Origin of the sequence: Kaistia defluvii (assembly GCF_040548815.1) — a bacterium.
GTDB classification, from domain to species: domain Bacteria; phylum Pseudomonadota; class Alphaproteobacteria; order Rhizobiales; family Kaistiaceae; genus Kaistia; species Kaistia defluvii_A.
Genome location: NZ_JBEPSM010000001.1, coordinates 1415719 through 1640600, shown reverse-complemented (window position 1 = coordinate 1640600; position 224882 = coordinate 1415719). Strand labels below are relative to the sequence as shown.

217 protein-coding genes, 2 tRNA genes and 1 riboswitch (2 of these 220 only partly in view) are annotated in these 224882 nt (G+C 65.0%); of the genes, 137 read left to right on the top strand and 82 right to left on the bottom strand.

What is annotated here, in order from left to right:
• From ABIE08_RS07715 to ABIE08_RS07705, 3 genes are all read left to right on the top strand, one after another.
• Positions 1 to 424 carry the end of a DegQ family serine endoprotease gene (locus tag ABIE08_RS07715; RefSeq protein ID WP_354550010.1) on the top strand. 983 nt of this gene lie to the left of the window's left edge, so 424 of the gene's 1407 nt are visible here — the last part of the coding sequence; its start codon lies beyond the left edge, outside the window; it ends in the stop codon at positions 422 to 424.
• A gap of 19 nt (positions 425 to 443) precedes the next feature.
• Positions 444 to 1754: a replication-associated recombination protein A gene (locus ABIE08_RS07710; protein ID WP_354550008.1), complete on the top strand. Its 1311-nt coding sequence runs from the start codon at positions 444 to 446 to the stop codon at positions 1752 to 1754.
• 86 nt (positions 1755 to 1840) lie between these two features.
• Positions 1841 to 2470 carry a glutathione S-transferase family protein gene (locus ABIE08_RS07705; RefSeq protein ID WP_354550006.1) on the top strand — a complete coding sequence of 210 codons (630 nt, stop codon included), beginning with the start codon at positions 1841 to 1843 and terminating at the stop codon, positions 2468 to 2470.
• Between the two features lie 23 nt (positions 2471 to 2493).
• Here ABIE08_RS07705 and ABIE08_RS07700 read toward each other — a convergent pair whose 3' ends face one another.
• The gene (locus ABIE08_RS07700) at positions 2494 to 3063 is read right to left on the bottom strand and encodes a nucleoside 2-deoxyribosyltransferase (RefSeq protein WP_354550004.1); all 570 of its coding nucleotides are present in this window, start codon (positions 3061 to 3063) and stop codon (positions 2494 to 2496) included.
• 76 nt (positions 3064 to 3139) lie between these two features.
• Positions 3140 to 4663 carry a DHA2 family efflux MFS transporter permease subunit gene (locus ABIE08_RS07695; protein WP_354550003.1) on the bottom strand — a complete coding sequence of 508 codons (1524 nt, stop codon included), beginning with the start codon at positions 4661 to 4663 and terminating at the stop codon, positions 3140 to 3142.
• Positions 4664 to 4835: 172 nt separating this feature from the next.
• Between ABIE08_RS07695 and ABIE08_RS07690 the strand changes: the two genes are divergently transcribed.
• The 9 genes from ABIE08_RS07690 to ABIE08_RS07650 all read left to right on the top strand — a co-directional run bounded on the left by ABIE08_RS07690 (position 4836) and on the right by ABIE08_RS07650 (position 13673).
• Complete coding sequence (locus tag ABIE08_RS07690) at positions 4836 to 5948, top strand: S-(hydroxymethyl)glutathione dehydrogenase/class III alcohol dehydrogenase (RefSeq protein ID WP_354550001.1); 1113 nt, start codon at positions 4836 to 4838, stop codon at positions 5946 to 5948.
• A 67-nt stretch (positions 5949 to 6015) separates the two neighbouring features.
• Positions 6016 to 7134, top strand: a complete 1119-nt coding sequence (locus tag ABIE08_RS07685) for an AAA family ATPase (RefSeq protein WP_354549999.1) — start codon at positions 6016 to 6018, stop codon at positions 7132 to 7134.
• Positions 7135 to 7137: 3 nt separating this feature from the next.
• Positions 7138 to 8163 carry a 2-hydroxyacid dehydrogenase gene (locus ABIE08_RS07680; RefSeq protein ID WP_354549998.1) on the top strand — a complete coding sequence of 342 codons (1026 nt, stop codon included), beginning with the start codon at positions 7138 to 7140 and terminating at the stop codon, positions 8161 to 8163.
• A gap of 58 nt (positions 8164 to 8221) precedes the next feature.
• On the top strand, positions 8222 to 9289 hold the full coding sequence (locus ABIE08_RS07675) for a fatty acid desaturase (protein WP_354549996.1): 1068 nt from the start codon (positions 8222 to 8224) through the stop codon (positions 9287 to 9289).
• A gap of 74 nt (positions 9290 to 9363) precedes the next feature.
• The gene (locus tag ABIE08_RS07670; protein ID WP_354549994.1) at positions 9364 to 9504 is read left to right on the top strand and encodes a hypothetical protein; all 141 of its coding nucleotides are present in this window, start codon (positions 9364 to 9366) and stop codon (positions 9502 to 9504) included.
• Positions 9505 to 9730: 226 nt separating this feature from the next.
• A riboswitch (Fluoride riboswitch) is annotated at positions 9731 to 9805 on the top strand.
• Positions 9806 to 9901: 96 nt separating this feature from the next.
• On the top strand, positions 9902 to 10288 hold the full coding sequence (gene crcB, locus ABIE08_RS07665; protein WP_354549992.1) for a fluoride efflux transporter CrcB: 387 nt from the start codon (positions 9902 to 9904) through the stop codon (positions 10286 to 10288).
• Positions 10289 to 10320: 32 nt separating this feature from the next.
• Entirely contained in the window at positions 10321 to 11325 is a 1005-nt protein-coding gene (locus ABIE08_RS07660; RefSeq protein ID WP_354549990.1) for an RluA family pseudouridine synthase, read from the top strand.
• Positions 11326 to 11399: 74 nt separating this feature from the next.
• The gene (locus tag ABIE08_RS07655) at positions 11400 to 12131 is read left to right on the top strand and encodes an ATP12 family chaperone protein (RefSeq protein ID WP_354549988.1); all 732 of its coding nucleotides are present in this window, start codon (positions 11400 to 11402) and stop codon (positions 12129 to 12131) included.
• A 9-nt stretch (positions 12132 to 12140) separates the two neighbouring features.
• On the top strand, positions 12141 to 13673 hold the full coding sequence (locus tag ABIE08_RS07650) for an acyl-CoA carboxylase subunit beta (protein WP_354549986.1): 1533 nt from the start codon (positions 12141 to 12143) through the stop codon (positions 13671 to 13673).
• A gap of 27 nt (positions 13674 to 13700) precedes the next feature.
• On the opposite strand, the gene folK is transcribed toward ABIE08_RS07650, so the two are convergent.
• From folK to folP, 3 genes are read right to left on the bottom strand one after another with little or no spacing between them, the layout of a single operon-like run.
• Positions 13701 to 14183 carry a 2-amino-4-hydroxy-6-hydroxymethyldihydropteridine diphosphokinase gene (gene folK, locus ABIE08_RS07645; protein ID WP_354549984.1) on the bottom strand — a complete coding sequence of 161 codons (483 nt, stop codon included), beginning with the start codon at positions 14181 to 14183 and terminating at the stop codon, positions 13701 to 13703.
• Complete coding sequence (folB, locus tag ABIE08_RS07640; protein WP_354549982.1) at positions 14176 to 14547, bottom strand: dihydroneopterin aldolase; 372 nt, start codon at positions 14545 to 14547, stop codon at positions 14176 to 14178. The genes folK and folB overlap by 8 nt, the downstream gene beginning before the upstream one ends.
• The gene (folP, locus tag ABIE08_RS07635) at positions 14544 to 15383 is read right to left on the bottom strand and encodes a dihydropteroate synthase (protein WP_354549981.1); all 840 of its coding nucleotides are present in this window, start codon (positions 15381 to 15383) and stop codon (positions 14544 to 14546) included. The genes folB and folP overlap by 4 nt, the downstream gene beginning before the upstream one ends.
• Before the next feature lie 259 nt (positions 15384 to 15642).
• Between folP and ABIE08_RS07630 the strand changes: the two genes are divergently transcribed.
• Entirely contained in the window at positions 15643 to 17658 is a 2016-nt protein-coding gene (locus tag ABIE08_RS07630) for an acetyl/propionyl/methylcrotonyl-CoA carboxylase subunit alpha (RefSeq protein WP_354549979.1), read from the top strand.
• Positions 17659 to 17671: 13 nt separating this feature from the next.
• On the opposite strand, the gene ABIE08_RS07625 is transcribed toward ABIE08_RS07630, so the two are convergent.
• Positions 17672 to 18814 carry a ceramide glucosyltransferase gene (locus ABIE08_RS07625; RefSeq protein WP_354549977.1) on the bottom strand — a complete coding sequence of 381 codons (1143 nt, stop codon included), beginning with the start codon at positions 18812 to 18814 and terminating at the stop codon, positions 17672 to 17674.
• A gap of 258 nt (positions 18815 to 19072) precedes the next feature.
• Between ABIE08_RS07625 and ABIE08_RS07620 the strand changes: the two genes are divergently transcribed.
• Positions 19073 to 19735 (top strand): HAD hydrolase-like protein, encoded by a 663-nt coding sequence (locus ABIE08_RS07620; protein WP_354549975.1) that lies wholly within the window; start codon positions 19073 to 19075, stop codon positions 19733 to 19735.
• Between the two features lie 11 nt (positions 19736 to 19746).
• On the top strand, positions 19747 to 20028 hold the full coding sequence (locus ABIE08_RS07615; protein ID WP_354549973.1) for an acylphosphatase: 282 nt from the start codon (positions 19747 to 19749) through the stop codon (positions 20026 to 20028).
• A gap of 31 nt (positions 20029 to 20059) precedes the next feature.
• Here the strand turns inward: ABIE08_RS07615 and lipB are convergent, their stop codons facing one another.
• Positions 20060 to 20758: a lipoyl(octanoyl) transferase LipB gene (gene lipB / locus ABIE08_RS07610; protein WP_354549972.1), complete on the bottom strand. Its 699-nt coding sequence runs from the start codon at positions 20756 to 20758 to the stop codon at positions 20060 to 20062.
• Positions 20759 to 20983: 225 nt separating this feature from the next.
• On the opposite strand from lipB, the gene ABIE08_RS07605 reads away from it, so the two are divergent.
• Positions 20984 to 21068: transfer RNA gene (locus ABIE08_RS07605), tRNA-Leu, on the top strand.
• Between the two features lie 286 nt (positions 21069 to 21354).
• Positions 21355 to 22773 carry a magnesium transporter gene (gene mgtE, locus ABIE08_RS07600; RefSeq protein ID WP_354549970.1) on the top strand — a complete coding sequence of 473 codons (1419 nt, stop codon included), beginning with the start codon at positions 21355 to 21357 and terminating at the stop codon, positions 22771 to 22773.
• On the opposite strand, the gene ABIE08_RS07595 is transcribed toward mgtE, so the two are convergent.
• Complete coding sequence (locus tag ABIE08_RS07595) at positions 22732 to 23697, bottom strand: alpha/beta hydrolase (RefSeq protein ID WP_354549968.1); 966 nt, start codon at positions 23695 to 23697, stop codon at positions 22732 to 22734. The genes mgtE and ABIE08_RS07595 overlap by 42 nt on opposite strands.
• Positions 23698 to 23952: 255 nt before the next feature.
• Here ABIE08_RS07595 and ABIE08_RS07590 point away from each other — a divergent pair, with 255 nt between their 5' ends.
• The 5 genes from ABIE08_RS07590 to ABIE08_RS07570 all read left to right on the top strand — a co-directional run bounded on the left by ABIE08_RS07590 (position 23953) and on the right by ABIE08_RS07570 (position 29018).
• Entirely contained in the window at positions 23953 to 24915 is a 963-nt protein-coding gene (locus tag ABIE08_RS07590; protein ID WP_354549966.1) for a Gfo/Idh/MocA family oxidoreductase, read from the top strand.
• A complete protein-coding gene (locus tag ABIE08_RS07585) occupies positions 24915 to 26069 on the top strand; it encodes a DegT/DnrJ/EryC1/StrS family aminotransferase (protein WP_354549964.1) in 1155 nt (384 codons plus the stop codon). Before ABIE08_RS07590 ends, ABIE08_RS07585 begins: the two co-directional genes overlap by 1 nt.
• A gap of 103 nt (positions 26070 to 26172) precedes the next feature.
• Positions 26173 to 27324, top strand: coding sequence for a GGDEF domain-containing protein (locus tag ABIE08_RS07580; protein WP_354549962.1), 1152 nt, complete (start codon positions 26173 to 26175; stop codon positions 27322 to 27324).
• A gap of 61 nt (positions 27325 to 27385) precedes the next feature.
• Entirely contained in the window at positions 27386 to 28204 is an 819-nt protein-coding gene (locus ABIE08_RS07575; protein WP_354549960.1) for an aldo/keto reductase, read from the top strand.
• A gap of 22 nt (positions 28205 to 28226) precedes the next feature.
• On the top strand, positions 28227 to 29018 hold the full coding sequence (locus ABIE08_RS07570; protein WP_354549958.1) for a YdcF family protein: 792 nt from the start codon (positions 28227 to 28229) through the stop codon (positions 29016 to 29018).
• Here ABIE08_RS07570 and ABIE08_RS07565 read toward each other — a convergent pair.
• The 3 genes from ABIE08_RS07565 to ABIE08_RS07555 form a co-directional block, all read right to left on the bottom strand.
• Positions 29015 to 29311, bottom strand: a complete 297-nt coding sequence (locus ABIE08_RS07565; RefSeq protein WP_354549956.1) for a DUF3253 domain-containing protein — start codon at positions 29309 to 29311, stop codon at positions 29015 to 29017. The two genes, ABIE08_RS07570 and ABIE08_RS07565, sit on opposite strands and share 4 nt — an antisense overlap.
• Positions 29308 to 30009, bottom strand: a complete 702-nt coding sequence (locus ABIE08_RS07560) for a DUF599 domain-containing protein (RefSeq protein WP_354549954.1) — start codon at positions 30007 to 30009, stop codon at positions 29308 to 29310. Before ABIE08_RS07560 ends, ABIE08_RS07565 begins: the two co-directional genes overlap by 4 nt.
• A gap of 76 nt (positions 30010 to 30085) precedes the next feature.
• Complete coding sequence (locus ABIE08_RS07555; protein WP_354549952.1) at positions 30086 to 30277, bottom strand: hypothetical protein; 192 nt, start codon at positions 30275 to 30277, stop codon at positions 30086 to 30088.
• A 231-nt stretch (positions 30278 to 30508) separates the two neighbouring features.
• Between ABIE08_RS07555 and ABIE08_RS07550 the strand changes: the two genes are divergently transcribed.
• Complete coding sequence (locus ABIE08_RS07550) at positions 30509 to 30946, top strand: DUF1489 family protein (protein WP_354549950.1); 438 nt, start codon at positions 30509 to 30511, stop codon at positions 30944 to 30946.
• 3 nt (positions 30947 to 30949) lie between these two features.
• Here the strand turns inward: ABIE08_RS07550 and panC are convergent, their stop codons facing one another.
• Complete coding sequence (gene panC, locus ABIE08_RS07545) at positions 30950 to 31798, bottom strand: pantoate--beta-alanine ligase (protein ID WP_354549948.1); 849 nt, start codon at positions 31796 to 31798, stop codon at positions 30950 to 30952.
• Between the two features lie 191 nt (positions 31799 to 31989).
• On the opposite strand from panC, the gene ABIE08_RS07540 reads away from it, so the two are divergent.
• Positions 31990 to 32622 carry a DnaJ domain-containing protein gene (locus ABIE08_RS07540; RefSeq protein WP_354549946.1) on the top strand — a complete coding sequence of 211 codons (633 nt, stop codon included), beginning with the start codon at positions 31990 to 31992 and terminating at the stop codon, positions 32620 to 32622.
• 54 nt (positions 32623 to 32676) lie between these two features.
• On the opposite strand, the gene ABIE08_RS07535 is transcribed toward ABIE08_RS07540, so the two are convergent.
• Complete coding sequence (locus ABIE08_RS07535) at positions 32677 to 34257, bottom strand: D-alanyl-D-alanine carboxypeptidase (RefSeq protein WP_354549944.1); 1581 nt, start codon at positions 34255 to 34257, stop codon at positions 32677 to 32679.
• A 459-nt stretch (positions 34258 to 34716) separates the two neighbouring features.
• Here ABIE08_RS07535 and ABIE08_RS07530 point away from each other — a divergent pair, with 459 nt between their 5' ends.
• Positions 34717 to 35028 (top strand): phasin family protein, encoded by a 312-nt coding sequence (locus ABIE08_RS07530; RefSeq protein WP_436409510.1) that lies wholly within the window; start codon positions 34717 to 34719, stop codon positions 35026 to 35028.
• Between the two features lie 91 nt (positions 35029 to 35119).
• Here ABIE08_RS07530 and ABIE08_RS07525 read toward each other — a convergent pair whose 3' ends face one another.
• Positions 35120 to 35359, bottom strand: coding sequence for a hypothetical protein (locus tag ABIE08_RS07525; protein WP_354549942.1), 240 nt, complete (start codon positions 35357 to 35359; stop codon positions 35120 to 35122).
• A gap of 239 nt (positions 35360 to 35598) precedes the next feature.
• Between ABIE08_RS07525 and clpS the strand changes: the two genes are divergently transcribed.
• Both clpS and clpA read left to right on the top strand, forming a co-directional pair.
• Positions 35599 to 35928 (top strand): ATP-dependent Clp protease adapter ClpS, encoded by a 330-nt coding sequence (gene clpS / locus ABIE08_RS07520; RefSeq protein ID WP_266332829.1) that lies wholly within the window; start codon positions 35599 to 35601, stop codon positions 35926 to 35928.
• Between the two features lie 9 nt (positions 35929 to 35937).
• On the top strand, positions 35938 to 38376 hold the full coding sequence (gene clpA, locus ABIE08_RS07515; RefSeq protein WP_354549940.1) for an ATP-dependent Clp protease ATP-binding subunit ClpA: 2439 nt from the start codon (positions 35938 to 35940) through the stop codon (positions 38374 to 38376).
• A gap of 56 nt (positions 38377 to 38432) precedes the next feature.
• Here clpA and ABIE08_RS07510 read toward each other — a convergent pair whose 3' ends face one another.
• The 7 genes from ABIE08_RS07510 to ABIE08_RS07480 all read right to left on the bottom strand — a co-directional run bounded on the left by ABIE08_RS07510 (position 38433) and on the right by ABIE08_RS07480 (position 44779).
• Positions 38433 to 39335 carry a sigma-70 family RNA polymerase sigma factor gene (locus tag ABIE08_RS07510; protein WP_354549938.1) on the bottom strand — a complete coding sequence of 301 codons (903 nt, stop codon included), beginning with the start codon at positions 39333 to 39335 and terminating at the stop codon, positions 38433 to 38435.
• A gap of 64 nt (positions 39336 to 39399) precedes the next feature.
• Positions 39400 to 39873: a carboxymuconolactone decarboxylase family protein gene (locus ABIE08_RS07505; protein ID WP_354549936.1), complete on the bottom strand. Its 474-nt coding sequence runs from the start codon at positions 39871 to 39873 to the stop codon at positions 39400 to 39402.
• Between the two features lie 68 nt (positions 39874 to 39941).
• Complete coding sequence (locus tag ABIE08_RS07500; RefSeq protein ID WP_354549935.1) at positions 39942 to 40370, bottom strand: HIT family protein; 429 nt, start codon at positions 40368 to 40370, stop codon at positions 39942 to 39944.
• A gap of 31 nt (positions 40371 to 40401) precedes the next feature.
• A complete protein-coding gene (locus ABIE08_RS07495; RefSeq protein WP_354549933.1) occupies positions 40402 to 42084 on the bottom strand; it encodes a sulfatase-like hydrolase/transferase in 1683 nt (560 codons plus the stop codon).
• Between the two features lie 5 nt (positions 42085 to 42089).
• On the bottom strand, positions 42090 to 43364 hold the full coding sequence (locus tag ABIE08_RS07490; RefSeq protein ID WP_354549931.1) for a GNAT family N-acetyltransferase: 1275 nt from the start codon (positions 43362 to 43364) through the stop codon (positions 42090 to 42092).
• 176 nt (positions 43365 to 43540) lie between these two features.
• Positions 43541 to 44308, bottom strand: coding sequence for a glycerophosphodiester phosphodiesterase family protein (locus ABIE08_RS07485; protein ID WP_354549929.1), 768 nt, complete (start codon positions 44306 to 44308; stop codon positions 43541 to 43543).
• A gap of 6 nt (positions 44309 to 44314) precedes the next feature.
• Positions 44315 to 44779 carry a RidA family protein gene (locus ABIE08_RS07480; RefSeq protein WP_354549927.1) on the bottom strand — a complete coding sequence of 155 codons (465 nt, stop codon included), beginning with the start codon at positions 44777 to 44779 and terminating at the stop codon, positions 44315 to 44317.
• A 185-nt stretch (positions 44780 to 44964) separates the two neighbouring features.
• On the opposite strand from ABIE08_RS07480, the gene ABIE08_RS07475 reads away from it, so the two are divergent.
• Positions 44965 to 45843 (top strand): cell envelope integrity EipB family protein, encoded by an 879-nt coding sequence (locus ABIE08_RS07475; protein WP_354549925.1) that lies wholly within the window; start codon positions 44965 to 44967, stop codon positions 45841 to 45843.
• Between the two features lie 22 nt (positions 45844 to 45865).
• Here the strand turns inward: ABIE08_RS07475 and gph are convergent, their stop codons facing one another.
• Positions 45866 to 46537, bottom strand: a complete 672-nt coding sequence (gene gph, locus ABIE08_RS07470; protein ID WP_354549923.1) for a phosphoglycolate phosphatase — start codon at positions 46535 to 46537, stop codon at positions 45866 to 45868.
• 158 nt (positions 46538 to 46695) lie between these two features.
• Between gph and rpiA the strand changes: the two genes are divergently transcribed.
• The 4 genes from rpiA (at position 46696) to ABIE08_RS07450 (ending at position 50425) form a co-directional block, all read left to right on the top strand.
• Positions 46696 to 47391, top strand: coding sequence for a ribose-5-phosphate isomerase RpiA (gene rpiA / locus ABIE08_RS07465; protein ID WP_354551620.1), 696 nt, complete (start codon positions 46696 to 46698; stop codon positions 47389 to 47391).
• Positions 47392 to 47419: 28 nt separating this feature from the next.
• A complete protein-coding gene (locus tag ABIE08_RS07460) occupies positions 47420 to 47926 on the top strand; it encodes a DUF2059 domain-containing protein (RefSeq protein ID WP_354549921.1) in 507 nt (168 codons plus the stop codon).
• 116 nt (positions 47927 to 48042) lie between these two features.
• Positions 48043 to 49422: a glutathione-disulfide reductase gene (gene gor, locus ABIE08_RS07455; protein ID WP_354549919.1), complete on the top strand. Its 1380-nt coding sequence runs from the start codon at positions 48043 to 48045 to the stop codon at positions 49420 to 49422.
• Between the two features lie 115 nt (positions 49423 to 49537).
• On the top strand, positions 49538 to 50425 hold the full coding sequence (locus ABIE08_RS07450) for a DNA-3-methyladenine glycosylase 2 (RefSeq protein ID WP_354549917.1): 888 nt from the start codon (positions 49538 to 49540) through the stop codon (positions 50423 to 50425).
• Here the strand turns inward: ABIE08_RS07450 and ABIE08_RS07445 are convergent.
• Both ABIE08_RS07445 and ABIE08_RS07440 read right to left on the bottom strand, forming a co-directional pair.
• Positions 50422 to 50784, bottom strand: a complete 363-nt coding sequence (locus ABIE08_RS07445; protein WP_354549915.1) for a nuclear transport factor 2 family protein — start codon at positions 50782 to 50784, stop codon at positions 50422 to 50424. The genes ABIE08_RS07450 and ABIE08_RS07445 overlap by 4 nt on opposite strands.
• 71 nt (positions 50785 to 50855) lie before the next feature.
• Positions 50856 to 51257, bottom strand: coding sequence for a hypothetical protein (locus ABIE08_RS07440; RefSeq protein WP_354549913.1), 402 nt, complete (start codon positions 51255 to 51257; stop codon positions 50856 to 50858).
• A 117-nt stretch (positions 51258 to 51374) separates the two neighbouring features.
• Here ABIE08_RS07440 and ABIE08_RS07435 point away from each other — a divergent pair, with 117 nt between their 5' ends.
• From ABIE08_RS07435 to ABIE08_RS07425, 3 genes are all read left to right on the top strand, one after another.
• The gene (locus ABIE08_RS07435; RefSeq protein WP_354551619.1) at positions 51375 to 52172 is read left to right on the top strand and encodes a helix-turn-helix domain-containing protein; all 798 of its coding nucleotides are present in this window, start codon (positions 51375 to 51377) and stop codon (positions 52170 to 52172) included.
• A 24-nt stretch (positions 52173 to 52196) separates the two neighbouring features.
• Complete coding sequence (locus tag ABIE08_RS07430; protein WP_436409509.1) at positions 52197 to 53012, top strand: LssY C-terminal domain-containing protein; 816 nt, start codon at positions 52197 to 52199, stop codon at positions 53010 to 53012.
• Positions 53013 to 53152: 140 nt separating this feature from the next.
• Positions 53153 to 54538 carry a class II 3-deoxy-7-phosphoheptulonate synthase gene (locus tag ABIE08_RS07425; RefSeq protein WP_354549911.1) on the top strand — a complete coding sequence of 462 codons (1386 nt, stop codon included), beginning with the start codon at positions 53153 to 53155 and terminating at the stop codon, positions 54536 to 54538.
• Between the two features lie 58 nt (positions 54539 to 54596).
• Here ABIE08_RS07425 and ABIE08_RS07420 read toward each other — a convergent pair whose 3' ends face one another.
• Together ABIE08_RS07420 and ABIE08_RS07415 are read right to left on the bottom strand one after the other, a co-directional pair.
• Complete coding sequence (locus tag ABIE08_RS07420) at positions 54597 to 55082, bottom strand: DUF992 domain-containing protein (protein WP_354549909.1); 486 nt, start codon at positions 55080 to 55082, stop codon at positions 54597 to 54599.
• A 124-nt stretch (positions 55083 to 55206) separates the two neighbouring features.
• On the bottom strand, positions 55207 to 56481 hold the full coding sequence (locus tag ABIE08_RS07415; RefSeq protein WP_354549907.1) for an MFS transporter: 1275 nt from the start codon (positions 56479 to 56481) through the stop codon (positions 55207 to 55209).
• A gap of 103 nt (positions 56482 to 56584) precedes the next feature.
• Between ABIE08_RS07415 and ABIE08_RS07410 the strand changes: the two genes are divergently transcribed.
• The 3 genes from ABIE08_RS07410 to ABIE08_RS07400 all read left to right on the top strand — a co-directional run bounded on the left by ABIE08_RS07410 (position 56585) and on the right by ABIE08_RS07400 (position 59851).
• Positions 56585 to 57178 (top strand): TetR/AcrR family transcriptional regulator, encoded by a 594-nt coding sequence (locus ABIE08_RS07410; RefSeq protein ID WP_354549905.1) that lies wholly within the window; start codon positions 56585 to 56587, stop codon positions 57176 to 57178.
• 111 nt (positions 57179 to 57289) lie between these two features.
• Positions 57290 to 58084, top strand: coding sequence for a DODA-type extradiol aromatic ring-opening family dioxygenase (locus tag ABIE08_RS07405; RefSeq protein ID WP_354549903.1), 795 nt, complete (start codon positions 57290 to 57292; stop codon positions 58082 to 58084).
• Positions 58085 to 58183: 99 nt separating this feature from the next.
• Positions 58184 to 59851 (top strand): NAD+ synthase, encoded by a 1668-nt coding sequence (locus ABIE08_RS07400; protein WP_354549901.1) that lies wholly within the window; start codon positions 58184 to 58186, stop codon positions 59849 to 59851.
• Between the two features lie 118 nt (positions 59852 to 59969).
• Here the strand turns inward: ABIE08_RS07400 and ABIE08_RS07395 are convergent, their stop codons facing one another.
• Positions 59970 to 60782, bottom strand: coding sequence for a L,D-transpeptidase (locus ABIE08_RS07395; RefSeq protein WP_354549899.1), 813 nt, complete (start codon positions 60780 to 60782; stop codon positions 59970 to 59972).
• Between the two features lie 410 nt (positions 60783 to 61192).
• On the opposite strand from ABIE08_RS07395, the gene ABIE08_RS07390 reads away from it, so the two are divergent.
• Positions 61193 to 62287: an ATP-dependent DNA helicase gene (locus tag ABIE08_RS07390; RefSeq protein WP_354549897.1), complete on the top strand. Its 1095-nt coding sequence runs from the start codon at positions 61193 to 61195 to the stop codon at positions 62285 to 62287.
• Positions 62288 to 62332: 45 nt separating this feature from the next.
• The gene (gltX, locus tag ABIE08_RS07385) at positions 62333 to 63700 is read left to right on the top strand and encodes a glutamate--tRNA ligase (RefSeq protein WP_354549895.1); all 1368 of its coding nucleotides are present in this window, start codon (positions 62333 to 62335) and stop codon (positions 63698 to 63700) included.
• Positions 63701 to 63756: 56 nt separating this feature from the next.
• Here gltX and ABIE08_RS07380 read toward each other — a convergent pair whose 3' ends face one another.
• Positions 63757 to 64995 (bottom strand): AGE family epimerase/isomerase, encoded by a 1239-nt coding sequence (locus tag ABIE08_RS07380; protein WP_354549893.1) that lies wholly within the window; start codon positions 64993 to 64995, stop codon positions 63757 to 63759.
• Positions 64996 to 65191: 196 nt separating this feature from the next.
• On the bottom strand, positions 65192 to 66316 hold the full coding sequence (locus ABIE08_RS07375; RefSeq protein ID WP_354549892.1) for a DUF2865 domain-containing protein: 1125 nt from the start codon (positions 66314 to 66316) through the stop codon (positions 65192 to 65194).
• 259 nt (positions 66317 to 66575) lie between these two features.
• Here ABIE08_RS07375 and ABIE08_RS07370 point away from each other — a divergent pair, with 259 nt between their 5' ends.
• The 11 genes from ABIE08_RS07370 to ABIE08_RS07320 all read left to right on the top strand — a co-directional run bounded on the left by ABIE08_RS07370 (position 66576) and on the right by ABIE08_RS07320 (position 76527).
• On the top strand, positions 66576 to 68012 hold the full coding sequence (locus ABIE08_RS07370; protein ID WP_354549891.1) for an MATE family efflux transporter: 1437 nt from the start codon (positions 66576 to 66578) through the stop codon (positions 68010 to 68012).
• 80 nt (positions 68013 to 68092) lie between these two features.
• Positions 68093 to 68608: a CreA family protein gene (locus ABIE08_RS07365; RefSeq protein WP_354549890.1), complete on the top strand. Its 516-nt coding sequence runs from the start codon at positions 68093 to 68095 to the stop codon at positions 68606 to 68608.
• 109 nt (positions 68609 to 68717) lie between these two features.
• Positions 68718 to 70199 carry an Asp-tRNA(Asn)/Glu-tRNA(Gln) amidotransferase subunit GatB gene (gene gatB, locus ABIE08_RS07360; RefSeq protein WP_354549889.1) on the top strand — a complete coding sequence of 494 codons (1482 nt, stop codon included), beginning with the start codon at positions 68718 to 68720 and terminating at the stop codon, positions 70197 to 70199.
• A 79-nt stretch (positions 70200 to 70278) separates the two neighbouring features.
• Positions 70279 to 70485 carry a hypothetical protein gene (locus tag ABIE08_RS07355; RefSeq protein WP_354549888.1) on the top strand — a complete coding sequence of 69 codons (207 nt, stop codon included), beginning with the start codon at positions 70279 to 70281 and terminating at the stop codon, positions 70483 to 70485.
• A gap of 227 nt (positions 70486 to 70712) precedes the next feature.
• Positions 70713 to 71423: a glutathione S-transferase N-terminal domain-containing protein gene (locus ABIE08_RS07350; protein WP_354549887.1), complete on the top strand. Its 711-nt coding sequence runs from the start codon at positions 70713 to 70715 to the stop codon at positions 71421 to 71423.
• Positions 71424 to 71710: 287 nt separating this feature from the next.
• Complete coding sequence (locus ABIE08_RS07345; RefSeq protein ID WP_266332778.1) at positions 71711 to 72490, top strand: FadR/GntR family transcriptional regulator; 780 nt, start codon at positions 71711 to 71713, stop codon at positions 72488 to 72490.
• Positions 72491 to 72565: 75 nt separating this feature from the next.
• A complete protein-coding gene (gene araD1 / locus ABIE08_RS07340; RefSeq protein WP_354549886.1) occupies positions 72566 to 73570 on the top strand; it encodes an AraD1 family protein in 1005 nt (334 codons plus the stop codon).
• Between the two features lie 118 nt (positions 73571 to 73688).
• Positions 73689 to 75125 (top strand): aldehyde dehydrogenase family protein, encoded by a 1437-nt coding sequence (locus ABIE08_RS07335; protein ID WP_354549885.1) that lies wholly within the window; start codon positions 73689 to 73691, stop codon positions 75123 to 75125.
• A 180-nt stretch (positions 75126 to 75305) separates the two neighbouring features.
• Positions 75306 to 75620 carry an ArsR/SmtB family transcription factor gene (locus ABIE08_RS07330; protein ID WP_354549884.1) on the top strand — a complete coding sequence of 105 codons (315 nt, stop codon included), beginning with the start codon at positions 75306 to 75308 and terminating at the stop codon, positions 75618 to 75620.
• Between the two features lie 2 nt (positions 75621 to 75622).
• On the top strand, positions 75623 to 76087 hold the full coding sequence (locus ABIE08_RS07325) for an SRPBCC family protein (protein ID WP_354549883.1): 465 nt from the start codon (positions 75623 to 75625) through the stop codon (positions 76085 to 76087).
• Between the two features lie 23 nt (positions 76088 to 76110).
• Positions 76111 to 76527, top strand: a complete 417-nt coding sequence (locus ABIE08_RS07320; protein ID WP_354551615.1) for a GFA family protein — start codon at positions 76111 to 76113, stop codon at positions 76525 to 76527.
• A 281-nt stretch (positions 76528 to 76808) separates the two neighbouring features.
• Here the strand turns inward: ABIE08_RS07320 and ABIE08_RS07315 are convergent, their stop codons facing one another.
• The 5 genes from ABIE08_RS07315 to ABIE08_RS07295 form a co-directional block, all read right to left on the bottom strand.
• Complete coding sequence (locus tag ABIE08_RS07315; RefSeq protein ID WP_354549882.1) at positions 76809 to 77879, bottom strand: ABC transporter ATP-binding protein; 1071 nt, start codon at positions 77877 to 77879, stop codon at positions 76809 to 76811.
• A 22-nt stretch (positions 77880 to 77901) separates the two neighbouring features.
• On the bottom strand, positions 77902 to 78687 hold the full coding sequence (locus tag ABIE08_RS07310; protein WP_354549881.1) for an ABC transporter permease: 786 nt from the start codon (positions 78685 to 78687) through the stop codon (positions 77902 to 77904).
• Positions 78684 to 79568, bottom strand: coding sequence for an ABC transporter permease (locus tag ABIE08_RS07305; RefSeq protein ID WP_354549880.1), 885 nt, complete (start codon positions 79566 to 79568; stop codon positions 78684 to 78686). The genes ABIE08_RS07310 and ABIE08_RS07305 overlap by 4 nt, the downstream gene beginning before the upstream one ends.
• Positions 79569 to 79941: 373 nt before the next feature.
• Complete coding sequence (locus tag ABIE08_RS07300) at positions 79942 to 80967, bottom strand: ABC transporter substrate-binding protein (RefSeq protein ID WP_436409539.1); 1026 nt, start codon at positions 80965 to 80967, stop codon at positions 79942 to 79944.
• Between the two features lie 402 nt (positions 80968 to 81369).
• Complete coding sequence (locus ABIE08_RS07295; RefSeq protein ID WP_354549878.1) at positions 81370 to 81975, bottom strand: methyltransferase family protein; 606 nt, start codon at positions 81973 to 81975, stop codon at positions 81370 to 81372.
• A gap of 425 nt (positions 81976 to 82400) precedes the next feature.
• Here ABIE08_RS07295 and ABIE08_RS07290 point away from each other — a divergent pair.
• Positions 82401 to 82474, top strand: a tRNA-Gln gene (locus tag ABIE08_RS07290).
• Between the two features lie 524 nt (positions 82475 to 82998).
• On the opposite strand, the gene ABIE08_RS07285 is transcribed toward ABIE08_RS07290, so the two are convergent.
• Positions 82999 to 83214, bottom strand: a complete 216-nt coding sequence (locus tag ABIE08_RS07285) for a hypothetical protein (protein ID WP_354549877.1) — start codon at positions 83212 to 83214, stop codon at positions 82999 to 83001.
• Positions 83215 to 83617: 403 nt separating this feature from the next.
• On the opposite strand from ABIE08_RS07285, the gene ABIE08_RS07280 reads away from it, so the two are divergent.
• The 6 genes from ABIE08_RS07280 (at position 83618) to ABIE08_RS07255 (ending at position 88275) form a co-directional block, all read left to right on the top strand.
• Positions 83618 to 84232 carry a helix-turn-helix domain-containing protein gene (locus ABIE08_RS07280; RefSeq protein ID WP_354549876.1) on the top strand — a complete coding sequence of 205 codons (615 nt, stop codon included), beginning with the start codon at positions 83618 to 83620 and terminating at the stop codon, positions 84230 to 84232.
• 32 nt (positions 84233 to 84264) lie between these two features.
• Complete coding sequence (locus ABIE08_RS07275) at positions 84265 to 85038, top strand: ABC transporter ATP-binding protein (RefSeq protein ID WP_266331222.1); 774 nt, start codon at positions 84265 to 84267, stop codon at positions 85036 to 85038.
• A gap of 96 nt (positions 85039 to 85134) precedes the next feature.
• Entirely contained in the window at positions 85135 to 85899 is a 765-nt protein-coding gene (locus ABIE08_RS07270; RefSeq protein ID WP_354549875.1) for a transporter substrate-binding domain-containing protein, read from the top strand.
• Positions 85900 to 85908: 9 nt separating this feature from the next.
• Positions 85909 to 86598 (top strand): ABC transporter permease, encoded by a 690-nt coding sequence (locus tag ABIE08_RS07265; protein ID WP_354549874.1) that lies wholly within the window; start codon positions 85909 to 85911, stop codon positions 86596 to 86598.
• A complete protein-coding gene (locus ABIE08_RS07260) occupies positions 86595 to 87284 on the top strand; it encodes an ABC transporter permease (RefSeq protein WP_354549873.1) in 690 nt (229 codons plus the stop codon). Before ABIE08_RS07265 ends, ABIE08_RS07260 begins: the two co-directional genes overlap by 4 nt.
• A 31-nt stretch (positions 87285 to 87315) precedes the next feature.
• On the top strand, positions 87316 to 88275 hold the full coding sequence (locus ABIE08_RS07255) for an arginase family protein (protein WP_354549872.1): 960 nt from the start codon (positions 87316 to 87318) through the stop codon (positions 88273 to 88275).
• A 65-nt stretch (positions 88276 to 88340) separates the two neighbouring features.
• On the opposite strand, the gene ABIE08_RS07250 is transcribed toward ABIE08_RS07255, so the two are convergent.
• On the bottom strand, positions 88341 to 88766 hold the full coding sequence (locus ABIE08_RS07250; protein WP_201402995.1) for an Lrp/AsnC family transcriptional regulator: 426 nt from the start codon (positions 88764 to 88766) through the stop codon (positions 88341 to 88343).
• 135 nt (positions 88767 to 88901) lie between these two features.
• On the opposite strand from ABIE08_RS07250, the gene ctlX reads away from it, so the two are divergent.
• The 3 genes from ctlX (at position 88902) to ABIE08_RS07235 (ending at position 91477) form a co-directional block, all read left to right on the top strand.
• The gene (ctlX, locus tag ABIE08_RS07245) at positions 88902 to 89852 is read left to right on the top strand and encodes a citrulline utilization hydrolase CtlX (protein ID WP_354549871.1); all 951 of its coding nucleotides are present in this window, start codon (positions 88902 to 88904) and stop codon (positions 89850 to 89852) included.
• A gap of 25 nt (positions 89853 to 89877) precedes the next feature.
• Positions 89878 to 90918, top strand: a complete 1041-nt coding sequence (locus ABIE08_RS07240; protein WP_354549870.1) for an ornithine cyclodeaminase — start codon at positions 89878 to 89880, stop codon at positions 90916 to 90918.
• Positions 90919 to 91075: 157 nt separating this feature from the next.
• Positions 91076 to 91477, top strand: a complete 402-nt coding sequence (locus ABIE08_RS07235) for a hypothetical protein (RefSeq protein ID WP_354549869.1) — start codon at positions 91076 to 91078, stop codon at positions 91475 to 91477.
• Between the two features lie 125 nt (positions 91478 to 91602).
• Here ABIE08_RS07235 and ABIE08_RS07230 read toward each other — a convergent pair whose 3' ends face one another.
• From ABIE08_RS07230 to ABIE08_RS07195, 8 genes are all read right to left on the bottom strand, one after another.
• A complete protein-coding gene (locus tag ABIE08_RS07230; protein ID WP_354549868.1) occupies positions 91603 to 93711 on the bottom strand; it encodes an ADP-ribosylglycohydrolase family protein in 2109 nt (702 codons plus the stop codon).
• A gap of 25 nt (positions 93712 to 93736) precedes the next feature.
• Positions 93737 to 94582 (bottom strand): carbohydrate ABC transporter permease, encoded by an 846-nt coding sequence (locus ABIE08_RS07225; RefSeq protein WP_354549867.1) that lies wholly within the window; start codon positions 94580 to 94582, stop codon positions 93737 to 93739.
• On the bottom strand, positions 94579 to 95424 hold the full coding sequence (locus ABIE08_RS07220) for a carbohydrate ABC transporter permease (protein WP_354549866.1): 846 nt from the start codon (positions 95422 to 95424) through the stop codon (positions 94579 to 94581). The genes ABIE08_RS07225 and ABIE08_RS07220 overlap by 4 nt, the downstream gene beginning before the upstream one ends.
• Positions 95425 to 95487: 63 nt before the next feature.
• A complete protein-coding gene (locus tag ABIE08_RS07215) occupies positions 95488 to 96804 on the bottom strand; it encodes an ABC transporter substrate-binding protein (RefSeq protein ID WP_354549865.1) in 1317 nt (438 codons plus the stop codon).
• A gap of 27 nt (positions 96805 to 96831) precedes the next feature.
• Positions 96832 to 97836, bottom strand: a complete 1005-nt coding sequence (locus tag ABIE08_RS07210) for a LacI family DNA-binding transcriptional regulator (protein ID WP_354549864.1) — start codon at positions 97834 to 97836, stop codon at positions 96832 to 96834.
• Positions 97837 to 98051: 215 nt separating this feature from the next.
• A complete protein-coding gene (locus tag ABIE08_RS07205; RefSeq protein WP_354549863.1) occupies positions 98052 to 99422 on the bottom strand; it encodes an aspartate aminotransferase family protein in 1371 nt (456 codons plus the stop codon).
• 44 nt (positions 99423 to 99466) lie between these two features.
• The gene (locus ABIE08_RS07200; protein ID WP_354551613.1) at positions 99467 to 100963 is read right to left on the bottom strand and encodes an NAD-dependent succinate-semialdehyde dehydrogenase; all 1497 of its coding nucleotides are present in this window, start codon (positions 100961 to 100963) and stop codon (positions 99467 to 99469) included.
• Between the two features lie 132 nt (positions 100964 to 101095).
• Positions 101096 to 101581: an Lrp/AsnC family transcriptional regulator gene (locus ABIE08_RS07195; RefSeq protein ID WP_354549862.1), complete on the bottom strand. Its 486-nt coding sequence runs from the start codon at positions 101579 to 101581 to the stop codon at positions 101096 to 101098.
• A gap of 86 nt (positions 101582 to 101667) precedes the next feature.
• Here ABIE08_RS07195 and ABIE08_RS07190 point away from each other — a divergent pair, with 86 nt between their 5' ends.
• The 11 genes from ABIE08_RS07190 (at position 101668) to ABIE08_RS07140 (ending at position 112355) form a co-directional block, all read left to right on the top strand.
• Entirely contained in the window at positions 101668 to 103053 is a 1386-nt protein-coding gene (locus ABIE08_RS07190; protein ID WP_354549861.1) for a PLP-dependent aminotransferase family protein, read from the top strand.
• A 120-nt stretch (positions 103054 to 103173) separates the two neighbouring features.
• A complete protein-coding gene (ehuA, locus tag ABIE08_RS07185; RefSeq protein ID WP_354549860.1) occupies positions 103174 to 103959 on the top strand; it encodes an ectoine/hydroxyectoine ABC transporter ATP-binding protein EhuA in 786 nt (261 codons plus the stop codon).
• 68 nt (positions 103960 to 104027) lie between these two features.
• A complete protein-coding gene (gene ehuB / locus ABIE08_RS07180) occupies positions 104028 to 104885 on the top strand; it encodes an ectoine/hydroxyectoine ABC transporter substrate-binding protein EhuB (RefSeq protein WP_354549858.1) in 858 nt (285 codons plus the stop codon).
• A gap of 118 nt (positions 104886 to 105003) precedes the next feature.
• Complete coding sequence (gene ehuC / locus ABIE08_RS07175; RefSeq protein ID WP_354549856.1) at positions 105004 to 105663, top strand: ectoine/hydroxyectoine ABC transporter permease subunit EhuC; 660 nt, start codon at positions 105004 to 105006, stop codon at positions 105661 to 105663.
• Positions 105664 to 105697: 34 nt separating this feature from the next.
• The gene (ehuD, locus tag ABIE08_RS07170) at positions 105698 to 106357 is read left to right on the top strand and encodes an ectoine/hydroxyectoine ABC transporter permease subunit EhuD (RefSeq protein ID WP_354549854.1); all 660 of its coding nucleotides are present in this window, start codon (positions 105698 to 105700) and stop codon (positions 106355 to 106357) included.
• A complete protein-coding gene (eutA, locus tag ABIE08_RS07165; RefSeq protein WP_354549852.1) occupies positions 106354 to 107145 on the top strand; it encodes an ectoine utilization protein EutA in 792 nt (263 codons plus the stop codon). Before ehuD ends, eutA begins: the two co-directional genes overlap by 4 nt.
• Positions 107142 to 108152 (top strand): hydroxyectoine utilization dehydratase EutB, encoded by a 1011-nt coding sequence (eutB, locus tag ABIE08_RS07160; RefSeq protein WP_354549850.1) that lies wholly within the window; start codon positions 107142 to 107144, stop codon positions 108150 to 108152. The genes eutA and eutB overlap by 4 nt, the downstream gene beginning before the upstream one ends.
• Complete coding sequence (gene eutC / locus ABIE08_RS07155; RefSeq protein ID WP_354549848.1) at positions 108149 to 109141, top strand: ectoine utilization protein EutC; 993 nt, start codon at positions 108149 to 108151, stop codon at positions 109139 to 109141. The genes eutB and eutC overlap by 4 nt, the downstream gene beginning before the upstream one ends.
• A 46-nt stretch (positions 109142 to 109187) precedes the next feature.
• On the top strand, positions 109188 to 110366 hold the full coding sequence (doeA, locus tag ABIE08_RS07150; RefSeq protein WP_354549847.1) for an ectoine hydrolase DoeA: 1179 nt from the start codon (positions 109188 to 109190) through the stop codon (positions 110364 to 110366).
• Between the two features lie 2 nt (positions 110367 to 110368).
• A complete protein-coding gene (doeB, locus tag ABIE08_RS07145; RefSeq protein WP_354549845.1) occupies positions 110369 to 111370 on the top strand; it encodes a N(2)-acetyl-L-2,4-diaminobutanoate deacetylase DoeB in 1002 nt (333 codons plus the stop codon).
• A gap of 100 nt (positions 111371 to 111470) precedes the next feature.
• Complete coding sequence (locus ABIE08_RS07140) at positions 111471 to 112355, top strand: DMT family transporter (protein ID WP_354551611.1); 885 nt, start codon at positions 111471 to 111473, stop codon at positions 112353 to 112355.
• Between the two features lie 26 nt (positions 112356 to 112381).
• On the opposite strand, the gene ABIE08_RS07135 is transcribed toward ABIE08_RS07140, so the two are convergent.
• From ABIE08_RS07135 to ABIE08_RS07125, 3 genes are all read right to left on the bottom strand, one after another.
• On the bottom strand, positions 112382 to 113395 hold the full coding sequence (locus ABIE08_RS07135) for an HAD family hydrolase (RefSeq protein ID WP_354549843.1): 1014 nt from the start codon (positions 113393 to 113395) through the stop codon (positions 112382 to 112384).
• A complete protein-coding gene (locus ABIE08_RS07130) occupies positions 113392 to 114402 on the bottom strand; it encodes a formylglycine-generating enzyme family protein (RefSeq protein ID WP_354549841.1) in 1011 nt (336 codons plus the stop codon). The genes ABIE08_RS07135 and ABIE08_RS07130 overlap by 4 nt, the downstream gene beginning before the upstream one ends.
• A gap of 397 nt (positions 114403 to 114799) precedes the next feature.
• Complete coding sequence (locus ABIE08_RS07125) at positions 114800 to 115516, bottom strand: helix-turn-helix transcriptional regulator (RefSeq protein ID WP_354549839.1); 717 nt, start codon at positions 115514 to 115516, stop codon at positions 114800 to 114802.
• Between the two features lie 591 nt (positions 115517 to 116107).
• On the opposite strand from ABIE08_RS07125, the gene ABIE08_RS07120 reads away from it, so the two are divergent.
• Together ABIE08_RS07120 and ABIE08_RS07115 are read left to right on the top strand one after the other, a co-directional pair.
• Positions 116108 to 117226, top strand: a complete 1119-nt coding sequence (locus ABIE08_RS07120) for a linear amide C-N hydrolase (RefSeq protein WP_354549837.1) — start codon at positions 116108 to 116110, stop codon at positions 117224 to 117226.
• Between the two features lie 227 nt (positions 117227 to 117453).
• Positions 117454 to 117975 carry an L-2-amino-thiazoline-4-carboxylic acid hydrolase gene (locus ABIE08_RS07115; protein ID WP_354549835.1) on the top strand — a complete coding sequence of 174 codons (522 nt, stop codon included), beginning with the start codon at positions 117454 to 117456 and terminating at the stop codon, positions 117973 to 117975.
• Positions 117976 to 117993: 18 nt separating this feature from the next.
• Here the strand turns inward: ABIE08_RS07115 and acuI are convergent, their stop codons facing one another.
• The 3 genes from acuI to ABIE08_RS07100 all read right to left on the bottom strand — a co-directional run bounded on the left by acuI (position 117994) and on the right by ABIE08_RS07100 (position 120866).
• Positions 117994 to 118980, bottom strand: a complete 987-nt coding sequence (gene acuI, locus ABIE08_RS07110; protein WP_354549834.1) for an acrylyl-CoA reductase (NADPH) — start codon at positions 118978 to 118980, stop codon at positions 117994 to 117996.
• A gap of 97 nt (positions 118981 to 119077) precedes the next feature.
• Positions 119078 to 119557: a VOC family protein gene (locus ABIE08_RS07105; protein ID WP_354549832.1), complete on the bottom strand. Its 480-nt coding sequence runs from the start codon at positions 119555 to 119557 to the stop codon at positions 119078 to 119080.
• A gap of 130 nt (positions 119558 to 119687) precedes the next feature.
• Positions 119688 to 120866 (bottom strand): transglycosylase SLT domain-containing protein, encoded by a 1179-nt coding sequence (locus ABIE08_RS07100; protein WP_354549830.1) that lies wholly within the window; start codon positions 120864 to 120866, stop codon positions 119688 to 119690.
• A 347-nt stretch (positions 120867 to 121213) separates the two neighbouring features.
• Between ABIE08_RS07100 and ABIE08_RS07095 the strand changes: the two genes are divergently transcribed.
• Together ABIE08_RS07095 and ABIE08_RS07090 are read left to right on the top strand one after the other, a co-directional pair.
• Positions 121214 to 122647, top strand: a complete 1434-nt coding sequence (locus ABIE08_RS07095) for a Ppx/GppA phosphatase family protein (RefSeq protein WP_354549828.1) — start codon at positions 121214 to 121216, stop codon at positions 122645 to 122647.
• The gene (locus ABIE08_RS07090; RefSeq protein WP_354549826.1) at positions 122644 to 123408 is read left to right on the top strand and encodes an RlmE family RNA methyltransferase; all 765 of its coding nucleotides are present in this window, start codon (positions 122644 to 122646) and stop codon (positions 123406 to 123408) included. The genes ABIE08_RS07095 and ABIE08_RS07090 overlap by 4 nt, the downstream gene beginning before the upstream one ends.
• A gap of 71 nt (positions 123409 to 123479) precedes the next feature.
• Here the strand turns inward: ABIE08_RS07090 and ABIE08_RS07085 are convergent, their stop codons facing one another.
• The 3 genes from ABIE08_RS07085 to ABIE08_RS07075 form a co-directional block, all read right to left on the bottom strand.
• On the bottom strand, positions 123480 to 124931 hold the full coding sequence (locus ABIE08_RS07085) for an MFS transporter (RefSeq protein ID WP_354549824.1): 1452 nt from the start codon (positions 124929 to 124931) through the stop codon (positions 123480 to 123482).
• A gap of 31 nt (positions 124932 to 124962) precedes the next feature.
• Positions 124963 to 125907, bottom strand: coding sequence for an ATP-grasp fold amidoligase family protein (locus ABIE08_RS07080; protein WP_354551609.1), 945 nt, complete (start codon positions 125905 to 125907; stop codon positions 124963 to 124965).
• A gap of 375 nt (positions 125908 to 126282) precedes the next feature.
• Positions 126283 to 127272 carry an ATP-grasp fold amidoligase family protein gene (locus ABIE08_RS07075; RefSeq protein WP_354549822.1) on the bottom strand — a complete coding sequence of 330 codons (990 nt, stop codon included), beginning with the start codon at positions 127270 to 127272 and terminating at the stop codon, positions 126283 to 126285.
• 315 nt (positions 127273 to 127587) lie between these two features.
• Between ABIE08_RS07075 and guaB the strand changes: the two genes are divergently transcribed.
• The 5 genes from guaB (at position 127588) to guaA (ending at position 133149) form a co-directional block, all read left to right on the top strand.
• A complete protein-coding gene (guaB, locus tag ABIE08_RS07070; protein WP_354549820.1) occupies positions 127588 to 129078 on the top strand; it encodes an IMP dehydrogenase in 1491 nt (496 codons plus the stop codon).
• Between the two features lie 121 nt (positions 129079 to 129199).
• The gene (locus tag ABIE08_RS07065) at positions 129200 to 129607 is read left to right on the top strand and encodes an MAPEG family protein (protein WP_354549818.1); all 408 of its coding nucleotides are present in this window, start codon (positions 129200 to 129202) and stop codon (positions 129605 to 129607) included.
• A 12-nt stretch (positions 129608 to 129619) separates the two neighbouring features.
• A complete protein-coding gene (locus tag ABIE08_RS07060; RefSeq protein ID WP_354549816.1) occupies positions 129620 to 130933 on the top strand; it encodes an RsmB/NOP family class I SAM-dependent RNA methyltransferase in 1314 nt (437 codons plus the stop codon).
• 111 nt (positions 130934 to 131044) lie between these two features.
• A complete protein-coding gene (locus tag ABIE08_RS07055) occupies positions 131045 to 131449 on the top strand; it encodes a hypothetical protein (RefSeq protein WP_354549814.1) in 405 nt (134 codons plus the stop codon).
• 137 nt (positions 131450 to 131586) lie between these two features.
• Positions 131587 to 133149, top strand: a complete 1563-nt coding sequence (gene guaA, locus ABIE08_RS07050) for a glutamine-hydrolyzing GMP synthase (protein WP_354549812.1) — start codon at positions 131587 to 131589, stop codon at positions 133147 to 133149.
• A gap of 94 nt (positions 133150 to 133243) precedes the next feature.
• On the opposite strand, the gene ABIE08_RS07045 is transcribed toward guaA, so the two are convergent.
• Positions 133244 to 134173 (bottom strand): sigma-70 family RNA polymerase sigma factor, encoded by a 930-nt coding sequence (locus ABIE08_RS07045; RefSeq protein WP_354549811.1) that lies wholly within the window; start codon positions 134171 to 134173, stop codon positions 133244 to 133246.
• A 171-nt stretch (positions 134174 to 134344) separates the two neighbouring features.
• Between ABIE08_RS07045 and ABIE08_RS07040 the strand changes: the two genes are divergently transcribed.
• The 6 genes from ABIE08_RS07040 to xylB all read left to right on the top strand — a co-directional run bounded on the left by ABIE08_RS07040 (position 134345) and on the right by xylB (position 141259).
• The gene (locus tag ABIE08_RS07040) at positions 134345 to 134800 is read left to right on the top strand and encodes a carboxymuconolactone decarboxylase family protein (protein ID WP_354549809.1); all 456 of its coding nucleotides are present in this window, start codon (positions 134345 to 134347) and stop codon (positions 134798 to 134800) included.
• A gap of 384 nt (positions 134801 to 135184) precedes the next feature.
• Entirely contained in the window at positions 135185 to 137644 is a 2460-nt protein-coding gene (locus tag ABIE08_RS07035) for an alpha-ketoacid dehydrogenase subunit alpha/beta (protein WP_354549807.1), read from the top strand.
• Positions 137645 to 137671: 27 nt separating this feature from the next.
• A complete protein-coding gene (locus tag ABIE08_RS07030) occupies positions 137672 to 137911 on the top strand; it encodes a lipoyl domain-containing protein (RefSeq protein WP_354549805.1) in 240 nt (79 codons plus the stop codon).
• A 20-nt stretch (positions 137912 to 137931) separates the two neighbouring features.
• A complete protein-coding gene (locus tag ABIE08_RS07025) occupies positions 137932 to 138711 on the top strand; it encodes an alpha/beta fold hydrolase (RefSeq protein ID WP_354549803.1) in 780 nt (259 codons plus the stop codon).
• Between the two features lie 82 nt (positions 138712 to 138793).
• Positions 138794 to 139765: a sugar-binding transcriptional regulator gene (locus ABIE08_RS07020; RefSeq protein WP_354549801.1), complete on the top strand. Its 972-nt coding sequence runs from the start codon at positions 138794 to 138796 to the stop codon at positions 139763 to 139765.
• 24 nt (positions 139766 to 139789) lie between these two features.
• A complete protein-coding gene (gene xylB, locus ABIE08_RS07015; RefSeq protein WP_354549799.1) occupies positions 139790 to 141259 on the top strand; it encodes a xylulokinase in 1470 nt (489 codons plus the stop codon).
• Between the two features lie 12 nt (positions 141260 to 141271).
• Here xylB and ABIE08_RS07010 read toward each other — a convergent pair whose 3' ends face one another.
• From ABIE08_RS07010 to ABIE08_RS06965, 10 genes are all read right to left on the bottom strand, one after another.
• The gene (locus ABIE08_RS07010) at positions 141272 to 142216 is read right to left on the bottom strand and encodes a sugar-binding transcriptional regulator (RefSeq protein ID WP_354549797.1); all 945 of its coding nucleotides are present in this window, start codon (positions 142214 to 142216) and stop codon (positions 141272 to 141274) included.
• Between the two features lie 142 nt (positions 142217 to 142358).
• Positions 142359 to 143177: a carbohydrate ABC transporter permease gene (locus ABIE08_RS07005; RefSeq protein ID WP_354549795.1), complete on the bottom strand. Its 819-nt coding sequence runs from the start codon at positions 143175 to 143177 to the stop codon at positions 142359 to 142361.
• Positions 143170 to 143910 (bottom strand): carbohydrate ABC transporter permease, encoded by a 741-nt coding sequence (locus ABIE08_RS07000; protein WP_354549793.1) that lies wholly within the window; start codon positions 143908 to 143910, stop codon positions 143170 to 143172. Before ABIE08_RS07000 ends, ABIE08_RS07005 begins: the two co-directional genes overlap by 8 nt.
• A gap of 197 nt (positions 143911 to 144107) precedes the next feature.
• Entirely contained in the window at positions 144108 to 145331 is a 1224-nt protein-coding gene (locus ABIE08_RS06995; protein ID WP_354549791.1) for an ABC transporter substrate-binding protein, read from the bottom strand.
• 264 nt (positions 145332 to 145595) lie between these two features.
• Entirely contained in the window at positions 145596 to 147044 is a 1449-nt protein-coding gene (locus ABIE08_RS06990) for a xylulokinase (protein ID WP_354549789.1), read from the bottom strand.
• A gap of 28 nt (positions 147045 to 147072) precedes the next feature.
• The gene (gene tkt, locus ABIE08_RS06985; RefSeq protein ID WP_354549788.1) at positions 147073 to 149076 is read right to left on the bottom strand and encodes a transketolase; all 2004 of its coding nucleotides are present in this window, start codon (positions 149074 to 149076) and stop codon (positions 147073 to 147075) included.
• A 236-nt stretch (positions 149077 to 149312) separates the two neighbouring features.
• A complete protein-coding gene (locus tag ABIE08_RS06980; RefSeq protein ID WP_354549786.1) occupies positions 149313 to 150347 on the bottom strand; it encodes an ABC transporter permease in 1035 nt (344 codons plus the stop codon).
• Between the two features lie 23 nt (positions 150348 to 150370).
• Positions 150371 to 151882, bottom strand: coding sequence for a sugar ABC transporter ATP-binding protein (locus ABIE08_RS06975; protein WP_354549784.1), 1512 nt, complete (start codon positions 151880 to 151882; stop codon positions 150371 to 150373).
• 78 nt (positions 151883 to 151960) lie between these two features.
• Positions 151961 to 153121, bottom strand: coding sequence for a sugar ABC transporter substrate-binding protein (locus ABIE08_RS06970; RefSeq protein WP_354549782.1), 1161 nt, complete (start codon positions 153119 to 153121; stop codon positions 151961 to 151963).
• A gap of 353 nt (positions 153122 to 153474) precedes the next feature.
• Entirely contained in the window at positions 153475 to 154176 is a 702-nt protein-coding gene (locus ABIE08_RS06965) for a GntR family transcriptional regulator (protein ID WP_354549780.1), read from the bottom strand.
• 421 nt (positions 154177 to 154597) lie between these two features.
• On the opposite strand from ABIE08_RS06965, the gene ABIE08_RS06960 reads away from it, so the two are divergent.
• The 7 genes from ABIE08_RS06960 to ABIE08_RS06930 all read left to right on the top strand — a co-directional run bounded on the left by ABIE08_RS06960 (position 154598) and on the right by ABIE08_RS06930 (position 161749).
• Positions 154598 to 155368, top strand: a complete 771-nt coding sequence (locus tag ABIE08_RS06960) for an SDR family NAD(P)-dependent oxidoreductase (protein WP_354549778.1) — start codon at positions 154598 to 154600, stop codon at positions 155366 to 155368.
• 85 nt (positions 155369 to 155453) lie between these two features.
• A complete protein-coding gene (locus tag ABIE08_RS06955) occupies positions 155454 to 156422 on the top strand; it encodes a substrate-binding domain-containing protein (protein ID WP_436409508.1) in 969 nt (322 codons plus the stop codon).
• A gap of 67 nt (positions 156423 to 156489) precedes the next feature.
• The gene (locus ABIE08_RS06950) at positions 156490 to 157995 is read left to right on the top strand and encodes a sugar ABC transporter ATP-binding protein (protein WP_354549777.1); all 1506 of its coding nucleotides are present in this window, start codon (positions 156490 to 156492) and stop codon (positions 157993 to 157995) included.
• Entirely contained in the window at positions 157992 to 158981 is a 990-nt protein-coding gene (locus ABIE08_RS06945; protein ID WP_354549775.1) for an ABC transporter permease, read from the top strand. The genes ABIE08_RS06950 and ABIE08_RS06945 overlap by 4 nt, the downstream gene beginning before the upstream one ends.
• Positions 158982 to 159009: 28 nt before the next feature.
• Positions 159010 to 159780, top strand: a complete 771-nt coding sequence (locus ABIE08_RS06940) for an SDR family NAD(P)-dependent oxidoreductase (RefSeq protein WP_354549773.1) — start codon at positions 159010 to 159012, stop codon at positions 159778 to 159780.
• A gap of 33 nt (positions 159781 to 159813) precedes the next feature.
• Positions 159814 to 160905 carry a glycerol dehydrogenase gene (locus tag ABIE08_RS06935; RefSeq protein WP_354549771.1) on the top strand — a complete coding sequence of 364 codons (1092 nt, stop codon included), beginning with the start codon at positions 159814 to 159816 and terminating at the stop codon, positions 160903 to 160905.
• Positions 160906 to 160978: 73 nt separating this feature from the next.
• Positions 160979 to 161749 (top strand): L-iditol 2-dehydrogenase, encoded by a 771-nt coding sequence (locus tag ABIE08_RS06930; RefSeq protein ID WP_354549770.1) that lies wholly within the window; start codon positions 160979 to 160981, stop codon positions 161747 to 161749.
• A 71-nt stretch (positions 161750 to 161820) separates the two neighbouring features.
• Here the strand turns inward: ABIE08_RS06930 and ABIE08_RS06925 are convergent, their stop codons facing one another.
• The 4 genes from ABIE08_RS06925 to ABIE08_RS06910 all read right to left on the bottom strand — a co-directional run bounded on the left by ABIE08_RS06925 (position 161821) and on the right by ABIE08_RS06910 (position 165386).
• Complete coding sequence (locus tag ABIE08_RS06925) at positions 161821 to 161997, bottom strand: hypothetical protein (RefSeq protein ID WP_354549769.1); 177 nt, start codon at positions 161995 to 161997, stop codon at positions 161821 to 161823.
• A 91-nt stretch (positions 161998 to 162088) separates the two neighbouring features.
• The gene (locus ABIE08_RS06920; protein WP_354549767.1) at positions 162089 to 162883 is read right to left on the bottom strand and encodes an SDR family NAD(P)-dependent oxidoreductase; all 795 of its coding nucleotides are present in this window, start codon (positions 162881 to 162883) and stop codon (positions 162089 to 162091) included.
• 38 nt (positions 162884 to 162921) lie between these two features.
• The gene (locus ABIE08_RS06915; RefSeq protein ID WP_354549766.1) at positions 162922 to 164490 is read right to left on the bottom strand and encodes a GMC family oxidoreductase; all 1569 of its coding nucleotides are present in this window, start codon (positions 164488 to 164490) and stop codon (positions 162922 to 162924) included.
• Between the two features lie 203 nt (positions 164491 to 164693).
• Positions 164694 to 165386, bottom strand: coding sequence for a GntR family transcriptional regulator (locus ABIE08_RS06910; RefSeq protein WP_354549764.1), 693 nt, complete (start codon positions 165384 to 165386; stop codon positions 164694 to 164696).
• A gap of 365 nt (positions 165387 to 165751) precedes the next feature.
• Between ABIE08_RS06910 and ABIE08_RS06905 the strand changes: the two genes are divergently transcribed.
• From ABIE08_RS06905 to ABIE08_RS06885, 5 genes are all read left to right on the top strand, one after another.
• Positions 165752 to 166864 (top strand): iron-containing alcohol dehydrogenase, encoded by a 1113-nt coding sequence (locus tag ABIE08_RS06905; protein WP_354549762.1) that lies wholly within the window; start codon positions 165752 to 165754, stop codon positions 166862 to 166864.
• 72 nt (positions 166865 to 166936) lie between these two features.
• Entirely contained in the window at positions 166937 to 167965 is a 1029-nt protein-coding gene (locus ABIE08_RS06900; protein WP_354549760.1) for a sugar ABC transporter substrate-binding protein, read from the top strand.
• 74 nt (positions 167966 to 168039) lie between these two features.
• On the top strand, positions 168040 to 169533 hold the full coding sequence (locus tag ABIE08_RS06895) for a sugar ABC transporter ATP-binding protein (RefSeq protein ID WP_354549758.1): 1494 nt from the start codon (positions 168040 to 168042) through the stop codon (positions 169531 to 169533).
• Entirely contained in the window at positions 169530 to 170543 is a 1014-nt protein-coding gene (locus ABIE08_RS06890) for an ABC transporter permease (protein WP_354549756.1), read from the top strand. The genes ABIE08_RS06895 and ABIE08_RS06890 overlap by 4 nt, the downstream gene beginning before the upstream one ends.
• Positions 170540 to 171535, top strand: coding sequence for an ABC transporter permease (locus tag ABIE08_RS06885; RefSeq protein WP_354549754.1), 996 nt, complete (start codon positions 170540 to 170542; stop codon positions 171533 to 171535). Before ABIE08_RS06890 ends, ABIE08_RS06885 begins: the two co-directional genes overlap by 4 nt.
• A 250-nt stretch (positions 171536 to 171785) precedes the next feature.
• On the opposite strand, the gene ABIE08_RS06880 is transcribed toward ABIE08_RS06885, so the two are convergent.
• Positions 171786 to 172634, bottom strand: a complete 849-nt coding sequence (locus tag ABIE08_RS06880) for an AraC family transcriptional regulator (protein ID WP_354551607.1) — start codon at positions 172632 to 172634, stop codon at positions 171786 to 171788.
• 208 nt (positions 172635 to 172842) lie between these two features.
• On the opposite strand from ABIE08_RS06880, the gene ABIE08_RS06875 reads away from it, so the two are divergent.
• From ABIE08_RS06875 to ABIE08_RS06860, 4 genes are all read left to right on the top strand, one after another.
• Positions 172843 to 174069, top strand: a complete 1227-nt coding sequence (locus ABIE08_RS06875; protein WP_354549753.1) for an FAD-dependent oxidoreductase — start codon at positions 172843 to 172845, stop codon at positions 174067 to 174069.
• Positions 174066 to 174530 (top strand): flavodoxin family protein, encoded by a 465-nt coding sequence (locus ABIE08_RS06870; protein WP_354549751.1) that lies wholly within the window; start codon positions 174066 to 174068, stop codon positions 174528 to 174530. The genes ABIE08_RS06875 and ABIE08_RS06870 overlap by 4 nt, the downstream gene beginning before the upstream one ends.
• 138 nt (positions 174531 to 174668) lie before the next feature.
• Positions 174669 to 175664, top strand: coding sequence for a pyridoxamine 5'-phosphate oxidase family protein (locus ABIE08_RS06865; RefSeq protein WP_354549749.1), 996 nt, complete (start codon positions 174669 to 174671; stop codon positions 175662 to 175664).
• A 13-nt stretch (positions 175665 to 175677) separates the two neighbouring features.
• Positions 175678 to 175896, top strand: a complete 219-nt coding sequence (locus ABIE08_RS06860; RefSeq protein WP_354549747.1) for an EAL domain-containing protein — start codon at positions 175678 to 175680, stop codon at positions 175894 to 175896.
• Here ABIE08_RS06860 and ABIE08_RS06855 read toward each other — a convergent pair.
• The gene (locus ABIE08_RS06855; RefSeq protein ID WP_354549745.1) at positions 175893 to 176486 is read right to left on the bottom strand and encodes a TetR/AcrR family transcriptional regulator; all 594 of its coding nucleotides are present in this window, start codon (positions 176484 to 176486) and stop codon (positions 175893 to 175895) included. The two genes, ABIE08_RS06860 and ABIE08_RS06855, sit on opposite strands and share 4 nt — an antisense overlap.
• A gap of 298 nt (positions 176487 to 176784) precedes the next feature.
• Between ABIE08_RS06855 and ABIE08_RS06850 the strand changes: the two genes are divergently transcribed.
• The 8 genes from ABIE08_RS06850 to ABIE08_RS06815 all read left to right on the top strand — a co-directional run bounded on the left by ABIE08_RS06850 (position 176785) and on the right by ABIE08_RS06815 (position 185823).
• Positions 176785 to 177636, top strand: a complete 852-nt coding sequence (locus tag ABIE08_RS06850) for a uracil-DNA glycosylase (RefSeq protein WP_354549743.1) — start codon at positions 176785 to 176787, stop codon at positions 177634 to 177636.
• A gap of 1 nt (position 177637) precedes the next feature.
• The gene (locus ABIE08_RS06845) at positions 177638 to 179269 is read left to right on the top strand and encodes a GMC family oxidoreductase (protein WP_354551605.1); all 1632 of its coding nucleotides are present in this window, start codon (positions 177638 to 177640) and stop codon (positions 179267 to 179269) included.
• Positions 179266 to 179586 (top strand): NIPSNAP family protein, encoded by a 321-nt coding sequence (locus ABIE08_RS06840; protein WP_266332747.1) that lies wholly within the window; start codon positions 179266 to 179268, stop codon positions 179584 to 179586. The genes ABIE08_RS06845 and ABIE08_RS06840 overlap by 4 nt, the downstream gene beginning before the upstream one ends.
• 102 nt (positions 179587 to 179688) lie before the next feature.
• Complete coding sequence (locus ABIE08_RS06835; RefSeq protein ID WP_354549741.1) at positions 179689 to 180759, top strand: BMP family ABC transporter substrate-binding protein; 1071 nt, start codon at positions 179689 to 179691, stop codon at positions 180757 to 180759.
• Positions 180760 to 180780: 21 nt separating this feature from the next.
• On the top strand, positions 180781 to 182343 hold the full coding sequence (locus ABIE08_RS06830; RefSeq protein WP_354549739.1) for an ABC transporter ATP-binding protein: 1563 nt from the start codon (positions 180781 to 180783) through the stop codon (positions 182341 to 182343).
• Positions 182344 to 182444: 101 nt separating this feature from the next.
• Complete coding sequence (locus ABIE08_RS06825; protein ID WP_354549737.1) at positions 182445 to 183386, top strand: ABC transporter permease; 942 nt, start codon at positions 182445 to 182447, stop codon at positions 183384 to 183386.
• Complete coding sequence (locus tag ABIE08_RS06820) at positions 183371 to 184264, top strand: ABC transporter permease (protein WP_354549735.1); 894 nt, start codon at positions 183371 to 183373, stop codon at positions 184262 to 184264. Before ABIE08_RS06825 ends, ABIE08_RS06820 begins: the two co-directional genes overlap by 16 nt.
• A gap of 38 nt (positions 184265 to 184302) precedes the next feature.
• Entirely contained in the window at positions 184303 to 185823 is a 1521-nt protein-coding gene (locus tag ABIE08_RS06815; protein ID WP_354549733.1) for an amidohydrolase family protein, read from the top strand.
• A gap of 52 nt (positions 185824 to 185875) precedes the next feature.
• Here ABIE08_RS06815 and ABIE08_RS06810 read toward each other — a convergent pair whose 3' ends face one another.
• A complete protein-coding gene (locus ABIE08_RS06810; protein WP_354549732.1) occupies positions 185876 to 186709 on the bottom strand; it encodes an aldo/keto reductase in 834 nt (277 codons plus the stop codon).
• A 196-nt stretch (positions 186710 to 186905) separates the two neighbouring features.
• On the bottom strand, positions 186906 to 187856 hold the full coding sequence (locus ABIE08_RS06805; RefSeq protein ID WP_354549730.1) for a LysR family transcriptional regulator: 951 nt from the start codon (positions 187854 to 187856) through the stop codon (positions 186906 to 186908).
• A 93-nt stretch (positions 187857 to 187949) separates the two neighbouring features.
• Here ABIE08_RS06805 and ABIE08_RS06800 point away from each other — a divergent pair, with 93 nt between their 5' ends.
• From ABIE08_RS06800 to pcaF, 24 genes are all read left to right on the top strand, one after another.
• Positions 187950 to 188858, top strand: coding sequence for a dioxygenase (locus tag ABIE08_RS06800; RefSeq protein ID WP_354549728.1), 909 nt, complete (start codon positions 187950 to 187952; stop codon positions 188856 to 188858).
• Between the two features lie 4 nt (positions 188859 to 188862).
• Positions 188863 to 189822, top strand: a complete 960-nt coding sequence (locus ABIE08_RS06795) for a VOC family protein (RefSeq protein ID WP_354549726.1) — start codon at positions 188863 to 188865, stop codon at positions 189820 to 189822.
• Positions 189819 to 190478, top strand: a complete 660-nt coding sequence (locus ABIE08_RS06790) for an alpha/beta hydrolase (RefSeq protein WP_354549724.1) — start codon at positions 189819 to 189821, stop codon at positions 190476 to 190478. Before ABIE08_RS06795 ends, ABIE08_RS06790 begins: the two co-directional genes overlap by 4 nt.
• A complete protein-coding gene (locus tag ABIE08_RS06785; RefSeq protein WP_354549723.1) occupies positions 190475 to 191539 on the top strand; it encodes a maleylacetate reductase in 1065 nt (354 codons plus the stop codon). The genes ABIE08_RS06790 and ABIE08_RS06785 overlap by 4 nt, the downstream gene beginning before the upstream one ends.
• A 26-nt stretch (positions 191540 to 191565) precedes the next feature.
• Positions 191566 to 192840 (top strand): ABC transporter substrate-binding protein, encoded by a 1275-nt coding sequence (locus tag ABIE08_RS06780; protein WP_354549721.1) that lies wholly within the window; start codon positions 191566 to 191568, stop codon positions 192838 to 192840.
• Positions 192841 to 192913: 73 nt separating this feature from the next.
• Positions 192914 to 193630, top strand: a complete 717-nt coding sequence (locus ABIE08_RS06775) for an ABC transporter ATP-binding protein (RefSeq protein ID WP_354549719.1) — start codon at positions 192914 to 192916, stop codon at positions 193628 to 193630.
• Entirely contained in the window at positions 193630 to 194334 is a 705-nt protein-coding gene (locus tag ABIE08_RS06770) for an ABC transporter ATP-binding protein (protein ID WP_354549717.1), read from the top strand. Before ABIE08_RS06775 ends, ABIE08_RS06770 begins: the two co-directional genes overlap by 1 nt.
• Positions 194331 to 195194, top strand: a complete 864-nt coding sequence (locus ABIE08_RS06765; protein ID WP_354549715.1) for a branched-chain amino acid ABC transporter permease — start codon at positions 194331 to 194333, stop codon at positions 195192 to 195194. The genes ABIE08_RS06770 and ABIE08_RS06765 overlap by 4 nt, the downstream gene beginning before the upstream one ends.
• Before the next feature lie 8 nt (positions 195195 to 195202).
• On the top strand, positions 195203 to 196252 hold the full coding sequence (locus ABIE08_RS06760; protein ID WP_354549713.1) for a branched-chain amino acid ABC transporter permease: 1050 nt from the start codon (positions 195203 to 195205) through the stop codon (positions 196250 to 196252).
• Positions 196252 to 198006, top strand: a complete 1755-nt coding sequence (locus tag ABIE08_RS06755; protein WP_354549712.1) for an FAD-dependent oxidoreductase — start codon at positions 196252 to 196254, stop codon at positions 198004 to 198006. The genes ABIE08_RS06760 and ABIE08_RS06755 overlap by 1 nt, the downstream gene beginning before the upstream one ends.
• Before the next feature lie 8 nt (positions 198007 to 198014).
• The gene (locus ABIE08_RS06750; protein ID WP_354549710.1) at positions 198015 to 198902 is read left to right on the top strand and encodes an intradiol ring-cleavage dioxygenase; all 888 of its coding nucleotides are present in this window, start codon (positions 198015 to 198017) and stop codon (positions 198900 to 198902) included.
• A gap of 62 nt (positions 198903 to 198964) precedes the next feature.
• Positions 198965 to 199783 (top strand): SDR family NAD(P)-dependent oxidoreductase, encoded by an 819-nt coding sequence (locus tag ABIE08_RS06745; RefSeq protein WP_354549708.1) that lies wholly within the window; start codon positions 198965 to 198967, stop codon positions 199781 to 199783.
• Between the two features lie 72 nt (positions 199784 to 199855).
• Positions 199856 to 201163, top strand: a complete 1308-nt coding sequence (locus ABIE08_RS06740; protein ID WP_354549706.1) for an ABC transporter substrate-binding protein — start codon at positions 199856 to 199858, stop codon at positions 201161 to 201163.
• A 25-nt stretch (positions 201164 to 201188) separates the two neighbouring features.
• The gene (locus ABIE08_RS06735; protein WP_354551603.1) at positions 201189 to 201917 is read left to right on the top strand and encodes an ABC transporter ATP-binding protein; all 729 of its coding nucleotides are present in this window, start codon (positions 201189 to 201191) and stop codon (positions 201915 to 201917) included.
• Positions 201914 to 202642 carry an ABC transporter ATP-binding protein gene (locus tag ABIE08_RS06730; RefSeq protein WP_354549704.1) on the top strand — a complete coding sequence of 243 codons (729 nt, stop codon included), beginning with the start codon at positions 201914 to 201916 and terminating at the stop codon, positions 202640 to 202642. Before ABIE08_RS06735 ends, ABIE08_RS06730 begins: the two co-directional genes overlap by 4 nt.
• On the top strand, positions 202629 to 203492 hold the full coding sequence (locus ABIE08_RS06725) for a branched-chain amino acid ABC transporter permease (protein WP_354549702.1): 864 nt from the start codon (positions 202629 to 202631) through the stop codon (positions 203490 to 203492). The genes ABIE08_RS06730 and ABIE08_RS06725 overlap by 14 nt, the downstream gene beginning before the upstream one ends.
• On the top strand, positions 203489 to 204517 hold the full coding sequence (locus ABIE08_RS06720; protein WP_354549700.1) for a branched-chain amino acid ABC transporter permease: 1029 nt from the start codon (positions 203489 to 203491) through the stop codon (positions 204515 to 204517). The genes ABIE08_RS06725 and ABIE08_RS06720 overlap by 4 nt, the downstream gene beginning before the upstream one ends.
• Positions 204518 to 204526: 9 nt before the next feature.
• Positions 204527 to 205543 carry a zinc-dependent alcohol dehydrogenase gene (locus tag ABIE08_RS06715; RefSeq protein ID WP_354549698.1) on the top strand — a complete coding sequence of 339 codons (1017 nt, stop codon included), beginning with the start codon at positions 204527 to 204529 and terminating at the stop codon, positions 205541 to 205543.
• Positions 205544 to 205556: 13 nt separating this feature from the next.
• Positions 205557 to 206345, top strand: a complete 789-nt coding sequence (locus ABIE08_RS06710) for an alpha/beta fold hydrolase (RefSeq protein ID WP_354549696.1) — start codon at positions 205557 to 205559, stop codon at positions 206343 to 206345.
• 27 nt (positions 206346 to 206372) lie between these two features.
• Positions 206373 to 207593 carry an acyl-CoA dehydrogenase gene (locus tag ABIE08_RS06705; protein ID WP_354549694.1) on the top strand — a complete coding sequence of 407 codons (1221 nt, stop codon included), beginning with the start codon at positions 206373 to 206375 and terminating at the stop codon, positions 207591 to 207593.
• Positions 207594 to 207656: 63 nt separating this feature from the next.
• The gene (locus tag ABIE08_RS06700) at positions 207657 to 208205 is read left to right on the top strand and encodes a flavin reductase family protein (RefSeq protein WP_354549692.1); all 549 of its coding nucleotides are present in this window, start codon (positions 207657 to 207659) and stop codon (positions 208203 to 208205) included.
• 65 nt (positions 208206 to 208270) lie between these two features.
• Positions 208271 to 209002 carry a 3-oxoacid CoA-transferase subunit A gene (locus ABIE08_RS06695; RefSeq protein WP_354549690.1) on the top strand — a complete coding sequence of 244 codons (732 nt, stop codon included), beginning with the start codon at positions 208271 to 208273 and terminating at the stop codon, positions 209000 to 209002.
• Between the two features lies 1 nt (position 209003).
• Positions 209004 to 209675, top strand: coding sequence for a 3-oxoacid CoA-transferase subunit B (locus tag ABIE08_RS06690; protein WP_354549688.1), 672 nt, complete (start codon positions 209004 to 209006; stop codon positions 209673 to 209675).
• A 1-nt stretch (position 209676) separates the two neighbouring features.
• Positions 209677 to 210879: a 3-oxoadipyl-CoA thiolase gene (gene pcaF, locus ABIE08_RS06685; protein ID WP_354549686.1), complete on the top strand. Its 1203-nt coding sequence runs from the start codon at positions 209677 to 209679 to the stop codon at positions 210877 to 210879.
• A gap of 45 nt (positions 210880 to 210924) precedes the next feature.
• On the opposite strand, the gene ABIE08_RS06680 is transcribed toward pcaF, so the two are convergent.
• From ABIE08_RS06680 to ABIE08_RS06635, 10 genes are all read right to left on the bottom strand, one after another.
• On the bottom strand, positions 210925 to 212544 hold the full coding sequence (locus ABIE08_RS06680) for a GMC family oxidoreductase (protein WP_354549684.1): 1620 nt from the start codon (positions 212542 to 212544) through the stop codon (positions 210925 to 210927).
• Complete coding sequence (locus ABIE08_RS06675; protein WP_354549682.1) at positions 212541 to 214055, bottom strand: FGGY-family carbohydrate kinase; 1515 nt, start codon at positions 214053 to 214055, stop codon at positions 212541 to 212543. Before ABIE08_RS06675 ends, ABIE08_RS06680 begins: the two co-directional genes overlap by 4 nt.
• A 26-nt stretch (positions 214056 to 214081) precedes the next feature.
• Entirely contained in the window at positions 214082 to 214924 is an 843-nt protein-coding gene (locus tag ABIE08_RS06670) for a class I fructose-bisphosphate aldolase (protein WP_436409507.1), read from the bottom strand.
• Complete coding sequence (locus ABIE08_RS06665; RefSeq protein WP_354549678.1) at positions 214915 to 216633, bottom strand: glycerol-3-phosphate dehydrogenase/oxidase; 1719 nt, start codon at positions 216631 to 216633, stop codon at positions 214915 to 214917. Before ABIE08_RS06665 ends, ABIE08_RS06670 begins: the two co-directional genes overlap by 10 nt.
• Positions 216634 to 216652: 19 nt before the next feature.
• Positions 216653 to 217648, bottom strand: coding sequence for an aldo/keto reductase (locus ABIE08_RS06660; protein WP_354549676.1), 996 nt, complete (start codon positions 217646 to 217648; stop codon positions 216653 to 216655).
• Complete coding sequence (locus ABIE08_RS06655) at positions 217645 to 218625, bottom strand: sugar-binding transcriptional regulator (protein ID WP_354549674.1); 981 nt, start codon at positions 218623 to 218625, stop codon at positions 217645 to 217647. Before ABIE08_RS06655 ends, ABIE08_RS06660 begins: the two co-directional genes overlap by 4 nt.
• A gap of 25 nt (positions 218626 to 218650) precedes the next feature.
• On the bottom strand, positions 218651 to 219634 hold the full coding sequence (locus ABIE08_RS06650) for an ABC transporter permease (protein ID WP_354549672.1): 984 nt from the start codon (positions 219632 to 219634) through the stop codon (positions 218651 to 218653).
• A gap of 13 nt (positions 219635 to 219647) precedes the next feature.
• Positions 219648 to 221174, bottom strand: a complete 1527-nt coding sequence (locus tag ABIE08_RS06645; RefSeq protein ID WP_354549670.1) for a sugar ABC transporter ATP-binding protein — start codon at positions 221172 to 221174, stop codon at positions 219648 to 219650.
• 95 nt (positions 221175 to 221269) lie between these two features.
• On the bottom strand, positions 221270 to 222301 hold the full coding sequence (locus ABIE08_RS06640) for a substrate-binding domain-containing protein (RefSeq protein ID WP_354549668.1): 1032 nt from the start codon (positions 222299 to 222301) through the stop codon (positions 221270 to 221272).
• Between the two features lie 399 nt (positions 222302 to 222700).
• Positions 222701 to 223735, bottom strand: a complete 1035-nt coding sequence (locus tag ABIE08_RS06635) for a helix-turn-helix transcriptional regulator (RefSeq protein WP_354549666.1) — start codon at positions 223733 to 223735, stop codon at positions 222701 to 222703.
• A 158-nt stretch (positions 223736 to 223893) separates the two neighbouring features.
• Here ABIE08_RS06635 and ABIE08_RS06630 point away from each other — a divergent pair, with 158 nt between their 5' ends.
• Positions 223894 to 224772 (top strand): sugar phosphate isomerase/epimerase family protein, encoded by an 879-nt coding sequence (locus tag ABIE08_RS06630; RefSeq protein ID WP_354549664.1) that lies wholly within the window; start codon positions 223894 to 223896, stop codon positions 224770 to 224772.
• A protein-coding gene (locus tag ABIE08_RS06625) for a sugar ABC transporter ATP-binding protein (protein WP_354549662.1) crosses the window boundary here: on the top strand, positions 224769 to 224882 show its 5' portion. 1398 nt of this gene lie beyond the right edge of the window; only the first 114 of its 1512 coding nucleotides appear in the window; it begins with the start codon at positions 224769 to 224771; its stop codon lies beyond the right edge, outside the window. The genes ABIE08_RS06630 and ABIE08_RS06625 overlap by 4 nt, the downstream gene beginning before the upstream one ends.

The window sequence follows — 224882 nt, the reverse complement described above, 5'->3', positions numbered from 1 at the left end:
CAACTACCGCCTCGCCACCAAGGGCGTCGATGCCACGGTGAAGCTCGCCTATATCCGGGGCGGCAAGACCGTTGCCGCGGAACTGGCGCTCATCGCCGCGCCGGAAACGACGCCGCGCGACCGCCGCACGATCGATGGCGTATCGCCCTTCTCCGGCGCGACGGTCGTCAATCTCTCGCCGGCCGTGATCGAGGAACTCGGTTATGCCGGCAAGCGCGACAATGGCGTTCTGATACAATCGGTCGAGAGCGGATCGCCTGCCGAAGGCGTCGGCTTCCGCGCAGGCGACATCATCGTCGAATCGAACGGCGTAAAGATCGCATCGACCAAGGATCTCGCCGATGTCGCGGCGCAGAGGGCTTCGCGCTATAGGCTGGTCATCGAGCGCGGCGGTCGTCTGATCCGCACGCAGGTCGGTCGGTGATCGGGTTTGGACATTTGAGATGAGCAATCTGTTCGAGGCAGCCGGGATGGAGAGGGCCGCGCCGCGGCCGCTGGCCGATCGGCTTCGCCCCGAACGGCTGGCCGACGTGGTCGGCCAGGATCATCTCGTCGGCGTCGATGGCGCACTGTCGCGCATGCTGAATTCGGGTTCGCTCGGCTCGATGATTTTCTGGGGCCCGCCCGGCACCGGAAAGACCACGGTGGCGCGACTGCTCGCCAACGAGACGGAGCTGCATTTCGAGCAGGTCTCGGCCGTCTTCTCCGGCGTGGCGGACCTGAAGAAGGTGTTCGAACAGGCCCGTGCGCGGCGGCAGATCGGCAAGGGCACGCTGCTCTTCGTCGACGAGATCCACCGCTTCAACCGCGCCCAGCAGGACAGCTTCCTGCCGGTGATGGAGGACGGGACTGTCACGCTGGTCGGCGCGACGACCGAGAACCCGTCCTTCGAGCTCAACGCCGCGCTTCTGTCGCGGGCCCGCGTGCTGGTTTTCCATTCGCACGGGCCGGAATCGATCGCCAAACTGCTGGCCCGCGCTGAAGCGGTCGAAGGCAAGCCGCTGCCGCTCGACGAGGAAGCGCGCGAAGTGCTGATCCGGATGGCGGATGGCGATGGCCGTGCCTCGTTGACCCTGTCGGAGGAAGTCTGGCGCGCCGCAAAACCCGGCGAGATCTTCGACGCCAAGGGCTTGCAGGAGATCGTCCAGCGCCGGGCGCCGATCTACGACAAGGGCCAGGACGGCCACTACAATCTGATCTCCGCCCTGCATAAGTCGGTGCGCGGCTCCGATCCCGACGCCGCGCTCTATTACCTTGCCCGCATGTTCGATGCCGGCGAGGATCCGCTCTATCTCGGACGACGGCTGGTGCGGATGGCGGTCGAGGATATCGGCCTTGCCGATCCCCAGGCGCTCGTCGTCGCCAATGCGGCCAAGGACGCCTATGATTATCTGGGCAGCCCGGAAGGCGAACTCGCCTTCGCGCAGGCCGCCGTCTATCTCGCCACGGCGCCCAAATCGAATGCGGTGTACATGGCCTTCAAGGCGGCCACGCAGGCGGCCAAGCAGGGCGGTTCGCTGCTGCCGCCCAAGCACATCCTGAACGCTCCGACCAAGCTGATGAAGGACGAGGGCTACAACGCCGGCTATCGCTACGACCACGACGAGCCGGACGCCTTTTCAGGCCAGGACTATTTCCCGACGGCGCTCGGCCGGCAGAATTTCTACGAACCCGTCGAGCGCGGCTTCGAGCGCGATATCCGCAAGCGCATGGATTATTGGGCAAAGCTCCGCAAGGAGCGCGGCGGCGGTTAGGCGGGGACCGCTTGCGACTGGCGCGGATCCTCTTCCCAATCCCTCCCGGCTCGTTGCATGCTGGGGCAAACCTCAGGAGCCCCGCCTTGATCCTCATCGGCCAGTATGATTCGCCCTTCGTCCGTCGCGTCGCGATCGCCATGCATCTCTACGGCATCGCCTTCGAGCACCGGCCCTGGTCGGTGTTCGGCGATGCCACAAAGATCGCCCCCTATAACCCGCTGACGCGCGTTCCGACCCTGGTGCTCGACGATGGCGAGGTGGTGATCGAGAGCGCCGCCATTCTCGATTATCTCGATGAACTGGCCGGCGAGGAGAAGGCGATGATCGCGCCGTTCGGACCGGAGCGGCGGCGCGCCCTGAAGATCTGCGCGCTGGCGACCGGCCTTGCCGACAAGGCGGTCAGCCTCGTCTACGAGGCTGTGCTGCGCAAGGATCGGTCGGAAGTCTGGGTCGAGCGCTGCAAGACGCAGATCGCCGGCGTGCTCGACGCGCTGGAGGCGGATCGCGCTAGCCGGCCGTCGGCCTGGTGGTTCGGCGACCGCATCGGCCATGCCGACATCGCCGTCGCCTGCGCGCTGCGCTTCACCAACGAGGCGCATCCGGGCCTGCTGGGCAACAAGCACTGGCCGCGCCTCGAGGCGCTTTCGGCCGAGTGCGAGGCCCTGCCGGTCTTCCAGGAGAATGCCCAGGCGGTTTCCCCGCCCAAGGCCTGATCGGCCGTGAGGGGCGGATCGCCTTAGCGCAGCTTTTCGACCGCAATGGCGAGACAGGCCTCGAAGGCGGCGAGATCGGTATAGAGCGCGGCCGGGTCGGCATTGCCGACCACGACCGCGCCGCCCCGCCGTTCGATGCCGCCGTGCAGCATCAGATTGTCGATCATCTCGAAATCCTCGACCGAGAGCCCATCCGGCCCGCGCTTGTGGCCGTCAGCGCCCTTGACGACCGCGCCTTGGTAATAGTCGAGCACGCGGGCAAAATGGTTGGCGGCGACGTTGGTATAGGCCAAGACCGGCTTGCCGAGCCCGCACATGAAGCCGAGTTCGAACGTCGTGCCGGTATCGGCCGCTATGCCGCGAAACGGCGTCAGGTTCGCGATGATGGCGTCCGCTTCCAGCATCATCTGTTCGTCGATCTCGCTGATCGCCAGGCCGAATCCCTTCTTGGTATCCGTCGGCGGGATATCCAAGTCACCGGGCGAGATCGGCGTAAACCCGGCGGCCCGGGTGAGGGCGGCCTTCCGATCGAGGATATCGCGGGCATTGACGAGAAAGACTTCGGGCCCGGCGAGATAGATCTTTTTCGACACGGATGAAAACCCTTCTGGAGGAAGCTCTGCATCCGTGGATAGCGGGTCCGGCGACGCCCGCGCAACCCGGCGGGCGTCAGGCTTTGTCGCCGGAACGGAGCGGCGCGCTGTCCTCGCTGGATAGCCGCCTGCGTTTCAGCGTGCAGAGGGTCGCGATCAAGGCAAAGGCGAAGAGCAGGACAAAACTCGCTTCGACCGCGCCGAGGATCGGGTGGCCGTAGAAGATGACGTCGTCGGTCCGGGCGTCCTGGATGACGCTCATCCGCCAGGCCAGCATGGAGGCGGCGCTGGCGACGCCGAGGCTGACGCCCAGCATCCTTGCCAGGTTGAGCATGGCGCCGGCCTCGCCGGACAGTGCCCGTGGCGCGGCGCCCATGGTGGCGCTGTTGTTCGGCGCCATGAACATGCCGAGGCCGGCGCCAAACGCCGCGAGGGCCAGGATACCGAACAGGCGGGAGGGCGAGGGCTCGAGCGCCACCAGCGACAGCGCCAGCAAGGCAACGCCGCAGATCGCCATGCCGGCGAGGCTGAGCGTGGTTGCGCCGAGCCGGTTGACGAAGGAGCCGGCGATCGGGGCTGCGATGCCAATCGCGATCGGGATCGCCGCGAGGCGCAGTCCGGCCACTTCCGGGGCGTCGTGGAAGCCGCGAACCAGCGCGAAGGAGATCAGGTAGAACATGCCGTAGAGCATGGCGTAGCTGAGGAGCACGGCGAGAATGCCGAGCGAGAAGGCTTCCGACTGGAACAGCTTCAGGTCGACCAGGGGCGAATCGGTCCGCCGCTCGTACAGGATGAACAGCGCGAGCAGCACGATGCCCGCCACGCCCATGCCGATGAACGCCGTCGAGGCGATGCCCCAGTCGGCGGCCTGGCTGAGCGCCAGGACGATGCAGAGGAGGGCGGGAGGCAGTAGCAGGGCGCCGCGCCAGTCGAAGCGCCCGCCGCCGCCCTTGCCTTCGTCGCGCGGCAGGATCAGCCAGCCGAGCAGCACGCCGATGACCCCGATTGGCGCCGTCACCCAGAAGATCGAGCGCCAGCCGAACGAGCCGATCAGCAGGCCGCCGACGATCGGTCCGAGGCTGACGCCGACCGCCTGCGCCGCCGAGAAGATGCCCATGGCACGGCCGCGTCTTTCCTTGCCGGAGGCGCGGACCAGGATCGAAATCGAATTGGCGCCGAGCAGCGCGCCGCCAAGGCCCTGCAGGACGCGGAAGCCGATCAGTTGCGGCAGGCTGGTCGCAAGGCTGCACAGCACCGAGGCGACCAGAAACGCCGCCATGCCCAACAGATAGAGCGGCTTGCGGCCATACTGTTCGCAGAGCCATCCGAAAATCGGCAGCGAGGCCGAGAAGCTGAGCAGATAGGCGAGGGCGACCCAACTCGTCACCGTCTCGCGAACGTGGAAGATTTCGGCGAGATGCGGCAGCGCCAGTTGCACGACGCTGGCGTCGAACTGGCCCATAAAGCTGCCGATGCAGGTGACGCCGACGATATACCAGGGGTAGCCCGGCCGCTGCGCCAGCCGGTTTTGGAACGAAGCCACGATGGCCCGCGGCGCCTCCGCGGCAACACTCTGTCTGCGCTCCACCGGGTCGTCCATGGTCGCCTCCCATACCTTCCGTAACGCTAGCATGGATCCGCCACGGCGCCTCTTCACCGGGCTCATCGCGGGATGCATGACCAACAGGGTTTTTTATCGCGGCGCGGCTGGCGTATAAGCGGCCGAGCCCATGTGGAAAGGCCGCTTGCGGCCCGAAGAGAGGAACGCCCCAATGCAGACCCGTGCCGCCGTCGCCTGGGAAGCCAACAAGCCGCTGACGATCGAGACAATCAACCTCGACGGCCCCCGCGCCGGCGAAGTGCTGGTCGAGATCATGGCGACCGGCGTTTGCCACACCGACGCCTACACCCTGTCCGGCCTCGATTCGGAGGGCAAGTTCCCGGCGATCCTCGGCCATGAGGGCGCGGGCATCGTCCGCGAGGTCGGCGCCGGCGTCAGGTCGGTGCGCCCCGGCGATCACGTCATTCCGCTCTACACGCCGGAATGCCGCCAGTGCAAAACCTGTCTGTCGCAGCGCTCCAACCTCTGCACGGCGATCCGTTCGACGCAGGGCCAGGGCCTCATGCCCGATTCGACCTCGCGCTTCTCCTGCTCGAACGAGACCGTGTTCCACTACATGGGCACGTCGACCTTCTCGAACTTCACCGTGCTGCCGGAGATCGCGGTCGCCAAGGTTCGCGAAGACGCGCCCTTTGACAAGATCTGCTATATCGGCTGCGGCGTGACCACGGGCGTCGGCGCCGTCATCCACACCGCCAAGGTCTGGCCGGGCGCCAATGTCGTCGTGTTCGGGCTCGGCGGCATCGGCCTCAACGTGATCCAGGCGGCCCGCATGGTCGGTGCCGACAAGATCATCGGCGTCGATCTGAATCCCTCCAAGGTCGCGATGGCCAAGAAGTTCGGCATGACGCACTTCGTCAATCCGGACGAGGTCGGCCGCGACAAGGTCGTGCAGGCGATCGTGGACCTGACCGGCGGCGGCGCCGATTTCTCCTTCGAGTGCATCGGCAACGTCCACACCATGCGCCAGGCGCTGGAATGCTGCCATCGCGGCTGGGGCGAGAGCATCGTCATCGGCGTTGCCCCCTCGGGCGCCGAGATCTCGACCCGTCCGTTCCAGCTCGTCACCGGCCGCGTCTGGAAGGGCTCGGCCTTCGGCGGCGCGCGCGGCCGCACCGACGTGCCGAAAATTGTCGACTGGTACATGGAGGGCAAGATCAACATCGACGACCTGATCACCCACACCATGCCGCTCGAAGAGATCAACACCGCCTTCGACCTGATGCATGAAGGCAAGTCGATCCGCAGCGTCGTCGTATTCTGATCGCGTGAATTGACGGGCAGTCGTTCCGGCTGCCCGTGATCCCGAACTGCCAATCACGGGGCTGGTCTTGCCGCTACGCCTGACATCCGTCTCGGCCGAGCTCTATCGCTCGATCCGGCGCATCCAGGTTCCGGTCGAGCCGCTGACCGTGCTTGTCGGCCGCAATGGCGTCGGCAAGACCAATCTCTACCGCTCGCTGGAATTGCTGGCCGCCGCGGCGCGGGGCACGATCACGCGCGAGATCGCGGAGGAGGGCGGGTTTGAATCCGTCCTCTGGGCCGGGCCCCGCGCCAAGGGACCGGTGCGGCTGAAGCTCGGCGCCGAGTTCGGCGAATACGCCTATTCGATCGAGATCGGGCTGCCGGCGCCGATCGACCAGGCGGCGCTGACGGGTACGGAGCCGATGGTCAAGGCCGAGGAACTGGTGCACCGCGTCCGCGGCAAGGCCGTGACGATGATGAAGCGGCAGGGACCGAGCGCCTGGCTGCGCGATGAAGACGGCCGGCGACAGACCTATGAGGAGGCCCTCGTGCCGTCCGAGACGGCACTATCCGGCTTTCGCGACCAGGGCCGCTTCACCGAGCTGGATCTCGTGCGGCGAGCGCTTCTCGACTGGCGCTTCTATCACGACTTTCGCACCGACAAGACCTCGCCGATCCGCCAGCCTGCGCTCGCCATCACCACCCCGACGCTCTCCTCGGACGGCTATGATCTGGCTGCGGCTTTGGCGAGCGTGATCGTGATCCGCGACGAAGCGCCGGAGATCGAGGCGGCAATCGAGGATGCCTTTCCGGGCGCTTCGCTGGTCACCGAGTTCGGCAAGGGCACCGTTTCGATCGGGCTGAAGTTTCCGGACCTGCCGCGCCCGCTCGGTGCGCATGAGCTTTCCGACGGCACGCTCCACTTCCTCTGCCTTGTCGCAGCCCTTTCGGGCTATCGTCTGCCGGGCTTCATCGCGCTCAACGAGCCGGAGACGAGCCTGCATCCTGACCTGACCCTGCCGCTGGCGCGGCTGATCGCCCGCGCTGCCGAGCGGACGCAGGTGTGGGTGGTCACGCATTCGCAGGCGCTGGCCGATGCGCTGGAGCTAGAAGCGGGCGTTGCGCCGCGCGTCGTCGTCAAGGAGGACGGCGCGACATGGATCGAAGGGCTCAAGCTCTTCGGCGAATTTGCCGAGCAGGAGTGAACCATGCGGGTCGCCGTCTTCAGCACTAAGCCGTACGACCGGCAGTATCTCTCCGGGGCGAACGCCGCCTTCGGGCATGATCTCGTTTTCCTGGAGCCCAAGCTCGATCTTTCTACCGCGCCGCTGGCGGACGGATTCCCGGCGGTCTGCGTCTTCGTCAACGACACGCTCGACCGGCCGCTGCTGACGCAGCTTGCCGCCACCGGCACGCGGCTTGTGGCGCTGCGCTGCGCGGGCTTCAACAATGTCGACCTGCATGCGGCGGCCGAGCTCGGCATCGATGTCGTACGCGTCCCCGCCTATTCGCCACACGCGGTGGCGGAGTTCACCGTGGCGTTGCTGCTGGCGCTCGATCGCCGCATCCCGCGCGCCTGGGCCCGCGTCCGAGACAACAATTTTGCCCTCGATGGTCTGATCGGCAATGACCTGTTCGGCAAGACGGTCGGCATCGTCGGCACGGGGCGCATTGGGGCGCTGGTCGCGCGATGCCTGAAGCTCGGCTTCGGCTGCCGGGTGTTGGCGCATGACCAGTGGCAGGATCCGGAGCTGGTCGGCATCGGCATCGAATATGGACCGCTCGACGATTTGATGGCGGCGGCCGACATCGTCAGCCTGCATTGTCCCCTGACGCCGCAGACACATCACCTCGTCAACGCCGCCACGATCGAGCGGGCCAAGGCTGGGTTTCTCCTGATCAACACCAGCCGCGGCGCCCTGATCGACGCCGAGGCGCTGGTGGAGGGGTTGAAGGGCGGAAAGGTCGGCGGCGTCGCGCTCGACGTCTACGAGCAGGAGGCAGACCTGTTCTTCGAGGACCTGTCCAACGAGATCATCCACGACGACGTCTTCCAGCGCCTGCTAACATTCCCCAATGTTCTGGTGACCGGCCATCAGGCCTTCCTCACGGCCGAAGCGCTGGCGGCGATCAGCGAAACCACGCTGCGGAATATTGCCGCAGCGGAAGCCGGCCATGTGCTTGATAACGCTGTCGTGGCGGAAGCCGTCAGCGCCCCGCACGCTCGAACATGACCGCTGCACGCCATTTAGCATGAACGTCGGCGGCGGCTTTCGTGTAAGGTGACCGCCCATGACCCACAAAAACGATGTGCATTTATCCGCCCGCGCTTCGGAAGCGCGTGTCTGGCCGAAGATTCTTGGCCGGTTCCGCGAGCCGAATGAAACGCGCAGCGTCGCTGAAATCCTGATCACTGCCTTGCCGCTGGTCGCCCTCTGGGGCGCGATGTGGTTTCTGGTGCAGCAGGGCTTCTGGTGGCTGTCACTGCTGCTGGCGGTCCCCGCCGCCGGCTTCCTGGTGCGCCTGTTCCTGATCCAGCATGACTGCAGCCATGGCGCGTTTTTCCGCCGCCGTGGCGTCAATGACTGGGTTGGCCGCGTCCTCGGCGTGTTCACGCTCACCCCGCATGACTACTGGCGTCGGTCTCACGCGATCCATCACGCCACCCATGGCAATCTGGATCAGCGCGGCATGGGCGACATCACGACGCTGACGGTCGAGGAATATCGCGCCCGCGGTTTCTGGGGGCGTCTCGGCTACCGGGTCTATCGCAGTCCGGTCGTGCTGTTCCTGATCGGCCCGGCCTACTTGTTCCTGCTCCAGCATCGTCTGCCGGTCGGCATGATGCGCGGCGGCTCGCAGCCTTGGCTCAGCACCATGGGCACGAATCTCGGCATCGCCCTGATCGCGGGTGGCCTGATGTGGCTGGTCGGCGTCGGGCCGTTCCTGATGGTCCACATGCCCATCGCCATCATCGCAGCCTCGATCGGCGTCTGGCTGTTCTATGTGCAGCACCAGTTCGAAGAGACGTTCTGGGCACGGCCGCCCGAGTGGACGCACCAGGAAGCGGCGCTGCATGGCAGCTCCTATTATGACCTGCCGGGCGTGCTGCGCTGGATGTCGGCCAATATCGGCGTCCATCACGTCCACCACCTTTGCAGCCGCATCCCGTTCTATCGCCTGCCTGAAGTGCTGAAGCAGCATCCGGAACTCATGCAGGTCGGCCGCATCACGATTGGGGCGAGCCTTCGTACGGTTCCGCTGGTATTGTGGGACGAAGGCCGCCAGCAACTCGTGCCCTTCAAGGCGATGAAGCGCTGGCAGGCGGTATCCTTGCCGCTCGCGGCCGAGCCTGCCTGATCGGCGGGTTCTCCGACGAAGACGGCCACTGCCGGGCGCCGAGGATCTGGCGTGACCTTTTGAGGAGAATGTCGATGGCCAAGGGTCAGATGCGCAGCAATCGCGAAGCCAAGAAGCCGAAAAAGGTGAAGGAAGCTCCGGCGGCTGCCACCACCTTCACGACCCAGGTCACGAAGGCGACCCTGGGCGCGCCCGGCAAGGGCAAGAAGGGCTAGAACCAAGCGCCGGCCCGGCTCTGGTCGGGCCGCACGGTCCATGAATTCGGGGTGGCATGGGCGACGCCCCGCTGTCCCGGATGGACGTTATGGCGCCAGCGTTCGGTTCGCCCCGGCACGCTGGCGTTCCCGCCGCCCGCATCGACCGGCACGCGTAGAGCCCGCACGCGGCAACCGCTTTGCCGCTGGCTGCCTCGGTTTGCATTTCGGCGAATCCGAGCCTAATTCTTCCATCGGGAATGGAGTCTCCCGAGATCCTCCGGATCTGAACCGCCTTATGGCTGATGACCCCTGCCAGATGCTTTCGAGCGCATGGCAGGAGTCTGTCCGGCTTCCTGTCGCAGCGATGTTCGTGCCGGACCACGATCGGCGGGCGGCAGGCCCCCAAGGAGCTTTCATGTATCCGGTTGTTCTCGTGTTCCTCGGCGCGGGTCTGGGCGGCGTATTCCGGCATGGCGTCAATATCGGCATGGCGCGCTGGTTCGGCACCGGATTTCCCTGGGGGACGCTGACCGTCAACGTGGTCGGCTCCTGCGTCATGGGGCTGCTTGCCGGCTATTTCGCGTTTCGCGCCGGCGTCAACTGGACCCCGCAGGCGCGGCTGTTCCTCGCCACGGGCGTGCTCGGCGGCTTCACCACCTTCTCCACATTCTCGCTCGATGTCGTGCTGCTGCTGGAGCGCGGCGAGACCGGCAGCGCCGCCCTTTATGCCCTCGCTTCTCTGATTGTTTCCGTTCTGGCGCTCTTTGCCGGGCTTTTGCTCGTCAGGACGCTCGCTGGATGATATGAGGCGCCTTCAATAGAAGGACTTTTCTCATGGCGACCGTCGTCTCCAAGACTGTAGGGCCCGACGAGGCCGGCATGCGCCTCGATCGCTGGTTCAAAGAACACTTTCCGGGCCTGTCGTTCGGGCATCTCCAGAAGCTGCTGCGTTCGGGCCAGGTGCGCGTCGATGGCGGCCGCGCCAAGACCAACGACCGCGTCAATGCCGGGCAGGTCGTTCGCATTCCGCCGCTCGGCGTGGATGCGGCCGGCGGCAGCCCGCATGTCGCCCGTCCGCTGGGCGCGCGCGGCAGCGCCGCCGACGCGCTGATGGCGATCTGCATCTACGAGGACGATCACGTCTACGTCTTCAACAAGCCGCAGGGCCTGGCGGTGCAGGGCGGCTCCGGCCTGACCACCCATGTCGACGGCATGCTGGAAGCGCTGCGCGACACCAAGGACCAGAAGCCGCGCCTCGTCCATCGCCTCGATCGCGAGACGACGGGTGTGCTGGTGGTTGCAAAGACGCGTCTCGCCGCCTCCAAGCTCGCCGCCAGCTTCCGTGCCCGCGCGACCAAGAAGGTCTATTGGGCGCTGGTGAAGGGCGTGCCCCGCCCGATGCAGGGCCGCATCTCGACCTGGCTCGCGCGCGATGGCGGCCCCTCGGGCGACAAGATGAAGATCGCCCGCCATGGCGAGAACGATGCCAGCCACGCCGTGACCCTGTTCTCGGTCGTCGACAATGCCGGGCAGAACCTCTCCTGGCTGACCATGCGTCCGGTCACCGGCCGTACGCACCAGCTGCGCGCCCATGCCGCCCATATCGGCCATCCCATCATCGGCGACCCGAAATATTTCGAAGCCGACATCAACTGGGACTTCCCCGGCGGCGTCCAGAACAAGCTGCACCTGCATGCGCGCCGGATCATCATCCCGCATCCGTCCGGCAGCGGCACGCTCGACGTCACCGCGCCTCTGCCGCCGCACATGGTGCAGAGCTGGAACCTGCTCGGCTTCGACAAGGACCTTGGCGATTCCGGCACCGAAGACGACGAGTAGTCGCCGAGGCGCCGCGGCGCCTGGACGGGATTAGGGGAAGGCCCGGCTCTCGCCGGCACGATCAGATGACGGAAATGACGACAGCTCCCGAGAAACTCGACGCCCACAAGTTGCCGAAGCGCTTTTATGAAAAGGTCGCGACCGCGGCCGTCGACGGCGGCTATGCCGTCCATCTCGACGGCCGCGCGCTGCGCACCCCCGCCAAGGCGCCGCTCATCGTTCCCGACGAGTCGATCGCCGCCGCGATCGCCGCGGAGTGGGCCGGGCAGAGAGAGTTCATCAACCCGGCGACGATGCCGCTGACGCGGCTGGTCAACTCGGCGCTGGACGGTGTTTCCCGCGAGCCGGACGAGACCCGCGCCGAGATCCTGCGCTACGCCGGAGCCGACATGCTCTGCTATCGCTCGGAGGGACCGGACCGGCTGGTGGCCTTGCAGGAAGCGTCCTGGACGCCGCTGCTCGGCTGGATGCAGGAGCGCTTCCATGCCCGCTTCGTGCTGGCCCAGGGGATCGTGCATGTCGAGCAGTTTCCCGAAACGATCGAAGCGGTCGATGCCGCGCTGGGCGATCTCGACATCCTCCGCCTCGCCGCGCTCAATACCATCACGACCCTGACCGGCTCGGCTGTCCTCGCGGTCGCCGTCCTGCACCGCCACCTGTCGGCCGAGGAAGCCTGGGCGGCGGCGCATGTCGACGAGGACTACCAGATCAGCCTCTGGGGCGAGGACGAGGAAGCCAGCATCCGCCGCGCCGGGCGCTGGAGCGAAATTCAGGCAGCGGCGCTGGTTGTGGCCGCACGGGGATAGGAGACGCTCTTGAAGCACGTCCTGGCTGAACTGGAAAAGCGCCGCGCCGAAGCCCGGCTCGGCGGGGGCGAGAAGCGCATTGCGGCGCAACACGCCAAGGCCAAGCTGACGGCGCGCGAGCGCCTCGACGTGCTGCTGGACGAGGGTTCCTTCGAGGAATTCGACATGTATGTCGAACATCGGGGCACCGATTTCGGCATGGAGAAGACCAAGATCCCCGGCGACGGCGTCGTCACCGGCTGGGGCACGATCAACGGCCGCACCGTCTTCGTCTTCGCCAAGGATTTCACCGTCTTCGGCGGCTCGCTCTCGGAAGCGCATGCCGGCAAGATCATGAAGATCCAGGACATGGCGCTGAAGAACCGCGCGCCGATCATCGGCCTGTTCGATGCCGGCGGCGCCCGTATCCAAGAAGGCGTCGCGGCGCTGGGCGGATATGGCGAGGTGTTCCAGCGCAACGTGCTGGCCTCGGGCGTCATCCCGCAGATCTCCGTGATCATGGGGCCCTGCGCCGGCGGCGACGTCTATTCGCCGGCCATGACCGACTTCATCTTCATGGTCCGTGATTCCAGCTACATGTTCGTCACCGGCCCGGAAGTGGTGAAAACCGTCACCAACGAGACCGTGACATCAGAGGAACTCGGCGGCGCGAGCATTCACACCACGCGCTCGTCGATTGCCGACGGCGCCTATGACAATGATGTCGAGACGCTGCTGGAGATGCGGCGCCTCATCGATCTGCTGCCGCTCAACAACCGGGCGGAGATTCCGGAGATCGAAAGCTTCGATACCGCCGACCGGATCGAGATGTCGCTGGACACGCTCGTCCCCGACAATGCCAACAAGCCCTATGACATCAAGGAACTGATCCTCAAGACGGTCGATGAGGGCGATTTCTTCGAGATCCAGGCGGCGTTCGCGAAAAATATCGTCACCGGATTCGGCCGCATCGAGGGCCGCACGGTCGGCTTCGTCGCCAACCAGCCGATGGTGCTGGCCGGCGTGCTCGACAGCGATGCCTCGCGCAAGGCGGCGCGGTTCGTGCGCTTCTGCGATGCTTTCTCGATTCCGATCGTCACCTTCGTCGACGTGCCAGGCTTCCTGCCGGGGACGGCGCAGGAATATGGCGGCCTGATCAAGCACGGCGCCAAGCTTCTGTTCGCCTATGGCGAGGCGACGGTGCCGAAGATCACGGTGATCACGCGCAAGGCCTATGGCGGCGCCTATGACGTCATGGCGTCCAAGCACCTGCGCGGCGATCTGAACTATGCGTGGCCCTCGGCGCAGATTGCCGTCATGGGCGCCAAGGGCGCCGTCGAGATCATCTTCCGCGCCCAGAACGGCGACGCCGAAGGACTGGCGGCGCGGACGAAGGAATATGAGGACCGCTTCCTCTCGCCCTTCGTCGCGGCCGAGCGCGGCTATATCGACGAAGTGATCATGCCGCACTCCACCCGCCGCCGCATCGCCCGCGGTCTCCGGCTCCTGCGCAACAAGTCGCTGGAGAACCCCTGGAAGAAGCACGACAACATCCCGCTCTAGGGAGCCGTGCTTCCGGGAACAGCGGTTCTAGAGCGGGCCGATCTTCCGGATGTCGTCCGTCTCGACCCCGCCGAGTATTGCGCGGATCGCGCGGCCGCCGATCCGGAGATCCGGCGCGATTTCGGCCAGCGGCACCAGGACGAAGGCGCGCTCGGTCATGCGCGGGTGAGGGACGATCAGGCCCTCCTCGTCGATGCTCTCATCGCCATAGAGCAGGACGTCCATGTCGAGCGTGCGCGGTCCCCAGCGGATGGCGCGCTCGCGGCCGTGGTCGCGTTCGATCGCAAGGCAGAGCGTCAGCAGTTCGCGCGGTGACAGCGTCGTGTCGAGTGCCACGCAGGCGTTGAGGTAGGGCCCCTGCGGCACCGGCCCCCAGGGCGGGGTTTCATAGAGCGAGGAAATAGACGTCACGCGAACACCGGGCGTGGCGTCCAGCGCGGCGATTGCCGCGCGCAGCAGGGCCTCGCGGTCGCCCAGATTGCTGCCGAGGCCGAGATAGGCATCAGTCACGGGGGCGGCTCCGCTCGATCTCGATCGCGATGATGCCGGTCGAAAGCGGCACGGGCGCCTCCGGCTTGGTGATGCGCACGGTCAGGCGCTCGATCGACGGATAGGTTTCGAAGATCGCGTTGGCCATCGCCTCCGCCAAAGCCTCGATCAGCTGGTAGCGCTGCGTCCTGCCGATCTCATCAACCAGCATCGCCATCTCACCGTAATGGACGGTCTTGGCCAGGTCGTCGTCGCGTCCCGCCGCCGAAAGATCCAGTTCGGCGGTGATGTCGACGCGGAGGCGCTGGCCCAGCACGGCCTCTTCCGGCAGCACGCCGTGATAGCCGAAAAAGCGCAGGTCGTTGATGAAGATGCGGTCGGTCATGGGGCTTCGCGGCTGGAGAGGATGGCGTCCGTGACGGCGAGGGCGTCGCGATGGGCGGCGACGTCGTGCACGCGGAAGGACGAGACACCCTTCGCGGCAGCCAGGACGTTGGTGGCGATGGTGCCGGCGAGCCGTTCCTTGGGCTCCCTGCCGGTAATCTCGCCGATGAAGCGCTTGCGCGAGACGCCGAGCAGCACGGGGAAGCCGAGCGCGACGATCTCGTCGATGCGATCGAGAATCCGCAGGTTGTCGGCCATGGTCTTGCCGAAGCCGATGCCGGGATCGAGCACGATGCGGTGGTCGGGAATGCCGGCCTGACGCGCCAGGGTGACCGAGCGCTCGAAGAAGCGCTTCATCGCGTCCAGAATGGTCGCCGGCGAATAGGTCTGGCGCTCCCAGTGGCTGGCGATCACCGCCGCGCCATGCGCGCCAGCGACGCGGGCGATGTCCGGCTCGCGCTGCAGGCCCCAGACGTCGTTGACGATCTGCGCGCCGGCCTTCAGCGCCTGCTCGGCCACGGAAGCCTTGTAGGTATCGACGGAAATCAGCGCTTGCGTGCGTTGGGCCAGCGCCTGAATGACCGGGACGACGCGCGCCGCTTCCGTCTCGGCGTCGACCTCGGCCGCGCCGGGTCGGGTCGATTCGCCGCCAATGTCGATGATGTCCGCGCCTTCCGAGAGCAGCAGCCTCGCATGGGCGACAGCCGCCTCCACCTCATTGTGGTCGCCGCCGTCGGAAAACGAGTCCGGCGTCACGTTGAGGATGCCCATGATCAGGCTGCGACCCGCGGTCCCGCGGTCCAGGTGATCGATGTCGATGCGGGCGGCAGGCGCCATCGGAAGCTCTCGGCGAAAAGGGGTTTGGCGAGTCGTGCGGCGGCCCCGCGGCCGCGATGCTGTTACAGCACCCAAACCGCTTGGCCTGTCAACGGATTGTCGGCCTTGCCGGCGATGACCGGCTGGAATGCTTGGGATGGTCGGCTTTGTGCCGGCTGCGTCCTGCGGCTTCGGTTTCGGTGGCGCCATGATTGCCGCTTCTTGCCAGACAGCCTAGAAACCTAATGTCCAGGAAGGCCATTTCCGCCGAGGAGCCCGCATGTTCGACAAGATCCTGATCGCCAATCGCGGCGAGATTGCCTGCCGCATCATCAAGACGGCGCGGCGGATGGGGATCGGGACGGTGGCGGTGTTCTCGGACGCCGACCGCGACGCTCTTCATGTCGAGATGGCGGACGAGGCGATCCATATCGGCCCGGCGCCGGCGGCGCAGTCCTATCTGCTGATCGACAGGATCATCGCGGCGGCCAAGCAATCCGGCGCCGACGCGATCCATCCGGGCTATGGCTTCCTGTCCGAGCGCGCCGCCTTTGCCGAGGCGCTGGTCGCCAACAACCTCGTCTTCATCGGCCCGAACGCCGCGGCGATCGAGGCGATGGGAGACAAGATCCAGTCGAAGAAGGTGGCGGCCGCCGCCCATGTCTCGACGGTTCCCGGCCATCTCGGCGAGATCGAGAGCGAGGACGAGGCTGTCGAGATCGCGCGCCAGATCGGCTATCCGGTCATGATCAAGGCTTCGGCCGGCGGCGGCGGCAAGGGCATGCGCATCGCCCATTCCGACGCCGAGACGCGCGAGGGTTTCCGCCTGTCGCGCTCCGAGGCCAAGTCATCCTTCGGCGATGATCGCGTCTTCATCGAGAAGTTCATCGTCAATCCGCGCCATATCGAGATCCAGCTGCTGGGCGACAAGCACGGCAACGTGATCTATCTCGGCGAGCGCGAATGCTCGATCCAGCGCCGCAACCAGAAGGTCATCGAGGAAGCGCCGTCGCCGCTGCTCGACCCGAAGACGCGCAAGGCCATGGGCGAGCAGGCCGTGGCCCTTGCCAAGGCGGTTGGCTACGATTCGGCCGGCACGGTCGAGTTCGTCGCGGGGCAAGACAAGAGCTTCTTCTTCCTCGAGATGAACACCCGCCTGCAGGTCGAGCATCCGGTGACGGAGCTCGTGACCGGCATCGACCTCGTCGAGCAGATGATCCGTGTCGCCGCGGGCGAGCCGCTCGCCATCGCGCAGAAGGACGTCAAGCTGACGGGCTGGGCGATCGAGAGCCGTATCTATGCCGAGGATCCCTATCGCAACTTCCTGCCCTCGATCGGCCGTCTGACCCGCTATCGCCCGCCCATCGAGGCGCATCGCGAGGGCATTACGGTCCGCAACGATACCGGCGTCGTCGAGGGATCCGAGATCTCGATGTTCTATGACCCGATGATCGCCAAGCTCTGCACCCATGCGGCCACGCGCGGCGAGGCGATCGAGGCCATGAGCGTGGCGCTGGACGATTTCGTCGTCGAGGGCATCCAGCACAATGTGCCGTTCCTTTCGGCGCTGATGGCGCATCCGCGCTGGCGCGAGGGGCGGCTTTCGACCGGCTTTATAGCCGAGGAGTTCCCTGAAGGGTTTCAGGGCGTTACGGCTTCGAGCTCGACCTTGCATCAGCTGGCCGTGGTCGCGCTGACGATGGAGATCCTGCGCAAGGATCGGCTCGATCGGCTGGCCGGCCGCCTGGCGCCGCATGCCGGAAACTGGCGCGAGAAATGGGTGGTCTCGATCGGCGGCAACACCGTTGAACTGGAAAGCCCGACCGGAATCGCCCTGTTGCCGATGGAGGTGGAGATCGTGCTTCCGGGAGCGGAGGCACCGGTCACCGTGCTGTCGAACTGGATGCCGGGCGATCTCGTCTGGGAGGGCGCCATCGACGACGAGCCGCTCTCGGTGCAGGTGCGCCCCGCGCTCTCCGGATATCGGCTGCTCTATCGCGGCATCGACGTGGTGGCGCGGGTGATGACGCCGCGCATCGCCGCGCTCTACAGCCTGATGCCGGAGAAGAAGCCGGCCGACACGTCGAAATTCTTGCTCTGCCCGATGCCCGGCCTTGTCGTGTCGCTGGCGGTCGAGGAGGGGCAGGAGGTGAAGGCGGGCGAGACGCTGGCGATCGTCGAGGCCATGAAGATGGAAAACGTGCTGCGCGCGGATCGCGATCTGACGGTAGAGCGGATCGCCGTGAAGCAGGGCGAGAGCCTTGCCGTCGACGCGGTGATCATGGAGTTCGCCTAGCGGCTGTGGCGGCTTAGTCCGCCTCGGTGGCGAGCAGGCTGTCCTTCTTGACGTCCATCTGGTTGCCGCGCCATTCGAAGCCGTTGCCGCAGACGGCGGCAATCCAGAGGACCGGCAGCGACAGATCGCGCAGCACCCAGGCGAGCGGTGAACGGCGCGAATAGTGCCAGTCGAGGTTCTTGGCCAGGAAGGCTTCGGCCCCGTACCAGGCGACGGCCAAAAGCGGCGCGATCCAGCCCGGAATGGCGTCGTTGAAGGCGAGCCAGGTCGCGATCGCGATCGGGAAAAGGCCTCCGGTCAGGAACTCCATGCAGAAGAAGGCTGGGAAGGTGACCCTTCTGAGCCGGGCCCAGCGCAACTGGCGGCTCCAGACGGCGCGCAGCGCGCGGGCGCCGAGCGGCTGGGCGAAGGGCTGGCGCACGAGGCGGACACGCTGACCGTTGGCGCGGATCGCCTTGGTGGCGGCGGCGTCTTCGGCCGGATCGGCCGCAAGCGCCGCGATGCCGCCATGCCGATCCAGGTTCTCGCGGCGCAGGAACATCGACTTGCCCTGCGCGAAGCCCTGGCCCAGCGCATCGGCCGCGAGCTGCCAGCGGGCCTGGTAGGTGTTGAGATAGGCGCATTCGAACTCGGCGCCGTAGCCCTCCGGTTCGCTGCCGAGCGGCGGCGAGCAGACCAGCCCGGTGGTCGCGTCCCAGCGATCGAGCATGCGATCGATATAGTTCGGCGGCATCAGCACATTGCTGTCCGTCATGACGATCCACTCATGCTTCGCCGCGTCCCAGCCCTTCACCAGATTATTGAGCTTCGGGTTGATGCTGATGCGGTCGTCGCCAATCAGCAGGCGGGCGGGAACCGCCGGGTTCGCCGCCATCAGCCGGCGGATGCCGGGGATTGCCGGATCGCTGGCGCTGGCGACGCAGAAGATCAGTTCGTAATCGGGATAATCGAGCCCGAAGCCGGAGCCGAGCGTCCTGTCGATCGCGTGCTCGATGCCGCAGACCGGTCGCAGGATGCTGACGGGCGGCTGTCCGTGGGGATTCGCCGTGTCGAGACGACCGGCGCGGCCGCGCAAGGTCACCAGCGCGATGCTGCCGAAATGGATGAGGGCGGCGAGCAGGCAGAAGATCTGGGCCAGGAGGATGGCGATGCTCATGGCGTCGCCTGCACGGGAAGAGGGGCTGAGGGTCGCGACAAGGCGGTATCGGCTCCTTTGACCCAGAGAGGTCGGACCAGGGCAGGGTAACAGAACGTCGCGGGCTTGGCGACGCGGACGATTGGCGAGAGAGCCTCGGTTGCTCTCGTCGCGCAACTGGGTGACGATTTGATGAAGGGGCGAGGGGCAGGCTTGACGACCGGGCGGGAAGCGCGCAATCCGGCGGCATTTCCCGCGCCTTCACGGAACGCATCGCCCATGACCGCTGCCAAGCTTACCGCGCTCGTCGATCTCGACGGGACGCTGACGGATCCCTATCCCGGCATCAGCGCCTCCATCCTCTACGCGCTGGAGAAGCTCGATCGCCCGGCCGCCGACGAGTTGGCGTTGCGCGCCGCGATCGGCCCGCCGCTGGAAGGCAGCTTCGCCGCCATGCTGGACGGCGATGCGATTCTGGCGAAGGTGGCGCTCGGCCACTATCGCGAGCGGTTCGGCACGATCGGGCTCTACGAGAACACCGTGTTCGACGGCATTCCGGAGGCGCTTGCTGACCTGCGGGACTCGGGCGTGCAGATGTTCCTCGCCAGTTCCAAGCCGCGCGTGTTCTGCGAGCGGATCCTGGACCATTTCGACCTGACCCGATTCTTTGCCGTCGTGCATGGTTCCGAATTCGATGGCCGCCACAGCGACAAGAGCGAGTTGATTGGCCACATCCTTTCGGTTGAGGCGATCGATCCGGAGCGCTGTGTCATGATCGGGGATCGGCGCTACGATATCGAGGGGGCGCGGTCGAACGGGATCAAGGTTGCGGCAGTCGGCTGGGGCTACGGCACGGGGGAAGAGTTCGACCTTTTCCCGCCGGACGTGATCGTGCCTGAGGTTGCCGATCTCGCGCCGGCCGTGCTGCGGCTGCTCGGCTAAGGGGGACGGGAATGACGGTACGCACGGTCCATGTGATGATATCCGGGCTCGTACAGGGCGTCGGCTATCGAGCCTGGACCGAACGGGAGGCAAATGCCCGGCGGCTGTCCGGATGGGTCCGCAATCGGCGCGGAGGGGAGGTGGAGGCGGTCTTCACCGGCGACGAGGCCGATGTCGCCGCAATGCTCTTCGCCTGCCATGCCGGCCCGCGCATGGCCCGCGTCAGCGCGGTCGATGTCGACGAAAGAGATTCGGCCGAGCCTGTCCCCTTCCGGGTGCGCCCAGACGCCTGAGCGCGTGCACGGCCGATCGAGCGAGATCGCGCTAGCGAACCGTCTCGCCAAACAGCGCCTCAAACTCCCGGCGCAGGATGGCGTCGACTTCCGGCATGGTCACGATCCGCCCGAGATCCGCCAGGCTGGTAACGCCATGGCCCTTCACGCCGCAGGGCACGATCCCGTCGAAATGGTCGAGCTCCGGCTCGACATTGATCGAGATGCCGTGGAACGTCACCCATCGCCGCACCCGGATGCCGATCGCCGCGATCTTGTCTTCGGCCTCGAAACCCTTTTCGGGGCGGCGCACCCAGACGCCGACGCGGTCGTCGCGGCGCTCGCCGCGCACGTTGAAGCCGTCCAGCGTGCGGATGATCCATTGCTCGAGCGTCGCCACGAACAGGCGCAGGTCTGGCCGCCTGCGGTTAAGGTCGAGCATCACATAGGCCACCCGCTGGCCGGGGCCGTGATAGGTGTATTGCCCGCCGCGCCCCGTCTGGAACACCGGAAAGCGGTCCGGCGCGATCAGGTCTTCGTCATGCGCGCTGGTGCCGGCCGTATAGAGTGGGGGATGCTCGACCAGCCAGATGCGTTCGCGCGCCGTGCCGGCCGCGATCGCAGCGACCCGCGCCTCCATTTCGGCGACGGCGTCGCGATAATCGACGGGCGCTTCCTCGATCACCCATTCGACGGGCGGGCTGCCGTCGCGGGGCAGGAGGGAAGCGGTGAGATCGTCGCGCAGGGTCATGGAGTCGCTCTCGATTGGCGGCTTGGCCAATCTTTCATTGTGCCAGGTCTCATGGTCGGTCGATCCGGTCATAGCGCAAGGGCGGGCATTGATCACCTGTCCCGCAAAAATCGATCGGTGCCGGACTGCCTGTGGATGAAGTGAAACAGTTTTCGAAGTCGCTTGTTTCGTCGGAGGTCATTTGCTACATCCCACCTCGCGCCGGTCAACACCGGCTTGGGTTTCGCGGTCGTGGCGGAATTGGTAGACGCGCAGCGTTGAGGTCGCTGTGCCGAAAGGCGTGGAAGTTCGAGTCTTCTCGACCGCACCAAACCCAAATGCAAAAATCCTCGCAAAGCGGCGGCCCTCGGGCCGCTGTTTTTGTTTCTGGACCCCGGTATCGGCTCAGGCGCTGGACGCGGAGGGCAACCTTTGGCGGGTGCCGGACGTTCGCCATGCACAAGGTTTGGCGCGACCACCTTGGCCGATGGGTCCTGGTGAAGCGCCGCGATGCCGAGAATGCTCGCAGCGCAGCATTTTCGCTTTGCCCCCGCGCGGTTGACGGCTAAAGCTCGCCGGACCTCCCCTGAAATCTCGTGAACGCGTTCTGAGGGTCCATGTCGGAAGAGCTGACGATCGACAGGCGCGAAGATCGCCAGACGCAGGGCTTGCCGCCGCTTCGCGACGAGAACGACAACGTCTCCACGCCGTTCCTGGAAGCACTCGGTGAGGCGATCGAGACGGGGAACCAGGAACGCGCCCGCGCGCTGACCGAAGATCTCCATGAATCGGATGTGGGCGCGATCCTCGAGGCGCTCGAGCCCGACCAGCGCCCCGCGTTGATCCAGCTGCTGGGCGAATTCTTCGATTTCACCGCGCTCACCGAACTTGACGAGACGGTGCGCGTCGAGATCCTGGAGGAGTTGCCGTCCGAGACCGTCGCCGAAGGCATGCGCGATCTCGATTCCGACGACGCGGTCTATATTCTCGAAGATCTCGACAAAGCCGACCAGGACGAGATTCTTGCCCAGATTCCGTCCGTCGAGCGCCTGGCGCTGAAGCGCGGCCTCGACTATCCGGAAGAGAGCGCCGGCCGGCGCATGCAGACCGAGTTCATCGCCGTGCCGCCCTTCTGGACGGTGGGGCAGACGATCGACTACATGCGCGAAGCCGAGGACCTGCCGGAAGAGTTCCACGAAGTCTTCGTCATCGATCCCGGCTATCACCTGCTCGGCACGGTATCGCTCAACCGCCTGCTGCGGACCAAGCGGCCGGTCAAGATCGCCGAACTGGTCAGCGAGGCGCATCACCTGATCCGCGCCACCGAGGACCAGGAAGAAGCAGCGCGGATGTTCCAGCGCTACAACCTGATCTCGGCCGCCGTCGTCGACGAATCGGACCGGTTGGTCGGTCTCTTGACCATCGACGACATCGTCGACGTCATCCAGGAAGAAGCCGACGAGGACATCAAGCGCCTCGGCGGCGTCGGCGACGAAGAAGTCTCCGACAAGGTCTGGTCGATCGCCAAGAGCCGCTTCCCGTGGCTTTTCTTCAATCTCATCACGGCCGTGATGGCGTCCTTCGTCATCGGATTGTTCGAGCATCAGCTGCAGAAGATGGTGGCGCTGGCTGTTCTGATGCCGATCGTCGCCAGCCAGGGCGGCAATGCCGGCACGCAGACCATGACGGTGGCGGTTCGCGCCATCGCGATGCGCGAACTCGGTCCGCACAACGTCCTGCGCGTCATCGGCCGCGAGCTGCTGGTCGGCATCTTCAACGGTTTCCTGTTCGCCGCCATCGTCGGCACGATGGCGGTCTATCGCTTCGGCATATTGGACCTGGGATTCGTCATCGCGGCGGCGATGGTGATCAACCTGATCGCCGCCGCGCTTGGCGGCATCCTGATCCCCCTGACGCTGAACCGCTTCAAGATCGACCCGGCGATCGCGTCGAGTTCGTTCGTAACCACCATCACCGATATTGTCGGCTTCTTCTCATTCCTGGGCTTCGCCGCGCTCTGGTTCGGGCTCAGCTAGGCCGAGGCCGGCCGTCGACTGCAGGGGCGGGCAGGTATCGCGAAGCTGCGGCGCCAGCCAGTCCAAGGCCGGGACGATTGATTGCGACCAGTTGATCCAGTCATGCTGACCGGCCCCGATGCGCAGCGTCGTCTTGTAGCCCGCGCGGCGCAGGGCGACGTGCAGGTCCGCGGATCCGGTGATGATGCCGAGCCCGTCGCGGTCGCCGGCCGTGATCCAGAAGCTGGGCTTTTCGGCCAGGCCCGCGTCCTTGGTGATGCGCGGAAACACATTGTCCGCGTTGTAGCGGTGGACATCGAACGGCTTGCCGAAGGCGCCGTCATAATATTCGTCGCCCTTCTTGATGCGGACGGCGTCGTTCGGATCGATTGGCTGCGCGATGGCGCCGGACAGGCTGATCGCGGCGACGAAGCGGTCGGGATGGTCGAGCGCGAACAGGGCTGCGCCATATCCGCCCATGGAAAGCCCGCCCACGGCGCGTCCAGCCCGGCAGGCGGCCGTCGGCAGCGTCGTGTCGATCGCCTCGACGAGATCCGTCGTCAGCGCCGTTTCGACCCTTCCGGCCCCGTCGGGGTCGGTGTTGTCGACGAACCAGCTCTCGCCGCCGCCATCGGGCATGACCACGACGAGCGGCGGCAGTTTGCCCGCGGCGATCTCGTCGTCCAGCGTGTGCGCGATCTTGCCGTAGTCGAGCCAGTCCAGGTCGCCGCCGCCGCCGCCATGCAACAGGTAGAGCACCGGCCAGCGCGTGCCGGCCTTTGGCTCGGTCGCCGGCTTGTAGAGGGAATATGGAATGGGGCGGCCCAGCGAAGGGCTGGGCGCCATCAGGTGGCGCTCGACGATTCCCTGCGCCTGGGCAGCGCCGATCATCCCCGCGCCGCACAGAAAGGCGCGGCAGAGGACGGCGGTCATTCGATGGGGCATGGTAAGGTTCCCGTATAGCCGGAGAGGGCCGGCACGGTGGAATGATATAGAGGCGGCGCGCTGGACGGCATCCTCGGAGCCGTGCTGTCACGCGGACGTGATCGTCCGGCCTGCCGTGTCGCGCCATGTTTCCCGGATGGACAAAATGTGACCGCCTTTGTGCGGCCATTGATCGACTTTGAACGAGAATTCGTTAGACCGGTGCGGGCGAAGCGGACTGCTTCGCTCTATTTCGGATTGCAGAAAGTTGCGGGATTGACGACGAGCGAAATCAGGACCGGAGTCATCGGGCTCGGATATTTCGGTTCCTTCCACGCGCGGCAGCATGCCGCCAATCCAAAGGGCCGGCTTGTGGCCGTGGTGGACGCGGATCGCGCCCGCGCCGAAGCCGTCGCCGCCCAATATGGCACGACGCCGCTGTTCGACCCGCGCGACCTGATCGGCAAGGTCGATGCCGTGTCGATCACCGTTCCGACCTCGCTCCATCATGCGGTAGCTGCCGATTTCATCGACGCCGGCGTGCATGTCCTGATCGAGAAGCCGATCTGCGATACGCCCGAGGCGGCGCGCGACCTGATCGCCCGCGCCGAGGCCAAGGGCGTTGTCCTGCAGATCGGCCACATCGAACGCTTTTCGCCCGTCTTCGGCCTGTTGCGCGACAAGGTGAAGGCGCCGATCACCGTCGAATGCACGCGCATCGGACCCTGGAAGGGCAGGGCCATCGATGTCGACGTCGTGCTCGACCTGATGATCCACGACATCGACCTAGTCCTGGCGCTGGTCGGCTCGAAGGTCGTCGCCGTCGAGGCGATGGGATCTCCCGTGCTGGCGCCGACCAATGATTTCGCGCTCGCGCAGCTTCGTTTCGCCAATGGCGCGGTGGCGCATATCACGGCCAGCCGGATCGCCGATCGGTCAGAGCGCACCATCAAGGTCGTCGAGACCGATCGTTATTGGGTGGCCGATCTCGCCGCCCGCACCGTCACCTCTTTCGAGCGCGGCCATGCCGTTCTTTCGCAGGACGAGATCGCCGTGCCGCCGAGCGACAATCTGGCGCTCGAAATCGATTCGTTCCTCGACGCGGCCGCCGGGCTCGGCCGGCCGCTCGTCGATGGCAAGGCAGGGCTCGAGGCCCTGATCGTTGCCGACATGATCATTCAGCGTATCGGACAGACGTCGCGATCTGGCGCGACCGTCCCTATTGGAGACCAGCACTGATGGCCGCTTCCTCCCAACCGACCGTCACGGTCGCTTCCGACCGCATCGGCTTCTTCGATCTGCAGCGCCAGCAGCGCCGGATCCATGACGATGTCCGCAAGCGCATGGACGCGGTGCTGACGCATGGCCAGTTCATCCTCGGGCCGGAAGTCTCCGAACTCGAAGCCAAGCTTGCCACCTTCGCCGGCGTTCCGCATGCGATCGCCGTTTCGAGCGGTCGCGATGCGCTGATGATCGGCCTGATGGCGCTTGGCATCGGACCCGGCGACGCCGTGTTCGTCCCGGCCTTCACCTTTGCCGCCACCGCCGGCGCGGTCTGCTCGGTCAATGCGACGCCGATCTTCGTCGATGTCGATTCGTCGACCTGCAACATGGACCCGGCCGATCTCGAGCGCGCGATCGACGAAGTCGTGGCCGAGGGCAAGCTGAAGCCGCGCGTCGTCATGCCGGTCGATCTCTACGGTTTGCCGGCGGATTATGAGGCGATCGGCAAGATTGCTGCCAAGCACGACATGACGGTGTTCTCCGACGCGGCGCAGAGCTTCGGCGGCCGCTCCGGCAACAGCCGCGTTGGCGGCATGGCGCCGATCTCGGCGACCAGTTTCTATCCGACCAAGCCGCTCGGCTGCTATGGCGATGGCGGCGCGATCCTGACCGACAATGACGAGATCGCCGATGCCGTGCGCACGCTGCGCTCGCATGGCCGCCAGGGCACCGGCGACGTCGCCGTGCGCAACGGCATCACCGGCCGCCTCGACACGCTCCAGGCGGCTGTCCTGCTCTCCAAGCTCACCATCTTCGAGGATGAGCTGGAGCGCCGCGACCAGGTCGCGAAGCGCTATGACGCCGCGCTGACCGGCAAGGTCGGAGTGCAGAAGCGACCGTCCGGCTATTTCAGCGCCAACGCGATCTACACGATCACCGTGGACGACCGCGACGCGCTGAAGGCGGCGCTGGACGCGCAGAGCATCGGCAATGCCTTCTTCTACCGTCTTGCGCTGCACCAGCACCCGGCCTTCGCCGAGGCGCCGAAGCGGCCGCTGCCGGTGTCCGAGAAGCTTGCTTCGACCGTCATCAGCCTGCCGATGCATCCGGACCTGACCGACGCCGAAGTCGATCGCGTCATCGCCGCCGTGTTGGCAACGGTAGGCTAACAAGCAGGTCCGCGGCCCCCGGGAATTGTTCCTTAAGGGGTTTGGTATATGAGCAGTCCCGCAGCCGGGGAACGAGGGGGCTGCGGGGAAACTTGCATCAGCCATGACCCTGGATGTTTCAACGCTGCTGGTCGTGCTGGCGGTCATGAGCCAGATGGCTGCGCTGTCGCTGGTCACCAACTGGTTCCAGCGCTGGCCTGACCGTCATGTGGTGATGTGGGCGCTCGCGCTGCAGGTCGGCGCTGCCAGTTGCGTCCTTTTGCTGCTGCGTGGGCAGATCCCGGACTTCCTGTCCATCGGCATCGCCAACGCCGGTACACTGGCCGCCCTCGGCATCACCTGGAATGGCGCGCGCGCCTTCAATGGGCGGTCGACGCGCTGGTGGCCGGTTGTGGCCTTCCCGGCGATCTGGATGATCGCCATGGAAGTGCCGGCAATCGGCGACTCTCTCGCGCATCGCATTGCGCTCGGCTCGCTACTGAGCTTGATCTTGTCGCTGATGCTCGCTTGGGAAATCTGGGCTAAGGGCAAGGATCATCTGGTCTGGCGGATGCCGTTTGCCTGCGTCCCCGCCCTGCACGCCGTCTTCCTTGTATTTCGCTTCATCGCGGCGCTCACCCTCGACCTGCCGCCGGATCTCCTGGATGGGGGGCCGTTCATCGGCCTCGGCATATTGGAGCCGATCCTCGTCATGTTCGCGGCGACGATCATCGGCCTCCGCCTATCCGACGAGCGGCTCAAGAACATCCTCAAGCGGGCGGCGCTGACCGACGGTCTGACCGGGCTGCTGAACCACGGCGCGTTCATGGATCTGGCCCGCGAGCGCGTCGAGCGCGCCCGTGACCAGAACGAGCTGATCACCCTGCTGCTGTTCGACCTCGACCGGTTCAAGCAGCTGAACGACCGCTACGGCCATGCGGCCGGCGACGAAGCGCTAAAGTTCTTCTCGACGATCGTCCAGCGCTGCGTCAGCGAGGCGGATTTCGTCGGGCGAGTGGGCGGCGAGGAATTCGCGGCCCTGCTGATCGGCTGTGGTGCCGAGCGTGGCCGGCAGGTGGCGGAGCGCATTCGCGCCGAGTTCGCCGGCGATCCGATCCGTCATGCCGGGCACAGGATCACCGTCACGGTCAGCGTCGGCGTCATGACGGTCTGCGGCCAGAGGGCCGATTTCGAAAGCCTGATGGTCGCCGCCGACGAAGCGCTCTACGCCGCCAAGCGCGGTGGCCGGGACCTGGTGTTCCAGGCGGCAAGCTGAACTTGACGCTGTCGCGGCAGCACCCGATGGTAGCCGCCTTATCCCCCCGCGGAGAAATCTCATGCAAACGGTTGAGGCGCATGGCGCCATCTTGCCGGTGATCGGCCTTGGAACCTGGAAGCTCTCGGGAGAAACCGCGAGCATGGCCGTCGCTTCGGCGTTGGAGGCGGGATATCGCCATATCGATACCGCCATCGGCTATGGCAACGAAGCCGAGGTGGGTGAGGGGCTGCGCCGCTCCGGCGTCGCTCGCGACGAGGTCTTCATCACCTCGAAGATCCCGCCGGAGCAACTGGGCGCCGACGACATGATGCGGGCGGCCGAGGCTTCGCTGCGCCGGCTGCGCATCGACCAGCTCGACCTCGTGCTGATCCATTGGCCGAGCCGGGCGCTCTCGGCGGCGGAGACGATCCGTTCCCTGAACCGCGTCAAGCAGCGCGGCCTGGCGCGCCATATCGGCGTTTCCAACTACACCATCCGCCTGCTCGACGAGACCTGGGCCGCGACCGAGGAGCCGATCGTCGTCAACCAGTGCGAACATCACCCCTATCTCGACCAGTCGAAGCTGCGCGCCGCGACGCTGGCGCACGGCACCGCCTTCGTCGCCTATTGCCCGCTCGGCCAGGCCGATGCGCTGGACGAGCCGGTGATCAAGGATATCGCCGGCCGCTTCGGCCGCACCCCGGCGCAGATCGTGCTGCGCTGGCAGATCCAGAAGGGCTGCGTCGCCATCCCGAAAAGCGCGCACCCCGCGCGCATCAAGCAGAACCTCGACGTGGAAGGCTTCGAATTGCCGGAGGCCGACATGGCGGCCATAGACGCGCTCGCGACCGAGGATTCCCGTATCTGCAATTCGGCGTTCTCGCCCGATTGGGATTGATCCGCATCAAGAGCGATTGCCGATGTTTTTCTACGCTGCCAAGCTGGTCTGGTTCTTCCTCCAGCCTTCCGCCGCCCTGATCCTTGCCCAGGCTGCCGGCGTGCTCGCCATCGGCTTCGGCGCGGTGCGGGTCGGTGCCGGTCTCGTTCTGCTCGCCGCGATTGGGCTCCTGATCGCCGGGTTTTCGCCGCTCGGCGCGGCACTGATGCTGCCGCTGGAGGATCGATTCACGCGGGTCGAGCCGGATGGGCCTGTGACAGGCATCCTGGTGCTGGGCGGCGGCATCGACCAGCGGATCGGGGAGGAACGTCAGGCGGTGACGCTGACCGAGGCGGGGGACCGCTTGACCGAAGGTGTGGCCTTGGCACTGCGCTATCCGGAAGCTCGGCTGGTCTTCACCGGTGGCTCGGACCAGTTCGTGCCGGACGGTCCGTCCGAAGGCGAGGCGGCGCAGCGCTTCTTCCGCGCCATGGGCATTCCCGACAGCCGCATCACGATCGAGGACCAAAGCCGCGACACGGCCGAGAATGCGCGCCTCAGCAAGGCGCTGCTGGACCCGAAGCCCGGCGAGCGCTGGCTGCTCGTCACGTCAGCCTTCCATATGCCGCGCTCGATGGGATGCTTCCGGGCGGTCGGCTGGGACGTGCTGCCCTGGCCGACGGATTTCCGCACCAGCGGATCCGGCGATCTCACGCGCTTCGTGTCGCAGCCCTCGGTCGGGTTGCAGCGCGTCGATGTCGCTACCAAGGAGTGGATCGGCCTCGTTGCCTACTGGCTCTCGGGCCGGACCAACGCCCTGTTCCCCAAGCCCTAGCTGGCGGCGGCCGGTTCGCCGGCGTCAGCGGCGGGGACAGCCGCGCCGATGCGGTAGACGCCCTTGAAATCATGTGGATCGACCGGCTTGCCCTTGCGCAGGATCGAGGCGCGGCCATCATCGGCGAGACGAATCGCGACGGCGCGGATCGGCACCATCATCAGGCGCCAGACCTTCTCGTCATTGCCGGCCAGCGCACGCGCGACCTCGGTCGGATCGAGGCTCTTGCCGGCGGGCAGGGAGGAGAGCAGGCCGACCAGGACGGTCTCGATCTGCTCGTGGCTAACTTTCATGTGGGTTCCTGACGCGCTGCGGCGATGACGATCTTGGCCGAATCCGAGAAGAACTGCCGGTGCAGCTGGACAAGCGCCACCACCAGTGTGGTGACGATCAGCGTCCAGCCGTTTACGAACCAGCCCAGATAGCCGATGGAAAAGAAGAAGGCCCGGAGGCCGTGGTTGAAGTGGCGCCCGGCGGTGATGGTGAACACCGCCGCGCGCTCGGCCGCCGCGACCGTTTCGGGCTCCGCCGCGTGGGCAGCCGTCGGCGTCGCGCCGATCAAGATCGAGGCATAGTTGAACAGCCGGTACGACCAGCCGAACTTGAAGAACGCATAGCCGAAGATCAGCATCAGGCCCACGACCTTGGCCTCGAACAGGCCCTTGGGGATCGCTTCGACGAGGGCCAGGTCGCGCATGACACCATAGACGTGATCGGCCGAGTTCAGCATCGCAAAGCAGCCGCCGATCGCCAGGAGGGAGGTCGAGGCGAAAAAGGCGGTGCCGTTCTGCAGCCCGCTCATGATGCCGGTGTCGATCATGCGGAGATCGCGATGCATCATGGTGCGCATCCACTGCCGGCGCTGGATATCCATGGCCGAGGAGAGGGTGCGGCCGCTGCCGGCCAGGCGCGTCAGGATCACGGAATAGAGGATCCACGATGTCGCAAAGACTATGACGGCGACGATATCGATCGTGGAAATCTCGATCACGATGCGGTGCTCCCTGCCCACGCCATATCGGCGGCTGCGATCGTGCCAAACCGGCGAGGCCGAGGCAACTCGCGGTTCAGCGCGGCGAAAGCAATCGCGCGATCGGCCGGCGCAGCACCACGGCGACGAACAGGATGATGAGGCCCAGCGCGCCGAGGATCGGTTCGCGGGCGAACATGCCGGCCGCCGTCAGCGCCATGCCGGCGATGATGCCGACCATCGCCACGCGGCTTGCCTTGTCGTCGAGAGAGGGCTTCGGATCGGTCATGTTCGCCTCGTGGTCCGGGGGCGGCACAGCGAGGGCCGGCCGTCGAATGTCCAGTCAGCGCCATGTTCGAGCGCCCTTCACGCTTTCGCGGGACAGGCGGAACGCCTATGCTTAGTTTGCGCCGTTTCCAGACAGGCTCATAGGCCAGTCCGAAGCCGAGCGCCAATTCATCCTTGTGGAAAAATTGCCGCGGCTCCCGCCGCGCTCCCGTTTGAGGACACGTGTTCCGGAATGGCCCTGCATCTCATCAAGCTTTGCGTCGGCGTCGAATCGATTGAGCAGCTGACCGACTGGATCGCGCAGGACATCGCCCGCCAGCGCGGCATGGGGCTCGATCCCGAAGACACGCACACTACTCGCATGATGCCAAAGCGCATTCCCGAGCTGCTGGACGGCGGGTCTCTCTACTGGGTGATCAAGGGTCAGGTTCAGGCGCGCCAGCGCCTGCTCGACCTGCAGGCGGTTACCGGCGACGACGGCATCCAGCGCTGCCGCATCGTGTTCGACCCTGAAGTGGTGCCGACCGAATGGCAGCCCAAGCGGCCTTTCCAAGGCTGGCGCTATCTGCTGGAGAAGGACGCGCCGCGCGATCTGGCATCGATCGGCGGCGGAGGCGACGAACTGCCCTCCGCGCTGAAGGCCGAACTCGCCGAGCTCGGCCTTCTCTGATCCTCAGACCGCGATGTTGTCGATCAGGCGGGTCTTGCCCAGCCAAGCGGCTGCCAGCATCCGGCGCGGCTCGCTAGCCAAGTCAACAATTTCCGCCAGCGTCTCGGCATTTCGCAACACCAGATAATCGACCCGGAAGCCCGCCGCCTTCAGCGTCTCGCGGCCTTCGGCAAGCGCCGCCTCGACGTCCCCGCCGGCCCGGATCGAGCCCGCTGCCTGGCGCATGGCGCGCGAGATCGTCGTCGCGGTCTGCCGCTCCTCGGCCGAGAGATAGGCATTGCGAGAGGAGAGGGCGAGGCCGTCGGGCTCGCGGATGGTCGGCAGGCCGACGATCTCCGACGGCAGGCGCAGGTCGCGCACCATCTGCCGCACCACCATCAGCTGTTGGTAATCCTTCTCCCCGAACAGGGCGACATCCGGAAAACCGGCGATCAGCAGCTTGGAGACGACGGTCGCGACGCCGGCGAAGAAATGCGGACGGAAGTCCGTCTCCAGCCCGATCGCCGGGCCTGCGAGCGATACGGTCGTCGCATAGCCGGCCGGATACATCTCGTTGGCGTTGGGAGCGAACACGCCTTCGACGCCCAGTTCCGCCAGCTTGGCGACGTCGCTCGCCTCGGTGCGCGGGTAGGAACCGAAATCCTCGGTTGGCGCAAACTGGGTCGGATTGACGAAGATCGTCACGATGATGCGGTCCGCCCGTTCGCGCGCGGCGCGCACGAGTTCCAGATGCCCGCTATGCAGCGCGCCCATGGTGGGCACCATGCCAACGCGAAGGCCGTCGCGTCGCCATGCGGCAACGGCAGAGCGCAGGTCGTCGACGGTACGGTAGATGATCGGGCTGGCAGGCATGGCATGTCCTTGTTGCGCAGCGCGGTGGCCTTAATGCCTCGTGATCGGAGAGGCTGCGGTGGCGACCGTGCCGCGACTGTCTAGCAAATCACGCAGGCATCATCCATTGCGGCGCGGGCCCTTGCCGCGCGGGAGACTTGCCCGCAATAGAGAGGAGAGGGCCGGAAGGAATCGGCCGGTTTGGAGTGCCGATGGGCCTGATTATCCCGTTTCTGGGCGTGCTCGCCGTATCGATCGGAATCGCGTTTCTGTTCGGAGGCGAGAAGGGCGCGCATGCCTTGGGCCGTGCCGTGCGTCGCGGCGCGGCGGGGGCGCTGATCTCGACCGGCATCTTTACCGCCGCGACCGGGCGGCTGGGCGCGGGCATCCCGCTGCTGGCGATCGGCCTCTGGCTGCTCAAGCCGAAGATTCTCGAAACGATGAAGCCGTGGATCGAGGCGGGCCAAGTCAGGCAAGGCCGCTTTGCCGGTCGGGCGCTCCAGAGCTTGAGCCCCGATGAACTGGTGGTTCTCTATTCCGAAGTCGCGGGCAGGGCCCGCGACCGCGCCTTACTCGAAGCTTATCTCGACCGCCGCATTCCCGGTTGGCGTGAACACGTCGAGAGTGACCCGGCAGGCAGGTCGCGCCGCACGGCGCGCGCGGGCGCCATGACAGATGAGCAGGCCTACCAGATCCTTGGCCTTTCGGCCGGCGCTTCCGAGGCCGAAATCAGAACGGCCTACCGACGGCTGATGAAACGCGTCCATCCCGACCAGGGAGGATCGACGTTCTTGGCCGCCCAAATCAACGAGGCGAAGGAAAGACTCCTCGGCGGACATCGCTAGCTCCCAAACGCAGGTACAAAAAAGGAGGGCGAAATTCTGGTACGCGGCCGCCCGTTACTGACGGACGGCAAGGCAGGACACATCGCGCTTCGTCAGGTATGCGCAAACGGCGCGGGCCTGATCCTTGTTGTCGAACCCGGCGAAGCGGGCGCGGTAGAGGGTCGAAGCGCCCTTGGCGACGGGCTCGACGCTGGGCGTTGCACTGGCCAGCATCTTGCCTGCCTTGGACTTGGCGCGGTCCAGCATCAGCTTGGCGCCGTCTTCGTCGGGTGCGGCGGCAATCTGGATCTTCCAGCCATCGGCGATTTCAGCGGTCGGCGCAGCGGAAGCGGCGATGCTTCCGGTGAAGCTGTCGCCCGAATCGTCGTCGGCGGTGGGGACGGGCTGGACGATGGCGGCCGTCTTGACGGACGGGCGGCTGATCGGCTTGCCGGCCGGGCCGGTCTGGAAAACCATGCGCGGTCCGCGGGCGGCGGCGGGCTCGATCGGCTCCGGCGCATAGGCCTGGACGGAGACGGGCTCCTCATCCTCGACATCGGCGACCTGGACCGGGGCGGGCGCCGGGATCGGAGCAGCCTTCGCCAGCGGCAGGGGCTTGGCGAGCGGCATGGCCTTGGCAAGCGGGGTGGCGACGGCCGCGACAGCGACCGTCTCAGCGCGGGCAGGGCGAGCGGCGGGGACCGGTGCGGGGGTAGGCGCCGCGACGGCGACTTCGGTCTCGACATCGTCGACATCCGCGGCCGGCGCATTCTGGGCGCGGGCAAACAGCGAGCGCGACTTGGCCGGGCCGGCATAGGCGACGGGCAGGTATTTCTCGAGCATCGTGGCCATCTGCTTGTCGCGGGCAGCGCCGGTGTTGCCGCCCATGACGGTCGCGACCAGAGCGCGGTTGTCGCGCTTCACGGACGAGACGAGATTGTAGCCCGAGGCATTGGTGTAGCCGGTCTTGATGCCGTCGACGCCATTGACGCGGCCGAGCAGGCGGTTGTGACCGTTGATGACGCGGCCGTTGTAGACGAAGCTCTTGGTCGCGAAGAACTTGTAATAGCGCGGATAGCGGTCCTGCAGCGCGCGGCCGAGGGTCGCCATGTCGCGCGCCGTCGACCACTGACCGTCATTGGGCAGGCCGGAGGCGTTGCGGAACGTGGTGCGGCTCATGCCGATCGACCGGGCGGTGCGGGTCATGCGCTGGGCAAAGGCGGCTTCAGAGCCTGAAAGATTTTCGGCGATGACCACGGCGGCGTCATTGGCCGAACGCGTGATCAGGCCGAGCATGGCGTCGCGGACGGCGATCGTCGAACCGGGCTTGAGGCCCAGCTTCGTCGGTCGCTGGCGCGAGGCGAATTCGGAAACGCGAAGTCGGGACGACATGGTGAGCCGGCCGCTCTCCAGCTCGCCGAATAGCAGATAGAGCGTCATCATCTTGGTGAGGGAGGCGGGGCGACGCAGCGCGTCGGGCTCCTTCGAGTACAAGACCTTGCCGGTCTTGGCATCGACGACGATGGATGAGTTGGGCGCTGCGGCGGCTTCCACGGTGACCGCGGTCAACGCCACGCCGGCGACAAGAATGCCCGCCAGAGCGCGCCGAACCGAGCGGACGCAATGCCGGCCGAGGGGGTTCAGGCCCATCAACATGTGAGTGATCTCTCCGCGTCTCGCAGAACCGGAGCGTCAACTCCGGCAGTGCCCAATTACCAACTGACCCCAAGACCGGAACTTTTTTGAGGCAAGAATGGCGGTTCTGGAATTTTGCCGCCGACGGACCGAAATGGCGGCCGCCTGCGCTTTCGTTCCATATTTCCATTCCGGGCCCCAGAAAGCGCGCTCCCGCCAATTCGGCGTGGCTTTCCGGCCTGATGAATGGAAGCTAAGGAAACGCCGTTACGAATCCGTAAAAATCAGGGGGCAGGTTTGGGTCCCATTTTGGGGCTGGCGCGGCCTGCCGCAGCGTCGCGCTCGCCATGCCGCAATTGTGCGGTGCAACAAAATTTCTTGACTCCGGCCCCGGGCTGCCTGAACGTGCTCCGTATTGAACCCGCTATGGCGCGGGGTTCTTACGCGGAGGGCCTTTCTTTGATCCAGGATTTCGAGGGCATGCAGAAGGCAAGCAAGGAAAGCGTCGATCTTGCGATGAAGAGCTTCGGCTCGATGAGTCAGGGCCTCCAGGCGATCGCGGTCGAAGCCGCGGATTATTCGAAGAAGAGCTTCGAGACCGGCTCCGCGGCGCTCGAAAAGATCCTTTCCTCGAGCAGCGTCGAGAAGGCCGTCGAGGCGCAGAGCGAATACGTCAAGACCGCCTATGAAGGCTATGTCGGTCAGATGTCGAAGTTCGGCGCGATGATGACGGAGATGACCCGCGACGCCTACAAGCCGTTCGAAGGGCTGTTCGGAAAATTCCCGAGCTAAGCGTCAGAGTTCTACGAAATTCGAGCCCGGCCTTCGCGCCGGGCTTTTTGTTGGAGGGGCGGGCGGCGTTCCGCTCGCCGCTGGCGGCCGGCTAGTCCATTTCTTCCGGAAGGCTTCCGAAGCGGGCGAGGGTCACCGGTTCGCCGTAGTCGCCCATCTCTGCGTCGACGGCGATCTGGAAGGCGATGACGCCGGCGCGCGAGTCCGACAATTTTTCCGCGCGCTGCTTGGCATTTTCGGCCGAACTGGCGGCGACCGCCGGTTCGGCTTCCAGCTTGCCGCGCTTGTTGAGGCGGTAGGGCTGCACGATATACTGTGTGGTAACGGCCATTCAGGCTCCGATCCATTCCGCGTCGGGTTCGACCGGCAGGCTGAGATAGGACCGAAACCGATGCGATGTCCATGCGTCGGGCAGGCTGCACTTCCATCGGTGAGAAGCCTCCCCATATAAAGCCTCGACACCTCTCCCGCCTGTCTGGCGAGCGGCAGCGCGGATCCTCGAAATGAGCGATTGCGCTGCAGCGTGATTATCGGCAGGATTCCGTTTTAGCGACGTATCGATCGAACCATATGAGCAAAGAACCTCGTCGTTCCGATGATGGCGACAACGACATTGGCGTCGTCACCAAAACACGGCCGAAAATCAAACGGCCGAACCTGTATCGCGTTCTGCTTTTGAACGACGACTACACGCCGATGGAATTCGTCGTGCATGTCGTCGAGCGGTTCTTCAACAAGAACCGGGAAGAGGCGACGCAGATCATGCTGCATGTGCATCAGCATGGTGTGGGGGAGTGTGGTGTCTTCACCTATGAAGTGGCCGAGACCAAGGTCACCCAGGTGATGGATTTCGCGCGCAAACACCAACATCCGCTGCAATGCGTGATGGAAAGGAAGTGAGGTCCTAACGTGCCGTCATTCTCCAGAAGCCTCGAAAAGGCCCTCCACCAGGCGCTCGCCTTCGCGAACGAACGCCATCAAGAGTACGCGACACTCGAACATCTCCTGCTCGCTCTGATCGAAGATCAGGATGCGGCTGCCGTCATGCGTGCCTGCAATGTCGATCTCGACATGCTGAAGCGCAGCCTCATCGATTACATTGATACGGAACTGGCCAATCTGGCGCATGGCCCCGAGGAAGACTCGAAGCCGACCGCCGGGTTCCAGCGCGTCATCCAGCGCGCTGTGATCCATGTGCAGTCGTCCGGCCGTGAGGAAGTCACCGGCGCCAACGTGCTCGTCGCGATCTTCGCCGAGCGCGAGAGCCATGCCGCCTACTTCTTGCAGGAGCAGGACATGACCCGCTACGACGCGGTCAACTACATCTCGCACGGCATCGCCAAGCGCGCCGGCATGAGCGAGAGCCGGCCTGTGCACGGTGTCGACGACGACGCCGCTACGGTCGACAGCCGCGAGGAAAACAAGAAGAAGGCTGACGCGCTGGATGCTTATTGCGTCAACCTCAACGAGAAGGCGAAGAAGGGCAAGATCGACCCGCTGATCGGCCGCGACATTGAGATCGCGCGTACGATCCAGGTCCTCTGCCGCCGTCAGAAGAACAATCCGCTCTTCGTCGGCGACCCGGGCGTGGGCAAGACCGCGATCGCCGAAGGCCTGGCCAAGCGCATCGTCGAGGGCGACGTCCCCGACGTGCTGGCCGGTTCGACCATCTTCTCGCTCGACATGGGCACGCTGCTCGCCGGAACCCGCTATCGCGGCGATTTCGAAGAGCGGCTGAAGCAGGTCGTCAAGGAGATCGAGGAATATCCGGGTTCGATCCTGTTCATCGACGAGATCCATACCGTCATCGGTGCGGGCGCAACGTCGGGCGGGGCGATGGATGCCTCCAACCTGCTGAAGCCGGCCCTGGCCGGCGGCGCAATCCGCTGCATCGGCTCGACCACCTACAAGGAATACCGTCAGTTCTTCGAGAAGGACCGGGCCCTTGTCCGGCGCTTCCAGAAGATCGACGTTAACGAGCCGACGATCCCCGATGCGATCGAGATCCTGAAGGGGCTGAAGCCCTATTTCGAGGACTTCCACCGCGTCCGCTACACCAATGACGCGATCAAGTCGGCGGTCGAACTGTCGGCCCGCTACATCCATGACCGCAAGCTGCCGGACAAGGCGATCGACGTGATCGACGAGACCGGCGCCTCGCAGATGCTGATCCCGGAGAACCGCCGGAAGAAGACCATCGGCGTCAAGGAGATCGAGGACACCATCGCCACCATGGCGCGGATCCCGCCTAAGACGGTGTCGAAGGACGATCAGGAAGTGCTGAAGAGCCTGGAGACGACGCTGAAGCGCGTCGTATACGGGCAGGACAGCGCCATCGCCCAGGTCACCTCGGCGATCAAGCTGGCTCGTGCCGGCCTGCGCGAACCGGAGAAGCCGATCGGCTCCTATCTGTTCGCGGGACCGACCGGCGTCGGCAAGACCGAAGTTGCCAAGCAACTGGCGGCAAGCCTCGGCGTCGAGCTGATCCGCTTCGACATGTCGGAATATATGGAGCGCCACACGGTCTCGCGGCTGATCGGCGCGCCGCCCGGCTATGTCGGCTTCGACCAGGGCGGCCTGCTGACCGACGGCGTCGACCAGCATCCGCATTGCGTGCTGCTGCTCGACGAAATCGAGAAGGCGCATCCGGACCTGTTCAACATCCTGTTGCAGGTCATGGATCACGGCAAGCTGACCGACCACAACGGCAAGCAGGTCGATTTCAGGAACGTCATCCTGATCATGACCACCAATGCCGGCGCGGCCGATCTCGCCAAGCCCGCCATCGGCTTCAAGTCGACGACTCGCGACCCCGACGACCAGGAGGCGATTAACCGCCTGTTCGCGCCGGAGTTCCGCAACCGGCTCGACGCGATCGTCCAGTTCGGCAATCTGCCGATCGAGGTCGTGCACAATGTCGTGCAGAAGTTCGTGCTGCAGCTCGAGGCCCAGTTGGCCGACCGCGGCGTCACCTTCGATCTTTCGCCCGAGGCGGTCGATTGGCTCGCGCACAAGGGTTACGACCGGCAGATGGGCGCTCGCCCGCTTGGCCGCGTGATCCAGCAGTACATCAAGCAGCCGCTGGCTGACGAAGTGCTGTTCGGCAAGCTGCGCAAGGGCGGTACGGTCAAGATCACGGTCGAGACCAAGGAGAACGGCGAGACCGGCCTGCACCTCGACCCGATCGAGGATGGTCCGGTGACGCCGAAGCCCGAGCCCGAGGAGCCGAAGGCCAAGGCGAAGCCGCGTCGCAAGGCGGCCAGCGCCAAGAAGGCGGCCCCGGAAGCGCCCACGACGCCGCCTAAGCGTGGTGGCTTGGTGCCCAAGGTGCCGCTGAAGACGGAGTGATCCGTCCAGCCTTGAACCGAGATGAAAGCGAGGCGCAGAGATGCGCCTCGCTTTTTTTATGCCGTCTGACTCGCCGGAAGGAAGGCTTCGGCGCCGGTCAACTTGTCGGGATTGCGCATACTGTAGATCGCGACAATGCGGCCGTCCTCGATCTCCAGCGCGATGGCCTGGAGCGTCCCGAACGGATCGAGAGCGACGAAGCCGGGCAGCCCGTTGATGCGCAGCGGGCCGGACCAGATCGTGCTCGCTTGGGCCCCCGGTTTCTGGGCGACGCCGGCGAAGAAGCGGCTGATCTTGTCGGCGCCATAGATGATGTTGAGCGTCGCGGGGCGCTTGCCGCCGCCATCGCCATGCAGGCGGGCGGCGTCTGCCAGCAGGTCGCGCAGCGCCGAAGCGTCGCCGCTGCTGGTCGCCTGGAAGAAGGCCGTGGTGAGCCGGTTCGCCTCCTCCGCGTCGACCGCATAGCGCTGCCTGGTTTTGCCGACATGGCCCCGGGCGCGAACCAGCAATTGCCGGCACGCCGCCTCCGTCCGGTCCAGCGCATCGGACAGTTCGTCGAATTCCATCTCGAAGATGTCGTGCAGGATAAAGGCGGCGCGCTCGAGCGGCGAGAGCCGTTCCAACGCGAGCATCAGGGCCACGGGCGCGTCGATCCGGTCGTCGATCGAGCCGGCGCGGGGCAGGTCGATTGGCTCGATCACCGGCTCCGGCAGCCACTGTCCGACATAGCTCTCGCGCCGGGCCCTGGCGGACTTCATCATGTCGAGGCAGAGCCGGGTGACGATCTTGCCGAGCCAGGCCCGAGGGCTGGCCAAGGCGGTCGGCTCGGCGCCGTGCCAGCGCAGGAAGGCGTCCTGCACGATGTCTTGGGCATCGGAAAGCGATCCGAGCATGCGATAGGCAAGCCCGGTCAGGAAGCGTCTGTGCTGTTCAAACTCGGCAGTGGACGCGTCGACCATCGCTTTCCCTTGATGTCAGTGTCTCCCCGGCCTGCAACCACTGGCGCAGGCCGGGGAGGGATCGTCACGCCGCCTCTTCTTGCGCGGCAGCCTTGCGGTCGTTTGGGTGGACGGTGCGGAAGCCGACCGCGAAGCGGTTCCAGGTGTTGATGACGCCGATCATGAGCGTCAGCTCGACCTGTTCCTTCGCCGAGAACGCGGCCTGAACCAGTTCATAGTCGACATCCGGCGCGCGTGTCTCCGCGACCAGCGTCAGCGCTTCCGTCCAGGCGAGGGCGGCGCGCTCGCGCTTGGTATAGAGCAGCGACTCGCGCCAGGCGCTGAGCAGGTAGATCCGCTCCTCGGTCTCGCCATGCTTGCGCGCATCGGCCGTGTGCATGTGCAGGCAATTGGCGCAGCCATTGATCTGCGAAGCGCGGATTTTCACCAGTTCCTGCAGGCTGTGCTCGATGCTGCTCGCGGCCAGCTTACCGCTCAGTTCGATCATTGCCTTGACGGCTTCAGGAGCGGCGGCGAAGGCGTTCAGTCTCTCGTGCATGATGGGTTCTCCATGGATACGGAGACAAGACGAGACAGGCCGAACGCCTGTGACATGCCGCCCGCGAATTATTTCGTGTTGAGCGCCGCGCGGACGCGGTCGGCATTCTCGGCCAGGATTTCCGGCTTCTCCATCGAGCCCGTATGTGGGTGCAGCGGCTCGCCCTCGAAGCGCGGGATGATGTGGAAATGCAGGTGGAAGACCGTCTGGCCGGCCGCCGGCTCGTTGAATTGCATGATTGTCACGCCATCCGCCGCGAAGGCGAGCTTGGCGGCGCGGGCGAGCTTCTGCACGATCGCGATCAGCCGCGCCAATACGGCGGGATCCGCGTCCAGCATATTGCGCGAGGGCGTCTTGGGCAGGACGAGCAAGTGGCCGGGGCCCTGCGGCATGACATCCATGAAAGCGATCGTCTCGGCGTCCTCGTAGACGCGCTGCGACGGGATCTCGCCGCGCAGAATCCGGGCGAAGATGTTGGTGTCGTCATACGGGGTCATGCGGATCTCCGGTCGTTGTGGTTCCGTTCGATCAGGCCCGTTCCGGCACGGCCGAGGCCTGCGGTGTCGCCTTGCCGAGCTCGATCAGGCCCTGGTCTATCAGGGTACGGTGAAAACGGTTCTTACGCTCCGATGGCGTTGCGATATAGAGCGCGCCGCACTCGTCGATGAGACTGGCACGCGTCGCCGAGACGGCATCGAGCGGAAGGCCCGATGCCTGCAGGGCGACGGTGCCCAGCATGGCGATGTCGAGCTGCGCCGGTATGCTGTCGAGCTTTGGCTCGAAGTGGATGCCCTCGATCGCGTAGAAGGTCTCGAACTGGCGCGGATCGTCGGGGGCGATGCCGCGCGCCTCCTCGATGGCGCGCGTCAGCGTCGGCTGGTGGTCGCCATAGCGCACGATCAGCATCGGCCGGCCGGGATAACGCTGCTTCAGCGCCGCCTTGAAGGCCGCATAGCTCTCGGCCGTCTCCGTCAGGCGCGCGTAATACTCGCCGTAGTTCGCATCGGGCAGGGCGGCAGTCGCGAAACGGCGCTCGTCCTCATATTGGCCTGCGGGCACCAGGCGTGTCTCGTGCGGGCCGTGGTTGAAATTGGTCAGCGCCATCAGGAAGCGCGGAGCGGGGTCACGGTCGATCGAACGCTCCAGCGCTCCGCGCGTCGCCGCGAAAAAGGCCGCGTCGGAATTATTGACTTCGAAGCTGGCGAGGTCAAAAGGCGGCGGAAAATCGTCGGAGAAGACGCGCTCCGCGACGCCGATGCCGGCATAGAAGGCGTTGTAGTTCATGAACTCGCGCCGGCAGCTGGTCGACAGCATGGTGCGGTAGCCGAGCTGGGCGAGTTCGCTCGGCAGCGAGTGGCGGAAGCGGCCGACACCTTTCTTGAACAGGAAATAGGAATCCGGCCCGAAGCTGGCGGAGGACAGGCCCGTCAGCAGGCTGAATTCCGTCTGCCACGACCCGCCGCCATAGATGTCGACATGCAGCGTGCCGTGGAAAGCGTCCTTCGGCGTCAGGAATTCTGCGATCCGCTCGTCGACGGGCAGGCCGAACAGGCGTGGATCGAACACGGATTCATGCTGGATGACGATGATATCCGGCCGGATATCGCTGCGCGCAGCGATCGGCGCAGCCAGGGGAAGCGGCGACGCACCGACGTCCAGCATGCGCACGCCGCCGGTCGGCCACCAGCTTGCGACATCCACCAGCGAAGCGATGAAGAACGAGAAGAAACGCTTCTGCTGCGTCACGTCGGTGCGATAGGCCGTGCCGCCATTCGCCCGGCAGAGCGCGTAGAGAGCCGCTGCCGCCAGCCCCAGAAGCAGCAGCCGCGAGGCGAGGGAATAGGGCGCTCCGCGAACCAGCGCCAGCGTCGCCAGGGCGGCGAGACCGAGCAGAATGGCGCCGGCGATGGTGAGCGTGGCCGTGCGCCGGTATTGCCGCAGCATGAAGGGGATTGTGCCGGCGAAGGTCAAGGCGAGGTCGGCGACCGCGAGCTTCATGCCGCTGTGATGATGCTTGACGGCGGATGCCCCGACGATGGTCAGGGCCAGGATCAGGGCAAGCAGCGTCGCCCGCTCCTCGTCCCCGGTGACGAGCAGGAAGCAAGCGGTCACGAAGGCAAAGGCGAGCAGCGCGAAGGCCGGCCGCGTTGCTTGCCGTTCGGTCACGAGCAGAATGGCCGCGGCCCCGACCCAGAGAAGAATCGCTGTCATGAAAATCACGTATCAGCTTTGAAGGGCGTGTGCTCGTCGAGGAATTCGTGATCGGCGGCAACGGCTTCACGCTCGCGCGACAGGTAGTCGGCGACGGCGCGCCGCAGCCCCCGATCGGCGATCCAGTGCGCCGAGCGCGTGACGATCGGGCGATAGCCGCGCGCCAGCTTGTGGTCGCCCTGCGCGCCCGCTTCGACGCGCGGCAGGCCATGCGCGATCGCCCAGTCGACGGCCTGATGGTAGCAGACCTCGAAATGCAGGAATGGCACGTCCTCGGACGCACCCCAATATCGGCCGTAAAGCGCGTCGGAGCCGATCATGTTGAGGGCACCGGCGATCGGGACGCCGTCGCGCTTCGCGACGATCAGCAACACCCTGTCGGCCATGCGCTCTCCCAGCAGTGAGAAGAAGCGCCGGTTGAGATAGGGCCTGCCCCACTTTCGCGCGCCGGTATCCATGTAGAAGCCGAAGAAGGCATCCCAGTCCTGTTCGGTGATCGAAGGGCCCGTCAGGTGTTCGACCGTGATGCCGTCGGAGAGCGCCTCGCGCCGTTCGCGCCGGATCGCCTTGCGCTTGCGCGAGGCCAGCGCCTCGAGGAAATCGTCAAAGTCGCGATAGCCCTCGTTGATGAAATGGAACTGCTGGTCCATGCGGGCGAGAAAGCCGCTGTCGTCGAGCAGGTCAGCGTCGGGATCTTCCAGGAAAGTTGCGTGGATCGAGGAGGTGCCGAGCTGGCGGCACAGCTCGAGCAGTCCGGCCACGAGAATTTCGCGCGAGGCAGGCGGCGCGTCGGCGCGGGTGAGCAGTCTCCGCCCGGTGGCTGGCGTGAAGGGAACCGACACCTGCAGTTTCGGATAATACCGGCCGCCGGCCCGCTCATAGGCATCCGCCCAGCCCTGGTCGAAGACATATTCGCCCATCGAATGGGTCTTCTGGTAGCAGGGCACGATCCCGACGGGCTTGCCGTTCTCGCCATCGAGCACGAGGTGGCGTGCCTGCCAGCCCGTCCGCCCGGTGGCCGAGCCGGACTCTTCCAGAGCATGCAGAAAATCGTAGGATATGAAGGGGTTATAGGCCGGACGCTGAGAGTTTGATTCAAGCTTGCCGGCCTCAGGCGCTGAATCCAATCGGCGGTGGTAAGCCTTTAGGAAAGCTGAGGGATCCTCGCCAAACGGGCGGGCTGATGGCCAGCCTGGATTGGCACAGGCGTCCCAGTCCTGCCGCTCGATTTCGGCAAGCGAGGAGAGGACGCTGAGGCGCGCATCGGTGGAAGCGGTCATGAGGGAAGGGCGTTCTCGCTGGGGCGCATGGACTATCCCAGCATCTAAGGCGCAAAGCCGCAAGCGCAAGTCGCCATCAAGCAACGGCTCGGGCCGTGAGGGGCCAAGGGCTCCCTTCACGGCTTCCGCATCGTCCGGCTGTCCCACGCGTCGCGCCAGAAACGGCGGATCGGCCGTCAGATCTTGTCCGGGTCGAAGCCCTCGAAGGTGATCTGGTCGGCATAGAGCTTCGCCTTGGCGGCCTGCTCGGGCGTGCGCACCGTCCAGGTGATCAGCGGCAGCCCGCTGGCCCGCACCCTTGAGGGGGCGAAGGAGGGCAGGCCGTTCAGGTCATAGGAGACGAAGCTGGCGCCGACCTTCGGCACCGCCGAGAGGTTGCGCAGCGCGAAGCGCCGGCGGGGCGGCAGGAAGCCCCATTCCTCGAGATCGGTGTAGCGGTCGGCGACGATCCCGCGCGGCATGGCGGGCAGCAGCTTCTGCATCGCCGCCATCGAATCCGGGTCGAACGACATCACCACCGCCGGCCCGCCATAGGCAGCGAGGATCGGCGCGACCGCGGCTTCGAGACGTCGATCGCCGCTCCAGTTGCTCTTGAGCTCGATCACCAGCGGCACCTTGCCGGCAACCGTCTCCAGCAGTTCGGCCAGCGTCGGCACGGTGTCGCTGCCCTGCTTGAAGGCCTTCGCCTTCAGGCTTGCGAGCGTCATGCCATCGACCCGGCCGCTGGCCTGCATCAGACGATCGACCGTGTCGTCGTGGAAGACGATGACGGCGCCATCGGCGGTGAGCTGCAGATCGACCTCGATCGCGAAATTGCGTTCGATCGCGGCCCGGACGGCCGAAAGCGTGTTCTCGATCCGGCCGCCGGCCGCGTCATGATAGGCGCGGTGGGCGATCGGGCGCGCGGTAAGCCAAGCGGGGGCGATTGGACGATCTGCGGGCATGGGGGATCAGGCGATTTCGAGGATGGCTTCGACTTCGACGCCGACGCCGAAGGGCAGGGCCGCGACGCCGACGGCGGAGCGGGCGTGGCGACCCTTGTCGCCCAGGACCTCGACCATCAGGTCGGAAGCGCCGTTGACTACCTTCGGCTGGTCGACGAACTCCGGATCCGAATTGACGAAGCCGACGAGCTTGACGACACGGCCGATGCGCTCCAGGTCGCCCAGCGCCGCCTTGGCCTGGGCCAGGATATTGATGGCGCATAGGCGGGCGGCGGCGCGGCCGTCTTCCAGCGTCAGGTCGCGCCCGAGCTTGCCGACATATTCGATGCCATTGGCGCCGACCGGAATCTGGCCCGAGATATAGAGAAAACCTCGGCTTTCCACGGCCGGTACATAGTTGGCCGCCGGTGCGACCGCCGCGGGCAACACGATTCCGAGAGCTTCGAGGCGGCTTTCGATCAGGCTCGTCATAGGGTTCTCCCAAGGCACGGCATTCATTCGTTTGGGTTTCGCCCGATTCCGGGGCGACCGCAAGCGACGCTCATGTTCTGATGCGGCGACAAGGTATATGCTGGTCCGTAGACGTTTTGGCGTTTTGCTGATTGAAATGCGCTCTATGTCAGCCCTATGTCGGCTTGACGACGATGGGAGCTCGCATGAAGTCCGTATCACTGGGTGCAGGTCGCACGGGGCTGGCGCTGGTTGCCGCCGCCGCATCATTGATGGTCATGGCGGGTTCGGCCGTTGCCATTTCGCCCGCGCCGGCCAAACTTCCCTTCGCGATACATCAGGCCGTCTATGACCTGCGCCTCGATTCCGGCGGCAAGGCGGAGTCCGTCAGCGATGCCGAAGGCCGCATGGTCTATGATTTCGCCGGGTCGCGCTGCGACGGCTACACCACCAAACTGCGCTTCGTGACGCGCATCAGCGATGGCGACGGCAATTCGCGCCTGACCGACGTGGCGACATCGACCTTCGAGGATGCCGACGGCAAGAGCTTCAGCTTCGCCACCAAGAGCTATGTCGACGGCACGCTGGCCGAGGATTCCACCGGATCGGCCGAACGCGAGGGCGGCAAGCTGCATGTCACGCTGGCCAAGCCCAAGACCGAGCGCTTCGACATCGCGCCTTCGTTCCAGTTCCCCAACCAGCATCTCTCCACCATCATCGAAGCGGCGATGCGCGGCGAGCGTTTCGTGCAGGTCGGGCTGTTCGATGGGTCGGAGAAGGGCGAGAAGCCCTATGCGACAGCGGCCGTCATCGGCGCTGCCAATTCCGGTGCCGACGATCTTGGCGACGAGGCCGCCGCCAAGCTGGCCGGCATCGCCAATGTGCGCCACTGGCCCGTCACGCTCAGCTATTTCGACCAGAAGGGCTCGGGCGAGCAGTCGCCGGCCTATGAGCTGTCCTTCATCGTCTACGAGAACGGCGTCACGCGGCGGATGCGGCTCGACTATGGCGACTTCGCGCTGACGGGGAAGCTCGTCCGGCTCGACATGAAGCCGGTCAAGATCGTCGCCAAGCGCTGCCGGTAACGGTAGCGCGAGCGGCTGACCGCTAGACGCGGACGGTCAGTTCGGCGACGGCTGCGGCCAGCTGGTCGAAGTGGCCGATGACGAGGTCCGGGCCGAGTTCGGTGACCGGTACCGACGTATAGCCGAAATCCACCGCCACGACGGGAATGCCGGCTGCCTTGGCCGTGTCGATGTCGGTCTTCGAATCGCCGATCATCACGGCCTGACGGGGATCGCCACCGGCGCGGCGGATCGTTTCGTTGAGCGCCAGTGGATCGGGCTTGCGCGCGGAAAAGGTGTCGGCGCCGCAGATCGCCGCGAACCGGTCCGAAAGGCCCAGCGCGTCGAGCAGCAGCATGGAAAGCCCCTCGAGCTTGTTGGTGCAGACCGCGAGCAGCCAGCCTTCGGCGGCAAAATGGTCCAGCGCCGCGACGACGCCCTCGAAGGGCCGGCTGGTTTCGGCGATATGCGCTGCATAATAGGCGATGTAGGTGTCGAACAGCCGGTCGATGGTTGCCGCGTCGCGGGTGACGTTGTTGGCGGCCAGGCCACGCTCGATCAGAACGCGGGCCCCATGCCCCACCATCGCGCGCGCATCCTCGTAGCGCAGGGCGGCAAGGCCCTCCTGTTCAAGCACGACATTCAGCGTCGCGACGAGATCGGTGGCCGTATCGACGAGCGTGCCGTCGAGATCGAAGACGAGGATGGGGCGCATCAGGAGGGGAATCCGTCGGTGGAGGAGCCCGAACCTACCAACTCCCGTCGCCCGCTGAAAGGCGGGACGATGTCGCGTGGACGTTGGCGGCGGACGCGCCCCATGCTAACAAGCCGCGCCGGATCGGCGTCCACTCCACAAATTCGAAGTGCCTGATGATCTCCAGCGACGAACTCAAGAAGCAGGCGGCGCTTGCGGCCCTCGAACAGGTCGAGGACGGCATGAAGCTCGGTCTTGGCTCCGGCTCGACGGCCAACCACTTCATTCGCGGCCTTGGCGCTCTCGTGCGCGGCGGACTTTCGGTCGTCGGTGTTCCGTCTTCGGAGCGCACAGCGACGCTGGCGCGCGCCGAGGGCATTCCGCTCGCGACGCTGGAGGAGCTGCCCCGGCTGGATCTGACGATCGACGGCGCCGATGAGCTCGACAGCCGGCTGCGGCTGATCAAGGGCGGCGGCGGCGCCTTGCTGCGCGAAAAGATCGTCGCCGCGGCGTCGAGCCGGATGATCGTGATCGCCGACGGTTCCAAGCTGGTCGACACGCTCGGCGCCTTTCCACTGCCGGTCGAGGTCAACCATTTCGGCATCGGCGCCACCACGGCAGCGATCGCCGATGCGGCTGCCGAACTGGCTATGCCGGTCACGTTGACGCGACGTCTCAGCGCCGATGGCTCACCCTTCGTAACGGATGGTGGTCACGCTATCATCGATGCATCTTTTGGCCTCATTCGCGATCCAGAAGCCTTGAGTCTCGCCCTCGCCGCGATTCCGGGGGTCGTGGAGCACGGTCTCTTCATCGGACTTGCATCTGCTGCCGTCATCGCTCGGCCGGAAGGCATAAGCTGGTTGGTGGCTTAACATTATTTCGCCCATCGGGAGTTTCTCCATGACCTTCATCCGCAAATCCATCGGCGCCGTCGTGCTGGCCGCCGGCCTCGCCATGGGCACGGCCGGTTTGGCGCAGGCGCAGGAAGTGACCGACGCGCATGTCGCCGCGGCGCTCGAAGCCGTTCACGCGGCCAAGACCTCGCGCGGCTTCGACAACCTGCTGCCGCTCCTGTCGCAGCAGACCCAGAACAAGCTGATCCGCGTGCGTCCCGACCAGCACCAGCTGATCGCCGAAGTGGTCGACGCCCAGGCGCTCGAGCTCGTTGCCCGCCGCAAGGACCTCGACAACGACGTCGCGCGCATCTGGGCCAAGCACTTCTCCGAAGACGAGCTCAACGCGATCTCGACGTTCTACAAGAGCCCGGCCGGCTCCAAGCTTGCCGAAATCGGCCCGAAGGTCGTCGGCGAGACCCTCCAGTCCGTCAAGGGCTGGTCGGACCGAGTCGGCGAGGAACTGTTCGAGAAGTCCCGCGAGGACCTGAAGAAGAAGGGCGTCGACTTCTAGGCCAGTTTACCGGACCGCCTGAAGCGGCAACGATGCGCCAACGCTTCGACGGCTCGCGCTCTTCTGGTGCGAACCGCCATCTCTCCGCCTGAAATGCCCTGGAACCGAGCCTGATCATGAACCAGTTCGATGTCGACCTCTTCATCATCGGCGCCGGTTCCGGCGGCGTTCGCGCGGGTCGGATTGCCGCCAGCCATGGCGCCAGCGTCATGGTGGCGGAGGAATACCGCGTCGGCGGCACCTGCGTTATCCGCGGCTGTGTGCCGAAGAAGCTGTTCGTCTATGCGTCGCGCTTCGCCGAGGAATTCGAGGATGCGATCGGGTTTGGCTGGACCCCGGGGGAGGCGACCTTCGATTGGTCGCGCCTCGTGGCGGCCAAGGATGCCGAGATCGATCGCTTGAACGGCATCTATATCCGCAACCTGGAACGCTCCGGCGCCAAGCTGGTCCAGAGCCGCGCGGAGATCATCGATCCCCATACGGTGCGTCTGGTGGCGGAGGATCGTCTCGTCACGGCGAAGTACATCCTCGTTGCGACCGGTGGCGCGCCGTATATCGTGCCGGACCTGCCGGGCCGCGAGCTCGCGATTTCGTCGAACGAGGCGTTCCATCTGGAGCGTCTGCCGGAGCGGATCGTGGTCGTCGGCGGCGGTTACATCGCCGTGGAATTTGCCGGCATCTTCAACGGCCTCGGCGTCGAGACGACGCTTGTCCACCGCGGCGACGCGCTGCTGCGCGGCTTCGACGCCGATCTGCGGCGAACACTGCGCGAGGAGATCGAGAAGAAGGGCATCCGCGTCCTGACCGGCGATGTCATCACCTCGATCGAGAAGACGGCGGACGGTCTGCTGGCGCATACCCGCAGCGGCGAGGCGCTTTTCGCCGGCGAGGTGATGATCGCAACCGGACGCGCTCCCAACACGCGCGGGCTCGGGCTCGAGAGCGCCGGCGTCCAGCTCGACGGCGCGGGCGCCGTGATCGTCGACGAATTCTCGCAGTCCAACGTGCCGTCGATCTATGCGGTCGGCGACGTCACCAACCGGGTCAATCTGACGCCCGTCGCCATTCGCGAGGGCCATGCCTTCGCCGACACGGTGTTTGGCGGCAAGCGCATCTCCGTCGATCACCTCGGCATTCCGAAGGCCGTGTTCTCGCAGCCGGAAATCGGATCGGTCGGGCTGAGCGAGGAAGAGGCTCTGGCCGAATTCACGGCGGTCGACGTCTACCAGACCAGCTTCCGGCCGATGAAGCACACGCTTTCGGGCCGCAACGAGAAGACGCTGATGAAGCTTCTGGTCGATGCGGACAGCGATCGTGTTGTCGGCTGCCATATCCTCGGCCCCGATGCCGGAGAGATCGTGCAGATCGTCGCCATCACGCTGAAGATGCGCGCGACCAAGGCTGATTTCGACTCCACCATGGCGCTGCATCCGACCGCCGCCGAAGAACTCGTCACCATGCGCGAGCCGAGCGTCCGCCACCGCCGCAACAGCTGACCTAGGCTTCCTCGGTTCCGGAGCAAGAAACGGATGGCTCGGCCGTCGAGGCGGGGCTAGCGCACTGCGGTTGGAGCCGCTCGGCCATCGTGGCGGCACGGAGGAAATGCGCGGAATGAAGCTGACCCTCGCTATGCCGCCCGCATTCCGGCCCGAATATGCGCTCGCCTACCATGGTCGCGACCGGCTCAGCGTCAGCGAGCGCGTCGAGGGACGCACCCTCGCCAAGACCATGCTGGTCGACGGAACTGCGCATCTTCTTCAGATCGACCTCGCGCATTCCGACCGCCATACGGACCCGCATGCTGAAATTCATTTCGACGGCGACGTCCTGCCGCCGGAGGTGGTGGAGCGGATCGTGTCGCGCATGCTCGGCTTCGGCAGCGATCCCGTAGGTTTCGAGGCGCTTGTGGCGGCACGCGAAGATGCCGCTCGCATCCTTGGCCCGCGCCGCGGCCTGCGCATCCCGCTTACCGCCGATATCTGGGATGCCGTCTGCTGGGCGGTGATCGGCCAGCAGATCAACCTGACCTTTGCTGCCGCTCTCCGTCGCGCCATGATCGAGCGCGCGGGTGTTCTCCATCCGGCAAGCGGGCTTTATGCCCACCCCGACCCGGCGCGCGTCGCTGCGCTGGAGATAGGCGATCTGACATCGCTGCGGTTTTCGCGGTCCAAGGCGAGTTACCTGATCGGCGTCGCGCGGCTGATCGAGGATGGCGCGCTCTCGCTCGAAGCGCTGGCGCAGGGATCGGCCGGCGAGGCCGAGGCCGCGCTGGTGGCCGTACGCGGCATCGGCACCTGGACGGCGCGCTATATCCTGCTGCGGGGCTTTGGCTTTCCCGACATGGCGCCGATCGGCGATTCCGGCCTCGCCACCGCGCTGCAGCGCCTGCATGGCCTCGCCGAGCGGCCCGACATCAAGGCGCAGGAGGCTTCGATGCAGGCTTTCGCGCCGCATCGTAGCCTCGCCACCACCCATCTCTGGGCGAGCCTCGCCGACTAGGCGCCTGGCGCAAAGTCCAGGAAGCCGACGACATGGGCCAGTCGGCCGGTATCGACTGTCGCGAAGTCTGTGCCGCCGGCGACCGAGGGGCCGTCCTCCGGTCCCAACTCCCACGAGAAGCGGACGCGATCTTCATACCCGTCGACCTTGCCGACCTGCTTGAAGCGCAGGCCGGAGAAGCGCTCTTGCACGGCCGCCAGCATCTGGTCGATGCCGACATGGCCGTCGCTCTTCATCATCGGGTCGGCATAGCTGGCCGATTCCGTGAAGGTCGCTGCGATCAGTTCGCGCCGCTTGGCGGGGTCGGTTTCGTTCCAGCTGGCGATGTAGCGTTCGACGAGGGCTGCCGTGTTGGTCATGGTCTGTCTCCGTGGTTCAGTTGCGGGTGGGATCGCGAGACGGGGCCGCCGTTCGCGCAGAAGGTGGAAGGTCAGGCAGGGATCGGCGCGGCGGCACGCAGGCCCATGGCCTCCAGTTCCGCCATGATGGCGACGATGACGGCCTGCGCGATCACGAAGGCGATGCCGAGTGCCGTTGGAGCCGCGAAGCCTCCGATCAGCAGGAGGACGCTGCCGGCTACCCAGGCAGCGTTGCAGCCTATGATCAGCCGGACGTCGGACCGCGACAGGATCGGCCGGCGGGCGGCGAACAGCACGAAGGCGGCGAAGGGCAGAAGCACCAGACCGGCCGCTCGCAGCAGACCGGCCGGCAGTCCGAGCCAGTCGGCGACGAACCCGGCGCCGAGCGCCAGCGCGCCGCCTATGGCGAGGCAACTGGCCCCGTCCGCCAGGAGCAGGTGGCGCAGGAAGTTGGGGTGGCGGGTGATGCTCATGATCCGGTTCCTCGGCTCGTCGTTGCTGACAGGCCGGAGATTTGCGAGCCGGGGGCATGAAGTCGATTACCTCGGAGGTAATTGGATCGCTGCCGGTCTTCTCGCTATCGTCGGTGCATGGACACGAATCCCCGCCCGATCGGCGAACAGATCCGCGACTGGCGGCAGCGCCGCCGCCGGAGCCAGATGGACCTTGCCGGCGACGCCGAGATGTCGACACGGCATCTGAGCTTCATCGAGACTGGCCGATCGCGACCGAGCCGCGACATGGTGCTGAGGCTCGCCGCCGAGCTGGAGGTTCCCTTGCGCGAGCAGAATCTGATGCTGGTGGCCGCGGGCTTTGCCCCCGTTTACCGGGAGAGAAAGCTGGACGATGCCGGCCTTGCGGTCGTCCGCAAGGCCGTCGAGCGTATCATCGCCGGGCACGAGCCTTATCCGGCACTGGCGATCGATCGGCAGTGGAACCTCGTTGCCGCCAACGCCGCCATCATGCGGCTTGTCGCCGGTGTGGATGCCAGCCTGCTGGAGCCGCCGGTCAACGTCCTGCGTCTGGCGCTACACCCGAAGGGACTCGCTCCCCGTACGCTCAATTTTCCGGAATGGCGGGCGCATCTGCTCGCGCGCCTGGCGCATGAGATCGACCTGACGGGCGACGCGGGGCTCGCGGACCTGCTGGAAGAGCTGCGCGCCTATCCTTCCGGCGGTGCCGGGCGGCCGGTTGTCCGGGACGATCTAGGCGGCATTGCCGTGCCGTATCGGGTCCGCCTCGGCGACGAGACGCTCTCCTTAATCTCGGCAACGACCCTGTTCGGGACCCCGGTTGACGTCACCCTGTCCGAGCTGGCGATTGAATCCTTCTTTCCGGCCGATGACGATACCGCGGAGGCCTTGCGTCGCCTTGCGGTAGCGTCATGATATCCGCCACAAGGGAGACGTGCGATGGCGGCGGACAAGGGGCTTCGCAGGCGGCTGAGGCTGCGCAATATGGCGACCGGCGCGGTTGCCGTGCTGGCTCTCTGGGGGCTCGCCGCCTATGTCGTGCTGCCGATCGCCTGGACGCATTACGAGCGGCAGCCCGGCCTCGCGGACCGGCCGATGGTGACGCATACGGCGCAGGGCATCCCCGGAGATCCGCTCAATGTCGGGCTCGTCGGCGTCAAGGAGGACGTGCTCCGGGCGATGCATGCGGCGGGCTGGTATCCGGCCGACCCGATCACCTGGCGTTCCAGCATCGAGATCGTCGGCAGTGTCGTGCTCGACCGTCCCTATCACGATGCCCCGGTGAGTCCGCTCTACTATGGCGGCCGGCGCGAAGATTTCGCCTTCGAGAAGCCCGTCGGCACCAGCGCCGACAAGCGCAACCACGTCCGCTTCTGGCAGGTTCTCGACAAGGGCGCGGAGAACCGCCCGGTCTGGCTCGGCTCGGCGACCTTCGATCGCGGCGTCGGCCTCAGCCATGACACAGGCCAGGTGACCCACCACATCGGTCCCGACATCGACGCCGTGCGTGACGAACTGACCGACGACCTGCAGAAGGCGGGCATGGTTGAGGCGACCTATCAAATCACCGGCATCGGCCCGACGCTGAACGGACGCAATGGCGAGGGCGATCCCTATTATACGGACGGCGAGATCTGGATGTCGCGGCTCGTGCCGGCGGGCGTCAAAACGGCCAAGCCGCCGGAGATTCTGCCGCCGCCGGCCTTTGTCGGCTTCAAGGATCGTCTCTGGCACTGGGTCGCTTCGCGGCTCTGAACGGGGGGGCGTGATGCGCCCTCCCGCGCCGGTAGCCTCCATCCGAGCATGCGTGTATAAGACCGCACCTTTCGAGACCCGATGAGGTTCGTCGTGCGCGGGACCTGCGCGAAGACGGGCAGGGGTGTGGAGTGATCACGATGAAGACGAGTTGGAAGCCGGACAGCTGGCGGTCGATGCCCATCCAGCAGGTGCCGGACTATCAGGATGCAGCGGCGCTCGCCGCGGTCGAGGGACGGCTTTCGAGCTACCCGCCGCTCGTCTTCGCCGGCGAAGCGCGCAAGCTCAAGAAGAGCCTGGCCGCCGTGTCGCGCGGCGAGAGCTTCCTGCTGCAGGGCGGCGATTGTGCCGAGAGCTTCATGGAGCATCACCCCGACAACATCCGCGACTTCTTCCGCGTCTTCCTGCAGATGGCGGTCGTGCTGACCTTCGCCGGCTCCATGCCGGTGGTGAAGGTCGGCCGTATCGCCGGCCAGTTCGCCAAGCCGCGCTCTGCCTCGACGGAGACGATCAATGGCGTCGAGCTGCCGAGCTATCGCGGCGACATCATCAACGGCATCGAATTCACGCCGGAGGCGCGCATTCCCGATCCGCGCCGGATCGAGGATTCCTATCGCCAGTCGGCGGCGACGCTGAACCTGCTGCGCGCCTTCGCGCAGGGCGGCTATGCCAATCTCGAGCATGTCCACCAGTGGATGCTCGGCTTCGTCAAGGACAGCCCGCAGGGCCATCACTACCAGGAAATCGCCGACCGCATTTCCGAGTCGATGGCGTTCATGCGCGCCTGCGGCGTCGATCCGGAGACCACGCCGTCGCTGCGCTCGACTGACTTCTTCACCTCGCACGAGGCGTTGCTGCTCGGCTACGAGCAGGCGATGACCCGCGTCGATTCGACGACGGGCGATTGGTACGCCACCTCCGGCCACATGCTGTGGATCGGCGATCGCACGCGCCAGCCGGACCATGCCCATGTCGAATACATGCGCGGCGTGAAGAACCCGATCGGCCTCAAATGCGGCCCGTCGCTTTCCGGCGATGGCCTGCTGCAGCTGATCGACGTGCTCAATCCCGACAATGAGCCCGGACGCCTGACTCTCATCTGCCGCTTCGGCGCCGACAAGGTGTTCGACCACCTGCCGCAGCTGATCCGGGCCGTGGAGAAGGAAGGGCGCTCGGTCGTCTGGTCCTGCGATCCCATGCACGGCAACACAATCAAGGCGTCGAGCGGCTACAAGACGCGGCCGTTCGACCTGATCCTGCGCGAAGTGAAGAACTTCTTCGAGGTGCATCAGGCCGAAGGCACCTTGCCGGGCGGCATCCATATCGAGATGACCGGCAAGAACGTCACGGAATGCACGGGCGGCGCCCGCGCTATCAGCGACGAGGACCTGTCGGACCGCTACCACACGCATTGCGACCCGCGCCTCAACGCCGACCAGGCGCTGGAGCTGGCGTTCCTCGTCGCGGAACTGCTGAAGACCAGCCGCCAGGGCATCGTGCAGCAGCGCGCTGTCGCGAGCCTGTAGAAAACGGCGTTCACGAACGGAAAGAGCGGCGCGTGCCTTGGGCAGGCGCCGTTTTTGTTTAGCGGCGCACCGGTGCCTTGACGCGCGTCAGGTGCAGCGAGCTGACGCCGGCGGCGAGATTGAGGCCCGTCTGCGCCGTCACCGAAAGCGGCTGCAGCGCGACGCTGTTCTGGCCGCCGCCGACGAGCACATTGGCGCCCAGGCCAACGCCGACGGTCGCCTGCGCCGTGGCGCCGGTGTAGCGGCCCGAGAGATCACCATGGCGGCGCGTCGGCTCGAACACGTTCCAGACGATGACGCTGTTGCGGGTGAAGCCGACATCGAGACCGACGCGGTCGATCCGGCCGGTGTAGAACTCCGTGCCGCGATTGGACTTGAACTCGCAGTTGACGGAGCGGCGCGAGCCGAGGATGAGGCCAACGCCCGATGCGACCCGGCAGGTCAGGGCGCCGGTCTTGACGGCGGCCTGAGCGGCGGTGGCCATCGGGAGGGCAGCGGTCACCGCGATGACGGCTGCGAGGAGGGTCTTGTGCAGATTCGACATAGTCGACCTCGTGGAATTTGCTTCGGTTGGGTTCACGGGAAGGGCCGTGAACCAGGCTTTCTTCTACACGCGAAACGTGCGACTGGGCCATGCGCGCGAAGCAATTTTCCTTGAGGCCGTTTCGTCAGGCTGCAACCGGGACCAGCTCACGCTTCCGGCGTCCGATCATCAGCGAGAGCAGTGCGGCGAGGATGCCGGTAGCGCCGGCGATGATGAAGGCGTCGAGATAGTTGCCCTGCGTCGTTCGCATGTACCCCGCGAAATAGGCGGCCGAGGCCGCGCCCAACTGGTGGCCAGCCGCGATCCAGCCGAAGACGATCGGGGCCTTGCGATCGCCGAACGCCTCATTGGCGAGCTTGACGGTCGGCGGCACGGTAGCGATCCAGTCGAGGCCGTAGAAGACGGCGAAGATCGACAGGCTGTAGAAGTTGAAATCGGTGAAGGGCAGGAACATCAGCGAGATGCCGCGAAGCGCGTAATACGCGAACAGCAGCTTGCGCGGGTCGAAGCGGTCGGTCAGCCAGCCGGAGGCTGTAGTGCCGACCAGATCGAACAGCCCCATCATGGCGAGCAGGCTGGCGGCCTGGATTTCCGGCATGCCCATGTCGCCGCAAAAAGCGATCATATGCGTGCCGACGAGGCCGTTGGTGGTGAACCCGCAGATGAAGAAGGTGGCGAACAAATACCAGAAGGTCTTGGTGCGGGCCGCCTCGAACAGGGCGTTGAAGGCGTTGGCGAGCGCGTTGCCCTGCGGGCCGCTTGGCGCCAGCTCGCCCTCGGGCGCGCCGTAGGGGCGGATGCCGATGTCCTGCGGCCGCTCGGGCACGAAGAAATAAGCCAGCGGCACCAGCGCCGCCGAAATTACCGCGACCGAGAGGACGACGGCCTGCCAGCCGCCCCATTGCGCCAGCGCCGCCATGCCCGGAAGAAAGATCAGCGTTCCCGTCGCGGTGCTGGCGGTCAGCAGTCCCATCATCAGGCCGCGATTGGTGACGAACCAGCGGTTCACCACTGTCGCGCCAAGAACCATCGCGACCGAACCGGAGGCGACGCCGGAAAACACGCCCCATGTGGCGACATACTGCCAGGGTGCGCTCATGAAGACGCTGAGGCCCGTGGAGGCCGACATCAGCAGCAGGGCGCCGATCAGCACGCGACGGATGCCGAAGCTCTGCATCAGCGCCGCGGCGAAGGGCCCGGTGAGGCCATAGAGGAAGATGCCGATGGCGGCGGCGAGCGAGATCGTCTCGCGGCTCCAGCCAAACGCCGTTTCGATCGGCAGCATCATCACGCCCGGGGCGGCGCGCAATCCTGCGCCGGCCAGCAGGCAGACGAAGATCACACCCGCGACCACGAAAGCATAGTTCTGGCCAAAGGGCCGACGGCGGACCATATTCATGTTACTGACCGTTCCGTTTCAGTTCGAAATATGATACGTACCGTTCAGTTACATCGTCAAGCGGGCCGGGAGAATAAGTTTGGCAGGCAGCAGCGATCGACAGGTGACGAAAGCAGGCCAGCGGGCGGATGGGCCGCCGCGCGCCGCCGACCGGATCCGCGCGACGGTGCGAGACCTCTTCTATCGCCAAGGCATCCGAGCCGTCGGCATCGAGGAGATCGTGGAGCGGGCCGGGGTCACCAAGCCCAGCCTATACCGTAATTTCGCCTCCAAGGATGAACTCGCCGCCGACTATATGCGGGACTATGACGTCGAGTTCTGGAAGCGGTTCGACGCCATCGTGGCCAAGCATCCCGACGATCCGCGAGCGCAGATCCTCGCCTATCTCTCCGGCGTCGGCGAGCGGGCGCAAAGCGCCAATTATCGCGGTTGCGGCATGACCAACGCGGCGGTTGAGTTTCCGGCCAGGGACAATCCGGCCCGACTCGTCGCCGTCGAGAACAAGCGCGAACTGCGCCGCCGGCTCACCGAGATGGCGAAGGCAATGGGCGCGGCGGAGCCGGAGGTGCTGGGCGACGGGCTCTATCTGCTCGCCGAAGGCGCTTATGCCAGCGGCCAGTTGTTCGGAGAGGGCGGCCCGTCGCGGTCGCTGGCGGCCGCCGCCGATCGAATGATCAAGGCCAGCCTCAACGATTGAACGCCAAGGCGCGCATTGGTCACGTGGATTGAACACTGCGTGCTTGGTTGTGCATCTACTGAGTGAGGGCCGCCGGGACTACCTTCCCTGCAACACGCAAAGGATAGTCCGATGTCGCTTCCCACCTTCTTCCTGTCGCACGGTTCGCCGATGTTGGCGCTGACGGACACGCCGGCGCATCGCTTTCTCGAGCACTTCGCTTCCACCCTCCCGCGCCCTCGCGCCGTGCTGGTTGTCTCTGCCCATTTCGAGACGGATCGGCCGACGGTCGTTTCCGACCCGCATCCGGAAATGATTTATGATTTCCGAGGCTTCCCGAAGCCGCTTTACGAGATCAATTACCCCGCGCCTGGCGATGCCGCCGTGGCCGCCGAGGTCGCGGACGAACTGCGCGCGGCTGGCCTGCCGGTCGACGTGGCGCCGAAGCGGGGCTTCGATCATGGCACCTGGATCCCGCTGTCTCTGGTCTGGCCTAGTGCCGACGTGCCGCTGGTGCAGCTGTCGATCCAGCCGCATCGCGATGCCGCCTATCACTATGCGCTTGGACGGGCGATCGCGGCGCTCCGCGACAAGGATGTGCTGGTGATCGGCACGGGCGCGGCGACGCATAATCTGCGCGTGCTGTTCCGCAATCCCGGCGGCATGCCGGCGGTCGATGCGCCGCCGGTGGACTGGGCGCGCGAATTCGCCGACTGGGTCGCCGACCGGGCCGCCGTGGGCGATGCCGCCAGCCTGATCGACTATCGAGCGAAGGCGCCGCATGCGGTGATGGCCCATCCCGACGATGACCACTTCCTGCCCTTCTTCGTCGCCTTGGGCGCCGCGGGCGAGGGCGCCAGAGGCGAGCGCATCCACAATTCCTACGAATATCAGGCGCTCTCGATGGATATGTACCGCTTCAGCTAAGGGCCGGAGCGGGCAGGGCCGAGGGAGCCGGCGAGAGGTTTTTGAGCCTGCCGACGACTACCCGTTGCCGCCGCTGTGGCGGCGCGGTAAAGGCAGACTATGACCCGCCCCGACACGCTCCGCATCGCCCTTGCCCAGATCAATCCGGTTGTCGGCGACATCGCCGGCAATCTCGAAAAGGCGCGCGCCGCGCGCGCGACCGCCGCGGCGGGCCGCGCCGACGTCGTCATGTTCAGCGAATTGTTCCTTTCGGCATACCCGCCGGAAGATCTCGTGCTGAAGCCGGCGTTCCAGGACGCCTGCCGCGCCGCCTGCGAGGCGATCGCCGCCGATACCGCCGATGGCGGTCCGGCCGTGCTGATCGGTTTGCCATGGCGCGAAGACGAGGCGCTCTACAACGCCTATGCGCTCTGCGACAACGGCCGGATCGAGACCGTGCGCTTCAAGGTCGATCTGCCGAATTACGGCGTGTTCGACGAGAAGCGCGTCTTCACGCCCGGTCCGCATCCGGGACCGATCGTGCTGCGCGGCGTGCGCATCGGCGTTCCCATTTGCGAGGACATCTGGGGTCCCGATCCCGTTGAGTGCATCTCGGAGACGGGCGGCGAGATCCTGCTCGTCCCGAACGGCTCGCCGTTCCGCCGCCGCGTCATGGACCAGCGCTTCAACGTTGCGGTCGCGCGCGTCACGGAATCCGGCCTGCCGCTGGTCTATCTCAATCAGGTGGGCGGCCAGGACGAGCTCGTCTTTGACGGCGCCTCCTTCGTGCTGAACGCCGACGGCTCGCTCGCCGTGCAGATGCCCGCTTTCCGCGATGCGATCGAGATCGTCGAGTTTGCCATGGTCGACGGCGCCTGGCGCTGTGTCGACGGTCCGAAGGCGCGGATCGAAGAGGGCGACGAGGCGGACTATCTCGCCTGCGTGCTTGGCCTGCGCGACTATGTCGGCAAGAACAATTTCCCAGGCGTCGTCCTGGGTCTGTCGGGCGGTATCGACTCGGCACTGGTTGCGGCGATCGCCGTCGATGCCCTGGGCGCCAATCGCGTCCACTGCGTGATGCTGCCCTATCGCTATACCTCGCAGGACAGCCTCGTCGATGCCAAGGCCTGCGCCGAGAAGCTCGGCGTGCGCTATGACATCGTGCCGATCGCGGAGCCGGTCGAGGGCTTCATGCATGCGCTCGCGCCGATGTTCGCCGGCAAGGCCGCCGACATCACCGAGGAAAACCTGCAGTCGCGCGCGCGCGGCACCATCCTGATGGCCATCTCGAACAAGTTCGGCGCCATGGTCGTGACAACAGGCAACAAGTCCGAGATGTCGGTCGGCTACGCCACGCTCTATGGCGACATGAATGGCGGCTTCAATCCGATCAAGGACCTCTACAAGACGCAGGTCTTCCGGATCTCGCATTTCCGAAACACGGTGGTCCCGGAAGGCTGCCTCGGCCCATCGGGCGAGGTGATCCCCGAGCGGATCATCACCAAGCCGCCGACCGCCGAGCTGCGCGAGAATCAGAAGGATCAGGATTCGCTGCCGCCCTACGAGATCCTCGACGATATTCTCGAGAGCCTCGTCGAAGGCGAGATGCGGGTTGGCGATGTTATCGCGCGCGGGCATGAGGCGGCGACAGTGCAGCGGATCGAGCATCTGCTGGCGATCGCCGAATACAAGCGCCGCCAGGCCGCGCCGGGCGTCAAGCTCAGCCGCCGCAATTTCGGGCGCGACCGCCGCTATCCGATTACCAACAAGTTCCGCGACAGGGCCTGAGCCCCGTTCCGCTGGAGACCGTTCGTCACGGTCTCCAAGCTCGGATTTCCGAACTTCTGCCGCAAAAGAAAAGGCCCTCCGATGGAGGGCCTTTTCATATTCGCTGCAGCGTGCCGGATCAGCTGTGGACGTTATCCGGCGGGATCGGCACGTAGCCGGCGGTCGAAGCGGGCTCCGGATCGGGGCGTGCGCCGCCCTTGGAGTCGTAGACCGCGACCGGATCCGGCGTCGAATTGCCGAGAACCTTGACCTTCGTGCCGATGGGCGCGCGGCCGTACAGGTCGATAATGTCCTGGTTCATCATGCGGATGCAGCCGGACGAGAGCGACTTGCCGATCGACCAGGGCTGCGTGGTGCCATGGATGCGGTACAGCGTGTCGACCTTGCCCTGATAGAGGTAGAGCGCGCGGGCGCCGAGCGGGTTGCCGGGGCCGCCGGGCATGCCGTCGGGCCACTTCGCGGCTTCCGGATCGCGCGCCATCATCTCCTTGGGCGGATGCCACTTCGGCCACTGCTGTTTGGCCTGGATGGTCGCGTCGCCGGACCAGGCAAAGCCCTGGCGGCCGACGCCGACGCCGTAGCGCAGCGCGGTTCCGTTCTCGAACACGAGATAGAGGAAATGGTTGTAGGGATCGATGACGATCGTGCCCGGCTCGGCATTGATCTCGGTCGGCAGGTTGACCACCTGGCGATAGAAGCGCGGGTTGATCTTGGTCAGGTCGATCGCGCCGACGGGGAACGGCTCATCCGTGATCGGGCCGTACATCGTCGCAAAACCCTGGTCGATGACCGGGGCGCCCATGCCACCGCCGTCGGCAACCGGTCCGCCCGGCTGCGAGGTCTGGCATGCTGCAAGCACGACCGGGAGACCGATCATGAATGTGCGGCGGCTCAGTTTTCCTGCCGCCTTCAGAGGCTTCGTCTCGTTCAAAGCCTGTTCCTTTTCATCATCATACTGGGAAGAACCCAATTAAAACCGGAACGCTCCGGGGGAAGCATGTCCGAACCCGATCGTCTCGACTGGCTCGATTCCGCCGACGCCCTGGCGGCGCGATCCAATAAGAATGATATGCACCCTTACTGGTTGCTTTCGCATTTTGTCGCAATGACAATTTCGCCACACAGCTTGCCAATCCAAGCGAACCAACGGCCGCGTCTGTTTTCCGTTCAACTCTGTCTGGGGCCGAGATTGGCCCAAACCAAGGCACATTAAGCATGTTTTTGTTCCCGGCCTTGAGATGCGGGCGACTGTTGCTTAAATGACGCGGGCTTTCGTCCTCTGCGTTCCTGCACATCGCGCATGAATCGGTTATCAGGGGCGATCACTGTGTCGGAGCCTTCATGCGCTGGTCGCCCCAACAGGAAAATGCGCTCTCCGCCGTATCCGAATGGCTGCGGCGAGGGGACAGTCCCGTCTTCCGCCTGTTCGGCTATGCCGGCACGGGCAAGACGACGCTGGCGCGCCATATCGCCGAGGATATCGATGGCGATGTGGCCTTCGCCGCCTTCACCGGCAAGGCGGCGCATGTGCTGCGCTCGAAAGGCTGCGAAGGCGCCGGCACGATCCACAGCCTGATCTATCGGCCGCGCGCCAATGAGGACGAGGAGCAGCCTGTCTTCGCCCTGAACCATGACAGCGCAGCGTCAAAGGCCGACCTGATCATCATCGACGAGTGCTCGATGGTGGACGAGGATCTCGGCCGGGATCTGCTGTCCTTCGGCACGCCCGTCCTGGTGCTGGGCGATCCGGCGCAGCTACCCCCCGTCAAGGGCGGCGGCTTCTTCATCGAGCAGGAACCCGATTCGATGCTGACGGAAGTGCACCGTCAGGCGCAGGACAATCCGATCATCCGCCTTTCCATGTCGGTCCGGGCCGGCGAGCCGATCGAATATGGCGAGCATGGCGAAAGCCGGGTCATCTCGCGGCGCGAGATCGATGCCGCGCAGATCCTTGCCGCCCACCAGGTTCTTGTCGGCACCAACAAGACGCGCCGGCTCTACAACCAGCGGATCCGCGAGTTGAAGGGCCTGCTGAGCCCCATGCCAGCAGTGGGCGACAAGCTCGTCTGCCTGCGCAACGACAAGCAGAAGGGTCTGCTCAATGGCGGCACATGGGTCGTCTCGGAACTCGGCGCGCCGCGAAAGAGCTTCCTGCGCCTCAGCCTGAAGCCGGAAGAAGACGCGACGGGCAAGGCCGTGAAGGTGTCGGTCCACCCGAACTTCTTCGAGAATGGCGGCGAGGATCTGCCGTATGCGCAGCGGCGCAATTCCGACGAGTTCGACTATGGCTATGCGCTGACGGTGCACAAGTCGCAGGGCTCGCAATGGGACGATCTGGTCCTGTTCGACGAAAGCTACGCCTTTCGCGAGCACCGTGATCGCTGGCTCTACACCGGCCTGACCCGCGCAGCGAAGCGGATCACCATCGTCCGCTGATCGGCTTCGTTGCGCGGGCCCGCGGCGCGCGCTAAAGCCTTCGGCATGACCAGCCCCTCCGTTATCGTCCGCTTCGCGCCGTCTCCGACCGGTTTTCTTCACATAGGCAATGCGCGGCCTGCCTTGCTCAATTGGCTGTTCGCCCTGAAGGCGGGCGGGCGCTTCATCCTGCGGCTCGACGATACGGATCGCGAGCGCTCGAAGGAGGAATATGCCGAGGCGATCCGGCGCGATCTGAACTGGCTCGGCATCCTGCCGCACCAGTTCGAACGCCAGTCGCTGCGCACCGATTCCTATGACGCGGTCGTGGCGCGGCTGAAGGCTGCCGGGCGCCTCTATGCCTGTTATGAGACCGCCGATGAACTGGACCGCAAGCGCAAGCGCCAGGCCGCGCGCGGCTTGCCGCCGGTCTATGACCGCGCCGCGCTCAAGTTGACCGAGGACGACCGCGCCAAGCGGGAAGCCGAAGGCCGCAGGCCGCATTGGCGCTTCAAGCTCGACGAGTCGGTCGGGCATGTGACCTGGGACGATCTGGTTCGCGGGCCGCAGACGGTCGATATCGGCTCGTTGTCGGATCCGGTGCTGATCCGCGAAGACGGTACCTATCTTTACACATTGCCGTCCGTCGTCGATGACGCCGACATGGGCGTGACGCACATCATTCGCGGCGACGATCACGTCACCAATACCGGCGTGCAATTGCAGCTGTTCGAGGCGCTGGGCGCGCCTTTGCCGATCTTCGGCCATCACAACACGCTGACGACCGCGAGCGGCGAGGGTCTCTCGAAGCGCACCGGCGCGCTCTCGTTGGGGTCGCTGCGCGAGGCGGGCTACGAGCCCATGGCGGTCAACTCGCTCGCCGTGCTGATCGGGACGTCTGTCTCCGTCGAGCCGGTGGTCGATCTGCCGACGCTGGCAGGCCTTGTCGATCTCTCCATGGTCTCGAAGGCACCGGCCAAGTTTGACCCGGCCGATCTCGACGGACTCAACGCCAAGCTCCTGCACGCCAAGCCCTATGCGGATGTCGCCGACCGCCTGAAGACGCTGGGCGTCGAGGGCGGCGAGGCCTTCTGGAGCGCCGTGCGCGGCAATCTCGTCCTTCTCAAGGACGCGGTCGCCTGGTGGGCGGTCGTGACGGGGCCGATCCCGCCGCATGTGCCGGCCGACGAGGACGAGCGGGCTTTCCTGGCATCCGCGCGCGACCTCCTGCCGGCCGGCCCGTTCGACGGCCAGAGCTGGAAGGTCTGGACCGACGCGGTTAAGGCGGCGACCGGCCGCAAGGGCAGGGCGCTGTTCATGCCGCTTCGCCAGGTTCTGACCGGGCTCGATCACGGACCGGAACTGGCGGCGCTGCTGCCGCTCATCGGCCGCGAACAGGCCCTGGCGCGGCTCGAGGCGGCGCTTTCCTCCTGAAACGAACGAGGCCGGCAAAGCCGGCCTCGGACTGGATCATAGCTGTTAGTGCGGGCTCAGGCGAGGCCGCGCGCCAAGGCCGTGGCGGCGCCGGGTGCCGCCGGAAGCTGCGGCAGTAGCAGCGCATTCAGCACGTGATAGGTGTCGGGGCGGCCGGGCCAGACGGAACCGGCTTCCGTGAGGTCGCCGGCAAGCTGGTGCTTCCAGGTGCCGCGCTGGGGCTCCACGAAATAGCGGGCGGCATGGTCCCATAGCTTGCGGTACCAGTGCTCGTAGAGCGCGTCGCCCGTCACCGCACCCAGAAGGGCGGCGGCGGCGATGCCTTCGCAAAGCGACCAGTGCATGCGGACCTCGGTCACCACGACGCCCTCGAAATCGGTCGTGTAGACGAAGCCGTCATGGCCATCGACCGCCCAGCCAAAGGTGATGGCATGGTTGAACAGGGCCGTGGCCGCTTCGCGCAGCCAGGCCGGCGGCGCCGTCAGCGACGCTTCGATGTGAACCAGCAGGCGCGACCATTCCAGCCAGTGTCCAACCGTCGAGCCAAAGGGGCGGAACGGATGGGCGCGATCGTCGGTGTTATAGTCGGGCTGCGGCTTCCAGTCGGAATCGAAGTGTTCCGGCAGGAACCAGTTGTGCTCGCGCGCGGCCCGGTTGATCAGCCGATCGGCCATGGATAGCGCCCGGTCGTACCAGGCGGCGTCGCCCGAGGCATCGCCGGCGGCTAGGCAGGCTTCGACCCAATGCATGTTCGAATTGGCGCCGCGATAGCTGTCCATATCGGTGAAGTCGGCCGCGAAGGATTCGCGCGACATGCCGGCTTCCTCGTCCCAGAAATGCTTCAGGAACACCTCGGCCGCGGCGTCGAACAGTTCGCGCCCGCCGGGGCGGCCGGCTTCGGCGGCCGAGGCGCCGGCCAGTAGCACGAAGGAATGGTCATAGGCGGCCTTGCGGCCCGGGATCGGGCAACCGGCAGGCTCGAGGGCCGAGTACCAGCCGCCATTCACCTTGTCGTGGAAGTCGTTCGTCAGGGCGGCGACGCCATGATCGACCAGCGGGCCCGCTCCCGGAATTCCGCGCATGTAGGCAAGGGCGGCGACGTGGGTCATGCGACCGTTCAGATAGAGCTCACGCGGCCGGATCGGATCGGACGTGCCATCCTCGAGCAGATAGCCGAAGCCGCCTGCCTCGAGGCGGGCTCCCTGCAGGAAGTCGATCAGGCGGTTGATCTGATCGTTGAGCCAGTTGCGATGCGTCGGCAGCCCGAGCCAGGGCGGCGTGGTGATAAGGGTCATTGGCGTCTGCTCCCGTCATGTCCTGTGGGACGGCCTGCCTTCGGCGGCGCGATCGTCCTGGTCGCTTCTTGTGTCTTGATCCGCACCGCGACGTGGCTGCGCTGGTCGCGTTCCGACGTGTCAGTTGAGCATTTTGTCGAGCCCATCGTCCATCGCGCGACGCTCTGTTGTCGCGGCCGCGGCCGATCTGGCTGGACTATTGGGCGTAGAAATAGGAGGGGCCGACACGCCTTGCGACGCCGGCCTGGCGCGACGGCGACGGTGACAGCGAGGCAACCGGCGTCTCCACGCTCGCCGTGCCCAGCGAGTCGGGGTCGAGCGAACCGGCGCGGTTGGCAAGCGTTTCGGGGTCTTCGCCGACGAAGGGGGCAGGGCCCGGAACGGGCGGCATGGCTTCTTCCATCGGCGTCTCGGCCAGCGCTGCCGGGGTATAGCCGCCGGTGAACGCCTGGATCGACGAGGGGCTGCCGCATGTGCAGCCGGGGTTGAAGCTGGTGCGGTAGGCAAAGGCGGTCGAGAGCGCGCTATAGGGCGTTTCGTCCGACGTGGCGCGCGCGTCGGAGCTGTCCTGGCCAGGATTTCGGTGCGCGTAGAGGGCTACCTGGGTGCCGGGGCACATCTGCTGGCAGACCTGCTCGTCCGTTGCGAAATTGGCCCGGCGCGTCGAGAAGCTGATCGGGAAATAGTAGCCGTCGCAGGTGCGGACGCAGAGCGTGCGATAGCTGCCGCGGCCGAAGCCGCGCTCGGTCGTATCGGCCGTGGAATAGTTGCGGTCGCGCTCGGCGGTCGCGGGGACGCGGGCGATCTGCTGCTGCTCGTAGACGCGGTTTTCCGGGTTGAACAGGCGCTCGAGGAAATTGCGCGGGCGCTGCTGGGCATAGGCCGCGTATTGCGGGCCGCAATCATTCAGGGCCAGCTGCTGCAGGACGTCCGAGCGCTGGCGGGCGCTGGTGTTCGGATCGAAGCTGGAGGCGCTGCGGCGCTGCTCCAGGCGATTGAGATTCGCCTGCATGCCATTGATGCGTTTCAGGATGCCCGCGCATTCTGGCGCGGCGGCATTCGACTTGAACATCAGGAAGCCGCCCTTGCAGCCGGCGCGGCGCGCATCGGCATTGGCGGCATTGAGCGCGGCGCGCTGCTGGTTGATCGCGTTGTCCTGGTTCGCGACCTTGCCGGCGCCGGAGTTCTGGCTCCGCTGCAGGGAGGCAAGCCGGCCTTCCAGGCGGACACAGACGCTGGATGCTGCCTCGGCCATTTCCGCGCCGGCGGCGAAGATCATGGCGGCCATCAGAATTCGGGAAAACACTCTCTCGACACTCATGGATGTGGCCCTTAATCGCATGCGCTGCGCCTGCCTGCCAAAGCTGCCCCGGGGGCAAGACGCCAATAGCACGGATGGGCCGGATGGTCATCATGCGGGCCGCGCTTTTGCCACAAAGCGGTGAGGCAAACGCCGTCCCCGACCGCGCTGATGGCAGATATCACGATCTTTGGTTGGTCATTTTGCCTCGGGTGTGACTAGGTGGCGCGCTGGCGTCGCGGGTTTCCCCGCACCCTCCACCAAGAGAGCCGTTTGAATCATGACTGCGCGCGCATGGACCCCCGTGGGGGCCGACAGGGGCTATCCCTGGCTGACCGAAATCCGGGCGACCATCCTGCTGTCGCTGCCGCTGATCCTCACCAATCTGGCGCAGACGGTCATCACCGCGACGGATGTGGTGATTCTCGGCTGGGTGGGCGCGAACCATCTCGCGGCCAGCGCGCTGGCGACGAATCTCTATTTCGCATTGCTGATCTTCGGCATCGGCCTGGTCTCAGCGGTATCGCCGATGGTGGCGCGGGAACGCGGCCGCAATCGCCACGCAGTGCGCGAAGTGCGCCGGACCGTCCGCCAGGGTCTTTGGGCCTCGGTTGCCATCACGGTGCCATTCTGGATCGTGCTCTGGAACACCGAGCGGCTGCTGCTGTGGCTCGGGCAGGATCCAGCTCTCGCCCATCTCGCCGCGCTCTACATGCGCGGCATGCAATGGGCGATCCTGCCGTTCCTCTGGTATCTGGTGCTGCGCTCCTTCATCGCCGCGCTGGAGCGGCCGTTCTGGTCGCTCGTGGTCGGCATGGCCGGCGTCGTCTTCAATGCGCTCATCGTCTGGGCGCTGGTGTTCGGCCATTTTGGCCTGCCGGCGCTCGGCATGTTCGGCGCGGGCATCGGCAGCACTCTGTCGGCGACGCTGATGTTCCTCGGCATGGCGCTGGTCTGCGTCCGGGATCGCCAGTTCCGGCGCTATCGCGTCTTTGGCCGCTTCTGGCGCGCCGACTGGCCGCGCTTCCTCGCGCTCTGGCGGCTCGGCCTGCCCATGGCGATCGCGGTGGGCCTGGAAGTCACCATCTTCAACGCCGCGGTCTTCCTGATGGGCCTGATCGGCGCCTCGTCGGTGGCCGCCCACGCCATCGCCATCCAGATCGCGTCGCTCTGCTTCATGGTGCCGCTCGGCTTCTCGCAGGCCGCCACCGTGCGCGTCGGCATCGCCTATGGCTCCGGCGATACGGCCGCCATCCGCCGCGCCGGCTGGACGCCCTTCGTGCTGGGCGTCGGCTTCATGGCCTGCACGGCCGTGATGATGTTCCTGGTGCCGGAAACGCTGATCGGCATTTTCCTCGACCGCACCGATCCGTCCAATGCCGAGGTCATTGCGCTCGCAGTGTCGTTCCTCGGCATCGCGGCCCTGTTCCAGGTTTTCGACGGCGCGCAGGCGATCGCCGGCGGCATGCTGCGCGGCCTGCATGATGCGCGCGTCCCGATGATCTATGCCGGGCTGGGCTTCTGGGGCGTCGGCCTCAGTCTCAGCGTTCTCCTGGGCTTCTGGGTCAGGCTGGAGGGCATCGGCATCTGGATCGGGCTGGCCACGGGCCTAGCCGTCGTCTCGGCACTCCTGATCGTGCGCTGGCTGCGGCGCGAGCAACTCGGCCTGATGCGCGGCGGCACCGAGCCCATCGTGGCGCCGATCTCGGTTCACTGATCCAGGCGCTTTTGCCGGCGGGACTCGTTGTGGCGCTGCGCCTTCCTATATTGGGCGCACGCTTTGCCTCGGAGAACACCATGCGCCTCGGACCCGCCCTGACCGCCGCCTTGACCACCGTCACCCTGCTGGCCTGCGCCGCACCGGCGCTGGCGGCCGATCCCGACCTGATCTTCAAGGAATCGACCACCTTCAAATGGGTGACGCCGAACGACAAGATCGCGACCTATGCCATCGATGACCCGGAGGTGGAGGGGGTCGCCTGCTATTTCGCGGCCGCCGAGCGCGGCGGCGTGGCCGGCATGTTCGGGGTCGCCGAGGAGACGTCGGACGTTTCTCTCGCCTGCCGCCAGGTCGGTCCGATCCAGTTCAAGAACAAGATCGGCCAGGGCAGCGAGATGTTCAATCAGCGCCGCTCGATCTGGTTCAAGAAGATGCGGATTTCCCGCGGCTGCGACGCGAAGCGCAACGTGCTGGTCTATCTCGTCTATTCCGACAAGCTGGTCGACGGCAGCCCGAAGAATTCGATTTCCAGCGTGCCGATCATGCCTTGGGGCGACGCGCCCGCCGCCAAATGCGGTGATTTCATCCAGTAGTGCGGGGAGGACGGCGCGCCGCTCGCGCGCCGTTTTGACCGACAAGCCTTGCCGGAAGGCGCGCGAGGCTCTAACCGGATGATCAGTATTCTATTCGGAGCTTTTTCGCATGAACGCCATTGTCCGCCAGCCCGATCCCAAGAAGCTGATCAAAGGCGCGACCGGGGACTGGGAGATCGTGATCGGCCTTGAGGTCCATGCCCAGGTCCTGTCGAAGTCGAAGCTGTTCTCCGGGGCTTCGACCGAATTTGGCGGCGCGCCGAACTCCCATGTCAGCCTCGTCGACGCGGCCATGCCTGGCATGCTGCCCGTGATCAACGAGGAATGCGTCGCACAGGCCGTGCGCACCGGGCTCGGCCTCAAGGCGCAGATCAACAACTACAGCGTGTTCGACCGGAAGAACTATTTCTATCCGGACCTGCCGCAGGGCTATCAGATCTCGCAGTTCAAGCAGCCGATCGTCGGCGAGGGCGAGATCGTGATCGATCTCGACGGCGGCGAGAGCGTGACCGTCGGCATCGAGCGCCTGCATCTGGAGCAGGACGCCGGCAAGTCGCTGCACGACCAGCACCCGACCATGAGCTTCGTCGATCTGAATCGCTCGGGCGTGGCGCTGATGGAGATCGTGTCGAAGCCGGACCTGCGTTCGGCCGACGAGGCCAAGGCCTATCTCACCAAGCTGCGCACCATCGTGCGCTATCTCGGCACCTGCGACGGCAACATGGACGAAGGCTCGATGCGCGCCGACGTCAACGTCTCCGTCCGCCGCCCGGGCGAAGCGCTCGGGACGCGCTGCGAGATCAAGAACGTCAACTCGATCCGCTTCGTCGGCCAGGCTGTTGACTACGAGGCGCGCCGCCAGATCGGCATTCTCGAGGATGGCGGCACGATCAACCAGGAAACCCGCCTGTTCGACGCGAACAAGGGCGAAACCCGGTCGATGCGCTCGAAGGAAGAGGCGCATGACTATCGCTACTTCCCTGACCCCGACCTGCTGCCGCTCGAACTGGAGCCGGCCTGGGTCGACGGGCTGCTGGCCGCCTTGCCGGAGCTTCCCGACGCCAAGAAGGCCCGCTTCATCGGCGACTTCGGCCTTTCGCCCTATGATGCCAGCGTGCTGGTGCTGGAGCGGGATACGGCCGACTATTTCGAAGCCGTCGCCAAGGGCCGCGACGCCAAGACGGCCGCCAACTGGGTCACCCAGGAACTGGCGGCGCGGTTGAACAAGGACGGCAAGGATATCGCATCGAGCCCGGTCTCGGCCGAACAACTCGGCGCGATCATCGACCTGATCGGCGATGGCACCATCTCCGGCAAGATCGCCAAGGATCTGTTCGAGATCGTCTGGAACGAGGGCGGCGACCCGAAGGCGCTCGTCGAGGCGCGCGGCCTGAAGCAGGTCACCGACACCGGCGCGATCGAGAAGGTGGTCGACGACATCATCGCCGCCAACCCGGAGAAGGTCGAGCAGGCCAAGGCCAAGCCGACGCTGGCCGGCTGGTTTGTCGGCCAGATCATGAAGGCCTCGGGCGGCAAGGCCAACCCGCAGGTCGTCAACGACATCCTGAAGAAGAAGCTCGGCCTGGAATAGCCCCGGCCGCGCCCGCTCCCGCGGACCGGATTCCGCGCTATGGTTGTCCCTGCAATCAACGAATTGTCGAGGGACAGCCATGACCAGGGGTTTGCAGGTAACCGGTGCTCGGGCAAGCGGCGCCATGGCGCTGGGCGCATTGGCGGTTGGGGCGGCGGCGGTCGGTGCGATCGCCGTCGGCGCACTGGCCATCGGGCGCCTTCGCATCCTCGAGGCTCGCATCGAGCGATTGTCCGTGGGCACGCTCACCGTCGAGAAACTCGACGTGCGCGAGCCCCGGGGGTAGCGCCGCTACTCAGACGACTTGGTAGGCGGTTCGGGCGACGTCCGGGCGCGGCGTTGCCGTGCGCCGAGGCCGTAGGCTCGCCTGCGCGCACCCGGCAGGAGGCCGCCGCGACGGCTCATCCACGTTGCATGTCTTGCCTTGCCGTATGTGGCGACGCATGTATGGGGACCGACCTATCGCTGGCCGATTGTCGATGCGCCAGCCGTTGCAACAGCCAAAGGTTCCGTATGACCCATACACAGACCCAACCGATCGAGTTGCACTACTGGCCGACCCCGAACGGCAAGAAGATCACGATCATGCTGGAGGAACTCGGCGTTCCGTACAGCCTGCATTACGTCAATATCGGCAAGGGCGACCAGTTCAAGCCCGAGTTCCTGGCGATCTCGCCGAACAACAAAATGCCGGCGATTGTCGATCCCGAGGGCCCGGACGGCAAGCCGATCTCGGTGTTCGAGTCGGGCGCGATCCTGCTCTATCTTGCCCGCAAGTTCGGCAAATTCTATCCGACGACCGATGAGCGCGCCCGCGTCGAGGTCGAGGAATGGCTGATGTGGCAGATGGGCGGTTTTGGTCCGATGCTCGGCCAGCGCAACCATTTCTCGGTCTATGCGCCGGAGCGCATTCCCTACGCCACCAAGCGCTATCAGGACGAAACGCATCGCCTGTACGGCGTGCTCAACCGTCGTCTCGCGGATCGCGATTTCGTCGCCGGCGATTACTCCATCGCCGACATGGCGATTTTCGGCTGGGCGGCCGGCTGGGAAACCCAGCAGTTCGACACCACCGAGTTTCCGCATGTGAAGGCCTGGATCGACCGCATGAATGCGCGTCCCGGCGTCACGCGCGGCATGGCGGTGCAGGCTCCTGTCGCTCCCGTCAGCCTGAAGGATGACGCCGAAGCGCAAAAGATCCTCTTCAATCAGCGCGCCCGCTGATCCTTTCGCGGCCTATTGCGGGCTCGTCGTCCCGGAAGCGGGAGGGCGGGCCCGCACTGCTTTTCACTCGGTGGATGCGGGCAGGGTGGCCCGGCAAAGGACCTTTGCTTTCAAGCATATGACGAAAGCGGCTATAAGCGGATACGATCCGTATCGAGCCGCCCGCTTCCTGGTATTCAAGTTGAAAGTTCACCCGATCAAACATACTATGATAATGGAATTCGGCCGGCTTTCCCTCGGGGTGCCGCGTCTTGGATGAAGGCAGGGATCGAGGAAGGGACCCGGCAATGCGTGGTGCCCAGGATAAGACGCGACAGCTTCGCGCGACTGGCAGGGAACGTTCCGGGAGTCTGTCAGACAAGGTCGCAGCCGAGCTTGGCCGCCGGATCGTGTCCGGCGTGTACAATCCGGGCGATACGCTGCCGACGGAGCCGAAGGTGCAGGAAGAGTTCCGCGTGTCACGGACCGCGGTCCGCGAGGCGATCCGGCTGCTCTCGGCCAAGGGCCTGACGGTATCCCGCCCCAAGATCGGCACCAAGGTTCGTCCCCGCGTCGACTGGAACATGCTCGATTCGGACGTTCTGCATTGGCAGATCGACCAGCGCCCCAGCGATGATTTCATCCATTCGCTGTTCGAGATGCGCGAGATCATCGAGCCGGCCGCCGCGTCGCGCGCGGCCGAGCGCGCCACGGCCGAGGAGATCGAACTGCTCGGCAAGGCGCTGGACGGCATCAAGAACCGGGATCGCGGCAGCGTCGAGCAGATCCGCGCCGATCTCGCCTTTCACATGACCGTCCTGGAAGCCTCGCACAATCCAATGCTTCGTTCGGTCGGCGGGCTGATCGAATCCGGCCTGGTCATCAGCTTTTCGCTCGGCTGGCGGACAGTCATGGGAGACGATGCCGTGCTCCAGCACCGGGACGTCTTCGAGGCCATTCGCGACCGCAACCCCGAAGAGGCCTTTCTCGCCATGCGCCGCCTGCTGCGCAACGCGAAGGGCAATGTGTTCGATTCCATCTGGGTCGGCCGCAACGCGGACGCCGACGGCGAGATCAGCGCCGGCTAGTTCATACCTATCGCAATACAGGACAGGCCGCGGGCTCATGCGAAGACGGCCGCTTGGCACAACAGGAGAGAAACGATGAGACTGATGCAGATCAAGACCGAGGCAGGCGCGCGCGCCGTCGTCGCTACGGTGCCGAACGGCGCCGGCGAACGGTCCTACATCGTGCCGGGCTATGCCACCGTTTATGCGCTGGCCCAGGCGGCAATTGCTGCCAAGACTGGCATCGAGGCGATCGTCGAGAAGGCTTCGGCCGGCGCGACCGAGGAAGTCGATCGCGCGGCGCTGCTGGCATCTGGCCGCGTGCTGCCCCCGATCGATCACGAGGATCCGGCGCATCTGCTCATCACCGGCACGGGCCTGACCCATCTCGGTTCGGCTTCGGCGCGCGACGCGATGCACAAGACGCCGGACGAGGCGGAAGTGCTGACCGATTCGATGAAGATGTTCCGCATGGGCCTGGAGAACGGCAAGCCGGCCGCCGGCCAGCAGGGCGTCCAGCCGGAGTGGTTCTACAAGGGTGACGGTGCGCTGCTCGTTGGCCCCGGCCAGCCGCTGACCGCGCCTTCCTTCGCGCAGGATGGCGGCGAAGAGCCGGAAGTCGCCGGCGTCTACATCGTCGGCGACGATGGCCAGCCCTACCGCATCGGTTTCGCTCTCGCCAACGAGTTCTCGGACCACATCATGGAGCGGGTGAACTATCTCTACCTCGCCCATTCCAAGCTGCGTCCCTGCTCGCTCGGCCCGGAGCTGCTGGTCGGCGCGCTGCCGGACGACGTTCGCGGCCGTTCGCGCATCCATCGCGGCGACGAGGTGATCTTCGACGAGCCCTTCCTGTCGGGCGAGGCCAACATGTCGCACACGCTGGCGAACCTCGAATATCACCACTTCAAGTACGACTTCTTCCGCCGTCCGGGCCAGGTGCATGTCCACACCTATGGCACGGCGACGCTGAGCGTGGCTTTCGGCGTCAAGACGGAGGCCGGCGACGTTTTCGACATCGAATCCGAGACCTTCGGCCTCGCGCTGAAGAACCCGCTCGCCTTCGCCAAGGAAGAGAAGGTGTCGGTCACCCAGCTTTGAGGGTTGGCCATGGGGGGCTGGAGGGATACAAGAGCGTAACTCCGAGCCTTGCTCCCAACACCCCCTTCGCCCGGCTTTGTCCGGGCGAATCCCGTTCACGACGTTCAAGGATCATCTGATGAGCGAACTTCACAAGAATTACATCGGCGGCGAGTGGGTTGGCGGCGATGCGCGCCCCAACATCAACCCGTCCAACACGAACGAAGTGATCGGCGAATACGCGCAGGGCACGGCGGCAGACGCCAAGGCCGCGATCGACGCAGCCGCCGACGCCTTCAAGACCTGGTCGCTTTCGGGCATCCAGCAGCGCCACGACATCCTGAAGGCGACCGGCGACGAAATCCTTGCCCGCAAGGAAGAAATCGGCCGCCTGCTGTCGCGCGAGGAAGGCAAGACCCTTCCCGAGGGCATTGGCGAGACGATGCGCGCCGCGCAGATCTTCCACTTCTTCGCGGGCGAAACCCTGCGCCTGGCCGGTGAGATCCTGCCGAGCGTGCGTCCGGGCATCGACGTCACGATTACCCGCGAGCCGGTCGGCGTCGTCGGTCTGATCACGCCGTGGAACTTCCCGATCGCCATTCCCGCCTGGAAGCTGGCTCCGGCCATCGCCTATGGCAACACCGTCGTGCTGAAGCCGGCCGATCTCGTTCCGGGCTGCGCCTGGACGATCGTCGACATCCTGGTTCGCAACGGCCTGCCCAAGGGCGTCGTCAACCTGGTCATGGGCCGCGGTTCGGTCGTCGGCCAGGCAATCCTCGAATCGAAGAAGGTCAATGCGCTGAGCTTCACGGGCTCGGTCGGCACCGGCAAGAAGGTCGCCGAGGCCTCGATCGCGGTGATGCGCAAGTTCCAGCTCGAAATGGGCGGCAAGAACCCGACCATCGTGCTCGATGACGCCGACCTGAAGGTTGCCGTCGAAACCACGGCGAACAGCGCCTTCTTCTCGACCGGCCAGCGTTGCACGGCGTCGTCGCGCCTGATCGTCACCGAGAAGATCCACGACCAGTATGTCGAGGCGCTCGCCGCCCGCATCAAGGATCTCGTCGTTGACGACGCGATCAAGCAGGGCACGCATATCGGCCCGGTCGTCGACCAGAGCCAGCTCGATCAGGATCAGAACTACATCCAGATCGCCAAGGACGAAGGCGGCACGCTCGTCGTCGGCGGCCAGCGCATCGAGCGCGAGAACCCCGGCTTCTTCCTGCAGCCGGCGCTGTTCACCGGCACCACGCCGGACATGCGCATCAACAAGGAAGAAGTCTTCGGCCCGGTCGCCAGCGTGATCAAGGTCAAGGACTACGAGGAAGCGCTGGCTGTCGCCAACGACACGCCGTTCGGCCTCGCCTCGGGCATCGTCACGACGAGCCTGAAGCATGCCACGCACTTCAAGCGCAATTCCGAGGCCGGCATGGTGATGGTCAACCTGCCGACGGCAGGCGTCGACTACCATGTTCCGTTCGGCGGCCGGAAGGGTTCGAGCTACGGCCCGCGCGAGCAGGGCAAGTACGCGGCCGAGTTCTTCACGACGGTCAAGACGTCCTACACGCAGCCCTGATCGGCTGTCGCAAGCGAGTTTCGAACGGGCGCCTTCGGGCGCCCGTTTTCGTTTCGGGGAGGGGTTAACACGGTAACGGCCCGTTACCCTCCCGTTAGTCCGGACCGGGGGGCGCCTGGCCAACATTTGACATGCAGGCATTTGCCTGCATATTCTATCTTCCGACGCGAGAGAGGATCGATGCACGCCGACGATGTCTTCAAGGCCCTGGGCGACCTGACCCGCAGGCGGCTGCTCGACCTTCTCTACGAACAGAATGGACAGACGCTCGGGCAGCTTTGCGAGCACCTCGACATGACGCGCCAATCGGCGACCCAGCATCTCGGGATCCTCGAGGCGGCCAATCTGGTCAGCACGGTCCGGCGGGGACGGGAGAAGCTGCACTTCATCAATCCCGTGCCACTGCACGAAGTCTATGAGCGGTGGGTGCGCAAGTTCGAACAGCAGCGGCTCAGCCTGCTGCACGATCTGAAGAGAGAACTCGAAGGAGAGTAGCCATGGCCAAAGAGAAGACGCGCTTCGTGTACGTGACCTATGTTCTCTCGACGCCCGAAAAGGTGTTCGAGGCCATCACCAAGCCGGAAATCGCCCGGCGCTACTGGGGCCACGAGAACGTGTCCGACTGGCAGCCCGGCTCGGAGTGGCAGCATGTCCGCGCCGATGCCGAGCGGACTGTCCAGCTGATCGGCAAGGTTGTGGAAGTCACGCCGCCGAGCCGGCTGGTCATCACCTGGGCGAACGCCTCCCAGACCGCCGACCCCGACAGCCACAGCCGGGTGACGTTCGACATCGCCGAATATGACGACATGGTCCGGCTGACCGTCACGCATGACGAGCTCGAAGCCGGCAGCGGCATGGAGCAGGGCATCACCAAGGGTTGGCCGCTCGTGCTTTCCAGCCTCAAATCCTATCTGGAAACCGGCCGTGCCATCGACGTCTTCGCCAAGCCGAAGGCTGCCTGATCCCCTCACGATGGAGCATGACGATGACGACATCCTATGTCGGCGGATGCGCCTGTGGCGCGATCCGCTATGAGACAAGCCAGGATCCGGTTGCCGAGCTGCATTGCCAGTGCCGCCAATGCCAGCAGCGCAGCGGCACGGGGCACAGTTCCTATCTCGCTTTTGGCAAGCGGTCCGACATGAAGATCTCCGGCGAGGCCAGCGGATGGCAGGTCGCCGGCGACAGCGGCAACCTCAAGGTCCATGCCTTCTGCCCGACCTGCGGGACGCCGGTCTACGTCACCTTCGTCGCCATGCCGGAGATGATCGCGATACACGCGGCCAGCCTCGACGAGCCGGAGCGGTTCCAACCGCAGTTCGTGACCTATGCCAGCGGCGGCTTTGCGTGGGATACGATGGACGCCGCGTTGACGCGGTTCGAACGAATGCCCGAGGGGTAGGGCACCTTCACCTCTCCCTCAGGGAGACCTTCGCGCAACACCATCCTCAACATGCTGAGGAGGCCCAGAGGGCCGTCTCGAAGCACGCAGAGCGGCGGCGGCACAAGGTTTTGCCCTCAGGCGGTGCGTCCTTCGAGACGACTTGCTCCGCAAGTCTCCTCAGGATGTTGGAAATCGAGATCTGCACAACCCCGAACCTCGGTCATGCGAATGCTTCATCAGGGAAAGGTGAAGGGGACTGCCTCCAAGCCGGTAGGGTCGGCTTTGAATCGGCCCGTGCCTCAGATCGCCGGGCGGTCCAGCACTAGGATATCTTCCCGCGTAAAGTTCACCGTCACCGGCTGGCCGCGCTGGGGCGGGGCGCTGTGGGGGCGGTTGAAGGTGTCGAGCGAGACGATGTTGTCCTTGAAACGGACGCGGATGCGGACGACGGAGCCGAGGAAATGCACCTCGTCGATCGTGCCGGTCAGATTATTGCTGCCGCCATTGGCGTGGCCGATCGAGAGCGCTTCCGGACGCAGCGCGAGGGAGAGGGTGTCCCCGGTGCTGGCGCCGCCGATCTCGCGCGCGGTGACCACTTCCTGGTCGTCGATCGAAAGCCGGCCCGAGGTCGAATCGAGCACGCGGCCGTTCAGGATGTTGAGCGTGCCGACGAAGGACGCCACAAAGCGCGTCTTTGGATAGTTGTAGATCTCGAACGGCGTGCCGAGCTGCTCGATCTTGCCCTCGTTGATGACGCAGATGCGATCCGACATGGAGAGCGCTTCTTCCTGGTCATGCGTCACGAAGATCGTCGTGATCCCGAGCGCACGCTGCACCGCGCGGATTTCCTCGCGCAGCGAGATGCGGATCTTCGCGTCGAGCGCGGAGAGCGGCTCGTCGAGCAGCAGGATCTGCGGTTTGACCGCGAGCGCGCGGGCCAGAGCCACGCGCTGCTGCTGGCCGCCGGACAGCTGATAGGGATAGCGATCGCCGAGATCCGGCAGCTTGATGAGCTCCAGCATCTCCTTGACCCGCGCCGCGATCTCGGCCGACGACTTCCGCGCGACCTTGAGGCCGAAGGCGATGTTGTCGGCGACGCTCATGTTGGGGAACAGCGCGTAGGCCTGGAACACCATGCCGATATGGCGCTGGTTGGGGCGCAGATTCGTGACGTCCTTGCCATCGATGCGGATCGTGCCGCTCGTGGCGGTCTCGAAACCCGCGATCATACGCAGGATCGTCGTCTTGCCGCAGCCGCTGGGGCCGAGCAGCGTCACGAACTCGCCCCGCTCGACGGCGAGATCGACGCCCTTGACCGTGGTCTGGGCGCCGAATGTCTTGACCAATTTCTCGATCGTCAGGAATGCCATGTTCGCTTCCTTGGAAACTCGTTCAACGACGTGTGGTCTGTCGACCCATGGCCGCGAATAGATTGATCAGGCCCATGCAGGCCCAGGTGATGGCGAAGGCAATGATGGCAAGCGCCGCCGGCTCATAGGCGCGATTGGCGCCGATCCGCTGCAGATACGGACCGAAGGCCGGGCGGTTCAGCAGGCTTGCCATGGTGAATTCGCCGATGACGATCGCAAAGGTCAGGAACGCGCCCGAAAGAACCGCGACGCGGACATTGGGCAGGATCACCGTCAGCAGGATGCGCGGCCACGAACTGCCCAGGCTCTGCGCCGCTTCCGTCAGGGTCCGCACATCGATCGCGCGAAGCCCGGTATCGACCGAGCGATACATGTAGGGCAGGGCGAGCGTGACATAGCTGAAGGTCAGCAGAAGATCGGTTCCGCGCGCGCTGGAGGTGAGCGGCAGCCAGGACGAGGAATTGTACATCCGGAGATAGCCGAACACGATGACGATCGCCGGAATGACCAGCGGCAGCAGCGTGATGAACTCGACGATCGGGCGCAGGCGCGGCAGCTTCAGCTGGACGACATAGGCCGTCGGCACCGAAAGCGCGATGCCGACGAGAATGGTGCAGACGGCGATCACAGCCGAATAGCCGAAGCTCGCCTGGAAATAGGGATCGGCCAGGACGATGCGATAGGCCTCGAACGAATAGCGGCCGCGCTCCATACGCAGCGAGAATTCGAACGTCGCGATCAGTGGCACGAGAAAATAGGTCGCGCCGAAGATGACGCCGAGCCAGGGGAAGAAGCGGGATTCTTTCATCGGATCCACCGCCCGGTGCGCGAGCTCAGCCAGATATAGATGCCGTTCGAGATGCCGGTGATCAGGATCATGCCCAGCGCCAGCGCATAGCCGAGATTGGGGTCATGCAGCACGTCGCCGCGGATCTGCGCGTAGAGCAGGATGGTGATGATGTTGAGCGACGAGCCGGTCAGCGCATAGGCCGTCGCGATCGCGCCAAAGGAATTGGCGAAGAGCAGCATGAAGGCGCCGAGCAGGCTCGGCCACAGGATTGGCAGCGCGATCATGCGCCAATACTGCCAGGTCGAGGCACCCAGGATCGACGAGGCCTCGCGCCATTCGCGCTTCAAGCCGTCCAGCGCCGGCGTCAGGATCAGCACCATCAGCGGGATCTGGAAATAGAGATAGGTGAGGGTCAGCCCGGAGAAGCTCAGCAGGTTGAAGCCATAGCGATAGATGTTGATGCCGAAGATGTTGAACAGCAGCGCCGTTACCAGGCCGGTTCGCCCCAGTGTCGCCAGGAAGGCAAAGGCGAGCGGCACGCCGGCGAATTGCGAGGCGACGCCGGAAAAGGTCATCAGCATCGGCCGCACCCATCGCGGCAGCTTGCCCAGCACGATAGCCAGCGCCAGCGCGAAGCCGAGCAGCGAGCCAAGCAGGGCGGAGGCCGCGCTGATCGCGATACTCATCCGGTAGGCCTTGATGATCGTCGGCTGGTTCAGATTGGCGATGTTCTGCAGCGTGAAGCTGCCATCGGGCGTCTGAAACGCGCCGATCACCAGATAGCCGGCCGGCAGGATCAGGAACATCAGCGCGAAGATCAGGAAAGGCACGACGCCAAGCCAGCTCAGCGACATCGGGCGCGGCTTCGTGGTGGCGATCTCGACTGTCGATTGAGCCATGGGCACCCTGTGCTGGCCGTCGGTTCTGGAATGCAGGATGCTGGCGCACCCGAGAAGAGGCAAGGGGCAGGGCCGAAATAAACGGACGGCCCAGTATCGCTTTTAGAGCAGGCTTCGCCGGCATGATCCTCACCTCTCCCTGAGGGAGAGGTCGACGGCCGTAGGCCGGCGGGTGAGGGTTTACACCCTCTCCTCAAGGTTCCCTAACCCCTCACCCGGACCTGCGGTCCGACCTCTCCCGCCGGGAGAGGTGAGAAGCCGGATTCCACCTGGATGGATCCTGCCATAGCCGGCAAAGGGATAAAAAAGAGCCTGGCGGAACCAGGCTCTTCTCTTTCGCGTCAGCCCCGGGGAGCGGGGCCGGAATCGTCGACTACTTGGCGACTTCCGCGCCGACGACCGTATCCCACTGCTTGGAGATCACTTCCTTGGAAGCGTTCTGCTGCGCGACCGTCGGGAAGATGGCCTTGGCATAGGATTCCGCCGGCGGCAGCTTGGCGAGCAGGTCGGCCGGGATCTTGCCGTTCTTGGCGAGATCGTCGAAGCGGATCGGGTGGCAATAGCCCTTCAGCCAGCCGAGCTGGCCCTCGTCCGAATAGAGATATTCCATCCACAGCTTGGCGGCGTTCGGATGGGGCGCATAGGCGCTGATTGCCTGGACATAGACGCCAGCGACGACGCCCGTCTTCGGCACGACGACCTCTGCGGCCGGGTTGCCCTTGAGAATGTCGCGCCAGCTGAGCGCATTGTAGTCCCAGGCGATGATCACAGGGGTCGAGCCTTGGGCCAGCGACGCCGACTTGCCGATGACGGGCACGAAATTGCCCTTCTTGTTCAGCTCGGCGAAGAACTTGAGGCCTTCCTCGCCCGCCTTGGCGACGTCGCCCTTGTCGCCGGAAAGGCCGGCGGCGAACACGCCCTGGATCGCCTGGTTGGCGACGCGCGGGTCACCGGCCAGCGCCACCGAATTGGCGAGGTCGTCGGCGAGCAGGTCCGGCCAGTCCTTCGGCACGGTCTTGACGATGTCGGTGTTCACCAGGAACGACAGCACGCCGTAATAATCGCCGTACCAGTAGCCTTCGGCGTCCTTGGCGGCGTCCGGGATCGTGTCCCAGGTTGAGACCTTGTAGGGCTGCAGGAGGCCTTCGGCCTTGGCCGAGGGGCCGAAGGAGAGGCCGACATCGATGACGTCGGGCGCCTGCGGGCCGGTATTGCCCTTGTTGGCCTTGATTGCCTCGATCTCGTCGCCCGAGCCGGCGTCGGGGTTGAGCTCGTTGACGGCGATGCCGTACTTGGCCTTGAAGCCTTCGATGACGCCGCCATAGCCGCACCAATCATGCGGGAGGGCGATGGTCGTGAGCTGGCCTTCCTTCTTCGCCGCTGCGATCAGCTCGTCCATGTTCTGGCCGAGCGCCACGCCGGATGTCGCGCAGATGGCAAGTGCGGAAACCGAAATCCGCATCCAGTTCGTCTTCATGCTTCTTCTCCCTCGGCGACGTATCGCCCCGTTGCCCCGGCACGGCCCCTTGGCCAGCCTGATGATAAGCCGTCTACTTTCAACGCTAGCACGCATTCTTGAAGCTTGGATGTCGCTCGGAGTCGAGGCGCCTCGCGGCTTTTCGCCGGCTTTGTCAAAGTTTGGCACAACTCCAGCGCTTCCCAATGCCTCCGATTCCCCTCTGCCTGGCGCACGAGACGCGCCCGGCGGCAGGAAGCTTAGCGCAGCCGTCCGAGACTCGTAAGCCGCCTCGTGAAATGGCTGCGGGTCACAAGGGAAGGAGCATTTGCCCGCGGGGGCCGATCAGTAGAGCCACGCCAGCGCGGGCAGGAAGTCGAGATTCTGGACATATTCGAGCGCTTCCATCAGCGGGAAGATCGCCAGGAACAGCAGCCCGTCCAGAAAGGTCCGCTTCAGCGCGTGGGTGGAGAAGGCGACGTCGGGGCTGTCGCGATAGAGCGAGAAATTCGGCCAGAACAGCGGCGTCTGCGCGGCATAGGCGACGAATTCATCGCCAAACAGCGTCCTCAGGTGATCCGCTTCCTTGGTGGCGGTCATGGTGAAGGCGATGTAGCTGAACACGCCCAGCATCAACGCGATCAAGACGGATCCGAAGATCAGCCCGACCCCGACCGCGCCGATCGTCGAAAACAGATAGAGCGGGTTTCGCGTCATCGAATAGGGGCCGAGCGTGGTCAGGGCGCGGTTCTTGCGCGAGCCGATATAGAGAATGCTCCACATTCTCCCGGCGACGCAGACGAGCACCAGGCAGAAGCCCGCGGATTCGAGGAACTCATGGATCTGCCCGGTCCAGTAGGGCCGCACCAGCAGCAGAAGCAGGGCGAAGATCAGCGCGCCGAGCTGAACGAGATGGATACGCAGTCTCTGGTTGAGCGCTACTGTTCGCACATTGTGCCCGCCGCAGGAGGAAGGAGAATTTCGCTTGGGTCCGCATTGTAGCCAATCCGGCCTGGCGAAGGCATTTGAATCGCTGCGGCATCGACGCTCGGCTCGGCGGTGGGCCGGGCGATGCATCGCGAAGAGGTGGCGCTGGCGGGCGAGGGGGCGGGGCCGGTGAACGGGGAGGCGGCTTTCGGGGTAACCGCTAGCGTGGCGGGGATGCGGAGCGAGATCCCGTGGCGGCGCAGGAGGACGCGCCGAAATTCCGGGAGGCGGTATTTTGGGGGCTGTGGATTGCGAAGGGATTGCCGAAACAGTCGCTTGACCGGGCCGCCGAAACCCCCTATCTCCACACCCACGGCGCGGCCAGCGGCAAACGTCTCCCGGCGGATCGATCGATCGGCACATTCGGCGAGACAGCCAAACGGCCTTGTTGGGGAATAGTTTAACGGTAGAACGACGGACTCTGACTCCGTTAGTCTTGGTTCGAATCCAGGTTCCCCAGCCACTCCGCTTTTATCAACAAAGTCAAATGCTTAGATTTTCTCATTAGCAGGGTTCATTAGAGCCCTTTGTTAGCTCGCCGGGCTGTGGAAAAACTATGTCGGCACGGAAAATTCCGCCGTAGCGATTGGCAGTGTATTCCCTTACGCCGCTGCGCGGCTCGCAACTCATGCCAAGGCCAAGCTCAATTCGCCCAACGTCCTGAGTGCCGCCAGGGGCCGTATTCATCCCGGCACCGCCTTGCAGCGCCTCGAAGCTGAGGAGCGAGTGGAGCTCCTAAAGAAAGCTCTCAAGTTGCCGCAACTAGCTCCAGCAACTCTCTTGGTTGAGGGCTATGACCGCCGGCACCGGTATGTATGTAGGCTTCTTCATGCGCCGATCTCCCCGAGTGATGCCGCCCAATTCTCGGTGGACCGGCGTGAGTGGCAGGGCGGGATCTACGCTTCCCTGAAAGCGATTTTGGAACGGACCCATAAAGCTCACGGATACGAAATTCATTCTTTCGAGCGCGGTCGTATCGCGATGAGCTCATGGCGAGCCTTCGCCATGGAAAAATGAACTCAGCGCAGGAAATCCGGAATAGCACTCTGGTCGCTCGCTGCGATCTTGAGCGGAGACGTCGAAGTCGGCCGAGGCGGCGCGGACTTCGGCGACGAATACGTCCGGGAATTCGAGGGTCGGATCAGTAAGGAAGCCCCTGACCATTGATACGCTGGAAAAGGAGAAGCGGGGCGTACCGCGCATGACAACGTCAGCGTGACACTGCTGCAGGGCGAAGAGGCACTGCTCCGGCGTCGCCCCGTGATCTGAAGCACTGCGTCACGCTCAATCCGCGCTGAAAATTAGCTTTGCCCATATAGGCCTACCACCTCAAGATTAAGAAGGAAGCTGTCTACGAGACTCGGCGCTATTCAAGCTGCTGCTGAGGCTGAGATGGCATTGAGGCATTCGGGTTTACCATTCTCCCCGACTCTTGACGGCACCTGGCCCGCTAAAGTGGCAGAAACCACGAAGAACCTGCAGCGAGTTTAGGCAGGTTGGTTTCTCAATGAGCAACCAGCAACAAATCAATCCCGCCTAGAAATCCAGTATTGCGTTCAAATCCGTTTGATGAAAAGTTGCGTATAGAGCAACCTTCGGAGGGCGGATGGAACGGTCTTCCACCATCTGTGACGACACGACAGAGCCTGCGGTCGAGGACGTGCCTGCGTCCCCGAACGGCTTCAACGTTGGTGCACGGCTGCGCGCATTCCGGCAGCAGAAAAACATCTCGATTGATGTCGTGGCGGCGAAGGCCGGCGTCAGCAAATCCTTCCTCAGCCGCTTCGAGCGCGATCTCGTACAGGCATCTATAGCATCGCTTCTGCGCATCTGCGACGCGATCGACGTAAAGCCGGGGGCGATCTTCGATCCGCCGGCGACGAGCTTCGTCAAGGCGGGGCAGGGCGCGCCGATCAATCTCGGCGGTGTCGGCATGCGCGAGCGCATCGTCGGCGGCGTCGGCAACGAACACATGATGACGCTCCATTCCGTGATCGAGCCGGGCGGTGGATCCGGCCCCGAGGCCTACGCCATCCGCGCCGATCTCGACGTCGTGCACGTCATCAGCGGTGAACTCGACATCTCCGTCGGCGGCGAGGACTACCACATGACCTCCGGCGACACGCTGAGCTTTGACCCGAAGATTCCGCATACCTGGCAAAACCCGTCAGCGAGCGAGCCTTGCGTCACGCTCTGGATGATCGTGCCGCCCCCGGCCTGACCGGCCTTCCCAAGCTTTTCCCCGAGGCCGCCATGCAGAAGCTCCACGTCACCGATATTCACAAGCGCTTTGGCGATACCGAAGTCCTGAAGGGCATCGGCCTCGACGCCGCGGCGGGGGACGTCATCTCGATCATCGGCTCTTCCGGGTCCGGCAAGAGTACGTTCCTGCGCTGCATCAACATGCTGGAGCGTCCGAACCGCGGCACGATCCGCGTCAGCGGCGAGGTCCTGGATCTCGTGGCCGACCGCCGCGATGGAACCCTGCGCGCGAAAAGCGCCAGCCAGCTGCAGCGCATTCGCTCGCGCCTCGCCATGGTGTTCCAGAACTTCTGCCTCTGGTCGCATATGAGTGTCCTCGACAACGTGACCGAGGCCCCCGTCAGCGTGCTCGGCGTATCCCGCAAGGAAGCGGTGGAGCGCGCCAAGGCCAATCTCGCCAAGGTCGGCATGAAGCCGGAAACCTACGAGCGCTATCCCTCCCAGCTTTCCGGCGGCCAGCAGCAGCGCGTCGCAATCGCCCGCGCGCTGACCATGGATCCCGACGTGATGCTCTTCGACGAGCCGACCTCGGCACTCGATCCCGAACTCGTCGGCGAGGTGCTGCGTGTCATGCAGACACTTGCCGAGGAAGGCAGGACCATGATCGTCGTCACGCACGAAATGGGTTTTGCGCGCCATCTCTCCTCGAAGGTCATGTTCCTGCACGAGGGGCGCGTCGAGGAGGAAGGCTCGCCCGAGGCCGTGTTCGGCAACCCGGAGAGCCCGCGCCTACGACAGTTTCTGGCAGGTCGCCTTCAGTCCTGAACCATCGCCGCGCCGATTGCGGCTCACGAGATTTCGGCGCCAGGGCCCGGCGCCGGATGCAATGCCAAATAACCCTTTCAGAGAACGAGACTTCCCATGACGAAACTTTCTACCCTCTTTCTCGGCGGCTTCATCGCTCTGGCTTCGCTCTCGCCGGCGATCGCCGAGCAGGTGACGATCGCGACCGACGCCACCTTCCCGCCCTTCGAGTCCGTCGACGCGAACGGCAAGCTCGTCGGCTACGACATCGATCTGATGAGCGCCGTCTGCAAGGCGGCGGAACTCGACTGCAACATTATTGCCGCCGCCTGGGACGGCATGATCCCCGGGCTTACCGCCGGCAAGTATGACGCGCTGATCTCGCAGCTGACCGTCACCGACGCGCGCCGCAAGATCATGGCCTTCAGCGACATCTATTCGCATCCGACTTTCCGCTTCGTCGCCAAGAAGGGCGCCGATCTCGACATCAGCCCGGACGGGCTCGCCGGCAAGATCATCGCCGTCCAGACCGGCACGCCGATGGACGCCTTCGTCACCAAGACCTTCCCTAAGGCGACGATCAAGCGCTACGACGGCGGCAGCGCCCCCTATCTGGAGCTCACCGCCGGCCGCGCCGATCTCCACATGAGCTACGAGGCGCAGATCACGCACGCCTTCCTCAATGGCGACAACGCCGAGACATTCGAGCTCGTCGGCCCGCAATATACCGGCAAGGACGCGCCGGAATTTGGCGAGGGCGTCGCGATCGCAATCAACCGCCGCAACGCCGACCTCCTCGCGAAGATCAATGCCGGCCTCGCCAAAATCCGCGAGAACGGCGAGCTCGCGGCGATCGACGCCAAGTATTTCGGCAAAAGCTAGGGCTGATCGATGCTCGGCGGCTATGTCATATCTGTGCTGGCGGCGGGGTGGATCACCCTGTCGCTGGCCTTCGTATCCCTGATACTGGCCGTCGTGATCGGCATCGCGGCAGCGCTCGCGAGGCTTTCCCGCTCGCGGGCGCTGCGCGTCACCGCCACGCTCTATACCTCCGTGGTCCGAGGCATCCCGGACCTCGTCATGATGCTTCTCGTTTTCTATTCCGTACCCGCGCTGCTCAGCCAGGCGGCGCAGGACTGGGGCTATGACGTCTATATCGAGTTCAGCCCATTCGGGGCGGGGGCTGCGACGCTGGGGCTCATTTTCGGCGCCTACATGGCCGAGACCTTTCGCGGCGCCCTGATGAACATTCCCAAGGGCCAGCTCGAGGCTGCCGAAGCTTACGGGCTCGGACGGTTCCGCATCTTCTGGCGCATCCTCCTGCCGCAGATGATGCGCCTCGCGCTGCCCGGCTTCACCAACAACTGGCTGGTGCTCGCCAAGGCGACGGCGCTCGTTTCGCTGCTCGGCCTCCAGGATGTCATGTTCCGGGCCAAGGGCGCGGCGGAGGCGACGGCCAAGCCCTTCACCTTCTACCTGCTTGCCGGCGGCTTCTATCTCGCGATCACCGCCATTTCGCTCTTCCTCCTTTCCCGCGCCGCCAAGCGCTATGAGCTTGGCGTGAAGGAACTTGCCCGATGAGCTGGGATATCATCGTCGAGAATCTCGGCTTCTATGCCCAGGGCGCGAAGCTGACGGTGCTCCTCACCGTCGCCTCGCTCGCCATCTCTTTCGTTCTGGCGATGCCGCTGGCGCTCGGGCGCAATTCGCACAACCCGTTCCTGCGCAATGCGATCGCCCTCTATACGCTGGTGTTTCGCGGCACGCCGCTCCTCGTCCAGCTGTTCCTGATCTACTACGGGCTCGCGCAGTTCGATCTCGTGCGCGAGAGCCTCCTTTGGCCGTGGCTGTCGAGCGCGCTCGTCTGCGTCATCCTGACCTTCGTCCTGAACACGACGGCCTATACGACGGAGATCTTCGCCGGCAGTCTTCGACATCTGCCGGTGGGGGAGATCGAGGCGGCGCGCGCCTACGGCATGTCGCCCTTCACGCGGGCGCGGCGCATTCTTCTGCCGGCCATGCTGACGCGCTCGCTGACGCTCTATGGCAACGAAACGGTGATGATGCTCCACGCGACGTCGCTCGCCAGCACCGTGACGCTGCTGGAAGTCACCGGCGTCGCCCGCAACATCGCGCTGAACTACTACATCATGTTCGAGCCCTATGTGACCGCAGCCGCGATCTATCTCGTGCTGACGCTCGTGCTCGTCCTGCTTTTCCAGTTCGCCCAGCACCGCTGGGCCGGCTACCTCCAGGCGCGGCTCTGACCGCGTCCTTTCCAGCAAGGATCATCCTTCCATGAACCAGAAGCCCGATCTCGGCGCCCTGTTCGGCGCGGGCGAAACCTCGACCTTCCTCGGCCTCGATGCCTGCGACGACCTCGCCACTCTGAACGCGCCGATCGCGATCCTCGGCGTTCCCTGCGCGACGCCCTACCGCGCCGTCGGTGCCTATTGCCGCAACGCGCCGGACGCGCTGCGCCGCGCGACGGCCTCGCTTACGGCCAATCTCGAACGCCACGATTTCGACATCGGGGGCCAGGTCTTCCCCGAGCGGCGCCTTCGCGCGGTGGATTGCGGCGATCTCGCCTTCGATGAAGCGGACGGAGCCGCCAACCGCGACGCGATCCGCGGCGCGGTGCGCACGATCCTGGAGCGGAACGCCGTTCCGGTGCTTCTGGGCGGCGACGATTCCATCCCGATCCCCATGCTCCAGGCGATCGGCGACATGGCCGGCGATCGCAAGTTCACCATTCTCCAGATCGACGCTCATATCGACTGGCGCGAAACGCATATGGACGAGCGGATGGGTCTCTCCTCCACCATGCGCCGCGCCTCCGAGATGGAGCATATCGAGCGCATCGTGCAGGTCGGCGCGCGGGGCATCGGCTCGGCCGCGACGAGCGACTACGAGGATGCCGTGAAATGGGGCGTGTCCTTCGTTCCGGCGCGCGAACTCCACCGTTCGGGCGTCCAGAAGGTGCTGGACCTCATTCCCGAGGGAAGCGACATCATCGTCTGCGTCGATGCCGACGCGATGGACCCGTCCCTGGTTCCGGGCGTCATTGGCCGCTCGCCCGGCGGCCTCTCCTATGACGAAATCACCGACCTCATCCGGGGCGCGGCGGCGCGCGGTCGGATCGCGGCGGTCGACTTCGTGGAGTTCATGCCGGAGCGCGACGTCGACGGCATCGGCGCTCTGACCTTCGCGCGCGTCATCACGACGGCGCTCGGCCTGATCGCCCGCCAGAAGGCCTGATCGCCCTTCATCGTCATCCCGCTCGAACGGCCTCCCGCGCATCCGCCTGGGAGGCCGTTTTGCGTTCAGACAGAGCTGAGGAGAATGCTCGTCTCGCTGTTGAGAATGCCGTCGATCTGTCGGACCTCGCGCAAGACGCGGTCGAAATCGTGGAGGGAGGAAGCGCGGATCTCGGCGATCAGATCCCAGCTTCCGTTAGTTGTGTGCAGCGAATGAAGCTCCGGCATGCCGCGCAGGCGCTTGATGATCGCCGTGGTCGACTTGCCCGCCACCTCGATCATCATCACCGCGCGGATCGCGTTGGCGTCATGATCCTGTCGCACGCGCACCGTGAAGCCGAGCAGCGCGCCGCTATCCAGAAGGCGGTCGATGCGCGCCTGCACCGTGCCGCGCGTGACGCCCAGAATGTCGGCGAGCTTGGACACGGGCGCGCGTCCGTCACTGCGCAGGACGTCGATCATCCTTCGATCGAGCTCGTCGAGCTGGTACATACAAAACGTCCGATTTTCATTGGCAAGATGCGTAGCATAGCATGCATTTTTCGCCATTACTGACATTTCGACCGGCATTTTGCTCGCCTATTCTGCGGTCTCTCCAGGCTTCTTCAACCTCCTGAATCGAGTGCCATGAGCGGTTTCGCAGCCCAGGCGCCATCCGGCGTCGTGATGATCCGTCCCCACCATTTCACACCCAATCCCGAAACGGCGGCGGATAACGTCTTCCAATCGGCGGACGGCTTCCGTACGCGCGGCGAGATCGCGGAAGCGGCCTTCGACGAGGTAACGCGCATGGCCGGACGCCTGCGCGAAGCCGGCGTCACCGTCCATCTCTTCGAGGACGAGACCACGGCGACACCGGACTCCGTCTTTCCCAACAACTGGTTCTCGACCCATGCCGGCGGGCATGTCGCGATCTATCCGATGTTCAATCCGAGCCGGCGCCGCGAGCGCCGCTCCGACGTCATCGAGATGCTGAAGCAGCGCTACCGCGTCCAGGACGTCATCGATTATTCCGGCCTCGAGCCCGACCATGTCTTCCTGGAAGGCACGGGCGCGATGGTGTTCGACCATATCGGCCGCATCGCCTATGCGGCGCGCTCGAACCGCACCAACGAGGTCGCGCTGGAGCGCTTCTGCACGCATTTCAACTTCGAGCCCATGCTGTTCGAAGCCGCCGATGCGAACGGCGCGAAGATCTACCACACCAACGTCATCATGTGCGTCGGCACAGAGATTGCGCTGGTCGGGCTCGACACGATCGTTGGAGAGGCGCGCCGGGCCGAAATCCGCGCGCGGCTGGAGGAGACCGGTCGCATCGTCGTGCCGCTGAGCCACGCGCAGATCGGCGAGTTCGCCGGCAATGCGCTCGAACTTCGAGGCAGCAGGGGGCGGTTTCTCGCGATCTCGTCACGCGCCGTGGCCTCGCTGACGCCGGCGCAGCGCGAAAGCATCGAAGCCGTCACACCCCTGCTGGCCCTCGACGTTCCGACGGTCGAGCTCGCGGGTGGTTCGGTGCGCTGCATGCTTGCCGGCATCCATCTCGCCGCGCGTTCCGGGGCCGCGGCTTCGTTCGCCTGACCGCCTGAAAGTGGAGACGAAAGTCATGACTCCCAAGCTGAACGTCGTTCCCTTCGTGAGCGTCGACCACATGATGAAGCTCGTGCTGTCGATCGGCATCGAGCGCTTTCTTCTCGAGCTCTGCGCCTATGTCGAGGACGACTTCCGGCGCTGGGAGAGCTTCGACAAGGTGGCGCGCGTCGCCGCCCATTCGCCGGACGGGGTCATCGAGTTGATGCCGACGTCCGATGGCGCGGCCTACGGGTTCAAATATGTGAACGGCCACCCGAAGAACACGCGCGACGGTCGCCAGACCGTGACTGCCTTCGGCGTCCTGGCGGATGTCGCGAACGGCTATCCCGTTCTCTTCACCGAAATGACGATCCTGACCGCGCTGCGCACCGCCGCGACCTCCGCCGTCGCCGCCCGGCACCTGGCGCCCAAGGGCGCGCGGACCATGGCGATCATTGGCAACGGCGCGCAGGCCGAATTCCAGGCTCTGGCGATGAAGGCGCTGATCGGCGTCGATCGCTTGCGCCTCTACGACATCGATCGTGCGGCCAGCGAGAAATGCCGACGGAACCTCCAGGGCTTCGGCTTCGACATTGCGATCTGCGACGGGACGGAGGAAGCGGTACAAGGCGCCGAGATCGTCACCACCGTCACGGCCGACAAGCAGAATGCGACGATCCTCACCGACAATCTCGTCGGCGCGGGAATCCATATCAACGCGGTCGGCGGCGACTGCCCCGGCAAGACCGAGCTTCAGGCCGCCATCCTGCGACGCGCCGACATCTTCGTGGAATACCCGCCGCAGACGCGCATCGAGGGCGAGATCCAGCAGCTCCCGTCCGACCACCCGGTGACGGAGCTCTGGCGCGTCATCGTCGGCGACGTGCAAGGCAGAACCGACGGGCGACAGATCACCCTTTTCGACTCCGTCGGCTTCGCCACCGAGGACTTCTCGGCCCTGCGCTATGTCCGCGACAAGTTGGCGGGTACGGCCTTTTACGAAGAGCTCGACCTTCTCGCCGACCCAGACGACCCGCGCGACCTCTTCGGCATGCTGCTGCGCGCAGCCGCCTAAGGCGCCTGCTTTGGATGATTCCTCCGCAGGCCTCTCTCGCTCGCTGTCCACAGATGCCGCGCGCGGGGTTAGCCTGTTCCTGTTACGCCTTGTCCCGACCGCCGTGGAGCCATAGCCTCTGGGATTGCGATCCGGCGATTTGCGGGGCGCGCATGTCTTGGGGGCCATCTTGAGAAGTCTGTTTGTTGTCGCGGCTGTGCTCGTGCTGTCCGGTTGTGTATCCAGCCCGCGGGAGGATGCGTTGGCCAGCCAGCATCCTCCATCGGCCGAGATCCGACGTGTGATCGTGCATGACGCGAAGGATTACCTGGTCGATCCCTATTCGGTTCGCGATGCCGAGATTTCGAGCGTCATGGACGCGCCCGGAGGCGAGGTGCAGTTTGTCTGCGTGAAAGCGAACGCCAAGGACGCGGCGGGCGGTTACGCCGGGCGCAAGGCCGTTTCCATTCGCCTGGTCGGCAAATATCCCGTCGGCATCAATCCAAACGCCGCCGCCTGCGCGGAGCCCCAACTGCGCTGGTATCCGTTCCCAGAGCTGGAAGCGCTCAAGCGGACTTAAGGCAAAGGCCCGCCGCGGGGAGCGGCGGGCCTTAAGCGTTGAGGGGGAGCGGCAACCGCCGCTCTGGCAAGCGCAGCGCGTCCGGCCTGCTGCGCAGAGGGCGAGCCCTCTGCGCAGGGCATGGGTCAGGCGGCCGAGATCTTGACCGCGTCGGTCGAAAGCGCGCCTTCATAGACGGTCAGGCCGATGCCGCCATCGCGGAACGCTTCGGCGCTGTGGTCGGTCGCTTCGATGGCGACGCCGCCGACCGTGGCCGAGATCGTCGAGCCGACCACGCGCGCGCGGACCGGGATCGCCTTTTCCAGCACGAATTCGAACGGCTTGGATGCCAGCACGTCCTCCTTTTCGTCGCGCACGCGCACGATCTGGAGCTGGCCCTCGCGGGTGATGCGGAGGCTGTAATAGCGGCGCAGGCCCTGGACGCGCAGCGCGACGCCGCCATGCACGGCGAGATGGATCATGATGTCCGCGTCGAGCGCGTAATCGGTCCATTCCCGCGTGCCGTGCGAGACGATGCCGTCGCCGAGCGACTGCGAGATGCGGAAGCTCGGCGGGAAGCGTTTCGAGAAGAAGCTGACGCCGTTGACCCAGGCCATGCGCCAGAAATCGCCGTCGCCGGCCGGACGCTTCAGCGTCACTTCCGGCGCGCCGTCCCAGCGCAGGTAGTCGACCAGCACCTTGCCGTCGGCGCGGCGCCCCGACGCCGTCAGGACGATGCCGATCTCGGCGATCGGCTGGCCGTCCAGCTCCGGCAGCTTCCAGGCGAGCACGGTGTCGGCGCCCGGCGCGAGGGTGACGGCCTCGCCATCGACATCGCGCAGCTTGTCGGCGCCGTCATAGACGCGCAGCCGCAGCCGTGCCTCGACGTCGCCCTTGTTGGCGGACGGGGCCGCGATGCGGGCCTTCACGACCTGGCCCGGATAGACAAGCGGCGTCGCCATCAGGTCGTAGGTGCGCATGTTGAGGAGTTCGGGCGGCGAGAAGGTCGGACTGATCGCCGCCGCTTGCTGGCCGGGTCCGAGCGCCTCGTAGCCGATCGACAGGGCGCGCGCGTTGCCGAATGCCTCGTTGCCGATGCGGAGATGGGCATTGGCGGTGAAGCCGGCCTGTGGGCGGAATCCCTGCTGGCTGCCGGGCAGCGAGAAGTGGAACTGCGCGCCGTCCTTCGGCTTGGCGAGCTTGTCCTGGCCGGCAAGCTGGCGGCCGAGATTGGCGAGGTAATAGGAGACGCGGACGGCGTCGTTGATCGAATTGCCGCCATCGGCGGACGAGATCAGCAGGCGGTCGGCGATGGGGCCACGCCAGTCGGGCCCGGCCTCGATGCCGTCGAGACCCAGCATGATGCCCATGAGGCAGCCGACATTGCCGGCGTTGCAATCGGTATCCCAGCCCGACGTGTTGACGATCATCTGCGCCTTCTGGAAATCGTCCGGCGCGTAGAGCACCGACATGATCATCAGCGCGTGGTTGGGCACGACGTGGCAGTTGCCGGGATATTTGTCGTAGCCGTAATGGTCCTGGATGAGCTGGCGGGCGACGCGCCAGTCAGCGTTCTCCCTGTGCCAGCGGCGCACGTCGGCGATCAGCTTGGCGATCAGGCAGTCGGCCGGAATGACCGAGAGGCCGACATCGAGCAGGTGGTCGATGTCGCGACTCCCGAAGGCTTCTGCCTCCATCGCGGCCCAGAGCATGGCGGCATAGACGGATTCGCCGTCATGGCTGACCTTGCCGGCCTGCTCGGCGAGCTTGGCCGCCAGCTTCGGCTGGTTCGGCGCGACGAGCGCCCAGCCATCGATGAAGATCTGCGCGCCGATCTGCTCGGCAACCGGCTGGCCGTTGGTGGCCATGGAGCCGGAAGCGGGGGCGGGGATGCCCTTCTTCAAATTGATCCAGGCGGTGTGCTCGGTTGAATTGCCGACGCCGCCCCACCACAGGATCGAGCGCTCTTCGACGATGTAGTTGAGCCAGGCCTTGCCGATATCCTCGGCCGACAGGTCCGGCGAAACGCCGTAGTCTTCCAGCGCGCGGACGAAGGTGAAGGTTCCGGCGACGTCGTCATCGGTGACGACCAGCGGCTGGTCGAGGCGGTCGTGGACGTAATAGTCGATCGGACCGAGCTCCTCCATGATGCGCTGGTAGGTCCAGCCCTCGAAGGGGCGGCCGAGATAGACGCCGATCAGCTTGCCGAGAACGCCGGCATAGACGCGGTCCAGATAATCGCTCGGTAGGGTCAATGTTGCCTCCATAGAAATTTTGGTATCAGCCCTTCACCGAGCCGCCGGCCATGCCTTCGATGAAGCGGCGCTGCAGCAGGACAAAGAGGATGACGACGGGCAGGACGATGATCAGCGCGGCTGCCATGATCTCCCCCCAGTCGGAGCTGTACTGGCCGCTCAGCAGGAAGAAGGACACGACGGCGGTCATGTTCTCCGAGCCCTGCAGGAAGGTCGTGGCGATCAGGAACTCGTTCCATGAATAGAGGCCGATGATCAGCGCCACGGTCAGGATGCCGGGCGAGACGATCGGCAGCATGATCCGGGTGAAGACCTGCCAGTGACTGGCGCCGTCGATCTGCGCGGCTTCCTCGAGTTCGCCGGGGATGGCGAGGAAGTAGGTGCGCAGCAGCATGACGGCGAAGGGCGAGAAGATCGCCGTGTAGATCAGCGCCACGGCGAAGGGATTGTTGATCAGGCCGAGCTTGGCGAAGCCGAAATAGAGCGGAAACAGAAAGAGCTGGATCGGCGCCGTCGTCGTGCCGAGCAGGTAGAAGGTGACGATCTTCCAGCTTTCGATCTTGCGCCTGGCGAGCACATAGGCGGTCAGCGAGGACGTCGTGCAGACCAGAATAATGGTCGTCGCCGTCAGGATCACCGAATTCAGCATGGTCTGGGAGAAGCGGGCGTCTTCCCAGGCGCGGGTGAAATTGTCCCAGCGAAACGTCTCGGGCCAGGCCAGCGGGTTCTGCACGATCTGGGCGGCCGGCTTGACGGAATTCAGCACCAGCAGCGCGATCGGAAACAGCGTGATGATCAGCGCGATGCTGAGCACCGTATAGGTCAGGATGAGCGTCGTCCGGCTCTCGACGAGTTTCACTTCGTGCTTCACTGGTGGAACTCCTTGGCCTGCGCCCGGATGTAGAAGGCGGTCGCGACCAGGCCGAACAGGCTGATGACGACGGCGACGGCCGCGGCCTTGCCGACCGCGAGGTCGTAGAAGGCGCTGCGATAGGCGAGGGTGGAGAGCACTTCGCTGGAGAAGGCTGGGCCGCCCTGGGTCAGGATGTAGACGAAGTCGAACACCAGGAACGACCAGATCACCGTCATGATCATCATCAGGGTGATGGTCGGCCAGATCGCCGGGATCAGCACGTAGCGCAGGATCTTCCAGAAGCTGACGCCTTCGAGCCGGGCGAATTCGATCTGCTCCTGCGGGACCTGGCGGAGCGCGGCGAAGAAGATGACGCACAGAAATCCCCACCAGTGCCAGAGGTCGACGGTGGCGATGCCGAGCAGCGCGGTGGAGGGCTGCGTCAGCGGGTCCAGCGTGGGAAAGCCCATGCGCTGCAGCATGCCGTTCACGCCCGAGACCGGGCTGTAGATCATGCCCTGCCAGACGCGCGCAAGGATCGCGGTCGCGATGATCATCGGCAGGAAGTAGATCACCTGGAAGAACATGCTGCCGCGACGGGCGATCAGCAGCAGCGTCGCCGCCAGCAGGCCCATGAAGATCGGGATCGTCAGGAAAATGCCGGTCCAGATCAGGTTGTTGGTGAGCGCGGTCCAGAACACGCGGTCGAACCACAGGGCCTGGAAATTCTGAAGCCCGATGAAGACGGGCGTCGTGATGCCGTCCCAGCGGAAGAAGGCCAGCGCAATGGTCAGGACTGCGGGAATGAAGATGATGACGACATTGATGAGCAATGTCGGGACGAGATAGAGCCGATACATGCTGGGTTCTCCGCGGGAAGGAGCGGCGACGATCGCGCCGCCGCTCCGTCAGGCGTGGGGGTGCTACCGGGCGGGGATGGCCGGCACCTTGCCGTCGGCCTTTTCCTGCAGGAACGTCGCGTTGAGTTGTTCCAGGAACTGGGCGGTGGTGCTGCGGCCGAGCCAGACTTCCTCGATACCACTGACCAGGTAGGAATCGGTCGCCGGCGGCAGGAAGGTCCAGGTGGTGTAGCCGTACTGGTTGTCGCCGACGGCCTCGGCCAGCGTCTTCATCGTCTCGGTATAGATCGGCAGGCCGTTATCGACCTTCACCTTGGAGAGGTCATCGAGCGGGGTGTTCCACTCGCCCGGCCAGAGCGAGTTCATGACGCCATAGGACTTCTCGGAGAAGATGTAGTCGATGGCCGCCGCGGCGCCGTCCGCATTCTTGGAAGTGGTCGCGATCGAGAAGGTCGAGCCGACGCCGAGCGGATAGACCGGGCCCTTGACGCCCTCGGCGCTCGGGAAGCCGACAAAGCCGACTTCGGCGTTGTTGGGCGGGAAATAGGTGTTCACGCGCTGGAACTGCCAGGTGCCCGTGGGCATCATGCCGGCCTGGCCGGTCGCCATCTGGGCGAAGGCCTGCTCGTCACTGAGCGAGAAGTAGTTGGGACCGAAATAGCCCTTCTGCCACCACTTGTTCAGCGTATCGATAGCCTGGACGAAGGGCTCGGCCGTCCAGGGCAGTTCGCCCTTCAGCGCCTTGTAGACATTTTCCGGGCCCGCGATCGAATTGAGCACGATCGAGACATAGTGCTCGTTGGCCGGGCGCCAGTTGGCGTTGCCCGAAGCGAAGGGCACGATCTTCTCGGCGAGCATCGCGTCGGCCAGCGTCTCGAGCTCGGCGATCGTCGTCGGCGCCTTCCAGCCATGCTTCTCGAACAGGGTCTTGTTGTAGAAGAGGCCGAGGGTCTCGTAGGTCTTCGGCAGCGCATAGAGCTTGCCGTCATACTTGCCCATCTCAATGAAGACGGGAAGAATCCGGTCGGCCCAGCCAAAGCGGGCCATGTAGTCGTCGAGGGCGAGCAGCTGGCCGGCGCGGGCCATGGGCGCGACATAGGTCGGGCCGGCCGTATAGACGATGTCCGGGCCGTTGCCGGAAAGCAGCGCGACGCGCATCTGCTTGTCGAGCTCGGTGCCGCGATAGTCGATGGTCAGGTTGAAGTCGGGGTTGGCCGCATTGAAAGGCTCGAGGATGCCCGTCTTGATGTAGCCCTGCTGCTTCGGATCGGCGCTCTCATACCACCAGGTGATGCGCTTGCCCTCGGCAAAGGCATGGCCGATCAGGGCGGTGCTGGCCAGGAGCCCGAGGGATCCGGCGATGAATGTACGTCTCTTCATGGTTTCCTCCTAAAATCAATCTGACGTCTAGACGGTGCCGCGCTCGATCAGCTGAAACGGCATTTCCTCAATCGTGCCTTTGCCGGAGCGGGTCCCGCTCAGGCGTTCGATCAGGATTTCGGCGGCTTTCTCCCCCATCCGGTCCTGAAACTGGGCGACCGTGCTCAGCGGTGGCGTGACCAGCCGCGCGGCCGAAATGTCGTCAAATCCGAAGACGGCGACCTGGCCCGGTATGTCGATGTTGCGCTCGCGCAGCGCCTGCATGACGCCGATCGCCATCAGGTCGTTGGCGGCGAAGATCGCCGTCGGCCCGTATCCCGTCGCCAGGATGGCCTCGGCGGCGCGGAAGCCCGCGACTTCGCTGAAATCATTCTCGATGGCGACGAGGGGTTCGATCCCGGCGCGCGCCAGCGCATCGCGATAGCCCTCGACCCGGACGCCCTGCGGTCCGCCGGTGCCGGCCACCATCGCGATGCGGCGGTGTCCCTTGGCGATCAGGTGCTCGGTGACCGAAATCGCGGCGGCGTGGCTGTCGACGAAGATGTCATCGATGGCAAGATCGCCGCCCCGTTTCTTGGCCGATTCAATCCGCACCACGGGAATGCCGATATCCAGCAGGGGCACGAAATCCTGGACGCGGACGGTGAAGAACACGCCGACGACGCCGTCGACGCGTCCCTGCCGCGCCCAGTCAAGGAAATGCCGCTCGCGGGCCGGCACGCCGTCGGTATTCACCGCGATGACGTCGTAGTCGCGGTCCTGGGCGATCTTCTGCACCCCGCGGATGAGGCCGGGATAGAAGGGGTTGGTGATGTCGGGAACGATGCAGGCGATTGTCATCGTCCGCCGCGTCTTCAGCGCCTGGGCGAAGCGGTTCGGCACATAGCCGAGTTCCTCGGCGACCGCCCGGATCCGCTGCACCGTCTCGGCCGAGACCGATTGGGTCGTCGCGCCACCCAGCACCATCGACACCGTTGCCTGCGAGACGCCGGCACGGATCGCGACGTCCTTCTGAGTGGGTCTGGGCGACATTGGGCTCCCCTTATACGTATTATTTATACGTATAAGTGAGCTCTCGGCGGAGTCAAATGGATTCCTGCGCGGGGTCCGATGGGGTGCCGGGGCAGCGCCTGCGTCCGTCGGGCCATACCGAAAAGGCCCGCCAGGATGAGTGGCGGGCCTTTCGTGGCGACTGGTAGGGCGGCGCCGCCGGGCTGTGTCCGGGTAGCGCGGAAAGCGTCTCTATGTCAGGCGAAGACGCTCTTGATGGCGCTCGCCGCCGCTGCCACCACGATGTCGGTTTCCTCGCGGGTCATGCAGAGCGGTGGCGCGAAGCCGAGGATGTCGCCCTGCGGCATGGCGCGGCCGATGACGCCGCGCTCCAGCAGCGCGGCCGAGACCTGCGGTCCGATCTTTCGCGCGGGGTCGAAAAACGTCCGGTCGTCCTTGTCCTCGACGAACTCGACGGCCGCGATCATGCCGTCGCCGCGCACGTCGCCGACATGGGGATGGTCGCCGACGGCCTGCGCCAGCTGTTCGCGGAAATAGGCGCCGGTCGAGCCGGCGTTCTCGACCAGGCCGAGCTCGTCGATCAGTTCGAGATTGGCGACGCCGGCGGCCGCGCAGATCGGGTGGGCCGAATAGGTCCAGCCATGGCCGATCGGGCCGAGCTTGTCGGAGCCCTGGAGCAGCACCTGCCACATCCGGTCGGAAACGATGACGCCCGACAGCGGCGCATAGGCCGAGGTCAGGCCCTTGGCGATGGTGATCAGGTCCGGCTTCATGCCGTAGTGGTCGGAGCCGAACATGGTGCCGAGCCGCCCGAAGCCGGTGACGACCTCGTCGGCGACGAGCAGGATGTCGTATTTCTCCAGCACGGCCTGGATCTTTTCCCAGTAGCCGGCCGGCGGCGGCACGATGCCGCCCGTGCCGAGGATCGGCTCACCGATGAAGGCGGCGATGGTGTCCGGCCCCTCGGCCAGGATCATCTCCTCCAGCTTGTCGGCGCAATGCTGCGAGAACTGCTCCTCGGTCTGCGAGCGATCCTCGCGGCGGAAGTAATAGGGCGCTTCCGTATGCAGGACCGGCGCGCGCGGCAGGTCGAAGGCGTTGTGGAACAGATGCAGGCCGGTCAGCGATCCCGTCATCACGCCGGAGCCGTGATAGCCGCGCCAGCGCGAGATGATCTTCTTCTTCTCGGGCCGGCCGAGCACGTTGTTGTAGTACCAGATCAGCTTGATGTTGGTCTCGTTGGCGTCGGAACCGGACAGGCCGAAGTAGACCTTCGACATGCCTTCCGGCGCGCGGTCGATGATCATCTTGGAAAGGGTGATCGAGGCTTCCGTGCCGTGGCCGACATAGGCGTGGTAATAGGCCAGGTTCTTCGCCTGCTCGGCGATGGCGTCGGCGATCTTCTGGCGGCCATAGCCGACATTGACGCAATAGAGGCCGGCAAAGGCGTCGAGGCTGGTCTTGCCGTTGGTGTCGGTGATGTAGACGCCTTCGCCGCTGCGGATGACGCGGGTCGGCGTCTCGCCGCGGGCGTGCATGCCCATGTGGGTCGAGGGATGGAAGAAGTGGTCGCGATCCCAGGCGGTGAGTTCGTTGCGTCCGTCCATGGTCTATCCTTCAATGTTGGTGTCGCCGCGATCCGAGCTTTGGATCAGGCGGCGGTGTCGATGCAGAGATATTTGAGCTCGGTGAACGCCTCGATGCCGTGGCGCGAGCCCTCGCGGCCTAGGCCGGACTGCTTCCAGCCGCCGAAGGGGATGGGGCCGCCGGTGATCTTGACCCGGTTGACCGCGACCATGCCGTATTCCAGCGCCCGGCCGAGCCGCATCTGACGCGCGCCGTTCTGGGTGACGACATAGGCGACGAGGCCGTACTCGGTGTCGTTGGCCCGCGCGATCACCTCCGCCTCGCTGTCGAAGACGGCGATGGCGGCGACGGGGCCGAAGGTTTCCTCGCGCATGATCAGCGCATCGTCGGGGACGTCGGCAAGCACGGTCGGCTCGTAGAAGAGCGGGCCGGCCTTGTGGCGCCTGCCGCCGGTCAGAAGCCTGGCGCCGCATTTCAGCGCGTCGGCGACCTGCTCCTCGACCTTGGCGATGGCGCGCTCATGCATCAGCGGGCCGATCTCCACGCCCGGCTCCAGCCCGCCGCCGACCTTCAGCGCCTCGGCCCGGGCCTTGAACGCCCTGGTGAAGGCCGCGAGCAGAGGGCGTTCGACATAGAGGCGGTTGGCGGCCAGACAATCCTGGCCCGAGGTCGCGAACTTGGCGTCGATGGCGATGTCGACGGCCTTGTCGAGATCGGCATCGGCGAAGACGATCAGCGGCGCATGGCCGCCCAGTTCCATCACCAGCCGTTTCAGGCTGGGGGCGCAGGCGGCGGCGATGCGCTTGCCGATCTCCGTCGAGCCGGTGAAGCTCATGGCCCGAACGCGGGTATCGTCATTCATGCGGCCGACGATGGTGGCGGCGTCGCCGGTGACGACGTTGAAGACGCCGGCGGGGAGGCCGGCGCGCTCGCCGAGCTCGGCCAGCGCCAGCGCCGAAAGCGGCGTTTCGCCGGAAGGGTGGGCGACGACCGTGCAGCCGGCGGCAAGCGCCGCGGCGGCCTTTCGCGTGATCATGGCGGCGGGAAAATTCCACGGCGTCACGATGCCGACGACACCGAGCGCCTCGCGGCGCACGATCATCTCGGCGTCGGGCAGGTGGCTGGTGACGTTCTCGGCGTTGAGACGCTTTCCTTCGTCGGCATACCACTCGAGGAACGAGGCGGCGTAGTCGATCTCGCCCCGCGATTCTGCCAGCGGCTTGCCCTGCTCGAGCGTCATCAGCAGCGCCAGGTCCTCGCGCGCTTCCAGCATCAGCCCGTGCCAGGCGCGCAGGATTGCCGCGCGCTGCTGCGGCAGTCGGTCCCGCCAGGCGGGAAAAGCGCTGGCGGCGGCCGAAATGGCCTCGCCCGTCTGCTCGCCGTCGAGCGAGGCGACCCAGGCAAGCGGCACGCCGGAGGCTGGGTCGGTGACCTTGAAGCTGGCGCCGTCGCGGCCGGCTACCCAGCGGCCGCCGACATAGGAGAGATCGCGCAGCAGGTGGGGATCGCGAAGGCGGGCCAGCGCGTCGTGGAATGCGGTGCGGGCGAATACGGCAGCGATGTCGGCCTCCTCTGGCTGATGCGGAAGCCGAGTCTGCCAGAGGCCGGACGACAGATTGTCTATTGCCGGGGGCGGCCGCAGAGACTTTGGCCAAATCCGCCGCAGGCCGTAGTCAATCTCTCTACGGGCGCATCACTCGGGGGCGGGGAGGAGGGTCTCCAGCGGCAGGACGGTCTCTTCCTTCACCGTCTTGGTGACGATGTAGGTGAAGTAGCGGTCTATGCCGAGTTCGCGGTCGAGCAGGCTGTCGACGAGCCTCTGATAGGCATCGATGTCGGCTGCCATGATCTTCAGGATGTAGTCGACGCCGCCGCCGACAGACCAGCAGGCGACGATCTCCGGCGTCGTCGCCACCGCGCGCTCGAATCGGTCGAAGTCGGACTGGCGATGGTTGGCGAGCGTCACCTCCATCATGACGCTGGCGACCGGTGCCACCCGCCGTACGGCGATCCGCGCATGATAGCCCGAAACGATGCCCGCCTTTTCCAGCTTGCGCAGGCGCATCCAGGCAGGCGTGGCCGACAATCCTACCTTCTCGGCCAGGGCCAGTTTGGTGACGCGCCCGTCGCGCTGGATCGCGTCGAGGATCTTGAGGTCGATGGCATCGAGTTTCGTCATGTCTGCCTGTGCAATCTATGCCTGCGCGACCATGGGAGCGGCATCGGGCCATTGTCAATTGCACTGATTTCCATCTCTAATGCGTCATGACAATCTGGCGACCCGATCCCACCCTCCTGAAGCGCCCGGCCTATCTCTCGCTGGCCGAGCAGTTTGCGCGCGCGATCCATGACGGACAGCTGCCGAACGCCACGCGTCTGCCGACGCACCGCAAGCTGGCTTACGAACTCGGCCTCTCCGTGCAGACCGTCAGCCGCGCCTATGAGGAACTGATCCGGCGGGGCCTGATTTCGGGCGAGATCGGGCGCGGCAGCTTCGTCCAGACCGTGCGCCGCGAGGTCGAGCCGCCCTATCTGCCGGAGCGCCTAGGCGAACTGATCGACCTTTCGATCCTGAAACCAGTCTGCGAGCCCATGCATCTGGATCGGCTGAAGCAGGCGCTAACCTGGCTTGGCGATCACTTGCCGTCGAGTTCCGGCCTGTCGTTCCGGCCCAATGTTGTGTTTCCGCGCCACCGCGCCATCGCGGTCGACTGGCTGAAGGTCTGCGGCATCACGGCTTCGCCGCAGAACATCAGCCTGACCAATGGCGCGACGGCGGCGATGACCGTGGCGCTGATGAGTGTCGCCCCGCCGGGATCGAGCGTCGCGACCGAGGCGATCGGCCATCACACACTGGTGCCCCTGGCCAGCTATCTCGGCTTCAACCTGCATGGCCTGCCGATCGACGGCGACGGGATCATCCCGGATGCGCTGGACGAGGCCTGCCGGGTTTCCGACATTCGCGCCGTGTTCATCCAGCCGTCGGTGATCAACCCGACGGCCACGCTGATGAGCGAGACGCGCCGCGCCGCGCTGGTGGAGGTCGCCCGCAAGCATGACATCGCCATCATTGAGAGCGACGTGCTCGGGCCGCTGGTGAGCGACCGTCCCGCGCCGATCGCCTGCATGGCGCCGGAGCGCACGCTTTACCTGACCAGCTTCACCAAGATCACCGTGCCCGGCCTGCGCATCGGCTATCTGCTCGCGCCCGACCGCTATGCCGCCGCCGTCGCCAACCGCCATCTCGTCTCGAACTGGATGGCGACGCCGATCATCGCCGAGATCGCCTCGAAATGGGTGACGGACGGCACGGCGATGGAATTGGTGAACTGGCAGCGCAACGCGCTGCGGCGCCGTCAGGTCATCGTTGCCGAAATTCTGGGCGGCAGTCGCGTGCGAACCCATCCCAACGCGCTGCATCTGTGGCTGCCGCTTTCGGAACATCACACCGAGGAAGGCTTCGTCGCGCAGGCGCGCCTGCAGGGCGTGGCGATTGCGCCCGGCGCCTCTTTCCGCACGTCGGACGCGCCGTGGCAGCCGGCCGTGCGGGTGTCGCTCGGCTCGACCACCGAGGCTGAATTGCGCACCGGCCTGGGTGTGGTGGCGCGGCTCCTGCTCGGCAAGCCGGAGTATCTATTGCTCGCAATCTAGGCTTCGCGGCCAGGAAATAAGCACAATAAGGAATAATTGTACTGATATTATTTTACGAATTGACATGATTTGATAAGTTACCCATCGTTTGGGGCATCTTACCTCGGTACCGGGAAGACAATGCCTCAGCCGATCATCCAGATTGACGCAATCAGCAAGAGCTTCGGCGCCTTCAAGGTGCTGGACCAGCTCTCGATGCAGGTGATGCCCGGCGAGAAACTGGCGCTCATCGGGCCATCGGGCTCCGGCAAGACCACCATACTGCGCATCCTGATGACGCTCGAGCGCATCGATAGCGGCCACATCACGATCGACGGCGAACAGCTCTACCACATGGAGCGCAACGGCGGCCTTATAGACGCCGACGAGCGCCACCTGACGCGGATGCGCCAGAAGATCGGCATGGTGTTCCAGCTGTTCAACCTGTTCCCGCACATGTCGGTGCTCGACAATGTCGTGCTCGCGCCGATGCTGACCAAGGGCGTTCCCCGGGCCGCCGCCGAGAAGCGCGCCATGGAACTGCTCGACATGGTGGGCATGGCGGAAAAGGCGAAGGCGATGCCGGCGGAGCTCTCCGGCGGCCAGAAGCAGCGCGTCGCCATCGCACGCGCTCTCGCCCTCAGCCCCAAGATCATGCTGTTCGACGAAGTCACCTCGGCGCTCGATCCCGAACTGGTCGAAGAGGTGCTGAACGTCATGCGCAAGCTCGCCGCCGAGACCGACATGACGATGCTGCTCGTGACGCACGAAATGGGCTTCGCACACGACTTCGCCGACCGCGTCCTGTTTTTCGATCGAGGCCGGATCGTCGAGGAAGGCAAGCCCGACGACATCTTCCGGCATCCCAAGCAGGAACGTACGCAATCCTTCCTGAAAAAGATCATCGCGGCAGGACTGCGGGTCTGACCGCAGAGCTGCCGTGCTGGCAAGAACCTTCCGCCGCAAGAGCCAATCAACCGAAGGAGTGGGGAACAATGAAGAAACTCGCATTCATGACCGGAGCCGGCGCATTCGCGCTCGGAGCCGCACTCGCCTTGTCCCTGCCGGCAGCGGCGCAGGACAATCCCAAGCTGGAACAATTGAAGGCCCAGGGCTTTGCCCGCGTCGCCATCGCCAATGAGCCGCCCTATACGGCCGTCGCTGCCGACGGCAAGGTCTCCGGCGCGGCGCCCGAAGTCGCCCGCGAAATCTTCAAGCGCCTGGGCGTCGGCGAGATTGTCGCGTCGATCTCCGAATATGGCGCGATGATCCCCGGCCTGCAGGCCGGGCGCCACGACGTGGTGACCGCCGGCCTGTTCATGAAGCCCGAGCGCTGCGCCGCCGTTGCCTATTCGGAGCCGATTCTGTGCGACGCCGAAGCGCTTCTGGTGAAGAAGGGCAATCCGAAGGGCTTCAAGTCCTATGCCGATTTCGCCAAGGACGCCTCGGCTACGGTCGGCGCCCCGGGCGGCGGCACGGAAGAGAAGCTCGCGCTCGAGGCCGGCGTGCCGCGCGACCGGGTCATCGTCGTGCCGGACGGCCAGAGCGGCCTGAAGATGGTGCAGGACGGCCGCATCGACGCCTATTCTCTGCCGGTTCTCTCCATCAACGATCTGATGAAGAAGGCCGCCGACGAGAACCTCGAGGTCATCGCTCCGGTGGTCGGCGCGCCGGTCTATTGCGACGGCGCCGCCTTCAAGAAGGGCGACGAGGCCCTGCGCGATGCGTTCAACGTCGAGCTCGCCAAGATGAAGGCATCCGGCGAGTTTGCGAAGATCATCGAGCCCTATGGCTTCTCCGCCGCCGCGGCGATGTCGACCACGACGGCCAAGCTCTGCGCTCCCGCCACCTAGGCGCCTCGACCCTTCCCGTCGCGGGAAGGGTTCAATCGCAGATCCGGGGTGGAGGCCAGCATGCCTCCACCGTCCCGGCCCCATGCTCTCCCTGGCTTCTTGCGTAAGGCTCCCTCGATTGACCGATTGGTCCGGATATCTCAGCCTGATCCTGCAAGGCGCGGTCGTGACGGTGCAACTCACCGTGATGGGCTGTGCGCTGGCCCTGGTCATGGCTTTCGTCGCCGGGCTTGGCCGTCTGTCGCGATATGCCGCCCTCCGCTGGCTGGCCTCGATCTACATTGAGTTCTTTCGCGGCACGTCGATCTTCGTGCAGCTGTTCTTCGCCTATTTCGTGCTGCCGCTGGTCGGCCTGACGCTGACGCCGATGCAGGCCGGCGTGCTCGCGCTGGGTCTCAATGTCGGCGCCTATGGCGCGGAGGTCGTGCGCGGCGCCATCCTTGCCGTCGGCACCGAGCAATACGAAGCCTGCACCGCGCTCAACCTCAGCCGCTGGCAGGCCATGCGCAAGGTGATCCTGCCGCAGGCGCTCCTGTTCATGCTGCCGACCTTCTGCAACAACGCGATCGAACTGCTGAAGGCGACATCGGTCGTCTCGCTGATCTCGCTGGCCGACATGACGTTTCAGGCGAACATCGTCCGTTCGCAGACCGGCAACACGCTCATTCCCTTCGCCACGATCCTGATCCTCTACTTCGCCTTCGCCATGATCATCGCCTTCTCCATTCGCGCGCTGGAGCGCCGGATGGCGCGCGGCCTCGACGGAGTGCGTTCGTGATGGCCCCGGCTCCTTTCGCAGGAAAGACCCGCTGATGGATTGGGACTGGAACTTCGTCTGGCAGATCATGCCGACCCTCATCCAGGGCGTGAAGATCACCATCCTCGCCACGCTGCTCGGATCCATGCTGGCGGCCGTCGTCGGGCTTGCGATCGCCCTGGCGCGGCGGTCCGACAACCGGCTCCTGGCGCGCAGCGTGGGCTTCGCGGCCGAATTCATTCGCGGCACGCCGCTGCTGGTGCAGCTCTATTTCATCTTCTACGTGCTGCCGGATATCGGCATCCTGCTGTCGCCGCTGCTGGCCGGCGTGATCGGGCTGGGCCTGCATTACGGAACCTACACCGCCGAGGTCTATCGCGCCGGCATCGACAACGTGCCGCGCGGCCAGTGGGAGGCCGCCAAGGCCTGCAATCTGAGCCACCGCCAGACCTGGCTGCGGATCATCCTGCCGCAGGCCGTGCCGCCGATGATCCCGGCGCTCGCCAACTATTTTATCGCCATGTTCAAGGAAACGCCTCTGCTTTCGGCCATCACCGTGATGGAGCTGATGAACCAGTCCAAGAGCGTCGCCAACACCTATTACCGCTATCTGGAGCCGATCACGCTGGTCGGCGCCTTCTTCCTGGCCATCAGCCTCGTGGCGGTCGTGCTGCTGCGCGTGCTCGAGCATCGATATGGGCGGATCGCGAAATGACCGTTTCCACGCAACACCCCGTGCAGATCGAGCTTCGTTCCGGGCGCCCCGAACTGGACGCGCGACCGCTGGCGAAGCGCGTCGGCCTGATCATCCTCGCGACCGACCACACGACCGAGCCCGATTTCGCGCGCATGGTGGCGAGCGAGCGGACCGGCGTCTATGTCGCGCGCATTCCCTATGCCAATCCGACCACGCCGGAAAACCTGCGCAAGATGCAGCCGGAACTGACGGCGGGCGCAGGCTTGATCCTGCCCGGCGAGAGCCTGGACGCCATCTGCTATTCCTGCACCTCGGCCTCGGTCGTGATCGGCGATGAAACCATTGAGGCGGCGATCCGCGAGGCAAAGCCCGGCGTTCCCGTGGTGACGCCGCCGCTCGCGGCCGTTGCCGGGCTGAAGGCGCATGCCGCGCGGCGCATCAGCATCCTGACGCCCTATACGATCGAGACCAGCCGGCCGATGGCGGACTATTTCAGCCGGCATGGCTTCGAGATCGACCGCTTCACCTGCCTCGGCTTCGACGACGACCGCGAGATGGCGCGCATTTCCCCCCAGGCGCTGGTGGAGCTTGCGCGCGAGGTGACGGCGCCCCAGTCCGACGCGCTGTTCCTTTCCTGCACGGCGCTGCGCGCGGCGCTGGCCATCGTCGGCATCGAAGTCGCGATCGGGCGCCCCGCCGTCAGCAGCAACCAGGCCTCCGCCTGGCAGTGCCTGCGCCTGACCGGGGACGACACGGCCTATCCGCAATTCGGCCGGCTGATGACCTTGCCGCTGCGTGCCGCATGAGCGTTTCGCTTTCCGATATCCGCGCCGCGGCCCAGCGCATTGCTGGCAGGATCGAGCCGACGCCGACGGTGCTGTCCGCCTCGCTCGGCGCGGTCGCCGGCGTTCCCGTGCATCTCAAGCTCGAGCATCGCCAGAGCACCGGCAGCTTCAAGCTGCGCGGCGCGACCAACGCGATCCTGCAGCTGAGCGTCGCGGAGAAGGCGCGCGGTGTCGTCGCGGCGTCCACCGGCAATCACGGCCGCGCGCTCGCCTATGCCGCGAGCCTGGAGGGCGTGCGCGCGGTGATCTGCATGTCGCGGCTCGTGCCCGGCAACAAGGTGGCGGAGATCGAGCGTCTCGGCGCGGATGTGCGCATTGTCGGCAACAGCCAGGACGACGCCCAGGTCGAAGTCGAACGGCTGGCGAACGAGGACGGGCTGGTGATGCTGCCGCCCTTCGATCACCCGCACGTCGTCGCGGGGCAGGGGACGCTCGGCATCGAAATGATGCAGGCCGTGCCGGACGCCGCAACCATCCTCGTCCCGCTTTCCGGTGGCGGTCTCGCGGCCGGCATTGCCGCGGCGGTCAACGCCATCAACCCGGCCACACGGGTGATCGGGATCTCGATGGCGCGCGGCGCGGCGATGAAGGCCAGCCTCGACGCCGGCCGCCCGGTCCTCGTCGAGGAACTGCCGACGCTGGCGGATTCGCTCGGCGGCGGCGTCGGGCTCGACAACCGCGTCACCTTCGCGATGTGCCGCGACCTGCTGGACGACGTCCTGCTGCTCGGCGAGGCGGAGATCGCGGACGGTATCCGCCATCTCTACGAGCAGGAGCGCGAAGTGGTCGAGGGCGCCGGCGCGGTGGGCGTCGCCGCGATCCTTGCGGGCAGGGTGCCGCTTGACGGGCCCGTTGTCGCTCTGATCTCCGGCCGCAACATCGACATGACGCTGCATCGCCAGATCGTCAACGGCGAGCCGACCCGCTTCGAGGCCCTGGATTCCGCGAACCCGGAGCGCGCCGCATGACCTCGATGACCATCCTCACCGAGGCGGATCTGCGCGAGATCGTGGCGCTCGATCTCGACGCCGTCGCCTGTGTCGAAAACGCTTTCCGGGCGCTCGCGACCTTGCCGGTCGCAATGCCGCCGATCCTGCGCCTCGACATTCCCGAGCATCGCGGCGAGGTCGACGTGAAGACGGCCTATGTGCCGGGCGTCGACGGTTTCGCGATCAAGATCAGCCCCGGCTTCTTCGACAATCCGAAGCTCGGACTGCCCAGCGTCAACGGCATGATGGTGCTGCTTTCCGCCCGGACCGGCCTGGTCGAAGCGCTGCTGCTTGACAATGGCTATCTGACCGATATCCGCACCGCCGCCGCCGGCGCCGTCGCGGCCAAATACCTGGCGCGGGCCGATGCCCGCGTCGCGACGATCTTTGGCGCCGGCGTGCAGGCGGGTTTGCAGCTGGAGGCGCTGGCGCTGGTGCGTCCGATCGCCGAGGCGCGGATCTGGGCGCGCGATGGCGCCAAGGCCGAGGTTCTTGCCGGAAGGCTGAGCGACAAGCTCGGCATCCGCGTGCGGGCCGAAACGGATGTGGCGCGGGCCGTGGCCGGGTCCGACATCCTCGTCACCACGACGCCCTCGACCGAGCCGCTGTTCCCGGTCGGCCTCGTCGAGGCGGGCCAGCACATCACGGCCATGGGCTCGGACGCGGAGCACAAGAATGAGATCGCCCCGGCGCTGATCGCCATGGCCGATCTCTACGTCGCCGACAGCGCCCGGCAGACGCGCATCCTGGGCGAACTGCACCACGCCATCGCGGCGGGCCTGATCGAGGCGACAGCCGATGTCGCCGAACTCGGCCAGATCATCGCCGGTTCGCGGCCGGGCCGCGGCACCCGCCGCGACATAACCATCGCCGACCTGACCGGGACCGGGGTCCAGGACACGGCGATCGCCACGCTGGCTCGCGACCGCGCCCGCGCGGCGAAGGCCGGCACACCATTCGAAACCTGAAATTCCGGCCCGTTCGAACGGACCCAACAAGCAGGACGTGAGGAAAATGCAGCCCAATCTCAAATTCACGCGCGCCGAATATGCGGAGCGGCTGGCCAAGACCCGCCGCGCCATGGAGGCGAAGGGCGTCGATCTGCTGATCTGCTCCGACCCGTCCAACATGGCCTGGCTGACGGGCTATGACGGCTGGTCGTTCTATGTGCATCAGGCGGTCCTGGTGCCGCCGGATGGCGAGCCGGTCTGGTTCGGGCGCGGGCAGGACGCCAATGGCGCCAAGCGCACGGCCTATCTGGCGCATGACAACATCGTGCCTTACGCCGACAATTACGTCCAATCCACCGAGCGCCACCCGATGGACTACCTCTCGAAGGTCCTGGCGGACCGGGGATGGGGCAGCCTCACCATCGGCGTCGAGATGGACAATTACTATTTCTCGGCCGCCGCCTTTGCCTCGCTGCAGAAGCATCTGCCCAATGCCCGCTTCGTCGATGCGACCGCGCTGGTCAACTGGCAGCGCGCGGTGAAGAGCGCGACCGAGATCGACTACATGCGCAAGGCCGCCCGCATCGTCGAGGCGATGCATGCGCGCATCGTCGACAAGGTCGAGCCGGGCATGCGCAAGTGCGACCTCGTCGCCGAGATCTATGACGCCGGCATTCGCGGCACGAAGGAATTTGGCGGCGACTATCCCGCCATCGTGCCGCTGCTGCCCTCGGGCGCGGATGCCTCGGCGCCGCACCTGACCTGGGACGACAAGCCGATGCAGCTCGGCGAGGGCACGTTCTTCGAGATCGCCGGCTGCTACAATCGCTATCACGTGCCGCTGTCGCGCACGGTCTTCCTCGGCAAGCCGACCCAGGCCTTCCTCGACGCCGAAAAGGCGACGCTGGAAGGCATGGAGGCGGGGCTCGCCGCTGCCCGGCCCGGCAACACCTGCGAGGATATCGCCAACGCCTTTTTCGCCGTGCTGAAGAGCTACGGCATCGTCAAGGACAACCGCACCGGCTATCCGATCGGCCTGTCCTATCCGCCGGATTGGGGCGAGCGCACCATGAGCCTTCGCCCCGGCGACAAGACCGAACTGAAGCCGGGCATGACGTTCCACTTCATGACCGGGCTTTGGCTGGAGACGATGGGTCTCGAGATCACGGAATCCATCCTGATCACCGAGACCGGCGTCGAGTGCCTGGCCAACGTGCCGCGCAAGCTGGTTGTGAAAGGCTGATCATGGCCCATGAGACCCGGCCGTCGCCGATTGCGCCCAGCGTCGATTTCGACAGGGACGGCATCCAGCATGGCCACCTTCGCCTGCCGCACAGCCGCGACGACTCGGCCTGGGGCTCCGTCATGATCCCGATCTGCGTGGTGAAGAACGGGGCAGGGCCGACGGCCCTGCTGACCGGGGCGAACCATGGCGACGAATATGAGGGGCCGCTGGCGCTGTTCGACCTGGCGCGGCGGCTCGATCCCAAGCACGTTTCCGGCACGGTGATCATCGTGCCGGCGATGAACTATCCGGCTTTCCGCGCCGGCACGCGTACCTCGCCGATCGACAAGGGCAATCTGAACCGCGCCTTCCCCGGCCGGCCGGACGGGACAGTGACGCAGAAGATCGCCGATTATTTCCAGCGCGAGCTGCTGCCCCGCGCGGACCTGGTGCTCGACTTCCACTCCGGCGGCCGGACGCTCGACTTCCTGCCCTGGTGCGCCGCGCATGTGTTGCCCGACAAGGCGCAGGAAAAGGCCTCGTTCGACGCTGTCGAGGCCTTCGCCGCGCCCTGGTCGGTCAAGATGCTGGAGATCGACACGGTCGGCATGTACGACACCGCCGCCGAGGAAATGGGAAAGATCTTCGTCACCACCGAGCTCGGCGGCGGCGGCACATCGACGGCCGCCAGCGTGCGCATCGCCCGGCGCGGCGTCGCCAATGTGCTGCGCCATGCGGGCATCCTCGCCGGCGAAATAGAGAAGGCGGAGACCACCTGGCTCGACATGCCGGATGGCTGCTTCTGCTTCGCCGAAACGGATGGCCTTATCGAGACGATGGTCGATCTCGGCGAGCCGGTCGTGGCGGGCCAGGTCGTGGCGCGGATCCATCCGGTCGGCGGCACGGGTTTCGCGCCGCAGGAGATCCGGTCGGGTCTTTCCGGGCTGCTCGCCGCGCGGCATTTCCCCGGGCTGGTGCAGGCCGGCGACTGCGTCTCCGTCATGGCGGTCCGGCTCGATTGAGCCACCCGGCCGCCGGGCGGCACCCTTGTGAAGCGGCGTCAGCTTCCGGCGGGAGATGGCTGTCCTGGTCGGGGCATTCGCCTTCCGTCTTTGGCCGGTCATGAAGGCAACGGCCTTGCCGTCCTCCGGCCTGTCGCTGACCGCCCTGCTTGCGGGTGCCGTCATCATCGGCCTTTCGCCGATCTTCGTGCGCCTGTCGGAACTCGGGCCGATGTCGACGGCCTTCTGGCGCGTCGGGCTCGCCTTGTTGCCGCTGCTGGCCTGGCGGGCGTCCGGCCCCGCGGCATCGCAGGCCAGCCAGAATCCGCGCTCGCTCCGCGATGTCGCCGCCCTGGCCCTGCCGGGCGTGCTGCTGGCCGGCGATCTCCTGGCCTGGCACATCTCGATCCACATCACCTCGGTGGCCAACGCCACGCTGCTGGCCAATCTGGCGCCGATCTTCGTTGTCCTCGGAAACTGGCTGCTGTTCCGGGTCGCCGTGACGCGGATGTTCCTGATCGGCCTGGCACTCTCCCTCCTCGGGGTCGCGGTGCTCAGTCGCGGCGGGGCAGCGAGCGGCGAAAGCCACGTCGGCGGCGATGCCCTGGCCTTCCTCGCCGCCGCTTTCTATGCCGGCTATTTCCTCGCCCTCTCGCGCCTGCGCAGCCGCTACTCGACGCTGACGACGTTGTTGTGGTCGTCCGGTGCTGCCGCCCTCTGCATCCTGCCGGTGGCACCTGTCTTCGAGCCGGCTCTCTGGCCGTGGACGATCTATGGCTGGGCGATCGTGCTGGGGCTCGCCTGGATCTGCCATGTCGGAGGGCAGGGGCTGATCATCTATGCGCTGGCTCTGCTGCCAGCGTCGTTCTCGTCGCTCACGCTCCTCATCCAACCGGTGGTCGCGGCCTGCGTGGCATGGCTGGTGCTGAACGAGCCGCTGGGTGGCCTACAGGCGCTCGGCGGCGCGATCGTGGTAGCGGGTATCCTCCTGGCCAGGAGAGGCTGACCCTTTTGAGGGAGGGCGGCTCTGCCTCACTTCTCGAAGGGATAGATGACCTTCCAGTCGTCCTTCATGTCGACGACGGTCCAGCCGCGCTTGGGGGCTTCGTCGAGCGCCTTGTCGAGCTTGCCGATGCGCGAATCCCGGTCATAGGCCCATTCGCGCTTGGCGTCGGTGTGGTGGATGATCATGCCGAAGCGCGGGCCGTTGTTGAGCGTCGTCCATTGCAGCATCTCGAGGTCGCCATCGGAATTGCCGGCGGCGAAGACCGGGCGCTTGCCGATGAAGCGGTTGATGCCGACCGGTTTGCCGGGGCCGTCATCGACGAATTCGATCGCCGGCAGCTTGAGGATCTCAGCCGTGTCGCCGTCGAGCTTGAATTCGGTCTTACCGGAGGAGCCGACGACCTGGTTGGGCGGGATGCCATAGACGCCCTCGGTCCAGGGCCGCATGAACTCGACGCCACCGCCCGAAACGATGAAGGTCTGGTAGCCATTGGCCCGCAGATAGGCGAGCAGTTCCAGCATCGGCTGAAACACGAGCTCCGTGTAGGGCTTGTCGAAGCGCGGGTGACGCGCCGTCCTTGTCCATTCGACGACGGAAGCCGCGAAATCCTCCACCGACATGCCCGAGGAGGTCGCAGCTAATAGCTCCATGATGCCTTTTTCGCCGCCGGCCAGCAGCGTCTTGCTGTCGCCTTCCAGCACCGCCTGGAAGGGCTGCGTGTTCTTCCATTGCGGATGGTCCCCCGCCATCGCCTTGACGCGGTCCAGCACGAAGGCGAGCTGGAAATAGAGGGGCTGCTCGGACCACAGCGTGCCGTCATTGTCGAAGGTGGCGATGCGGTCCCCCGCCGCGATGAAATCGGGACCGGGCGTCGTCGTGCGCGTCACGAAATCGACGATGGCGGTCTTGGTCTTGCCATCGTTCCAGGAGGGAAGCGGGTCGGCCTGTGCTGTCGCCGGCAGAAGGGCGGCAAAGGCGAGGGAAGCCGCGAGGCCGAGCTGGATCAGGGCCCGCCGGGTGAGGGCGAGGGCCGGCGTCACGGCCGGGCCTCCTCGCGGCTGGAAGGTGCGCCATCGAACGGCATGCGCCGGACGCAGCGGAAGCCGACATGACTGGTCGAGGTGTCGATCGCCTCGGCATGACGGGCGGCCGGGCGATAGCGGCGGCAATAGTTCGGCGCGCAGAGATGCGAGCCGCCCTTCAGCACCTTGCGTGGAATGCGGATCGCCGGCATGCGCGGGTCGTAGCTGGCGTCGACCGGGCCGCCGCGTGGGTTTTCCGGCACGCAGCAGGCTTTCGGCGCATCGGCGGGATGGCGCGTCGACCACCAGTCGCCCGTCCACTCCCAGACATTGCCGATCATGTCGTAGAGGCCGTAGCCATTGGGCGGGTAGGCGCCAACGGGCGAGGTGCGCAGATAGCCGTCGGTCATCAGGTTTTCGGAAGGAAACTGGCCCTGCCAGGTGTTGGCCATCTCGCGCCCGTCCGGATTGAACTCGTCGCCCCAGGCATATTCGGCGCCCTCCAGCCCGCCGCGCGCCGCGAATTCCCATTCCGCCTCGGTCGGCAGTTCCTTGCCGGCCCAGCGCGCATAGGCCTCGGCGTCCGAATAGGCGACATGCACGACCGGATGGTCGTCCAGCCCCTTGATCGAGCTGCCGGGGCCGGCTGGCCGGCGCCAGTTGGCGCGGAAGCGGAACGCCCACCATTGCGACCAGTCGCGGGTGTCGACGGGAGGGCTGGGCGGCGTGAACACCAGCGAGCCGGCCTTCAGCATATGCGGCAGGGCGCCGGGATAGTTCTTCGGGTCCGGCGGAATCTCCGCGAAGGTGACATGGCCGGTCGCGTCGACAAAGGCGCGGAACTGCGCGTTGGTCACCGGCGTCGGATCGATGAAGAAGCCGTCCACCGTGACGCGGTGCGTCGGCTTCTCCTCCGGATAGTGGTTGTCCGACCCCATGCGGAACGTGCCGCCGGGAATATAGACCATGCCGGAGACGGATGGATGTGCCGGCTGACTGGGCCTCGCCGTCGCAATGGTGTTCATTGGCTTGCCCCGGCGCACAAGACGGGCCCGGCCCAGGCTTTCGGGGATGCTGCGATCCCTCGGGAGATCTTCATGACCCTCTCCTGCGTTTCCAGAATGAGGCGGCGGTCGCATTGCATGGATGTGTCGCGACGACAGAGAACTGGGCTGCGTGATAGGTCCGTGAATTGGCTATGACGGGTTCGGGACCGTGATCGTCTCGCCACCCGAATGCTTCCGTATGGCAGTCGGATTCCCGGAGTATTCCAAGTCGCCGTAGAAGGCGCCTCAGCCGTGAACCTGTCTCTCCATCCTGCCACCGTTGCCGGGCCGTTGACAATGCTGACGTAGGGGATTACTCGGATTCTGGCGCAATCGGGATTTCCGAGGGCCTGCTGTCTACTTCGGCCTGTGCGTCTTACAGCGCCGCGTAGATCGCGGCCGCTTGGGCTCGAGAGCTTACCTCGAGCTTCTTCAGGATTTCGATCACGTGGTAGTCGATCGAGCGCTTTGACTGCGAGACGATCACGGCGATCTCGACGTTCGATTTGCCGTTCGCCATCCATTTGAGAATTTCGCGCTGCAGCGAGGACAGCGCGCGAAACTTGGCGCTCGCGCCGGATTCCTGGCCGGACGCCAGGCCGACGGCGGCGGCCTTGGCCCTGGCCATCATGGCGACGATCGAGACGGCATGCGTCACGTCCTTGTCGTGCTTGCGGTCGGCCAAGGAAAGCAGGGTCAGCGCGCCGAGCTTGTCCGGGCTTCCCGGCAACGGGACCGTCAGGCCGCCGAAAACTCCAACGTGTTTTATGTATTCATAATAGTCGGGGTGGCCGTTCTGATTCCAACTCGGCGCCTGCCAGTAGAGCGGATCGGTGCCCGTCGCGGCATAGTCGAGCAGGGGATCGCGCTCCGCCCAGCCATCGCCAGCATAGGCGACCAGATCGTCGTAGGACCAAATGGTCAAGGTCGGCTCGGTCATGAATTCGCGCTTGGCGCTCTTCTCGAACGCGATATTGAAACTGTCGAATCCCAGCGACTGTACCGCCGCATAGAGAGCTGCCCTTAACTCTTCCTTGTCACCTGCGCCGGAAATTCCGGCAACAGCTCTTGAGGTCAAGTGAAGTAAGCTCAAGCAGTGCCTCCTTGCTATCTTATTTCAGTTTTTGAAGTATTTTTGGTTCCTGCGCAGTGCGTGAAGAATACAACCTGGCGCCTATCAGGGCAACCTGGGATTGGCAACTGTTTATCCAGTCGGTTGATCTGAAGGGCTTGGTCTGGCTAGATTTGGAGCCAAGACTAGCAGTGTTCCGTAGCGGCATTCTTTCTGCATTTGATGCTGGGCGTGTTGTTTCCCGCTCAAATGCGGCTCGTCGCGTTCCGGGCGGTGCGACCTCGGTTGTGGATATCCTAAGCGCTTGGCGCTGGCTGTGGTGGGCGGTACATTGCAACCGCACCGCGACGGGGCGGACGGCGTCGGCGCCATCTCGCCGTCGCCGGATAGGGGCATGATGGGATTGCGGAGACGGATCGGCAGCCTTGGCTTGGACGATCGGCCCGTACGGAATGGGTACTGCCTGAGGAGGCCCTGACGTGACTTCCGACCCCGTGGCGGCCGCAGGCCGGCGTCATGCCTCTCGGCCCGGCGGGCAGCCGCTTCCCGCGTCGCATCCCAGGCGGCGCGAACTTCTTTTCAATCTGACTGCATGCGGAGAACAGTGCTGAGATGTGCACGTCCCTCGGTTACAAGGATGCCAGCGGCAAGGTCTATTTCGGCCGGACGCTCGAACTCACGGTCGATCTGCCCTACCAGGTCACCTATTTCCCGCCGGGCTACGAGACCATCTCGGAGGTCGACGGCAAGGCATCGCTTACCTACGCCGCCCGCTTCGGCGTCCTCGCGGTCGCCATGCCCTGTCGCGTGCCGACGCCCGAGGCGCCGATCGGCCTTGCCGATCTCAAGGTGCTTGAGGGCCTCAACGATCAGGGCCTGACCTTCAGTCTGCTGTCCTATCCGACGGCGGCCGGCGCGCAGAAATCGGCGGATATCACCCAATCCGTGCTTTCGGCCTCCGATCTTGGCAGCTGGGCGCTCGGCCAGTTCGCCTCGGTGGCCGAGGTCAAGGCGGCGCTGGAAAAGCAGCCGATCGAGCTGCAGCCGCTCGCCCTGCTCGGTGGCGTCGTCTCGCCGTTCCATTACGTCGTGCATGACGCGACCGGCGCGTCGCTGGTGATCGAGTTCGACCATGGCGTCATGTCGGTCTACGACAACCCGGTCGGCGTCATGACCAATGGACCGAAGTTCAGCTGGCACCTGACCAATCTCGACAATTACACCTTCATCACCAATGTCGATCAATCCTCCGCCACCTTCGGAAGCTACCAGGCCCGGCAGCCGGATTCCGGCATCGCCACGGCCGGATTGCCGGCCTCCAATACCTCGGTCGGCCGCTTCGTTCGCGCCGTTTTCTACGCCCAGTTCGCGGAGAGGGCGGCCACGCCTGACCTCGCGGTCAAGACGCTCGCCCATGTGATGAACAATTTCGACCGGCCGCGGGGCGTTTCCATCGATTATCCGGCGCAGGGCGGCGGCCATATGGAGGTCGAGGGCCTGCAGGAGAAGGCCGATGCGCCCTACGCGACGGAGTTCACCTGCTGGACCAGCCTCTCCGACCTGGATCGCAAGATCTTCTTCGTGCGGGACTATCGCAGCCTCAATTTCACGGCCATTGATCTGAAAGCGCTCGCCGACGTGAAGGCGCCGCTCGTGCTGCCGCTCCAGAAGCTGGAAGGCATCGCCTCTGACGCGACGGCGATGCTGATGGCGCCGCCAAAGGCCGCCTGAGCGCGGCTATCCGCCAAACCAAACCACGCCCTGCGACCCTCGCGTCGGGGGGCGTGGTTTCTACCGCCTGGAGCGGGCTGCGGCACCTGTCACGCGATGCCTGCGAGCCGACGGTCGCTCTGAGGTCGGATGCCGCGGCTCCCGAGGCTGACCGTTCGCCGGATTCGGGCCTATGATTGCCCTTCCATCCCGGCGATGGGCGGCGGCAGTTCTTGTAGAGGTGAGCCATGGCGGATACGGAAATCGGAGCGACGGCGACCGAGGGCGAGATCGGCATCCTTCAGCGTCGGCGCATCGAAGCGGCGATCATCGCGCCGATCTATGCCGGCATGGTGCGGGAAATCGGCGAGGCACGGGCGCAGGCCATTCTCGACACCGCGATCAGCCAGGCGGCGATCGATGCCGGCCGCGCCTTTGCCGAGCGGACCGAGGGCGGCACCAGCCTTCGTACCTTCCAGGACCTGCTGTCGCTCTGGACCCAGGACGATGCCCTGGAGATCGAGGTGTTGCGGGCGACGGACACCCAGTTCGATTACAATGTCCGTCGCTGCCGCTATGCCGAGACCTATCGCGAGATGGGCCTGGGGACGATCGGCCATCTGCTGTCGTGCAATCGCGATGGCGTGTTCTGCCAGGGCTACGACCCGCGCATCGCCTTTCAGCGCACGCAGACGCTGATGGAAGGCGCCGAGCATTGCGACTTCCGCTACACCTTCGATCCGGACGGCCCGGCCGAGCCATCCGGATAACGGGCTATCGCCTCGGGGTCAGCGGTTGACGTCGACCAGCGTGCGGCCGCGAACCTTGCCTTCGAGGATGTCGGCCGCGACTCGCGTCACGTCGGCGAGGCCGATCTCCTGCAGGGTCGTTTCCAGCTTGCCGAGGTCCAGATCGGTTGCCAGCCGGCTCCAGGCGATCTGGCGGACAGACTGCGGCGCATTGACGGAATCGATGCCGGCCAGCGTCACGTTTCGCAGGATGAACGGATGCATGGCGGCGGGAAGCTCCATGCTGTCGGCAAGTCCGCAGGCGGTCACCGTGCCGCGATAGTCGGTCTGCGCCAGCACGTTGGCAAGCGTATGTCCGCCGCAGCTGTCGATGGCGCCGGCCCATTTCGGCGCGGCGATCGGCGCGCCGGGGGCCGAAAGCGTGGCCCGGTCGAGGATCTCCGTGGCGCCGAGCCGCTTCAGATAGTCCGCCTCCTGCAGGCGGCCGGTTGAGGCGATGACGCGGTAGCCGAGCTTGGAAAGCAGCGCCACCGAGATCGAGCCGACCCCGCCGGAGGCGCCCGTCACCAGCACCGGACCGCGATCGGGCGTGATGCCGCCATGCTCCAGCGCCAGCACGCTCAGCATCGCCGTGTAGCCCGCGGTGCCGATCGCCATCGCCTCCTTCGCGGAAATGGTATCGGGCAGCTTCACAAGCCATTCGGCAGGCACGCGGGCGCGCTGCGCATAGCCGCCATGATGCGTCATGCTTAGCTCGAAGCCGTTCAGCACGACCCGGTCGCCGGGCTTGAAGCCGGGATTGCGCGAGCTCTCGACCGTGCCGGCGAGGTCGATGCCCGGGATCAGCGGGAATTTTCGGATGATCGCGCCGCGGCCCGTGACGGCCAGCCCGTCCTTGTAATTGACGGTGGAATAATCGACGGCGACGGTGACGTCGCCATCCATCAGCTGGTCGTCTTCGAGGCCGACAAGGGCGACGGAAACCGCGTCGCCCGTCTTCGTCGCCCAGAGCCCGTTGAAAGTCATGTGTCGCTCCGATGCATGCAATGGCCACCGACAGGTGGCGGCTGCGGCACCGGATCGCAAGGGGGCCTTAGTGTCCGTGCGCGCCGACGAGGCGGCGTCAGGCCGGGTAGCGGCGCTCGGCCGGACGGATCCGGCCGGCATTGCCGAGTTCGACGATGTAGCCAAAGTCCTTCTCGGTATCGAGATAGTAGTGCTCGTCCTCGTCGATCCGGCCGCTCTGGATCACCGGATAGCCTTTCCGGGTGAAGGTCTCGACCGCCTTCTGGCAATCCGCGTAGAACAGCTTGATGTGGTGCAGGCCTTCGCCGTGCTTTTCGAGATGCTCGTCATAGATGCTGTAGCCGGTCAGCGGCTGCATCAGTTCGAGCTGGGTGTCGCCGCTCCAGGCGACCGCGATCAGGCAGGTGTGCGTCGCCGGCTTGCCGCGATAGAAATAGTTCTGAACCTTGCCGGGTTCGAACTGGTAGATGTCCCAGGGGCCGATCTTGAAGATGTCCCAGTGACGCTTCATCGCCGCTTCGAGATCGCGGACGACATAGGCGACCTGCATCGTGCCGCCTTCGGTGAAGGTTCTCATGCTCCGTCCCTCCCGTCACGAGCCCCGTCTCTTGCGGATGGGGTCTCGATCGCAACCGGCCCGTGCCGGATGACGTCAGCTAGGCATCGGGACGATCCTGGGTCAAGCTGTCGTCAGGCCTGGAAGTGGCTCAGTTGGCCTTGTGGGCGGGGCGGGCGCGGGGCAGGGGAGCGGCGGCTGCGTCGACGGGCGCATCCATCCGGCAGCAGCCGGGCGCATCGGAGCGGATGCCATCATCGGTCGAGGCGATGCGAATGGCGGCTGGCAGCTTGTGAGCGGCGGAAAGCCGTGCCTGCGAGGGCGTCGCGAAGGCTATGGCCGTCGCATCCTTGGCGAAGCGCGACGACGACGCGCTGGCCAGCGCCAATTCCGGCTGGGCGAGGGTCTGCTCGGCATAGTCGGGCCGGATGACCTTCGAAGGCGGCAGGATCGCGGTCGCGTAGAGCAGCCCGCGAACCGGGGCCGCGGCCGATCCCTTGGTTTCCTTGCCGTCGGCATCCTGGCTGGTCGCGACCTGCACCGACGTGGCGGGCCGGGGACGCGGCAGGATCGGCGGGACGATGGCCGCCATCTCGACGACAGGGGCGGCGACGACGGGCTTGCGCAGGGGGACGGGCGCCATGGCCGTCGCGACGGCGACCGAGGCTGCGTCCGCCTCGGCGGCGATATCGGGCTTGGCGCCCTCGGCCAGCACCAGCTTTGCCGTCGGCGCCTTCTGCGCCGCCGGCGTTGCGGCGACCGGGGCGGCGAGCGCCAGCATGGACTTGTTCGACGGGCGGGTGACGATCTTGCCGGCGACCAGCACCGGCGTCGTGCCCATCGGAACCTTGATCAGTTTCGACAGCAAGCGCTTGCGCTTCGCCTCGTAGTAATAGCCGCTCTTGTAGAGGCTGTGGGCGCGGGCGGCGTTGCCGCCGGCGACGATATAGGCATTGGCCAGATAGGCGCCGCCATAGATCAGGTTGGTTTCCGCGTCGAGAAGGCCGGTGGGCGAACCCTGGTAGCCGAGGCCCTGGGCGGTGTTATGCCGGATCTGCATCAGGCCCCAATAGGGACCGTTGCGCGCCGCGGGATTGAAAGTGCTTTCGGTGCGGACCACTTTTCGCAGCAGGTCGACCGGCACGTTGTAGGTCTTGGCGTAATAGGCGATGCGGGCCTCGATGAGCTCGCGCGACGTGCTGTCATCAGCAAGGGCCACGGCCGGGAGCAGCAGTCCCAGCGACAGGCCGATCAGGCCACGCATCCACCCGGAAAGGGCAGGCTGGATGCGGCGGGATCGCGAGCGCATCGGGTTTGATAGTCGGATCAAGGAGGCTCCAAGCCTGGTTAATCGTTCGATAAAACTCTCACGCCAAGGCCGATGAGGCAACCCACCTCCCGAAATGCGTGCGATCGGCTCGCTTGGCGCAGCTGCACTTGCCTTCAAAGAACGGCAATTTGTGGCTTTTCCAAGAAGCGGAAGGAATCCGTTAAGCATGACGAGTCCGCCATCTGGCGCCGGAGCCCGGCGGGCCGGACCGCCTTGCCGGCAAAGCTCATTGCCGGCCTGCGCTTGTGCCGTCGCTGCTTGCTGCTACACTCAGCCCCAACAAGGCACGCGATGAGCTGCGCGCCGGGCTCATTTTGCCCTGTGTCCGCGCAGCCGAAGGATTTGATGTGACAATCTCGGGCGAGGATCCGCTGATCGCGGAGTCCGGTGCGCCCGTCAGTGATTCCGTGGCCACGCCACGGAACCATGTCGGGACCGCCGATGGTTCTGGCCAGGCCCATACGGGCAATGGCCCAGGACGCGTCGGCAAGAAGAAGGGCAGGCGGCGCAAGAAGCGCGGGCCTGTCTATGCATCGGGGCAAAAGCCCGCCGACGCGAAGGCCGGAAACGGCAAGCTCGCCGAAGCGGCGCGTTCCGGTGCGACGGAGCGGGACTCAGGGTCTCGCCCTCCGGTGAATGGCGGAGCGCGACCCGGCCATGCCGGATACGCGCGTCCCGCTGGCAATCCAGCCCGATCGCCGCAGGGCAACGAGGCGCGCCCATCTGCGCGTCCCGAACTGCGTCCGCGCGCCGAGACGGCGCCGGATGCGCTTTATGCGGCGCTGGATCTTGGAACCAATAATTGCCGCCTGCTGATCGCGCAGCCGCGCGAGCGGGGGTTTCGCGTCGTCGATGCGTTTTCGCGCATCGTCCGGCTCGGCGAGGGTGTCGGCCGTAGCGGCCGTCTGGGCGAAGCGGCGATGGACCGGGCGGTGGACGCCCTTCGCATCTGCCGTTCCAAGCTGGCGGATCGCGGCGTCGTACGCGCCCGGCTGATCGCCACGGAAGCGTGCCGATCGGCCGAGAATGGCGCGATCTTTCTCGAGCGCGTGCGCAGCGAGACCGGCCTGGTGCTGGAGATCGTCTCGCGCGAGACCGAGGCGAGGCTCGCCGTATCCGGCTGCGCCTCGCTGATCGACCCGAATTCGAACGGCGCCCTGCTGTTCGACATTGGTGGTGGGTCGTCCGAACTGGTCTGGATCGACCTGACCCGTCCGGCCGAGGCACGGCGCCGGCGCATGTCAGATCGGATCCGCACCTGGGCCTCGCTGCCGGTTGGCGTGGTGACGCTGAGCGAGCGCCATGGCGGCGAGTTGGTGACGACCGAGGTGTTCGAGGCGATGGTCGCGGAAGTGACCGACATGCTGCGGGATTTCCCGGAGGCGGACGCGCTGGACCAGGCGGTCGCGGCGGGCAATCTGCACATGCTGGGCACCTCCGGCACCGTGACGACGCTCGCCGGCGTGCATCTCGGCCTCGAGCGCTATGACCGGCGCCGGGTTGACGGAACCTGGATGACGGGCGACGAAGTCAACCTGATGATGAATACGCTGACCGGCATGGATTACGCCGCCCGGATCGCCAATCCCTGCATCGGCAAGGAACGCGCGGATCTGGTATTGGCAGGCTGCGCCATCCTCGAGGCGATCCGCCGGCGTTGGCCTTGCCAGCGGCTTCGGGTGGCCGACCGTGGCTTGCGCGAAGGAATACTGGTGGAGATGATGGCGGAAGACGGTGTGTGGCGCCGTTCGCCGCATCGGCAGAATGGAAGGCCGTCATGACCGGCACCAAGAACAATTCGGGACGTGGATCCGGCGGGCGCGAGCTCACTGTGCGCGTCAAGACTTCGCGCGGCCGCACGGCCTCGTCGCAGCGTTGGCTGGAGCGCCAGCTGAACGATCCCTATGTCGCGCGTTCGAAGCGCGAGGGCTATCGCTCGCGCGCCGCCTACAAGCTGATCGAGATCGACGACAAGCACCACATCCTCGGGCCCGGCATGCGGGTGGTCGACCTGGGCGCCGCTCCCGGCGGCTGGTCGCAGGTGGCGGTCGAGCGCGTCGGTTCGACGGATGACGACAAGCGCGTCGTCGCCATCGACTATCTGGAGATGGACGAGCTTCCGGGCGTCATCCTGTTCAAGAAGGACTTCCTCGACGAGGACGCGCCGGCCCTGCTGGAGCAGGCCCTCGGCGCCCGCGCCGATGTTGTGCTGTCCGACATGGCGGCGCCGACGACGGGCCACCAGAAGACCGACCATCTGCGCACGATCTTCCTCTGCGAGGTCGCGGTCGACTTCGCCATCAGCGTGCTGAAGCCGGGCGGCCACTTCCTGACCAAGGTGTTTCGCGGCGGCGCCGAGAATACGGTGCTGACCCAGCTGAAGCAGCATTTTGCCTCGGTGCACCACATCAAGCCGCCGGCCAGCCGCGCCGGCTCGGTCGAGCTGTTCCTGCTCGCCAAGGGCTTCAAGGGCCGCAAGACCGCGGCTGATGAAGCCCAGGCCCGCGACACCGCCGAGGACGACGGCACCTGGCGTCCGTAGGTGCCTGAGTGCGAGGCTGATCCCTTCACCTCTCCCCCAGGGAGAGGCGAAGTAAGCTGCAATGTCCCGCCCTAGGCCCGCTCGCGCATGGCGGTGACGGGATCCGGCGCCAGCTCCTTGACCGCGACGCTGCGGCCCGACATTTCGGAGCCCGCATCGCGTGGCATGCGGATGAAGAAGATCACCGAACTCATGGCGATCAGGCCGACCACCAGGAAGGCCGGGTGAAACGCCGCCAGATTCAGCTCGGAGCCGCCATGGGCGCGCATCGTCAACTGCAGCGAGATCGCACCGGTCGAAATGCCGAGTGACAGCGCCAATTGCTGGAACACGCTGGTCATGCTCGTCGCCCGGCTCATCCGCGACACCGGCACGTCGGCAAACGACAGCGCATTGGCGCTGGTGAACTGCAGCGAGCGGAAGAAGCCGCCGACGAACAGCAGGCCGGTGATCAGGTGCAGCGGCGTTCCGATCGAGAACGCTGCCGGCACGCCGACAAAGAACGCGGCTATGAACGAGTTCGCGATCAGCACCGTACGGAAGCCGAGCCGCCGGAGCAGCGGCGGCGCGACGAACTTCATCGCGATCGCGCCGATCGCCGAGACGAAGGTGATGGTGCCCGACTGGAACGGCGTCAGCCCATAGCCGAGCTGCAGCATCAAGGGCAGCAGGAACGGCAGGGCGCCGATGCCGATACGGAACAGCATGCCGCCGAAGACGCTGGCGGCGAAGCTCGGGATCGTGAACAGCGACAGGTCGAGGATCGGATTGGCCACGCGGCGGCTATAGAAGAAATAGACCGTCAGCAACGCGGCGCCGCCGATCAGGCAGGTCGCGACATAGGGCCAGGGCATCAGGTTGAGCCCGAGCGAGGTCGAGCCGGTGATGAAGCCGGCGATGCCGAAGGCGGTCAGCAGGAAGCCGATGAAATCGAATCGAACCTGTTCCTCGCCGCGAATGTCGGGAATGAACAGGGTGGCCAGCGTCACGCCGAGCACGCCGATCGGTACGTTGATCCAGAAGATCCAGCGCCAGTCGAAATAGGTGGTGATGAACCCGCCGACGACGGGGCCGACGACGGGGCCGATCAGCGCCGGCACGGTCAGCCAGGCCAGCGCCCCGACCAACTCGGATTTCTGCACCGACTTGAGGATCACCAGCCGTCCGACCGGCACCATCATGGCGCCGCCAATGCCCTGCAGCACGCGCGAGCCGACGATCTCCAGGATCGAACTGGACAGGCCGCAGCAGATCGAGCCCAGGGTGAACAGGATGATCGCCAGGCGGAAGACGGAGCGGGCGCCGAAGCGGTCCGCCACCCAGCCGGAAGCGGGGATGAAGATGGCGATGGTGAGCAGGTAGGACGTCAGCGCCAGCTTGAGATCGATCGGGCTGACGCCGAAATCGCGGGCGATGGCGGGAAGCGATGTCGACAGGACGGTGGAATCGAGGTTCTCCATGAACAGCGCGCAGGCGACGATCAGGGGAAGAAGGATCCGGGCGGGGGGGCGATGCGGAGCCATGGGGCCTCTTATAAGGGCGCTTATTCTAAGCCTACCTTAGGACGATCGCGCTCTCTTTCGAAGTCACGATTTCTTTGGCTCGGCTTTCGACGGTAGCTTGATGCAGCGCGTTGAGGCGGCTGGCGCGAGGCGAATCGGCGATGGGAGCCTCCCGCCGGAGGGAACGAAGCGCTGCCTGGCTGCGCGATGCAGCCGCTTCGGCCGGGTCACGCCAGCAGCGACCGAGCAACTCGTTGAAGAGCGGCTCGTTCCATTCGACGATCGCGCTGGCATGGTAGGCGGTGAGTTCGCCGATCTTGAGCCCTTGATCGGTCAGGTAGAAATCGACGCGCAGATGATCGAAGCCGGACGCCGCGCGACCCGCGATCTCCGCCAGCGCATGCGCCATCGATCGCGGGAGCGAATAGGCGCCGACCGGGATATTCCGCGACTGCAGGCTCAGTTCGTTGCCATCGATATCGAACCAGTTGCCATGGCGCGTGTCGCGGCCCTTCTTGCCGGTCAAAATACGGATCATCACCGGGCGGCCATGGAAGGTCATGACCTGCGCTTCCGTCGGCGGATGGCCATCGGGGCCCAACAGTAGCGGTTCCGCCATCAGGCGCCGCGGCAGCTTCCGATATCCCCATTCACAGGCGACATCAAAATAGTCGAGCCGAAGCCATCGCCGCATCTCTGCCTCGATCTCGGCCCGCTGCAGGCGCGCGGCGTCCGAGACGATCGCCACCATGCCAGAGCCGTGGTTCGGCTTCAGGACGAACCTTTCCGGCAAGGTTGCCCAAGGAATGTCGTCCGGATCCTCCCAACTGCCCAGCAGCGGCACGAGAAAGCTTTCGCCGACGCGATCCCGGATCAGCGTCCGAACGGCGAGCTTGTCGGATACGATCTTCAGTCGCGGGTCGCGGTCGTAGATTATGCGGTGCAGCAGGTGCTCGGAATAGGTGACCGGCGGCGCCAGCCGCGGCGCCTCGCCCATCGCGGCCGTGTAGCGCTGGATATGCAAGCGGCGAAGCAGCCGGTCGCCCAAGATTGGCATCCGCCGTGCCTTGCGGACCAGCCGCCGCTGGATGCTGCGGCAGGGTCGGAGGAGAGCAGGCGGAACCTTCATGCGCCGGCCCGCTCCGCCGAGGGTTCGATCCATCGGCGAGGGTTTGCACGCCGAGGCGGCGGCGCGGGCCGATCGGATGGCCCGGAGAGGAAGGTGTTTCAAGAACATGGAACTTGCTAAGTGAATGCCGCGTGAATCTGCGATTCAGTCGCAGAGTTCGTGCCCCGTTTGGCTCACGTCCGTTGTTTACGCAAGCGCCTTCGGCAATCCTGCTCTGTCGACCTGCACGGCTTCGGCGTGCCGTCAGTCCGACGCCTCGATGAGGGCGCCGAGATCATCGATCTCGTTGATCCGGCTCGGATTGTCCCAGAACTGGCCGAAGACATTGTCGCAGCCACGGCGGTTCCAGGGAATCATGCCCGCGCCGCAATAAGGCGTTAGCTCGCCGATCTTCAGACCATCGGCTGTGAGGTAGAAATCCACCCGAAGGTGGCTGAAACCCGCCGATACCGCCTCGGCTGCAACGATGATGCGCGTAGTCATCGCCGGATCCAGTACATAGTCGCCAAGTTTATATTTGAGTGAGTAGAACGGCAGCCGCACGCTGTTTCGGTCAAACCAGTTGTCGCTGCGGTCGGGGTTGTCCTTGCCGCCGATGAAGATTCGAATGGCCGCGACCTTTCCGCCGAAGGTCAAGGCGACGGCTTCGTTTACCTCGCCTCCGTCGGGGCCGAGCAGGAGCGGTTCGGCCGTGATGCGGCGCGGCAGGCCTCGATATCCCCATTCGAGGCTTGAATCGAAGAAGTCATGACGAAGCCACTCGGTCGCCTTGGCCGTGAGGGCCTGGGTGTCGCGATCGCCTGCATTGCGGATCAGGGCAACGGGACCGGAGCTGTGATTGGGTTTCAGCACGAATCGATCCGGCAGGCTGCGCCAGGCGATATCGCGCGGATCGCTCCAAACCCCGAGAAGCGGCACGACGAACGCATCGCCCAGCCGCTCTCTTATCAGGTCCCGGACAGCGATCTTGTCGCAGAGGACCTTCAGACGCGGATCTCGGTCATAGATAATTCGATGGACGAGGTGATCGTTTAGGTCGATGGGCGGACTGAGGCGAAGCGGACGTTGCATCCGCTGCTCGAAGCGCCGCCGATGCCAGGATCGAACCAGTATGGGGCCGAGATACGGAGAACGCCGCAGCAGTCGCATCGCGACAGGACGTGGCCGGTGGATGGCTTCTTGGACGGCGCGAATGACCCTCCGCGCCCTCTGGTGAATGTGCTTGAGCAGCATTGGCGCTCGGCGACCATCGTGTTCGAGAGATTGAGAGCGTGACGCGACGGATACCCGGGAGGCCGGCGGGGAGCCTGCCTCGACACCTCCTATTGGAGGAGGCGCAATAGGGATGTCGAGTGACCACCGTCACACGTTGAGCGCTTAGCGTGATTCTCGAACACAATCGCCGGCCTGCGGAAATTTGTGCGGTGCGAGACTTTTCATCGGCCGCGACTCCATGATAGAGACCACCGCCAACTCTATTCGCTGAAACCTCGACCCGCCGGTGACCCTCGGTCCCACGGCCGGTCTTTTGCATTCGGAGCGTTGGCCATGGCCCAGATCGTAGAATTGTCGACCGGACGCGAAGCGCTGACCTTCGATGACGTGCTGCTTCAGCCCGGTCATTCGCTGGTCATGCCGGGCGAGGTCGATATCCGCACGCGGCTGACGCGCGAGATCGAGCTCAACATTCCGATCATCTCCTCGGCCATGGATACGGTGACCGAAGCGCGGCTGGCGATCGCCATGGCGCAGGCCGGCGGCCTCGGCGTCATCCATCGTAACCTCTCGCCCGAGCAGCAGGCCGAGGAAGTCCGCCAGGTCAAGAAGTTCGAATCGGGCATGGTCGTGAACCCCGTCACGATCGAGCCGGATGCGACGCTGGCGGATGCGCTGGCGCTGATGAAGGCGCACCGCATCTCCGGCATTCCCGTCGTCGAGGGCGGCGGCAATCCCGGCCGGCTGGTCGGCATCCTGACCAATCGCGACGTCCGCTTTGCCTCGAACCCGGCCCAGAAGGTCTATGAACTGATGACCCGCGAGGGTCTGATCACCGTCAAGGAAGGCGTCAGCCAGGACGAGGCGCGCCGGCTGCTGCACCAGCACCGGATCGAGAAGCTCGTCGTCGTCGACAAGGCCTATCGCTGCATCGGGCTGATCACCGTCAAGGACATGGAGAAGACGCAGCTCAACCCGAACGCCGCCAAGGACGAGCAGGGCCGCCTGCGCGCCGCCGCCGCCACCACGGTGGGCGACAATGGCATCGAACGAACCGAGCGCCTGATCGACGCAGGTGTCGATCTCATCGTCGTCGACACCGCGCATGGTCATTCGCAGCGCGTGCTCGACGCGGTCACGCTGGTCAAGAAGCTGTCGAACCGCGTGCAGGTCATGGCCGGCAACGTCGCCACCGCCGAGGGCGCCCAGGCGCTGATCGACGCGGGCGCCGACGCCGTCAAGATCGGCATCGGCCCCGGCTCGATCTGCACCACGCGCGTCGTCGCCGGCGTCGGCGTGCCGCAGCTGACCGCGATCATGGAAGCCGTCTCCGCCGCCGACAAGGCGGGCGTGCCGGTGATTGCCGATGGCGGCATCAAGTACTCCGGCGATCTCGCCAAGGCGCTCGCCGCCGGCGCGCGCTGCGCCATGATCGGCTCGTTGCTGGCCGGCACGGAAGAGAGCCCCGGCGAGGTCTATCTGCACCAGGGCCGCTCGTTCAAAGCCTATCGCGGCATGGGCTCGGTCGGCGCGATGGCGCGCGGATCGGCCGATCGCTATTTCCAGGCGGAAGTGCGTGACACGCTGAAGCTGGTGCCGGAAGGCGTCGAAGGCCAGGTTCCGTTCAAGGGTCCGGTCAGCGGCGTGCTTCACCAGCTGGCCGGCGGACTGCGCGCCGCCATGGGCTATGTCGGCGCCGAGAACCTCGAGACGTTCCGCGAGAAGGCGCGCTTCGTGCGCATCTCGACGGCCGGCCTGCGCGAGAGCCACACGCATGACGTGACCATCACCCGCGAGAGCCCGAACTATCCCGGCATCGGCTGATCCGGCTTCGGCCTGGCGGCTTGTGATATGAAAGGGGGCAGGGGTGGGAACCTTCTGCCCCTTTTGCTTGTTTGCGGCCTGATGGCCGGCAATCGCCGGCGATCCACCAATCGGGGGCTCCATGCTGAAGACCGTCATCCTCTGGCCGGCGATCGCGCAATTCGCGCTGATCGCCTTCTGCTATCTCTGGCTCGGCATCACGCGCCGCAATGCCGTCAACAGCGGCGCCGTGTCCTCGACCGAATTCGCGCCCGGCGCCAAGGAGCCCGACGCATCGGCGACCGCCCGCCGCCATCTCGCCAACCAGTTCGAGCTGCCCATCCTGTTTTTCGTGGTTGTCGGCTTCCTGTTCGGCATCAACGGCACCTCCATCCTCGAAGTGGCCGTGGCATGGCTCTTCGTCGCCAGCCGGGTCGTCCACACGGTCAGCTCGCTGAACGGGCCGCTTGTGCTGCGCCACCTGAGCTTTCTGGTCGGATTCCTGCTGGTTTGCTTCCTCTGGCTCGACCTTGCCGTCCGGATACTCTAGAAGCGCGGGACCATGATCCCAGCCGCACGCATCTCCGCCGCCATCGAGGTTCTCGATGATATCGCAACCCGTCGCCGCCCGGCGCCCGACGCCCTGAAGGATTGGGGCCTCGCGCACCGCTTCGCGGGCTCGAAGGATCGCCGCGCCATCGGCGATCTCGTCTTTGACGCGCTCCGGCACCGAAACTCGTCGGCGGCAGTTGGTGGCGGCGACGATGGTCGCTCCGTGATGCTCGGCCTGTTCCGCAGGCATCGCGGCCTCGACATCGCGGCGATCGAAAAGCTGTTCTCGGGCGACCGTTTCGCGCCGGCGCCGCTGACCGACGACGAGCGCGCGGTGCTGTCCCGCGACGCGCTCGCCGATGCGCCGGACTTTGTGCGGGGCGACTATCCCGAATGGATAGCGCCGAATTTTGCGCGCATCTTCGGCGACAATGTCGTGGCCGAACTGCAGGCGCTGGCGACGCCGGCGCCGCTCGATTTGCGCGTCAACACCCTCAAGGCCGAGGCCGATCACGCGGCTTCCGAACTCGCCGCCGCGATCGGCCGGACGCCCGAGCGCCCCGCGCTTTCCGCGCTCTGCCTGCGCCTGCCGCTGGAGCCGGGATCGGCCGAGCCGCATATCGCCTCGACCGAGCCGTTCCTGAAGGGGCAGGTCGAGATCCAGGATCTGGGCAGCCAGCTCGCGGCCGAATTCGCCGGCGCCCGTCCGGGCATGCAGGTGCTGGATCTCTGCGCCGGGGGCGGCGGCAAGACGCTCGCTCTGGCGGCTGCCATGCAGAACCATGGCCAGATCTTCGCTCATGATTCCGACCGCCGTCGCCTGGCGCCGATCCACGACCGCTTGACGCGCGCCGGCGTGCGCAACGTCCAGGTTCGCACGCCGCGGCCGAACAGCGACGTCCTCGACGATCTCGAGAATCGCATGGATCTCGTGCTGGTCGACGCGCCCTGCACCGGCACCGGCACTTGGCGCCGCAATCCCGACGCCAAGTGGCGCATCCGGCCTGGCAGCCTCGCCGAGCGCAACAAGGACCAGGCGCTGGTGCTGGAGACCGCCGCCCGCTACGTGAAGCCCGGCGGGCGTCTCGTCTACATCACCTGCTCGGTGCTGGAGGAGGAGAACACTGACCAGATCGACGCCTTCCTCGCCGCCCATCCCGGCTTCGCGGTCGTTCCGCCCCAGGCGGTGGTCGAGGCCTATGAGCAGGAATCGATGAACATCCTCGGCCCGGCCGTGCGGCTGCTGTCGAACGGTCTTCTGATGACCCCGCTCGCCAGCGGCACGGATGGTTTCTTCGTTTCCGTGCTGACGCGAGCCGCCTGAGCGCATTCATCTGTGAGCCCTCCCGGTGTTGCCGGGTCTTCGTCTCGACAGCGTGCTGTCGCGCCGATAGAAGGACGGCCCCGGGGTTCTCCCGATTACGGAGGTAGACTTATGCGCCTGCTCAGGCTTATCGCCATCATCCTCGTCCTGTTCGCGGGATACTGGGCCTATTACGTGTTCGCAGCCGCGAACCCGAACGACCAGTTCGGCGTGCAGATCAACAAGGTGTTGCCGACCGCCGCGCGCGAATTCTCCTGCAAGAAGCTGAAGGAACGCTTCGCCGACGCCAAGGCGCCGGAAGGCTGCGCCGACTTCGCCTTCTGGGCGCCGGCTCCCGAGCCCGTCGTCGAGACCCCGGTTGCGCCGTCGGCTCCGGCAGCAGAGCCCGCACCGGCTGCGACGCCGGCTCCGGCTCCCGCCGCCGAGACGCCCGCTCCGGTCGCGCCGGCTCCGGCGCCCGAAGCTCCGGCTGCGACCGCACCGGCGACCGATACGCCGGCGACTGCCGCGCCCTGATCGCTTCTTCGGCCCGCACCCCAAGGTGCGGGCCGTTTTCTTTGACCTATGCAAGGACGGATGGCAGCTCCGCGATTGCAGTTTTCGGCCCGATCGCTTAACCGAGGGGCCATTCCCCTCAGACGCCGGGCCGTTCCATGACCGACAGCATTCTCATCATCGATTTTGGATCGCAGGTAACGCAGCTCATCGCGCGTCGCCTCCGCGAAGCCGGCGTCTATTGCGAGATCCATCCGTTCCAGAATGCGGAGGGCGCTTTCGCCAGGATGCAGCCGAAGGGCGTGATCCTTTCCGGCAGCCCGGCCAGCACCAGCGACATCGGCTCACCGCGCGCGCCAGACGCCGTGTTCGCGGCGGGAGTCCCGGTCCTCGGCATCTGTTATGGCGAGCAGACGATGATGGCCCAGCTCGGCGGCCGCGTGGAAACCAGCGAGTATCGTGAGTTCGGCCGCGCCTTCGTCGATATCCAGGAAGCGTCGCCACTGTTCGAGGGCGTCTGGGAGAAGGGCACCCGCCATCAGGTCTGGATGAGCCACGGCGACAAGGTCATGGCTCTTCCCGAGGGCTTCAAGGTCATCGCCGTTTCCGACGGCGCGCCCTTCGCCGCCATCGCCGACGAGACCCGCCGCTTCTACGGCGTGCAGTTCCACCCGGAAGTCGTCCACACGCCGGACGGCGCGAAGCTTCTCTCGAACTTTGCGCACAGGATCGTCGGCCTCAAGTCCGACTGGACCATGTCGGCCTATCGCGAGCAGATGATCGAGAAGATCCGCAAGCAGGTCGGCAAGGGCAGGGTGCTCTGCGCGCTTTCGGGCGGCGTCGATTCCGCGGTCGCGGCCGTGCTGATCCACGAGGCGATCGGCGACCAGCTGACCTGCGTCTTCGTCGACCATGGGCTGATGCGCCAGGATGAGGGCAACCAGGTCGTCTCGCTGTTCCGCGAGCACTTCAACATCCCGCTGGTCAGCGTCGATGCGGCGGATCTGTTCATCGGCAAGCTTGAGGGCGTCTCGGATCCCGAGACCAAGCGCAAGATCATTGGCGGCCTGTTCATCGACGTGTTCGACGCCGAGGCGAAGAAGATCGCCAGCGACGGCAAGGGCGCGCCGGAGTTCCTGGCCCAGGGCACGCTCTACCCCGACGTGATCGAGAGCGTCTCCTTCTCGGGCGGTCCGTCGGTGACGATCAAGTCGCACCACAATGTCGGCGGCCTGCCGGCCCGCATGAACATGAAGCTGGTCGAGCCGCTGCGCGAATTGTTCAAGGACGAAGTGCGCGCGCTCGGCCGCGAGCTCGGCCTGCCGGACAGCTTCGTCGGCCGCCACCCCTTCCCGGGCCCCGGCCTCGCCATCCGCCTGCCCGGCGGCGTGACCCGCGAAAAGCTCGACATCCTCCGCAAGGCCGATGCGATCTATCTCGACGAGATCCGCAAGGCCGGCCTCTACGACACCATTTGGCAGGCGTTCGCGGTCCTGCTGCCGGTGCAGACGGTCGGCGTGATGGGCGACGGCCGCACCTATGACTCGGTGCTGGCGCTCCGCGCTGTGACTTCGGTCGACGGCATGACGGCGGATTTCTATCCCTACGACATGAACTTCCTCGGCCGCGCCGCGACCCGCATCATCAACGAGGTCAAGGGCATCAACCGCGTCGTCTACGACGTAACCAGCAAGCCCCCCGGTACGATCGAGTGGGAATGAGGGGAAACGGCGGCAGTAGCGTAGGTTCGATAGGGATTTTAGCCTTTAGTTGCCGCTCTTTGGCCTGCAGCCGAGGCTGGGGCTTAGTTGCCAGTCAGTTTTCGGCGTCGTCGGCTGCCATAGCGGACGAAAGGTGAGCCAGTTTGTCGGGGTTCTTGACAATATAGATTGCGGCGATCCTGCCATCGCGAATATCGAGCGCGGTAGTCTGCAGGAGGCCGTCACCATCGACGCTGATATAGCCTGGCAAGCCGTCGATCTTCACAGTGCGCAACAAGGTCGGCGCACGCACATTCTTCCGGTGGGACCCGACGAACAAGCGGAGCGCGCGCTCGAGTCCGCGCACCACATTGCGGAGGGCAAGCACCTTGCCGCCGCCATCGGCATGGATCTCGACATCCTGCGCCAGCAGTTCAGCGAGTTGCGCGGCGTCGCCGTCGCGCGCGGCGGTGAAGAAAGCGCGTGCGATCCGGTCTGCTTCGGCCGGCTCCAGGGCGAATCGGGGCCGCGCCGCCTGGACATGCTTGCGCGCGCGTGATGCGAGCTGGCGAACGGCGGCAGGCTCGCGCCCCAAGGTGACTGCCACCTGAGGCAGGGCCATGTCGAATACGTCATGGAGAAGGAAGGCCGCGCGCTCCAGGGGAGACAGGCGCTCCATCGCCAGCATCAGCGTAACGGTGATATCGTCGGCGATCATTTCGTCGGGCTCGACCGACCCTATCAGCGGGTCCGGCAGCCATGGGCCGACGTAGATTTCGCGTTGCGCGCGTGCCGATTTTTGCTCGTCAAGGCACAGGCGGGTGACGATCCGGGTCAGATAGGTGGTGGGGAACTCTATCTCACCCGCGGTCCGCTCCCAGCGCAGCCACGCATCCTGCACGACATCCTCGGCATCGCTGAGCGAACCAAGCATTCGGTAGGCGAGGCGCAGCAATCGACTGCGTTCCGCCTGAAAATCGGCAGTGCGCTGATCGCTCCGTCCCCTTCGCTGATCCGAGGCACCGCCGCTAACGTCCGCTGACACTGAGGTCTCCGTGTCTCCCGTGTGGCCACGCGCATAAGACGAGGCAGCGTGCCCAAATGTGACATGGATCCGGCCGCTCGCGAGAAATTTCCTGGGAATGTCACAGTTATCCGGCCTGCCTCGTCAAGTCTGCGAGCGTCACTGAACGGCGCCCAGACGAAGGAAATGACCATGAGCGATAATACACGGCTGATCTGGCACGCGGTCGCACCGCAGGGCGCAAAGGCGCTGTTCGGCATCCATCACTACATCACCACGGGCACCAACCTGCCGGGGGAACTCATCCATCTCGTCTTCCTGCGGGTCTCGCAGATCAACGGCTGTGCCCATTGCATCGACCTTCATACGCGGGACCTACTCAAGACGATGTCCATCGACAAGGTCGCGCTAGTACCAGTATGGGCAGAGGTGCCTCATCTTTTCCCAGAGCAGTATCGCGCTGCGCTGGCCTGGGCCGAAGAGGTGACGTTGGTCAGCGAAACACATGCGTCAGACGGAGCCTATGTGGCGGCTGCAGCTGCATTCGAGCCGAAGGATCTTGTCGATCTCACCATCACCATTGCTGCGATGAATGCCTTCAATCGCCTCGGCGCGCCATTCCGCCTGCCCGTAAAGGCGCTGGCCTGACCAACCTTACAAAAGGATCGTTTCAATGACTGCAAAGCCCGAACTCTCGCGCAGGCCGGAGGGGATTGTTCCGTAGCTGCTCCAGCGTTTCAACTCGATGGACGTCGACATCATGGCCGGCTTCTACGAGCCCGACGCCATCTTGGTCAGCGCGAATGGCGAGCCGCAGCGCGGCCTATCGGCCATTCGCGCGGAACTTCTCAAGGACTAACCTAGCTGCCGAGCGCCCCTCAGCGATGGCGCACGCTTAGGACTTTTGCGTATTCCAATTGACATATGTTCCAGCCTCGCCATAGTGACGATTGGCCGTGCTGATGGATATCGCCGCTCGGTCTTGCCCGGGCTGCAAACTCCCGGATGGCTGAAGTTGCTGTTGGAGGACGCATGCCTAAGGAAATTACAGTCGACCCGCAGATCGTGCGGCAAAAATCGACGGTTTCTTTCGCCGAGATCCCTGTAAACGCCTATGCGACTCCCTTTGCCGAGGAGCGGGCGAAACGAGGCGATGCGGCGCTGAGGGAAGTCCTCCGCCACATGCTGGTCATCCGGGAATTCGAATCCATGCTGGGTTCGTTCAAGGCGACCGGCGCCTATGCGGGCATCCCGTTCAACTACAAGGGTCCGGCGCACCTCTCCATCGGCCAGGAAGGCGCGGCGGTCGGCGCGGCGCTGGCGCTGGAGCCCGAGGATCACATTTTTGGAAGCCATCGCAGCCATGGCGAGTTCATCGCCAAGGGGCTGTCGGCGATCGCCCGACTGGATGAGGCTGCGCTGCAGGCTATCATGGCCGGGCATCAGGACGGCGCGCTGTTGCAGTCGGTCCGCACGCATCTGGGCGGTGAAGGCAAGGCGCTGGCCGAGAACTTCCTGCTGTTCGGGCTGCTGTCGGAAATCTTCATGCGCGCCAACGGCTTCAATGGCGGCATGGGGGGCAGCATGCACGCCTTCTTCCCACCTTTCGGCGCCTATCCGAACAATGCGATCGTCGGTGCGTCCGGCGGGATCGCCACCGGCGCGGCGCTGCGCCGGAAGCTGAGCGGCGCCAAGGGCATCACCGTCGCCAACAGTGGTGACGGCTCGACTGGCTGCGGACCCGTCTGGGAGGCGATGAACTTCGCGTCCATGGCGCAGTTCGAAACGCTCTGGGGCGAGAAGCGCGGCGGATTGCCGGTACTTTTCTTCTTCAACAACAATTTCTACGCCATGGGCGGACAGACGATCGGCGAAACGATGGGCTGGGACCGGCTGTCGCGCATCGGTGCGGCGATCAATCCGGCCTCCATGCATGCCGAGACCGTGGACGGCTCCAATCCGCTCGCCGTCGCCGACGCCGTGGCGCGCAAGCGCGCGCTGCTGCTGGAAGGGAAGGGGCCGGCGTTGCTCGATGTCGAGTGCTACCGCATCAGCGGCCACTCGACGACGGACGCCAGCGTCTATCGCTCGCGCGAGGAAATGCAGCTCTGGGAGCCGCATGATCCGATCGTGCTGTTCCAGAACCAGCTTCTGGCCGAGGGCATCCTGACCGAGGCGAGCCTCGCGGAGATGCGGGCACAGGTCGTTGCGCAGGTCACCGCCGTCACGGCGGCGGCCGTCAACCCCGAAGCCGCGCCGATCGTCGACGTGCGCGCCGATCCGACCCTGATCGGCAAGCTGATGTTCAGCCACAACGAGATTCCGGTGCCTGCGACCGCAGCGCCGCTGCTGGCCGCGCCGGAGACATCGGCCCGCATCCGTCAGAACGCCAAGAAGGCTCGTTTCGGCCTGTCGGAGACCGGCGAAAAGCTGTCCTCCATGCGCGCCATCACCTTGCGCGACGGCCTGTTCGAGTCGGTCCTGCATCACATGACCCAGGATCCGAGCCTGATCGCCTATGGCGAGGAGTGCCGCGAATGGGGTGGCGCCTTCGGCGTTTATCGCGGTCTCTCCGAGATCCTTCCCTATGACCGCCTGTTCAACTCGCCGATCTCCGAGGCTGCCATCGTCGCCACGGCGGTCGGATACGCACTGGAGGGTGGACGGTCCCTCGTCGAGCTGATGTATGGCGATTTCATCGGCCGCGCCGGCGACGAGATCTTCAACCAGATGGCGAAGTGGCACGCGATGTCGGCCGGGGCCCTGAAGGTTCCCGTGGTGCTGCGCTGCTCGGTCGGCAGCAAATATGGAGCGCAGCATTCGCAGGACTGGTCGTCGCTGGTCGCCCATATTCCCGGGCTCAAGGTCATCTATCCGGCGACGCCCTATGATGCGAAGGGACTGCTGGCCTCGGCGCTTTCCAGCGACGATCCGGTCGTCTTCTTCGAGAGCCAGAGGCTTTACGACACCGTCGAGCAGTTCCGTCCCGATGGCGTGCCGACCGACTATTATCGGATCCCGATCGGCGAGCCGGATATCAAGCGGGTGGGGTCGGATCTGACCATTCTGACCATCGGACCGTCGCTCTATTCCGCGATTGCCGCCGCGGATGAATTGCAGGCCAATTACGGCATCTCGGCCGAGATCATCGACGCCCGCACGCTGGTGCCGTTCCACTACGAAAAGGTGCTGGAGTCGGTGAAGAAGACCGGACGGCTCCTCCTGGTTTCCGAAGCGTCCGAACGCGGCAGTTTCGCCATGACGCTGTCGAGCAACATCACCCGATTTGCCTATGGAGACCTGAAGGCTGCGCCGCGCGTCCTGGGCTCCCCGAACTGGATCGTTCCCGGCGCGGAGATGGAATCGACCTATTTCCCTCAGGTCGACGATATTCTCGATGCCGTCACCAGCGATTTCTTCCCGGAGAAGCGCGTCAATCGTCGGGGCGTCCGCGATTGGAACGACCTCGACCTCGCCCGCCTCGCGCTTTAGCCGCCGCCTATGAACCAGGAGAAGACGATGGATATCCCGCTGCTGATGCCGCAACTGGGCAATGAGACGACTGAAGCGGAACTGACGGAGTGGCTGAAAGCCGTGGGCGATCCCGTCCGCGAGGGCGAGCAGATCCTCATCCTCACGACGACCAAGCTCAGCATGGAGATCGAGGCGCCGGCGACGGGCGTCCTCAAGGAGATTGTCGTGCCGGAAGGCGATATTGCCGAGATCGGCGCGACCCTTGCCATCATCGCAGCCGATTAGGCGCGACCGGCATGGCTGAGGTGAACAAGCCGACCGACGGAGCGGTGCTGCATCGGCTCGGCGGCAGCGACGGTCAGCCGGTCGTCGTTTTCATACACGGCTTCGGGGCGGACCGGCTTTCCTGGCTGGCCAACGCGCCTTCCCTGACAGGGTCGTTCCAGGTATGGGGCGTCGACCTTCCCGGGCATGGCGACGCGGAGCCCGCTCTCGGGGTCAGTCTGGACGGGCTCGCCGAGACTGTGCTCGCCGGCATCATGGCGCAGATATCCGGCAAGGTGCATCTCGTCGGCCATTCCCTGGGGGGCGCTGTCGCCCTCCGCCTGGCCGAATGCGCACCGGATCGGGTTCAGTCCCTCGTGCTGATAGCGCCGGTTGGACTTGGTAGAGGCATCGCCCGCGATTTCACTAACGGCTTCGCGGGGCTGGAGGAGCCCGACGGCGCGCTTGCCCTGCTTCAGCGGCTCGTGGCGCGGCCCCGCCTGATCAACAGGCCGATGGCGTTGCATGTGCTGGCGCATCTGGATCGACCGGGACGGCGTCAGGCACTGTCGGATCTGGCCGACGGCATCCCCGTCATCGAGCAGGCCGCGCAGCTCGCCATCGCCACGATCCGGCAAAGCGACCTGCCGCGGATGGTCATCTGGGGCGAGGATGACGCGATCAACCCGCTCGATCCGGAGCTTCTGGCGAGCTTCGGCGGCGAGCAGCACGTCTTGCCAGGTGCCGGCCATTTGCCGCAGATCGAGGAAATCAAACGCGTCAATGGATGGATCCAGGACTTCCTGACGGCGCATAGCTGAGCGGTCCATTCTCGACCGTGCTTTGCCGGACCGTCTCCCGCCGCCCTGAAACGGGCTCCATGCTGCAGAATCGAGGTTGGCATTGGCCAAGCTGCTACGCTCCGCACAGCAGGTACTTTCCGATACGTCGTCGCTCCGGTTGCGAGCCGCGTGGCTCTACTACAATCAGGGCCTGACGCAGAAGGACGTGGCCGAGAAGCTGGGCGTCAGCCGGACGACGATCATTCGCATGCTCGACGAGGCCGTAAAACGCGGCGAGGTGCAGATCTGGATCAATGAGGGGATCCAGGAGTGCATCGAACTCGGCCTGCAGCTCGAGGCGGCGTTCGGCCTGGACGAGGCGATCGTCGTGCCGGGCGCAGACGATGTCGAAGGGACTGCCAAGGCGGTCGGCCTCGCCCTGGGTCAATTCCTGTCGGATGCGATCCCGGATGACTGCACCATCGGTGTCGGCTGGGGCCGGACCCTGACGGCTTCGCTTGCCAGCTTTCGACCGGTGCGGCGTGAGCGCGTGCGTGTCGTCTCCCTGCTCGGCGGCGTGCTCGAGGCCCATCAGGTCAATCCGATCGAGTTCTCGTGGCGGTTGGCCAGCCAGATCGGGGCCGAATGCTACCTGTTTCTGTCGCCTCTCCTGGTCGATTCCAAGGAGACGAAGCGCCATCTGATCGAGCGCTGCGGTCTCGATCGCCTGTATCGGCTGGCGGAGGACCTCGACATCGCCGTAATCAGCGTCGGCGATATCAGTGCAAGCGCGACCTCGCTCTCCCAGACGCTGATTTCACCGCAGGAGTTGCAGGAACTGGTCGAGGTCGGCTGCGTCGGCGACGCCATCTGCAATTTTCTGGATGCGGAAGGACGTTCCGTCCCGCACGCGCTGAATGACCGCGTGATGTCGGTCGATCTCGACAAGGTCAGCAAGGCGCGCCACGTCGTCCTGGCGACGGGTGGCGCCAAGCGCGCCGTCGCCATCCACGCGACGATGAAACGCGTCGGCTGCCATACGCTGATCACCGACGAGGCAGCCGCCAAGGCGCTTCTCGCCATGGCGCGGTGACAAACGCATTTCTCGGGGGCAAGCATGTATCTCGGAATCGATATCGGCACGACGGCGACCAAGGCCATCCTCGTGGACGAGAGCCAACGAACCCTGGCGCGGGCCACGCAGGACTACGCCACATCGCGACCCGCCCCGGGACGGAGCGAGCAGGATCCGGCGCTGTGGATCGGGGCGGTTCAGTCGGTGCTCGCGGTCCTGCGCCAATCGCGCCCCGACGCCTTCGCGGCGGTCCGGGCGCTGGGCCTTTCGGGGCAGATGCACTCGCTGGTGACCCTGGACGCCCATCATGACGTCGTGCGTCCCGCTATCCTATGGAACGACGGGCGCGGCGCCGAACAATGCGCGGAGATGACGGCCAGTGTGCCGGATCTCGCGGAGATATCTGGTGTTCTCGCCATGACGAGCTTCACCGCCGCGAAGCTGCTGTGGCTCCGGCAGAACGAGCCTCAGCTGTATGACCGCGTCGCGCATGTGCTGCTGGCGAAGGATTATGTGCGGTTCTGGCTCACGGGCGAGATTGCCAGCGACATGTCGGATGCCGGCGGCACGCAATTGTTCGATCAGGCCCAGCGGCAATGGTCGCCGGCCATTCTGGACGGGTTGGGCATCGACCGGGCCCTTATGCCTCCGCTTCTGGAAGGCTACGAGATCGCCGGCCGTTTGCGCCCCGCTATCGCCGCGCAGCTCGGCCTGCGGGCCGGCCTGCCGGTTGCTTGCGGCGGCGCCGATGTCGGCACGGGCGCGATCGGTCTCGGCTGCGCCGCGCCGGGCTCGGGCTTCATTTCTCTTGGTACGGGTGTCGTCTATTTCGTGGCGCAGGACCGCTACGCGCCCAAGCCCGACCTCGTGCTGCACAATTTCGCCCATTGCACGCCCGGCTGGTATCAGATGGCCGCCATGCTGAACGGCGCCAGCGCCCTGAACTGGGCCCGGAAGCTGATGGGCGTGGCCGATATCGGCGCGCTGGTGTCGAAGGTGGAGGCCCGATATGCCGGGCCGTCGTCCCTGATGTTCCTGCCCTATCTGAGCGGCGAGCGCACCCCGCATGGCGACAGCGACATTCGCGGCGCCTTCTTCGGGCTCAGTCCGGCCTCCGAGCCGGTCGATATCGCCCAGGCCGTGATGGAGGGGGTGGCCTTTTCGATCCGCCAGGCCGACGAGCTGCTGACGCAAGCCGGCAGTCCCTGCGCCGTTCCCGGCCTCATCGGCGGCGGCGCGCAGAGCCTGCTCTGGTGCCGTATTCTCTCCACCGTGCTGGGCCGCAATCTGGCGCGCTACGACGATGCCGATCTCGGGCCGTCGCTTGGCGCGGCCCGCCTGGCCATGATCGGGGAGGGCGGATGCGATGTTTCCGAGATCGCAACGCCTCCCGACCGCGAAGAAGTGATCTCTCCGTTCCTCGATCAGATCGAGCGCTATGACCGGTGGTTCGAGGCCTTCAAGGCGATGTTCCCGGCGGTGTCAGCCTATTCGTCGCATTCGGATCTCTAGCGGGGACGCCGCTCAGCCTTCGCAAAGCAGGGCGGCGGTTTCCGCATCGGTCCCGAGCGCATTGATCATGCGGCCGCGCATCGCCGCGCGGATGGCGGGGACCTTTTCGGGGCCCATGGCCACCGCGATGCTGTGCGTGACGTTCGGCAGTGCGTCCAGGGGCAGCGAAAGCGTCCGCGCGTCGATGTCGGAGTGCACGACCTGGCCTTCGGCATTGTAGAAACGCGCGCAGATCGAGCCGACGGCGCCATCCGCTATGATGGCTTGGACGCGTGACGGCGGAAACAGGCCGTTGCGAAACGTCGATGCGCCTTCCGTCATGGCGCCGATGCCGACGATGGCAATCGACACACGATCGATCAACTGGAAGATGTCGCTGACTCCTGACGTGGAGCGCAGGGCTTCCGCGGCCTCCATCGAGTCCACCACGGCCGGGACGGGCAGCACCCAGGCCTGAGCGCCGATCCGGCGCGCCAGCGTGCGGCAGATCTCGCCGGTATGGCTCGCTTCCTCGGCGCGGCCGACCCCTCCGATCAGAGTCACCACGGACAGATTGTCGGCGCGGATCATCCGGCCAGCGGCGGCGACGCTGGCCACCGTCTCGCCATTGGAAACACCGATCACCGTGTCGTTTGCAACCAGGTCCTCGATGCCGCGAAAGACGGCGTTGCCGAGCAGTTGCAGCCGGTCGACGTCGGTAGGGCGCCGATCGACCACGATCGCGAAGGAGAGGCCGAAGCGCTGCATCAGGCGCGCTTCGAGCGCGGCGTTGCGAAACGCCCTTGTTGCGACGCGGATCTCGACGATGCCGAGTTCCATGGCCAGCTTCAGATATCGGCTGACGGTGGCCTCGGAGATCTGAAGGTTTCGCGCGATCTCGTTCTGGGGAACTCCGTCCTCATAGCGCAGCCGGGCGACATTGATCAGCGCCTGTTCGTCCGGTTTCGGGCGTGCCATGGGTCTCCTTGAACGCTGGCCGGCGAGTCGAGTTCTGAGTTTCTGGTTGCTGGCGACGCTATATCAGATTTTCCTGCAATCGCTTTCTCTAACGGCTCTTCTTCCCGCACTTTCCTAGGCCGAGCCGGGGCAAGCTGCCCGGTTACTTGATGCCGGAGCCGATGGCGCTATCGATGAAGTATCGCTGCAGGAAGATGAACAGCAGAGCCATCGGGATCGTGCCAAAAGTCGAGACTGCCATGATCTCACTGTACTTCGTATTCAGCGTCATCTGGAACGCCGCCATGCCGAGGGGCAGGGTCCGCAGCGTGTCGGTGCTGGTGATGATCAGCGGCCAGAGATAATTGTTCCAGCTCAGGCTGAAGGTCAGGACCGCGACAACCACGATGCTGGGCGCCAGAAGCGGAACGATGATCCGGCTTAGAATGGTGAACTCGCTGGCGCCATCGATCCGTCCCGCCTCGAGCAATTCATTGGGAATGCCCTGGATCGCCTGCCTCAGGATGAAGATTCCTGCCGCGTTCAAGGCCGTCGGGAGCACAATGCCGGCGTAGCTGTCGTGCCAGCCGAAAGCGTGCACCTGCAGGAAAAGCGGGATCACGATAGCCTCGATCGGGATCATGATCGAGGCAAGGACGGCGATCCAGATCATCTCCGTGTAGCGGTTCCGCAGCTTGGCGAAACCATAGGCCGCGAGAACGCCCAGAAAGAGTGTGACGAAGACGGATACACCCGCCGCCAGTAGCGAATTCACCAGATAGCGGAGAAACGGCCGCGCCTGGAACGCCTTCACATAATTGCTGATGCCAGCGCTGCCGAAATCCCACAGGCTGCCGTCCAGCAACTCCCTATCCGTCTTGAAGGAGGCGGCGAGCATCCAGAGGATGGGAAACAGCGCGACGACCGCGAAGATCGCGATGAACGCCAGGACGGCGATGCGTTCGACCTGGGACCTATGCATCTCTTCGTCCTGAAATCAGCCAGATCTGAATGAGGCTCAGCAGCATGATGCAGCCGAAGAGCACGATCGAGTAGGTGCTGGCGCGGCCCATGTCGAGATAGCTGAATGCCGTCTTGTAGATGAGGATCGTCAGGATCTGCGTCGCGTTGGCGGGACCGCCATCCGTCAGGACCTGCTGGAAGACAAAAGCCTTGAGTCCGTTGACCGTCGCCAAGACGACTACCAGCGCGATGGTCGGCCGCATAAGCGGAATGGTGATGTGCCGGATCATCGGAAGCAGTTTCGCGCCGTCGAGTCGGGCGGCTTCGAAGCAGTCGCGCGGCAAGGTCAGAAATCCGGCCAGGAAAATGATGGTGTAGTAGCTCGTCGCGTGCCACCAGCTCATGAAGATCAGCGCCCACGGCGCATAGGCGCTATTGGTCAGCCAGGGAATCGACGCCATGCCGGCGCTGTTGAGCGCGTCGTTGATCGGGCCGCGCTGGTTGAACATCAGCTTCCAGACCAGGGCGACCGAAACGAATGGCAAAATGGATGGCAGATAGAGCAGGAACCGCCAGACGCTTCGGCTCCGGCCCAGCGTGCTGAGGAGGCCGCCCAGGACGAAGGACAGGCCGATCACCGGGATGATGGTCCAGAAGACGTAGAACGCCGTCACCCAGAGCGAACGCAGGAATTGCTCGTCCGACGCCAGGCGGGTGTAGTTGGAAAGCCCGGTGAAGACGGGCGGCGACATCAGATCGTATTTATGGAAGCTGATATAGACGGCGTACAGAACGGGATAGAGCTGAAATATCGCCAGATACAAAAGAGCGGGCGCTATGAATATGAGAGATAAGCGTCTTCTAGACTGAAACACGCGTCAGTACCTTTCGGCCGGCGTAGTACCCATCCGGGTTTCACGCCGGATGGGCAATCGACTTCGACGGATAGTTAGTTCTGGCTGCGCACGAAATCGATCTGCTTGGCAGCCTGATCAAGCGCTTCCTGCACCGAAGTGCCCTGCATCATCTGCTCGATCGCATCCTTGATCGCCTTGCCTTCCTCGTTCCAGGTCAGCGAGCGCCAGTAGTAGGTGCCGTACTGAAGCTGATCCGCAAAGATGTCGGCGCCGATCGTATCCTTCGCTGCTTCCGACTTCTCCCAGCCCTTCAGGCCGGTCACGTAGCCGGTATGGCGCAGATAGCCATCGCCATCCGAGGTCAGGAAGCGAAGGAAGCGCCACGCTTCTTCCTGATTTTTGGAGGCCTGGGTGACCGTCATCGAATAGTTGTAGAGCAGCGTCTTGGGATTGGCCGGGTCCTTTTGCGGGATGGGCGCCACGACGTAGTTCTTCTTGACGTCCTCGCCGAACAGCGGGGGCGACCAGATGCCGGCCATCATCATCGACTGGCGACCATCGGAGAAGTCCTGCAGTGCGTTGACCGGATTCACAGTGGCGTAGTCGGGGCCACCGATGCCATCGGTCACCAGGCGCTGCCAGGTGTCCGTGAAGGCCGCGACGCATTGCGGCGAGTTGATCGTCGCCTTGCCGGCGGCGTCGAGCACTTCGCAGCCATACTGGTTGAGGATCGGCCAGTATTCCATGGCATACCAGAAGCCATCGAGCCCGAAGACCCAATTGAAGCCGAGGCGGGTGAAATTGCCGCTATCGTCCTTCTTCTGAACCTTCTTCGCCATTGCGAAGAGGTCATCCCAGCTCTTCGGCCAATTGGCCTTGTCGGTCACGTCGATGCCGACCTCGGCGAAATGTTCCTTGTTCATGAACAAGGCGAAGGTATTCAGCTCTTCGGGAAGTCCGTAGATCTTGTTGTCGATCATCAGACCCTTGAGAGCGCCAGGCGAATACAGGGCCTCCAGTTCCTCATTGGTCTTGACGCCCATGGCCGGCAGGTTGGCCTCGGCGAGAATGCCCTTGCTGACGAATTTCGGGTAGAGGTAGTCGAGCACGTTGATCAGATCGGGCGCCTCGCCAGCGGCGATGGCCGCCAGCAGCTTGACCTCATAGTCGCCATGCGGATCGGACTGGAACTGGAACGTCACATCCGGATGAAGCTTGGTGTATTCGGCCGCCTTCTGCTTGATGAATTCTTCTGCTGGCGGGTAGGTGTGGTGCCAAATCTTCAGTTCGGCGGCGTTGGCAAGACCTGTTGCCATTCCAATGGCAGCCATCGAGGCTGCGATCAGAAAATTCCTAGCTTTAAACGAGCGCATTCTTGGTCTCCTCCATAGACAGTATTTTTATTGATTTATTGTTGCTGGGTAGTCCGGGTCTTCATGCTGGCGAAATCGGCGGCACGTCGATAATTCGATAGTCGAGATTATCACTACACAGGCACTATCGATAAATAGAGACGATCTCGGCATTTATTGCAATAATTTATTATAAAGAAGGAAATTCAATTAAAATCGGACCTCTGCTTAAATGGTTGGGCGCGACGACTGCTTTAGCCCGCGATAGATCCCTCGGAAGTGAGCCAAATCCTCGTCGAGCCCATCCACGGGGCGGGGCAGGATCATGGGGTCAGTGGCGGCCGCGAATGGAATATCGGCTGGCTGGGTCCAGTGGCCCGCCGCCATGCCGCCCAGATAGGCGGCGCCGAGGGTGGCGCTCCCGGCATCCAGCGCCGGCTTGAGTGGGACTTGGATCGTATCGGCCAAGAGCCGGCGCCAGCGCGGGTCCCCGCTGCCGCCCCCGGCAAGCAGCATGTGAGGGGCCGTGATGCCTTCCCGCTTCAGCGCGTCCCAGCTGTCCCGGATAGCCATTGCCACGCCATCGAACACCGACCGGATGATCTGGTTGCGGCTGCAGCCCAAGCGCATGTTGGCCCAGACAGCCGTTGCGTCAGGGTCCAACAGCGGCGCCCGCTCTCCGGCCGCGTAGGGAAGGAAGGTCACGCCGCCATGGCCCTCGCCGGACTCGAAGGCGCCCTCATACATCTCCGGCCAAGTGGCGCCCAGAACGCCGCGCGCCCATTCGAACACGGTGCCCCCATTCTGCATCGCCGCCATGACATAGAGGCTGCGGCCGATGCCGCGGTAGCTGTTGTAGAAGGGTTGCAGCTTCGGCTCGATCCGATCGGTAACGGCCATGATCTGAATGCCGGAACCGATCTGCAGGATGGTGGCACCAGGATTGATCTGTCCCATGCCGAACAGGCACGCGGCTGTATCCGATAATCCGGCTGCGACGGGGATACCGGGCCTCAGGCCCAACTCCTCCGCCCGCACGTTCGTCAGTCGACCGGCGACCGAACTGGATTCGACGATGGGGGACAGGATGTCTGGATCGATGCCAACCTTCCGGATCAATTCCGTCGACCATTGGTCCTCGACAATGTCGTAGAGCAGGGTCATGGAGGCATCGCTGGGCTCCGTCGCAACTTCGCCCGTCATTACGAAGCGCAGCCAGTCCTTTGGCGAGAGGGCCCGGCGGATGGCGGCGAAGGTGGCCGGCTCGTTGTCGCGCAGCCACATAAGGGAAAGGCCCGCCATGCCGGTCACCACGGGATTGGCAAGCGGTAGCCGGATTGCAGCCGGCAGGGCGAGGATCTCTTCCATCTGCGCTGTGGCGCGCTGGTCGGCCCAGAGGATGGCCGGCCGCAGCGGCTGGTCGTTCTTATCCAGGACCACGACACCATGCGCCTGCCCGGAAAGCCCGATTCCCTGGACGTCGTCGCCGCGGCCGGCGCAGCATTCCCGCACCGCCGCGACTGTTGCCGTCCACCACGCCTCGACCGCGGTTTCGGCATAGCCGGGGACCGGAGAGCGAACCGCATAGGTCCGGCTTGCTTCCGCGACGGCTCGACCGGAGCCGTCGATGAGCAGGGCCTTTACCGAACCGGTGCCTAGATCGATGCCGAGAAACATGGACTGTCTTCCCGATGCTGGAGGCGGATCAGCCCAACAGGGCCATTGCCTCTGCCACGACGCGCTCGGCGGTGATGTTCAGGAGGCGGTAGAGCTCCGGGCCAGTTGCGGACTCACCAAAGCGATCGACGCCGACGACCGTGCCGGGCCCCTTCAGGAACTGATACCAGTACAGCGGGGAAGCGGCCTCGACGAACACGGCAGGCGTGCCGAAGGAAAGAACTTCGTCCTGGTAGGCCTTGTCCTGCGCGGCGAAAATGTTGCCGTTCGGTATCGATACCAGCCGCACCGATTTGCCCTGCTGCTCTAGCTGGTCGCCGGCGGCGATGATCTGGGCCAGTTCCGATCCTGTGCCGACCAGCACAACGTCTGGCGTCTCGCACGACGACTGGCGTAGCACATAGCCGCCCCTGCGGATGCCGTCCAGGTGTTCGGGCGTGTGTGCGAACACCGCGCCATCCTGCCGGGCCGCGACAATCACCGTCGGGCCCTTCCGCTTGAATGCGGCCTCCCAGCCGGCGAGCGCTTCCAGTTCGCTGCCCGGGCGCCAGAGCGACATGCCGGGGATCGCCCGCAGCGCCAGCATCTGCTCGCAGGGCTGGTGGGTCGGGCCGTCTTCGCCGACGCCAATCGAGTCGTGCGTATAGAGGAAGATGGCGCGCAGTCCCATCAGCGAGGCCAGGCGCACGGCATTGCGGCTGTAGTCGCTGAACACGAGGTAGCACGAGCCGTAGGGAAGCAGGCCGCCATGGGCGGCCATGCCGTTCATCATCGCCGACATGCCGAACTCGCGCACGCCATAATGGACGAAGTTGCCGGCGAAATCATCCTTCGTGATGGACCGGGAGGCCGACGTCCATGCAAGCGTCGAAACCGAGACATCGGCAGAGCCGCCAACGACTTCCGGCGTATTCTCGATCAGCTTGGTTGCGACACGGTTCGATCCCTTGCGAAGGGGCTGCTTTGCCGGATCCGAGGCAAGGATCCTCGCGACTTCCGCTGAGACAACGGCGTCGAAGTTCTTCGGCAGCTCGCCCGCATTGCGACGGCTGAATTCGGCAGCCAGCTCCGGGTAGCTCTTCGAGTAGTTGGCGAACAATTCGTTCCAGCGGCTCTCCGCGGCCTCGCCTTTCGCCAGGGCATTCCAGCCTTGCAGGATCTCGGCGGGCACGAAGAATGCCGGGTGATCCCAGCCGAGGCTCTTGCGCGTCAGCGCCACTTCCTCGATGCCCAGCGGCGATCCGTGGACCTCTTCCTTGCCCTGCTTGTTGGGAGAGCCGAAGCCGATGATCGTCTTGCAGCAGATCATGGTGGGCTTGTCTTGCGACCGGTGGGCTGCCTCGAAGGCGCTGGCGACGGCGTCGCTGTCGTGGCCATCGACATCGGCCACCACGTTCCAGCCCAGGGAGCGGAAGCGGGCGGCCGTGTCGTCGGCAAACCACGCGCCGACTTCGCCGTCGATCGAGATGTTGTTGTCGTCATAGACGGCGATGAGCTTGTTCAGCCCCAGCGAACCCGCCAGCGATGCTGCTTCCTGGGCGACGCCCTCCATGAGGCAGCCATCGCCGACGAAGACATAGGTAAAGTGATCGACGATCGGGAAGCCATCGCGGTTGAACTCGGTGGCCAGCTTCTTTTCCGCAAACGCCATGCCGACGGCGTTGGCGAAACCCTGACCCAGTGGTCCTGTGGTGGTTTCTACGCCATCCGTGATGCCCAATTCCGGATGTCCCGGAGTCTTGGAGTGCAGTTTGCGATGATCCCTGAGGTCCTGGACCGTCAAATCGTAGCCTGACAGGTGAAGGAGCGAATAGATCAGCATCGAGCCGTGTCCGTTGGATTGGACGAAGCGGTCGCGGTTGCTCCATTTGGGGTTCGCAGGGTTGTGTTTCAGAAAGCCGTTCCAAAGAACCTCGGCGATGTCGGCCATTCCCATGGCGGTGCCGGGGTGGCCGGAGCTTGCCTGCTGAACAACATCGGCGGTCAGAAACCGGATGGCGTTGGCAAGGTCACGGCGGCTGGGGGATGTCATCGTCAGGTCCTATAAAGGGATGGCAGTCATGTAATGATGTAAGGTTGACCGTACAGCTTTTTGGGGCCTGTCTGTCAACCCTTTTGACGGCCCGTCGCAATTTCCGTCCGACCAATTTCGGTCGGCCGTCGCCTTACTGCCCGGCTAGCTGCTGTCATCGGCATCCCAGGTCCCGCACGCGTGAGCGCGGGTCAGGAGGTTCGCCTGTCCTGCATCGCTGCCCTGCGTCGGAGGCGCTACTTCTTGTTGAGGCTGCGCCGGCGCCACTGGTCGAAGATGACGACCAGAACCACCACCACGCCCTGCGCGATGCGCTGGTAGAATGGGCTCACCCCGAGCAGGTTGAGGCCGTTGCCAAGAACGCCGACGAGCATGGCGCCGATGAGCGAGCCGATGACGCCGCCTTCGCCACCGAATAGATTAGTGCCGCCGATCACGACCGAAGCAATGGAGCGAAGCTCCTCGCCTTCGGCCAGCAGGGCATTTGCGGCACTGAGCCGGGCCACGAGCAGAATGCCGGCGATCGAGGCGAGCAGGCCCGAGATGGCATAGACATAGATCTTCGTTCGGCCGATGGAGATGCCGCAGACGCGCGCCGCCTCCCGGTTGCCACCGACCGCATAGACCGCTCGGCCCAAGGCCGTGAATTTGAGCACATAGATCGCTATGCCCGCGCAGATCAGCGCGATGAATATGCTGGCGGGAATGCCTGCGACATTCGCTGTCCCGAGCCATGTGAACGACGCCGGCATTTCGCGGGTCGAGGATGGCCCAGGTACGGATTGCCCCTGGGTTGTCAGCAGTGCCACGCCGCGAAATACCTGCATCGTTCCGAGCGTTGCTATGAAATCGGGGATCTTGAAGGTCGCGATGATCCATCCGTTCAGCAGTCCCGCGAGCAGCCCGACCATCAGTCCGGCCGCCAGGCAGACGGGGATCGGCAGATAGCCGAAGTCGACCCCGAACAGGACCAGCGGCGACGTCATCAGCACGGCGGTCGTTGCCGAGGCGAAGGCGGCGATGGCCGCGACGGAAAGATCGATGCCGCCCGTCAGGATCGCGAAGGTCTGCCCGATCGCCAGGATCGCGAGTGGCGCGGTTTGACGGCCGATATTGGCGAAGTTGGTATGGGTGGCGAACTTTGGCGAGGCGAACGACAGATAGGCGATCAGCGCAATCAGGGCGATCAGCGGGCCTGCCTTGAAGAGAATGTCCCGCAATGCCAACCGCGACCGATCTGCCTTGGTCGAAGTGGGGCTCGAGTTGGTCATTTCGTGTGCCATCGTAACGCCTGTCAGTGTGAATGGAGCAGCAGCGCTTCTTGGGAGAGCTGTTCGCGCGTCAACTCCACCTTGATGAGGCCGCTGCGCATGACGAGAACCCGGTCTGCCAAGGCGACCAGCTCGTTGATCTCCGACGAAATCATCAGGATGGAGGTTCCGGCCTCGACCAGGCGGCTCATGATGGTGAAGACTTCCGCCTTGGCCCCTACATCGATGCCACGGGTTGGTTCGTCGAAGATGAGTATCTTCGAACCGCTCGACATCCATCGGGCCAGGATGACCTTCTGCTGATTGCCGCCGCTATAGTGCAGGAGCTTCTGGGTCATGGATGGCGGCCGGATCCGCATCATCCGGATATAGTCTGCGCTCTCGCGCTTCTCGCGGCCGAGTTCGAGATTGGACAGCATCGCCCGATCGGAGAGCCATGCCAGGCTCAGATTGGGCGCGATCGGTTGCATCGGGATTAGGCTTTGCCGCCGATCCCGCGACAGCAGGCCGATCCGTGCGGCAATGGCATCGGCAGGGCTGTGATCCCTAAGCCGCGTCTCGCCCACGTGGATTTCGCCGCTGTCGAAGGGTGCCAGTCCGAAAATGGCGCCGGCCAGTTCCGCCTGGCCCGCACCCATCAGGCCGTAGACGCCCAGGATTTCGCCTTGTCGCAGCGAGAAGGAGACGCCCTTGAGCGCCGTTCCCGAAACCAGATTTTCGACCCGTAGGACGTCCTTCCCGGTCTCGCTCTCGAATTTGGGGAATTGCTGCCCCATCACCTGACCAACCATCAGTGAGACGATCTTCTCCTCACTCGCTTCGGCGACTGGGAGGGACGCTGCGAGGCGGCCGTCTCGCAGCACCGTCACCCGATCGGCGATCGCCATGATCTCGGACAGGTTATGCGAGATGTAGACGACGCCGTGCCCCTCTTCCTTCAGGAGGCGGATGACGTCGAAGAGCCGGGTTCTCTCGCTGTCAGACAGCGCGGATGTCGGCTCGTCGAACAGGACAATTTTTGGTGCGCGCTCCAGCACGCGGGCGATCTCGACCAACTGTTGCTCAGCGACTTCCAGCCTGCCGACCGGTGCGCGCGGATCGAGGTCGACACCGAGGCGTCGCAGGATTGCCCGTGCGTTCTTCTCGGCCGCCCGCCAGTCGATGGAGCCGAAGCGTCGGGGCAGGCGGCCGAGATAGATGTTCTCGGCGACGGAAAGGGCAGGGACCAGACTCAGTTCCTGATGAACGAGGCCGATGCCGTATTTTGCAGCGTCGAAATTCGACGGCACGATCTTGCCGTCGACCACGATGTCGCCGGACGTCGCCGAGTATTCTCCGGCGATGATCTTCATCAGCGTTGACTTGCCCGCCCCATTCTCGCCCATCAAGGCGTGAATTTCTCCGGCGCGGATGTCCAGCGAGACGTCGCAAAGCGCAACGTTGCCAGGGAATACTTTGCCAATGTCCCGGAGGCGGAGAAGCGTATTCGCCTCCGGGGCAGAGTCAGGCAGAGTAGGGGCGGGCGAGGTAGCCACCTTATGCAACTCCGTCAAGTCTATCGAGCCGAATGCGGATCGGCGATGCGACGCCGATAGCCGACTATCTGGAGATCGCTACTTCTTGCAGTTGGCGCGCATCGTTGCCCAGTCGATCTGCTCAAGCTTCGGATCGGGATAGAAAAGACGGGCGTTGTTGATCTCGACGGTACGCGGGCGGATGTCGAAGATCTTCTCAACGTCTTGCTTGCAGGCGATCTCGACGGCGATCTTCGTGCCGTACCATCCCCAGTCGGCAAAACCATGCGTGGTTTCCCCGATCAGCTTGCCTTCCGCGATGCGGTCGACCGATTCCGGCGTCACGTCATTGGTGAAGATGGCAACCTTGCCATCGCCGACCTTGACACCGTCGGACGCGGTCTCCAGCCGGCCGGCGTTCTGCGCCGCCAGCATCGCGCCCAGGCCCATCTCGTTCGAGGCGGCCCAGATGAAGTCGATGTCGTCATGGGCCTGCAGGAAATCTTCGGCGCAGTTGGTGCCCTTCTCGCGCTTCCAGTCGCCTGCGCAGGGAGCGCCGACGATTTCGATGCCAGGGAAGTCCTTCGAGACGTTCCGAAATCCGGTCAGGCGGGTGTTCGAGTAGAAATTGCCGGAGACGCCTTCGATGATGACGCCCTTGGCCTTGATCGCTGCCTTCTGCTCGGGCGTGAGCTTGTCGAAATTCTCTTTCCAGAACGCGCGGTCAAGATAGGTTTCCGGCTTCACGTCCAGCTTGTCGCCGGCGCCGAGGACGCCCGGTGCGCCAAAGTAATCCGCAACCGCCGATGCGCTGACCTCAGCCGCGACGGTGTTGTCGTAGCCGATATAGCTGTCGACCTCGAGGCCTTCGATCGGCTCAAGCAGGTTCACGACGATGACGCCGATACCAGCCTCTTTGGCGCGCCGCAGAGCCGGCTTGACTGAATTGACGTCGGCCGGAGACACGGCGATGACGTCGACCTGCTGCTGGATGAGATCGTCGATCGCATTGACCTGCTGGGCGATGTCGTGGCCCTGGCCGGTCGAGGTGATGATCTTCACATCAAAGCCTTTTCCCTTCGCGTCCGCGGCTGACTTCTCGAAGAAGTCAGTGGCGGTCTTGAAGACGCCGGAGACGTCCGGCGGGGCCCATCCGATCGTGACCTCGATCGGGGCGTCCTGCGAATACGCTCCGGAGACCGAGGCAATAATTGCCAGGGGCGCGATCGCGGCAGCGAGGACTTGCCTCAACCTTTTCATATTTCTCTCCTCCCAAAGACCAAACATGACGAGGGAAGGCTGACAGCGCAAAATACGGATGTCAAGATAGCCGCCTGTAATTACAAGATGTTGGCACGCGAACTTGAGTCAGGCCCGGCGTGAGGACGCCGGACCGCCCCTTGAGAAGCTGGGGGGAAGTCTATTCGCGGCAAAGAGGACTACGCGCCCAGAAGGAAGGGGGCTTGTCAGCCTGGCTGTCCGGGGCGGCGACTGGGAGGCGCGCCGGCTCGATGTCAGCCGATGCGCTGGTAGCGAGGGGTGCGGCAGTCAGGCGGCGTTCAGGCCAAAGAGGGAGGTGAGGCCGCTTGAATTCTGCCTGGAGCGCAGTCGCCTTAGAGGCTTCGATACAAGTCGATCGTCAGCCGGGTGCGGTCCGGATGATGCCAGGACTCGTAATATTCTACGGCGACGCCGCCTTCGTCAAAGGTCGTCTCGCGATTGAAGAGCGCCTGCGCACCGGCTTCCAGGCCGAGAAGCGAGGCGACATGGCTATCCACTTTGCCGATCTCTATGAGGCGCTTGCCGGTGGAAACCGTAATGCCCAGTTCGCTGCGCAGATAATTGTAGAGTGATGTTGTCTCCAGTTCCCGGTAATGCAGCAAATCAGGAACCCGGCTATAGGGCAGGTAATTCTGCACCAGAAGCAGAACCTCGCCGTCGGCAAGACGCAGCCGTTCCAGGAAGATCGCCTTGTTGTCCCCGATTTGTTCGGCCACGTGCGCTGGCGCATCGATCAGGCGTTGCTGCAAAACCTTGGTCGTCAGCTTGAACCCGGCCTTCGCCATGCCTTCCTGCAGGGGGTCGAGTTTCTGGATAAGCGTGATGGGCACCTTGCGGTCGCGCACAAACGCCCCGCGACCGCGCTCCGTCTCGATCAACCCATCTTGCGCGAGCGACAGCAAAGCCTGACGGACAACGCTGCGCGACACGTCGTATTCGGCGCACAACTCATGTTCGGAGGGCAATTTAGCCCCAACCGCGAGTTGCCCAGCCCGGATCTGCTCTTTGAGAAGCCCGGCGAGCTGGAAGTACAAGGGTATTGGAGTCGTGCGATCTATCAACGTGTTGACCTAGTCATGCATCATGTACGCCTATCATACTAAGCTCGAAACCGTGCCGGTTCAATGCAGAACTGGTAGGCGATCCCTGGCGAATCCCGTGGAAACACAACAGTTTTACAGTCCGACACCGCCTGGTGTCTGCTTGTGCAATTCGAAGAGCGAGACGGGCGGCCAGGGTTACCCTTGCAGGCTGTACGTACAGGTTGGTTGATGGCGTCCCGGTCTTAGTCGGCAAATCGGCATGCTCAATACTCCACGCCAGCGATCTCCAAGACGCGCGAATAAGCGCTTGATTTGCCGAAAAAGATGTACGTACATACGAACATAATGTTATCCGGGTCTCATGCGATGATCCGACCACGGCGATCTCAAGACAACTGGGGGAGTTGGTAGCGTGTATCTCGATCGGTTCCGGGTTGATGGGCAGCTTGCGGTGGTTACGGGTGGTGGACGCGGCATAGGCCTGGCGAGTGCCGAGGCGCTTGGTGAGGCAGGCGCACGCTTGGCCCTGATCGAGCGCGACCCGTTGTTGCTGGAAGAGGCGGCGACGGCGTTGCGAGCCAAGGGCTACGACGTCTCGGTGCATGAAGGCGATGTCACCAATGCCGCTCGCATGCAGGAAATCGCGGACGAACTCGCGGCGCGTGGCGGCGCATCAATCCTGGTGAACAATGCCGGTATTGCTCTGAGCGACATTCCCGCCGAGGACATGGAAGACGAGCGCTGGCTCAAGGTCATCGACGTCAATCTGAACGGTGTCTACTGGTGCAGCCGCGCCTTTGGCCGTCACATGCTGACAGCGCGTCGCGGCTCAATCGTAAATGTTGGCTCGATGTCTGGCTTCATCGTGAACCGCCCGCAGCCGCAGGCTCACTACAACGCTTCCAAGGCTGCTGTGCATCATTTGACGCGTTCCCTCGCGGCTGAGTGGGCGGCGCGCGGCGTGCGGGTCAATGCGGTCGCTCCGACCTATATCGAGACCCCCCTCAACGCACTGGTCGAGAACAACAAGCCGATGCTCGATCGATGGATCGACTCGACGCCCATGGCGAGGATGGGAAAAGACTTTGAAGTCGCGAGCGTCATTCTCTTCCTGGCTTCGGAAGCGGCCAGTCTGATGACCGGGTCTATCGTCCAAGTAGACGGCGGCTATACGGCCTGGTGATACGGCCTTTTCGGAGGGGATGGCCGAGGTGAGGAGTTTCGGGGACGCCTGACGTTTCCGAAAGGCTAAATAACTGGAGGGAACAATGAAGAACACGTTCAGCATTCTCATGTCTGGCGCCGCGCTCTTGCTTTGCCTGACGCCGGCGGCGATGGCGGCCGACTGCAAGGTCGGGCTGACGATGCCGTCGCTCAACGCGCCCTATTTCGCGGCGCAGGTTGCGGCCGTGGAGGCCGCGGCCAAGGAAAAGGGCTGTGAAATCACGACGGCCGATAGCCAGAGCGATTTTTCCAAGCAGATCAGCGACATCGAGGACATGGTCGCGAAGGGCGTCCAGATCCTGATCGTCAATCCTCGTGATCAGGAAGCACTTGTCGCCACCGTCGATGCCGCCTCCAAGGCAGGCGTCAAGGTTGTGGTGATGGACTCGACCCTGAATCCCAAGGCCAATGTGATCACGCAGGTCCGCTCGTCCAGCGACGAGAACGGTCGTCTTGTCGGTGACTGGATCGCCAAGAAGATGAAGGGCACGCCGATCAAGATGCTTCTCCTTTCGGGCAACCAGGGCAATCCCGGCGGACTTGAGCGTCGCATGGGTGTCGTCAAGGGCATCGTCGAAGGACAGCTCGTGAATGAGGGCGCCGTGAACCTGCAGATTCTAGGACAGGGCTGGGGCGACTGGGCCACCGATGGCGGCCTGAAGGCTGCCGAGGATCTGCTGCAGGCGCATCCGGACGCCAATCTGATCGTCGGCGAGAATGACTCCATGGTTCTCGGCGCGGCTCAGGCCGTCAAGGCTGCCGGCCTGAAGGACATTCTCCTTACCGCTGCCGCCGACGGCCAGCGCGAAGCCCTGGAAATGATCAAGGACGGCACGTATGGCGCGACGGGCCTGAACGATCCGGATCTCGTTGGCCGCACGGCGTTCGACATCGGCTACAAGGCATTCAAGGGCGAGCTTCCGGCCGACCTTCCGAAGCTTTATCTGACCCCGGCCGATGTGATCTCCAAGGATAACGTCGACAAGTACTACAATCCCAAATCCGTATTCTGATTGGATTTATTGCAATATAGAGGCACCGAAGGGTAACGCCTTCGGCGCCGCTTCTTTGAGTGGTGACATGTCCGTTCTCGTGAGCCTTAACGCCATCAAGAAGAATTTCGGCGGCGTTCAGGCGCTGAAAGGGATCGACTTCGACCTCCGGCAAGGCGAGGTTCATGCACTGGTTGGTGAAAACGGCGCCGGCAAGTCGACACTGATGCGCGTGCTGGCCGGCGAGACGACTCCATCGTCCGGTTCCATCAGCCTGTTCGGCAAGCCGGTGGAGTTCTCCGGGCCGCATGATGCAACGTCCCATGGTATTTCGGTCATCCATCAGGAACTGGCGCTGGCGCCGGACCTGACGGTGGCCGAGAACATCTTCCTCGGCCGCCTGCCGAAATTCGTCAATCATCGTGCTCTGCGGCGCGATGCGCATGATCTGATCCACAAGCTTGGCTTCAACATCGATCCCGCCACCCAGGTCGGGAGCTTGACCGTTGCGCACCAGCAGGTCGTCGAGATTGCCAAGGCGCTCTCCAACAATTCGCGCATCATCGTCTTCGACGAGCCGACTGCCGTGCTCGCAGGCAGCGATGCCGAGCGGCTGCTCGATATCATTCGCGAGTTGCGCGCGGCCGGCACGGGTATCGTCTACATCTCGCATCGATTGAACGAGGTCTTTGAACTCTCCGATCGCATCACGGTCATGAAGGACGGCTCGCACGTCGAAACCCTGGACACGGCGGATGCGAGCATCGACCAGATCATCTCAGACATGGTCGGGCGCCGAATGGATGCTCTCTTTCCTTCCAAGCTTGGCCGCGAGGCTGGCGAGCTTGTCCTGGAGGCCAGGAATGTGTCGCTCGGACGAAAAGTGCGTGACGTCAGTTTCTCCATCCGTGCCGGCGAAGTCGTGGGACTAGGCGGCTTGGTCGGGTCCGGCCGCACGGAAGTCGCGCGCGTCCTCTTTGGCGCCGATCGCGCGAAGTCTGGTTCGATCCTGGTCCGTGGGAAGCCGACCCGGTTGCATTCGCCGGGGGATGGCGTGCGCGCCAGCATCGGCCTCGTTCCCGAAGACCGTAAAATGCAGGGTGTCATCCTGGATGCGCCGATCCGGGTCAATTGCACGCTCGCCAAGTTGAGAAGCGTCACGCGCCTGGGCTTTCTGAACGTCCGCAAGGAGCGCCGGATCGCGACGAAGCTGGGCGCCTCTATGCGCCTGAAGGCCGCGAATGTGGATGCGCCGGTTTCGAACCTGTCGGGCGGCAACCAGCAGAAGGTTGCGCTCGCGAAGTGGTTCCACGCCGATTGCGAGCTCCTGATCCTCGACGAGCCGACGCGCGGCGTCGATGTCGGCGCCAAGAGCGAGATCTACACGATCATCAATGATCTGGCGAAATCGGGAAAAGCCGTCCTCGTCATCTCCTCCGAGCATCAGGAACTCTTCGGCATCTGCGATCGGATCCTGGTCATGGCGGAAGGGGCGATCGTGGGCGAACTGAATGCGAGTGAATTCACCGAGGAGCGCCTTTTGACCTTGGCGATGACACGAACGGAAAAGAATAACGATGAGGCAATAGCATGAGCGCTTCCGGAACCTTGCCCCCGTCGGCATCGCGCAATTCCCGACTGGTCGAGATCGTTCGCAACTACGGAACCGTCGGAATTTTCCTCGTGCTCATGGTGGTTGCGTCGTTCTGGTCGGACGCCTTCCTGACCGAGCGGAACCTGATGAACGTTGCCCGTCAGGTCGCATCCGGCCATGGCATCATGGCTGTCGGCATGCTGTTCGTCGTGCTGACGCGGGGTATCGACTTGTCCGTCGGCTCCGTGGCGGCGGTGGGCGCGGTACTGGGCGCCTATCTGATTGCGACGATGGGGTTCAGCCTCCCGGTCACGATCCTGCTCGTGCTACTGTCCGGCGTCGTCTCTGGCACGGTGACGGGGTTTTTCGTCGCTTACATGAAGCTTCCTTCCTTTGTTATTTCGCTCGCGATGATGGCCATCGCTCGCGGAGTTTCACTGATCCTGAGCGCCGGTCGTCCGATCACGATTGGCCCAAGCGGTTCGGCGCTGGTCGACTTCGGCAGCGGCTTCTTCCTGGGCGTTCCACAACCCGTCGTGCTGATGCTCATCATCTTTGCCATCGGCGGCGCGGTGCTGACCTTCACCAGCTTCGGACGCATCGTCACCGCCATCGGCTCGAACGAGGAGGCCGTGCGTCTCTCCGGCGTGCCGGTCCGGCGCTATATCCTCGGGGTCTACGTCATCAGCGGTGTGCTGGCATCGGTTGCGGGTATCGTGGCGGCTGCCCGCACCGGGATCGGCACGCCGCAAGTTGGCGTCGGTGCCGAGCTCAACGTTATCGCGGCTGTGGTGATCGGCGGCGCAAGCCTGATGGGCGGGCGTGGCGGCATGTTCAACACGCTGCTCGGCGCGCTCATACTCGGCATCATCACCAACATCATGAACCTCGCCGGCGTCCCAGGATACCACCAGAACGTCTATCTCGGGCTGATCATCATTCTGGCGATGCTGATCCAGTTTGTTGCGGCGCGCGGACGCCAGTGACGGAAACCCATGAGAGGAGGAGGCCAGGATGTCCCTGACGGATCTTGTGACGACTTTTCAACGAGACCTTTTCGCGGGCCGAACGGTTTTGGTCTGCGGCGCGACCAGCGGCATCGGCCTCGCCATCGCACAGGGCTTTGCCGCGCTCGGCGCTGATGTTGTCGCGGCAGGATCCAGCCAGGCGAAGATCGACGCCGAGAAGGCGCGTCCCGACAATGCCAATCTGAGCTTTGCGGTGCTCGACGTGCGGAGCAGCGACGATGTGAAGGCATTTGCGACGACGTTCGACCGGCTGGATGTGCTGGTAAACGCGCAAGGCATCGGCCGCGGGGAGGCGGAGCATCAGGAAGCCGTGTTCCTGGATGTCATCGACGTCAATCTCAACAGCGTCATGCGCTTGAGTTCGACATTCCGCGATCATCTGAAGGCGACGCGGGGATCGATCGTAAACATCACTTCGATGTTGAGCTATCTGGTCGAGCCGGAAGTGCCGGCCTACACGGCCAGCAAGACTGGTTTGCTTGGCCTGACCCGCGCCCTCGCGCATGCGTACGGCCCGGATGGCGTGCGAGTGAACGCGATCTCGCCCGGCTATCACAAGACGGCCATGACGCGCGGCCTTTGGAGCGTCGAGAAGAGCCACGATCTGATTGCGGATCACTCGGCGCTGAAGCGGTGGGGCACGGTCGATGATCTTGTCGGCGCGGCACTCTTCCTGGCGAGCCCTGCAGCGGGCTTCATCACCGGCGCTGATCTGCCCGTCGATGGCGGATATGTCTGCGGAAACACAATACGCTGATCTGGCCAAGGGCCGCACTGTTGGGAGGTTGTCGTGTCTCGATCCTTTGGTTCGCCCAGCCGCTATATTCAGCGCTGCGGCGAGATCGCCCGCCTTGGCGAGCATCTCGCGCTACTCGGCAAGAAGCCACTGTTTCTGATAGATGGATTTCTCTTCCACACCCTGTCGACGAAGATCGCCGCCGGGCTTGGCGAAGATGTTGAGGCGCGCTTCGAAAAATTCGGCGGCGAGTGCAGCAATCAGGAGATCGCTCGCGTTACCGTGTTAGTGGCCGAGCATGGGGCCGACGTCGTTGTCGGCGTCGGTGGCGGCAAGACGCTCGACACGGCTAAGATGGCCGCGCACCAGAACCATGCCCGCATGATGGCGGTGCCGACGATCGCCTCCACCGACGCTCCGACAAGCGCTGTCGTCGTGGTTTATTCGCCCGACGGCGTGCTGGAGATGGCGCATAATCTGCCGCGCAACCCCGACCTGGTGCTTGTAGACCCCGAATTGATCGTCGCTGCGCCGGTCCGTTTTCTCGTCGCGGGCATCGGCGACGCTCTGTCGACCTGGTTCGAGGCGCGCGCCAATATCGATGCGGGTACCGATAACTACATTTCCGGGGGCTTCCCGGCCACGCAGGCGGCGCGAGCGATCGCACGCCATTGTCATTGGGTGGTTATGGAGCAGGCGTTGAAGGCGAAGACGGCTGCCGAGGCGGGTGTCGTTACGACAGCCGTCGAAGATATTATAGAGGCGAACACGCTGCTGAGCGGCCTCGGATTCGAGAACTGCGGTGTATCCGCCGCCCATGGCATCCATGATGCCCTGACGGTGGTGCATGACGTGCATGGCATGCTGCATGGCGAGAAGGTCGCGTTCGGCGTTATTTGCCTGCTTGTGCTCGAGAACCGTCCGAAGGCCGAGATCGACGAAGCGATCGCCTTCTGCCAGAGCCTGGGGCTGCCGACGACCTTGGCCGGACTGCAGATCACCGAGGATGTCTCGGCCAAGGTTGACCAGATCGCCGAGGCTGCCGTGAAAGGCAAGATCACGCATGCCACACGCGCGACCGTCGGCGTGCGGGAGATCCGTGCCGCTATTCTCACGGCGGATGCCCTGGGTCGGGCAGCCTCATAGCGGCTCGCATTGTCTTGCCATGACGGCCGGACAGGTCTCTCCCTGCGACGTATCCAAATGCTTTGGAGGCAGAATGAAGCTCCAGGGAAAAGTGGCGATCGTGACAGGCGGCGCGCGGGGTATCGGCGCCGCGATTGTCAGGGCCTATGTGGCGCAGGGCGCCAAGGTCGTCATCGCGGATATCGAGGCTGAACTGGCCTGTGATCTTGCTAGCGAGCTTGGCGACGCCGCCATGTCGACACCGCTCGATGTTCGCGACATCAACTCCATCCAGTCGGTATTGGCAACGACTGCGACACACTTTGGCGGCGTTGATATTCTGGTCAACAATGCGGGCGTCTTCGACATGGCGCCGCTTGGCGAAATCACGCCGGAGATGTATCGGCGCCAGTTCGACGTCAATGTCGGGGGCCTGATCTTCATGACCCAGGGCGCCGCCCAGATCATGCGGTCTCGGGGTCAGGGAGGCGTCGTGATCAATATCTCGTCCCAGGCCGGGCGGCGCGGCGAGGCAAATGTCATTTTGTATTGCGCGGCCAAGGCCGCCGTCATCAGCATCACTCAGTCGATGGCGCTCGAGCTGATCCAGGACGGCATCCGCGTCAACGCGATCGCGCCGGGCGTCGTCGATACGCCGATGTGGGATCGGGTCGACGCGCTGTTTGCGAAGTATGAGGGCCGGCCGATCGGCGAGAAGAAGCGATTGGTGGGCGAGGCGGTGCCGGCTGGACGAATGGGAGACCCATCCGATTTCGCGGGGCCTGCCGTTTTCCTCGCCTCGGACGACTCCGCCTACATCGTTGCGCAGACGCTGAACGTGGATGGCGGTAACTGGATGAGCTAGATCTAATTGGATTGGGAGGTTGCCTCGGGTAACCGTCGACGGCTCGCTGGGTGTGCCGTTGCGTCGGGGGCTCACTGCCCTCCGTCAGGCTCGCTGTAATGGTCGGTCGGCCGCAGGCTGTCCCAGAAGAACCCGTCGACAATGGCGAGTGCCGAGTCGCCAGGCGGCGCGACGTAGCGACCGATATCGGCGATGACGCCCGGGCCCTGGACATAGCGCAGCGGTCCCCCATAGCCTCGTTGAGACATGGCGAATACTCCAGTGTTGTGGAATTTGGGGATGTTTTGAGGGGGCGGACCGGAAGGGGGAGGAGGCTTCCGGCCCGGCTGGCGGGCTACGCTAGCGGAGCGTCAGGCCGCCATCGACGGTGACGATCTCGCCGGTGGTGAATGATGCGGCGTCGCTGGCGAGATAGACGACCGAGCCGGCGAGTTCATCGACCGTGCCGATCCGGTTCATTACCGCGCCCTTGGCCCAATGGTTGGCGACGACGTCGGGATGCTCGCGCAAAACTTCCTCGGTGAGTTCGGTCATGATGTAACCCGGCGCCAGTGCGTTGACACGGATGTTGTGCTCGGCCCATTCCGTGGCCAGGCACTTGGTCAGCATGTGCACTGCTGCCTTTGACACATTGTAGGCCGCATGGCGGAACGGCCAGTTGACGATCCGACCCGACATCGAGCCGATATTGATGATCGAGCCGCTTTTCTGCGCGATCATCATCTTGCCGATCGCCTGGCTCACCAGGAAGACGCCGTCGAGATTGACGTTCAGCGTCTGGCGCCACTGCTCCAGCGGATAATCCTCCGCGTTCCCGGGCAAGACGATGCCGGCATTGTTGACGAGGATGTCGGCTCGGCCCCAGCGCGCCGCGACCTCGGCTGCGAGCCGCTCCACATCGGCGGGAACCGAAACATCGGCCTGGATGGCGAAGCTGTCGCCGCCTTCAACGTTCAGCTCGTCGGCAAGGCTGCGCGCCAGATCGATCGACGAGCGCACCACGATAGCGACATCGGCGCCCTGCGCGGCCAGTGCCTCGGTCAGGGCGCGGCCGATGCCACGCGAACCGCCGGTGACGATGGCTTTGCGGCCGGTGAGGTCGAAAAGGCGCGTATAGTCCCGCTTTGCGGACATGGTTGTTTCCTCCAGAGGCATTTCTTATCGGGGACGCCCTATGCGGCGGCTCTTCCGTCAGCGGGCTGAGGCGTGGCGGCAACCGTTTCGCCGAGCTCCTTCAAGAGGTGTTCGCCGGTGCGCAGTGCCTGCGCCACGATTGTCAGCGACGGGTTGAAGCCGGTCGAGGACGGCAGGAACGAAGCATCGACGACATAGAGATTGTCGACGTCCCAGACCTTGCAATTGGTGTCGAGCACGGAGGTGGCGGGGTCCTTGCCAAAGCGGGCCGTGCCGCATTGATGCATCGCCACGGTGATATCCATCTTCTGGGTGATGATGATCGGATAGCCGAGCGAGCGCATGTGGCGGGTCCAGACCTTCACCAGTTCCCCATGCGATTTCAGATTGTTCTCGGTATAGGCGACGCGGATCTTGCCGTCGGGATCGACGCTGACGCGGTTGTTGGGATCGGGCAGGTCTTCCGACATCAGCCACCAGTCGACGCTGCGTTCGGAAAACAGTGCCATGAGTGCCTCGGGTATCCAGCGCAGGTTCGCCGTCAGCATCCCGGCCTGCAGCTTGCCGAGCCCCTGGATGTTGCCGAGCGGGTAGGGGCGCTCCTTGTTGGCGAGATAGTAGTCATTGATCGCCATCGACTTCTGAAATGTGACGCGGTTCTTCTTGAACGGCGAAACGGCCATCATCGCCGTGTTGTTGTGGGCCATGTAGTTGCGGCCGAGCTGGTCGGACGTGTTGTTGCCGAGGCCGTTCGGGTGCTTCGCATTGGCCGAGCGCAGGAGCAGCGCCGAGGAGTTGATCGCACCGGCGGACGAGATGAAAATCTTGCCCGCGATGGTGCGGACTTGGCCCTCATGCTCCAACTCGACGGAAACGACCCGCTTGCCGCTGGGGTCGGTGATCAGCCGCCGCACATAGGTTTCGGTAACGAGCGTCACGCCGCCCTTGGCGAGCGCCGGATTGACCAGCCGGACTTCGGCGTCGCCCTTCGCGCCAATCTTGCAGGCAAAACCGTCGCACGTCTTGCAGCGGATGCAGGTGCCACCTGGGTGATAGTCGATGGCAATCGGCAGCGGGAACGGATGCAGTCCCTTCTCGCGCAGCTTCTTTTCGAAGAAGGCGATCTCAGGTTCATGGCCGATAGCGGGGAAGGGCATGGGACCGCTGCGGGGTGGCTCGATCGGGTCGATGCCGGCCTCGCCATGCGTGCCCATCAGCTTTTCGGCACGGGCGTAGTACGGCTCGAATTCGGCATAGGAAACCGGCCATGCGGGAGCGATGCCCGCTTCGTGCTGCAGGTCCTCGAAATCCTCCTTGCGGAATCGCACGGTGGCGGCGCCGAAGAACTTCGAGTTGCCGCCGACATAGTAATAGGTGCCGGGGTTGAACAGTGAGCCGTTCTTGTCGCGCCATTGTTCCTTGGCGGCGTATTTGCGCTTGTGGAAGACGGCGTCGACGCTCCAATTGTCCGCCTCGCGAGGAAGCCGGGTGCCGCGCTCGATCATCAGGATGTTACGGCCGGGCGCGGCCAGCGTGTTGGCAAGCGCGCCGCCGCCGACACCGGCACCGATGATGACGATGTCGTAGCTGTCTTTGAGATCGCTCATATTTTTCCTCTCCCTGGATGCCGGCTCTGATTTGCGGGGTGACCGGCTTCCAAGTTCCTCCTCACATCACGGCGCCGACGTGCCCGGGCACGAATTCATTGTCCCCGTCGTCGTGGATTTCGCTCAGCGTCTTCTCGCCCGAGGCCGCTGCCAGAATGATCTCGAAGATGCGCTGGCCGGCCGCTTCAGGGGGCTATTGAGCATCAAAGTCCCTTGGGCTTGAAGAATTTGCCGTCTTCGTACATCGCGCTCATCACGGCGAAGGACGCATCGAGATGGATCTTCATCGCGAGCTCGGCCTGGTCGGCATTTCGCCGCTCCAGGGCGCGGACGATGGCAGCATGCTGTTCCGTTACCTCGGCCAGATGGCCCGGCACCGGCGCGCTCAGTTGGCGCATGCGGTCGAGATGCGCCTTGACCAGATTGATGAACTTCCACATCCGCGGATAGCGGCTGATTTCCGCGATGGTCGAGTGAAAGGCGTCGTCGACGACGATGTAATCGCTGAGCGCGTCGCGCCGCAGAATGTCGCGCATCTCGGCGATCAGCGCATCGAGGCGAGCGATCTGCGGATCGGTGACGAATTGCGTCGCCCGGCGAATGCTCTCGATTTCCAGCGCTCGACGGATGACGAAGCCTTCTTCCGCCACCTCGTAGGAAATCTTGCTGACATAGGTTCCCGAATGCGGAAACACGTCGACGAGATCTTCATCGACGAGCCGCTTCAGCGCTTCGCGCACAGGCGTCCGCGATACGCCGAACTGCGCGCACAGCTCCTTTTCGGAGATCGCGGCGCCGGGAACCATGGCAAGGCGAACGATCGCTTCGCGTAGTAACCCATATATCTGCTCGGCCTTTTGGATCGGCCGGTCATTGATGATTTTTGGCGAACTCAAGGGGATTTTCCCGATATTCATTGGGTTTCCCCTAACTTTGGAGGGGTGTTGACATCGTGGAATTAGTCTGGCTTCAATAACTCATATATCGGTTGGCGAAGCAAGCGCGTTTTCGCGACGGGCACGACAAGACGGGGGAGGCAAGCCGGTCGTTGTCGTCGCCAGTTGAGCCGCATGGTTCGACGGAGGCCGAGAAGCGGAGGACAGAGTGAGATCGGCCGGCATCCCGCCGGCCCCAAACGATGTGTCATGCCCGAACGGCTGGCGCCCCAGAATCCGAACATGAAGTGGTACCGAACGTGGCCCGTATGGACTGCGAGCGGGTCTGCTTATCCAGAATTCCAGCACCCGAGAGCATGTCCGCGATGGCCCTGATTACCTATCTGACCCGTATCGAGTTCGACGAAGGCGCGGTGGCGAAGCTTCCGTCGATTCTGGAAGGGCTCAAGGTCGCGCGTCCGCTGATCGTCACCGATCGCGGGCTGGTCGCTACCGGGCTTGTAGACCGGGTTTTGGCGCTGTTTCCGACCCGTCCGACGGTCTTTCAGGACACGCCGGCCAACCCCACCGAAACGGCGGTACTTGCCGCTGCCGATCTCTATCGCGAAGCGGGTTGCGACGGCATTGTCGGCCTCGGCGGCGGATCGTCGATCGATCTCGCCAAGGCGGTGCGGCTGCTTTCCGGTCACGAGGGTCCGCTTGCGCAATATACCGCCGTCGAGGGCGGGGCTGCGAAGATCCACGGCAATATCTGTCCGATGGTGGCCGTGCCCACCACCTCGGGCACCGGCTCCGAGGTTGGCCGTGCCGCGGTCATCATCACCGCCGAGGGCCGCAAGCTCGGCATCGTCAGCCCGCACATGCTGCCTTCGGTGGCGCTCTGCGATCCCGAGCTGACCTATGGCCTGCCACCTTATCTGACGGCGGCGACCGGCATGGATGCTCTGTCGCACTGTCTCGAAACCTACATGGCCCCCTCGATCAATCCGCCGGCTGACGCCATCGCCATTGATGGTCTCAAGCGCGGCATGAGATCGATTCGCCAAGCCGTGGCCGACGGTTCCGACCGCCGCGCGCGCTGGGAAATGATGATGTGCGCGCTGGAAGGGGCGATGGCGTTCCAGAAGGGCCTCGGCGCGGTCCATGCGCTGACCCATCCGCTTGGCGCGGTGCGCGAGCTGAACCTGCATCACGGTACGCTCAACGCCGTGCTGACCCCCGCCGTACTGCGCTTCAACCGTGAAGTGATCGGCGCGAAGTGGGACGTGCTGGCGGAAATTCTCGGCGGCGAACCGGATGTCGTGATGGTGGAGCTTTCCGCCTCGATCGGCCTGCCGCCCGGACTTGATGCCTTGGGCGTTACCGAAGCGATGATGGAGCGCGTCGCCGGCGAGGCCCTCAAGGATCATTGCCACGGCACCAATCCGCGGATCGCCAGCCGCGAAGAATATCTCGATCTGCTGCACCAGTCGCGCTGAGCGGCCGGTGATCTGAACTTCGGCATCGGCCCGGAGAGGCTGATTTCGATCTCAATCTGGGAGGAAGAGACCATGACGACATTCGAAGAAGACAACAGCCCGCAGGCTGCCCGCCTGCGCCTGTCTCGCCGCGGCTTCCTGAGCGGAGCCGCCGCCCTGACCGTCGCCGCGGCGCTCGCTCGTCCAGGCCGTGCCTATGCGCAGGATGCGCAGTTCTGCGCCTCGCTCGGCTGGACCGTCTGGGAATCCGGCCGCCATATCGTCAGCGGATATCAGGACGCGATCAGCCGCCTTGGCGGCACGCTGACCATCGCAGACGCCAATTATGACGTGAAGAAGCAGGCCGACCAGATTGCTGCCTTCGTGGCGTCGAAGCCGGCTGCGATCTTCATCACCCCGGCCGACGCGGCCGCGATTGCTCCGGCCGTGCAGGCTGCGGTTGCTTCCGGCGTGCCGATCTTCTGCGGCGACAGCTACGTGCCGAACACCACCGTCACCTCGACGGCGATGTCGAACAATTTCGGCCTCGGTGCTTATGGCGCGCAGTACATCGTCGATCGCCTGAAGGGCAAGGGCAAGGTCGCCCTCGTCAGTCTGCCGTCGAATGAATCGTGGGACCAGCGCACGCTGGGTGCCAAATCTGTCTTCGTCCGCTACCCGGACATCCAGGTCGTCTATGAGATCGCTTTCGCGCTCGGCGGTACGACGACGCCACGCCAGGTCGTTGACAACATCCTGACTGCCAACGCGGAACTGGACGCGATCTGGTGTGCCTGGGACGGCGCGGCCTCGGAGGGCACGCTCGCTATCAAGGCGGCCGGCCGCGACACCTTCATCACGGGCATCGACGGCGGCCAGCAGTCGTTCGAATACATCCAGGCGGGCTCGCCATTCGCGCTGACCATGGCGCAGAGCTTCTACGAGATGGCCTTCATGAACGCGTTCTACGCCCATGAGGTCATCGCCGGACGCAAGGCGCCGCGCTTCGTCATTACGCCGTCCTACGCGGTCACGCAGGAAAGCCTCGCCGACATCGAGATCCCGGACAACTACGATCAGCCCGGCGAAGCCGCCAAGCTCGGCTGGCAGCGCGCTCTCTGATCTATCGGCGCGGCGGCTGGCAGTCGCCGCGCCCCTATTCTCGAAGAGGGCGATACATGGCGAGAGTTTTGAGGATGTTGGGCATCCATAAACGCTTCGGGCCGGTGAAGGCACTGAACGGAGTGGATTTCGAACTGGAGGCCGGCGAGATCCACGCGCTTCTCGGCGTCAATGGTGCCGGCAAATCGACTCTGATCAAGATCCTGTCGGGCGTTTACACGCATGACGAGGGCACGATCGAGATCGATGGCCAGCCGGTCGAACTCGGATCGCCGCGCGCCGCCATCGAAGCGGGCGTCGCTACCGTCCAGCAGCATCCCGAGCTGGTCCCCGACTGCACCGGTGTCGAGAACATCTTTCTCGGGCATGAGGGTCGAAAGCCCGGTCTTTTCGCCCGCATCGATCGCACCGCCATGCGCGCTGCGGCGCGCGATCTGCTCCAGCGCTTCCCGATCGAGATCGACCTTGAAGCGCGCATCGGTGAGATGCCGGCGGTGGATCGCGAAATTGTCGCGATCCTGCACGCGCTGCGCAACGAGAAGGCCCGCATCCTCATTCTCGACGAACCAACCTCGACGCTGACCGAGCGCGAGAAGGCGTCGCTATTTCAACTGATGCGCTCCCTGCGCACCGCCGGCATCGCCATCATCTACATCACCCATCGGCTGGAGGAGGTTTTCGAGATCGCCGACCGCTTCACCGTTTTTCGAGGCGGGCGCAACGTTGCGACCTTCACCTCGCAGGAAGCGACCAAACGCGGCGTTTCGATTCCGGAACTGCTGCTCGACGAAAAGGCCGGCGACCTGTTCCCGGAGCGCGATGGCAAAGCGGAGGGCGAGGTGCTTCTGGAGGCCCGTGGACTCGGTCGCAGCGGACTGTTCACCGGCGTCGATTTCGAGCTGCGGCGCGGCGAGATCCTCGGCATCTTTGGTCTCGTCGGCTCGGGCGTCGATGAGCTTTCCAAGACTCTCTTCGGTGCGATCCGTCCTGATGAAGGGACGATGCGGGTCAAGGGCAGGGCGGTTCGCTTTCGCGGTCCCCATGAGGCCTTGAAGGCCGGCATCTTCCTGGTGCCGGGTGACCGCCGCACCGAGGGGCTGGCGATGACGCAGGACGTGGTTTTCAACACGACCGTCGCCCATCTCGGCCGCGCCTCTCGTCTGGGTGGTCTGCTGAAATTCGGCCGCAACCGCCGTGACACGGAAGCCCTGGCGCGCGATGTGGACCTGCAGCCCTTCGAGCTCGACCGGCCGGTCAGCGCCTTTTCCGGCGGCAACCAGCAGAAGATCGTCATCGCCAAGGGCCTGTTCCGCGCGTCTGACATCTACATCTTCGTAGAGCCGACGGTCGGCGTCGACATCGGCGCGCGGGCCAAGCTCTATGCGCTCATGCGCGAGCTTTCGCGCCGGGCCGGCGTCATTGTCATGTCGTCCGATTGCGACGAGGTGCATGGCCTCGCTGACCGCGCGATGGCGCTCTACAAGGGCCGCCCCGTCGACGCCGGCGGCTGGAATGTCAGTCGCGATCAACTCCTCTCCGCCGGTATTATGGGAGCGCGCGCTGCATGAAAACGCTCGCAAAAAATCCGATCTTCCTTCGCATCCTCGCCTTCGTCGTCCTGCTGGCCGTGGTGGCGGCGATATTCCAGAGCCTGACGCCGGCCTATCTCTCCGGCAACAACATCCACGCTTTGCTGCGCCATATGGCGGTGCAGGGACTAGCTGCGCTCGGGCTGACCTTCGTGATCGTCGTGCGCCAGTTCGACTTGTCCTTTCCTGGCGTCGCCTCGCTCGGAGCCATGACGCTGGGATGGCTGATCGCCAGCAAGTTCGGCGTCGGCCTCGGCATCGGCGGAGCGGTCGCGGTCGGTCTTTTCTGCGGCCTCGTGAACGGAATCGCGGTCGCATATCTGCGCCTGCCCGACATCGTTGCCACCATCGCCACCGGCGGCGTCGCGGTCGGCCTGTCCTATTTCTATTCGAATGGCGCCTCGATCTCGAAAAACTTCTTCATGTCGGGAATTCTCGACCTGAACGATGCCAAGTATTTCGGCCTCGACGCGCCGGTGGCGATCCTGGCGCTGACGGCGGCCATCGCGGCGCTGGTGCTGCATGGTTCGCGCTTCGGCCGCGCCTTTTACGCGACGGGCGAGAACCGGGTTTCAGCCGTCTATTCCGGTATCCGGGTGAAGGCCTATGTGCTGGCCGCCTTCGCGATCTGCGGCGCGCTGTCCTGCCTTGCCATCACGCTGCTGGTCGCTTCGTCGGGGGCGGCCAATGTCACCGCCGGCAGCCAGTTGCTGATGCCGGCCTATGCCGCCGTCTATCTGGGCGCTGCGCTCTTTGGCGCAGCCTCGGTGCCGGCTACCATAGCCGGCACGCTGCTGATGTCGGCGATGCTGAACGGCTTCACCTTGATGGCTGTGCCGTACTTTTACTCAGACGCGATCGTTTCGACCGTGTTGATCGTGGCCATCGCTGCCTTTGATCCCAAGTTGAGCGCGGCTCTGAAGCGCGTGCGCACGAGCCGCTCGCGGAAAGCCCCGACATCCACATCCTTGCTTGAGGTGCGGTCATGAGCGCCGTTCTATCCTCGACCGCGTCCCGGTCGTCGCGAGGCGGATTTGATGCGCGTCGCTTCCTGGTTCGCTACGGTCTGTTCTTCCTGCTGATCGCGCTGGTCGCGGCCTTTTCCTGGATGCGTCCGAGCTTTGCCAGCGCCGCCAACATCAACGACATCCTGCGAACGGCCTCGATCTCGGCGATCATGTTCCTGGGCCTCACCTGGATCATCGCCGCCGGCGAGATCGACGTCTCGTTCATGTCGGTGGCGGCGCTCGGCACGATGATCGTCGCGGGGCTAATCCAGATGGGAGCCGGTTGGCCACTTGCATCGGCGGTGGCGGTGTTCTTCGGTCTCGTCTTCGGTTGCCTGAACGGCTTGCTCGTCGCCGTCATGCGGCTTCCGGCTCTGGTCATCACCATCGCTACCGGTGGGCTCGCTGGCTCGATCGCCGCAGCGATCGGCAAGGGAACGTCGATTCCGTTCAACTCGGTCGGCTTCGTGGGCCTTGTCCTGAATGCCAATGTCGGCATCGTGCCGGTGCTGGCAATCCTCGTCATCGCTCTCTACGGGATCGCCCTGGTGCTTCAGGACCGCACGACCTTCGGCCATTACATCTATGCGATGGAGCAGAACCGCAACGCGGTGGTCGAGGCGGGTGTTCCGGCCGGTCGCCTGCTGTTTCTTCTCTATGGTCTCTCCGGCGTTCTGTCCGCGGTCGCCGGCGTTCTTCTCGCCGCCGACCTCTCCTCCGGCCAGCCCTATATCGGCGCGTCCTATTTCATCGACGGGCTGACGGCGGTGCTTCTGGGCGGCATGGCGCTCAAGATGGGCAAGCCCAACGTCACGGGTACCCTCGTCAGCGTGTTGCTGCTGGCGTCGCTTCTCAGCGGCGCAGCGCTGCTCGGCTGGACGGATTCGCAGCGTCAGATCGTGCGGGCAGCCCTCCTGATCACGGGCGTCGCACTTGTCGTCTGGACCCGCCGCAAGACCCGCGCCCACCTCTGACCTTGGACGGACGATCCCGAGAGCTCGATCCGACGTGGCAGCCCGCTGACAGACATCCGACCCCAGTCTGGTTCCGCTGCGGTTCGAGGCACCGGCCCGAGCCTTAGGAGGGCGGGGCCGCGGATGGTGGGATCGCGATATAGTTTGGCCAGCCTCGCGCAGCGGGGTGGGACGCAGCCATGTTACGGCGAACCGTGACTGTGATTGTCTGCGAGGCGGGCCATTCCCCCCATGGGAGATGGCTGGCAGTTCAGCCAAGTCCCGCCGATATCTGGCGTGTGCGCATGGCATCCTTCGCCGGGTAACGTTCCGCCATGTAGCGGCCGGGGGAGATTCCGAGCGCCTTGCGAAACATGGTCACGAATGTCGGCACGTTCTGATAGCCGAGGTCCGATGAGACCTGTTGGATCGAGGCGCCGCCGGCAAGCCATCGGACCGCCAGGACCACTACGAGCTGCTGGCGCCATCGCCCGAAACTCATACCCACCTCGCGACGGAACTGCCGCTCGAAAGTCCTGGTGCTCATGCCGGCGCGATCCGCCCATGTCTCCAGCGTGCCGCGCTCGGCCGGCATTGCCATCATGCGGTCGATAACCCGCCGAAGGCGGAGATTGGCCGGCATGGGCAGGTGCAGGTCTTCGACCTGGGCTTCGGCCAGTTCGTCGAGAAGCACGGCGACGAGCCGAGACCCGGCGCCGCCTTCCTCGTAGAGCAGCGGCAGATGCGCGGCGCGGATCAGGAGTTCTCGCAACAGCGGCGTGACGGCAACCGTGCAGCAGGCCGTCGGCAACGGCGCATCCGCTTCAGGCGCGACGAACGCGCCGTAGCCCTCCAATGCGCCTGTAACCTTGACGGTGTGGAGCGTGCCGCCCGGAATCCAGATCGCGCTGCGGGGAGGGACGATCCATAAGCCGTTTTCCGTCTCGCAACTCAATGCGCCGCTTTGGACCATGATGAGCTGGCTCTTGGCGTGGGAATGCGGGGCCAACTCGAAGTCACCGAACGCCTCGGAGGCGATGCCATAGGTGACCAACCGACGCGGAACATCGTCTGGTTCGGTCCAATCCGGATTCCGCGAAGGGCTGCTCAAGAAAGGCATGATCGACACCATCGTTCTGGCGATAAGTCGAAATGGATTGTCCAGGCTTCGTAATGACGCCAAGAGGCGCTGTCCATATGTTCCAACGAGCATTGAGGGCATCCCGCCCTCGACGAGGAAATCAGCAGGGTGACGTCGCCATGCCGTTGGGAAGGTTGAGGCCGGTCGGCACGGGTAAGACGCGCGAGCAGCATGAGGCAGACGCGTTGTGAGCCCGCTCTCTATCGGCATCGTCGGCGCCGGTCCGGCCGGCTGCTTCGCCGCGCAGGCCCTGAGCAAGGACTTCATGGACGCGGAGATAACCATTCTTGATCGTCTGCCGGTTCCCTTCGGGTTGCTGCGCTATGGGGTCGCCGCCGATCATCAGGGTACCAAGGCCGTGCAGCATCAATTCGAGCGGCTCTTTTCCCGTCCCAATGTCGAGTTCGTCGGAGGGTTGGACTATGGCCGCGATGTGGATCTCGATCGGCTCCGGTCCATATTCGATGTCGTTGTTCTCGCGACCGGCGCACCCGACGATCGCCGGCTTGGCGTGGAAGGCGAAACGCTCGAAGGCGTGATCGGCGCTGGTCGCCTGACCCGCGCCTTGAACTCCCATCCGGAAGCCGGGGCGGAACTGCCGGTGGTTCTGCCGCGCGTCGGGATCGTGGGATCCGGCAACGTGGCCGCCGATCTGCTGCGGCTTCTGTCCAAGACGTCAGTCGAATGGGACGGGTCCGACATGGACGACGCGCTCTTGCACCAAATCCTTCCGCGCCCCGTCACGGAGGTTCATCTGATATCCCGTTCCGACGCAGTGGAGGCGCGCTGGGATGCGGCGATGCTGCGGGAACTCGCCAGCCTGAAGCGACCTCGTTTTCAGGTGCTGACCGGATCGATCGGGTCTCGGGGATCACCAGAAGCGGATGCGCTGCGCGAGCTTGTCGCGGCCCGGTCCGAGCCAACGGACCTCAGCATCAACCTCCATTTCGCCTGTGTCGTCGAACAGGTCCTCGGGCGAGACAGGGTCGAAGGAATTCGCATCCGCAGCCACACGGGCCTGCGCAAGGATCTTCCCGTCGATACGGTGTTGACCGCGATCGGCTTCGAGCCTCGGCCTGTCGAGACGGTTCCGCCGCGCGTGTATCGGACGGGCTGGTTGAGGACGGGGCCGCAAGGGACGATCCCGGCGCAGAGAACCTTGTCGAAACAACTGGCCCTGGAAATTGCCAGGGATCTGCGTTCCGGGCTGATCCAGCCTGGTCGCCCGGGATGCGCGGCCTTGCCGGCGGGACGCACGACCAACTTCGCCGGTTGGCGCCGGATCGACGCGTACGAACGCGCTCAGGCTGTCGAGCAGCGCGTCCGGCTGAAGATCTCCGATATCGAGACACTCTACGCGGTTGGCCAGGACGCCAACTTGGCCGTCGCGCCTGCCAGGGGAACGTCCAAATGAAGATCATCATCCTTTTCGGTACGGAGAGCGGCAATGCCGAACTCCTTGCTGATGAAGTCGCAGAGGCAATCGGCAACCGCTTTCCGGTCGTTAAACACGACATGAGCGAAACGGACCCGATGGAGCTATCGCCGGGCGATTTCCATCTCGTCATCTGCTCGACGCATGGGGAGGGCGTACTCCCAAGCGGCGCCGTCCCGTTCGCCGCGGCGCTCGATCGCGATCCGCCGGATCTACGCGGCCTTCGGTACGCGATGTTCGGCCTTGGCGACCACAGCTATGACCATTACGCGCGCGGTAGCGAAATCATCGATGAGCATCTTCGCGCCGCGGGCGCCGAGCGGGTTGGTCTCTACGGGCGGTATGACGCTTCCAGCCAGGACGATCCGGTTCAACTCGCCTGCGAATGGGCGTTTGCCGTGCTGAACGAAGCGGGCCACCTGATTGGGGAGAACGCATAACATGCTGGCGTATCTCGGGAATCGCGCTGCTGCCCGTCCCTATTGTGGTCGAGGCGAAGCAGTCGAAGCGACAGTACGCGCCTTCGATCCGATCCAACCTGTGCCGTATCGGAAGCGGCCGCATGAAGGGGCACGAGCATGGCCGGCCTGACGACCCGCGAGCAGTTGCAGGAGCAATTCGGAAGCCCGCCGGGGATGGTGCTGGCGAAAACCATTGATCATCTCGATGCGGGGGCGATGGCGTGGCTCGCGGCGTCCACCCTCATGATGGCGTCGATTGCGGAAGGGGAACGTCTCGAGATCGTGCTGGGCGGCGATATGCCGGGCTGGGCTCGGGGAGAAAGGGCCACGCTCTGCCTACCTTCCCATGCGCTGGACGCACCGGAGCGCTTTTCGCCTGGCGCCGGGTTCGGATCGGTCTTTCTGGTGCCCTCGCTCAACGAGGTGATGCGCGTCAAGGGGCGTGTGGCGTCGAATGATGGCAGCGAAGTCCATGTCGCCGTCGAGGAATGCTACATCCATTGCGGCAAGGCGCTGATCCGCTCGGACTTCTGGTCGGCATCGCCTATGGAAGCCGCGTTTTCTTCAGCCGAGCATCTCGCTGCGCATTGCCGTTTCATGGGGCTGGCGACCTGCGACCCGCAATCCCGGGCCGACCTGAGTCCCAAGGGCGACCCGGCCGGCTTGATGGTGCGTATAGAGGGCGAAACACTCCGTTTTGCCGATCGTCCCGGAAACCGAAGGATCGACAGCTTCCGAAACATCATCGATCAGCCAAACGTAGCGCTTGCCCTGCTGGTTCCCGGCGCTCATCGGATCGCGGTCGTCAAAGGCGAGGCGCGCATCACGGACGATCTCGCCGAACGGGAACGCTTCGCGGTCGGCGAGAAAGTGCCGGATTTGGTGACTGTGGTCGACAAGATGCTCGTCGATCAGCAGGAGAGCCGGGCGCTGGTGCGCGCTTCGCCCTGGCCGGCACCAGCAGCGCCCGGCGGCCTCAACGCGGGCAAGATCGCGGCAGGCCACTTGAGGCTGGGGAAGGGCGTCGGCGCGAAACTGGCGGGCGCTATCATGTCCGTGCCCGGCCTCGTGGAGCGCGAGATGGCCAAGGACTACAAGAAAAACCTCTACTGAGATCGCTCTCAACGTGGCGAAGCGCATCATCGTCGAAAGTGTCGTCAAGCTCGGCGCAGCGCTGGATATTCGCATCGTCGCGGAAGGAATCGAGACGGAGGAAGAGCGCCAGCTGATGCAGGCCTTGGGCTGTTCGGTGGGGCAGGGCTATCTGTTCGCTGCGCCGATGGACCCGGTCCAGTTCGAAAAGCTGCTCGGAAAGTCCGCTCGTTTTGGCTCTCTTGTGACCTAAGCTTCGGGGCGGTTCGCCAGGAGGCCGCGCAGGATGGTTTCGGTGATCGTCTTGGCGGCTTTCGCGCGGTCGGCTTCCGAGAGTTCGCGGACATCCAGCGCATCGCAGGCAAGGGCCTCGAACTCGACATAGAATTGCGTCGCGGACCAGAGCAGGATGAACAGATGCCGCGCATCGACCGGCACGATCTTGCCGGCCGCGGCCCACGCATCTAGCACCCCCGCCTTTTCCGCCGTGACCCGCCGCATGTGTTCGCGTGCGTCCAGAGACAGATGCTCCGCGCCTTGCAGGATCTCATTGGCAAATAGGCGCGTCTCGGCCGCATTTTGCCATGCGTGATCCAGCTTGGCGCGAACATAGGCTTCGATCGCTTCGGCCGGGTCGCGATCTGCCGAGATGTGTCGGAATGCATCGTCCCAGCTATGGATCAGCTGGTCGATCGCCGCATTGTAGATCTCTTCCTTGGACGAGAAATAATAATAGACGTTGCCCTTTGGCAGGCCGGAAGCCTTCGCGATTTCCACAATCCGCGCGCCATCAAGGCCCTTGCGGGAGAAAATCTCCACCGCGGCCGTGAGGATCTTCAGCACGTTTCGCGCTCGGATCGGCTCGTCCGAAGCCTCCGGAACCGCAGCCTCCAATTCAATCGATCTGCTGGGCTCAGCCATTGGGTATCCCGTTGTCGCTAAACATCTTTTTCCGGATCGAGCGCCCGGACCTTCGCGCATAACCATCCCCGGTCCAACCCTGCAACCGTAGGGGACCTTGGGAATCGAAGCACCAATAAAAAAGAAGTTGACAATATGGTCAACTTCTTTTCATAAAAAGCTGACAAAACGGTCAGGTTCCTGAAAACGACCTGCGACCGCCGCCTTGGGGAGGGTGCGAATGGCAATGCCGTTACGGGCTGCGATGCAGGAGTTTCTGGCGGATTGGCGCGACGATCTGGATGCGCCATGGCGTGCTTTGCTCGGACAGGTCGCGCTCGATTTCGAGGGGATGGCGCCCGAACTGGAGCTTGAAGTCTGGGAGCCGATCTTCCCCGTCCGCCGTGGAAAGCACTTCCCGGGAATGCCGGCCGGCACCCATTGCCTGCGCGCGTTCGACGGGATTTCTCCGGACGACGTGACGTGTGTCGTGCTCGGCCAGGATCCCTATCCGGAGCCGGGCTTCGCGACCGGACGGGCCTTCGAGGCGGGAAACCTCGCGGGTTGGAACGAACTCGACAAGATGTTCTCCAAGAGCATTCGCGCCTACACGCAGTTGATCGTGGCCGCGCGCAAGGGGGATCCGTCCTATGCGCGCGATTTCGGCGACTGGCCGAAGACGCTGGCGGCCATAGAGAGCGGGGCGGTCCCGCTTGAAGCTCCGTCCGATATTGCCGATCGCTGGGTTTCCGAAGGTGCCTTGCTGCTGAATGCTTCGCTGACGCTGACGCGCTTCAAAGTCGATATCGACGCCCATCAATCGCAAGGTCACCTCGTTCTCTGGCGGCCCTTGATCGTCGAAACCCTGCGGGTCCTCGCCGCGCGCGAAAAGCCGCTGGTGTTTTTGGGGTTTGGCGACGCGGCCGCGCAGGCGCTTGCCATGGCTGGCATCGACGAAACCGCTGGCGGCCATGTGCGCTGCATCCTTCGCGACCATCCGGCGCGCGCCGACGACGTGCTCCGCCGCCCCAATCCGCTGGTTCTCTGCAACGATTTTCTGGAGGAGATGGGTGCTCGACCCATCGCTTGGTAACATGGCCGCAACGAAGACATTCGATTACATCATCATCGGTGCCGGTTCGGCAGGCTGTGTTCTTGCCAACCGACTTTCGGCGGATCCGGCCAACAAGGTGCTGTTGCTGGAAGCTGGCGGGCGCGACCTCAATCCGCTGTTTCGGCTGCCCATGCTGATGGGCAAGCTGTTTCATTCCGGCATCTACAACTGGCACTATCACACCGAGCCCGAACCGCATCTCAACGATCGCTCGCTGTACTGGCCGCGGGGAAAGGTGCTGGGGGGCACCTCGACCATCAACGGCATGATCTACGTGCGCGGCAACCGGCACGACTATGATCGCTGGGCCCAAATGGGCGCGAAGGGATGGTCGTATGACGAGGTGCTTCCGGCCTTCCTGCGCTCCGAAACCCATGCGCAGCGCAAGGATGAGTATCACAACACCGAAGGCGAACTGACCGTCTGCCGCGCCCGCGGCTGGAACGGGCTGCTGGACGTCTTCAACGAGGCCGGTGGGCAGGCCGGCTATCCGCTGAACGACGATTTCAACGGCGAAGACCAAGAAGGTTTTGGCCGCTACGACTTCACCATTACAAAGGGCAAGCGCTGCTCGGCCGCCTATGCCTTCCTGCGTCCGGCCAAGAAGCGCCCGAACCTGACGATCATCACCCGTGCCCACACCCAGCGCATCCTGATCGAAAATGGCCGCGCCATCGGCGTCGAGTTCAGCCGGAAGGGCAATATCACCAGGGTGCATGCGGATCGGGAGGTGATCCTGTCCGCCGGTGTCGTCAACTCGCCGCAGATCCTCATGCTGTCGGGCATCGGCCCCGCTGATGAACTGGCTGAACACAACATCAAGGTCGTGAAGGACCTGCCGGGTGTCGGCAAGAACCTTCAGGACCATGTCGATTGCGTCATGGCCTATGAGTGCCGCGAGCCGGTGACGCTCTATTCCGATCTGCGCGCCGACAAGCTGACCTGGTCCGTCATCCAGGGCATGCTGTTCGGCGAAGGTATCACCACGACCTTCCCGTATGAGGCCGGCGCCTTCGTCAAGTCACGCGGCGATCTCGCGGCGCCGGACATCCAGCTTCATTTCATGCCGGCACTGGAAAAGACTGCCAACCTCCACTTTCCGAACCCTTTCAAGAAAGAACGCGTCGAGGCCAATCATGGCTTCTCCCTGCGGGTGGGGCCGGTCAATCCGGAAAGCCGTGGCGAGATCCGTTTGCGCTCGGCCGATCCGATGGATCGCCCCCGCATCAACGCCAACTACCTGCAAACCGAGTTCGACATCCGCACGATGATCAACGCCATCCGCATGACGCGGGAGGTGATCCAGCAGAAGGCGTTCGACAAGTATCGCGGCAAGGAGCTCGCTCCCGGCCCGGCTGTCGAGACCGATGCCGAACTGACCCAATGGCTACGCGCCAATGCCATGACAACGTTCCATCCCGTCGGCACCTGCAAGATGGGCACCGATCCGATGGCCGTCGTCGATGCGCAGCTGAAAGTTCACGGCGTGGAAGGCCTGCGCGTGGCAGACGCTTCCATCATGCCCATCATCTCCAGCGGTAACACCAATGCTCCGGCGATCATGATCGGGGAGCGCGCCGCTGAATTCATTCTCAAGGAGGCCCACCAGTGATCGTCGAACACCGTACCTATACCTTCAAGCCCGGCACGGTCGATGGCTGGCTCAAGAAGTATGAAGCGGAGGGTCTGCCGATCCAGAAGCGGCACCTCAACACGTTTCTCGGCCTCTTCGTCAGCGAGATCGGGCATTTGCACACCACGGTCCTGATGTGGCGCTACGACAGTCTCGCCGACCGCGAAGCGCGGCGCGCCGCCATGTATGCCGACCCCGAATGGCAGGCATTCATCGCCGGCGTCTGGGCGCTCGACGCCATTCAGACGCAGGATGTGATGATCATGAACCCGGCACCGTTTTCGCCCGGCGCATAAGGCATGCGGGTGCCGACAGGCATCCGCAAAGCGGAAGGGCGGCACACGAACCGCCCCCATAAAAAAACGCATACCGAACTTCCAGAGCCAGGAAATGGGAACATGACGAACAAAGATTCCAATGAACTCAATCTGCTGCGCCACTCCATCGGCCGCAGGACCTTTCTGAAGACGACGGCAGGCTTGGCGGCCTTCGGCATGACCAACGGCCTGCTCACGGCCGCGTCCTATGCCGCTGGCGGCCTGGTCGCGCTCGTGCATACGCAGGCGGCGGGCGACGCGAGCGCCGTGGACTCGATGATCGCCAAGCTCAAGCAGCTTGCCGAGGAGCAGGGCTTCCAGTCCCGCGCCGTCTATGCGCAGGACCCGGCGACCTATGAAACCATCTTCCGCACCCTTGGCGATGCCGGCGCTTCCGTGATCGTATCGACGTTCAACGAGGTCGCGGAGCCCTTCAAGGCGCTGGCGCCCGAGTATCCCAATACCAAGTGGATCCAGCTCTTCGCCGATCCCTTCGAGCCGGCGATCCCGAATGTCGTGACCGTTTCCTACGACTATTATCTCGGCTGCTATCTGTCCGGCATCTTCGCGGCGCGGCTGAGCAAATCCGGCAAGCTGGGCTTCATCGGCGGCGTGTCCATTCCCCCGATCAACGCCGACTTCAATGCCTTCAAGGCAGGCGCCCTGTCGGTCCGCCCGGATGCATCGGTATCCGTAGCCTTCGCAGGCTCCTTCCAGGATCCGGCCAAGGGCCAGGAAATCGCGACGCAGATGTATTCAGGCGGCATCGATTTCATCCAGACGGACGCGGCGGCAACCGATTTCGGCATCATTGCCGCAGCCAAGGAAGGCGAGGGGCGTATGGTCAGCGTGCTCGATCCCGCCCAGTTCCCGCAGGGCCCGAAGAACGTGATTTCGATCGTCGGCCTCGACTTCGGCAACTCGCTCTACAACGAAGTCGCCAAGGCGGTCGGCAACAATTTCGCCGGCGGCACGCATGAGCATACGGGCCTCGGCACCGGTGTGATCGACTTCATCCCCTCGCCGCTGTTCGCGGAACAGGGGCCGGCCGATCTGGTAGCCAAGGCGAAGGAAGTCCTGCCGGAAATCGCCGCGGCGCGCGCAGCGATTCTCGATGGATCCCTGAAGGTTCCGTTCAACACAACGCTCTGACTCCGACTGGATTCCGCTGTTATGAACGAGGCCAGCCCCTCCATATTTGAATGCCGCGATGTGACCGTTCGCTACGGTTCCATCGTGGCGCTCTCCGAAGTCGGAGCCGTCTTCGAGCGTGGCAAGATCCACGCCGTCGTCGGCCAGAATGGCGCTGGCAAGACGACCTTTGCCAGGGTTCTGGCTGGCCTCGTTCGACCGGCATCCGGCGAGCTCAAAATCGACGGTCGCCCCTTGCTGGGCGGCAACGTCAAGGACGCCCGCCGGGCGGGCGTCGAACTCGTGCATCAGAGCTTTGCGCTCCCCCCTTCCTTCACCGTCGCCGAGGCCATGCAATTCGGCGCGGAAGGGGGAGGGCTTTTCTCGAAGGGTAGCCTGGAAAAGCGCTGGCAACCGCATCTCGACGCGCTGGATGTGAAAGTCAAAGCCCGGCAGCGGATCCGCGATCTGCCGGTGGAAACCCAGCAGGGCGTGGAGATCGCGCGCGCCCTCGTCTCCGACGCCAAGCTCCTCATCCTGGATGAACCCACCGCCGTGCTGTCGCCGGAAGGCGCGGACAAGCTTTTCGAGCGCGTGCGACGCCTGAAGGCGCGCGGCGTCACCGTCATTCTCATCCTGCACAAGATCCGGGAAGTTCTGGCGATCGCCGATACGGTCACGGTTCTCCGGGGCGGCAAGCTCGTGGATGGGCCTCTCCCCTGCGAAGGGATCGATGCCGGCAAGCTGGCCGAGCTGATCATCGGCTCCGCAGCCGCCAAGACCCTCAATGCGGACGACAAGGCCGCGCTGACCGGCGCGGCCATTGTCACGCATGCGCAGGAGGATGCGGCGGTTCAGGATCGTGCCCCCATCCTGCGCATGAGCCAGGTTTCCACCCGGCCTGACCCGGAAGGTCCGGCGCTCGATCGCATCGATCTCGACATCCGCCCGGGTGAGATCATCGGTGTGGCGGGTGTGGAGGGCAATGGGCAGCGGACGCTGGTTCGCGCCATCGCCGCGATGGCCGATGTGGTCGACGGCACCCTTGCCATCGACGACATGGATCTGACCCGCGCACCGCTTGCCACCCGGCGTGCGGCGGGCCTGCGCATCATTCCTTTCGAGCGCAATGTCGAAGGCCTGAGCCTCACCAGTTCGCTTTGGGAAAACTGGGCCGCACGGGGTCTCCTGCAGACGTCCCTGCTGTCGACGATCAGCCCGGCAGCCATCCGCAAGCAATGCGACGCGGCCCTCAAGGAATGGGACGTGCGCTATTCGGAAGTGAGCCAGCGGGCGGGCTCGCTGTCCGGCGGCAACGCGCAGAAGGTGATCCTGTCTCGCGAGATGGATCCTGACGCCCGCCTCATTCTCGCGGCGCAGCCGACCCGCGGCCTCGACATCGGGGCGACCTCCTTCGTCTGGGATGCCATGCGCAAGGCACGGGCGCGCGGCTGCGGCCTGATGTTCATCTCTTCAGATCTCGATGAGATCTTCGATATTTCCGACCGCGTGATCGTCATGCTTTCCGGGCGCATCGTCGCCGAATTCCGGCCACCCTACGATCTCGCGGCGGTCGGGGCTGCCATGACAGGAGTCCATCGATGATTGACCGGCTCGTTTCCGTCTTTCGCGCGCTGATCTTCATTCTGATCGGGCTCGCGCTCTGCGGCGTCATCTTCCAGGCGGCCGGCTACTCGACGGGGCTGATGTTCCATTCGATCGCCGAAGGGGCCTTTCTCAGGCCCGGCGCGCTGCAGCAGGCGCTGCGTTGGGGCTTGCCGCTCTTCATCACGGCGGTTGGCGTCGCCGTGTCGTTTCGCGCAGGCTACTTCAATATCGGCGCGCAAGGGCAATTCTACATGGGCGCCATTACCGCGGCCTTCATGGCTGAATGGTTGAACGGCGCCCCGGCTGCGATCCTCATCCCCGCCTGCTTCCTTGCCGGAATGACGGGCGGTGCGCTCTGGGCACTCTGGCCGGGCCTGCTCCGGCTGAAATCCGGCGCGGACGAAGTCATCACCACCCTGATGGGCAATTTCATCGCCGGCCTGTTTCTGCTCTACGTCACCGCCGGCCCACTCAAGGACCCCTCGGGAACGGGACAGCAGGCATCGAGTCGCCCCCTGGCAAGCGCCTACCGGATCAGCAATTCGCTAGGACTGTCGCCGACCATCATCGCTATCGCGGTCATCGTTGGCATTGCAATGTGGTTTCTGGTCAACCGAACCGCGTTCGGCGTGCTCTCGGGCCTCGCCGGCCGCAACCCGACCATGGTGCAGTGGCAGGGTGCCCGAACCTGGCGCATCGGGCTTGCCAGCTTCCTCTTGAGCGGCGCGCTGGCCGGTCTTGCCGGCACGATCGAGTTCATGGGCCCCAATGGTCGCATAACCGGTGGCTTCCTGCCGGGGCATGGGTTCACCGCAATCCTGATCGCGCTCGTGGCCAATTTCTCAGTCGTCGGAACGGCTTTCGTCGCCCTGTTCTTCGGCGGCCTCGCCTCGGCAGCTCTCTATCTTCCGATCATGGCGGGCCTGCCTTCCTCGGCCATCGACATCATCAACGCAGCTATCGCCCTTTTCATCACCGCAAAATCCAAGGTCGTCGACCGGATAGCGAAACTCGGAGGACGGGTATGGAAGACTTCGTAATCGCGATCCTGCGTTCCGGCACGCCGCTGATCTATGTCACCCTTGCCGGTGTCATCGCGCAGCGAACTGGCATCTGGCATCTCGGGCTTGAGGGCCTGATGATCACCGGCGCCTGCGCGACCATCCTTGGCATTGTGCTGACGCAATCGATCTGGCTGGCGCTGCTGATTGCCATGGCCGTTTGCATTGTCGGCTCGATCCTGTTCTGGTTCGTGGTCGAGAAGCTCAAGGCCAACCAGATCATCGCAGGTCTGGGGCTGACGGGATTGGGCCTCGGCGGAACGGCTCTCGCCGTGCAGTCGATTTTCGGGACGCAGGCAGCCGTCAGCGCTCCCTTCGGCCTGCCGCGCCTCGGCCCGGCATTCGGCGCCTACGGCTCGCTTTCGATCCTGGTCTTGCTGATGCCGTTTGTCGTGCTCGCCATGTGGGTCGTCCTGCGGCGGACCCGCTTCGGCCTCCGCCTGGCGGCGGCCGGCGAGCATCCCTTCGCGGCGCGCAGCGTCGGCGTCAATCCGGCCGCCATGCGCCTGGTGGCCCTGATGATCGGCGGCGTCCTGTGTGCGCTCGCCGGGGCGGAACTGGCAGCCGGCAGTCTCCAGATCTTCGCGCAGAACATGACGGCCGGTCGCGGCTTCATGGGGTTCGCCGCCGTCATCTTCGGCGCCGGTCATCCCATCGGCTCCAGCCTGGCGGCCCTGTTCTTTGCCGTCGTCGGCGCGCTCGGCATCCGGGCCCAGCTCGCCTTTGGCGATCGTGTCCCGCATGATCTCCTGCTCGCGCTTCCCTACATCGCCACGGTGATCGGCATCTGGCTCAGCACGCAGCTGCGGGGTGGCACGAAGGCTGCCAGCGGCTTCGGCGAGTTGCGCGACCAGTAAGAGCCACACGGCATAACCGGCAGGACGGATCGATCATCTTGAAGCAGACGATAATCAGAAACGCGACGGTCCTGACGATGTGCCCGCAGCACGGAAGCCGCCCGATCCAGGGCGACCTCCGGATCGAGGATGGGCGGATCGCAGAAATCGGCAAGGACCTCGCGGCCGCTCCCGATGCTGCCGTCATCGACGGCACGAACCGGCTCGTCATGCCGGGCCTCGTCAACGCGCACACCCATTCCAGCGAGACCTTCTTCCGCGGGCGCTATGAGGGGATGCCGCTGGAGATATGGCTGCTCTATGCCTACCCGCTGCTGATGGGGCCGGTCATCGACGAGCGGCTGCTCTATCTGCGCAGCCTGCTCCTGGCGATGGAGTCGCTGCGCAATGGCGTTACAACCCTTTGCGACGATTTCTTCGACCCGCCGGCGCATGATCTGTCCCGGCTTTCGGCCGTCTTCAAAGCCTATGAAGACGCCGGTATCCGGGCCAATGTGTCGAGCGCGGCGATGAATATCCATACGCTCGACGCACTCCCGTATGCCCGCGAGGTCATGCCGCCCGAATTGCAGGCGCAGCTCGATTTCGGGCCGCCCATGTCGGCCGACGCCTATATGGATTATTGCCGCTCTGCCTTCTCCACGCTGCATGGCACGGCCGGGCGCATCCAGTTCATGCTGGCGCCCTCTGCGCCGCAGCGCTGCACGGCAGACCTGCTCCAGGCCTGCCATGCGCTGGCGGTGGAAATGGGCGTACCACTGCATACCCATATTCTGGAGACCAAGACCCAGGCCGTTACCGGCCACGAGCTCTATGGCAAAAGCCTGATCGCCTATATGGACGAGCTGGGCGTCCTGTCGCGCAACACGACGATTGCGCACTCCGTCTGGGTCAGCGACCGGGACATCGAGCGGATGGGTGCCGCCCGCTGTTCGGTGGCCCATAATGCCATCTCCAATCAGAAGCTTGGCGCGGGGATTGCGCCCATCCGCCAGCTGATGGATGCGGGCGTAACCATCGGTCTTGGCACAGACGGTGTTTCCTCCAACGATACTGCCCGTATTTTCGACGTCATGCGCGTGGCAGGGCTGATCCACAGCGTCTCCGGCCCGGATTACACGCAATGGATCGAGGCCGACGCGATTCTCAAAATGGCGACGCTCGGCGGAGCGCGCAGCGCGATGCTGGAAGATGTCACGGGTTCGCTCGAAGTCGGCAAGGCAGCCGACCTGCTGATCCTCGACCTGACGACGCTCAGCTTTACCCCGCTCAACGACGTGGCGCGGCAGCTGGTCTATGCGGAGAATGGTTCGTCCATCGAGACGGTCATGGTGGCCGGCGAGATCGTCGTTCATCAGGGTCGCATGCGCTCGATTGACGAGGCAGCCATCCTGGCCGAGATCCGCGAGCTTGTGCCGGCGCACCTGGCTGAGCACGCCAAGCTTGAGCAACGCAACGCGGCGTTTCATTCGACCATGGCCGAGATCCATCGCCGCGCAACCTCGAGAGACATTGCGATGAACCGCTATGTCAGAGGCCCGGGCGAAGATCGGCCCTAGGCTCGGCCGAACGTCCGTCGAACGACTGCTACCCCCGCCACCAGGGCGAGGGTCAGAGCATCGGCAGGCTGGAGGGCTTCCGGCCCCGTGGAAAGGCCTGGTCGATCCGGCGCGCCTGATCCTGGGTGAGCTCGATGTCGCCGGCGCGTGCGTTGTCTTCCGCGTGCCGCGCGGTCGAAGCTTTGGGTATGACGAAGCTCCGTTGCGCCAGCCAGGCGAGCGCTATCTGTCGGGCGGTGGCATTGTGGGCCGCGGCGATGTCGGCCAGGACCCGGCCGCCGGCCGAGCTTTCGCTGGGAAAGTTGTCATGACCAAACGGGCTATAGGCGACGACGGCAACCCCATTCTCTTCGCACCAGGGCAAGACGGCGTGCTCGATCGCGCGTTCGCCCAGATGGTACAGGACCTGGTTGCAGGCGATCCGTCCCGGGCCGGACGCCGCCAGCGCGTCTTCGAGATCCGATACGTCGAAATTGCTGACGCCCCAGCCGGCGATCTTGCCGGCGCGGACTAGTTCCTCGAATCCTTCGAACGTCGCTTCCAGCGGATAGCGCCCGCGCCAGTGCAGGAGGTAGCAGTCGAGCTGCTCGACGCCGAGGCGCTTCAAGGACCGTTCGCAGGCGGCAATGACGCCCGAGCGCGAGGCGTTCTGCGGCAGGACCTTCGAAACCAGGAACAGCCCGTCGCGCCGGCCCCGGATCGCGTCGCCGATGACAAGTTCGGCGTCGCCATACATTTCGGCGGTGTCGATATGCGTCATGCCCGCGTCGATGCCCCGCTGCAGGGCCGTGACGGCCGAGGCCCGGTCGCCCGTGTCGAGATACCAGCTTCCCTGGCCGATGATCGCTACCTCGGACGGGGTGCTGCCAAACGATCGTAAGCGCATCAGAACACCCGTGTCTTGACAGCGTGCCGGAGACGATCCGGCCCGGTTTCGATGGTCATGGGACCTCCCTGGCAGCCTTCGCCCCGATCGGACGGAGCTGGGCGGACGTCGCCACGCGCGGGCGATGCCCGGGGATCATCGCAGCGTTCGACCGTCGCCGCAAAGCCTGGTTATCCGGCCAAGCACCGGCGGCCGGCTAACGGCCCCAAACGACGGCGTTTTCGTGGCGCTTGATGATGTGCTTCAGGTTTTCGAAGGCCGTCGTGACATGGCCGGCGAAGCGCTCCGCCGCCGGCGAGCGCGGGCCGCCGACCCGGCGCAGGATGCCGAGCGAGCGGTTGGGCTGCGGGATCTCATAGGGCAGCACAGTGACGCGGTTTTCCTTGCGCTGCGCGAACACCACGGAGAAGGGCAGCACGGCGAGGGCGTCGGTCTCGGCCAGGAAGTTGATCACGCTCATCAGCGAACCGCCGGAATAGCGCACGTTGAGGTCGGACATCCCGATGCTCATCAGGATCATCTGCAGGTCGGACATCAGCGGCGAGCCGGGCAGAGGCGCCACCCAGGGAAAACTGGTCAGGTCATGCGCGCGCAGGCGGCGATTGCGCAGCAGCGGATGGTCGGGCCGGCAGGCGACGATGTTGCGTCCCGGCAGGATCTCGGTGAACTCGAAGCCGGGGCCGAGGTCGAGCACGCCGATCGGCACGATGCCGAGATCGATCTGATGCCCCTCTAGCGCCGCCACCATCTCCGGCAGGTTGAGATAGCTCTGCTGCACGGTGACCTCGGGTTCCAGGTTCTGGAACTCGCCGATCATCCGGCTGATCATCGCATCCATGAAGAACGGCACGCCGCCGACCCGGACGACGCCCTTGGTGCCCTTCAGGAAGCCCTGCACGGCGTCCGACGCCTTGCGCGAGGCGGCGATGATCGTGCGCCCCTGGGCGGCCAGTTGCGCGCCGAGCGGCGTCGCCTGCAGGGGGCGCCGCCCCTTGAGGAAAAGCGGCTCGCCGACGCGCGCCTCCAGCATGGCCAGCGAGCGGCTGACCGCCGGCTGGGTCAGGCCCAGCGTGGCGGCACCTTCCGACACGCCGCCGGCATCGAGCACGGCGGCGAGCTGCATGAGGTGGCGTTCGTTCAGTCTCATAGCAAAGTGCTATACCGGGGCGCGTAGAACTCATCAAGAGTTGGGCAGGGCCGTGCTATCCCGATTGGCAAGGGGAAGGGAGGCCCCGGCGGAATGCACGGCCAGCACGACGGTCCGCACGAGGATGATTCTGCCGACGCTGTTTCGGCGCAGGCGAAGGAATTTTCGCGGCGTCTGACGGCCATGGGCCAGTCCCGTTTGGCGGCGGCTGCGCAGGCGACCGTGGGCGGGCTGCATGCCCTGATCGCCGAACTCCGCCCTTCCGGCGACGAATTCCGGCTTGCGATCGACTTCCTGACCGAGGTTGGCCACTACGCCGATGCGCGGCGGCAGGAATGGGTGCTGTTCGCCGACGTTCTGGGCGTGTCGTCGCTGATCGAGGATCAGAACAATCCGCGTCCCGCCGGCGCGACGCCGAACACTGTGGCGGGACCCTTCTACCGGTCCGACGTCCCGGAAACGCCGCTCGGCGCCAACATCTCGCGTGATGGCAAGGGCGAGGCGCTGGACGTGGCCGGCAGGGTGCTCGACCTTGATGGCCATGGCCTGGGCGGCGCTACGGTTGAGGTCTGGCAGGCCAATTCCGAGGGGCGCTACGAGAACCAGGAACCGGACCGGCAGCCGGAATTCAACCTTCGCGGCCGGTTCCGCGCCGATGCCCAGGGGCGGTTCCATTTCCGCACGGTGAAGCCGAAGGGCTACACGCTGCCGGCGGATGGTCCGGTCGGCCAGTTGATGTCGGCGCTTGGCCTCGGCCTGGAAAGGCCGGCCCACATTCATTTCCGCGTTTCGGCCGAAGGCTTCGAGACGCTAACGACCCACATTTTCGACCAATCCGATCCGGCCATCGGCCGGGACGCGATTTTCGGGGTCAAACCCGAACTCATGGCCGAGTTCCGCGCGCTGCCACCCGACGGAGGAAAGCGGAAGTGCGCTCTCGACCTCAATCTTGTGCTCTGCCCGCAAAGGCAGGGCAAAACCGGAACCTCTGGGAGGAGATGAACCGATGGCCCGTATAAGCGGCTACCACCACCTGACCATGTCGACCGACAGCGCGCAGGAAGACTTCGACTTCTACACCAAGGCGCTGGGCCTTCATTCGGTGAAGCGGACCGTCCTTTTCGACGGCGTGATCCCGGTCTACCACCTTTATTACGGCTCGCCGAATGGCGATGCCTCGACGATCATCACCACCTTCCCGTTCCGCAAGCCGGCCGTCTATGGCCGTCGCGGCACCAACCAGTCGCGGGCCATCCTGCAGTCGATCCCCGTCGGCGCCGCCGATTTCTGGGTCGACCGGCTGAATAAGCGCGGCATCGAGGCCGCCAAGATCACCCGCTTCGGCGCCACTCGCGTCGTCTTCGCGCATCCCTGCGGCATCCCGCATGAGCTGGTGGAAAGCGAAAGCGACCCGCGCGAGCCGATCACCAATGAAGTGCAGGGCATCGGCAAAGATCACGGCATCAAGGGCATCTATGGCAGCGTTGTCGCCGTGATGGACCGGACCGCCATGGATGACTTCCTGACCATCGCGCTGCCGCTGGAAAAGGAAGCCGACAACCATGAAGGCCTCGTCTACCGCGTGCCGGACGAGTCCGGCGTTATCCAGCGCGTCGAGGTCATCGTCGACCGGGACAGCGCGCAGGGCACCTGGACGCTGGCCGGCGGCACGATCCATCACCTCGCGCTCAACACCGGCAATGAAGAGAACCAGCTGAAGCTGCGCGCCCACATCGAAGGTCTCGGCTTCACCGATATCTCCGAGCAGAAGGACCGCAACTACTTCAAGTCCTGCTACGTCCGCTCGCCCGGCGGCGCGCTGTTCGAGCTGGCCTGGACCACGCCGGAAGGCTGGGCCAAGGACGAGCCTCCGGGCGCGATCGGCAAGACGCTCGTCTTCCCGCCCTGGTTCAAGGATCGTGAAGCCGAACTGCGTGAAGGCCTGGAGCAGGCGGAATTCGCATGATCCAGGACGGCGGTCCGCTCAGGCTTGGCTCTCGGGCCCCGGAGGCGAAGGCGATCTGCGTCTTCGTCCACGGCCGCGGCCAATCGCCGGAGGAGATGCAGTCCCATGTGCTGGCGCGGCTTTCCGCGCCGGCCGTGGCCTTTGTTCTGCCGCGTGCCCCGATGGGCGCGTGGTGGGATGCGCGGGCCGTTGATCCCCTGACGCCAGTCGCTCGCGCGCAGCTTGCGACCGCCTTGGACCACCTCGCGGCGGCTGTCGCGGCCGCCCGGGGCGAACTGCCCGGATTGCCGCTGCTTCTGGCGGGCTTTTCGCAAGGGGCCTGCCTCGCGATCGAATATCTCTGCGCCGGATTGCCGCCGCCGCAGGCGCTGGCCGCTTTGACCGGATCGCGCGTCGGCGTGCCGTCGGATGCGCGTGCCGAGGCCGTTCCGGCCGGCGTTCCGGTCTATCTGACGGGCGGCGATGCCGATCCCTGGATCCCCGTTTCGGCCTTTGCCGACGCCGCCCAGACGCTTGGCAGCAAGGGCGCGAGCCTGCGCGCCGATCTGTTCCCGCGCCGAGGCCATGAGGTCTCGGATGCCGAGATCGCCATGCTGGGATCGATCCTTGCGGATCTGGTCGCCGGCCGGAACCCAAGCATGGAGGCGGCGCGATGATGGATCAGTTTGTCTTTCCGGGACTGACGACACGGGTCGTGTTCGGCGCGGGTACGCTGTCCCGCGTGGCGGAGGAAGTGCGTCGGCTCGGCCATGACAAGGTGATGGTGCTTTCGACGCCGCACCAGAAGGCCGATGCGGAAAAGCTGGCGGAAAGCCTGGGCGAGCTTGCCGGCGGCATCTTTGCCGGGGCGGTCATGCACACCCCCGTCGAGGTGACCGAGACGGCGGTGGAAGCGTTCCGCGCCAGCGGCGCCACAGCCGTGGTCAGCCTGGGCGGCGGATCAACCACCGGTCTCGGCAAGGCGATCGCCGTGCGCACCGGCGCCGATCAGGTCGTGATCCCGACCACCTATGCCGGCTCGGAAATGACCGACATCCTGGGCGAAACGGCTTCGGGCGAGAAGACCACGCGCCGCTCGCCGGATATCCGCCCCGAGACGGTGATCTACGATGTCGACCTGACGCTGAGCCTGCCCGTCGGACTCACCGTCACCTCGGCCATGAACGCCATCGCGCATGCGATGGAGGCGTTCTACGCGCCGGACCGCAATCCGGTGATCGAGCTGATGTGCCGGGATGCCATGGTCGCGTTTCGCGACGGTATTCCGGGACTGATCGAAGACCCTCAGGACAAGGCCGCGCGGGCGCAGGCGCTCTATGCGGCCTGGTGCTGCTCGACCGCTCTCGGCAGCGTCTCGATGGCGCTGCACCACAAGCTGGCGCATGTCTTCGGCGGCTCGTTCGACACGCCGCATGCCGAAACCCACGCCATCCTGCTGCCCTACACCACCGCGTTCAACGAACAGGCGGTGCCCGAGCTGCTGCGCCCGATCGCCGACACGTTCGGCGGCGGCTCGGCCGGCGGCGGGCTCTGGGATTTCGCGCAGTCGGTCGGCTCGCCGCTCAGCCTCCAGGCGATCGGCATTCAGGAGGCCGATCTCGACCGCGCCACGGCGATCGCCGTCAAGAATGCCTATGCGAACCCGAGGCCAATAGATCCGGGCTCGATACGGGAACTGCTCCAGGCGGCGTTTGAGGGACGCCGTCCGGGGGACTGAGAAGAAGCTAGAGGGAGGAGAAACACATGATTTCGAGACGGAGCTTACTGAAAGCCTCGGCGGCGACGGGTTTCGCCCTTGCCACTTCGGGCCTTGCCGCGCCTGCCATCGCGCAGGGCGCCAAGATCCGCTTGGGCTATGTTTCGCCGCAGACCGGTCCGCTGGCCGGTTTCGCCGAGAGCGACGCGTATAACATAAAGGCATTTCTCGACTCCGACGCTGGCAAGAATTGTGAGGTCATCGTCAAGGACAGCCAGTCGAACCCGAACCGGGCTGCGGAGGTGGCGAAAAGCCTGATCGTCGACGACGAGATCAACCTGATGCTCGTCGGTTCGACGCCGGAAAACACCAACCCGGTCGCCACCACCTGCGAAGCGGAAGGGATGCCCGTCATCTCGACGACGGCGCCGTGGCAGCCCTGGTTCATCGGCCAGCAGGGCAATCCGGGCGACCCGTCGTCGTGGAAGCCGTTCGATTTCGCCTTCCATTATTTCTGGGGTCTGGAAGACATCATCGCCGTCTATACCGGCATGTGGAAGCAGCTCGATACCAATGGCAAGGTGGGCGGCTTGTTCCCGAACGATGCCGACGGCAATGCGTGGGGCGACCCGAAGAACGGCCTGAAGCCCGGCCTGGAAGCTGCCGGCTTCAGTCTCACCGATCCTGGCCGTTACCAGAACCTCTCGGACGACTTCACCGCGCAGGTCAACGCGTTCAAGGCAGCCAATGCCGAGATCGTCACCGGCGTCGTGATCCCGCCCGACTTCACCACCTTCTGGAACCAGGCCCGCCAGCAGGGCTTCAAGCCGAAGGCCGTGACGGTCGCCAAGGCGATCCTGTTCCCGCAATCGGTCGAGACGCTGGGCGACGCGGGCCACAACCTTTCCTCCGAAGTATGGTGGTCGGCCTCGCATCCGTTCAAGTCGTCGATCACCGGCCAGAGTTCGGCGGAACTCGCGGCGGATTTCACCGCCAAGACCAAGCGTCCGTGGACACAGCCGATCGGCTTCTCTCATTCGCTGTTCGAAGTGGCGGCGAATGTCATGGGCCGGGTTTCGGATCCGACCGATGCTGAGGCGATCGCGGCCGCCATCGCCGCCACCGACATGTCGACGGTTGTCGGCAAGGTGGCGTGGAACGGCGTCGGCGTGCCGCCTTTCGCGGCCAAGAACGTCTGCAAGACGCCGCTCGTCGGTGGCCAGTGGCGGAAGAAGGACGGGGGCGGCTTCGATCTGGTGATCGTCGAAAACGCCAACGCGCCCGAGATCCCCACCGCCGGCAAGATGGAAGCCCTGGCCTGATCCGGAAACGGGGCGGCGCCTGCCGCCGCCCCCGATCCATCCGGCTCCCAAGGTGCCCCCAAGGATGGCAGCAATGATACTCAGGCTTGAAAATGTCTCGAAGTCGTTCGGGGCGCTGAAGGTCACGGATGCCGTGACCGTTTCGGTGCCGCGCGGCGAAGCTTTGGGCATTATCGGCCCGAACGGGGCCGGCAAGTCGACGCTGTTCAACCTGATCACCGGCAATGTGTTGGCGAATGAGGGGCGCATCGAATTCCTTGGCCGTGACGTCACCCGCGCTCCCGCGATGGAGCGGGTTCGCATGGGAGTCGGCCGCAGCTTTCAGATCCCGCAGCCTTTCGAGGGCCTGACGGTATTCGAGAACCTTTTGACCGCCGCCGCCTTCGGACGGGGCGGGCGCGAGGCCGACATGGTCGATGCCTGCGCGCGCATCCTCGAGGACACAGAGCTTCTGAAGAAGGCGAATGTCGTCGCCGGCTCGCTGAGCCTGCTCGACCGCAAGCGCCTGGAACTGGCCCGCGCGCTCGCGACTGGGCCGGAGCTTTTGCTGCTCGACGAGATTGCCGGCGGCCTGACTGAGGGCGAATGCAGGGCGCTGGTGGAGACGATCCGCGACATCCATGCCCGCGGCACCACGATCATCTGGATCGAGCACGTGCTGCATGCGCTGACCTCCGTGGTCGAGCGGCTGCTGGTGCTGGATTTCGGCCGGGTGATCGGCGTCGGCGCGCCGGACGAGATCATGGCCTCGAAGGAAGTGCGCGAGATCTATCTGGGGCTCGAGGTCTGATGCTGCTCCAAACCCACGGCCTCATCGCGAATTACGGCCAGTTCCGCGCCCTGTTCGGCGTGGATATCGCGGTCGCCGCCGGTGAATGCGTGGCGATCATCGGTGCCAATGGCGCGGGCAAGTCGACGCTGATGCGCTCGATCACCGGCGTGCTCCGCAACGATGCCGGGATGGTGCTGCATCGGGGCGAACCGATCGGCGCGCTGTCCTCGGCCGAGGTGATGCAGCGCGGCATCGCCATGGTGCCCGAGGGCCGCCGGCTGTTTCCTTCCCTGAGTGTGGAGGAAAACCTGCTGATCGGCGGGCAGGTGCGCAAGGCGTCCGGTCCATGGAATCTGGAGGCGATCTACGATCTCTTCCCGATCCTGCGCGAGCGGCGCCGCAATCCGGGCACGGCGCTTTCCGGCGGCCAGCAGCAGATGGTGGCGATTGGCCGGGCGCTGATGTCGAACCCGGAACTGCTGCTCTGCGACGAGATCAGCCTCGGCCTCGCCCCCGTCGTCATCCGCGACATTTACGCGGCCCTGCCGAAGATCCGCGCCGGCGGCGCCGCGATCGTCGTGGTCGAGCAGGATATCGGTAAGGCGCTCGCCGTCGCCGACCGCGTCTATTGCATGATGGAAGGCCGCGTCACGCTGGCGGCAAAGGCCGCCGACGTCACCCGCCAGCAGATCCACACCGCCTATTTCGGGGAGGCGGCATGATCTGGCTCGATACCCTCGTGCAGGGCATTCTGCTGGGCGGCCTCTATGCGCTGTTCGCGGCAGGGCTGAGCCTCGTCTTTGGCATCATGCGGCTGGTCAATCTCGCCCATGGCGACCTGATCGTGTTCGCCGCCTATCTGGTGCTGCTGGGCGTCACCATGCTCGGCCTGTCGCCCTGGATCGCGGCACTGGTTGCGATGCCGCTGATGTTCGGCCTCGGTTGGCTGCTGCAGACCGTCGTGCTGAACCGCGTGCTCGGCAAGGATATCCTGCCGCCGCTGCTCGTTACCTTCGGTCTCTCGGTCGCGCTGCAGAATGGTTTGCTCGAAGCCTTTTCCGCCGACAGCCGCCGCATTCCGGCAGGCGCGCTGGAAGGCGCCTCGCTCGATCTCGGACTGGTCACCGTCGGCGTCATGCCGCTGCTGACCTTCGTGTCGGCCATCGTGGTGATCGTCGCGCTGAACGGCCTTTTCTATCACACCGCCCTCGGCCGGGCGTTTCGCGCCACCTCGGACGATGCCGTCACGGCGGGGCTGATGGGGATCGAACCGAAGCGTATCTTCGCGATCGCCACCGGCATCGCCATGGTCGTAGTGACGATCGCCGCCCTCTATCTCGGCATGCGCTCCAATTTCGACCCGTCGATCGGGCCGGCGCGGCTGATCTACGCCTTCGAGGCAGTGATCATCGGCGGCTTGGGCAGCCTGTGGGGCACACTGGCCGGCGGCGTCATCATCGGCGTTGCGCAGACCTTCGGCGCGGCCGTGAACCCGGAATGGCAGATCCTGGCCGGCCACATCGCATTCCTGATCGTGATGCTGCTCAAGCCGCGCGGCCTGTTCCCGCGCGCCGTGGATTGAGGGGCAGCATGTACAGACTGACCACTCGTACCCGCGCCGGAACCGTCACAGCGATCGCTGCGCTCGGGCTCGTCATCGCTGGACTGGCGCTGCCGGCCTTCGCCTCGCGCGGCGTCATCCAGGACCTCTTCTTCATCTTGACCATGCTGACGCTGGCGCAGATCTGGAACCTGCTCGCCGGTTATGGCGGTCTCGTCTCGGTTGGACAGCAGGCCTTCGTCGGCATCGGCGCCTACGCCATGTTCGCCGGCGTCATCCTGCTCGGCTGGAATCCGGTCTGGGCCATCCCGCTGGGCGGTCTCGCCGCGCTGGTGCTGGCGGTCCCCACTGCTTTCTTCGCCTTCCGCCTGCAGGGCGCCTATTTCGCCATCGGCACCTGGGTCATCGCCGAGGTGACGCGCCTGCTGGTCGCGCAGTGGAAGACGCTGGGTGGCGGCACTGGCACCTCGCTGCCCCGCGAGGCGACCAGCAACATTCTCGGCACCGACCTGATCCGCGCGCTGTTCAGCGTCCGCGAGGCGGCGGCTCGCGACATCCTCGCCTATTGGCTGGCGCTGGTGCTCGTCGTCGCCGTGACCGGCGGGATCTACTGGCTTTTGCGCAGCCGGCTCGGCCTGGCGCTTTCCGCCGTGCGCGACAATGTCGAGGCGGCGCGCTCCGTCGGCGTCGATGCCGGCCGGATCAAATGGGCCGTCTTCCTGATCGCCGCCGCCGCCACGGGCCTGACCGGTGCGCTCATCTTCCTGCAGACGGCGCGGATCTCGCCGGATGCGGCCTTCGCGGTCACCGACTGGACCGCCTACGTCATTTTCATCGTCGTCATCGGCGGCATCGGCACGATCGAGGGTCCGATCCTCGGCGTGATCGTCTTCTTCGTCCTGCGCTCGGCGCTGGCTGATTACGGCAGCTGGTACCTGATGACGCTCGGCCTGATCGCCATCGCCGTGATGCTGTTCGCGCCGAAGGGCCTGTGGGGGCTGATCTCCGCCCGCAGCGGCCTTCACCTGTTTCCCGTCCGCCGCAAGCTGGTCGGGTTGAAGATCGAGGGAGGGAATTGATGGTCGATATCGAAACCGACGTGCTGATCGTGGGGACGGGCCCGGCAGGCTCGGCCACGGCGGCGTTGCTGTCCAGCTATGGCATCGCCAACATGGTGGTGAACCGCTACCGCTGGCTGTCCAACACGCCGCGCGCCCACATCACCAACCAGCGCACGATGGAAGTGCTGCGCGACCTCGGCCCCGAGGTCGAGGCGGAGGCCGTGATGCACGCCTCGCCGCAGGAACTGATGGGCGAGAACGTCTTCTGCGAAAGTCTGGCCGGGGAGGAGATCGGCCGCATGACGAGCTGGGGCATGCACCCGCTCTCCAAGGCCGAGCATCTGCTGTCGTCGCCGTCGCTGATGAACGACCTGCCGCAGACCTTCATGGAGCCGATCCTGTTCAAGACGGCCTGCTCGCGCGGCACGCAGGCCCGCATGAGCACGGAATACGTGAGCCACGTCCAGGACGCGGACGGCGTCACCACAACCTGTCGCGACCGGCTGACGGGCAAGGACTTCACCGTCCGTTCGAAGTTCCTGGTCGGCGCCGATGGCGGCAATTCGCTGGTCGCCGAGCATCTCGGCCTGCCGTTCGAAGGCAAGATGGGCGTCGGCGGCTCGATGAACATCCTGTTCCGCGCCGATCTCTCGAAGTATGTCGCCCACCGGCCGAGCGTCCTCTACTGGGTCATGCAGCCCGGCGCCGATGTCGGCGGCATCGGCATGGGCCTCGTGCGCATGGTGCGGCCCTGGAACGAGTGGCTCATCGTCTGGGGCTACGACATCAACCAGCCGCCGCCGGTCGTGACGCCGGAGCTTGCGACCGACGTCGCGCGCCAGCTGGTGGGCGATCCCGAGCTCGAGATCGAGTTGCTGGGCGCCAACACCTGGACCGTGAACAACTGCTTCGCGACCGAGATGCAGAAGGGCCGCGTCTTCATCATGGGCGATGCCGCGCACCGGCATCCGCCCTCGAACGGGCTTGGTTCCAACACCTCGATCCAGGACGGCTTCAACCTCGCCTGGAAGCTCGCCAAGGTCGTCAAGGGGCAGGCGGGTCTCGGCCTTCTCGACAGCTATACGGTCGAACGGGCGCCAATCGCGCGCCAGATCGTGACCCGCGCCAACCAGTCGATCGGCGAATTCGGGCCGATCTTCGCGGCGCTCGGCATGGATGGCGGCGTCGACCACGTCAAGATCCAGAAGAACATGGAGGCGCGCTGCGACGCGACCGCCGCCGCGGAAGCACAGCGCGAAGCGCTTCGTCAGGCGATCGCCTTCAAGAAATACGAGTTCGATGCGCATGGCGTCGAGATGAACCAGCGCTATGCCTCGGATGCCGTGGTGACGGACGGTCAGCCGCAACCGGCCTTCGAGAAGGACCGCGAACTTCACTACGCGCCGACGACCTGGCCCGGCGCGCGTTTGCCGCATGTCTGGGTGTTCGAGCGCTCCGGCCGCAAGGTCTCGACGCTCGATCTCTGCGGCCATGGCGAGTTCACGATCCTGACCGGCATTGGCGGCGAGGCCTGGGTGAAGGCTGCCGAAGAGGTCGGCGCGGAGCTCGGCCTGCCGATCCGCACCCATGTGATCGGCCCGCGCCGCGCGGTCGAGGACCATACCGGCGACTGGGCCCGCGCCAGCGAGATCCGCGATGCCGGCTGCCTACTGGTCCGGCCCGACCACCACGTCGCCTGGCGCTCGGAAACGCTCGCCGCCGATCCGGCGGCGGAGTTGCGCCGTGTTCTCACATCCGTTCTCGCGCGCTGAGGAACCCCATGATCGACGAACACGAATATGGCTACTTCACCGAAGCCGACTCCGCCGACGTCGTCGTCGCGCGCAACCGCAACGCCAAGGACGAACGGCTGAAGCAGGTGATGGAAGTCATCACCCGCAAGCTGCATGAGGCGGTCAAGGAGATCGAGCCGACCCAGGAAGAGTGGTTCGCCGCCATAATGTTCCTCACGCAGACGGGTCAGATCTGCAACGACTGGCGGCAGGAATACATCCTGCTGTCGGACGTACTCGGCGTCTCGATGCTGGTCGATGCGATCAACAACCGCAAGCCGTCCGGTGCTTCGGAATCGACGGTGCTCGGGCCGTTCCATGTCGCCGACGCGCCGGAATTGCCGATGGGCTCCAACATCTGCCTCGACCAGAAGGGCGAGCCGATGTTCGTGCATGGCCGCATCCTCGATACCGAGAGCAAGCCGATCGCCGGCGCCAAGATCGACGTCTGGCAGGCGAATGACGAGGGCTTCTACGACGTCCAGCAGCAGGGCATCCAGCCCGAGTTCAACCTGCGCGGCGTGTTCCGCACCGATGCCGACGGGCGCTACTGGTTCCGGGGCGTGAAGCCGAAATACTACCCGATCCCCGATGACGGCCCTGTCGGCAAGCTGCTCGGCGCGCTCGGTCGCCACCCGTACCGGCCGGCGCATCTGCACTACATCGTCGAGGCCGAGGGCTTCGACCCGCTCACCACACACATCTTCGATCCCGACGATCCGTACATCAATTCCGACGCCGTCTTCGGCGTGAAGGAAAGCCTGCTGGCCGAGTTCCGTAAGGTCGAGGACGCGGAGGCTGCGGCCAAGGTCGGCATCGAGGCGCCGTTCTACGACGTGGAATTCGACTTCGTACTGTCGCGCAAGAAGGGCTGATCGCAGCGGACGCCGGGCGGCGTCTGCGCTCAGATCTCTATGGAACAAACGGGAGTAAACTGATGGCCGCGCTGGAGAAAATGTTCGATGTCAGGGGCAAGTCGGTGATCGTCACCGGCGGCGCCAGCGGCATCGGCCGGGCCTATGCCGAGATCATGGCCGAGCATGGCGCCAGGGTCTGCATCTTCGATATAGACGCGGAGGGCACGGCGCGGCTCGTCTCGGACATGACGGCCAAGGGTTGGGACGTCTGGTCCCAGATGGTGGATGTGAGCGATCGTCCGGCCATGGCGGCGGCCTTTGACGCCGTCGTGGCCAAGCATGGCCGCATCGATACGGTCTTCGCCAATGCGGGCATCGATCCCGGTCCCGGCTTCAACACGGTGACCGGCGAGCGATTTCCGGGTGGGGCGATCGAGAACATTCCCGACGAGCAGTGGGATCGGGGCATCGAGCTCAATCTGAACTCGGTCTACACGACGGTGAAGAACGCCGTCCGCCACATGAAGCCGAATGGCGGCGGCGAGATCATCGTCACGTCGTCGATCGCCTCGATGATCAACGAGAGCATTGTCGGCACGTCCTACATGCCGGCCAAGGCCGCGGTGAACCATTTCGTGCGCCACATGGCCATGGAACTCGGCGCCTATGGCATCCGCGTCAACGCGATCCTGCCGGGCCCGTTCATCACCAACATCGCCGGAGGAAGACTGCGCAACAAGGCCGACCGCGCCGCCTTCGAGAGCCAGTCGCTGATCGGGCGTATCGGCGACATCGAGGACATCAAGGGCCTGGCACTGCTGCTGGCGTCGCCGGCCGGCTCGCTCTTCACCGGCTCGCTGATCGTCATCGATGGCGGGGCCCTGACGCGCATGACCTGACGCTTCGACCTGAGGCCGGCTTCGTCGAGGAGGGCGGGGCCGGAGACACCTTATCAACGGGAGGGAACGACAATGACCTATTACAACAAGCTGGTGAAATCCGGCATTCGCCCCAGCCGGCGAGCCGTGCTCAAGGGGCTGGGCGCAAGCGTCGCGGCCAGCACGCTGGCTCTGCCCGGCTATGCCCGCGCCGCCAATGCCGGCACGATCAAGGTCGGCTATCTGAGCCCGACGACCGGCCCTCTCGCTCTGTTCGGCGAGACGGACGGCTACACGCTGCAGAAGATTCGCGCGCTGCTCGGCGGCCAGTTGCAGGCGGCCAATGGCGACACCTATGCGATCGAGATCCTCGACCGCGACAGCCAGTCCAATCCGAACAAGGCGGCCGAGATCGCCGGCAATCTGATCCTGAATGACGAGATTCACCTGCTCGTCCCGGCCTCGACCACCGACACCATCCTGCCGGCAGCGGAGCAGGCGGAACTCTACGAGACGCCCTGCATCTCCTCCGGCGCGCCGTGGCAGGCGGTCGTCTTCCCACGCGGCGGCGGCAAGCAGACCTTCGAGTGGACCAACCATTTCTTCTGGGGCCTCGACGAGGCGCTCAACACCTTCGTCGGTCTCTGGAACCAGCTCGAGACCAACAAGAAGGTCGGCATGCTGTTCCCGCAGAACATCGATGGCGAGACCTGGGGCAACGAGGAATACGGCCTGCCGGTGCCGACCCGAAAGGCCGGCTACGAAGTCGTCGTTCCCGGCTATTTCCAGCCGCGCACCAATGATTTCTCGGCCCAGATCGCCGAGTTCAAGAAGAACAACTGCGAGATCATCGGCGGCATCACCTATCCGGACGATTTGAAGACCTTCGTCACCCAGTGCAACCAGCAGGGCTTCAAGCCGAAGGCGGTCACGGTAGCGGCAGCGCTGCTGTTCCCGGGCGGCGTCGAGGCGATGGGACCGCTCGGTAACGGCATGTCCTCGGAAGTCTGGTGGACGCCGGCCTTCCCGTTCAAGTCGTCGCTGACCGGCCAGGTCAGCCAGGACATCGCCACCCAGTGGGAGGCGGATACCAAGCGCCAGTGGACGCAGCCGCTTGGCTACTCGCACGCGCTGCTCGAGGTCGCGATCGACATTCTCAAGCGCTCGTCCAACCCGCTCGACCGCGAGGCCAACCGCGACGCGATGGCATCGACCGACCTGCAGACGCTGGTCGGCCACATCAAGTTCGACGGCTCGCCGCACAAGAACATCTGCAAGACGCCGATCTTCGGCGGCCAGTGGGTGAAGGGCGACAAGTGGCCCTACGACCTGAAGATCGTCGACAACACGGTCAATCAGCTCTTCGCGCCTGAGCAGAAGATCCAGCCGATCGCCTGGTGAGATGAGACAGGACGCGGGGACGATGATGGACAGGGAAATCCTGCTGAAAGCGCGCGGTGTGTCGAAGTCCTTCGGCGCCGCCCGCGTCCTGCATGAAGTGAGTTTCGATGTGCGTCGGGGCGAGGTGCTTGGCATCCTCGGCCCGAACGGCGCCGGCAAGACGACGCTGTTCAACATGATCAGCGGCGATCTGAAGGTGTCGGGCGGCGAAATCCAGCTCGGCGAAACGGCTCTGCGCGGCGAGCCGCCCTTCAAGCGCTGCCAGATGGGGATCGGGCGGACCTACCAGATCCCGCGTCCCTATTCCGGCATGACTACCTTCGAGAACCTGCTGGTCGCCGCCGCTTTCGGCGGCGGCCGGTCCGAGAAGCAGAGCTACGCCTTCTGCGCCGACGTGCTGCGCGAATGCGAGCTCTACGACAAGGCCAACGTTTCGGCCGGCGCGCTGACGCTGCTCGATCGCAAGCGTCTGGAGCTGGCGCGGGCGCTCGCCTCGGACCCGAAGCTGCTGCTCCTGGACGAGATCGCCGGGGGGCTCACCGACGATGAATCGAAGGCACTGGTGGCGCTGGTCCGCCGCATCCGCGACCGCGGCATCACCATCGTGTGGATCGAGCATGTGCTGCACGCGCTGATGGCGGTGGCCGACCGGCTGCTGGTGCTGAACTTCGGCGAGAAGATCGCGGAAGGTCTGCCGGCCGAGGTGATCGCGCTGCCCGAGGTCCAGCGCGTCTATATGGGGATCGAGGCATGACCGCCGTTCTTTCCACCCATGGGCTGATCGCCCGTTATGGGGATTTCCAGGCGCTGTATGGCGTCGATACGGAACTGCATGCCGGCGAGGCCGTGGCACTGATCGGCGCCAATGGTGCCGGCAAGTCCACCTTCCTGCGCTCGATCATGGGCCTTTTGCCGGTCGCGAAGGAGATGGTGCGGCTGGACGGCGAGCCCGTCGGCGGTACGGCGACCGACCGCATGGTGCAGAAGGGCATCGCCATCGTGCCGGAAGGCCGGCGGCTCTTCACCGGCATGTCGGTGGAGGACAATCTGCGCGTCGCCATCGACCAGGCCGCGCGCATCGGCGCCAAGGGCGGCTGGACGCTGTCGCGCCTGCACAAGCTGTTTCCGATCCTCGCCGAGAAGGCGCGGTCGCAGGTCCAGAGCCTCTCGGGCGGCCAGCAGCAGATGGTTGCCATCGGTCGCGCGCTGCTCTGCCAGCCGCGCGTGCTGCTCTGCGACGAGATCAGCCTCGGCCTCGCGCCGAAGGTGATCCGCGAGATCTACGCGGCGCTGCCTGAGATCCGCGCCGCCGGCACGGCGATGATCGTGGTCGAGCAGGATGTGGGCTTGGCCCAGTCCGCCTCCGACCGCCTCTACTGCATGCTGGAGGGGCGCGTGACCCTGACCGGCAAATCCGGCGACGTCACGCGCGAACAGATCGGCAAAGCCTATTTTGGAGCGGGCCATGGAGTGGTTTGACGCATTGGTGCAGGGCATCCTGCTGGGCGGCATGTACGCCCAATATGCGCTTGGCATGGCGCTGATGTTTGGCGTGATGCGGATCGTCAACATCAGCCATGGCGATCTGGTCATCCTGCTGTCGCTGATCGGCATCTCGATGGCGACGGCCTGGGGGCTGGCACCCGTCTCGGTGCTGATCATCCTGGTGCCGCTCGCCGTGCTGATGGGCTGGCTGTTGCAGAAGGCGGTGCTGAATCGCGTGGTCGGCAGCGATCCGCTGCCCTCGCTGATCGCGACCTTCGGCCTTTCGATCGCGCTCCAGAACCTGATGCTGCAGATCTGGTCGGCCAACAGCCGGTCGCTGCCCGGCCATGGCATCGAGAGCCAGTCGATCGAGATCGCGGGCGTCTATGTCGGCGTGCTGCCGCTGATCGTGCTGGCGGTCGCAACCGGACTGACCTGGGGGCTCGACATCGTGCTGAAGCACACGCGCTTCGGCCGGGCGCTTCGCGCGGCTTCTGCCGATGTCGAGGCGGCCTCGATGACGGGCATCAATCCGCGCGCCGTCTATGCCCTGGCGACGGCGGTGGCGGTCGGCATTCTGGGCTTTGCCGCCGTGTTCCAGTCGCTCCGTTCGACCGTGGCGCCAGCCGATGGCCCCGCCCAGCTGATCTATGCCTTCGAGGCGGTGATCATCGGCGGCATGGGCGCCGTCTGGGGCGCCTTCCTGGGCTCGATGGTGCTGGGCATCGCGCAGGCCATCGGCTTCCGCATCGATCCTGGCTTCGGCGTGCTCGCCGGGCATCTGGTTTTCCTGTTCGTGCTGGCGACGCGCCCGCAGGGCCTGTTCGGAAAGGCAACGACATGAGCGCAGTCTCCTACGCCGCAACCGCCGTGCCCGAGGTGCAGGTCCAGCGCCAGACCCCGTCCGGCCGGATCGCCATGACGCTGGCGCTGGCTGGCATCGTCGCCGTCGCCGTGATGCCCTGGTGGGCATCGACCGGCACGATCCGCTCGATCCTCGTGCTCTGCTGCTACATTGCCGTCGCGCAGATGTGGAACCTGCTTGCCGGCTATGCCGGCCTGGTCTCGGTCGGCCAGCAGGCTTTCATGGGAGCGGCGGGCTACGCGCTGTTCGTGTTGGCGCAGACCTTCGGCATCAATCCGTTCCTGGCGGTGTTCCTGTCGCTGCTGGTGCCGGCGGTGCTCGCCGTGCCGCTCTATCTGCTGCTGCACCGCCTCGACGGGCCGTATTTCTCGATCGGCACGTGGGTCGTGGCGGAGGTGTTCCGCCTCGTCTGCTCCAACCTGCCGATCGTCAATGCCGGCGCCGGCATGTCGCTTCGGGTGATGAAGGACTATTCCGCTTTCGAGCGGAATGTCGCGATGTCGCTGCTCTGCGCCGGCATGCTGTTGCTGACGGTGGGCGGCAGCTACTGGCTGCTGCGCTCGCGCTACGGCCTCGCGCTGATCGCCATGCGCGACAATCCGGTCGCCGCCGCCAGCCAGGGCGTCAACGTCGCCAAGCTGCGTTTCCTGATCTATGTCGCCTCGGCGGTCGGCTGCGGCCTCGCCGGCGCGATCTACTTCATGGCGCAGTTGCGCATCACGCCCGGCTCGGCCTTCGACCCGATGTGGGCGAATGTTGCTATCTTCATCGTCATGGTCGGCGGCATCGGCTCGATCGAGGGCGTGCTGATCGGCGCGCTGATCTTCTTCATCGCCGACCGCTGGTTCGGCGCGTACGGCGCGACCTATTTCGTCGTTCTCGGCCTGATGACGCTGCTGGTCGCGCTTTATGCCCGCACCGGCATCTGGGGCCTGATCTCGAAACGATGGGATGCGCCGTGGTTCCCGATCCGGCGAAAGCTCGTCGATCCGAACCGGCCATAGGGGAATTCCATGAAAGCAGCCATCTTCGATACGGTCGGCGCGCCGCTGCGCATCGGCGCGGTGCCCGATCCGACTCCGGGCCCGGACGAGGTCGTCCTGCGCATCGCCGCCTGCGGCATCTGCGGCAGCGATCTGCACATTACCGAGGATCCGGTTCCCTTCGGCATCAGCGCGGGCTTCGTGCTCGGCCATGAATTCGCCGGCGATATCGTCGCTCTGGGATCGGCGGTCACCAACTTCCGCATCGGCGACCGGGTCGCGGTCGTGCCGATGCGCGGTTGCGGCCATTGCGAGTCCTGCCGGCGCGGCGATTCCGCCCGTTGCGCGGAGATGGTGCTGATCGGCGGCGGCTATGCCGAATATGCGACCGTCGCGGCGCGCCAGTGCCACATTCTGCCGGACGACGTGCCGCTCGAGGACGGCGCGCTGGCCGAGCCCTTGTCGGTCGCGCTGCATTGCACCGTGCGTTCCGGCATGAAGCCCGGGGATCGTGTTGCCATTCTGGGAGCCGGCCCGATCGGGCTGCTCGTCGCCTTCTGGGCGCGGCGGATGGGAGCGTCGCGCGTGGTCGTAGCCGACATCCACGACCATCAACGCGAGCGGGCACTGGCGCTGGGCGCGACGGACTTCGTCCTCTCTGGCGAGCGCCTGTCTGAAAACCTGGCCGATGCCTGCCGCGGCGCGCCGGACATCGTCTTCGAATGCGTCGGCAAGCGCGGCCTGCTCGGGGCCGCCGTTGCGGCCGTTCGCCTGCAGGGCACGGTGGTCGGCGTCGGCCTCTGCATCGGCGGCGACGAATGGGATCCGTTCGTCGCGCTGAGCAAAGAAGTGAACCTGCTTTTCTCGGTGTTCTTTCACCAGAGCAACGAATTCGGCGTCGCGCTCGATGCGCTACGGGGCGGACCGTTCGCGCCCCAGGCGCTGATCACCGATCGGATCGATCTGTCACCGGTTCCGCAGATCTTCGAGAGCCTTCGCCGCCGCACCACGCAATGCAAGGTGCTGATCCAGCCGGAACTTGTTTAGGGGAGGAGTATCCATGGCCGTAGAATTTGAAACGCTCGAATATGATGTCGGCGGCACGAAGACGGTGGTGAAGGCCATCGGCAAGGGCAAGCCGGTGCTATTCCTGCACGGCGCCTCGACGCTGGAAGGCTTCGATTTCGCGGAAGGACTTGCCGACCGATTCCGCGTGCTGTGCGCCAGCCATCCGGGTTTCGGCTATTCGGACCCGGCGCCGCATGTGAGCGGCATGTCCGACATGGTCGTGCACTATCTCGACCTGCTCGATGCGATGGACCTTAAGGAAAAGCCGCATCTCGTCGGCTTTTCCATGGGCGGCTGGATGGCGACGGAGCTGGCCGGCGTGGCGCGCGAGCGCTTCGACAGGGTCGTGCTGGTCGCGCCCGCCGGTCTCAACGATCCCGCGCATCCCGCCACCAATCTCGGCGCGCTCGCGCCGCAGGACCTGCCTGGCTATCTGGCGCACGATGTGTCGGTGGCGCTGCGCTACTTCCCGGACGGCTCGGACGCCGTTTTCGCCGAAGCCTTCGGCGCCGACCGGGCTCGCGAAGGCGAGACGCTCGGCCGGCTGCTCGCTCCGTTTGGCATGGGGCACCCGAACCTTCGCCGCTTCCTGGGGCGGATCAACAATCCAGCGCTGGTCGTCTGGGGCAAGCAGGATCGCCTGCTGCCGGCAAGCCAGGCTCCGCTTTTCGTCGAGGCTCTGCCCGACGCGCGCCTGATCCTGGTGGAGGACGCCGGTCACTTCGTCATGCAGGAGAAGCCCGGGACCGTGACCCAGATCGGCGACTTCCTCGCCGGCTAAACCGAATTCAAAGTGGAGGAGAGATTCATGAACAAGCCCATCAAGCACAGTTCCTGGGGCACGACGGTCGACTACCGCGACCTCTTGAAGAAGATCGCGGAAATCGGCCCGATCCTGGAGGCCAATGCCGACGCCGACGAGAAGAACGGCGAACTGACCCAGGAGACCTTCGAGGCGCTGAAGCCGCTTCGCATGTCGCATATCTTCGCCGCCGAAGGCCTGGGAGGCGCGCAGTTGCCGCCGACGCAGGGCCTCGAACTGCTGGAGGCGATCACCTGGCATTCCGGTTCCGCCGGCTGGGTCTCGATGGTGCATTGCTGCATTGGCGCGATGTCGGCAGCCTTCCTGCCGGACAGCGCGGTTGAGCGACTGTTCGCGCCTGGCACCGACAACCGATTCTCGGGGCAGGGCGCGCCGCTCGGCATGCTGAAGAAGGTCGAGGGCGGCTATCGGCTCACCGGCAAGTGGAGCTATGGCAGCGGATTCAGCCACGCCACCTATTCGCACAGCGCCTGCTTCGTCGATGACGGCACCGGCAAGCCCGCCAAGGACGAGAACGGCAACGTCATCGTCATGTGCGCCCATGCGCCGATTTCCGAGCACAAGCAGCTCGGCAACTGGGACGTGCTGGGCTTGGGCGGCACGGGCAGCATCGACTACGCGGCCGAGGACGTCTTCATCGCCGACGATCTGCTGTTCCCGATCCTGACCGCGCCGCCGCTGCGCCAGAAGGAGTTCTTCAGCCTGGGCGTCGTCGGCCTCGCGGCGATCGGCCATACCGGCTGGGCGCTCGGCACCGGACGGCGGATGCTGGACGAGATCGCCAAGTTCGCCCGCGCCAAGTCGGGCCGGGCAGGGCTGATCGGCGAGAGCGAGAAGTTCTGGTACGACTATGGTCGCGCTGAGGCCCGCTATCGCGCGGCCCGCGCCTTCGTCTTCGAGGTCTGGCGCGACATCGAGGCGACGGTCGAGGCCGGCGAGAGCGTCTCGACCCGGCAGATCAGCCTGGTCCATCTGGCCAAGTCGGAAATCCACGAAGTCGGCGTCGATGTCTGCAATTTCGCTTATCGGGCCGGCGGTGGCGCATCGCTGCGGGCCGGCGTCATCCAGCGGACTTTCCGCGAGATGATGGTGGCGGCCAACCACTTCACCATCGCGCCGTCGGTCGTCACCTCGGCCGGCCGCAACATCGGCGGAAGCTGGACCGATCGGGTCTGGCAGTTCTACGACCTGATCGAGAAGAAGTAGTCCTCAGGGCCGGGCGGTTCGACCGCCCGGCTCCCTATCCCATGCCGCGAGAAAGAGCCGTCGATGAGCCTGCACCCGATGACCCAAGCGTTCCGCGAGGCGTTTCGCCGACATCCGGCCGGTGTCGCCGTGATCACGGCCGATCCCGGCGATCGTCCCGTCGCGATGACGGTGTCGTCGCTGATCTCGGTCAGCGCCGCGCCGCCGGTCGTCGCCTTCTCGCTGTCGATGAAATCCGGCTCCTCGGAACCGCTGCTGCGTGCGGAGACGATGGTGATCCATCTGCTGCGCTACACCGATATCGACCTGGCGCAGCTCTGCGCCTCAAGCGGAGCGGAGCGGTTTCCAGCCGGTGGACCCTGGGAGCGGCTTCCGACCGGCGAGCCACGCTATACCGGCGTCTCGACCTGGTTCCGCGCCCGCCGGCTCGGCGTGCTGCCGATCGAGGGCGCCACGCTGGTGGCCGCCGAATTGCTGGAAGGCGAGGCGAACCCGGAAGACACCGCACCGGAGGACCATTCGCTGGTCTATCTCGATCGCCGCTGGCACCGCCTGCACAAGGAGCTCGGCGACAGCATGTTCGACCTCGTGGATTCCTCCCGCTTCATGTAGGCGGCCGAACTCATGATCCCTTTGTTTGCGTCGGCGGTTGCCGTTCCGGCGCATGAGGACTTCTGATGGACAAGACAGTCGCAGACCTCGCCACCGCTGTGGCGGGTATCGAGGATGGTATGACCGTGATGATCGGCGGCTTCGGCGGGGCCGGCTCGCCGATCGAGCTGATCCACGCGCTGATCGATCGCTTCCTTGCGACGGGGCACCCGACGGACCTGACGATCATCAACAACAATGCCGGCAACGGCCATGTCGGCCTCGCCGCCCTGATCGAGGCGGGAATGGTGAAGAAGCTCATCTGCTCCTTCCCGCGTTCGGCCGATCCTGTCGTGTTCACCGACCTCTATCTGGCCGGCAAGATTGAACTGGAACTGGTGCCGCAGGGCACGCTGGCCGAGCGCATCCGTGCCGGCGGCGCCGGCATTCCCGCCTTCTACACGCCCACCTCCTATGGCACCGATCTGGCCAAGGGCAAGCCGGTCGCGGAGTTCGACGGGCGGCCCTATGTGCAGGAGCGCTGGCTGAAGGCCGACGTTGCCTTGGTGAAGGCCGAGACTGCCGACACCCAGGGCAATCTCACCTATCGCGCCGCCGCGCGGAACTTCAATCCGCTGATGTGCATGGCCGCCGCCGAAACCGTCGTGCAAGCAAGACGCGTCGTGCCGGCGGGTGGCATCGACCCCGAGGTCGTCATCACGCCCGGCATCTTCGTGCAGAAGGTGGTCGAGGTCGCGGATGCGCAGCAGGAAGAAGACCTGAACCGCGCCAATGCCGTCTATCCGGGAGTTGCCTGACATGGCCGCGAAGCTCACCAACAACCAGATTGCCTGGCGCGCCGCGCAGGACATTCACGACGGCGCCTATGTCAATCTCGGCATCGGGTTTCCGGAAAAGGTGGCGCAGTACCAGCCGCCAGGTCGCGAGGCGATCTTCCACACAGAGAACGGCATCCTCAACTTCGGCGAGGCGCCGCCCAGCGGCGAGGAAGACTGGGACCTGATCAATGCCGGTAAGCGGGCCGTCACGCTCAAGCCGGGCTCGGCGTTCTTTCACCATGCCGACAGCTTCGCCATGGTGCGCGGCGGCCATCTCGATGTGGCGATCCTCGGCGCCTATGAAGTCGCGGAAAACGGCGATCTCGCCAACTGGTCGACGGGGCCGAAGGGCGTGCCGGCGGTGGGCGGGGCGATGGATCTCGTGCATGGCGCCAAGCGCGTGGCCGTGATCACCGACCACGTTACCAAGGACGGCAAGCCGAAGCTGCTCCAGCGCTGCTCGCTGCCCCTGACCGGCGTCGGCTGCGTCACCCGCGTCTACACCTCGCTGGCGGTGATCGACATCGAAGGAGGGCGTTTCGTCCTGCGCGAGAAGTTGCCGACCTTGTCCCTCGACGAATTGCAGGCCGTGACCGGCGCCGAATTGCACGTAACCGGCCCTGTCGCCGATCTGATCGTTCCGGAGCTTTGAAATGACCGACGTCTTCATCTGCGATTATATCCGCACGTCGATCGGCCGTTTCGGCGGCGCGTTGTCATCGGTCCGCGCCGATGATCTCGGCGCCATTCCGCTCCGGGCGCTGATGGCGCGAAACGAAGGCGTGGATTGGGAGGCCGTCGACGACGTGATCTTCGGTTGCGCCAACCAGGCCGGCGAGGACAATCGCAACGTCGCGCGCATGTCGTCGCTGCTGGCGGGGCTGCCGGTCGGCGTTTCGGGCACGACGATCAATCGGCTCTGCGGCTCCGGCATGGATGCCGTCATCACGGCGGCCCGCGCCATCAAGGCGGGTGAGGCCGAATTGATGATTGCAGGCGGCGTCGAAAGCATGTCGCGCGCGCCTTTCGTCATGCCGAAGGCCGAGACTCCCTTTTCGCGCCATGCCGAGATCCATGACACGACTATCGGCTGGCGATTCATCAACCCGCTGATGAAGGCGCAATACGGCGTCGATTCCATGCCGGAGACGGGCGAGAACGTCGCCGAGGACTTTTCCGTCTCGCGCGAGGACCAGGACCGCTTCGCGCTGGCCAGCCAGGCCAAGGCGGCCGAGGCGCAGGCGAATGGTCGATTGGCACGCGAGATCACGCCCGTCACCATCCCCCAGCGCAAGGGCGATCCGGTGATCGTCGACAGGGACGAGCACCCGCGCGCCACGACCCTGGAAGCGCTGGCCAAGCTGCCGACGCCGTTCCGCAAGGGTGGTACGGTGACGGCCGGCAACGCCTCCGGCGTCAATGACGGCGCTGCTGCGTTGATCCTCGCTTCGGCGGCGGCGGCGAAGAAATACGGCCTGACCCCGATCGCCCGCGTGCTTGGCGGCGCGGCAGCCGGCGTGCCGCCCCGGATCATGGGCATCGGCCCGGCGCCGGCATCGAAGAAGCTGATGGCCCGGCTCGGGCTGAAAGCGTCCGATTTCGACGTGATCGAACTGAACGAGGCGTTCGCCTCGCAGGGCCTCGCCACCTTGCGCGATCTCGGCATCGCCGATGATGATGCGCGCGTGAACATCCATGGCGGCGCCATCGCGCTTGGCCATCCGCTCGGCATGTCGGGTGCCCGGATCACCGGCACGGCCGCGCTGGAATTGAGCCTGAATGGCGGCCGCCGTTCGCTCTCGACCATGTGCATCGGCGTCGGCCAGGGCATCGCCGTCGCCCTCGAGCGGGTCTAGGCAGCCAGCGCGTCCCGATTGCCGAGGTCGGGCCGCGCTGTCGCCTTAACGCAGGGAATCTTGCCGGATCATCTCCGCGGCCTTTTCCGCGATCATGATCACCGGCGAATTGGTGTTACCGGAGACGATGCTTGGCATGATCGAGGCGTCGACGACGCGCAGGCCGTCGAGGCCATGCACCCGAAGCCGATCGTCGACCACAGCCATCTCGTCCCGGCCCATCTTGCAGGTGCCGACCGGATGGAAGATCGTCGTCGCGATGTCGCCGACCTTGCGCACCAGATCGCTCTGATTGACGATTTCAGGCCCGGGCAGCATTTCCTGCGGCGCGAAGCGCGTGATGGCGCTGGTTTTCATCAGGCGCCGAGCATGCTCGATCGAGGCCACCGCGACCTGGCGATCCCGTTCCGTCGAGAGGTAGTTCGGCCGGATTTTCGCCGCCTCGCGCGGGTCGGCAGATGCCATATGCACGGTGCCGCAGCTTTCGGGGCGCAGATTGCAAACGGAGACCGTCACGGCCGGGAATTTGTGCAGCGGCTCGCCGAGGCGATCCGTGCTCAGCGGCTGGACGTGATATTCGAGATCCGGCGTCTCCAAACGCGGGTCGCTCTTGGCGAAGATGCCGAGCTGGCTCGGCGCCATCGACAGTGGCCCGCTGCGCCTCAGCGCGTATTCGACCCCCATGGCGGCGCGGGTGGCGAGGTTGTGGTAGCGCTGGTTGAGCGTCGCCGCGCCGCTCACCTTGAACACGGTGCGGATCTGCAGATGGTCCTGCAGGTTCTCGCCGACGCCGTTGAGCGCGTGCCGGACCGGGATGCCGAGGTCGGAGAGCAGATCCGGCCGACCGACGCCTGACAGCTCCAAAATCTTCGGCGAGTTGATGGCGCCGGCGGAGAGGATCGTCTGGCCCGCCTTCACCTGATGTAGCCGCCCGTCCTTGCGGAACATGAGCCCGGTGACGCGACCGCCTTCAAAAGTCAGCTGCTCGGTCTCGGCTCCGGTGACGACGCGCAGGTTCTGCCGGCTCTCGATACCGCGAAGGAATGCTTTCGAAGTGTTCCAGCGCACGCCGTTCTTCTGGTTGACCTCGAAATAGCCGGAGCCTTCATTGGTGCCGGTGTTGAAATCGTCGGTGCGCGGGATGCCGAGTTCCTCAGCAGCATCGCGGAACGCGTCGAGGATCGGCCAGGACAGGCGCTGCTTTTCCACCCGCCATTCGCCGCTTCCGCCGTGCAGCGCATTCTCGCCGCCATGATGGGCTTCCGACTTCAGGAAGTAGGGCAGCACGTCGTCCCAGCCCCAGCCGGCATTTCCCGCCTGCCGCCAGCGGTCATAATCGGCCGCTTGGCCGCGCATGTAGATCATGCCGTTGATCGAGGAGCAGCCGCCGAGAACTTTTCCGCGGGGATAGTTCAGGCTGCGGCCGTTCAGGCCCGGCTCCGGCTCGGTCTTCATCATCCAGTCTGTGCGCGGATTGCCCATGCAGAACAGGTAGCCGATGGGGATGTTGACCCAGTGGTAGCGGTCGCTGCCGCCGGCTTCGAGCAGGAGCACCCGGCTGCGCGGATCGGCGGAGAGCCGGTTGGCCAGCACGCAGCCCGCCGAACCAGCGCCGACGATGACATAATCATATTCGCCAAAGGAAGAAGAAGCAGGTTCGGTCAATTCTGCGCCTGTCCAGCGGCGATGCGCTGCCAAATCGGGGTCATCGCCTGGTTGATCTCACCATAGACGCTATAGCGTCGTTCGTAAGCCGGCGAAATCGCGTTGTCGGGCAGATAGTTGCGGGCGGCGGCTGTCATGGCGGCAGCGCCCTCGCCAAAGCCGGCAAAGGCGCCGACGCCGACGGCGGCGGCGATCGCCGCACCCAGCGCGCCGGTCTCCCGGCTGCGCGCCACGGTAACCGGGACGCCAAGCACATCGGCGAAGATCTGCGGCCAGACCTGGCTGCGCGAGCCGCCGCCGGAGAGGACAACCTCGTCGATCCGCGCGCCGGCCCCGCGCAATCTTTCGACATGGCGCTTGTGCTCGAAGGCGACGCCTTCGAACAGGGCGCGCAGCAGGTGAGCGCGGGTGTGCCATCCGGCAATGCCGTAGAACCCGGCGCGGGCGCTACCGCTCTGCTGCGAGCCATAGAGGAACGGGTGATAGATCGGCATATCGCCGTTCGGATCGATGGAGGCGACCAACTCGCTGCAAAGCTCGAAGGGCGACGCGTCGCCCTCCGCCCCGTGCTCGAGGAATTCGCGCACGATCCATTCGAGGTTGGCGGCTGAGGTGGCGCTTGCCTCGATCGCCAGATAGCGGGCGGGATCGAAGGTCGAGACCATGAAGATGGACGGGTCGCGGATCGGCTCATCGGTGATGACCTGGTTGATGCTCCAGGTCCCGGCGATGACGGAGGCGGCGCCGGTGCGGGTGACGCCCGAACCGACCGCGCTCGCCACCACGTCGAATAGACCAGCGACGACGGGCGTGCCGGCGCGGAGGCCGGTGAGGGCGGCAACGTCATCCGTGATCCGGCCGGCGATCTCGGCTGATTCCAGCACGGGCGGCAGCAGCCCCATGCAGTCTTCCAGCTCATAGGCGGCCATCAGCTCCGCCTCATAACGCCGGTCCGGCATCCGCAGCAGGCCGCAGCCCGACATGTCGGATGTATCGGTCGAGCGTGCGCCGGTCAGGCGGTTGACGACGAAATCCTTGCAGAGGAACACCGTACCGACCCCGGCGAAAAGATCCGGGGCATGACGCTTCAGCCAGGCGAGCAGAGTGGGGGTCTGCGCCGCCCAGGGCATTTGCAGGCAGTGCGCATAGGCGCGTGCGCCGACATCCTGCTTCGCCCAGTCCGTGACGATGCCGACGGCGCGGGTGTCGAGCGACTGGATGCCGATCAACGGCGCGCCGTCGCGATCGAGTGCATAGAGGCCGTTGCCATGTCCGGCGCAGCCTACCGCGATGATCTCGCCGGCGTCGATGCCGGCCTGCTCGATGCATTGGCGGACAACTGCCACGGCATTGCGCCACAGCTCGTTCAGGTCGCGCTCGACATGGCCGGGCTTCGGCATGGAGGAGTGGCCATCGCGCGCCGCGAGCGCCAGTTCGCGGCCGGTCTTGTCGAAGATGATCGCCTTGATGACGGTATTGCCGGCATCAAGTCCGAGAATGTACTCGCCCATGGGTTCCCCTCCCGAAACCGAAGTCTCTATGCGTTCTGATAGAGTTCCCAGGCCGTCGCGCCGTCCGCGTCGTCGTGGATGATCGCCATCAGGCCGCGCACCACGGCTCTCGGATTGGCATGCTGGTAGATGTTGCGGCCGTAGACCATGCCGAGCGCGCCTTGGGCCATCAGGGCCGCCGACTTGCCGAACACGGCGCGCAGATCCTCCTTGCCGCCGCCGCGCACCAGTACCGGGCAACGCGCCGCCTCGACGACGCGGTGGAAGTCCTCGGGGTTGGTGGTTGGGTCTGCCTTGACGATGTCGGCGCCCATTTCGCGCGCCAGCCGGGTCAGCGTCACGATCTTCTCGGCATCGCCATCGACCATGTAGCCGCCATTCTGGTCGACCGGCAGCATGGCCAGCGGCTCGATCATCAGCGGCATGCCGTATTTGTCGCAATCGGCGCGGACGCGGGCAATGTTCTGGACGCATTGCCGGAACAGGTCGGGCTCGTCCGGCAGCATGAACAGATTGACCACGGCGCAGGCCGCGTCCATCTCGATCGCGCCGATCAGCGGCTCGGCTTCGTTCTGCAGCACCGCCCACATCGCGCGGTGGCGGATGCGGTTGTAGGGATTGCCCATGTCGATGCGCATCACCAGCGCCGGCTTGTCCTTGCCGGGGACGGATTGTAGCAGGTCGGCCTGGCCGTAGTTCATCTGGATCGCGTCGGGCCCAGCCGCGACTAGCTGGGCGACGACGCCTTCCATGTCCTCGAGACCGGAAAGGAAACTCGGCTCGTTGCAGACGCCGTGATCGATGGCGACGTCGAGACAACGTCCGCCGCCGAAGAGCCGGTTCATGCGGGCTTTCTGGTTCAGGCGCATAGAGCGCTCCTTTTGTCGTTTGTATGGGCGCAATCGGGAAAATGGACGCCGTGCTGGCTGGCGAGCAGGCCGAGAAAGTCGGAGCGCTCGCCAGCGGAGCGTTCCGCATCCCAGCCCTTTTGTTCGGCGAGGATGGCGAGCCCGGCGTCGATGAGATCGGGCGTGAGGCCGCCTGAAATGGCGATGGTGGTGCGGCGGAGAAACAGATCGGCGAGGGTTTCGACCTGCTCGCGCTCGACGATGGCGGCGATCTCGCCCGCCGAATAGTCCGAGCCCGGCAGCATCTCGACGGGATCCTTGGCGATGTCGGCAGCGAGCGCTTCGGCAGATGTGCCGTAGCGCTCGAAGAGGTGTTGCGCGTAATCGGGGCTGAGCCCGTGCTCGCGCGCAAGCCCGGCGATCCATGCGGCCGGGTTCGCCGGAAAGGCGCGGCCGCCGCCGATGGCGAGGTCTTCAGTGCCGATCGTGCGCGTCAGGCCAAGCCGCTCCAGCGCCATGTCGGCCGCCAAGGCGCCGAACGAGCGGAAGGTGGTCCACTTGCCGCCGATCATGCAGAGCGTCGCCGGCACTGCGTCGGTCGCCTCGACGAACTCGCAGAAATGATCGCGCGGGATGCGGCCGGTGAAGCTGTCCTTGCTGGCGGGCAGGGGGCGGACGCCGGAGAACTGGAAGACGATTTCGTTGTCGGCAATCGCGATAGAGGGGAAGACGAAGGAAAGCGACTGCAGGATGTAGCGCCGCTCATCGTCCTCGCAGCGCACGCTGTCGGGATCGTCGACGCGGATGTCGGTCGAACCGATCAGCACCTTGCCGAGATAGGGGAACAGGATGCAGATGCGCCCGTCCTCGTTCTCGTAGTAGACCATGTGGCCGTCAAGCGCCTGGTAGAGCGCCGGGTTGTCGACGATCAGGTGCGAGCCCTTGGTGCCGCCCATCATGCGAGGCGCTGGGGCGCCGATCGCCTGGTTGGTCAGGTCGATCCAGCCGCCCGTGGCGTTGATGACCAGCTGTGGCCGGATCGGCAGCGTCTCACCGGTCAGCGTGTCGGTCAGCACGAGGCCGGAGGCGTCGGAAGCCACCGTCGCATAGTTGAGCGCGCGGGCGGAGGGGTGGGCCGTGAGCGTGTCGAGCAGCATTTCCAGCCCCAGACGCTCGGGCCGGCTGACCCAGGCGTCGTAATAGGTGGCGGAGCTGCGGATCGCCGGGTTAATCGCCGGCCAAGTCTTCAGCGTTTCCGTGCGGCCGCGAAACCGGTGCGCCGGCATCAGCCGTCGCGACGCGGTGAAGCGGTCATAGAGCGTCAGCCCGGCCTTGATGACGAAGGCACCCCGGCGACTGGGCCGGCGCGTCAGGCCGAGGAAGCGGACCGCGCCATTCGCGATGCCGGAGAAGATGTCGAAGATCGGCACGGTCGTCGGCAGCGGCGCCACGTAGTGCGGCGCGTTCTTCAGCAGCCGGTCGCGCTCAACCAGCGACTCGCGCACCAGCTTGAACTCGCCATTTTCCAGATAGCGCAGGCCGCCATGCACCATGCGCGAGAGGGCAGCGCTGGCGCCGCTGCAATAGTCGCCCTTTTCCGCCAGCATGACATCGACGCCCTGCAGCGCGAGTTCGCGGAAGACGCTGATGCCGTTAATGCCGCCGCCGATGACGAGCACGGCAACATCCGGCCGACCGCGCAGGGCGGCAAGGGTTTCGGTGCGGTTCATCGGGTTTCTGCTTTCTCGCTCACGCATCCATGGCCACGAGATGCGTCGCAAGCGCCGCATCGAGAGTGGCGAGATCGTCGGCATCGAGGTGGATTTCCCCGGCCCGCGCATTTTCGATTGCCTGCTCGGGATTGCGCGCGCCGCAAAGCGCGAAGGTGATGCCGGGCTGGGCCAGCGTCCAGGCGATCATGATCTGCGCCATGGAGGCGCCGTGCTTCGCGGTGATCGGGGCGATGGTCGTCTTTAGCCGCGCGATTTTCTCGCGGTTGGCCGGAGAGAAGCGCGGATTGCCGAGGCGCTGGTCGTCGCCGGTGAATTCGCGCGAGGGATCGATTGATCCGGTCAGCAGGCCGAGTGCCAGCGACGAATAGCTCAGCGTCGCGATGTCGTTGCGCATGGCGATCGGGAGGAGAGTGCTCTCGATCTCGCGGTCGAGCGCCGAATAGCGCTCCTGGATCGCGTCGAGCCCGCCGGCGGCGACGTATTGGTGCAGGTCGTCGAGGCTCAAATTGGATGCGCCGATCGCGCGGATCTTGCCCTGCGCTTTCAGCTTCTCGAGCGCGGCCATCGTCTCGGCGATCGGCGTGGTCGGGTCCTGCCAGTGCGTGATGTAGAGGTCGATATGGTCGGTACCGAGCCGCTTCAGGCTCTGTTCCACCTCATAGGCGATGCCATCAGCGCCGAGATAGCGGTGGACCGGGATTCCGTCCTGGTCGAAGAAATGGTTGCCCTTGCCGGAGTGCCAGTTGAGGCCGCATTTGGTGGCGATCACCACCTTGTCGCGCTTGCCGCGGATCGCCTTGCCGACGATCTCCTCGCTGCGGCCGAGGCCGTAGGCCGGTGCCGTATCGATCAGGCTGATGCCGGCCTCGATCGAGGCCTCGATGGCGCGGATCGAGGCGGCTTCATCCGTGCCGCCCCACATCCAGCCGCCGATGGCCCATGTGCCGAGGCCGACGGCCGAGGCGGAAATGCCGGATTTGCCGATGGGGCGCTGGATTGGCTGCGGGCTCATGCTGCTTCCTTCTGGGCGAGGTCCAGGATCTGGAGCCCGGTCGTCTCGTCCGTGACGATGATGTCGAGGTGATTGCCGCGCATGGCGCTCAGCACCGGCGCGATCTTGCTGGCGCCGCTGGCGATGCCGATCGAGCGGGGAATGGTGGCGAATTCGTCGAGCGTCAGCGACACCAGCGAGCGGTTCGGGGTGTAGTCGCAAAGCTGGCCGTCGCGGCCGATGAGATGGGCCAGCAACTCGCCCGTCGCGCCCGATTCTTCGATGGCGCGGCGATCGGCTACGGAAAAGGGATGCAGGTCGTAATAGCTGGAGTCATCGCTGAGGATCGAGCCGATGCCGATCACCGCCACATCCGCCTCGCGGGCGCGGCGGAACACGTCGCCGACGGAGCGCACGCTCATCAGCATCTCGCGCTGTTCCGGCGAGTCCGCGAAGAGCGGCGCGTGGATCTGGTAGGCGCGGCCGCCGAGCTTGTCAGCCATCAGTGAGGCGACATGGTTGACGTCGGTATAGTGCTTGCCCTGGACGAGCCCGGTCGCCGGGATGACCTCGACATCGTAGCGCCGGCCGGGCTGCAGCCCCGCCACCAGGGCGCTGACGCCCTTGCCGCCGGAGATCGAGATGGTGTCGCCATCCTTGATCGTGTCGAGCAGCAGCCGCGCCGCCGCCTCGCCGACCCGTTGCAGCGCCGTGCGCGGATTGTCGGAGACGGAGGGCACCACCACAGCGCGCTCGATGCCGCCAAGCTCGACCAGCCGCGCCTCGATCTCGACGAGATGGTCGATCGGCGACTTGATCTTGATCTCGACGAGGCCGAGTTGGTGGCCGCGCTTGATCAGCCGGTTGACCGTCGCGTGCGACAGGCCAAGTTCCCGGGCGATCTCCGCCTGGGTCTTGCCCTCGATGTAGTGCAGGACGAGGGCCTGATGCATCTGCCGGGCAGCCTGGAGGTCGTCGCGTGGAGTGATGGGGGCCATGATCTTGCTTCGGTGCGCTGGAGACTCAGGACTTCTTGCGATGCAGGAAGTGGTCGATGGAGACGGCAGCGAGCAGAATGCAACCCTTGATCATCTCCTGCCAATAGACGGAGACGTCGAGCAGGATGAGCGAGCTGGTGACGACCGAAAGCAGCGCCATGCCGAGGATCGCCCCGAAGATGGTGCCGGAGCCGCCATTGAGCGAGGCGCCGCCGATCACCGCTGCGGCGATGATGTTGAGTTCCATGCCCGCGCCGAAGGTCGGCGTGGCGGCGCCGAAACGGGCCACGTAGATGACGCCAGCGAAGCCGGCGAGGGCGGAGCACAGCACCGTCACCCAGAACTTCACCTGGTTGGTCTTGATGCCGGAGAACTGCGCCGCCTTCTGGTTGGAGCCGGTATAGAAGACCTTGCGGAAGGCGGTGGCGCGACGCAGCAGGAAGTCGAAGACGGCGACGACGACCAGGAAGATCAGGATCACATAGGGGATGTTGTGAAAGCTGCCCTGGCCGATCGCCTTGAACGAAGGCGGGAGCGAGAACAGCGACAGCGGCGTTCCCTTGGTGATGATCAGGCAGAGGCCTCGCACGATCACCATCGCCGCGAGCGAGGTGATGAAGTGGTTGAGCCCGACCACGGTGACGAAGAAGCCCATGATGGCGCCAATCAGCGCGCTGGCGGCGATGCCGACCAGGCTTGCCGTCCACGGATCGAGCCCGGCCAGGAACAGTGCGCCGGAAATCACCATCGAGAAGCAGACCACCGAGCCGACGGAGAGGTCGATGCCGCCGACGATCAGGAGGATCGTCATGCCGACGACGACGATGCCCTCGATCGAGAAGCTCATCATCATGGCGCGAAGGTTGCCCCAGGTGAGGAAGTGGGGCGAGGCGAAGCTCATGGCGACGCAGAGCAGGAGAATGATGACGATCAGTCCGGCTTCGCGCATCGAGGCGAGGCGGGCGAAGTCGATGCGCCGGGCGCCGCCGGCGTTGAGTTCGGCTTGCATGGGGGTGTGTTCCCTAGGCGACATGGGCGGCCTGCTGTGTTGAAGAATTCGTGACGCCGGAGGCGAGGCGCATGATCGCTTCCTCGCCGAGGGCATCGGCGCCGAGTTCGCCGGCGATGCGGCCCTCGTGCACGACGACCACCCGGTCGCAGAGGCCGATCAGTTCCGGCAGCTCCGAGGAGATGACGACGATACCGACGCCCCGGGCGGCGAGCTGGCGCAGCAGGCGGTGAATCTCGACCTTGGCGCCGACATCGATGCCGCGAGTCGGCTCGTCCATGATGATGACACGCGGGTCGACCGAGAGCTGCTTGGCGATCGCGACCTTTTGCTGGTTGCCGCCGCTCAGCGTCGAGACGGCGGCGCCGATGCCGGACATGCGCACACCGAGGCGCTTCGTCAGCTCGCTCGCCTGGCGGTCCTCAGCCTTGCGGTTGAGCAGGCCCAGCGATGTCACTTTGTTCAGGTCGAGCGCCGAGATATTGGCCGCGATCGGCATGTCGAGGAACACGCCGGAGCCCTTTCTGTCCTCGGACAGGTAAACCAGGCCGGCCTTGACCGCGTCGCTATAGTTGCGGATGGGCTGCGGCTTGCCGTCGATCTCGACCTTACCGGCTGTTGCCGGGCGAAGGCCGCAAATGGTCTGGGCGATCTCGCTGCGGCCGGCGCCGATCAGGCCACCAATGCCGAGGATTTCGCCGGCGCGAAGCTCCAGGTCGACATGCTGGAAGCAGTCGCTGTCGGCAAGTCCCTTGACGGAGAGCAGAACGCGGCCCGGCGCTTCCGCGAGTTTGTCGGGATAGAGCTGGGTGATCTCGCGGCCAACCATCTTGCGCACGACGTCATCCGGCGAGACGTCGACGATGCGGTCGGTCGCGACATACTGGCCGTCGCGAAACACCGTGACCCGGTCGCAAAGCGAGAAGATCTCGGCCATGCGATGGCTGATATAGACCACCGAAATGCCGCGCTGCTGCAGCCCGCGCACGATCGAAAACAGGCGCTGCGCCTCGCTTTCGGTCAGGGCGGCGGTCGGCTCGTCGAGCATCAGCACCTTGCAGTCGAGCGTCAGCGCCTTGGCGATCTCGACGAGCTGCTGGTTGGAAATGGAGAGGTCGGCCACCTTGGTGCGGACCGGGATCGGGGCGAGCCGGTCCATGACCTTCTGCGCCTCGACATAGAGCTTTTGAAAATTCATCAGCGGCGAACGGCGGGCGTTGATCGCCGCCATGTAGATGTTTTCCGCCACGGTCGCGTCCGGGCAGAGCGCGATCTCCTGATGCACCAGGCCGATGCCGAGGCGCTGGGCCGCGGCGGGCGAGGGGATGGCGACGCGCTGGCCGTCGAGCCAGATCTCGCCATCGCTGGGCTGAAGCACGCCGGCGAGGATGTTCATCAGCGTCGACTTGCCGGCGCCGTTCTCGCCGCAAAGCGCATGGATCTCGCCGCGCCGAAGCTCGAAGCGGACGTCGCTCAGCGCCTTGACCGGGCCGAAGGCCTTGGACACGCCGCGAATTTCAAGAATGGGCGCCTGGGTCACGCCATGCTCCTGCGGTAGATGGGAAGGGGAAGGGGGCAGCGCCCCCTTCCGGCAGCTTCGCCTCGGCGGATCGCCGGGCGGCTGAGACGTCGAGGCTATTCCTCGATGCCCTTGGTGCCGCGGCGCTGCAGGTACTTGTCCCAGTAGAAGTCGTCGGCATTCTCGGCGGTGACAATGGAGAAGCCGTTGTCGACGAAGGGCACGGCCATGCCGTTGGCGCCCGAACGCTTGGTGTCGTTCATCGGGTCGATCAACTCGGGATGCTTGGCCATCCAGAGCAGCATGAAGCCCATATAGCCCTGCATGCCCTGGTTGGGATTGACCGATCCGTAGATCTCGCCGGCCTTGATCATGTCGAGGATCTTGGCGTTGACGTCGGCCAGCATGACCTTGATCTTGCCGCCGCCTTCCTTGGCGGCCTGGGCGGCGCCGATGGCCGAATTGGCTTCCGGCATGAACACCGCGCCGAGGTCGGGGTGAGCCTGCGCCAGGCTTAGGACCGCCTGATAGGCCTTGGTCGGATCCTGGTTCGAGGCAGCGCGGCCGACCAGCTTCATGTCCGGCCACTTGGCTTCCATGCGGGCGATGAAGGCGCTGATGCGCTTGTCGTGATTGTCCTGGCCGGGATTTTCCAGCACCGCGTATTCGCCCTTGCCGTCCATCGCCTTGGCGACGGCGTCGGCGGCATAGGTGCCTTCCGCCAGATTGTCCGAGGTGATGAACGAGACGCGCTTCGAATTCGGCGAATCCGCCGCGAAGGTGACGACGGCGGTGCCCTGCTCGATCGCGCGGTTGATCGGCTCGATGAACGGGTCGGAGTTCATCGGATGGACCAGAATTCCGGCCGGCTTCTGCGCCAGGGCCTGATCAAAGGTCGCGATCTGCTTGTTGACGTCATAGTCCGGCGTGCCGGTGTAGCGCGTCTTGCAGCCGAACTGCTGGCCGGCCTGCTTGAACATCTCATAGACCGGGAACCAGTATTCGACGCCCGAGACCATGACGTTCATGACGTATTCTTCACCCGGTTCACACTTGAACGGGTTGGTTGTTTCGGCAAACGCCTGGCTCGATGCCAGACAGGTCGAAGCAGTCGCCGCAAAAGCGAGCGTTTTCAGAAATTTGCGCAAGTTCCCTCCCTTGGCCGAAGCCATCCACAAAGATTATGGCGAACGCCAAGGCGCTCGATTTCTTGATTGGACTGTCGGAACTTCCTCCCGAAGCCGACGCCGGGATCATAACAGCAAGTCGAATGTCGTCAATATCGTTCAAGCAATGAAATATATTTCATGCAGGAGCATGCTGGGATCCAGGGCGGGCTATGGGCGGGCCGATAGAAGCTGGATCGAGAAGGGGAGTGTTACGCGCTGCGGGGACAGCGCGGATCCGGTCAAGCCGATGTGCCGTCGGCGGGACGAGCGCGGCACCGATCGCGCACAGCCATTGGCCTCGTCGAGACGACGAGGCGTGGCGCTGGGCACTTGCTCTTCGCTACGCCAACCGGAGGCGGCTGGACGTCGAATACGCAGCTAGACCGATGGCTGGGCCGCGATCGCACGCGGGGCGTAGCCGTATCGCTTGCGGAAGGCGTAGGAGAAATACTGGCTGGAATTGAAGCCGCAGGCCATGGCGATGTCGGTGATGCTCGGCCGCTTGGCGTCCTGCAGCATGACGGTTGCCCGCTCCAGGCGCAGATGCTGGAGATATTGCAACGGGCTCATATTGGTCAGCAGCTTGCAGTAATCGGCAAAGCGCGTCCGCGACAGCCCGCATTCCTCCGCCATCAGCTCAAGCGTCCAGCTTTCCTCCGCCCGGCCAGGCAGCCGGCGCAGGAAGATGGCGACGGTGTTCTGGGCGGTCGAGAGGTTGGGATCCAGGGCCGGAACCTGCTCCATCATGCGGTCGATCAGGGCCAGCATGACGGTATTGATCGCCACCTTGAGCCGCGTCTCGCCCGTCTCCGGCGTCCGGTTCGCGAGGATGGGCGCGATCGCCTCGAAGGCGTTGGCAAGTTCGCTGTTGCCGTCCCAGACGGGCTGGTTGTTCTGCGTCAGGATCCGGCCCAGCGTGTGCGCCTCCTCCTCGGAAAACACCATCCACTCCGGCCAGCTCCAGCTTTCGTTGGGCCGCCGCAGGCCGCCATCGAGAATGAGCCAGAGCAGCCGGCTGGGGCCGACGACCGGGTCGCCGATCGAATGTAGCTGCCACGGACGGATGACGATGAACTGGCCCTGCCGGAGCAGATGCTCGGTGTCGTCCACCACCAGCCGCAGGCTGCCGCGCGACAGGAACGCGATCTTAAAGCCCTCGTTGCAATGCCGCTTCAGGCCCCAGGTCTGCTGGAACTTCGCGTCCCAGAAGCCTGTGGTGCAGATTCCGGGCAGCCGCTCGCCGAGAGACGTGCCGGGATAGCTGCCGCGCGTCCAGGCGCGCAGTTCGACTTCGCCCCGACCGGCGGCGATCTGTAGATCGCGGCAGTTATCGGCATACATCAGCGAGCCTGGCTGGCGGAACACGGTCGGCCTGGGCTTCGGGTCGATTTCCGCATTGACGTGCTTGTTCATGGTCCGCTCCCGGTTGCCCGGGTCCCCTCCGGGACCCAGAGCCGTTTTAAGCTATTTACCAATGTGGATTGTTGCAAGCCACGATCCCGGCGATGTGACACGGTCGACCTAGGGACTGGGAGGTCGGTCCAAATGCATGCGTCCGGGAGGGGCCGTTCTTGAAGGCTGCGTTCAATCTGCTTGTCGTGGGCGCCGAGATCACGGCCGAGCACGCGCCCTTGCTCGAGCGTCTCAAGGCGCTCGGCTATGACGGCGTCGAAGTGCCGGTCTTCACCGGCGACGTCAAACGTTATGCCGAGTTGGGCGCGCTGCTGCGCGACATCGGCCTTGCCGCGGCGACGGCGGGCACGGTCCCGGTCGAGGCCAATCCGATCAGCGCCGACCCGTCTGTGCGCGCCCGGGCCACGGAGCATCACAAATGGCTGGTCGATTGCACCCATGCCATGGGCGGCGAGATCATCGCCGGACCGGTGCATTCGCCCGTCGGGCATTTCACCGGCCTTGGCCCGAGCGCGGATGAACTCTCCTGGTGCGTCGAGGCGATGCGGTCCTTGGCGGAATATGCCGCGCCCGCCGGCGTCCTGATCTCCGCCGAGGCAGTCAATCGCTTCGAGTGCTACGTCATGTCGACCATGGCGGCGGCGTCGGCCATCCATAGGCGGGTGGATCACCCGAACTATGGCTACATGTTCGACACCTTCCACGCCAATATCGAAGAGAAGCATCCGGTCGAGACTTACGAAGTTTACCACCGGGAGATCAACCACTACCACATCTCCGAAAGCGACCGTGGCGTCCCGGGGACCGGCCATGTGCCGTTCCCGGCGCATTTCGATGCGCTCCGCCGCTGCGGCTATGACGGCTGGCTGACGGTCGAGGCGTTCGGCCGCTCGGTTCCCGAGCTTGCCGGCGCCACGCGGGTCTGGCGCGATCTGTTCGAGGATAGGGACCAGTTGTTCGCCGACAGCATCGCGCTGATCCGGCGCGAATGGCAGGCGGCCGGCGAGCGGGTCGCGGCGGAAAGCGTGGTCGCATGACCGCCGTTCTTGAAATGCGCGGCATTGGCAAGGCCTTCCACGCCGTCCAGGCGCTGGACGCGGTCGACTTCGACTGCCGCGCCGGGGAGGTGCATGTGATCTGCGGCGAG

Excerpts from the sequence above, each read along its gene's own strand:
- ABIE08_RS07415 (WP_354549907.1), bottom strand. The coding sequence starts at position 56,481 with ATGAATATGGTCCGCCGTCGGCCCTTTGGCCAGAACTATGCTTTCGTG.
- lipB (WP_354549972.1), bottom strand. The coding sequence starts at position 20,758 with ATGACCCTGCGCGACGATCTCACCGCTTCCCTCCTGCCCCGCGACGGC.
- ABIE08_RS06920 (WP_354549767.1), bottom strand. The coding sequence starts at position 162,883 with ATGTCCGCAAAGCGGGACTATACGCGCCTTTTCGACCTCACCGGCCGC.
- doeA (WP_354549847.1), top strand. The coding sequence starts at position 109,188 with ATGCAGCCCAATCTCAAATTCACGCGCGCCGAATATGCGGAGCGGCTG.
- ABIE08_RS07625 (WP_354549977.1), bottom strand. The coding sequence starts at position 18,814 with ATGAGCATCGCCATCCTCCTGGCCCAGATCTTCTGCCTGCTCGCCGCC.
- ABIE08_RS06635 (WP_354549666.1), bottom strand. The coding sequence starts at position 223,735 with ATGAACAAGCACGTCAATGCGGAAATCGACCCGAAGCCCAGGCCGACC.
- clpS (WP_266332829.1), top strand. The coding sequence starts at position 35,599 with ATGAGCAAAGAACCTCGTCGTTCCGATGATGGCGACAACGACATTGGC.
- ABIE08_RS07660 (WP_354549990.1), top strand. The coding sequence starts at position 10,321 with ATGGCGACCGTCGTCTCCAAGACTGTAGGGCCCGACGAGGCCGGCATG.
- ABIE08_RS06905 (WP_354549762.1), top strand. The coding sequence starts at position 165,752 with ATGGCCCTGATTACCTATCTGACCCGTATCGAGTTCGACGAAGGCGCG.
- ABIE08_RS07540 (WP_354549946.1), top strand. The coding sequence starts at position 31,990 with ATGGGCCTGATTATCCCGTTTCTGGGCGTGCTCGCCGTATCGATCGGA.
- ABIE08_RS07525 (WP_354549942.1), bottom strand. The coding sequence starts at position 35,359 with ATGGCCGTTACCACACAGTATATCGTGCAGCCCTACCGCCTCAACAAG.
- ABIE08_RS06660 (WP_354549676.1), bottom strand. The coding sequence starts at position 217,648 with ATGAGCCCGCAGCCAATCCAGCGCCCCATCGGCAAATCCGGCATTTCC.
- ABIE08_RS06750 (WP_354549710.1), top strand. The coding sequence starts at position 198,015 with ATGATCGACGAACACGAATATGGCTACTTCACCGAAGCCGACTCCGCC.
- ABIE08_RS07250 (WP_201402995.1), bottom strand. The coding sequence starts at position 88,766 with ATGTACCAGCTCGACGAGCTCGATCGAAGGATGATCGACGTCCTGCGC.
- ABIE08_RS07480 (WP_354549927.1), bottom strand. The coding sequence starts at position 44,779 with ATGACGAGCCTGATCGAAAGCCGCCTCGAAGCTCTCGGAATCGTGTTG.
- ABIE08_RS07695 (WP_354550003.1), bottom strand. The coding sequence starts at position 4,663 with ATGGACGACCCGGTGGAGCGCAGACAGAGTGTTGCCGCGGAGGCGCCG.
- ABIE08_RS07345 (WP_266332778.1), top strand. The coding sequence starts at position 71,711 with ATGCGTGGTGCCCAGGATAAGACGCGACAGCTTCGCGCGACTGGCAGG.
- ABIE08_RS07575 (WP_354549960.1), top strand. The coding sequence starts at position 27,386 with ATGCAAACGGTTGAGGCGCATGGCGCCATCTTGCCGGTGATCGGCCTT.
- ABIE08_RS07220 (WP_354549866.1), bottom strand. The coding sequence starts at position 95,424 with ATGTATCGGCTCTATCTCGTCCCGACATTGCTCATCAATGTCGTCATC.
- ABIE08_RS07005 (WP_354549795.1), bottom strand. The coding sequence starts at position 143,177 with ATGCATAGGTCCCAGGTCGAACGCATCGCCGTCCTGGCGTTCATCGCG.
- ctlX (WP_354549871.1), top strand. The coding sequence starts at position 88,902 with ATGAGCGGTTTCGCAGCCCAGGCGCCATCCGGCGTCGTGATGATCCGT.
- ABIE08_RS07670 (WP_354549994.1), top strand. The coding sequence starts at position 9,364 with ATGGCCAAGGGTCAGATGCGCAGCAATCGCGAAGCCAAGAAGCCGAAA.
- ABIE08_RS07210 (WP_354549864.1), bottom strand. The coding sequence starts at position 97,836 with ATGTCGCCCAGACCCACTCAGAAGGACGTCGCGATCCGTGCCGGCGTC.
- ABIE08_RS07065 (WP_354549818.1), top strand. The coding sequence starts at position 129,200 with ATGCTGAAGACCGTCATCCTCTGGCCGGCGATCGCGCAATTCGCGCTG.
- ABIE08_RS06885 (WP_354549754.1), top strand. The coding sequence starts at position 170,540 with ATGAGCGCCGTTCTATCCTCGACCGCGTCCCGGTCGTCGCGAGGCGGA.
- ABIE08_RS07325 (WP_354549883.1), top strand. The coding sequence starts at position 75,623 with ATGGCCAAAGAGAAGACGCGCTTCGTGTACGTGACCTATGTTCTCTCG.
- tkt (WP_354549788.1), bottom strand. The coding sequence starts at position 149,076 with ATGACATCCCCCAGCCGCCGTGACCTTGCCAACGCCATCCGGTTTCTG.
- ABIE08_RS07675 (WP_354549996.1), top strand. The coding sequence starts at position 8,222 with ATGACCCACAAAAACGATGTGCATTTATCCGCCCGCGCTTCGGAAGCG.
- ABIE08_RS07555 (WP_354549952.1), bottom strand. The coding sequence starts at position 30,277 with ATGACCGATCCGAAGCCCTCTCTCGACGACAAGGCAAGCCGCGTGGCG.
- ABIE08_RS07240 (WP_354549870.1), top strand. The coding sequence starts at position 89,878 with ATGACTCCCAAGCTGAACGTCGTTCCCTTCGTGAGCGTCGACCACATG.
- ABIE08_RS07585 (WP_354549964.1), top strand. The coding sequence starts at position 24,915 with ATGGCCGCTTCCTCCCAACCGACCGTCACGGTCGCTTCCGACCGCATC.
- ehuB (WP_354549858.1), top strand. The coding sequence starts at position 104,028 with ATGAAGAAACTCGCATTCATGACCGGAGCCGGCGCATTCGCGCTCGGA.
- ABIE08_RS07315 (WP_354549882.1), bottom strand. The coding sequence starts at position 77,879 with ATGGCATTCCTGACGATCGAGAAATTGGTCAAGACATTCGGCGCCCAG.
- ABIE08_RS07090 (WP_354549826.1), top strand. The coding sequence starts at position 122,644 with ATGACCGGCACCAAGAACAATTCGGGACGTGGATCCGGCGGGCGCGAG.
- ABIE08_RS06915 (WP_354549766.1), bottom strand. The coding sequence starts at position 164,490 with ATGAGCGATCTCAAAGACAGCTACGACATCGTCATCATCGGTGCCGGT.
- eutC (WP_354549848.1), top strand. The coding sequence starts at position 108,149 with ATGACCTCGATGACCATCCTCACCGAGGCGGATCTGCGCGAGATCGTG.
- ABIE08_RS07330 (WP_354549884.1), top strand. The coding sequence starts at position 75,306 with ATGCACGCCGACGATGTCTTCAAGGCCCTGGGCGACCTGACCCGCAGG.
- ABIE08_RS07280 (WP_354549876.1), top strand. The coding sequence starts at position 83,618 with ATGGAACGGTCTTCCACCATCTGTGACGACACGACAGAGCCTGCGGTC.
- ABIE08_RS07535 (WP_354549944.1), bottom strand. The coding sequence starts at position 34,257 with ATGTTGATGGGCCTGAACCCCCTCGGCCGGCATTGCGTCCGCTCGGTT.
- ABIE08_RS07500 (WP_354549935.1), bottom strand. The coding sequence starts at position 40,370 with ATGACCCCGTATGACGACACCAACATCTTCGCCCGGATTCTGCGCGGC.
- ABIE08_RS06760 (WP_354549713.1), top strand. The coding sequence starts at position 195,203 with ATGTACAGACTGACCACTCGTACCCGCGCCGGAACCGTCACAGCGATC.
- ABIE08_RS06825 (WP_354549737.1), top strand. The coding sequence starts at position 182,445 with ATGTTCCATTCGATCGCCGAAGGGGCCTTTCTCAGGCCCGGCGCGCTG.
- ABIE08_RS06700 (WP_354549692.1), top strand. The coding sequence starts at position 207,657 with ATGAGCCTGCACCCGATGACCCAAGCGTTCCGCGAGGCGTTTCGCCGA.
- gatB (WP_354549889.1), top strand. The coding sequence starts at position 68,718 with ATGAACGCCATTGTCCGCCAGCCCGATCCCAAGAAGCTGATCAAAGGC.
- ABIE08_RS07375 (WP_354549892.1), bottom strand. The coding sequence starts at position 66,316 with ATGAGTGTCGAGAGAGTGTTTTCCCGAATTCTGATGGCCGCCATGATC.
- ABIE08_RS06810 (WP_354549732.1), bottom strand. The coding sequence starts at position 186,709 with ATGCGCTTACGATCGTTTGGCAGCACCCCGTCCGAGGTAGCGATCATC.
- ABIE08_RS07195 (WP_354549862.1), bottom strand. The coding sequence starts at position 101,581 with ATGACGAAACTCGATGCCATCGACCTCAAGATCCTCGACGCGATCCAG.
- ABIE08_RS07460 (WP_354549921.1), top strand. The coding sequence starts at position 47,420 with ATGACCTTCATCCGCAAATCCATCGGCGCCGTCGTGCTGGCCGCCGGC.
- ABIE08_RS07115 (WP_354549835.1), top strand. The coding sequence starts at position 117,454 with ATGGCGGATACGGAAATCGGAGCGACGGCGACCGAGGGCGAGATCGGC.
- ABIE08_RS07320 (WP_354551615.1), top strand. The coding sequence starts at position 76,111 with ATGACGACATCCTATGTCGGCGGATGCGCCTGTGGCGCGATCCGCTAT.
- ABIE08_RS06665 (WP_354549678.1), bottom strand. The coding sequence starts at position 216,633 with ATGAACCGCACCGAAACCCTTGCCGCCCTGCGCGGTCGGCCGGATGTT.
- ABIE08_RS07690 (WP_354550001.1), top strand. The coding sequence starts at position 4,836 with ATGCAGACCCGTGCCGCCGTCGCCTGGGAAGCCAACAAGCCGCTGACG.
- ABIE08_RS06980 (WP_354549786.1), bottom strand. The coding sequence starts at position 150,347 with ATGACCAACTCGAGCCCCACTTCGACCAAGGCAGATCGGTCGCGGTTG.
- gltX (WP_354549895.1), top strand. The coding sequence starts at position 62,333 with ATGACCAGCCCCTCCGTTATCGTCCGCTTCGCGCCGTCTCCGACCGGT.
- ABIE08_RS06925 (WP_354549769.1), bottom strand. The coding sequence starts at position 161,997 with ATGTCTCAACGAGGCTATGGGGGACCGCTGCGCTATGTCCAGGGCCCG.
- ABIE08_RS07305 (WP_354549880.1), bottom strand. The coding sequence starts at position 79,568 with ATGGCTCAATCGACAGTCGAGATCGCCACCACGAAGCCGCGCCCGATG.
- ABIE08_RS06720 (WP_354549700.1), top strand. The coding sequence starts at position 203,489 with ATGAGCGCAGTCTCCTACGCCGCAACCGCCGTGCCCGAGGTGCAGGTC.
- panC (WP_354549948.1), bottom strand. The coding sequence starts at position 31,798 with ATGCCTGCCAGCCCGATCATCTACCGTACCGTCGACGACCTGCGCTCT.
- ABIE08_RS07570 (WP_354549958.1), top strand. The coding sequence starts at position 28,227 with ATGTTTTTCTACGCTGCCAAGCTGGTCTGGTTCTTCCTCCAGCCTTCC.
- ABIE08_RS06755 (WP_354549712.1), top strand. The coding sequence starts at position 196,252 with ATGGTCGATATCGAAACCGACGTGCTGATCGTGGGGACGGGCCCGGCA.
- ABIE08_RS06715 (WP_354549698.1), top strand. The coding sequence starts at position 204,527 with ATGAAAGCAGCCATCTTCGATACGGTCGGCGCGCCGCTGCGCATCGGC.
- ABIE08_RS07510 (WP_354549938.1), bottom strand. The coding sequence starts at position 39,335 with ATGGTCGACGCGTCCACTGCCGAGTTTGAACAGCACAGACGCTTCCTG.
- folP (WP_354549981.1), bottom strand. The coding sequence starts at position 15,383 with ATGGCGCCTGCCGCCCGCATCGACATCGATCACCTGGACCGCGGGACC.
- ehuA (WP_354549860.1), top strand. The coding sequence starts at position 103,174 with ATGCCTCAGCCGATCATCCAGATTGACGCAATCAGCAAGAGCTTCGGC.
- ABIE08_RS06780 (WP_354549721.1), top strand. The coding sequence starts at position 191,566 with ATGATTTCGAGACGGAGCTTACTGAAAGCCTCGGCGGCGACGGGTTTC.
- ABIE08_RS06695 (WP_354549690.1), top strand. The coding sequence starts at position 208,271 with ATGGACAAGACAGTCGCAGACCTCGCCACCGCTGTGGCGGGTATCGAG.
- doeB (WP_354549845.1), top strand. The coding sequence starts at position 110,369 with ATGGCCCATGAGACCCGGCCGTCGCCGATTGCGCCCAGCGTCGATTTC.
- ABIE08_RS06830 (WP_354549739.1), top strand. The coding sequence starts at position 180,781 with ATGAACGAGGCCAGCCCCTCCATATTTGAATGCCGCGATGTGACCGTT.
- ABIE08_RS07440 (WP_354549913.1), bottom strand. The coding sequence starts at position 51,257 with ATGAGCATCACCCGCCACCCCAACTTCCTGCGCCACCTGCTCCTGGCG.
- ABIE08_RS06945 (WP_354549775.1), top strand. The coding sequence starts at position 157,992 with ATGAGCGCTTCCGGAACCTTGCCCCCGTCGGCATCGCGCAATTCCCGA.
- ABIE08_RS07260 (WP_354549873.1), top strand. The coding sequence starts at position 86,595 with ATGAGCTGGGATATCATCGTCGAGAATCTCGGCTTCTATGCCCAGGGC.
- ABIE08_RS06735 (WP_354551603.1), top strand. The coding sequence starts at position 201,189 with ATGGACAGGGAAATCCTGCTGAAAGCGCGCGGTGTGTCGAAGTCCTTC.
- ABIE08_RS06870 (WP_354549751.1), top strand. The coding sequence starts at position 174,066 with ATGAAGATCATCATCCTTTTCGGTACGGAGAGCGGCAATGCCGAACTC.
- ABIE08_RS06725 (WP_354549702.1), top strand. The coding sequence starts at position 202,629 with ATGGAGTGGTTTGACGCATTGGTGCAGGGCATCCTGCTGGGCGGCATG.
- ABIE08_RS07490 (WP_354549931.1), bottom strand. The coding sequence starts at position 43,364 with ATGACCGCTTCCACCGATGCGCGCCTCAGCGTCCTCTCCTCGCTTGCC.
- ABIE08_RS07060 (WP_354549816.1), top strand. The coding sequence starts at position 129,620 with ATGATCCCAGCCGCACGCATCTCCGCCGCCATCGAGGTTCTCGATGAT.
- ABIE08_RS07400 (WP_354549901.1), top strand. The coding sequence starts at position 58,184 with ATGACCCGCCCCGACACGCTCCGCATCGCCCTTGCCCAGATCAATCCG.
- ABIE08_RS07655 (WP_354549988.1), top strand. The coding sequence starts at position 11,400 with ATGACGACAGCTCCCGAGAAACTCGACGCCCACAAGTTGCCGAAGCGC.
- ABIE08_RS06820 (WP_354549735.1), top strand. The coding sequence starts at position 183,371 with ATGGAAGACTTCGTAATCGCGATCCTGCGTTCCGGCACGCCGCTGATC.
- ABIE08_RS07130 (WP_354549841.1), bottom strand. The coding sequence starts at position 114,402 with ATGAACACCATTGCGACGGCGAGGCCCAGTCAGCCGGCACATCCATCC.
- ABIE08_RS07550 (WP_354549950.1), top strand. The coding sequence starts at position 30,509 with ATGGCCCTGCATCTCATCAAGCTTTGCGTCGGCGTCGAATCGATTGAG.
- ABIE08_RS06705 (WP_354549694.1), top strand. The coding sequence starts at position 206,373 with ATGAACAAGCCCATCAAGCACAGTTCCTGGGGCACGACGGTCGACTAC.
- ABIE08_RS06845 (WP_354551605.1), top strand. The coding sequence starts at position 177,638 with ATGGCCGCAACGAAGACATTCGATTACATCATCATCGGTGCCGGTTCG.
- pcaF (WP_354549686.1), top strand. The coding sequence starts at position 209,677 with ATGACCGACGTCTTCATCTGCGATTATATCCGCACGTCGATCGGCCGT.
- ABIE08_RS06805 (WP_354549730.1), bottom strand. The coding sequence starts at position 187,856 with ATGAGACTGAACGAACGCCACCTCATGCAGCTCGCCGCCGTGCTCGAT.
- ABIE08_RS07475 (WP_354549925.1), top strand. The coding sequence starts at position 44,965 with ATGAAGTCCGTATCACTGGGTGCAGGTCGCACGGGGCTGGCGCTGGTT.
- ABIE08_RS07450 (WP_354549917.1), top strand. The coding sequence starts at position 49,538 with ATGAAGCTGACCCTCGCTATGCCGCCCGCATTCCGGCCCGAATATGCG.
- ABIE08_RS06775 (WP_354549719.1), top strand. The coding sequence starts at position 192,914 with ATGATACTCAGGCTTGAAAATGTCTCGAAGTCGTTCGGGGCGCTGAAG.
- ABIE08_RS07335 (WP_354549885.1), top strand. The coding sequence starts at position 73,689 with ATGAGCGAACTTCACAAGAATTACATCGGCGGCGAGTGGGTTGGCGGC.
- ABIE08_RS07680 (WP_354549998.1), top strand. The coding sequence starts at position 7,138 with ATGCGGGTCGCCGTCTTCAGCACTAAGCCGTACGACCGGCAGTATCTC.
- ABIE08_RS06795 (WP_354549726.1), top strand. The coding sequence starts at position 188,863 with ATGGCCCGTATAAGCGGCTACCACCACCTGACCATGTCGACCGACAGC.
- ABIE08_RS06670 (WP_436409507.1), bottom strand. The coding sequence starts at position 214,924 with ATGCGCCTGAACCAGAAAGCCCGCATGAACCGGCTCTTCGGCGGCGGA.
- ABIE08_RS07000 (WP_354549793.1), bottom strand. The coding sequence starts at position 143,910 with ATGTCGCCGCCCGTCTTCACCGGGCTTTCCAACTACACCCGCCTGGCG.
- ABIE08_RS07485 (WP_354549929.1), bottom strand. The coding sequence starts at position 44,308 with ATGCCCGCAGATCGTCCAATCGCCCCCGCTTGGCTTACCGCGCGCCCG.
- ABIE08_RS06730 (WP_354549704.1), top strand. The coding sequence starts at position 201,914 with ATGACCGCCGTTCTTTCCACCCATGGGCTGATCGCCCGTTATGGGGAT.
- ABIE08_RS07565 (WP_354549956.1), bottom strand. The coding sequence starts at position 29,311 with ATGAAAGTTAGCCACGAGCAGATCGAGACCGTCCTGGTCGGCCTGCTC.
- ABIE08_RS07075 (WP_354549822.1), bottom strand. The coding sequence starts at position 127,272 with ATGCTGCTCAAGCACATTCACCAGAGGGCGCGGAGGGTCATTCGCGCC.
- crcB (WP_354549992.1), top strand. The coding sequence starts at position 9,902 with ATGTATCCGGTTGTTCTCGTGTTCCTCGGCGCGGGTCTGGGCGGCGTA.
- ABIE08_RS07495 (WP_354549933.1), bottom strand. The coding sequence starts at position 42,084 with ATGACAGCGATTCTTCTCTGGGTCGGGGCCGCGGCCATTCTGCTCGTG.
- ABIE08_RS07190 (WP_354549861.1), top strand. The coding sequence starts at position 101,668 with ATGACAATCTGGCGACCCGATCCCACCCTCCTGAAGCGCCCGGCCTAT.
- ABIE08_RS07085 (WP_354549824.1), bottom strand. The coding sequence starts at position 124,931 with ATGGCTCCGCATCGCCCCCCCGCCCGGATCCTTCTTCCCCTGATCGTC.
- eutB (WP_354549850.1), top strand. The coding sequence starts at position 107,142 with ATGAGCGTTTCGCTTTCCGATATCCGCGCCGCGGCCCAGCGCATTGCT.
- ABIE08_RS07270 (WP_354549875.1), top strand. The coding sequence starts at position 85,135 with ATGACGAAACTTTCTACCCTCTTTCTCGGCGGCTTCATCGCTCTGGCT.
- ABIE08_RS06785 (WP_354549723.1), top strand. The coding sequence starts at position 190,475 with ATGATGGATCAGTTTGTCTTTCCGGGACTGACGACACGGGTCGTGTTC.
- ABIE08_RS07300 (WP_436409539.1), bottom strand. The coding sequence starts at position 80,967 with ATGGACGAGCTGATCGCAGCGGCGAAGAAGGAAGGCCAGCTCACGACC.
- ABIE08_RS07420 (WP_354549909.1), bottom strand. The coding sequence starts at position 55,082 with ATGTCGAATCTGCACAAGACCCTCCTCGCAGCCGTCATCGCGGTGACC.
- ABIE08_RS06790 (WP_354549724.1), top strand. The coding sequence starts at position 189,819 with ATGATCCAGGACGGCGGTCCGCTCAGGCTTGGCTCTCGGGCCCCGGAG.
- ABIE08_RS07405 (WP_354549903.1), top strand. The coding sequence starts at position 57,290 with ATGTCGCTTCCCACCTTCTTCCTGTCGCACGGTTCGCCGATGTTGGCG.
- ABIE08_RS07205 (WP_354549863.1), bottom strand. The coding sequence starts at position 99,422 with ATGGACGGACGCAACGAACTCACCGCCTGGGATCGCGACCACTTCTTC.
- ABIE08_RS07310 (WP_354549881.1), bottom strand. The coding sequence starts at position 78,687 with ATGAAAGAATCCCGCTTCTTCCCCTGGCTCGGCGTCATCTTCGGCGCG.
- ABIE08_RS06950 (WP_354549777.1), top strand. The coding sequence starts at position 156,490 with ATGTCCGTTCTCGTGAGCCTTAACGCCATCAAGAAGAATTTCGGCGGC.
- ABIE08_RS07710 (WP_354550008.1), top strand. The coding sequence starts at position 444 with ATGAGCAATCTGTTCGAGGCAGCCGGGATGGAGAGGGCCGCGCCGCGG.
- gph (WP_354549923.1), bottom strand. The coding sequence starts at position 46,537 with ATGCGCCCCATCCTCGTCTTCGATCTCGACGGCACGCTCGTCGATACG.
- ABIE08_RS06995 (WP_354549791.1), bottom strand. The coding sequence starts at position 145,331 with ATGGCAACAGGTCTTGCCAACGCCGCCGAACTGAAGATTTGGCACCAC.
- ABIE08_RS06850 (WP_354549743.1), top strand. The coding sequence starts at position 176,785 with ATGGCAATGCCGTTACGGGCTGCGATGCAGGAGTTTCTGGCGGATTGG.
- ABIE08_RS06865 (WP_354549749.1), top strand. The coding sequence starts at position 174,669 with ATGGCCGGCCTGACGACCCGCGAGCAGTTGCAGGAGCAATTCGGAAGC.
- ABIE08_RS06800 (WP_354549728.1), top strand. The coding sequence starts at position 187,950 with ATGCACGGCCAGCACGACGGTCCGCACGAGGATGATTCTGCCGACGCT.
- ABIE08_RS06880 (WP_354551607.1), bottom strand. The coding sequence starts at position 172,634 with ATGCCTTTCTTGAGCAGCCCTTCGCGGAATCCGGATTGGACCGAACCA.
- ABIE08_RS07435 (WP_354551619.1), top strand. The coding sequence starts at position 51,375 with ATGGACACGAATCCCCGCCCGATCGGCGAACAGATCCGCGACTGGCGG.
- ABIE08_RS07390 (WP_354549897.1), top strand. The coding sequence starts at position 61,193 with ATGCGCTGGTCGCCCCAACAGGAAAATGCGCTCTCCGCCGTATCCGAA.
- ABIE08_RS07425 (WP_354549911.1), top strand. The coding sequence starts at position 53,153 with ATGAAGACGAGTTGGAAGCCGGACAGCTGGCGGTCGATGCCCATCCAG.
- ABIE08_RS07595 (WP_354549968.1), bottom strand. The coding sequence starts at position 23,697 with ATGCCCCATCGAATGACCGCCGTCCTCTGCCGCGCCTTTCTGTGCGGC.
- ABIE08_RS06765 (WP_354549715.1), top strand. The coding sequence starts at position 194,331 with ATGATCTGGCTCGATACCCTCGTGCAGGGCATTCTGCTGGGCGGCCTC.
- xylB (WP_354549799.1), top strand. The coding sequence starts at position 139,790 with ATGTATCTCGGAATCGATATCGGCACGACGGCGACCAAGGCCATCCTC.
- eutA (WP_354549852.1), top strand. The coding sequence starts at position 106,354 with ATGACCGTTTCCACGCAACACCCCGTGCAGATCGAGCTTCGTTCCGGG.
- ABIE08_RS07505 (WP_354549936.1), bottom strand. The coding sequence starts at position 39,873 with ATGCACGAGAGACTGAACGCCTTCGCCGCCGCTCCTGAAGCCGTCAAG.
- ABIE08_RS07430 (WP_436409509.1), top strand. The coding sequence starts at position 52,197 with ATGGCGGCGGACAAGGGGCTTCGCAGGCGGCTGAGGCTGCGCAATATG.
- ABIE08_RS07275 (WP_266331222.1), top strand. The coding sequence starts at position 84,265 with ATGCAGAAGCTCCACGTCACCGATATTCACAAGCGCTTTGGCGATACC.
- ABIE08_RS07265 (WP_354549874.1), top strand. The coding sequence starts at position 85,909 with ATGCTCGGCGGCTATGTCATATCTGTGCTGGCGGCGGGGTGGATCACC.
- ABIE08_RS07445 (WP_354549915.1), bottom strand. The coding sequence starts at position 50,784 with ATGACCAACACGGCAGCCCTCGTCGAACGCTACATCGCCAGCTGGAAC.
- ABIE08_RS07040 (WP_354549809.1), top strand. The coding sequence starts at position 134,345 with ATGAGCGATAATACACGGCTGATCTGGCACGCGGTCGCACCGCAGGGC.
- ABIE08_RS07350 (WP_354549887.1), top strand. The coding sequence starts at position 70,713 with ATGACCCATACACAGACCCAACCGATCGAGTTGCACTACTGGCCGACC.
- guaB (WP_354549820.1), top strand. The coding sequence starts at position 127,588 with ATGGCCCAGATCGTAGAATTGTCGACCGGACGCGAAGCGCTGACCTTC.
- ABIE08_RS06690 (WP_354549688.1), top strand. The coding sequence starts at position 209,004 with ATGGCCGCGAAGCTCACCAACAACCAGATTGCCTGGCGCGCCGCGCAG.
- gor (WP_354549919.1), top strand. The coding sequence starts at position 48,043 with ATGAACCAGTTCGATGTCGACCTCTTCATCATCGGCGCCGGTTCCGGC.
- ABIE08_RS07030 (WP_354549805.1), top strand. The coding sequence starts at position 137,672 with ATGGATATCCCGCTGCTGATGCCGCAACTGGGCAATGAGACGACTGAA.
- ABIE08_RS06740 (WP_354549706.1), top strand. The coding sequence starts at position 199,856 with ATGACCTATTACAACAAGCTGGTGAAATCCGGCATTCGCCCCAGCCGG.
- ABIE08_RS07630 (WP_354549979.1), top strand. The coding sequence starts at position 15,643 with ATGTTCGACAAGATCCTGATCGCCAATCGCGGCGAGATTGCCTGCCGC.
- ABIE08_RS06940 (WP_354549773.1), top strand. The coding sequence starts at position 159,010 with ATGTCCCTGACGGATCTTGTGACGACTTTTCAACGAGACCTTTTCGCG.
- ABIE08_RS06970 (WP_354549782.1), bottom strand. The coding sequence starts at position 153,121 with ATGAAAAGGTTGAGGCAAGTCCTCGCTGCCGCGATCGCGCCCCTGGCA.
- ABIE08_RS07010 (WP_354549797.1), bottom strand. The coding sequence starts at position 142,216 with ATGGCACGCCCGAAACCGGACGAACAGGCGCTGATCAATGTCGCCCGG.
- ABIE08_RS06650 (WP_354549672.1), bottom strand. The coding sequence starts at position 219,634 with ATGCAAGCCGAACTCAACGCCGGCGGCGCCCGGCGCATCGACTTCGCC.
- guaA (WP_354549812.1), top strand. The coding sequence starts at position 131,587 with ATGACCGACAGCATTCTCATCATCGATTTTGGATCGCAGGTAACGCAG.
- ABIE08_RS06895 (WP_354549758.1), top strand. The coding sequence starts at position 168,040 with ATGTTGGGCATCCATAAACGCTTCGGGCCGGTGAAGGCACTGAACGGA.
- ABIE08_RS06675 (WP_354549682.1), bottom strand. The coding sequence starts at position 214,055 with ATGGGCGAGTACATTCTCGGACTTGATGCCGGCAATACCGTCATCAAG.
- acuI (WP_354549834.1), bottom strand. The coding sequence starts at position 118,980 with ATGACTTTCAACGGGCTCTGGGCGACGAAGACGGGCGACGCGGTTTCC.
- ABIE08_RS07380 (WP_354549893.1), bottom strand. The coding sequence starts at position 64,995 with ATGACCCTTATCACCACGCCGCCCTGGCTCGGGCTGCCGACGCATCGC.
- ABIE08_RS06835 (WP_354549741.1), top strand. The coding sequence starts at position 179,689 with ATGACGAACAAAGATTCCAATGAACTCAATCTGCTGCGCCACTCCATC.
- ABIE08_RS06990 (WP_354549789.1), bottom strand. The coding sequence starts at position 147,044 with ATGTTTCTCGGCATCGATCTAGGCACCGGTTCGGTAAAGGCCCTGCTC.
- ABIE08_RS06890 (WP_354549756.1), top strand. The coding sequence starts at position 169,530 with ATGAAAACGCTCGCAAAAAATCCGATCTTCCTTCGCATCCTCGCCTTC.
- ABIE08_RS07080 (WP_354551609.1), bottom strand. The coding sequence starts at position 125,907 with ATGGGCGAGGCGCCGCGGCTGGCGCCGCCGGTCACCTATTCCGAGCAC.
- ABIE08_RS07055 (WP_354549814.1), top strand. The coding sequence starts at position 131,045 with ATGCGCCTGCTCAGGCTTATCGCCATCATCCTCGTCCTGTTCGCGGGA.
- ehuD (WP_354549854.1), top strand. The coding sequence starts at position 105,698 with ATGGATTGGGACTGGAACTTCGTCTGGCAGATCATGCCGACCCTCATC.
- ABIE08_RS07035 (WP_354549807.1), top strand. The coding sequence starts at position 135,185 with ATGCCTAAGGAAATTACAGTCGACCCGCAGATCGTGCGGCAAAAATCG.
- ABIE08_RS06655 (WP_354549674.1), bottom strand. The coding sequence starts at position 218,625 with ATGGCCCCCATCACTCCACGCGACGACCTCCAGGCTGCCCGGCAGATG.
- ABIE08_RS07120 (WP_354549837.1), top strand. The coding sequence starts at position 116,108 with ATGTGCACGTCCCTCGGTTACAAGGATGCCAGCGGCAAGGTCTATTTC.
- ABIE08_RS06745 (WP_354549708.1), top strand. The coding sequence starts at position 198,965 with ATGGCCGCGCTGGAGAAAATGTTCGATGTCAGGGGCAAGTCGGTGATC.
- ABIE08_RS07355 (WP_354549888.1), top strand. The coding sequence starts at position 70,279 with ATGACCAGGGGTTTGCAGGTAACCGGTGCTCGGGCAAGCGGCGCCATG.
- ABIE08_RS07255 (WP_354549872.1), top strand. The coding sequence starts at position 87,316 with ATGAACCAGAAGCCCGATCTCGGCGCCCTGTTCGGCGCGGGCGAAACC.
- ABIE08_RS06710 (WP_354549696.1), top strand. The coding sequence starts at position 205,557 with ATGGCCGTAGAATTTGAAACGCTCGAATATGATGTCGGCGGCACGAAG.
- folB (WP_354549982.1), bottom strand. The coding sequence starts at position 14,547 with ATGACCGACCGCATCTTCATCAACGACCTGCGCTTTTTCGGCTATCAC.
- ABIE08_RS07530 (WP_436409510.1), top strand. The coding sequence starts at position 34,717 with ATGCAGAAGGCAAGCAAGGAAAGCGTCGATCTTGCGATGAAGAGCTTC.
- mgtE (WP_354549970.1), top strand. The coding sequence starts at position 21,355 with ATGTCGGAAGAGCTGACGATCGACAGGCGCGAAGATCGCCAGACGCAG.
- ABIE08_RS06930 (WP_354549770.1), top strand. The coding sequence starts at position 160,979 with ATGAAGCTCCAGGGAAAAGTGGCGATCGTGACAGGCGGCGCGCGGGGT.
- ABIE08_RS07620 (WP_354549975.1), top strand. The coding sequence starts at position 19,073 with ATGACCGCTGCCAAGCTTACCGCGCTCGTCGATCTCGACGGGACGCTG.
- ABIE08_RS07615 (WP_354549973.1), top strand. The coding sequence starts at position 19,747 with ATGACGGTACGCACGGTCCATGTGATGATATCCGGGCTCGTACAGGGC.
- ABIE08_RS06955 (WP_436409508.1), top strand. The coding sequence starts at position 155,454 with ATGAAGAACACGTTCAGCATTCTCATGTCTGGCGCCGCGCTCTTGCTT.
- araD1 (WP_354549886.1), top strand. The coding sequence starts at position 72,566 with ATGAGACTGATGCAGATCAAGACCGAGGCAGGCGCGCGCGCCGTCGTC.
- ABIE08_RS07370 (WP_354549891.1), top strand. The coding sequence starts at position 66,576 with ATGACTGCGCGCGCATGGACCCCCGTGGGGGCCGACAGGGGCTATCCC.
- ABIE08_RS07105 (WP_354549832.1), bottom strand. The coding sequence starts at position 119,557 with ATGAGAACCTTCACCGAAGGCGGCACGATGCAGGTCGCCTATGTCGTC.
- ABIE08_RS07215 (WP_354549865.1), bottom strand. The coding sequence starts at position 96,804 with ATGAAGAGACGTACATTCATCGCCGGATCCCTCGGGCTCCTGGCCAGC.
- ABIE08_RS07285 (WP_354549877.1), bottom strand. The coding sequence starts at position 83,214 with ATGCGCGGTACGCCCCGCTTCTCCTTTTCCAGCGTATCAATGGTCAGG.
- ABIE08_RS06900 (WP_354549760.1), top strand. The coding sequence starts at position 166,937 with ATGACGACATTCGAAGAAGACAACAGCCCGCAGGCTGCCCGCCTGCGC.
- ABIE08_RS07365 (WP_354549890.1), top strand. The coding sequence starts at position 68,093 with ATGCGCCTCGGACCCGCCCTGACCGCCGCCTTGACCACCGTCACCCTG.
- ABIE08_RS07140 (WP_354551611.1), top strand. The coding sequence starts at position 111,471 with ATGAAGGCAACGGCCTTGCCGTCCTCCGGCCTGTCGCTGACCGCCCTG.
- ABIE08_RS07580 (WP_354549962.1), top strand. The coding sequence starts at position 26,173 with ATGACCCTGGATGTTTCAACGCTGCTGGTCGTGCTGGCGGTCATGAGC.
- ABIE08_RS06770 (WP_354549717.1), top strand. The coding sequence starts at position 193,630 with ATGCTGCTCCAAACCCACGGCCTCATCGCGAATTACGGCCAGTTCCGC.